212 protein-coding genes, 1 tRNA gene and 15 pseudogenes (2 of these 228 cut by a window edge) are annotated in these 226,319 nt (G+C 61.9%); 98 read left to right on the top strand and 130 right to left on the bottom strand.

The window, feature by feature from the left end:
* Nucleotides 1-149, bottom strand: the 5' end (the start) of a protein-coding gene (locus MF410_RS12465) for a DUF2336 domain-containing protein (RefSeq protein WP_097627692.1). The gene continues 901 nt to the left of window position 1, outside the view; the window shows 149 of its 1,050 coding nt (coding positions 1-149); the start codon lies at nt 147-149; the stop codon falls past the left edge of the window.
* Nucleotides 150-398: 249 nt separating this feature from the next.
* Nucleotides 399-605, bottom strand: a complete 207-nt coding sequence (locus MF410_RS12460; protein WP_097627694.1) for a hypothetical protein — start codon at nt 603-605, stop codon at nt 399-401.
* Nucleotides 606-1,143: 538 nt separating this feature from the next.
* On the opposite strand from MF410_RS12460, the gene MF410_RS12455 reads away from it, so the two are divergent.
* Complete coding sequence (locus tag MF410_RS12455) at nt 1,144-1,311, top strand: hypothetical protein (protein ID WP_165503950.1); 168 nt, start codon at nt 1,144-1,146, stop codon at nt 1,309-1,311.
* 13 nt (nt 1,312-1,324) lie between these two features.
* Here the strand turns inward: MF410_RS12455 and MF410_RS12450 are convergent, their stop codons facing one another.
* The 3 genes from MF410_RS12450 to MF410_RS12440 form a co-directional block, all read right to left on the bottom strand.
* Nucleotides 1,325-1,873 carry a membrane protein gene (locus MF410_RS12450; RefSeq protein ID WP_003587740.1) on the bottom strand — a complete coding sequence of 183 codons (549 nt, stop codon included), beginning with the start codon at nt 1,871-1,873 and terminating at the stop codon, nt 1,325-1,327.
* Nucleotides 1,866-2,453: a DUF1214 domain-containing protein gene (locus MF410_RS12445; RefSeq protein WP_097627696.1), complete on the bottom strand. Its 588-nt coding sequence runs from the start codon at nt 2,451-2,453 to the stop codon at nt 1,866-1,868. Before MF410_RS12445 ends, MF410_RS12450 begins: the two co-directional genes overlap by 8 nt.
* A 194-nt stretch (nt 2,454-2,647) precedes the next feature.
* Nucleotides 2,648-4,834, bottom strand: a complete 2,187-nt coding sequence (locus tag MF410_RS12440) for a PBP1A family penicillin-binding protein (RefSeq protein WP_239619793.1) — start codon at nt 4,832-4,834, stop codon at nt 2,648-2,650.
* 195 nt (nt 4,835-5,029) lie between these two features.
* Between MF410_RS12440 and MF410_RS12435 the strand changes: the two genes are divergently transcribed.
* Nucleotides 5,030-5,512 carry a YcgN family cysteine cluster protein gene (locus tag MF410_RS12435; protein WP_012557045.1) on the top strand — a complete coding sequence of 161 codons (483 nt, stop codon included), beginning with the start codon at nt 5,030-5,032 and terminating at the stop codon, nt 5,510-5,512.
* A 5-nt stretch (nt 5,513-5,517) separates the two neighbouring features.
* Here MF410_RS12435 and MF410_RS12430 read toward each other — a convergent pair whose 3' ends face one another.
* Nucleotides 5,518-6,078 (bottom strand): TetR family transcriptional regulator, encoded by a 561-nt coding sequence (locus MF410_RS12430; RefSeq protein WP_097627700.1) that lies wholly within the window; start codon nt 6,076-6,078, stop codon nt 5,518-5,520.
* Between the two features lie 90 nt (nt 6,079-6,168).
* On the opposite strand from MF410_RS12430, the gene MF410_RS12425 reads away from it, so the two are divergent.
* Nucleotides 6,169-7,083, top strand: coding sequence for an SDR family oxidoreductase (locus MF410_RS12425; RefSeq protein WP_097627702.1), 915 nt, complete (start codon nt 6,169-6,171; stop codon nt 7,081-7,083).
* Nucleotides 7,084-7,176: 93 nt separating this feature from the next.
* Here the strand turns inward: MF410_RS12425 and MF410_RS12420 are convergent, their stop codons facing one another.
* From MF410_RS12420 to MF410_RS12400, 5 genes are all read right to left on the bottom strand, one after another.
* Nucleotides 7,177-8,160 carry a fatty acid desaturase gene (locus MF410_RS12420; RefSeq protein WP_239619792.1) on the bottom strand — a complete coding sequence of 328 codons (984 nt, stop codon included), beginning with the start codon at nt 8,158-8,160 and terminating at the stop codon, nt 7,177-7,179.
* Between the two features lie 404 nt (nt 8,161-8,564).
* Nucleotides 8,565-8,708: a hypothetical protein gene (locus tag MF410_RS12415; protein ID WP_003587729.1), complete on the bottom strand. Its 144-nt coding sequence runs from the start codon at nt 8,706-8,708 to the stop codon at nt 8,565-8,567.
* A 371-nt stretch (nt 8,709-9,079) separates the two neighbouring features.
* Nucleotides 9,080-9,415 carry a hypothetical protein gene (locus MF410_RS12410; RefSeq protein WP_097627769.1) on the bottom strand — a complete coding sequence of 112 codons (336 nt, stop codon included), beginning with the start codon at nt 9,413-9,415 and terminating at the stop codon, nt 9,080-9,082.
* 48 nt (nt 9,416-9,463) lie between these two features.
* The gene (locus MF410_RS12405) at nt 9,464-9,760 is read right to left on the bottom strand and encodes a hypothetical protein (protein ID WP_097627706.1); all 297 of its coding nucleotides are present in this window, start codon (nt 9,758-9,760) and stop codon (nt 9,464-9,466) included.
* A 174-nt stretch (nt 9,761-9,934) separates the two neighbouring features.
* A complete protein-coding gene (locus tag MF410_RS12400; protein ID WP_097627708.1) occupies nt 9,935-11,335 on the bottom strand; it encodes an MFS transporter in 1,401 nt (466 codons plus the stop codon).
* 123 nt (nt 11,336-11,458) lie between these two features.
* On the opposite strand from MF410_RS12400, the gene MF410_RS12395 reads away from it, so the two are divergent.
* Nucleotides 11,459-12,421, top strand: coding sequence for a LysR family transcriptional regulator (locus MF410_RS12395; protein ID WP_097627770.1), 963 nt, complete (start codon nt 11,459-11,461; stop codon nt 12,419-12,421).
* A 62-nt stretch (nt 12,422-12,483) separates the two neighbouring features.
* Here MF410_RS12395 and MF410_RS12390 read toward each other — a convergent pair whose 3' ends face one another.
* The 6 genes from MF410_RS12390 to MF410_RS12370 form a co-directional block, all read right to left on the bottom strand.
* Nucleotides 12,484-12,864, bottom strand: a complete 381-nt coding sequence (locus MF410_RS12390; RefSeq protein ID WP_097627710.1) for a VOC family protein — start codon at nt 12,862-12,864, stop codon at nt 12,484-12,486.
* Nucleotides 12,865-13,094: 230 nt separating this feature from the next.
* Nucleotides 13,095-13,937: a transglutaminase family protein gene (locus MF410_RS12385; protein ID WP_097627712.1), complete on the bottom strand. Its 843-nt coding sequence runs from the start codon at nt 13,935-13,937 to the stop codon at nt 13,095-13,097.
* Nucleotides 13,938-13,964: 27 nt separating this feature from the next.
* Nucleotides 13,965-14,240, bottom strand: coding sequence for a DUF1488 domain-containing protein (locus tag MF410_RS12380; protein ID WP_097627714.1), 276 nt, complete (start codon nt 14,238-14,240; stop codon nt 13,965-13,967).
* Nucleotides 14,231-14,527, bottom strand: a complete 297-nt coding sequence (locus MF410_RS36765; RefSeq protein ID WP_097627716.1) for a hypothetical protein — start codon at nt 14,525-14,527, stop codon at nt 14,231-14,233. Before MF410_RS36765 ends, MF410_RS12380 begins: the two co-directional genes overlap by 10 nt.
* The gene (locus tag MF410_RS12375) at nt 14,524-14,859 is read right to left on the bottom strand and encodes a hypothetical protein (RefSeq protein WP_097627717.1); all 336 of its coding nucleotides are present in this window, start codon (nt 14,857-14,859) and stop codon (nt 14,524-14,526) included. The genes MF410_RS36765 and MF410_RS12375 overlap by 4 nt, the downstream gene beginning before the upstream one ends.
* Nucleotides 14,856-15,119, bottom strand: coding sequence for a hypothetical protein (locus tag MF410_RS12370; protein WP_097627771.1), 264 nt, complete (start codon nt 15,117-15,119; stop codon nt 14,856-14,858). The genes MF410_RS12375 and MF410_RS12370 overlap by 4 nt, the downstream gene beginning before the upstream one ends.
* A 511-nt stretch (nt 15,120-15,630) precedes the next feature.
* Here MF410_RS12370 and MF410_RS12365 point away from each other — a divergent pair.
* From MF410_RS12365 to MF410_RS12350, 4 genes are all read left to right on the top strand, one after another.
* On the top strand, nt 15,631-15,948 hold the full coding sequence (locus MF410_RS12365; RefSeq protein ID WP_097627719.1) for a co-chaperone GroES: 318 nt from the start codon (nt 15,631-15,633) through the stop codon (nt 15,946-15,948).
* 49 nt (nt 15,949-15,997) lie between these two features.
* Nucleotides 15,998-17,632 (top strand): chaperonin GroEL, encoded by a 1,635-nt coding sequence (gene groL / locus MF410_RS12360; protein ID WP_097627721.1) that lies wholly within the window; start codon nt 15,998-16,000, stop codon nt 17,630-17,632.
* Nucleotides 17,633-17,698: 66 nt separating this feature from the next.
* Nucleotides 17,699-18,091, top strand: coding sequence for a hypothetical protein (locus MF410_RS12355; protein ID WP_097627723.1), 393 nt, complete (start codon nt 17,699-17,701; stop codon nt 18,089-18,091).
* A gap of 58 nt (nt 18,092-18,149) precedes the next feature.
* The gene (locus MF410_RS12350) at nt 18,150-18,335 is read left to right on the top strand and encodes a hypothetical protein (RefSeq protein WP_239620401.1); all 186 of its coding nucleotides are present in this window, start codon (nt 18,150-18,152) and stop codon (nt 18,333-18,335) included.
* A gap of 276 nt (nt 18,336-18,611) precedes the next feature.
* Here the strand turns inward: MF410_RS12350 and MF410_RS12345 are convergent, their stop codons facing one another.
* A complete protein-coding gene (locus MF410_RS12345; protein ID WP_097627772.1) occupies nt 18,612-19,229 on the bottom strand; it encodes an NAD(P)-binding domain-containing protein in 618 nt (205 codons plus the stop codon).
* A gap of 102 nt (nt 19,230-19,331) precedes the next feature.
* Between MF410_RS12345 and MF410_RS12340 the strand changes: the two genes are divergently transcribed.
* Nucleotides 19,332-20,219, top strand: a complete 888-nt coding sequence (locus tag MF410_RS12340; RefSeq protein ID WP_097627727.1) for a LysR family transcriptional regulator — start codon at nt 19,332-19,334, stop codon at nt 20,217-20,219.
* 42 nt (nt 20,220-20,261) lie between these two features.
* Here MF410_RS12340 and MF410_RS12335 read toward each other — a convergent pair whose 3' ends face one another.
* Entirely contained in the window at nt 20,262-21,167 is a 906-nt protein-coding gene (locus MF410_RS12335) for a S1C family serine protease (RefSeq protein ID WP_097627729.1), read from the bottom strand.
* A gap of 241 nt (nt 21,168-21,408) precedes the next feature.
* On the opposite strand from MF410_RS12335, the gene MF410_RS12330 reads away from it, so the two are divergent.
* Together MF410_RS12330 and MF410_RS12325 are read left to right on the top strand one after the other, a co-directional pair.
* On the top strand, nt 21,409-22,812 hold the full coding sequence (locus MF410_RS12330; protein ID WP_097627731.1) for a PLP-dependent aminotransferase family protein: 1,404 nt from the start codon (nt 21,409-21,411) through the stop codon (nt 22,810-22,812).
* A gap of 173 nt (nt 22,813-22,985) precedes the next feature.
* Nucleotides 22,986-23,354 (top strand): DUF983 domain-containing protein, encoded by a 369-nt coding sequence (locus MF410_RS12325; protein ID WP_097627773.1) that lies wholly within the window; start codon nt 22,986-22,988, stop codon nt 23,352-23,354.
* Here MF410_RS12325 and MF410_RS12320 read toward each other — a convergent pair.
* Nucleotides 23,324-24,250 carry a LysR family transcriptional regulator gene (locus MF410_RS12320; protein WP_097627733.1) on the bottom strand — a complete coding sequence of 309 codons (927 nt, stop codon included), beginning with the start codon at nt 24,248-24,250 and terminating at the stop codon, nt 23,324-23,326. The two genes, MF410_RS12325 and MF410_RS12320, sit on opposite strands and share 31 nt — an antisense overlap.
* A gap of 141 nt (nt 24,251-24,391) precedes the next feature.
* Between MF410_RS12320 and MF410_RS12315 the strand changes: the two genes are divergently transcribed.
* From MF410_RS12315 to MF410_RS12300, 4 genes are all read left to right on the top strand, one after another.
* A complete protein-coding gene (locus MF410_RS12315) occupies nt 24,392-25,003 on the top strand; it encodes a glutathione S-transferase family protein (protein WP_097627735.1) in 612 nt (203 codons plus the stop codon).
* 60 nt (nt 25,004-25,063) lie between these two features.
* Nucleotides 25,064-26,017, top strand: coding sequence for a pyridoxamine 5'-phosphate oxidase family protein (locus MF410_RS12310; RefSeq protein ID WP_097627737.1), 954 nt, complete (start codon nt 25,064-25,066; stop codon nt 26,015-26,017).
* A gap of 83 nt (nt 26,018-26,100) precedes the next feature.
* Nucleotides 26,101-26,562, top strand: coding sequence for a nuclear transport factor 2 family protein (locus tag MF410_RS12305; RefSeq protein ID WP_003587706.1), 462 nt, complete (start codon nt 26,101-26,103; stop codon nt 26,560-26,562).
* Between the two features lie 28 nt (nt 26,563-26,590).
* Entirely contained in the window at nt 26,591-27,151 is a 561-nt protein-coding gene (locus MF410_RS12300; RefSeq protein WP_097627774.1) for a TetR/AcrR family transcriptional regulator, read from the top strand.
* A gap of 38 nt (nt 27,152-27,189) precedes the next feature.
* Here MF410_RS12300 and MF410_RS36615 read toward each other — a convergent pair whose 3' ends face one another.
* Nucleotides 27,190-27,321, bottom strand: coding sequence for a hypothetical protein (locus MF410_RS36615; RefSeq protein ID WP_003587702.1), 132 nt, complete (start codon nt 27,319-27,321; stop codon nt 27,190-27,192).
* 157 nt (nt 27,322-27,478) lie between these two features.
* Here MF410_RS36615 and MF410_RS12295 point away from each other — a divergent pair, with 157 nt between their 5' ends.
* Both MF410_RS12295 and MF410_RS12290 read left to right on the top strand, forming a co-directional pair.
* Nucleotides 27,479-28,165, top strand: a complete 687-nt coding sequence (locus MF410_RS12295; protein WP_097627739.1) for a hypothetical protein — start codon at nt 27,479-27,481, stop codon at nt 28,163-28,165.
* A gap of 19 nt (nt 28,166-28,184) precedes the next feature.
* A complete protein-coding gene (locus MF410_RS12290) occupies nt 28,185-28,490 on the top strand; it encodes a Dabb family protein (protein WP_097627741.1) in 306 nt (101 codons plus the stop codon).
* Between the two features lie 286 nt (nt 28,491-28,776).
* Here MF410_RS12290 and MF410_RS12285 read toward each other — a convergent pair whose 3' ends face one another.
* On the bottom strand, nt 28,777-30,000 hold the full coding sequence (locus tag MF410_RS12285) for an MFS transporter (RefSeq protein ID WP_097627745.1): 1,224 nt from the start codon (nt 29,998-30,000) through the stop codon (nt 28,777-28,779).
* 318 nt (nt 30,001-30,318) lie between these two features.
* Here MF410_RS12285 and MF410_RS12280 point away from each other — a divergent pair, with 318 nt between their 5' ends.
* The 12 genes from MF410_RS12280 (at nt 30,319) to MF410_RS12225 (ending at nt 44,466) form a co-directional block, all read left to right on the top strand.
* A complete protein-coding gene (locus MF410_RS12280) occupies nt 30,319-30,567 on the top strand; it encodes a hypothetical protein (protein WP_003587696.1) in 249 nt (82 codons plus the stop codon).
* Nucleotides 30,568-30,620: 53 nt separating this feature from the next.
* Complete coding sequence (locus MF410_RS12275; protein ID WP_003569356.1) at nt 30,621-31,292, top strand: response regulator transcription factor; 672 nt, start codon at nt 30,621-30,623, stop codon at nt 31,290-31,292.
* Complete coding sequence (locus tag MF410_RS12270; protein ID WP_097627747.1) at nt 31,282-32,685, top strand: HAMP domain-containing sensor histidine kinase; 1,404 nt, start codon at nt 31,282-31,284, stop codon at nt 32,683-32,685. Before MF410_RS12275 ends, MF410_RS12270 begins: the two co-directional genes overlap by 11 nt.
* A 118-nt stretch (nt 32,686-32,803) precedes the next feature.
* A complete protein-coding gene (locus MF410_RS12265; RefSeq protein WP_097627748.1) occupies nt 32,804-33,229 on the top strand; it encodes a hypothetical protein in 426 nt (141 codons plus the stop codon).
* Nucleotides 33,230-33,319: 90 nt separating this feature from the next.
* Nucleotides 33,320-34,477: a c-type cytochrome biogenesis protein CcmI gene (ccmI, locus tag MF410_RS12260; protein ID WP_131711498.1), complete on the top strand. Its 1,158-nt coding sequence runs from the start codon at nt 33,320-33,322 to the stop codon at nt 34,475-34,477.
* Nucleotides 34,474-34,941 carry a cytochrome c maturation protein CcmE gene (gene ccmE, locus MF410_RS12255; RefSeq protein ID WP_239620400.1) on the top strand — a complete coding sequence of 156 codons (468 nt, stop codon included), beginning with the start codon at nt 34,474-34,476 and terminating at the stop codon, nt 34,939-34,941. Before ccmI ends, ccmE begins: the two co-directional genes overlap by 4 nt.
* Nucleotides 34,938-36,935, top strand: a complete 1,998-nt coding sequence (locus MF410_RS12250) for a heme lyase CcmF/NrfE family subunit (RefSeq protein ID WP_183782584.1) — start codon at nt 34,938-34,940, stop codon at nt 36,933-36,935. The genes ccmE and MF410_RS12250 overlap by 4 nt, the downstream gene beginning before the upstream one ends.
* Nucleotides 36,932-37,387: a cytochrome c-type biogenesis protein gene (locus MF410_RS12245; RefSeq protein WP_222134758.1), complete on the top strand. Its 456-nt coding sequence runs from the start codon at nt 36,932-36,934 to the stop codon at nt 37,385-37,387. Before MF410_RS12250 ends, MF410_RS12245 begins: the two co-directional genes overlap by 4 nt.
* A 165-nt stretch (nt 37,388-37,552) precedes the next feature.
* Nucleotides 37,553-39,142 carry a Do family serine endopeptidase gene (locus tag MF410_RS12240; protein WP_097629461.1) on the top strand — a complete coding sequence of 530 codons (1,590 nt, stop codon included), beginning with the start codon at nt 37,553-37,555 and terminating at the stop codon, nt 39,140-39,142.
* Nucleotides 39,143-39,217: 75 nt separating this feature from the next.
* Nucleotides 39,218-39,964 carry a response regulator transcription factor gene (locus tag MF410_RS12235; protein ID WP_049735283.1) on the top strand — a complete coding sequence of 249 codons (747 nt, stop codon included), beginning with the start codon at nt 39,218-39,220 and terminating at the stop codon, nt 39,962-39,964.
* Nucleotides 39,961-41,373: an ATP-binding protein gene (locus MF410_RS12230; protein ID WP_097629462.1), complete on the top strand. Its 1,413-nt coding sequence runs from the start codon at nt 39,961-39,963 to the stop codon at nt 41,371-41,373. The genes MF410_RS12235 and MF410_RS12230 overlap by 4 nt, the downstream gene beginning before the upstream one ends.
* Nucleotides 41,374-41,508: 135 nt before the next feature.
* A complete protein-coding gene (locus tag MF410_RS12225; protein WP_097629463.1) occupies nt 41,509-44,466 on the top strand; it encodes a bifunctional [glutamine synthetase] adenylyltransferase/[glutamine synthetase]-adenylyl-L-tyrosine phosphorylase in 2,958 nt (985 codons plus the stop codon).
* 27 nt (nt 44,467-44,493) lie between these two features.
* Here MF410_RS12225 and MF410_RS12220 read toward each other — a convergent pair whose 3' ends face one another.
* From MF410_RS12220 to MF410_RS12205, 4 genes are all read right to left on the bottom strand, one after another.
* Complete coding sequence (locus tag MF410_RS12220; RefSeq protein ID WP_097629464.1) at nt 44,494-46,803, bottom strand: ATP-binding protein; 2,310 nt, start codon at nt 46,801-46,803, stop codon at nt 44,494-44,496.
* A gap of 191 nt (nt 46,804-46,994) precedes the next feature.
* On the bottom strand, nt 46,995-49,643 hold the full coding sequence (gene pepN / locus MF410_RS12215; RefSeq protein WP_097629465.1) for an aminopeptidase N: 2,649 nt from the start codon (nt 49,641-49,643) through the stop codon (nt 46,995-46,997).
* Between the two features lie 187 nt (nt 49,644-49,830).
* The gene (locus MF410_RS36610; RefSeq protein WP_097629466.1) at nt 49,831-50,937 is read right to left on the bottom strand and encodes a methyl-accepting chemotaxis protein; all 1,107 of its coding nucleotides are present in this window, start codon (nt 50,935-50,937) and stop codon (nt 49,831-49,833) included.
* Nucleotides 50,938-51,018: 81 nt separating this feature from the next.
* Entirely contained in the window at nt 51,019-51,210 is a 192-nt protein-coding gene (locus MF410_RS12205) for a hypothetical protein (protein ID WP_165503978.1), read from the bottom strand.
* 65 nt (nt 51,211-51,275) lie between these two features.
* Between MF410_RS12205 and MF410_RS12200 the strand changes: the two genes are divergently transcribed.
* Both MF410_RS12200 and MF410_RS12195 read left to right on the top strand, forming a co-directional pair.
* Nucleotides 51,276-52,214 carry a DMT family transporter gene (locus MF410_RS12200; protein WP_131711783.1) on the top strand — a complete coding sequence of 313 codons (939 nt, stop codon included), beginning with the start codon at nt 51,276-51,278 and terminating at the stop codon, nt 52,212-52,214.
* 244 nt (nt 52,215-52,458) lie between these two features.
* Nucleotides 52,459-53,331, top strand: a complete 873-nt coding sequence (locus MF410_RS12195) for a hypothetical protein (protein WP_097629469.1) — start codon at nt 52,459-52,461, stop codon at nt 53,329-53,331.
* Here the strand turns inward: MF410_RS12195 and MF410_RS12190 are convergent, their stop codons facing one another.
* The 6 genes from MF410_RS12190 to MF410_RS12165 all read right to left on the bottom strand — a co-directional run bounded on the left by MF410_RS12190 (nt 53,332) and on the right by MF410_RS12165 (nt 60,761).
* Nucleotides 53,332-53,484, bottom strand: coding sequence for a hypothetical protein (locus MF410_RS12190; protein ID WP_165503977.1), 153 nt, complete (start codon nt 53,482-53,484; stop codon nt 53,332-53,334).
* 43 nt (nt 53,485-53,527) lie between these two features.
* On the bottom strand, nt 53,528-53,719 hold the full coding sequence (locus tag MF410_RS12185; RefSeq protein ID WP_003569328.1) for a hypothetical protein: 192 nt from the start codon (nt 53,717-53,719) through the stop codon (nt 53,528-53,530).
* A 132-nt stretch (nt 53,720-53,851) separates the two neighbouring features.
* Nucleotides 53,852-54,757, bottom strand: coding sequence for a uracil-DNA glycosylase (locus tag MF410_RS12180; RefSeq protein WP_097629470.1), 906 nt, complete (start codon nt 54,755-54,757; stop codon nt 53,852-53,854).
* Between the two features lie 67 nt (nt 54,758-54,824).
* Nucleotides 54,825-56,117, bottom strand: a complete 1,293-nt coding sequence (locus tag MF410_RS12175; protein ID WP_097629471.1) for an Hsp70 family protein — start codon at nt 56,115-56,117, stop codon at nt 54,825-54,827.
* Nucleotides 56,118-56,337: 220 nt separating this feature from the next.
* The gene (locus MF410_RS12170) at nt 56,338-59,457 is read right to left on the bottom strand and encodes an efflux RND transporter permease subunit (RefSeq protein WP_097629472.1); all 3,120 of its coding nucleotides are present in this window, start codon (nt 59,455-59,457) and stop codon (nt 56,338-56,340) included.
* On the bottom strand, nt 59,454-60,761 hold the full coding sequence (locus MF410_RS12165) for an efflux RND transporter periplasmic adaptor subunit (RefSeq protein ID WP_097629473.1): 1,308 nt from the start codon (nt 60,759-60,761) through the stop codon (nt 59,454-59,456). The genes MF410_RS12170 and MF410_RS12165 overlap by 4 nt, the downstream gene beginning before the upstream one ends.
* A gap of 294 nt (nt 60,762-61,055) precedes the next feature.
* On the opposite strand from MF410_RS12165, the gene MF410_RS12160 reads away from it, so the two are divergent.
* Nucleotides 61,056-61,937 (top strand): aminoglycoside phosphotransferase family protein, encoded by an 882-nt coding sequence (locus MF410_RS12160; RefSeq protein WP_097629474.1) that lies wholly within the window; start codon nt 61,056-61,058, stop codon nt 61,935-61,937.
* A gap of 7 nt (nt 61,938-61,944) precedes the next feature.
* On the opposite strand, the gene MF410_RS12155 is transcribed toward MF410_RS12160, so the two are convergent.
* On the bottom strand, nt 61,945-62,733 hold the full coding sequence (locus MF410_RS12155; protein ID WP_097629475.1) for an SDR family oxidoreductase: 789 nt from the start codon (nt 62,731-62,733) through the stop codon (nt 61,945-61,947).
* Between the two features lie 247 nt (nt 62,734-62,980).
* Between MF410_RS12155 and MF410_RS12150 the strand changes: the two genes are divergently transcribed.
* On the top strand, nt 62,981-64,645 hold the full coding sequence (locus tag MF410_RS12150; protein WP_097629476.1) for an electron transfer flavoprotein-ubiquinone oxidoreductase: 1,665 nt from the start codon (nt 62,981-62,983) through the stop codon (nt 64,643-64,645).
* A 137-nt stretch (nt 64,646-64,782) separates the two neighbouring features.
* Nucleotides 64,783-65,397: a L,D-transpeptidase gene (locus tag MF410_RS12145; RefSeq protein ID WP_097629477.1), complete on the top strand. Its 615-nt coding sequence runs from the start codon at nt 64,783-64,785 to the stop codon at nt 65,395-65,397.
* An 82-nt stretch (nt 65,398-65,479) separates the two neighbouring features.
* Here MF410_RS12145 and MF410_RS12140 read toward each other — a convergent pair whose 3' ends face one another.
* Complete coding sequence (locus MF410_RS12140; RefSeq protein ID WP_097629478.1) at nt 65,480-66,385, bottom strand: DMT family transporter; 906 nt, start codon at nt 66,383-66,385, stop codon at nt 65,480-65,482.
* 95 nt (nt 66,386-66,480) lie between these two features.
* Between MF410_RS12140 and MF410_RS12135 the strand changes: the two genes are divergently transcribed.
* The gene (locus MF410_RS12135) at nt 66,481-67,002 is read left to right on the top strand and encodes an Lrp/AsnC family transcriptional regulator (RefSeq protein ID WP_179867185.1); all 522 of its coding nucleotides are present in this window, start codon (nt 66,481-66,483) and stop codon (nt 67,000-67,002) included.
* Between the two features lie 162 nt (nt 67,003-67,164).
* Here the strand turns inward: MF410_RS12135 and mgtE are convergent, their stop codons facing one another.
* Both mgtE and MF410_RS12125 read right to left on the bottom strand, forming a co-directional pair.
* Entirely contained in the window at nt 67,165-68,538 is a 1,374-nt protein-coding gene (mgtE, locus tag MF410_RS12130; RefSeq protein WP_097629479.1) for a magnesium transporter, read from the bottom strand.
* Between the two features lie 285 nt (nt 68,539-68,823).
* Complete coding sequence (locus tag MF410_RS12125; protein ID WP_097629480.1) at nt 68,824-69,837, bottom strand: zinc-binding alcohol dehydrogenase family protein; 1,014 nt, start codon at nt 69,835-69,837, stop codon at nt 68,824-68,826.
* A 104-nt stretch (nt 69,838-69,941) separates the two neighbouring features.
* On the opposite strand from MF410_RS12125, the gene MF410_RS12120 reads away from it, so the two are divergent.
* Complete coding sequence (locus MF410_RS12120; RefSeq protein ID WP_097629481.1) at nt 69,942-70,397, top strand: helix-turn-helix domain-containing protein; 456 nt, start codon at nt 69,942-69,944, stop codon at nt 70,395-70,397.
* Here the strand turns inward: MF410_RS12120 and MF410_RS12115 are convergent.
* Complete coding sequence (locus MF410_RS12115; RefSeq protein ID WP_131711782.1) at nt 70,316-71,533, bottom strand: MFS transporter; 1,218 nt, start codon at nt 71,531-71,533, stop codon at nt 70,316-70,318. The genes MF410_RS12120 and MF410_RS12115 overlap by 82 nt on opposite strands.
* A gap of 300 nt (nt 71,534-71,833) precedes the next feature.
* Here MF410_RS12115 and MF410_RS12110 point away from each other — a divergent pair, with 300 nt between their 5' ends.
* On the top strand, nt 71,834-72,778 hold the full coding sequence (locus tag MF410_RS12110) for a diacylglycerol kinase family protein (RefSeq protein WP_097629483.1): 945 nt from the start codon (nt 71,834-71,836) through the stop codon (nt 72,776-72,778).
* A gap of 19 nt (nt 72,779-72,797) precedes the next feature.
* Here MF410_RS12110 and MF410_RS12105 read toward each other — a convergent pair whose 3' ends face one another.
* The gene (locus MF410_RS12105) at nt 72,798-74,150 is read right to left on the bottom strand and encodes a glutamine synthetase family protein (RefSeq protein ID WP_097629484.1); all 1,353 of its coding nucleotides are present in this window, start codon (nt 74,148-74,150) and stop codon (nt 72,798-72,800) included.
* Between the two features lie 80 nt (nt 74,151-74,230).
* Between MF410_RS12105 and MF410_RS12100 the strand changes: the two genes are divergently transcribed.
* Nucleotides 74,231-75,598, top strand: coding sequence for an aspartate aminotransferase family protein (locus MF410_RS12100; protein ID WP_097629485.1), 1,368 nt, complete (start codon nt 74,231-74,233; stop codon nt 75,596-75,598).
* Between the two features lie 6 nt (nt 75,599-75,604).
* Here MF410_RS12100 and MF410_RS12095 read toward each other — a convergent pair whose 3' ends face one another.
* From MF410_RS12095 to MF410_RS12080, 4 genes and pseudogenes are all read right to left on the bottom strand, one after another.
* Complete coding sequence (locus MF410_RS12095; RefSeq protein WP_097629486.1) at nt 75,605-77,092, bottom strand: glycosyltransferase family 39 protein; 1,488 nt, start codon at nt 77,090-77,092, stop codon at nt 75,605-75,607.
* Nucleotides 77,093-78,592, bottom strand: coding sequence for a glycosyltransferase family 39 protein (locus MF410_RS12090; protein WP_097629487.1), 1,500 nt, complete (start codon nt 78,590-78,592; stop codon nt 77,093-77,095).
* A gap of 12 nt (nt 78,593-78,604) precedes the next feature.
* On the bottom strand, nt 78,605-79,621 hold the full coding sequence (locus MF410_RS12085) for a glycosyltransferase family 2 protein (protein WP_097629488.1): 1,017 nt from the start codon (nt 79,619-79,621) through the stop codon (nt 78,605-78,607).
* Between the two features lie 138 nt (nt 79,622-79,759).
* A pseudogene (locus MF410_RS12080) lies at nt 79,760-81,252 on the bottom strand (glycosyltransferase family 39 protein).
* A gap of 178 nt (nt 81,253-81,430) precedes the next feature.
* Between MF410_RS12080 and MF410_RS12075 the strand changes: the two are divergent.
* Nucleotides 81,431-82,393: a lysylphosphatidylglycerol synthase domain-containing protein gene (locus MF410_RS12075; protein WP_097629490.1), complete on the top strand. Its 963-nt coding sequence runs from the start codon at nt 81,431-81,433 to the stop codon at nt 82,391-82,393.
* Here the strand turns inward: MF410_RS12075 and MF410_RS12070 are convergent.
* The 4 genes and pseudogenes from MF410_RS12070 to MF410_RS12055 all read right to left on the bottom strand — a co-directional run bounded on the left by MF410_RS12070 (nt 82,361) and on the right by MF410_RS12055 (nt 84,699).
* Nucleotides 82,361-83,601: pseudogene (locus tag MF410_RS12070) on the bottom strand (RNA polymerase sigma factor). The gene MF410_RS12075 and the pseudogene MF410_RS12070 sit on opposite strands and share 33 nt — an antisense overlap.
* Nucleotides 83,602-83,610: 9 nt before the next feature.
* On the bottom strand, nt 83,611-83,970 hold the full coding sequence (locus MF410_RS12065) for a YciI family protein (RefSeq protein ID WP_097629492.1): 360 nt from the start codon (nt 83,968-83,970) through the stop codon (nt 83,611-83,613).
* Nucleotides 83,971-83,972: 2 nt separating this feature from the next.
* The gene (locus MF410_RS12060; RefSeq protein ID WP_097629493.1) at nt 83,973-84,332 is read right to left on the bottom strand and encodes a YciI family protein; all 360 of its coding nucleotides are present in this window, start codon (nt 84,330-84,332) and stop codon (nt 83,973-83,975) included.
* Between the two features lie 10 nt (nt 84,333-84,342).
* The gene (locus MF410_RS12055) at nt 84,343-84,699 is read right to left on the bottom strand and encodes a YciI family protein (RefSeq protein WP_097629494.1); all 357 of its coding nucleotides are present in this window, start codon (nt 84,697-84,699) and stop codon (nt 84,343-84,345) included.
* A gap of 155 nt (nt 84,700-84,854) precedes the next feature.
* On the opposite strand from MF410_RS12055, the gene MF410_RS12050 reads away from it, so the two are divergent.
* Entirely contained in the window at nt 84,855-85,070 is a 216-nt protein-coding gene (locus MF410_RS12050; RefSeq protein ID WP_097629495.1) for a hypothetical protein, read from the top strand.
* A gap of 9 nt (nt 85,071-85,079) precedes the next feature.
* Here MF410_RS12050 and MF410_RS12045 read toward each other — a convergent pair whose 3' ends face one another.
* From MF410_RS12045 to MF410_RS12035, 3 genes are all read right to left on the bottom strand, one after another.
* Complete coding sequence (locus MF410_RS12045; RefSeq protein WP_097629496.1) at nt 85,080-86,582, bottom strand: AMP nucleosidase; 1,503 nt, start codon at nt 86,580-86,582, stop codon at nt 85,080-85,082.
* Between the two features lie 87 nt (nt 86,583-86,669).
* Nucleotides 86,670-86,849, bottom strand: a complete 180-nt coding sequence (locus MF410_RS12040) for a hypothetical protein (RefSeq protein WP_003587629.1) — start codon at nt 86,847-86,849, stop codon at nt 86,670-86,672.
* Nucleotides 86,850-87,114: 265 nt separating this feature from the next.
* Entirely contained in the window at nt 87,115-87,453 is a 339-nt protein-coding gene (locus MF410_RS12035) for a DUF2147 domain-containing protein (RefSeq protein ID WP_097629497.1), read from the bottom strand.
* Between the two features lie 511 nt (nt 87,454-87,964).
* Between MF410_RS12035 and MF410_RS12030 the strand changes: the two genes are divergently transcribed.
* Nucleotides 87,965-88,231 carry a sel1 repeat family protein gene (locus MF410_RS12030; RefSeq protein ID WP_003569238.1) on the top strand — a complete coding sequence of 89 codons (267 nt, stop codon included), beginning with the start codon at nt 87,965-87,967 and terminating at the stop codon, nt 88,229-88,231.
* Between the two features lie 200 nt (nt 88,232-88,431).
* Here the strand turns inward: MF410_RS12030 and MF410_RS12025 are convergent, their stop codons facing one another.
* The 3 genes from MF410_RS12025 to MF410_RS12015 all read right to left on the bottom strand — a co-directional run bounded on the left by MF410_RS12025 (nt 88,432) and on the right by MF410_RS12015 (nt 90,694).
* Nucleotides 88,432-89,544 (bottom strand): pyridoxal phosphate-dependent aminotransferase, encoded by a 1,113-nt coding sequence (locus MF410_RS12025; RefSeq protein WP_239620399.1) that lies wholly within the window; start codon nt 89,542-89,544, stop codon nt 88,432-88,434.
* 105 nt (nt 89,545-89,649) lie between these two features.
* The gene (locus tag MF410_RS12020) at nt 89,650-90,051 is read right to left on the bottom strand and encodes a pilus protein PilZ (RefSeq protein WP_003569234.1); all 402 of its coding nucleotides are present in this window, start codon (nt 90,049-90,051) and stop codon (nt 89,650-89,652) included.
* A 241-nt stretch (nt 90,052-90,292) separates the two neighbouring features.
* Complete coding sequence (locus tag MF410_RS12015) at nt 90,293-90,694, bottom strand: DUF2177 family protein (protein WP_097629500.1); 402 nt, start codon at nt 90,692-90,694, stop codon at nt 90,293-90,295.
* A 159-nt stretch (nt 90,695-90,853) separates the two neighbouring features.
* Here MF410_RS12015 and MF410_RS12010 point away from each other — a divergent pair, with 159 nt between their 5' ends.
* Nucleotides 90,854-91,300, top strand: a complete 447-nt coding sequence (locus MF410_RS12010) for a host attachment family protein (protein ID WP_097629514.1) — start codon at nt 90,854-90,856, stop codon at nt 91,298-91,300.
* A gap of 74 nt (nt 91,301-91,374) precedes the next feature.
* On the opposite strand, the gene MF410_RS12005 is transcribed toward MF410_RS12010, so the two are convergent.
* Nucleotides 91,375-92,241: a LysR family transcriptional regulator gene (locus tag MF410_RS12005; protein WP_097629501.1), complete on the bottom strand. Its 867-nt coding sequence runs from the start codon at nt 92,239-92,241 to the stop codon at nt 91,375-91,377.
* A gap of 90 nt (nt 92,242-92,331) precedes the next feature.
* Between MF410_RS12005 and MF410_RS12000 the strand changes: the two genes are divergently transcribed.
* On the top strand, nt 92,332-92,580 hold the full coding sequence (locus MF410_RS12000; protein WP_097629515.1) for a hypothetical protein: 249 nt from the start codon (nt 92,332-92,334) through the stop codon (nt 92,578-92,580).
* On the opposite strand, the gene MF410_RS11995 is transcribed toward MF410_RS12000, so the two are convergent.
* On the bottom strand, nt 92,531-92,863 hold the full coding sequence (locus MF410_RS11995) for a hypothetical protein (protein WP_003587619.1): 333 nt from the start codon (nt 92,861-92,863) through the stop codon (nt 92,531-92,533). The genes MF410_RS12000 and MF410_RS11995 overlap by 50 nt on opposite strands.
* A gap of 353 nt (nt 92,864-93,216) precedes the next feature.
* Between MF410_RS11995 and MF410_RS11990 the strand changes: the two genes are divergently transcribed.
* Nucleotides 93,217-93,657 (top strand): glyoxalase superfamily protein, encoded by a 441-nt coding sequence (locus MF410_RS11990; RefSeq protein WP_097629502.1) that lies wholly within the window; start codon nt 93,217-93,219, stop codon nt 93,655-93,657.
* Nucleotides 93,658-93,741: 84 nt separating this feature from the next.
* Entirely contained in the window at nt 93,742-95,106 is a 1,365-nt protein-coding gene (locus MF410_RS11985) for an MATE family efflux transporter (protein WP_097629503.1), read from the top strand.
* 44 nt (nt 95,107-95,150) lie between these two features.
* Here MF410_RS11985 and MF410_RS11980 read toward each other — a convergent pair whose 3' ends face one another.
* The 8 genes from MF410_RS11980 to MF410_RS11945 all read right to left on the bottom strand — a co-directional run bounded on the left by MF410_RS11980 (nt 95,151) and on the right by MF410_RS11945 (nt 103,563).
* The gene (locus MF410_RS11980) at nt 95,151-95,312 is read right to left on the bottom strand and encodes a hypothetical protein (RefSeq protein WP_003587616.1); all 162 of its coding nucleotides are present in this window, start codon (nt 95,310-95,312) and stop codon (nt 95,151-95,153) included.
* A gap of 101 nt (nt 95,313-95,413) precedes the next feature.
* Complete coding sequence (locus MF410_RS11975) at nt 95,414-96,250, bottom strand: helix-turn-helix domain-containing protein (protein ID WP_097629504.1); 837 nt, start codon at nt 96,248-96,250, stop codon at nt 95,414-95,416.
* 70 nt (nt 96,251-96,320) lie between these two features.
* Nucleotides 96,321-96,545, bottom strand: coding sequence for a DUF1127 domain-containing protein (locus MF410_RS11970; RefSeq protein WP_097629505.1), 225 nt, complete (start codon nt 96,543-96,545; stop codon nt 96,321-96,323).
* Nucleotides 96,546-96,633: 88 nt separating this feature from the next.
* On the bottom strand, nt 96,634-97,431 hold the full coding sequence (gene iolB, locus MF410_RS11965) for a 5-deoxy-glucuronate isomerase (protein ID WP_097629506.1): 798 nt from the start codon (nt 97,429-97,431) through the stop codon (nt 96,634-96,636).
* 194 nt (nt 97,432-97,625) lie between these two features.
* Nucleotides 97,626-98,543 carry a myo-inosose-2 dehydratase gene (gene iolE / locus MF410_RS11960; RefSeq protein ID WP_097629507.1) on the bottom strand — a complete coding sequence of 306 codons (918 nt, stop codon included), beginning with the start codon at nt 98,541-98,543 and terminating at the stop codon, nt 97,626-97,628.
* Between the two features lie 64 nt (nt 98,544-98,607).
* Nucleotides 98,608-100,458 (bottom strand): 3D-(3,5/4)-trihydroxycyclohexane-1,2-dione acylhydrolase (decyclizing), encoded by a 1,851-nt coding sequence (gene iolD / locus MF410_RS11955; protein WP_097629508.1) that lies wholly within the window; start codon nt 100,456-100,458, stop codon nt 98,608-98,610.
* A gap of 203 nt (nt 100,459-100,661) precedes the next feature.
* A complete protein-coding gene (gene iolC, locus MF410_RS11950) occupies nt 100,662-102,596 on the bottom strand; it encodes a 5-dehydro-2-deoxygluconokinase (protein ID WP_097629509.1) in 1,935 nt (644 codons plus the stop codon).
* A 91-nt stretch (nt 102,597-102,687) separates the two neighbouring features.
* On the bottom strand, nt 102,688-103,563 hold the full coding sequence (locus MF410_RS11945; protein ID WP_097629510.1) for a MurR/RpiR family transcriptional regulator: 876 nt from the start codon (nt 103,561-103,563) through the stop codon (nt 102,688-102,690).
* Nucleotides 103,564-103,769: 206 nt separating this feature from the next.
* On the opposite strand from MF410_RS11945, the gene MF410_RS11940 reads away from it, so the two are divergent.
* From MF410_RS11940 to MF410_RS11925, 4 genes are all read left to right on the top strand, one after another.
* The gene (locus tag MF410_RS11940; RefSeq protein ID WP_097629511.1) at nt 103,770-104,885 is read left to right on the top strand and encodes a Gfo/Idh/MocA family oxidoreductase; all 1,116 of its coding nucleotides are present in this window, start codon (nt 103,770-103,772) and stop codon (nt 104,883-104,885) included.
* Nucleotides 104,886-104,972: 87 nt separating this feature from the next.
* Complete coding sequence (locus MF410_RS11935) at nt 104,973-106,190, top strand: FAD-dependent oxidoreductase (RefSeq protein WP_097629512.1); 1,218 nt, start codon at nt 104,973-104,975, stop codon at nt 106,188-106,190.
* 250 nt (nt 106,191-106,440) lie between these two features.
* Nucleotides 106,441-106,531 (top strand) — tRNA-Ser (locus MF410_RS11930).
* Between the two features lie 593 nt (nt 106,532-107,124).
* The gene (locus tag MF410_RS11925; protein ID WP_222134754.1) at nt 107,125-108,147 is read left to right on the top strand and encodes a porin; all 1,023 of its coding nucleotides are present in this window, start codon (nt 107,125-107,127) and stop codon (nt 108,145-108,147) included.
* A 204-nt stretch (nt 108,148-108,351) separates the two neighbouring features.
* On the opposite strand, the gene MF410_RS11920 is transcribed toward MF410_RS11925, so the two are convergent.
* Nucleotides 108,352-109,248 carry an alpha/beta hydrolase gene (locus MF410_RS11920; protein WP_097626837.1) on the bottom strand — a complete coding sequence of 299 codons (897 nt, stop codon included), beginning with the start codon at nt 109,246-109,248 and terminating at the stop codon, nt 108,352-108,354.
* Nucleotides 109,249-109,312: 64 nt separating this feature from the next.
* Nucleotides 109,313-111,388, bottom strand: a complete 2,076-nt coding sequence (locus tag MF410_RS11915; protein WP_097626839.1) for a lytic transglycosylase domain-containing protein — start codon at nt 111,386-111,388, stop codon at nt 109,313-109,315.
* A gap of 211 nt (nt 111,389-111,599) precedes the next feature.
* On the opposite strand from MF410_RS11915, the gene dapA reads away from it, so the two are divergent.
* Nucleotides 111,600-112,484, top strand: coding sequence for a 4-hydroxy-tetrahydrodipicolinate synthase (dapA, locus tag MF410_RS11910; RefSeq protein WP_097626841.1), 885 nt, complete (start codon nt 111,600-111,602; stop codon nt 112,482-112,484).
* A 96-nt stretch (nt 112,485-112,580) separates the two neighbouring features.
* Entirely contained in the window at nt 112,581-113,060 is a 480-nt protein-coding gene (gene smpB, locus MF410_RS11905; RefSeq protein WP_012557117.1) for an SsrA-binding protein SmpB, read from the top strand.
* Nucleotides 113,061-113,104: 44 nt separating this feature from the next.
* On the opposite strand, the gene MF410_RS11900 is transcribed toward smpB, so the two are convergent.
* Nucleotides 113,105-113,692: an NYN domain-containing protein gene (locus MF410_RS11900; protein WP_097626843.1), complete on the bottom strand. Its 588-nt coding sequence runs from the start codon at nt 113,690-113,692 to the stop codon at nt 113,105-113,107.
* 297 nt (nt 113,693-113,989) lie between these two features.
* Here MF410_RS11900 and rpoZ point away from each other — a divergent pair, with 297 nt between their 5' ends.
* The 8 genes from rpoZ (at nt 113,990) to era (ending at nt 120,938) form a co-directional block, all read left to right on the top strand.
* Nucleotides 113,990-114,394 carry a DNA-directed RNA polymerase subunit omega gene (rpoZ, locus tag MF410_RS11895; protein WP_003574261.1) on the top strand — a complete coding sequence of 135 codons (405 nt, stop codon included), beginning with the start codon at nt 113,990-113,992 and terminating at the stop codon, nt 114,392-114,394.
* A gap of 187 nt (nt 114,395-114,581) precedes the next feature.
* Entirely contained in the window at nt 114,582-116,816 is a 2,235-nt protein-coding gene (locus MF410_RS11890) for a bifunctional (p)ppGpp synthetase/guanosine-3',5'-bis(diphosphate) 3'-pyrophosphohydrolase (protein WP_097626845.1), read from the top strand.
* 193 nt (nt 116,817-117,009) lie between these two features.
* Nucleotides 117,010-117,159 (top strand): DUF3563 family protein, encoded by a 150-nt coding sequence (locus MF410_RS11885; protein WP_003587595.1) that lies wholly within the window; start codon nt 117,010-117,012, stop codon nt 117,157-117,159.
* A 158-nt stretch (nt 117,160-117,317) separates the two neighbouring features.
* Nucleotides 117,318-117,908, top strand: coding sequence for a DUF2062 domain-containing protein (locus MF410_RS11880; protein ID WP_097626847.1), 591 nt, complete (start codon nt 117,318-117,320; stop codon nt 117,906-117,908).
* A 38-nt stretch (nt 117,909-117,946) separates the two neighbouring features.
* On the top strand, nt 117,947-118,357 hold the full coding sequence (acpS, locus tag MF410_RS11875; RefSeq protein ID WP_097626849.1) for a holo-ACP synthase: 411 nt from the start codon (nt 117,947-117,949) through the stop codon (nt 118,355-118,357).
* A 172-nt stretch (nt 118,358-118,529) separates the two neighbouring features.
* The gene (gene lepB / locus MF410_RS11870) at nt 118,530-119,273 is read left to right on the top strand and encodes a signal peptidase I (protein WP_003587590.1); all 744 of its coding nucleotides are present in this window, start codon (nt 118,530-118,532) and stop codon (nt 119,271-119,273) included.
* A complete protein-coding gene (rnc, locus tag MF410_RS11865; RefSeq protein WP_097626851.1) occupies nt 119,270-119,989 on the top strand; it encodes a ribonuclease III in 720 nt (239 codons plus the stop codon). Before lepB ends, rnc begins: the two co-directional genes overlap by 4 nt.
* Before the next feature lie 7 nt (nt 119,990-119,996).
* The gene (gene era, locus MF410_RS11860; RefSeq protein ID WP_097626853.1) at nt 119,997-120,938 is read left to right on the top strand and encodes a GTPase Era; all 942 of its coding nucleotides are present in this window, start codon (nt 119,997-119,999) and stop codon (nt 120,936-120,938) included.
* 18 nt (nt 120,939-120,956) lie between these two features.
* Here era and MF410_RS11855 read toward each other — a convergent pair whose 3' ends face one another.
* Nucleotides 120,957-121,121 (bottom strand): hypothetical protein, encoded by a 165-nt coding sequence (locus MF410_RS11855; RefSeq protein ID WP_165503908.1) that lies wholly within the window; start codon nt 121,119-121,121, stop codon nt 120,957-120,959.
* On the opposite strand from MF410_RS11855, the gene MF410_RS11850 reads away from it, so the two are divergent.
* From MF410_RS11850 to MF410_RS11835, 4 genes are all read left to right on the top strand, one after another.
* Nucleotides 121,090-121,842: a Crp/Fnr family transcriptional regulator gene (locus tag MF410_RS11850; protein WP_097626855.1), complete on the top strand. Its 753-nt coding sequence runs from the start codon at nt 121,090-121,092 to the stop codon at nt 121,840-121,842. The genes MF410_RS11855 and MF410_RS11850 overlap by 32 nt on opposite strands.
* Nucleotides 121,843-121,942: 100 nt before the next feature.
* The gene (locus MF410_RS11845; protein ID WP_097626857.1) at nt 121,943-122,428 is read left to right on the top strand and encodes a response regulator; all 486 of its coding nucleotides are present in this window, start codon (nt 121,943-121,945) and stop codon (nt 122,426-122,428) included.
* A gap of 353 nt (nt 122,429-122,781) precedes the next feature.
* Nucleotides 122,782-123,552, top strand: coding sequence for a DNA repair protein RecO (gene recO / locus MF410_RS11840; protein ID WP_097626859.1), 771 nt, complete (start codon nt 122,782-122,784; stop codon nt 123,550-123,552).
* Nucleotides 123,553-123,652: 100 nt separating this feature from the next.
* A complete protein-coding gene (locus MF410_RS11835; RefSeq protein ID WP_097626861.1) occupies nt 123,653-124,648 on the top strand; it encodes an aldo/keto reductase in 996 nt (331 codons plus the stop codon).
* Between the two features lie 100 nt (nt 124,649-124,748).
* Here MF410_RS11835 and MF410_RS11830 read toward each other — a convergent pair whose 3' ends face one another.
* From MF410_RS11830 to MF410_RS11820, 3 genes and pseudogenes are all read right to left on the bottom strand, one after another.
* On the bottom strand, nt 124,749-125,606 hold the full coding sequence (locus MF410_RS11830) for an MOSC domain-containing protein (RefSeq protein WP_097626863.1): 858 nt from the start codon (nt 125,604-125,606) through the stop codon (nt 124,749-124,751).
* A gap of 9 nt (nt 125,607-125,615) precedes the next feature.
* On the bottom strand, nt 125,616-126,260 hold the full coding sequence (locus MF410_RS11825) for an HD domain-containing protein (RefSeq protein WP_097626865.1): 645 nt from the start codon (nt 126,258-126,260) through the stop codon (nt 125,616-125,618).
* A 155-nt stretch (nt 126,261-126,415) separates the two neighbouring features.
* A pseudogene (locus MF410_RS11820) lies at nt 126,416-128,310 on the bottom strand (EAL domain-containing protein).
* A gap of 422 nt (nt 128,311-128,732) precedes the next feature.
* On the opposite strand from MF410_RS11820, the gene MF410_RS11815 reads away from it, so the two are divergent.
* Nucleotides 128,733-129,074: a hypothetical protein gene (locus MF410_RS11815; protein WP_179867135.1), complete on the top strand. Its 342-nt coding sequence runs from the start codon at nt 128,733-128,735 to the stop codon at nt 129,072-129,074.
* Nucleotides 129,075-129,256: 182 nt separating this feature from the next.
* Nucleotides 129,257-129,771, top strand: a pseudogene (locus MF410_RS11810) (superoxide dismutase family protein).
* 29 nt (nt 129,772-129,800) lie between these two features.
* Here the strand turns inward: MF410_RS11810 and MF410_RS11805 are convergent.
* The 8 genes from MF410_RS11805 to MF410_RS11770 all read right to left on the bottom strand — a co-directional run bounded on the left by MF410_RS11805 (nt 129,801) and on the right by MF410_RS11770 (nt 135,008).
* Complete coding sequence (locus MF410_RS11805) at nt 129,801-130,682, bottom strand: mechanosensitive ion channel domain-containing protein (RefSeq protein ID WP_097626873.1); 882 nt, start codon at nt 130,680-130,682, stop codon at nt 129,801-129,803.
* A 52-nt stretch (nt 130,683-130,734) separates the two neighbouring features.
* Complete coding sequence (locus MF410_RS11800) at nt 130,735-131,265, bottom strand: tyrosine phosphatase family protein (RefSeq protein WP_097626875.1); 531 nt, start codon at nt 131,263-131,265, stop codon at nt 130,735-130,737.
* The gene (locus MF410_RS11795; protein ID WP_097626877.1) at nt 131,262-131,870 is read right to left on the bottom strand and encodes an HD family hydrolase; all 609 of its coding nucleotides are present in this window, start codon (nt 131,868-131,870) and stop codon (nt 131,262-131,264) included. The genes MF410_RS11800 and MF410_RS11795 overlap by 4 nt, the downstream gene beginning before the upstream one ends.
* Nucleotides 131,867-132,757: a folate-binding protein YgfZ gene (locus MF410_RS11790; RefSeq protein ID WP_097626879.1), complete on the bottom strand. Its 891-nt coding sequence runs from the start codon at nt 132,755-132,757 to the stop codon at nt 131,867-131,869. Before MF410_RS11790 ends, MF410_RS11795 begins: the two co-directional genes overlap by 4 nt.
* A 106-nt stretch (nt 132,758-132,863) precedes the next feature.
* Nucleotides 132,864-133,622: a hypothetical protein gene (locus MF410_RS11785; RefSeq protein ID WP_097626881.1), complete on the bottom strand. Its 759-nt coding sequence runs from the start codon at nt 133,620-133,622 to the stop codon at nt 132,864-132,866.
* An 18-nt stretch (nt 133,623-133,640) separates the two neighbouring features.
* On the bottom strand, nt 133,641-133,898 hold the full coding sequence (locus MF410_RS11780) for a hypothetical protein (RefSeq protein ID WP_003578293.1): 258 nt from the start codon (nt 133,896-133,898) through the stop codon (nt 133,641-133,643).
* A gap of 103 nt (nt 133,899-134,001) precedes the next feature.
* Entirely contained in the window at nt 134,002-134,448 is a 447-nt protein-coding gene (locus MF410_RS11775) for a TIGR02301 family protein (protein WP_097627272.1), read from the bottom strand.
* A 125-nt stretch (nt 134,449-134,573) separates the two neighbouring features.
* Complete coding sequence (locus MF410_RS11770) at nt 134,574-135,008, bottom strand: NUDIX domain-containing protein (protein WP_097626883.1); 435 nt, start codon at nt 135,006-135,008, stop codon at nt 134,574-134,576.
* Nucleotides 135,009-135,086: 78 nt separating this feature from the next.
* Here MF410_RS11770 and MF410_RS11765 point away from each other — a divergent pair, with 78 nt between their 5' ends.
* The gene (locus MF410_RS11765) at nt 135,087-135,407 is read left to right on the top strand and encodes a YnfA family protein (RefSeq protein ID WP_097626885.1); all 321 of its coding nucleotides are present in this window, start codon (nt 135,087-135,089) and stop codon (nt 135,405-135,407) included.
* 39 nt (nt 135,408-135,446) lie between these two features.
* The gene (locus MF410_RS11760; protein WP_097626887.1) at nt 135,447-136,211 is read left to right on the top strand and encodes an SOS response-associated peptidase; all 765 of its coding nucleotides are present in this window, start codon (nt 135,447-135,449) and stop codon (nt 136,209-136,211) included.
* Nucleotides 136,212-136,247: 36 nt separating this feature from the next.
* Here MF410_RS11760 and MF410_RS11755 read toward each other — a convergent pair whose 3' ends face one another.
* The 5 genes from MF410_RS11755 to MF410_RS11735 all read right to left on the bottom strand — a co-directional run bounded on the left by MF410_RS11755 (nt 136,248) and on the right by MF410_RS11735 (nt 142,702).
* Nucleotides 136,248-136,394: a hypothetical protein gene (locus tag MF410_RS11755; RefSeq protein ID WP_003587549.1), complete on the bottom strand. Its 147-nt coding sequence runs from the start codon at nt 136,392-136,394 to the stop codon at nt 136,248-136,250.
* Between the two features lie 276 nt (nt 136,395-136,670).
* Nucleotides 136,671-137,516, bottom strand: coding sequence for a CDP-diacylglycerol--serine O-phosphatidyltransferase (pssA, locus tag MF410_RS11750; protein ID WP_003587548.1), 846 nt, complete (start codon nt 137,514-137,516; stop codon nt 136,671-136,673).
* Nucleotides 137,517-137,639: 123 nt separating this feature from the next.
* Complete coding sequence (locus MF410_RS11745; protein WP_275593031.1) at nt 137,640-138,443, bottom strand: phosphatidylserine decarboxylase; 804 nt, start codon at nt 138,441-138,443, stop codon at nt 137,640-137,642.
* Nucleotides 138,444-138,471: 28 nt separating this feature from the next.
* Nucleotides 138,472-140,349 carry an ABC transporter ATP-binding protein/permease gene (locus tag MF410_RS11740; protein ID WP_097626891.1) on the bottom strand — a complete coding sequence of 626 codons (1,878 nt, stop codon included), beginning with the start codon at nt 140,347-140,349 and terminating at the stop codon, nt 138,472-138,474.
* Between the two features lie 301 nt (nt 140,350-140,650).
* Nucleotides 140,651-142,702, bottom strand: coding sequence for a LysM peptidoglycan-binding domain-containing protein (locus MF410_RS11735; protein ID WP_097626893.1), 2,052 nt, complete (start codon nt 142,700-142,702; stop codon nt 140,651-140,653).
* 154 nt (nt 142,703-142,856) lie between these two features.
* Between MF410_RS11735 and MF410_RS11730 the strand changes: the two genes are divergently transcribed.
* Nucleotides 142,857-143,480 (top strand): TIGR00730 family Rossman fold protein, encoded by a 624-nt coding sequence (locus MF410_RS11730; RefSeq protein WP_097626895.1) that lies wholly within the window; start codon nt 142,857-142,859, stop codon nt 143,478-143,480.
* Nucleotides 143,481-143,511: 31 nt separating this feature from the next.
* Here the strand turns inward: MF410_RS11730 and rarD are convergent, their stop codons facing one another.
* Complete coding sequence (gene rarD, locus MF410_RS11725; protein WP_097626897.1) at nt 143,512-144,426, bottom strand: EamA family transporter RarD; 915 nt, start codon at nt 144,424-144,426, stop codon at nt 143,512-143,514.
* Nucleotides 144,427-144,726: 300 nt separating this feature from the next.
* Here rarD and MF410_RS11720 point away from each other — a divergent pair, with 300 nt between their 5' ends.
* A complete protein-coding gene (locus MF410_RS11720; RefSeq protein WP_097626899.1) occupies nt 144,727-145,206 on the top strand; it encodes a GNAT family N-acetyltransferase in 480 nt (159 codons plus the stop codon).
* Between the two features lie 17 nt (nt 145,207-145,223).
* On the opposite strand, the gene cimA is transcribed toward MF410_RS11720, so the two are convergent.
* The 6 genes and pseudogenes from cimA to cysS form a co-directional block, all read right to left on the bottom strand.
* Entirely contained in the window at nt 145,224-146,837 is a 1,614-nt protein-coding gene (gene cimA / locus MF410_RS11715; protein ID WP_097626901.1) for a citramalate synthase, read from the bottom strand.
* A 176-nt stretch (nt 146,838-147,013) separates the two neighbouring features.
* Nucleotides 147,014-147,976 carry a prolyl aminopeptidase gene (pip, locus tag MF410_RS11710; RefSeq protein WP_097626903.1) on the bottom strand — a complete coding sequence of 321 codons (963 nt, stop codon included), beginning with the start codon at nt 147,974-147,976 and terminating at the stop codon, nt 147,014-147,016.
* Complete coding sequence (locus MF410_RS11705; RefSeq protein ID WP_097626905.1) at nt 147,973-148,449, bottom strand: GFA family protein; 477 nt, start codon at nt 148,447-148,449, stop codon at nt 147,973-147,975. Before MF410_RS11705 ends, pip begins: the two co-directional genes overlap by 4 nt.
* Nucleotides 148,446-148,934, bottom strand: coding sequence for a GFA family protein (locus MF410_RS11700; RefSeq protein ID WP_097626907.1), 489 nt, complete (start codon nt 148,932-148,934; stop codon nt 148,446-148,448). Before MF410_RS11700 ends, MF410_RS11705 begins: the two co-directional genes overlap by 4 nt.
* Nucleotides 148,931-149,408, bottom strand: a pseudogene (locus MF410_RS11695) (GFA family protein). Before MF410_RS11695 ends, MF410_RS11700 begins: the two are co-directional and overlap by 4 nt.
* 208 nt (nt 149,409-149,616) lie before the next feature.
* A complete protein-coding gene (gene cysS / locus MF410_RS11690) occupies nt 149,617-151,008 on the bottom strand; it encodes a cysteine--tRNA ligase (protein ID WP_097626913.1) in 1,392 nt (463 codons plus the stop codon).
* 303 nt (nt 151,009-151,311) lie between these two features.
* Here cysS and MF410_RS11685 point away from each other — a divergent pair, with 303 nt between their 5' ends.
* Complete coding sequence (locus MF410_RS11685) at nt 151,312-152,040, top strand: GH25 family lysozyme (protein ID WP_097626915.1); 729 nt, start codon at nt 151,312-151,314, stop codon at nt 152,038-152,040.
* 7 nt (nt 152,041-152,047) lie between these two features.
* On the opposite strand, the gene MF410_RS11680 is transcribed toward MF410_RS11685, so the two are convergent.
* The 4 genes and pseudogenes from MF410_RS11680 to radA all read right to left on the bottom strand — a co-directional run bounded on the left by MF410_RS11680 (nt 152,048) and on the right by radA (nt 156,617).
* On the bottom strand, nt 152,048-152,788 hold the full coding sequence (locus tag MF410_RS11680) for an SDR family NAD(P)-dependent oxidoreductase (RefSeq protein ID WP_097626917.1): 741 nt from the start codon (nt 152,786-152,788) through the stop codon (nt 152,048-152,050).
* A gap of 77 nt (nt 152,789-152,865) precedes the next feature.
* Nucleotides 152,866-154,355, bottom strand: a pseudogene (gene purF, locus MF410_RS11675) (amidophosphoribosyltransferase).
* 150 nt (nt 154,356-154,505) lie between these two features.
* On the bottom strand, nt 154,506-155,126 hold the full coding sequence (locus MF410_RS11670) for a CvpA family protein (RefSeq protein WP_097626921.1): 621 nt from the start codon (nt 155,124-155,126) through the stop codon (nt 154,506-154,508).
* 90 nt (nt 155,127-155,216) lie between these two features.
* Nucleotides 155,217-156,617, bottom strand: a complete 1,401-nt coding sequence (gene radA / locus MF410_RS11665; RefSeq protein ID WP_097626923.1) for a DNA repair protein RadA — start codon at nt 156,615-156,617, stop codon at nt 155,217-155,219.
* Nucleotides 156,618-156,781: 164 nt separating this feature from the next.
* Between radA and MF410_RS11660 the strand changes: the two genes are divergently transcribed.
* The gene (locus MF410_RS11660) at nt 156,782-157,417 is read left to right on the top strand and encodes a LysE family translocator (protein ID WP_097626925.1); all 636 of its coding nucleotides are present in this window, start codon (nt 156,782-156,784) and stop codon (nt 157,415-157,417) included.
* 8 nt (nt 157,418-157,425) lie between these two features.
* Here MF410_RS11660 and alr read toward each other — a convergent pair whose 3' ends face one another.
* The gene (gene alr, locus MF410_RS11655) at nt 157,426-158,592 is read right to left on the bottom strand and encodes an alanine racemase (protein WP_097626927.1); all 1,167 of its coding nucleotides are present in this window, start codon (nt 158,590-158,592) and stop codon (nt 157,426-157,428) included.
* A 283-nt stretch (nt 158,593-158,875) separates the two neighbouring features.
* Here alr and MF410_RS11650 point away from each other — a divergent pair, with 283 nt between their 5' ends.
* The 3 genes from MF410_RS11650 to MF410_RS11640 all read left to right on the top strand — a co-directional run bounded on the left by MF410_RS11650 (nt 158,876) and on the right by MF410_RS11640 (nt 160,768).
* Nucleotides 158,876-159,697 (top strand): AraC family transcriptional regulator, encoded by an 822-nt coding sequence (locus tag MF410_RS11650; RefSeq protein ID WP_097627273.1) that lies wholly within the window; start codon nt 158,876-158,878, stop codon nt 159,695-159,697.
* Between the two features lie 67 nt (nt 159,698-159,764).
* The gene (locus MF410_RS11645; RefSeq protein WP_097626929.1) at nt 159,765-160,469 is read left to right on the top strand and encodes an AzlC family ABC transporter permease; all 705 of its coding nucleotides are present in this window, start codon (nt 159,765-159,767) and stop codon (nt 160,467-160,469) included.
* Nucleotides 160,466-160,768, top strand: coding sequence for an AzlD domain-containing protein (locus MF410_RS11640; RefSeq protein WP_097626931.1), 303 nt, complete (start codon nt 160,466-160,468; stop codon nt 160,766-160,768). Before MF410_RS11645 ends, MF410_RS11640 begins: the two co-directional genes overlap by 4 nt.
* 25 nt (nt 160,769-160,793) lie before the next feature.
* Here MF410_RS11640 and MF410_RS11635 read toward each other — a convergent pair whose 3' ends face one another.
* The 6 genes from MF410_RS11635 to MF410_RS11610 all read right to left on the bottom strand — a co-directional run bounded on the left by MF410_RS11635 (nt 160,794) and on the right by MF410_RS11610 (nt 166,440).
* Nucleotides 160,794-162,290, bottom strand: a complete 1,497-nt coding sequence (locus MF410_RS11635) for a replicative DNA helicase (RefSeq protein WP_049734132.1) — start codon at nt 162,288-162,290, stop codon at nt 160,794-160,796.
* A gap of 327 nt (nt 162,291-162,617) precedes the next feature.
* The gene (gene rplI, locus MF410_RS11630) at nt 162,618-163,196 is read right to left on the bottom strand and encodes a 50S ribosomal protein L9 (RefSeq protein ID WP_049733920.1); all 579 of its coding nucleotides are present in this window, start codon (nt 163,194-163,196) and stop codon (nt 162,618-162,620) included.
* A gap of 21 nt (nt 163,197-163,217) precedes the next feature.
* Nucleotides 163,218-164,204 (bottom strand): DUF2232 domain-containing protein, encoded by a 987-nt coding sequence (locus MF410_RS11625; RefSeq protein WP_097626933.1) that lies wholly within the window; start codon nt 164,202-164,204, stop codon nt 163,218-163,220.
* 147 nt (nt 164,205-164,351) lie between these two features.
* Nucleotides 164,352-164,600, bottom strand: a complete 249-nt coding sequence (gene rpsR / locus MF410_RS11620) for a 30S ribosomal protein S18 (RefSeq protein WP_003547038.1) — start codon at nt 164,598-164,600, stop codon at nt 164,352-164,354.
* A 14-nt stretch (nt 164,601-164,614) separates the two neighbouring features.
* The gene (gene rpsF, locus MF410_RS11615) at nt 164,615-165,082 is read right to left on the bottom strand and encodes a 30S ribosomal protein S6 (protein ID WP_085736761.1); all 468 of its coding nucleotides are present in this window, start codon (nt 165,080-165,082) and stop codon (nt 164,615-164,617) included.
* A 314-nt stretch (nt 165,083-165,396) separates the two neighbouring features.
* Nucleotides 165,397-166,440 carry an aldo/keto reductase gene (locus MF410_RS11610; protein ID WP_097626935.1) on the bottom strand — a complete coding sequence of 348 codons (1,044 nt, stop codon included), beginning with the start codon at nt 166,438-166,440 and terminating at the stop codon, nt 165,397-165,399.
* A gap of 214 nt (nt 166,441-166,654) precedes the next feature.
* Between MF410_RS11610 and fabD the strand changes: the two genes are divergently transcribed.
* The 7 genes and pseudogenes from fabD (at nt 166,655) to gmk (ending at nt 173,248) form a co-directional block, all read left to right on the top strand.
* A complete protein-coding gene (gene fabD / locus MF410_RS11605; RefSeq protein ID WP_097626937.1) occupies nt 166,655-167,599 on the top strand; it encodes an ACP S-malonyltransferase in 945 nt (314 codons plus the stop codon).
* A 38-nt stretch (nt 167,600-167,637) separates the two neighbouring features.
* Nucleotides 167,638-168,374, top strand: a pseudogene (gene fabG, locus MF410_RS11600) (3-oxoacyl-[acyl-carrier-protein] reductase).
* Between the two features lie 286 nt (nt 168,375-168,660).
* On the top strand, nt 168,661-168,897 hold the full coding sequence (locus tag MF410_RS11595; protein ID WP_003547058.1) for an acyl carrier protein: 237 nt from the start codon (nt 168,661-168,663) through the stop codon (nt 168,895-168,897).
* 92 nt (nt 168,898-168,989) lie between these two features.
* Nucleotides 168,990-170,251: pseudogene (gene fabF / locus MF410_RS11590) on the top strand (beta-ketoacyl-ACP synthase II).
* 186 nt (nt 170,252-170,437) lie between these two features.
* The gene (gene mltG / locus MF410_RS11585) at nt 170,438-171,676 is read left to right on the top strand and encodes an endolytic transglycosylase MltG (protein WP_097627274.1); all 1,239 of its coding nucleotides are present in this window, start codon (nt 170,438-170,440) and stop codon (nt 171,674-171,676) included.
* Nucleotides 171,677-171,694: 18 nt separating this feature from the next.
* On the top strand, nt 171,695-172,582 hold the full coding sequence (locus tag MF410_RS11580) for a YicC/YloC family endoribonuclease (protein ID WP_097626943.1): 888 nt from the start codon (nt 171,695-171,697) through the stop codon (nt 172,580-172,582).
* 3 nt (nt 172,583-172,585) lie between these two features.
* Complete coding sequence (gmk, locus tag MF410_RS11575; RefSeq protein WP_003587504.1) at nt 172,586-173,248, top strand: guanylate kinase; 663 nt, start codon at nt 172,586-172,588, stop codon at nt 173,246-173,248.
* Between the two features lies 1 nt (nt 173,249).
* Here gmk and rsmA read toward each other — a convergent pair whose 3' ends face one another.
* From rsmA to MF410_RS11540, 7 genes are all read right to left on the bottom strand, one after another.
* The gene (gene rsmA / locus MF410_RS11570) at nt 173,250-174,077 is read right to left on the bottom strand and encodes a 16S rRNA (adenine(1518)-N(6)/adenine(1519)-N(6))-dimethyltransferase RsmA (RefSeq protein ID WP_097626945.1); all 828 of its coding nucleotides are present in this window, start codon (nt 174,075-174,077) and stop codon (nt 173,250-173,252) included.
* Nucleotides 174,077-175,105, bottom strand: coding sequence for a 4-hydroxythreonine-4-phosphate dehydrogenase PdxA (gene pdxA / locus MF410_RS11565; RefSeq protein ID WP_097626947.1), 1,029 nt, complete (start codon nt 175,103-175,105; stop codon nt 174,077-174,079). The genes rsmA and pdxA overlap by 1 nt, the downstream gene beginning before the upstream one ends.
* A gap of 6 nt (nt 175,106-175,111) precedes the next feature.
* Nucleotides 175,112-176,056 (bottom strand): peptidylprolyl isomerase, encoded by a 945-nt coding sequence (locus MF410_RS11560; protein ID WP_097626993.1) that lies wholly within the window; start codon nt 176,054-176,056, stop codon nt 175,112-175,114.
* Nucleotides 176,057-176,221: 165 nt separating this feature from the next.
* The gene (locus tag MF410_RS11555) at nt 176,222-178,549 is read right to left on the bottom strand and encodes an LPS-assembly protein LptD (protein WP_097626995.1); all 2,328 of its coding nucleotides are present in this window, start codon (nt 178,547-178,549) and stop codon (nt 176,222-176,224) included.
* A complete protein-coding gene (gene lptG, locus MF410_RS11550; protein ID WP_097626997.1) occupies nt 178,549-179,637 on the bottom strand; it encodes an LPS export ABC transporter permease LptG in 1,089 nt (362 codons plus the stop codon). The genes MF410_RS11555 and lptG overlap by 1 nt, the downstream gene beginning before the upstream one ends.
* Nucleotides 179,634-180,815: an LPS export ABC transporter permease LptF gene (gene lptF / locus MF410_RS11545; RefSeq protein ID WP_097627275.1), complete on the bottom strand. Its 1,182-nt coding sequence runs from the start codon at nt 180,813-180,815 to the stop codon at nt 179,634-179,636. The genes lptG and lptF overlap by 4 nt, the downstream gene beginning before the upstream one ends.
* A gap of 100 nt (nt 180,816-180,915) precedes the next feature.
* Nucleotides 180,916-181,689 (bottom strand): phosphatase PAP2 family protein, encoded by a 774-nt coding sequence (locus tag MF410_RS11540; protein ID WP_097626999.1) that lies wholly within the window; start codon nt 181,687-181,689, stop codon nt 180,916-180,918.
* A 144-nt stretch (nt 181,690-181,833) separates the two neighbouring features.
* On the opposite strand from MF410_RS11540, the gene MF410_RS11535 reads away from it, so the two are divergent.
* Both MF410_RS11535 and MF410_RS11530 read left to right on the top strand, forming a co-directional pair.
* Entirely contained in the window at nt 181,834-183,324 is a 1,491-nt protein-coding gene (locus MF410_RS11535) for a leucyl aminopeptidase (RefSeq protein WP_097627002.1), read from the top strand.
* Nucleotides 183,324-183,773, top strand: a complete 450-nt coding sequence (locus MF410_RS11530; protein WP_097627004.1) for a DNA polymerase III subunit chi — start codon at nt 183,324-183,326, stop codon at nt 183,771-183,773. The genes MF410_RS11535 and MF410_RS11530 overlap by 1 nt, the downstream gene beginning before the upstream one ends.
* Nucleotides 183,774-183,905: 132 nt before the next feature.
* Here MF410_RS11530 and MF410_RS11525 read toward each other — a convergent pair whose 3' ends face one another.
* From MF410_RS11525 to MF410_RS11500, 6 genes and pseudogenes are all read right to left on the bottom strand, one after another.
* Nucleotides 183,906-184,832, bottom strand: coding sequence for a Gfo/Idh/MocA family oxidoreductase (locus tag MF410_RS11525; RefSeq protein ID WP_097627006.1), 927 nt, complete (start codon nt 184,830-184,832; stop codon nt 183,906-183,908).
* A gap of 114 nt (nt 184,833-184,946) precedes the next feature.
* A complete protein-coding gene (locus MF410_RS11520) occupies nt 184,947-186,989 on the bottom strand; it encodes a prolyl oligopeptidase family serine peptidase (protein WP_097627008.1) in 2,043 nt (680 codons plus the stop codon).
* A 66-nt stretch (nt 186,990-187,055) separates the two neighbouring features.
* Nucleotides 187,056-187,898 (bottom strand): polysaccharide deacetylase family protein, encoded by an 843-nt coding sequence (locus tag MF410_RS11515; protein WP_097627010.1) that lies wholly within the window; start codon nt 187,896-187,898, stop codon nt 187,056-187,058.
* A gap of 178 nt (nt 187,899-188,076) precedes the next feature.
* Nucleotides 188,077-189,959, bottom strand: a pseudogene (locus MF410_RS11510) (ABC-F family ATP-binding cassette domain-containing protein).
* A gap of 112 nt (nt 189,960-190,071) precedes the next feature.
* Nucleotides 190,072-191,121 (bottom strand): GGDEF domain-containing protein, encoded by a 1,050-nt coding sequence (locus MF410_RS11505; RefSeq protein WP_097627012.1) that lies wholly within the window; start codon nt 191,119-191,121, stop codon nt 190,072-190,074.
* A 134-nt stretch (nt 191,122-191,255) separates the two neighbouring features.
* Nucleotides 191,256-191,765, bottom strand: a complete 510-nt coding sequence (locus MF410_RS11500; protein WP_097627014.1) for a DinB family protein — start codon at nt 191,763-191,765, stop codon at nt 191,256-191,258.
* Between the two features lie 139 nt (nt 191,766-191,904).
* Here MF410_RS11500 and MF410_RS11495 point away from each other — a divergent pair, with 139 nt between their 5' ends.
* Together MF410_RS11495 and ndk are read left to right on the top strand one after the other, a co-directional pair.
* Nucleotides 191,905-192,594: a glutathione S-transferase family protein gene (locus MF410_RS11495; RefSeq protein ID WP_097627016.1), complete on the top strand. Its 690-nt coding sequence runs from the start codon at nt 191,905-191,907 to the stop codon at nt 192,592-192,594.
* 80 nt (nt 192,595-192,674) lie between these two features.
* Nucleotides 192,675-193,097 carry a nucleoside-diphosphate kinase gene (gene ndk / locus MF410_RS11490; RefSeq protein ID WP_003574140.1) on the top strand — a complete coding sequence of 141 codons (423 nt, stop codon included), beginning with the start codon at nt 192,675-192,677 and terminating at the stop codon, nt 193,095-193,097.
* An 89-nt stretch (nt 193,098-193,186) separates the two neighbouring features.
* Here ndk and MF410_RS11485 read toward each other — a convergent pair whose 3' ends face one another.
* Nucleotides 193,187-193,690, bottom strand: coding sequence for a hypothetical protein (locus tag MF410_RS11485; protein ID WP_097627018.1), 504 nt, complete (start codon nt 193,688-193,690; stop codon nt 193,187-193,189).
* A pseudogene (locus MF410_RS11480) lies at nt 193,687-194,233 on the bottom strand (CGNR zinc finger domain-containing protein). The gene MF410_RS11485 and the pseudogene MF410_RS11480 overlap by 4 nt, the downstream one beginning before the upstream one ends.
* A 64-nt stretch (nt 194,234-194,297) precedes the next feature.
* On the opposite strand from MF410_RS11480, the pseudogene MF410_RS11475 reads away from it, so the two are divergent.
* A pseudogene (locus MF410_RS11475) lies at nt 194,298-195,195 on the top strand (branched-chain amino acid ABC transporter permease).
* A 1-nt stretch (nt 195,196) separates the two neighbouring features.
* On the opposite strand, the gene MF410_RS11470 reads toward MF410_RS11475, so the two are convergent.
* From MF410_RS11470 to MF410_RS11450, 5 genes and pseudogenes are all read right to left on the bottom strand, one after another.
* Nucleotides 195,197-195,658, bottom strand: a complete 462-nt coding sequence (locus MF410_RS11470; RefSeq protein ID WP_097627277.1) for a molybdenum cofactor biosynthesis protein MoaE — start codon at nt 195,656-195,658, stop codon at nt 195,197-195,199.
* A gap of 247 nt (nt 195,659-195,905) precedes the next feature.
* Nucleotides 195,906-196,157: pseudogene (gene moaD / locus MF410_RS11465) on the bottom strand (molybdopterin converting factor subunit 1); the annotation flags it as partial.
* Complete coding sequence (pgsA, locus tag MF410_RS11460; RefSeq protein WP_003587473.1) at nt 196,154-196,744, bottom strand: CDP-diacylglycerol--glycerol-3-phosphate 3-phosphatidyltransferase; 591 nt, start codon at nt 196,742-196,744, stop codon at nt 196,154-196,156. The gene pgsA and the pseudogene moaD, both read right to left, overlap by 4 nt.
* A gap of 204 nt (nt 196,745-196,948) precedes the next feature.
* Nucleotides 196,949-198,991: an excinuclease ABC subunit UvrC gene (gene uvrC, locus MF410_RS11455; RefSeq protein ID WP_097627026.1), complete on the bottom strand. Its 2,043-nt coding sequence runs from the start codon at nt 198,989-198,991 to the stop codon at nt 196,949-196,951.
* Complete coding sequence (locus tag MF410_RS11450; RefSeq protein WP_097627028.1) at nt 198,988-199,755, bottom strand: SDR family oxidoreductase; 768 nt, start codon at nt 199,753-199,755, stop codon at nt 198,988-198,990. The genes uvrC and MF410_RS11450 overlap by 4 nt, the downstream gene beginning before the upstream one ends.
* Nucleotides 199,756-200,121: 366 nt before the next feature.
* Here MF410_RS11450 and MF410_RS11445 point away from each other — a divergent pair, with 366 nt between their 5' ends.
* Nucleotides 200,122-200,757 carry an outer membrane protein gene (locus MF410_RS11445; protein WP_097627030.1) on the top strand — a complete coding sequence of 212 codons (636 nt, stop codon included), beginning with the start codon at nt 200,122-200,124 and terminating at the stop codon, nt 200,755-200,757.
* A gap of 78 nt (nt 200,758-200,835) precedes the next feature.
* Here MF410_RS11445 and MF410_RS11440 read toward each other — a convergent pair.
* Nucleotides 200,836-201,433 (bottom strand): annotated as a pseudogene (locus MF410_RS11440) (glutathione S-transferase family protein).
* A gap of 53 nt (nt 201,434-201,486) precedes the next feature.
* Complete coding sequence (locus MF410_RS11435) at nt 201,487-202,359, bottom strand: 23S rRNA (adenine(2030)-N(6))-methyltransferase RlmJ (RefSeq protein WP_097627034.1); 873 nt, start codon at nt 202,357-202,359, stop codon at nt 201,487-201,489.
* A gap of 16 nt (nt 202,360-202,375) precedes the next feature.
* Between MF410_RS11435 and MF410_RS11430 the strand changes: the two are divergent.
* The 4 genes and pseudogenes from MF410_RS11430 to MF410_RS11415 all read left to right on the top strand — a co-directional run bounded on the left by MF410_RS11430 (nt 202,376) and on the right by MF410_RS11415 (nt 207,093).
* Nucleotides 202,376-204,578: pseudogene (locus MF410_RS11430) on the top strand (molybdopterin oxidoreductase family protein).
* Nucleotides 204,575-205,165 carry an NUDIX domain-containing protein gene (locus MF410_RS11425; RefSeq protein ID WP_097627036.1) on the top strand — a complete coding sequence of 197 codons (591 nt, stop codon included), beginning with the start codon at nt 204,575-204,577 and terminating at the stop codon, nt 205,163-205,165. The pseudogene MF410_RS11430 and the gene MF410_RS11425 overlap by 4 nt, the downstream one beginning before the upstream one ends.
* Nucleotides 205,166-205,312: 147 nt before the next feature.
* On the top strand, nt 205,313-206,482 hold the full coding sequence (locus MF410_RS11420) for an alpha-D-ribose 1-methylphosphonate 5-triphosphate diphosphatase (RefSeq protein ID WP_097627038.1): 1,170 nt from the start codon (nt 205,313-205,315) through the stop codon (nt 206,480-206,482).
* Nucleotides 206,483-206,586: 104 nt separating this feature from the next.
* A complete protein-coding gene (locus MF410_RS11415) occupies nt 206,587-207,093 on the top strand; it encodes a hypothetical protein (RefSeq protein WP_131711067.1) in 507 nt (168 codons plus the stop codon).
* A 315-nt stretch (nt 207,094-207,408) separates the two neighbouring features.
* Here the strand turns inward: MF410_RS11415 and purN are convergent, their stop codons facing one another.
* Both purN and purM read right to left on the bottom strand, forming a co-directional pair.
* Nucleotides 207,409-208,080, bottom strand: coding sequence for a phosphoribosylglycinamide formyltransferase (purN, locus tag MF410_RS11410; RefSeq protein ID WP_097627040.1), 672 nt, complete (start codon nt 208,078-208,080; stop codon nt 207,409-207,411).
* Nucleotides 208,077-209,150, bottom strand: coding sequence for a phosphoribosylformylglycinamidine cyclo-ligase (gene purM, locus MF410_RS11405; RefSeq protein ID WP_097627042.1), 1,074 nt, complete (start codon nt 209,148-209,150; stop codon nt 208,077-208,079). Before purM ends, purN begins: the two co-directional genes overlap by 4 nt.
* A 246-nt stretch (nt 209,151-209,396) precedes the next feature.
* On the opposite strand from purM, the gene MF410_RS11400 reads away from it, so the two are divergent.
* The 4 genes and pseudogenes from MF410_RS11400 (at nt 209,397) to ppx (ending at nt 215,028) form a co-directional block, all read left to right on the top strand.
* A complete protein-coding gene (locus MF410_RS11400; protein WP_097627044.1) occupies nt 209,397-210,521 on the top strand; it encodes an AI-2E family transporter in 1,125 nt (374 codons plus the stop codon).
* Entirely contained in the window at nt 210,514-211,227 is a 714-nt protein-coding gene (gene hdaA / locus MF410_RS11395; RefSeq protein WP_239620398.1) for a DnaA regulatory inactivator HdaA, read from the top strand. The genes MF410_RS11400 and hdaA overlap by 8 nt, the downstream gene beginning before the upstream one ends.
* Nucleotides 211,228-211,289: 62 nt before the next feature.
* Nucleotides 211,290-213,495: pseudogene (locus tag MF410_RS11390) on the top strand (RNA degradosome polyphosphate kinase).
* Between the two features lie 12 nt (nt 213,496-213,507).
* Nucleotides 213,508-215,028, top strand: a complete 1,521-nt coding sequence (gene ppx / locus MF410_RS11385) for an exopolyphosphatase (protein WP_239620397.1) — start codon at nt 213,508-213,510, stop codon at nt 215,026-215,028.
* A 289-nt stretch (nt 215,029-215,317) separates the two neighbouring features.
* Here ppx and MF410_RS11380 read toward each other — a convergent pair whose 3' ends face one another.
* The 4 genes from MF410_RS11380 to MF410_RS11365 all read right to left on the bottom strand — a co-directional run bounded on the left by MF410_RS11380 (nt 215,318) and on the right by MF410_RS11365 (nt 220,632).
* Nucleotides 215,318-216,676 (bottom strand): esterase-like activity of phytase family protein, encoded by a 1,359-nt coding sequence (locus MF410_RS11380; protein ID WP_239620394.1) that lies wholly within the window; start codon nt 216,674-216,676, stop codon nt 215,318-215,320.
* A 106-nt stretch (nt 216,677-216,782) separates the two neighbouring features.
* Nucleotides 216,783-217,844: an adenylate/guanylate cyclase domain-containing protein gene (locus MF410_RS11375; protein WP_239620391.1), complete on the bottom strand. Its 1,062-nt coding sequence runs from the start codon at nt 217,842-217,844 to the stop codon at nt 216,783-216,785.
* Nucleotides 217,845-217,965: 121 nt separating this feature from the next.
* A complete protein-coding gene (gene rnd / locus MF410_RS11370) occupies nt 217,966-219,111 on the bottom strand; it encodes a ribonuclease D (protein WP_097627055.1) in 1,146 nt (381 codons plus the stop codon).
* Nucleotides 219,112-219,240: 129 nt separating this feature from the next.
* Nucleotides 219,241-220,632 carry a multicopper oxidase family protein gene (locus tag MF410_RS11365; RefSeq protein WP_097627057.1) on the bottom strand — a complete coding sequence of 464 codons (1,392 nt, stop codon included), beginning with the start codon at nt 220,630-220,632 and terminating at the stop codon, nt 219,241-219,243.
* 255 nt (nt 220,633-220,887) lie between these two features.
* On the opposite strand from MF410_RS11365, the gene aspS reads away from it, so the two are divergent.
* Nucleotides 220,888-222,678, top strand: coding sequence for an aspartate--tRNA ligase (gene aspS, locus MF410_RS11360; RefSeq protein WP_097627059.1), 1,791 nt, complete (start codon nt 220,888-220,890; stop codon nt 222,676-222,678).
* 68 nt (nt 222,679-222,746) lie between these two features.
* On the opposite strand, the gene MF410_RS11355 is transcribed toward aspS, so the two are convergent.
* Nucleotides 222,747-223,916, bottom strand: a complete 1,170-nt coding sequence (locus MF410_RS11355) for a serine hydrolase domain-containing protein (RefSeq protein WP_131711065.1) — start codon at nt 223,914-223,916, stop codon at nt 222,747-222,749.
* Between the two features lie 66 nt (nt 223,917-223,982).
* On the opposite strand from MF410_RS11355, the gene MF410_RS11350 reads away from it, so the two are divergent.
* Nucleotides 223,983-224,624, top strand: a complete 642-nt coding sequence (locus tag MF410_RS11350; protein WP_097627063.1) for a TetR/AcrR family transcriptional regulator — start codon at nt 223,983-223,985, stop codon at nt 224,622-224,624.
* A gap of 87 nt (nt 224,625-224,711) precedes the next feature.
* On the opposite strand, the gene MF410_RS11345 is transcribed toward MF410_RS11350, so the two are convergent.
* Entirely contained in the window at nt 224,712-225,899 is a 1,188-nt protein-coding gene (locus MF410_RS11345) for a hypothetical protein (protein WP_097627066.1), read from the bottom strand.
* Nucleotides 225,900-226,133: 234 nt separating this feature from the next.
* Between MF410_RS11345 and parC the strand changes: the two genes are divergently transcribed.
* Nucleotides 226,134-226,319, top strand: partial view of a DNA topoisomerase IV subunit A gene (gene parC / locus MF410_RS11340; RefSeq protein WP_097627068.1) — the start only. 2,070 nt of this gene lie beyond the right edge of the window; the window shows 186 of its 2,256 coding nt (coding positions 1-186); it begins with the start codon at nt 226,134-226,136; its stop codon lies off the right edge, out of view.

The raw sequence follows: 226,319 nt of genomic DNA, 5'->3' as shown, positions 1-226,319 counted from the left end.
AAGAGCGGCATGAAAAGCTCGGCAAATTGGCGCAGTTCGGAACGTGTCGGATGAGACAGGTTCTCGAAACTGCTGACGGTCGCCATCAATACCACGTCCTTTTTCCTGACGGCCAATGGGCCCTCTAGGTCTCGAAACCGGTCACGCACAAGAACACCCCGAAAACGCCGAACCAAGGGGAACCACGGGCCGATATGCGCTGGCGGAACGCATGCCGGGCCACATGGGTTATGAACAAATCCTACACCGGTAGGGTTAATGCATGCTGAAGATTTTGTGAAAATGCGCCAGAAATATACACGCGGCGCGTGTCGCGGCGTGATTGGCCGGCAACATAAAAGTCTGGTGGAAGAGGCCGCTGCAACGACTGCACATCGCTGGCATCACAAGGGAAAAGGTCAGGCGGCTTTGCGATCGCGCAGCGCGTCCAGCAATTTTTCGCGGCTGTTGTGGCCGGCCTGATAAAGGTCGAGTGCCGCCGATGCCGCATACTGCGCCTCGACGCTTTTGATGTCGACGCGCCGTTCCGCGCACCAGGCATCGAGCGCACCGCGCAGAATCTCGAGATCGTCAGGCGAGAAATATGAATTCACCAGCAAAGACATCGCTAGCCTCCGCATTCCGGCAAGAGCGTGAATATCCGCGATCGATCGGGGCCGGAAATGCTGATCGACTGGAGCAAACATACGCGTATCGGAGTCGTGTGCAATTAAATATTTTCATGAAGCATTTCTGCAACATTGCTCTTTTGCTGCCGGGGTAGGCGTGCTCCGCTCTTCTCAACTATATGATTTACTTCTTGTTTTATACTTCGAGTTCGGGCCGGAGCCTTGGGCGGCGGCGTGAAACCAAATCAACTCTTCGCGCGTTACAGAGCAGGTAACGTGAACTGTGTTTGGCTTCCGCCGAATATTAGTAAACTGTTAACTGTCATATGTCTCAATTCGGATGGGAACGACGCGATTTGAGTGTTTGGATCGTTGAGACTCCTGATCACGGTATTTCAACCAGGTGCCGTGGGAAAGGCGCGAATGCCCTCGGTTCGGTCACTCCGCCACCGCAGGACGCGCCGGCTCGCACATTGGCGGGCAGGGTGAAATCCATCGTAAGTTCATCCGTCTCGGGCAGTGCATGGAGACGAGAATGGCAATAGTAGTCGCATTGGCGGATCGGCAGCCGCGGGCGCCCCGCCGCCCGGACAAAGAGCCCCGCGAAGCTAAGATCCTCTGGTTCACGGGCGTCCGCTACGAGCGGCTGACCGAGAGCCCTAGACATGGTCCGGCGCCCGCGCCGCGCGTCAACAAGAAGTAACGTCCGTTCAACTTTAGCGGGCGCTAAATTGCTCACAGCCGGCTTCCGTCAGGAAGTTCCGCGCCGCCTCATTAAAACTTGCCTGCGGCGCCAGCGTCCGCAGCACGGCATAGCCGTCCGGCCGCGCCATTTCCACCAGGATCGCCTGCTGCAATTCCTGCGGCAGGTTCTTGCGCAGGTCGGTCAGCTGGATCGGGCCGCCGGCCAGCACATCGAGCGCACCGCCGACCGAGGTTCTGTCGTTCATGCTGAAGACCTCGTTGGAGGCGCTGTCGTAGATGGCGATCGACCAGAAGGGCACATTGCCCTTGGCGGTGAAATGCACCGGCGCATCCTCGACGTCGAAGGAGCAGACGGCGGTGCGCACGAAGGGGTCGCCATTGGCAAGGCCTGCTTCGTCATACTGGCCGCCGAGCAACGTGAAATTGTTGAGGTCGCCCTCCGCCTCCACGCGGGTCGCCGCATCCTTGCCGGTGAAATGCGGCAGCGACAGGATGATGACGAGGTGCAGCAGGGCTGCGCCGAAAAGGCCGGTCAGAATGGCGAAGAAGATCCTAAGCATTGCCGCATCCGGTCTTGGTGAGCTTCGGCATGGCGAGGTCGATCACGCCGGAGCTGCCGGCGGTCGGCGTGTCGAACAGCGTCAGCACCAGCCGGAAGGTGCCGGCCTCCGGCAAGGCCAGCCAGTTGCCGGGCTGCGCCGCGGCTGAGATGTCGATCGAGAAGCTGCTGTCCGGCTGGCGCAGCACCGTCCAGGAATTGAGCGCTGAGGGATGCCCGGTCTTGACTGCCGCCGGGTTGCCGCCATTGTCGGCGGTAAAGAGTGTCCAGATCCGGGCAGGCGGCGTTTGCCCGCTGATGCGGTAGCGGCAGCCGGCATTCAGCCGCGCACCGTCGTCGTCGACGCTCGCCGTGAAGGTCAGCCCCTCGGCGCTGCCGTAGAGCAGCTTGCCGGCGCGAGCCCGATGCGACTTGGCATAAGGATCGGCATCGACCGTCTGAAGCGCCGGAAAGGCCTCCCACGCACCGAGCTTGATCGCCCCGAAACCCTGTGTCGCATCCAGCGCATACAGCGAAATCATGATCCCGCCGCCGAAGGCGACGATCAGCGTGACCAGGATGAAGAGGGGAAATCGAAACACGTCAAGACCTTGGAAACCATATCGAGTTAAAGGGTTACCACTGATTCTGGTGGGGTGGAATGCCATGCGACGACATGTACGCGATCTATCCAGAGGTGCGGGCGTGCGCGCCTATGATTTGCCCTCACCTAGCCGGATGAGGGGCCACGCTCTCGCAGATCTCCCGGAAATCGTTCGTCGCATCCACGCGGCGTCTATTCGGCGCTCGCCACCTTCGCCGGCACGAGCGGGGCGGCATTTTTCAGCTTTGCGCCGAGGGCTTTGAGAATATTCGTCGATGGCACCGAGAGCATGCGCGGCCGGATGAGCTGCGGCAATCCGTCCTGCGGCTTGGCGGCGACGGTCTTGGCGAGATCCTTTTCCGAGGGCAAGGGATTTTCGATGCCGGGAATGGCGCGCAGCGTCACACCCTGATGGGCGTAGTCCATGGCGCGCTTGAAGGTCATCGCCGGCAGCGAGCCGCCGGTCATGTTGTTGGTCGAGGTATAGTCGTCATTGCCGAACCAGACGGCGCAGGTGTAGTTGCCGGTGAAACCCACGAACCAGGCGTCGCGGTAGGCCTGGGTCGTGCCGGTCTTGCCAGCTGTCACGATGCCGTTGTCAAGGGCTGCCTTGCGCGCCGTGCCGACATAGGGAACGCGCGACAACATCTGGTTCATATAGGCATCGGCCTGTTCCGAGAGTACGCGTTTGGGCGCCGGCTCGTCGCGGTCGAAATCATAGAGCACGTCGCCGTCGTAATCGAGAACCTGGGTGATGCCGTGGCGGCGCGACTGATAGCCGCCGGCCGGGAAGGTGGCATAGGCCGTCGCCTGATCGAGCACCGTCACCTCGGACGTGCCGATCGGGATGGTGACGTCGTCACGGATCGGCGTTTCGACGCCGAGGTTCTTCGCCATGGCCCGGATCGGCTGAATGCCGAGCTTCTCCTTGGCAAGCCGCACCGGCACCGTGTTGATCGATTGGGCGATCGCCGTCTCAAGGGTTATGCGGCCAGCATAGTGGTTCGCATAATTGTGCGGGCTCCAATTGCCCCAAGAGATCGGTGCGTCGACGATCGTCGTCTGCGGCGTCATCCCGCTCTCCATGGCCACCGAATAGGTATAGACCTTGAAGGAGGATCCCGGCTGGCGCAGCGCCCTGGTGGCGCGGTTGAACTGGCTTTCGCCGTAGTCCCGCCCGCCGACCATGGCGCGTACCGCGCCGCCGTTCTCGATCATCACCATGGCACCCTGCTTGGCGTGATAGGCCTCGCCATATTCGCGCAGCGACGTTTCGACCGATTCCTCAGCCGCCTGCTGGATACCCATGTCGATTGTCGTGCGCACGATCAGCGAATGCTGGTGGAAGCGCGGCGACAGCCGCTGCACCTCGTCGAAAGCCCAATCGAGGAAAAAGTCGGGCGATTCTACCTCGTTGCGGTCGACGACGGTTGCCGGATTGCGCCGGGCGGCGATCACCTGTCCCTCGGTCATCAGCCCGCTCTGCACGAGGTTGGTCAGCACCTCATTTGCGCGCGCACGTGCCGCCGGCAGATTCACATGCGGCGCATATTTGGCCGGCGCCTTGAACAGGCCGGCCAGCATGGCGGATTCGGCAAGGTTCACATCGGTGATATTCTTGCCGAAATAGAACTGCGCCGCCGCGGCTGCGCCAAAGGTGCCGCCGCCCATATAGGCGCGGTCGAGGTAGGTAGAGAGGATTTCCTTCTTGGAAAGGTTCGACTCGAGCCACAAGGCGAGGAACGCTTCGGTGATCTTGCGGTCGATCGAACGCTCGTTGGAGAGAAACAGGTTCTTGGCGAGCTGCTGGGTCAGCGTCGAGCCGCCCTGCACGACTTCGCCCGCCTGGGCGTTAGTCACCATGGCGCGGAAGAGGCCGATCACGTCGATGCCGAAATGGTCGAAGAAGCGCCGGTCTTCGGTAGCGAGCACCGACTTGATCAGGGAATCCGGCAGCTCGTCGATCGGCACGGAGTTCTGGTGAATGACGCCGCGATGGCCGATGACGTTGCCGTAACGATCAGTAAAGGTGACGGCGAAATCGCCGCGGTTGCGCCAGTCCTCCTTGGTCGCCTCGAAGGCCGGCTGGGCAAGCAGCAGCATCAGCACCGAGCCGGCCGCCCCGAGCGTCAGCCCTTCGCCGGCCAATTCGAAGACCATGCGCTTCCAGCCGCGCACGCGGAAGCGGCGAAAAAAGATGGTGATGTCTTCCCAGATCTCGGCGGCGCGGAAGCCGGCGTTCCAGACGGTTGAGTCGATCCACGAATCGATGCGCAGCAGGATGTGGCGGCTCTTCGCCGGCCGCTTGTCCGCCGCGTTATTCGCCGTTTCTTCGGGTCCCGCTTCGGGACCTCTTTCGGGGTTGTCCGGATCCTGCACGTCCTGTATTCCCGCCTGATCGCGCTTCGCTTATCTCCGGCCGTCGGAAAGCGACGAAAGCGCGAGGCCGCCATATGGCCGCAAAGCCCTCCGATACCAGGAGCATGCTGAAGAATTGATTGATTTTGCGGCTGATAACAAGAGAGATAGATGGCGGTCACGTCAATTTGCGGGCCGCTGTTGCAAGAAATGACGATGAACGATCTGCCCTTCTGGAAGCGCAAGACGCTTGCCGAAATGACCGTCGCCGAATGGGAAAGCCTCTGCGACGGCTGCGGTCTCTGTTGCCTCAACAAAATCGAGGAATGGGATAGCGGCGATATCTATTTCACCTCGGTCAGCTGCAAGCTGCTCGACGGCGAAAGCTGTCGCTGCTCTAGCTATGAGAACCGCTGGGATTTCGTTCCGGATTGCGTGCAGCTGACCAAGGAGAATGTGCCCGATATCGCCTGGCTGCCGCCGACCTGCGGCTACCGGCTGGTCAATGAAGGCCGTGATCTCTACTGGTGGCACCCGCTAATCTCCGGCGATCCGGAAACCGTTCATGCCGCCGGCATTTCCGCGCGCGGCCGCACGATCAACGAAAACGAGATCGATATCGACGACCTCGAAGACTACGTCGTCGACTGGCCGCTGACTGTGGGTGAAGAGAAGGACGAGGAAGAGGAAGAGGCGTAAGCGGCTCAGCTTTTTACCGCTGCGAGGAAGCGGCGCAATTCCACCTCCACATATTTGTCCACCGGCCCTTCCGCGCCAAAGCCCCACCAGGTGAGCGAGCCCTGCCATTGCGACAGCATCAGCCGAGCGATGGTCTCCGGCGCGCCTGCCGATGCGAAACAGCGTGCGATCGCCGCGGTCAGCGCCGTTCCCCAGGCAGCCCCCCGGGCGCGCAACACCGGATCGCGGAAGTCCTCGCGCAGCACCCGCAGTCCCTCGCCATAGGCGGCGGCATTGTCGCCGTAATCCTGCGACAGTCCGACAAGCAGCGCAACGGCGCCGTCCGGTGTGATCGCCACGCTGCCTGCAAGCCTTGCCGTTTCCGCATCCAGCCTGTCCCAGGCGTATAGCAGCGCTGCGCGCAGCATCGCCGCCTTCGTGGTAAAACGCTGCACCAGCGTCGAACCGGAAAGGCCGCTGACTTTGGCCACCGCCGCAAAGGTCGCCGCATCCGGCCCCTCGGCATGGATCAGCGCCAAAACCATGGCGAGAAGCTGTTCATCGGAAAGCGTACGGCGGCGCGGCATGAATTTCCTCGCGTATCCGCCTTATTTATGAACGAACATTCGTTTATATGCAATGTCAGTTTTTTCTTTTCTAACGTGGAGGATGGAGAAGTGACAACGGACTTGCGGGAGAAAGTGGCTTTGGTGGCGGGTGCAACGCGGGGCGCTGGCCGCGGCATTGCAGTGGAACTCGGCGCTGCCGGCGCCACCGTCTATGTGACGGGGCGCTCGACGCGCGCGCAGCAATCCGAATATGCCAGGCCAGAAACGATCGAGGAAACGGCCGAACGTGTCACGGCTGCGGGCGGGAGGGGTATTGCCGTGAGGGTAGACCATCTCGTCGAGGCTGAGGTCGAGGCGCTGGTCGCCCGCATCCGGGCAGAGGCCGGCCGGCTCGATATTCTCGTCAACGACATCTGGGGCGGCGAAAAACTGTTCGAATGGGATAAGGCCGTCTGGGAGCATTCGCTGGACAAGGGCCTGCGCCTGCTGCGGCTCGGCATCGAGACGCATCTGATCACCGCCCATTATGCGCTGCCGCTGTTGATCGAGCGACCGGGCGGGCTGCTTGTCGAGGTGACCGACGGCACGGCCGACTACAATGCCACCCATTATCGGCTGTCGCCCTTCTACGACCTCGTCAAAACCGGCGTCACCCGCATGGCCTGGGCGCATGCGCAGGATCTGGTAAAACATGGCGCCACGGCCGTTTCGATCACGCCCGGCTGGCTGCGCTCCGAAATGATGCTGGATGCCTATGGTGTCAACGAAGACAATTGGCGCGAGGCAACCAAGGTGCAGCCGCACTTCGCCATTTCCGAAACCCCGCACTTCGTCGGCCGCGCCGTCGCTGCGATTGCCGCCGATCCCGACCGCGCCCGCTGGAACGGCCAGTCGCTGTCGAGCGGTGGGCTTGCCAAGGTCTACGGGTTCGATGACATCGACGGTTCGCGGCCGGATTGCTGGCGCTACATGGTGGAAGTGCAGGAGCCGGGCAAACCGGCGGATGTGACGGGATACCGCTAAAGCGCGTCGCTGGGGGCGGGGTGGCACAGCCCAAACAAAGGGCGAAGCGCGCCGCATCAATCAGATCGGGGCGACGCGCTCTGAGGCCTCTGCTTACTGCGCGGCTGCGAGCCGCGCCGCATCGCGAAACGACACCAGCCGTTTCGTCTGTTCGTCCCACAGCACCAGCTTGACGCAGCGCAGGCTTTCCATGAGCGTGATGCGGCCGAGGTCGGCAAGCTCAGGATGGTCTCGCAGCACCTCCGGCAGCCGGTAATAGGGCACCCGGCTCGACAGATGATGGACATGGTGGATGCCGATATTGCCGGTGATCCAGCGCAGCACCGGCGGCAGGTCGTAATGCGAAGCGCCGTGAAGAGCTGCATGCTGGAACTGCCAGTCCGGCTCCTTCGACCAATGCGTTTCCTCAAACTGGTGCTGGACATAAAACAGCCAGACACCGGCAGCACCGGCCAGAAGCACGGTCGGCAGATGCACCAGCAGGAAGGGGACGATCCCGACGGCCCAGATCAGCAGTGCCGCGACCGCCGCGATGGCAAGATTGGTCGCCATTGTGGAGACCCAGGGCAAGGCGCCGGAGCGCATCATGCCGAAGGGCAGGCGCTGCTTGAAGATGAACAGCCATGCCGGCCCGATTCCGAACATCACGGCCGGGTGCCGGTACAGCCGGTAACCAAGCCGGCCCCAGCGCGACAGCGCATTGTATTCGGCGATCGTCAGCGTTTCGATGTCGCCGACGCCGCGTTCGTCCAGGTTCCCTGCCGAGGCGTGGTGCTCCGCGTGTGCCCGGCGCCAATAGTCGTATGGCGTCAGCGTCAGGATGCCGATCGTTCGCCCAACCCAGTCGTCGACGCCGCGGCGTGCGAAAAACGAGCCATGGCCGCAATCGTGTTGGATCATGAACAGCCGTAACAGGAAAGCGGCGGCGGGAACGACGAGGATGAGGCCGGGCCAGAAGCTGTAATGAACCGCGGCCCATGCGGCAGCCCAGAACAGAGCGAACGGGACGACCGTGACGGCAAGCTCAAAAGCGCTTCGACCGGCTCTCGGCTGACGGTATCCGGCAAGAATCTTCAACCAGCGCTTCTCAGCGAAAAGCGCGTTGTGCCCCCGGAAGACTCCGAGTTTGCGGCGGGTTCGCCCAAAGGGACCACTTGGATTTCCTTAATCTCGTTGCGGCGCGCGGATTGGATCACAGAATAGCGCCATGAAAGGCCGCGATACTCGAAAGGCCGAGTGCGATCACTACAGCCGAGCGAATGAGAAAGAGCGGATAGTCGAAACGGTACATTGTGTGAAGAGAGACCATGGCTGCAGCACTTCCTGTTTTTGTGGAAACATGTCAATGGGTGATAATGTCACGCAGGAGCGTAGCGTGGCCGACCGGACGCGCAATCACTTCAGTTGACACATGATTCTTATGCGCAAATCGATCGTGAATTGCGCTATCTCTGCGAAGAGGGGGGGCTCGATAAGATCTTTTATTTCTTTGGAGCACTGCCATGCGGGGCGGTCGTGGTCGCCGTCTTCATCTGATTGGCGAACGTGCTTTCCACCTTCGCCGCCTGCTTGTCCTTCTTCGGCTTCCGGACCTCACGATTGCTTCTAACCTGTCCTTTTGCCATGAATAAATCTCCCGTTTGATCGAAAACTGAAAAGCCGTAGCCTGCGCGGTGTTCGCCCGCTTGTCGACCGCGACCGGAGATCGCGGGATCGTCGTGAGGACGACCCGACAACGCCGGGCCGCAGGAATTGAATGAAATGATGCCTGCTGAAACCGCATCGAAGTCTGGAGGCGGATGACCTCAGAGGTCACCAAAAGCCAAACCCGACGTTGAGGCGGGACGTCACCATGTTTTCGCGATCGGGAAAATGGCGGGCCGGATTCCGGTCACCGCAGATGCCGCATCGGCCAAATCAGCGAGCCCTTCTCTTACAATGAAATTGCGGTGCCATTAAGGCCGTTGCCGCAACAAAGCCATATTTTCAGAGGGGCTTAATCATTGATGGGAAACAGGCGGATCAGTTTGGTTCTTTCCATTTCCGCTCGCCCGGATGCCGACATGATGCCGCGCGCCAGGCAAAGATCTATATCCCGCCCGATGTCGAACGGGACCCGCATCCCTCCGGCCTTGAGCAGGCGGTCGGTCATCGTGAGAAGCAGGTCCACCCTTGCCTGGCAGCCGTCCGCTTCGAGGAGCGCCACCCGGCGCTCCCTGTCAATCGCAGCAAGATCCTTGGCATGCTGCCGTTGCTGATAAGCGCCGAACTGTACCCATCCAAGATAACCCGCCACTGCGACGCCGATACAGAGACACAGGGTTTTCCGCAGCTTCAAAGTGATTGGCTCCTTTGGCGAATCTGAAAGATGCGCAGCGCATCAGCCAGCGGCCCGTCTTTCGCGCGGCAATCCCTGTATCGCATATCGGTTGAAGATGGGGGTGATCGGTTTTGGCGGTTCCTTCGGCTTGCCGAAATGGTATTCGAGAGCCTTTGAGAGCATGGCCGGCGAGGTGACGCCCTCCTGGAACAGCCTGATCAGCAACACGGCCGCGACGTTGAACACGCGTTGGTCATCGATCAGGATTCTGGCGTCGTAGCCGGCGTCGTCGAGCACGCCTTGAAGCATGTCGAGATCGGACGAGGTCAGATGCGGCTTTTCGGAAGTGGAAGACATAGGCCCTCCTTTCGTCGGGGCGAGGGGATGAAACCCTCAGTCGGCAGCGCCCGTACAATGGCTGCCGAAGGCGAGACCATGCGCCTTTCGCCGAGGCAAGGCAATGGGATTCTGTTGCTAATATTCGCTTTATCTTATGAAGCGCCCGCACCGGTCAGGGTGCGGGCGCAACGGTCATTCCGCGGCCTGATAGGCCGAAGTCCGGGCGGCCGATGTCCGCGGACCGGCGGCGGCAAGCAGGGTGATCGCGACCGCAAGCAGCGCCACGAAGGCGATACCGGCGACATAAGGATCCCAGCCGAAATGCGGTGCGGCGCCGAATACTGCCGAAGCGGCTGCGAGCACAATGCCGCCGCCGATCTGGAAGGAGGCGAAGAGCAGTCCGGAAGCGAGCCCCGATTTGTCATCCTCGACGTCAGAAAGGGCTGCGACCTGCACCGAAGGGTAGGTCAGTGCATAACCGAGGCCGAGCGGGATCTGCGAAAACAGCACGAGCAGGATCGCGTCGACATGCCCGAGTGCGGTCACCCAGAAGACGTAGCTGAAGGCCTGCAGGCCGACACCTGCCGCCATCAGCCTGGTAGCGCCGCGATTTTGTGCAAGGCTTGCAAAACGGGGCGCCAGGAACATCACGAAGACGCCGCCAAGCGCAAAGCAGAAGCCGGTGGTGAAGGCCGACCAGCCGAGGACGTTTTGGTAATAGAGCGTCGCCAGGAACTGGAAGCCGACATAGGCGCCCTGGAAGAGGGCGGCAATCGCATTGGCGTGCCGAAGTTTCGCCCGGCGGAACATGCCGAGCGGCACCATTGGATCGGGGTGGCGCGCTTCGACTGCGAGGAAGAGCAGGATCAGCGCCAGCGATGCCAGCAGCGAGCCCCAGGTCGCAAAAGCCTGCCAGCCGGCGGCCGCGGCATTGGTGATGCCGAAGACGAAGAGCAGCAGCCCGGGGGTGATCGTCAGCGCGCCGGTCCAGTCGAAAGCGGGCCGCGGCCCCGTCCTTTTCGGGTCTGCCGGCAGCGCCAGCGGCGCAAGAAAGAGCGTCAGGATGGCGACCGGCGCACCCATGACCAGCGTTGTCCGCCAGCTGAAGATGGTCGCAGCACCGCCGAGCACCATGCCGAGCACGAACCCTGTCGCGCCGGTCGAGGCGAAGACGCCGAGCGCCTTTGCCCGTGCAGTTCCTTCGCCAAAGACGGAGAGCAGCAGCGCAAGCGCTGCCGGCGCGGTGAAGGCCGCCGCAATGCCCTTGATCAATCGGGCGGCGATCAGAGTCGGGCCGCTGTCGACGAAGCCGCCGGCGATGCTGGCGGCGGCAAAAATCGCCAGCGACCAGAGGAAGACGCGGCGGTGGCCGAAGACGTCGGCGACCCGGCCGCCGAGCAGCAGAAAGCCGCCATAGCCGAGCACATAAGCGCTGACGGCCCATTGCAGCGACGTCGCTTCCATGCCCAGTTCAGCCTGGATGGCGGGCAGCGCGACACCGATGGTGGAGACGTCCATGGCGTCGAGAAAATTGGCGGCGCAGAGCAGCAGCAATGCCAGCCCCGCTCCGCTTTTCGATTTGGAAAGTGTCATCGATACGTTCCTTTTTTGCTGCCGCCTCGTCGAGGGAGGTTGCGCGGACGGCAGGGAACGGAAAAATGTACATCTTCCTACCTCATTGCAAATTGATAGTAGCCATGCCAGGTATTACTCATGATGATGAATGATGCCACGCTTCGCAAAATCGACCTGAACCTTCTGCTGGCCTTTTCGGTGCTGATGCAGGAGCGCAATGTCAGCCGCGCCGCCGAACGGTTGCTGCTCGGCCAGCCGGGCCTGTCGGCCGCTTTGCGACGGCTGCGCGAGACACTTGATGACGAACTGTTCGTGCGTGTCGGTCGCGGCCTGCAGCCGACGCCCCGCGCCCTTTCCATTGCTCCGGCAATCGAGGATGCGCTCTCGGGCATCGAGCGCGCTATTCGCCCGCAGGCCGACTTCGATCCGGGAAGCTGGCAGGGCGAGTTCCGCATCGGCATGTGCGACAATCTCGAATCGGCCTTTTTTGGCCCGCTTGCCGCCCGACTGCTGCAGCTTTCACCCGGCGCCCGGCTGATCGGCATCGCTTCCGAAAAGCGCGATGCCGCCCGCCGGCTGGACGAGGGGGGCTTCGATTTCAGCGTATCCGTGCATGACGAACCAGCCTCCTGGCACATCCGAGCGCCGCTGTTCAATCAGGCATCGATCTGCATTTACGATGAGGCTCAACTCAAGCTGAAGGCGCCACTGAGCCTTGAGGATTTCGCCGATGTCGCCCATGTCACTGTCTCGTTCGAGGGCAACGCCTCGACCAGCATCGACACCGCGCTGAGCCGCACCGGCCATGTCAGGCGTGTGGTGGCAACGGTGCCGCGCTTTTCCGCCCTGCCAACGGCGTTGCGGGCGATGCCGGCCATATCAATCGTGCCGGAATCGATCGGACGCTGCATGGCGCAATTGCACGGACTGACGATCTCAGCGCCGCCGCTTTCGCTGCCGGCCGATCCGGTAACCATGCTCTATCGCCGCGTCGACCAGGCCGATGGCCGGGCGCGCTGGTTCCGCCGCCTGTTCCTCGACGTCGCCGGCGAGGCGCTCGTCGCCTCCGGCTGCCGCGTCTCGATATCGAGAGCTGCGGCGTAGAGCAATTCCAGGAAAAGTATGAAGCGATTTTCCGCCCGGAATTGCGTCAGAGCTAGCGCCTATTACAGTTCGCCTTTATGGAAATAGGCTTCGAGACGGTAGCCGTCCGGGTCGATGATAAAGGCTGCATAATAGAACTGCCCGTAATCCGGCCGAATGCCGGGTTCGCCATTATCAGTGCCGCCGGAGGCGACCGCTGCCGCGTGAAAGGCATCGACGGCGGCTTCATCAGGCGCGACGAAGCAGAAATGCAGCCCGGATCGCAGATCGGCAAGAACCGGCTGCTCGACCTGCATCACCCAGAGCCCGACCCGTTCCGGGCCATAGCCGATCATGGTGTCGGAATTGGACAGGCGCTCATATCCGAGCGGCGCCAGCGCCGCATCATAGAAATGGCGGGCTCTTTCGAGGTCTTTGACGCCGATGGAGACATGATCGAACATGGGCCGCAAAACTCCCTCCCTTTTTCGCCAATCCCCGAAGGATTGCTCATCCCCAAGATGGCACGATGCCAACATCTTTCAACCGCCGTCCCGAGTCAACGAATGGGCTTGCATCGTCATCGCAGCTTGCCTGCTCATTCATGGCCGGTGATTCAGCCCAGCCGCTGTCACGTGGTTTTGGGGAGGGCAGAGTCCGGCTCGGGGGCGGTGAGGCTGCTGCCGCATCCGTTCTAAACAGCGCCCTCGGAGACGCTTTGCATCTGCTGCAGGTCCGTCATCTCATAGGTCCAGACTCGAAACGCCTTCAGCACATGCGGTCCGAAGGAATTGATGAGCGGTATGTCGGCAGCGTCGCGCCCGCGGGCGACGACGATGCGACCGATCCGCGGTGTGTTGTTGCGCGGATCGAATGCATGCCATGCACCGTCAAGGAAGACCTCGATCCAGGCGCTGAAGTCCATTGGATCAACGACGGGAATGCCGATGTCGCCGAGATGACCATTGATATATCGGGCAGGAATGTTGAGGCAACGGCACAACGCCACCGCCAGATGCGCAAAGTCGCGACAGACGCCGACGCGTTCGTGGAACGCCTCGAAGGCTGTCCGCGTCGATCGCGCCTGCATGTAGTCGAATTGGATATGGCCGTGAACGAAGTCGCAGATCGCCTGAACGCGGCTCCAGCCGGGTGCGACGGTGCCGAATATATCCCACGCAATCTGACTGAGACGATCCGTTTCGCAATAGCGGCTGCCCATCAGGTAGACGAGGCAATCGTCTGGCAACTCCGAAACCGGGAGTTCCCTGGCGCCTGGCAGCGACCTGTCCGGTTTGCCGTCGTCTTCGATCGTCGCATCGCCCCATATGGTCAGGTCGCCCGTCGGGGCGACCAGCCGAAGGCAGCGGTTGCCGAAGAGGTCGCGATAAGTCGAAGTGGGAACATTGGGCGTGGTGAATACCGTTTCCGGAACCCTGATGTCGGCCGCACGATCCTCATGCACCGACAACAGACATACCAATGCGGTCGGCTGCGGGCAGGTCAGCGTCATTTCATAGCCGTAACGGATCAACATGGAGCGTTCTCGCGCGTCCGGATCCGTCTAGCGGAAATCCGCCGCAGTTAGAGTATAAAAGGCGCGGCGGCGGTAGGAGTAGGCTTTGTGCGCCACCTCCTGAATGGAGTTGCGCAGGGCGTCGAAGGAGGATAGCCACCTCGTTACCGAAGGCTCGGTTCTTTGCAATGCGGCGTCGGATTTCGCCAGCGCGCCAACCTCGATGAAGAACAACACCTGGAACATGCCGTCATGGCCCACGAAGCGCACAGCATTTCTCGCCGGATCGAAGCTACGGCTTAGGTTCAGAAAAGCTAGCGCCATGGTTGGACCGGCGGGCTCTTCCGAGCACTCCGAGCGGTGCCCGACAGCCTGAGCCATTCCTTCCGATATCCTATGTTGAGGAGATTGAAGGACATCATGTCTTCCCCGGCTTCCGTATGGCCGGCGTGCACGGGAACGCTTGCAGAAACACGATAGACGGTCCACGAACGGGCGGATTCGATCCGGCCGTCGTGTTTGGTCTCCATGGAGTAGCGGCCGGGCGCTTCCCATGTGTGGACGGCAAAGGCATTCCGTCTTCGTTCGGCTTCGTCTCCATGGCTGTTCACGATGTCAACCTTTCGTCATTCGGGCCGCGGCCTTGGCCAAACGTCCTCTCGATCAGTGTTGCGCCGCTGCCGGCGGGCGATAGGTTTACCGATTCCAGGCTATCTTCCGTCACGACCCGCTCATGACGTTCATCGTCACTGCGGATGCGGTATTGCAGCACATTTCCTCTGAGAGGCAGCGTGGCGGTAACACGGTATGTTTCGGGGAGCTTGGAGGGAACGACGAAGAACCCGTCCTTCACCCGGACGGTCTGCCCCACCGTGAAGATATGTGTTGCTGCCTCACGCCGGATGGAGCGTCCATTGCGTTGCGGGATGCGCGTAGCGGTCATGACGGTTTTTGGTCCTTTTCGAGCACGGTTTCGAGATCTGACAAGTGGATAGGCATCATTTGCTGCGTCGAACTCTGGGCGGCTATCGCCGGCAGGTGGATGAAGGCGCCGACCCGTCGCCAGGCAAGCCTGGAGACGCCATCGATCAATTCCTCGTCATAATCGACGCGGTATTCTCCGGCTGGCTGCGCTCTGTCGAAACCGGGCAGGCGGAATGGGGATGAAAAGCGGACGACGGTTTGTGTGGTGCGACTTGTCACGGCTCGGGCCTCCGCAGGATACACCGATATGTTTCCTGTATCATTGAGATCCGAACCGGACGAACTCGAGGCTGCCGGTACATCCGCGGTCAGCGCCAAGCTCATTCCGGATCGGAACAGGCGAACTCAACGCCGGAACGACGTTATGGATCGCTGTCGAGAATTCAGTGGTGATGGCGGGTCGTAGGTCTCTGACACCGCGAAGCCAGGTCGGCTAAATCGACGAGACCTATCATTGCGCCTCGATTGCGTTTAAATCAAGATAAAATCTGATTTATCTATGAAAAACGCCAAATTAACTCTTTGTTCATTCAAATAAAATCGGACGCGATGGCGCAAAAAATTCTATTCACTTCCCGATTATTACAAAATACTCGGTCGGATTGATTTCCTGAATATCTCAAAAAAATTCCTGCGTGAATAATATTTCTTGGCACTCCTATCAATCGAGTGCCACGAGTGCTATTTATGAGTTGCAGCCGCCCTACGCGCCGGCAGCAGAAAGACCTCTATGAAATTCCGTTCACTTCACGACCGCGTCGTCATCCGACGTGCGGAAGGCGATGTCAAATCCAAGGGCGGGATCATCATTCCAGACACCGCCAAGGAGAAGCCCCAGCAAGGCGAAGTGGTCGCAGTCGGCCCGGGTCTCCGCGACAAAAGCGGCAATCTGGTCCCGCTTGATGTCAAGGTCGGTGATCTCATCCTGTTTGGAAAATGGTCGGGGACAGAGGTCACGATCGATGGCGAAACCCTTCTGATCATGAAGGAGACCGACATCATGGGCATCGTCGAAAAGACCGAAGCGGCTGCCGACAAAGCCGCCTGAGCGTCGAATTTGTGACCAGCATCTCAAGACCGAACTGGGAAGAAATATCATGTCTGCCAAGGAAATCAGGTTCTCCACCGACGCGCGCGACCGCCTGCTGCGCGGCGTCGAATTGCTCAACAACGCCGTCAAGGTGACGCTTGGCCCGAAGGGCCGCAACGTCGTCATCGACAAGGCCTATGGCGCACCGCGCATCACCAAAGACGGCGTTAGCGTCGCCAAGGAGATCGAGCTCGCCGACAAGTTCGAGAACATGGGCGCGCAAATGGTGCGCGAGGTGGCTTCGAAGACCAATGATCTTGCCGGCGACGGCACGACGACGGCAACTGTTCTCGCCGCCTCCATTTTCCGCGAAGGCGCAAAGCTCGTCGCTGCCGGGATGAACCCGATGGATCTGAGGCGCGGCATCGATCTCGGCGTTATCGCCGTCGTCAAGGAAATCAAGGCGCGGGCGATGAAGGTCAAGTCGTCAGGCGAGATCGCCCAGGTCGGCACCATTGCCGCCAATGGCGACGCCGCCATCGGCGAGATGATCGCCAAGGCGATGGACAAGGTCGGCAATGAGGGCGTCATAACGGTCGAAGAGGCACGAACCGCCGAGACCGAACTCGATGTCGTCGAGGGTATGCAGTTCGACCGCGGCTATCTCTCGCCATATTTCGTCACCAATGCCGAGAAGATGCGCGTGGAACTGGAGGATCCCTATATCCTCATTCACGAGAAGAAACTCGGCAGCCTGCAGGCGATGTTGCCGATCCTGGAAGCGGTCGTACAGACCGGCAAACCGCTGCTCCTCATCTCGGAGGACGTCGAGGGTGAAGCGCTGGCGACGCTTGTCGTCAACAAGCTGCGCGGCGGCCTGAAGGTCGCAGCCGTCAAGGCGCCGGGTTTCGGTGATCGCCGTAAGGCAATGCTGGAAGACATTGCCGTGCTCACGGCGGGCCAGATGATTTCCGAGGATCTCGGCATCAAGCTCGACAACGTCACGCTCGATATGCTCGGCCACGCCAAGCGCGTGCTGATCGAGAAAGACAGCACCACGATCATCGACGGCTCCGGCGAGAAAGCGGCCATCCATGCGCGTATCCAGCAGATCAAGGCGCAGATCGAGGAGACCACTTCCGATTACGACAGGGAAAAGCTGCAGGAGCGCCTGGCGAAACTCGCCGGCGGCGTCGCGGTCATCCGCGTCGGCGGCGCGACCGAGACGGAGGTCAAGGAAAAGAAGGACCGCATCGACGATGCGCTGAACGCCACCCGTGCGGCGGTCGAAGAGGGCATCGTGCCCGGCGGTGGCGTGGCATTGTTGCGCGCCAAGTCGGCCCTGACGGGCCTGACCGGGGAGAACGCCGACGTGACGGCGGGCATCTCGATCGTGCTCAGGGCGCTCGAAGCCCCGATCCGACAGATCGCCGACAATGCCGGGTTCGAGGGCTCAATCGTCGTCGGCAAACTCGCGGGCAGTAATAATGACAATCAGGGCTTCGACGCCCAAACGGAGACCTATGTCGATATGATCGAGGCCGGCATCGTCGATCCTGCCAAGGTCGTGCGCACTGCTCTGCAGGACGCCGGTTCGATTGCGGCGCTGCTGATCACCGCCGAGGTGATGATCGCCGACATTCCCGCAAGAGACTCCGCCCCTGCAGCCGGAAATGGCGGCATGGGCGATATGGGATACTGAGAACAGCCTGAACCGGTCCGGCGTCGTCGGACGGCGCAACTTGAACAACAGACAGGGAGAATTCCAATGTCCGTGCAGAGCAGCAGTAAAACATCGATCACCCAGCGTTTCGACAGTTACCAGCCATCCAAGACGCTTCTCGTCTGGGCCTGCGTCGTCACGGCGATCGCCACGATGATTATCGGCTTCAGCTGGGGCGGTTGGGTAACAGGCGGCACGTCAAGCAAAGCGGCAGCCGCCGCCGGCGACGTTGCACGCGGAGATCTAGCGTCGGCCATTTGCGTCGAGCGGTTCAAAGCAGCGCCGGATGCGGCCGCCAAGCTTACCGAGTTCAAGGCGATCACCGACGGCTACAAGCAGCGTCAGTTCGTTGAGGCCGGCGGCTGGGCCACCATGCCTGGGCAGACCTCACCCGACAGTCGGAGTGTTCAAGCCTGCGCCACCACGCTTGCCGCCTGACACTGTTTTCGAGAGCGCTCCGCCACCTGTGCGGGGCGCTCCCTCTGTTGACGCAGGAATGATCGATGATCCGTTTCAAAAAAAGAGCGACCCGCAGCCAGCCGCAGAAGACGCTGGCGACAACCGCTTCCAGAAAATCCGCGAGGCTGCAGCCGACGGGCACAGGAAGGTCGCCAACGACAGCACGCGTCCTCGCGCGTCGCGGGAGGCGGCAGATGGCGATCCGCTTATCTCAGTGCATTGACGATCTAAAGAGGCCGCCGGCGCAGCCTGGAGAGGGCGCGATCTTCCGCGGCGAGGCCGCGCTGTTTGTCGATGGCGAAGCCAATCAGACGACAGAGGTTTGCCCAGGCTTCGAACGACGCCACCATCTTTCAACCGCCGTCTCACGTCAGGAACGGGTCTAGCCGATATGGTTTGGCAGCTCAATGATTTAGGCGATCCTTTCAGCGACTCGGTCAGCCGTTCAATCAGGAAGCAGGAATGACTGGCCCCGCATGGGCGGAGACCAGCCGTGATCTCAGCCGTCGATGGCGACCCATTTCGGGGCGATCCCGGTACCGCGGCCCAGGCCGTAACCAAGGCGGATATTCAGCATCCCCAAGGGTTCGAGCAGGCGAGCGGCATCGAGCGAGCCGGTTTTCTCGACAGCAAAGTCGGCATCCTTCACCAGCGCTGCGGCGGTTTCGACAGCATTGTCGTCCCCGGCCAGGAAGACCGGTATCGTGGAGCTGTGCTTTGGGGAAGCCGCAAACAGCTCGGCAAAGATGGTATTGAAGGCCTTCACGACCTTGGCGCCTTTGGCCCTGTGCTGGATTTCTTCGGCTGCAGATGTGTCGTGACCGAACAGCAGGCCGGAGAAATCAGGCTTGAGCGGATTGGTAATGTCGATGACGATCTTGCCCTGCAATGCTGCGGTTTCGGCAAATTCGAGCGCCGCGGCATAAGGCAGCGCGACGACCAGAACATCGGCTTCGGCCACGGCGGAAGAGATCGATGCGCTCGTCGCGCCGATCTCCTCGGAAAGCGACTTTGCCGCGGCCTCATTGCGCGATGCGAGGATGAGCTCGCGCTTGCCTGCCAGGCGACGCGCCAAGCCGGCACCCATGTTTCCAGTTCCGATAATAGCGGTTTTCATATGGTCGGTTCCTTCATCGAGTTGAATGACGTCGATATATCCGACCGCGATCACATCATAAATGGCATTGAATGGCGGAATATAATTGCATAAAAGTATCGAATGACAGATCTCACCAATTTGAAGACCTTTGTAGCCGTGGCGACGGCTGGCAGTTTCGCCAAAGCTGCCGCCAGGCTCAACCTTTCGCCCGCCATGGTGGGCCGGCGCATTCAGGCTTTGGAAACAGATTATGGTGTCAAGCTGATCGAGCGCACCACGCGAACCCAGAGGCTCACCGAGATCGGCCTGAGATTTCTGGAGAGAGCAAGCAGGGTCATCGATGAGTTGGAGCAGCTGAACGATATTGCCGGCCCCGACAACCATGAAATATCCGGCCACCTCCGCATCAGCGGACCGACGACGCTCGGCGTGAAGCGCTTGGCATCGTCCATTGCTCGCTTTGCCAATCAGCATGCCGCGGTCAGTCTGGAGCTTAATCTGACCGACCGGAACGTCGATCTGATCGCCGAAGGCTATGACCTTGCCATTCGAGTGGCGCATCTGCGGCCATCTTCGTTGATCGCAAGAAGGATCGGCACCTATCGCTTCGTCTGCTGCGCCTCTCCAGGTTATCTCGGCAAGAACGGCACCCCGACCCATCCCGAGCAGTTGCAAGAGCACCGCTGCATCCTAAGCCTCAACCTCGTCCCGCGCGATCAATGGCATTTCGAAGATCAAAATGGACGGGTACTGGCGGCAAAGATCAACAGCAATATCGGTATCGACAATGGCGAAGCCATGCGCGTTGCCGCGGTGGAAGACGCCGGCCTCGTCTATGCGCCGCTGGTCCTGGTAGAGGAAGACATCGCCGCCGGGCGGCTGACCGAAGTGCTTGCCGATTGGGAAAAATACAGCCTGCCGATCCATGCGGTTCACCCGTCGCGGCAATTCGTGCCGCGACGGGTGAAGGCCGCGATCGGCTGGATCACCGGAGATCTCCGCCGGTAGAATTCGCGCAAGCGGAAAGCGCATTTGGCGGCGGTCGGCGACCTACTGCAGCTGCGGCTTCTTGAGGAAATTGTTGCGGTCGGCGGACTTGATGCGCAGCCAGGCTTCCCGGCCGTTCCTGAGAATCCGCATCGGAATCTCGGCGCCGGCCGGGCCGCTGCTCCAGACCTTGCGGTAGAAATCGGCCAGGCCATCGACCTCTTCGTCGCGGATCTCCGAGATGATATCGCCTTGCCGCAGGCCCGCCTGGGCGGCCGGGCCGCCTTCGGCAACGCTCATCACCACCACGCCGCCATTGCTCTCGGCGGAGAATGCGCCGAGCCAGGGCCGCGGCGGTTTGTTGACGCTTCCGCGGTTCAACAGATCGTCGAGGATCGGAGTCAAAAGGTCGATCGGCACGATCATGTTGATATCGGCGACCTCGTCGCCCTGGCTCATTTGCAGGCGAAGCGAACCGATGCCTAGAAGCTTGCCGTCCGAACCGATCAGCGCCGCACCGCCCCATGAGGGATGTGCCGGCGCCGTGAAAATCGCCTCATCAAGCAGATATTCCCAGTAGCCGGCGAATTCCTGCCGGGCGACGATGTTTGCCTCGACGAATTCTCCGATGCCGTCGGCAAGCACGACGGCATCGCCGGCCTTGGCGTTTGCCGCGTCGCCGAGATCCACCGCCGGCGCATTGAGAGCCCCGAGAGCCTGCACCAGGCCGAAGCCGGTTTCCTGATCGTAAGCAAGTGCATGAGCGGGAACGACACGCCCGTCATTGGTGGTCAGCCAGACCTCTTCGGCCTCGGTGATGAGATAACCGATGGTCAGCACCAGCCCATTGTCGCGAATGACCACGCCACTGCCCTCCCGGACAGTGCCCAGCGTCTCTGCTGTGAAGGCATCTTCCGGGATGGAAGAACGAACGGCCACGAGTGACCGCAAAATTGGATCGATATTCATGCTTTCATCCTGACAGAGCGCCGGCGCGAAAGGCCGAAATCTCGCGCACTCTGTCTTGAATAGGTAAGAAGATGGGCGGGCGGAGGCAAGGCTATGGCCGATGGAATTTCCAACCCCTGGGGACTGCGCCACGCCATTCATCGCCGTACCGAAGTCTTGCATACGACATTTTTCGTGACAGCGTCATCGTGCAACAATATACAGTCAATCCCATCAAGACTCAAGCTGCACGGATGACGACATGAAAGACTGGCATCCCGATCTCGGGCGAAGCAGCAGCCCGCGTTATATGGCGATCGCCGATGTGATCGAAATGGATCTGCGCAGCGGCCACCTTGTGGCCGGCGACCGGCTGCCGCCGCAACGCGAACTCGCCAAGCGGCTGAATGTCGATTTCACCACGGTGGCGAGAGGGTATGTCGAGGCGCAGAAGCGCGGGCTTGTCGATTCGCATGTCGGCCGAGGCACCTTCGTCACCGGTGGCGCGGACAAGGAGCGCCAGGGATTCGCGCCCGACGCCGCGCCCGATCCTCGCCGCGCCTCCATCGTCGATTTCTCGATGAACATGCCGCCGGAACCGGATGATCCCGAGCTGATCGCCCGCATGCGCGAGGGCATGTCGGCGGTGACGGCGAACCTCATTCCGCTCCTGCGCTACCAGGGTTTCGGCGGCTCCGGCATGGACAAGGAGGCTGCTGCCTCCTGGCTCAGCCGTCGCGGGCTGGTGCCCTCGCAGGAGCGCATCTTCGTCACGCCTGGCGCCCATCCGGCCCTGTTGGCGATCTTCGGCCTGCTGGCAAAACCGGGCGAGACCGTGCTCTCGGAAATCATCACCTATCCCGGCATGCGCTCGATCGCCGCCCAGCTGCGGCTCAATCTGACCGGCCTGCCGATGGACGAGGACGGCATCCTGCCGGACGCCTTTGCGAGAGCCTGCGAGCGGTCGCAGCCGAAGGCGCTTTATCTCAATCCGACGCTGCAAAACCCGACGACGCTGACCATCCCCGCTAGGCGCCGCGAAGAAATCGCTACGGTTGCCCGCAAATATCACGTGCCGATCGTCGAAGACGATGCCTACGGCTTCATTCCGCTGGAAGGTCCGTCGCCGCTTGCGGCAACGGCGCCAGATCTCACCTGGCATATCGGCGGGCTGGCGAAATGCATCGGTGCCGGCCTGCGTCTTGCCTATGTCGTGGCGCCTGATAGCAAGGCCGTGTGGCCCTTCGTCAGCGCCATGCGCGCCAACAATGTCATGGCCTCGCCGCTGACCTTGGCGCTCGCCACCCGCTGGATCGAAGACAGCACGGCCGATGCGATCCTGCGCTTCATCCGCACGGAAGCCGCCGCCCGTCAGCAGATGGTCGCCGCCCTCCTGCCTGAAGGCAGCTACCGCGCCGATCCGCTCAGTTTCAACATCTGGCTGCCGCTCTCCAACGGCTGGACCCGCTCCACCTTCGGCAGCCACATGCGCTCCGCCGGCATCGGCGTCGTGGCAAGCGACGCCTTTACGGTCGAGGGCGCCGCGCCCGAGGCCGTGCGTGTCTGCCTCGGCGGCCCGATCAGCCGGGAGAAGCTGCAAGGCGCACTGGATTTCATGGCCCATGCGTTGGAGGGGCCGCCGGAAATGGCGGCTTCGTTCTTCTGAGCCGCAAACGCCGCAGCTAAGCCCTTCAGACAAACGCGGTCGGCCCGGCCTGCGGAACTCTGCGACATTCTGACGAGTTGACTGGCAATGTCCGAAAAATGTATTTATATTGAATGCATACATTTATCGGCATTGATTGGCTTGATGCCGGCGCAGAACAAGGTGTGATCGTCATGGAAACCGAATATCCCCCGCTTCCTCCGCTGCAGACCGGCATCAGGGGGCGCTGCCCGCGCTGCGGCCAGGGCCATATGTTCAACGGCTTCCTGACGCTGCAGCCGGAATGCGAGGCTTGCGGCCTCGATTATTCCTTTGCTGATCCGGCCGATGGTCCGGCTTTTTTCGTCATCTGCTTTGCCTGCATCCCGAGCGTGCTGCTCGGCGTCTGGCTGGAGGTGGCGTTTGCCGCGCCGATCTGGGTGCAGCTTCTGGTCACCGGCCCCTTCATGCTCGCCACCTGCATTCCGCCATTGCGGCCGCTGAAGGGCTGGCTGGTCGCCAGCCAGTATTTCTACAAGGCGGAAGAGGGTAAACTAGCCTGAGATCTGTTGAGCGTGGCGCGCAGGCGCGGCGTGGCGAAATCGATGAGCGCCCGCAATTTCAGGGGCACCAATCCCTGCGCGGGATAGACGAGATGCACCGGTGCCGGCGGCGGTTCGAAATCGGCAAGCAGTGGCGTAAGCAGGCCGGCCGTCTCAGCGCGTGCGGCTTGATAGGACAGGACCCGGGTGATCCCGAGGCCGGCGACCGCCGCATCGACCGCAGCCTCGGCGGTGTTGACGGCAAGCCGTGAGCGGATCGGCACGGTAAGATCGCGTTTTCCCTCCGTGAATGTCCAGTTCAGCGTCGAGGCCATGCCGTCGAAGGTGATGCAGTGATGCGCGGCGAGATCGCCCGGATGCCGAGGTGTGACCTGCCGTGCGAGATAATCCGGGCTGGCATAGACCGTCCGGCGCATCGCGCCGAGCCTAGTGGCGATCAGGTTGCTGTCTGGCAGGTTGCCGATCCGGAGCGCCACATCGATGTGATCCTCGACGAGGTTCGACAGCCGGTCGCCAAGCATCAGCCGCAGATTGATATCGGGATAGGCTTTGAGGAAGTCCACCACCACGGGCAGGACATGCAGCCGCCCGAAGACGATCGGTGCGGTCATCGTCAACTCGCCCTTCGGCACGCTGTATTCGCCCGCCGCCGTCCGTTCCGCCTCTTCCACCCGATCGAGAATTTCCCGCGCCGCCTCCACATAGGAGCGGCCGGCCTCCGTTAGCGTGATCTTCCGGTTGCTTCTCTGCAGCAACTGGGCGTTCAGATGGGCTTCCAGCTCGGAAATTTTGCGGCTGACGGTGGCGAGCGGCGACCGCAAATGCCGGGCGGCGGCGGATAGGCTGCCCTGTTCAACAACGGCGAGAAGCACGGTCATGGCGTCGAGGCGGTCCATTTTATCCTTCCGAAAAATGGGAATATGCCTTCCATATTAGCATTCTACTGCAATCAAATGGAAGGCAATACATTCCCCGCAGATGGTTCGCAGGCGGCCATCCTCAATCCCCGTCGATGGGGAAGACCAAAGGAAACCATCATGAAACTCTACCACCACCCGCTTTCCGGCCATTCGCACCGGGTTCACCTTTTTCTGTCGCTGCTTGGCGTGCCCTATGAGTTGGTCGAGGTCGACTTGGCGGCGGGCGCCCACAAGGCGCCCGAATTTCTGAAGCTCAATCCCTTTGGCCAGGTGCCGGTCCTCGACGACGATGGAGCGGTCATTGCCGACTCCTCTGCCATCCTCGTCTATCTCGCGCGCAAATATGGCCGCACCGACTGGTTGCCGGAACAGGCATTGGCCGCGGCGCGAATACAGAAATGGCTCTCGGTTGCTGCGGGTGAGATCGCCTATGGACCGTGCGCCGCCCGCCTGGTGACCGTTTTCGGCGCCGATTTCCGCACCGATGAAGTGATCGCCCGGGCGCATCGCATTCTGGCGCTGATCGAGGCAGAGCTCGCCGCCCGCACTTTCCTGCTTGGCGACAATCCTGTCATCGCCGACGTCGCGCTCTACAGCTACATCGCCAATGCGCCAGAAGGCAATGTCGACATCTCGGCCTATCCAAGCGTTCGCGCTTGGCTTGCCCGCATCGAGGCGCTGCCCGGTTTCGTCGGCTTTCGCAAGACGAAGATCGGCCTTGCCGCGTGAGACTGCGCCGGGACGGATCACCGTCCCGGTTTCCCAAATTATGCCCGCAAGGAGGCCGTCATGCTGGAGCAGACAAGAGACGACGCGACGTCACCCTGGCATCGGGGCGAACTCGCCATGCAGCGCAGCGTCGGGGTCGTCGAACGCATGGATGGACCCGGCCGGAATTTCGTCCGCAAGGCGATGCCCGAACAGCACCGCGCATTTTTTCCGATGCTGCCCTTCATAGTGCTCGGCGCTGTCGATGCCAAAGGCGATGTCTGGGCAACGGTGCGGGCTGCGCGACCGGGTTTCATGTCCTCTCCGGATCCGGAGAGCCTCGATGTCGACCTGCCGCGCGATCCGGCCGATCCGGTCGATGCCGGCATGGAGGATGGCGACGCGATCGCCATGCTCGGCATCCAGCTCGAGACCCGGCGGCGCAACCGGCTGAACGGCGTCATTCGCCGAACGGATGCCGAAGCCTTCCGCCTGCGCGTCGGCCAGAGCTTCGGCAATTGCCCGCAATATATCCAGCCTCGCTCTTCCGTCTTTGTCCGCGATCCCGATAGGCCGACAGAGGTGGTGCCGCTGCATCCCGGTCAACTCGACCATCGCATGCGCGGGATGATCGAGGGCGCCGATACCTTCTTCGTCGCCTCCTATGTCGATCGCGACAATGGCGAGCGGCAGGTTGACGTTTCCCATCGCGGCGGCGACGTCGGCTTCGTACATGTCGGTGCCGATGGGGTGCTGACCGTTCCCGATTTTTCCGGCAATCGGTTCTTCAACACCCTCGGCAATTTTCTGGTCAACCCGAAGGCCGGGCTGGTCTTCGTCGATTTTGAAACCGGCGACATGCTGCAACTGGCGGGAAAGGTCGAGGTGCTGCTGGATTCGCCCGAAGTCGCCAGCATTGAACGGGCGGAACGGCTGTGGCGGTTCACGCCGGAACAGATCGTGCTGCGCCCGGATGCCTTGCCGCTACGATGGAAGAAGGAGAGCGCCGATCTGCTACGGCGCGCCCGCGGGTGAGGAGCTGCAAAACGCTGCCCCGGCCGTCTTGCATATCATTGTACCAATCGGTACAATCATTGCCGTTCAGTACAGGAGCGCCTATGTCCAGCCTCGTCCCGCCTTTCACCCTTGAGACCGCCACCCGGAAAGTCCGCCTTGCTGAGGACGGCTGGAACAGCCGCGATCCCGAGCGCGTCTCGCTCGTTTACACGCCGGACAGCCGCTGGCGGAACCGCGCCGAATTCGTCAACGGCCGCGCCGAGATCGTTGCCTTTCTCACCCGCAAATGGGCGAAGGAGTTGGATTACCGGCTGATCAAGGAGATCTGGGCCTTCACCGACGATCGCATCGCCGTGCGCTTCGCCTATGAATGGCACGATGACAGCGGCAACTGGTTCCGCTCCTATGGCAATGAGAACTGGGAATTCGATGCCGCCGGCCTGATGCAGCGCCGCTTCGCCTGCATCAACGACCTGCCGATCCGAGAATCGGAGCGCAAGTACCACTGGCCACTCGGCCGGCGGCCGGACGATCATCCCGGCCTGACCGAGCTTGGCCTTTGACGCAAGCGAGGCCAAGGAAACTCCGCCGGTGAAGACCGTCTACGAACGCGCCGACATCGTGCCGCTGCTGGCGGAAATCTTCCGCGAACTCGGCTATGAGGGGACGTCTCTCAGCCGCATCACCGAACGCACCGGCCTCGGCAAGGGGAGCCTTTACCACTTCTTTCCCGGCGGCAAGGAGGAGATGGCTAACGCCGTGCTTGCCGAAATCGACGCCTGGTTCGAGCAGGCGATCTATCGGCCGCTGAGACAGGATGACGCCCGTCAGGCGATCGCGGCGATGTGGGTCAATGTGAATGATTACTTCAGATCCGGCCGCCGCATCTGCCTCGTCGGCGCCTTCGCCCTTGACGACACGAGGGAACGGTTTTCGGCGGCGATCGGCGACTATTTCATCCGCTGGATCGGCGCCGTGCGTTCGGCGTTGAGCCGGGCAGGCTATTCTGACGACGAGGCGCAAGCGCTCGCCGAGGAGGGCGTCGCCGGCATTCAAGGCGCGCTGGTGTTGGCGCGGGCGCTGGGAGACGAAAGGATCTTTATCCGCTCGCTGGAAACGCTGGCGAAGCGGTTTGAGGCTGCGACGCGATGAGGGCTGGCCTTACATCCGCGCCGCTTTGCCTGTATCTCTCAGCGTTGCTGTTGAGGCTGCTGGGCCGGGCGCGGATTTTCCCGTTCAAGGCGAATCTGGCGCCATTCGTTTTCCATCTGGTCTACGAGGTGCTGGGGAATGGTGGTTTGCGGAGTGGCAGGCGTCTGCATCGGAAGTCTCCTCTATTCGCGGCAAGGCTTCAGGGCAAGAAGATGCATTGCACAAGATAAAAGGTGTGTAAATCAGTGGCTTAAAGACTTTAAACGATTAAATGGATTTTAATCGATTAAGGCGGTTTTAACCACGATGTTTTCTGGGAAGCGCGGAATGGTCGTCCACATGGACCGAAGTTTATTTTTCGATGCGGTGAAGAGCGAACTCTTCAAGGGAGAGCTGACGCATCCTCAGGTAGTGGGCATCACGGCGATTCTCGACGCCTGGGAAGAGCGGTTTCCGCATGCCGACCGGCGGTGGCTCGCCTATATCCTCGCCACCGCCTATCATGAGACCGCCTATACGATGCAGCCGGTTCGCGAGACGCTGGCGCAAAGCGATGCCCGCGCCGTCGAGATCCTGGAAACGGCCTTTGCCGCAGGCCGGCTTTCCTGGGTAAAGACGCCCTACTGGCGGCCCGATGAAGATGGCCGCAGCTGGCTCGGGCGCGGCCTGGTGCAGCTCACCCACAAGCGGAACTATGAGGCGATGAGCGTGCTGACGGGTATCGACCTCGTTGCCGATCCCGACCGGGCGATGGAGATGGATGCGGCGGTGACCATCCTGATCGACGGTATGCTGCAGGGCAGCTTTACCGGCCACAAGCTTGCCGATCACCTGAACGGGGCGACCGAGGACTGGGTGAACGCGCGGCGCATCGTCAATGGCACCGACCGGGCGGAAAAGCTCGCGGGTTACGCCATGGCCTTCCATGCGGCGATGCGTCCCAATGCTGCGCATGGCGTGATCGCGCGGTTGAAGGCCTGGGGCTCGCGTGTTATCGCGCGGCTGACCCTCTGAAACTTGACAGGAGCTTCGCGTGATCCGCCATATCGTTTTCTTCACAGTGCAGGAGGAGCATTTGCAGGAGGTGAGGGCCGGGCTTTCGATCCTGACCGCCATTCCGCATGCGCGGCTCCTGGAAATCGGCACCAATGTGAAGACCGATCAGCTGGGCACCGAGATCGACCTCGTGGTCTACGGCGAATTTGACGACGAGGCAGCACTTGCCGCTTACAAGGCCCATCCGGATTATCAGCTCTCGATCGAGCGGGTGCGGCCGCTTCGTGAAAAGCGCATCGCCGCCGACTACGACAGCCGCACGGCAGTGAAACGGCCCCTGTGAGCTTAAAGCCTTGGGGATGCCGAGCACATTCTTCATAGTTTCAAATGGACAAGTGATCTGCCGCGGTGATATCGCGCGAAAGCTGACTCAACTTCTGAGCCGCCGGACTCAACCTTCGAAAAAGAAGCTGCAAGCGATTTAAAGATTCGCCAAAAACGGCTGCTCATTGATCGTCTTCCGGCCTTGGTGGCGGCGCGCGTAGCGAACGCGTGCCCTTCTAAGGATAGATGATAATCAAGGCACCTTAAGAATGGCTGACAGAGAACGCCGCAGGCTGGCCGGGCTCTTATGAAACGACAGGGCTCGGCTGCGATGCGTGGGCGCCGCGCACCATCGCCATCAATATCAGCACGAAGGTCAGCGACAAGGCCGCGAGAACGGCGCAGGCGATGAGGGCCGGCCCGGCGCCGGCGCGGTCGAGGATGGCGGTGAAGATGACTGGAGCGATGGCGTTGGCGAGGTTTTGCGGCAGCGACAGCCGGGCCGATTGCAGGCCGTATTCGGCAGGTGAAAACAAGGCCAGCGGCAGAAGCGCGCGGGCGACGGTCATGACGCCGGCGCCGAAGCCGTAGAGCAGAACGAAGGTGACGAGCAGCGGTGTCGACGAACCGGCGACCAGCATGATCGGGAAACTGACCATCATCAAGCCGATGCCCATGACCGCGCTCAGCATGGGGTTGCCGCGCCGGCCGAGCAGCATGTCGAGGAAACGCGCCGAGATGCCGAGCACGCCGCGTGCCGCGCCGAGCTGCAGCGCGAAGGCCGGCGAAACGCCGGACTGGCGGAAGATTTCGAGCAGCGATGGCGAGATGCCGAAGGTGATGAAGGTCGAGATCGTCGTCGCCGCCGCAATCAGCAGGAAGGCTTTGCGCCGTGCCGCCTTCGACAGCGCAACCGGGCCAATGTCTGCCGCGCCGCTTTCGATATGCGTTACGATCGGTTTCGGCAGGGCGAAAAGATGCAGCGGCAGGCAGACGAAGAATTGCAGGCCGGCACAGAGGAGGAAGGTGATGCGCCATCCCACGGTTTCGTTCAGCAGGCTGAGGATCGGCCAGAAGACGGTGCTCGACAGCCCGGTGAACAGCATGAGGATGGCAATGACGCGTTTGCCGTTCGCCCCTTCGCGCTCGACGACGGCCGTATAGGCCGGTGCCGAAAGGCCGCAGGCGCCGCCGATGCCGATGACGACCCAGGCGGCGGCATAAAGCATGATGCCGTTTGCGGCTGAAAGCAGAAGCAAGCCGAGCGCAAAGATGAGCGATGAGGCCGAAAGCACACGGGCGGCGCCATAGCGGGCGAGCCAGCGTCCGGTCGCGGGACCAACGAAAGCGCTGATCATCATCATGATCGTCAGGCCGGCAAACACCACCTCGTTCGGCAGGCCGAGAGCGGGCGCCACGATGCGGCCCATCACCCCGAGCATATCGAACGTCGTGCCCCAGCCGATCACCTGGGTGATGGCAAGCACGGTGACCGTCTGCGCCGAGCGGAAGCGGAAATAATTTGGCATTGGTGCTGAAATGACCTGAATGCGGAAACAGCAAGGACATAACAGCTTCGACCGGTCGGCAAAAGCTGCGATCGCAATCCCGGCGGTCCGCGGCGCCCAGCTATTCGTCCGCGCTCGGCACTCCGTGCGTGCCTAGCGCTGCAGACTTTTCCCACGCGAAGATGGCCGCCGAACGCAGGCGCGGCGGCGGGTTTCAGCCGCTGCCGCCAGCAGTCGAGAATGGTTCTAAACGCCCTGCATTACAGCGCATTCATTTGCCATTCAGGTCGCGTGAGTACATATTCGGGCCACGTTGGCATTACCTTGAAAGCATAGCACATGGCCTTTCCTCTGAGCGTCGCAGCATTGGCCGCCGGATTGGTGGTATCGGCGCCTTCACCGGATGGCGCGGGCACCCTCGTTCATAGCGTAGCAGGCGATTGCAGCGCCGCGGCAGCCCAGGTCGTCGAGCAGACGGGCGGCCAGCTTCTCTCCGTGCAGCCGGTGGGCGATACCTGCATCATCACCGTTCTGGTATCGGGCAACGGACAGCGTCCACGCAAGGTGACGGTAAAGGTTCCGATGTAGGCGGAATCGGTCTATTCAGGACAGATCGATTTGAAGCGGACGAAGGCGGACCGATGCGTATTCTGGTAGTCGAAGACGACGTCAATCTGAACCGGCAGCTGGCCGACACGCTGAAGGAGGCGGGCTATGTCGTCGACCAGGCGTTCGACGGCGAGGAAGGCCATTTCCTCGGCGATACCGAACCTTATGACGCCATCATTCTCGATATCGGCCTGCCGGAGTTGGATGGAGTGACCGTTCTTGAAAAATGGCGCGGCGCCGGCCGCGGCGTGCCGGTGCTGATTCTGACGGCGCGCGACCGCTGGAGCGACAAGGTCGCCGGCATCGACGCAGGCGCCGACGACTACGTCACCAAACCCTTCCATGTCGAGGAAGTGCTGGCGCGCATTCGGGCGCTGATCCGGCGTGCGGCCGGGCATTCCTCTTCCGAGATCATCTGCGGCCCGGTGCGGCTCGATACAAAATCCTCGAAGGCGACGGTCAACGGTACCACGCTGAAGCTGACCTCGCACGAATACCGCCTGCTTGCCTATCTCATGCACCACATGGGCGAGGTCGTCTCGCGCACCGAACTGGTCGAGCACATGTACGACCAGGATTTCGACCGCGATTCCAACACGATCGAGGTCTTTGTCGGCCGTTTGCGCAAGAAGATGGGCGTCGATCTGATCGAAACGGTGCGCGGTCTCGGTTACCGCATTCAAGCGCCGAAACATGCGAATTAAGTCGCTCACTGCACGTGTCTTGCTGCTGACCACGGTCTGGTCGACGGTGGCGCTTGTCGTGATCGGCCTGTTGATCTCCACGCTTTACCGCAAGAGCGCCGAGCGCGGTTTCCAGGATCTCTTGCGGGCGCAGCTCTATAACGTCATCAACTCGGTGACGATAGGCGATCAGGGCGCGCTCAGCGGCAGCCCGCAGCTCGGCGACCTGCGTTTTGCCCAGCCGAAGACCGGTTGGTATTGGGTGGTGGAGCCGCTCGGCACCTATACGACAGCGCCGCTGGTGTCGCCCTCGCTCGGCTCGGCGCTCATTCCGGTGCCCTCGGTCGTCGAGGCGCCCTTCGACAAGAATTACGAACGCTACTACCAGGTGACGGATGCCTCCGGGAACCGCGTGCAGGTGGCCGAAACCGAAGTCGTGCTCGACACCGACGGGCGCGCGGCGCGCGTCCGCGTCACCGGCAATGTCGATGTCGTCGAGGACGACGTGCGTACCTTTTCCCACAGTCTCTATCTGGCGCTTGCCGGCTTCGGCGTCGGCAGCCTGATCGTCAATGCGCTGGCGATTCTCTATGGCCTGAAGCCGCTCGACAAGGCGCGTGCCGCCTTGGAGCGCATCCGCGCCGGCGAGAGCGAGCAGCTGAAGGGCGACTTCCCGCGCGAGATTCTGCCGCTTGCCAATGAGGTCAACGCGCTGATCGACAGCAACCGCCGCATCGTCGAGCGGGCCCGCATGCAGGTCGGCAATCTCGCCCATTCGCTGAAGACGCCGATCGCCGTTCTCCTCAATGAGGCGCGCGTGCTCGAAAAATCCCACGGCGAACTGGTGCGCAGCCAGGCGGAATCGATGCAGGGCCAGGTGCAGTCCTATCTCAACCGGGCCCGCATCGCCGCGCAGCGCGAATCCGTGCTCGCCCGCACCGATGCCGAGCCGGCGCTGGAGCGGCTGGTGCGCGTCATGCGCCGGCTGAACGTCGATACCGAATTCGATCTCGTCGTCTCGCCACCGCATCTGGCCGTCGCCATGGAGCAGCAGGATCTCGAGGAGACCGTCGGCAACCTCCTGGAGAATGCGGCCCGTTTTGCCAAGAGCAAGGTCCGGCTTTCCGCCGTCGAGGCCGGCGAGGACGTCAGGGGCGCCGAGGCAAGCGCCCGCCGCCACTGGGTGGAACTCGCCGTCGAGGATGACGGGCCGGGCCTGGAGCCCGATCAGATCCGCGAGGCACTGAAGCGCGGCCGCAGGCTCGATGAGAGCAAGCCCGGAACCGGGCTTGGCCTGTCGATCGTCACCGAGATATCAAGTGAGTATCAAGGACGGCTCGAGCTTTCCCGCGGCGAATGGGGCGGGCTCAAGGCAAAGCTTATCCTGCCCGGCATCACAAAGGATGTTGCATGAGCAACTGCTTGATGTCACAAAGATACTGGCAAATGTATAGCATGCTTTGCCTTAATGCTGACACGGGGACGCTGCACTTCGATCGGCTGAAATTGACCCCTGATCGTGGTTCGACGCAATGATTTTACGCTCGCAAGGCATGATCGCTTCTGCTCTTCTCGTCGCCGTCGCCCTCACCGGCTGCACGACGACGAAGGGTGCTGCTTCACGCGGCATTTTTTCGAGCAAGCCCTCGGCCTCGGCCGCCTTCCTCACCGCGCTGCAGGGCGGCCTTGTCGGCCGCAGCGGCGTGACGCTTGGTGATAGCGACAAGCAGCGGGCACTCGAGGCCGAATATCGGGCGCTGGAGGGTGCTGCCGTCGGGCAGCCGATGCTGTGGACCGGCAAGGACGTCACCGGCAAGGTGGTCGCCGCCGCACCCTATCAGGTCGGTTCGCAAAACTGCCGGCAATATACCCATACACTGACCGTCGACGGCAAGGACACCGTGGTGCGGGGTGCCGCCTGCCGCAACGAGGATGGCAGCTGGTCCCCGCTCGGCTAAATCAGGTGAATTGCGGCTTATAGCCTCAAATCTTCGTCATTCCGGCTTTGGCAGTTGGAATGGCGGCCGGCTTCACGTATTTGGGCCGATATGCTGTTCTGGATTCTCGTTGCCGTTCTGACGGCAGTCGTCGCTGCCGTCCTGCTCTACCCCCTTCTGCGCGGTGCGAAGGCGGCGGAGAATATCCGTGCGGGTGAGGCGGCGGTCTATCGCGACCAGCTGCGCGAACTCGACCGCGATCTCAACGGCGGGCTGATCACGCCTGAGGAAGCCGATTATGCCAGGGCCGAAATCGGCCGTCGGCTGATCGCCGTTTCCGCCGGCGGGCCGGAAGAGGCGCCGAAACCTGCACGGCATCACCGTTTCACTGAGGCCTTCGTGCTGCTGGTGCTGCCGCTTCTCGGCCTCTGTCTTTACTTGACGACGGGCAGGCCGGACCTGCCCTCGCAGCCGCTGGAAGCGCGGCTGGAAAATCCCGGCAACGACATGGCGGTGCTGATCGTCAAGGCGGAACGGCACCTGGCCGAGAGCCCCGATGACGGCAAGGGCTGGGACGTGCTGGCGCCGATCTATCTGCGCACCATGCGGGTGAACGACGCGCAACTGGCCTACCGCAATGCCATCCGGCTGCTCGGCCCAAGCCCGGCTCGGCTCGACGGCCTTGCCGAAACGCTGATGGCGGTCTCCGACGGCGTGGTGACGGAGGAGACGCGGCAGGTGCTGGAACAGTCGCTGACGCTGGAACCCGACAATCCGCGCGCTCGCTTCTACGTCGCCCTCAGCATGGAGCAGGCAGGACGACGCGACGAGGCGCGCCAGGCCTTCGAAGCGCTGGCGAAACAATCTCCGGCCGATGCGCCCTGGCTGCCGCTGGTCAACCAGCATATCGCCATGAATGGCAGTGCGCCGGGAGGCGCCGATCAGGCTCCCCCGGGCGCCAATCAGGCTGCCCCCGGCAATCCCACGCAGCAGGATGTGGCGGCGGCCGAAAACATGAATGCCGGCGACCGTCAGCAGATGATCCGCGGCATGGTCGCGAGCCTCGACGCCAAGCTCAGCGCCGATCCGAACAATTTCGAGGGATGGGTGCGGCTCGTCCGCTCCTATGCCGTGTTGAACGATAAGGATCGTGCCGCCGATGCGCTGAAGCGCGGGCTTGCCGCCTTTCCGCTGCCCGGCGAACAAGGCAGCCAATTGCTGGCGCTGGCCAGGGAACTCGGCATATCAACGGAAGGATTGGCTGAATGACCCGCAAGCAGAAGCGCCTGGCGGTGATCGCAGGCGGCATGGGCTTCATTGCCGCCGCCGTGCTGCTGGTCATGTTCGCCTTCAGCCAGTCGGTCGCCTATTTCTACATGCCGGCCGATCTGGCCAAGACCCCGGTGGCGCCGGAAACCCGCATCCGGCTCGGCGGCCTGGTTGGCGAGGGCAGCGTCGTGCGCGGCGCCGGCTCGACCGTGGAATTTTCCGTCACCGACGGCAGCGCCAATGTCGTGAAGGTCAAATATACCGGCATCCTGCCGGATCTTTTCCGCGAGGGGCAGGGGGTGGTCACCGAAGGCATGTTTGCACCCGGGACCAACGTCTTTACCGCCGATACCGTGCTTGCCAAGCATGACGAGACCTATATGCCGAAGGACGTGGCCGACAGGCTGAAGCAGCAGGGGCTGTGGAAAGAGGGTCAGGGCCAGGAGGCGAAAGCGACGCAATGATCATCGAGATCGGCCATTACGCGCTGGTGCTGGCGCTGGCAACGGCGCTCATCCTCTCCGTCGTGCCGGTCATCGGCGCCCGCCGCCATGACCGGGCGATGATGGATGTCGCGACCATCGGTTCGCTGGCGATGTTTGCGCTCGTCGTCTTCTCCTTCGGCGTCTTGACCTATGCCCATGTCGTCTCCGACTTCTCGGTCGAGAACGTCTGGGAGAATTCGCATTCGCTGGTGCCGCTGATCTACAAATATTCCGGCGTCTGGGGCAATCACGAGGGATCGATGATGCTCTGGCTGTTGATCCTGACGCTGTTCAGCGCGCTGGTCGCCGTCTTCGGACGCAATCTGCCGGAGACGCTGAAGGCCAATGTGCTGGCCGTACAGGCCTGGATTTCGGTCGCCTTCACGCTGTTCATCCTGTTGACCTCCAATCCCTTCCTGCGGCTCGATCCGGCGCCGGCCGAGGGCCGCGATCTCAATCCGGTCCTGCAGGATGTCGGCCTGGCGATCCACCCGCCGCTGCTCTATCTCGGCTATGTCGGCTTTTCCGTCTGCTTCTCCTTTGCGGTCGCCGCCCTCCTCGAAGGCCGCATCGACGCCGCCTGGGCCCGCTGGGTGCGGCCCTGGACGCTTGCCGCCTGGACCTTTCTGACGCTGGGCATCGCCATGGGTTCCTACTGGGCCTATTACGAGCTCGGCTGGGGCGGCTGGTGGTTCTGGGATCCGGTGGAAAACGCCTCCTTCATGCCCTGGCTTGCCGGCACCGCGCTGTTGCATTCGGCCCTCGTCATGGAAAAGCGCGAGGCGCTGAAGATCTGGACGGTGCTGCTGGCCATCCTCACCTTCTCGCTGTCGCTGATGGGCACCTTCCTGGTGCGCTCCGGCGTGCTGACCTCGGTGCATGCCTTTGCCAGCGATCCCTCCCGCGGCGTCTTCATTCTCTGCATCCTGCTGATCTTCATCGGCGGTGCGCTGTCGCTGTTTGCCTTCCGGGCGCCGAAGCTTGCGGCCGGCGGGCTGTTTGCGCCGATTTCGCGCGAGGGCGCGCTCGTCGTCAACAATCTGATCCTGACGGTCGCCTGCGGCACGGTCTTGACCGGCACGCTCTATCCGCTGCTGCTGGAAACGCTGACCGGCGACAAGATTTCCGTCGGGCCGCCCTTCTTCAACCTGACCTTCGGCCTCTTGATGGCGCCGCTGATCGTCATCGTCCCCTTCGGGCCGCTGCTCGCCTGGAAGCGCGGCGATCTGCTCGGCGCCCTGCAGCGGCTCTATGTCGTCGCCGGCATCGCCTTCGCCGCTGCGCTGATCTTCTTCTATCTCCAGCATGGCGGGCCAGTGCTGTCCGTGCTCGGGCTGGCGGCCGGGCTGTTCCTGGTCTTCGGCGCGGTTGCCGATCTCTGGTATCGTGCCGGCATCGGCAAGGTTGCGGGCAACGTCGCCTGGCGGCGTCTGAGCGGCCTGTCGCGTTCGGCCTTCGGCACCGCTCTTGCCCATGCCGGGCTCGGCATCAGCGTGCTCGGCATCGTCGCGGTGACGACCTTCCAGACCGAATACGTCATCGAGATGAAGCCCGGCGAAACCACTGACGCCGGCGGCTACAGCCTGCATTTCGACGGCATGCAGCCGGCGACCGGGCCGAACTATACCGAGGAGCGCGGCCACTTCACCATCCGCCGCGCCGGTGTCGCGGTCGCCGATACCTGGTCGGCCAAGCGCCTCTACACCGCCCGCCAGATGCCGACGACGGAGGCGGGCATCCTGACCTTCGGCCTCAGCCAGCTCTACGTCTCATTGGGCGACGCCACCAAGGACGGCGGCATCGTCGTGCGCATCTGGTGGAAGCCGTTCATCCTCTGCATCTGGGGCGGAGCGCTTGTCATGGCTGTCGGCGGCCTCGTCTCCCTCAGCGACCGCCGCCTGCGCGTCGGCGCCCCGCGCAGGAAGGCGAAGGCGGCAAAGCCTGTAGAGCCTGCAATGGAGCCGGCGGAATGATGCGGCGTCTCCTCCTGGCTTTCGTCTTGATGCTGTTGGCCGCGCCGGCCTTCGCCGTCAATCCTGACGAGGTGCTGGCCGACCCGGCACTGGAAGCGCGCGCTCGCGCCCTTTCGGCGGAACTGCGCTGCATGGTCTGCCAGAACCAGTCGATCGACGATTCCAATGCCGATCTCGCCAAGGATCTGCGCCTGCTGGTGCGCGAGCGCATCACCGACGGCGACAGCGACGAGGCGGTGCTGAACTATATCGTCTCGCGCTACGGCGAATTCGTGCTGCTGAAGCCGCGGTTCAGCATGAAGACCGGCCTGCTGTGGGGCGCCCCGGCGCTGCTCGTGCTCGCCGGCGGACTGTCACTGCTGGTCTTTGCCCGCAGGCGGTCAGGCAAGCCGACAGGAAGTAAATTGACCGCGGATGAGCAGTCGAAGTTGAACGAGCTCCTGGAAAAGTAGCGGTCCGCCGGCGGCAATCGCCAGCCCGCGACCAAACATTTTCACACATTACCAATTTTTCATTGGCCGGACAGTTCGCAGTAAGGTGCGCCATCCTATATCTTGATGCATCGACTGATCCGGCGCTGCCGGGCTGAAGATTTAAGAACAAGAGAAGGTGCTCCAATGCTCAAGAATTTCAACGGACGTCCGTCCCTCGCCACCGTGCTCAAGGCTTCTACCGTCGCCGGTATCGCAGCCGCTGTGCTCGCAACCGGCGTTCCGCTCGAAATCACCCGGTCTTATGCCGAAGCCGTCAAGGTTCAGGCGCCTGCCGTGCCGAGCTTCGCCAATGTTGTCGACGCCGTTTCGCCGGCCGTCGTTTCCGTTCGTGTCGAAAACCGCGTCAATCCCGTCTCTGACAATGATGGCCTGTCCTTCGATTTCAACGGCCGCGGCTTCGATGATCTTCCCGATGATCATCCGCTGAAGCGCTTCTTCAAGCAGTTCGGCGGCCAGGACCCAAATGATCAGCAGGGCCATCAGCGGCGCTTTGGCCAGAACGGTCCGGGCGGCCCGAATGGCCCGGGCGGCAAGGGCCGGCTGCGTCCGGTCGCTCAAGGCTCGGGCTTCTTCATTTCCGAGGACGGCTACATCGTCACCAACAACCACGTGGTGTCCGATGGCCAGGCCTTCGTCGCCGTCATGAATGATGGCACCGAACTCGATGCCAAGCTGATCGGCAAGGATCCGCGCACCGATCTCGCCGTGCTCAAGGTCGACGGCAAGGGCAAGAAGTTCACCTATGTCAACTGGGCCGACGACAACAATGTCCGCGTCGGCGATTGGGTCGTCGCGGTCGGCAACCCCTTCGGTCTCGGCGGCACGGTCACGGCGGGCATCGTTTCGGCCCGCGGTCGCGATATCGGTTCCGGTCCATATGACGATTACCTGCAGGTGGACGCGGCCGTGAACCGCGGCAACTCCGGTGGCCCGACCTTCAACCTCAGCGGCGAAGTCGTCGGCATCAACACCGCGATCTTTTCGCCGTCGGGCGGCAGCGTCGGCATCGCCTTCGCCATTCCCGCCTCGACCGCCAGGGATGTCGTCGCCGACCTGATGAAGGATGGCCAGGTGTCTCGCGGCTGGCTGGGTGTCCAGATCCAGCCGGTGACCAAGGATATCGCCGAATCTATCGGTCTGTCCGAGCCGAGCGGCGCCCTTGTCGTCGCCCCGCAGGCGGGCTCTCCCGGTGACAAGGCCGGCATGAAGGCCGGCGACGTCGTCACGGCGCTGAACGGTGAAACGATCAAGGATGCGCGTGATCTCAGCCGCCGCATCGGCGCGATGCAGCCGGGCAGCAAGGTCGAGCTTTCGGTCTGGCGCGCCGGCAAGGCCCAGCCTCTGACCGTCGAACTCGGCACGCTGCCGGCCGACCAGAAGGATGCGAACGCCGATGACAACAGCCAGCCGCAGCAGCCCGAAGCGCCGGCGTCCGAAAAGGCGCTCGCCGACCTCGGCCTGACGGTCGGTCCCTCCGACGACGGCAAGGGCCTGGCGATCACCGGCATCGATCCGGACTCCGACGCCGCGGACAAGGGCATCAAGGAAGGCGAGAAGATCACCTCGGTCAACAACCAGGAAGTCTCCAGCCCCGCCGATGTCGTCAAGGTGCTGAACCAGGCCAAGAAGGACGGCCGCACCCGCGCGCTGTTCCAGATCCAGTCCAGCGAAGGAAGCCGTTTCGTCGCGCTTCCGATCAACGGCCGGGGCTGATCCTTTAAGAAACAGGAGCCGTGCGGATGAAAATCCGCGCGGCTTGATTCTTCTGACCTTTGAAGGATGATCGCGATGAGCGCCGCGCCGCAGGAAGATGCTTTGAGCCTTGCCGAAACGCAGCCGGTGGGTAATGTCGGCCGCATGAAGATTCTCATCATCGAAGATGATCTCGAAGCCGCGGTCTACCTCACGAAAGCCTTTCGCGAGGCGGGTATCGTTGCCGATCACGCCAGCGACGGCGAGGCCGGCCTGTTCATGGGGTCGGAAAACACCTACGACGTCATCGTCATCGATCGCATGCTGCCGCGCCGGGACGGTCTCTCCGTCATCAGCGAGCTGCGCCGCAAGGCGATTCATACCCCGGTTCTCATTCTTTCCGCCCTCGGCCAGGTCGATGACCGCGTCACCGGCCTTCGCGCCGGCGGCGACGACTACCTGCCGAAGCCTTATGCCTTCAGCGAATTGCTGGCGCGCGTCGAGGTACTCGGCCGCCGCAAGGGCACGCCGGATCAGGACGTCGTCTATCGCGTCGGCGATCTCGAACTCGATCGACTCTCCCACGAGGTGCGCCGCGGCGGCAAGGAAATCCCGCTGCAGCCGCGCGAATTCCGCCTGCTCGAATATCTGATGAAGAATGCCGGCCAGGTAGTGACCCGCACCATGCTGCTCGAAAATGTCTGGGACTATCACTTCGATCCGCAGACCAATGTCATTGACGTCCACGTCTCGCGGCTGCGCTCGAAGATCGAGAAGGACTACAGCCAGCCGCTCCTGAAGACCATTCGGGGCGCGGGGTACATGATCAAGGATGAGGGATGAGCCGCTTCAGGGTTCTCTTCAAGTCCACTGCAGTCCGCCTTTCGGCACTCTATATCCTGCTTTTCGCCATCTGCGCCGCGACCCTCGTCTTCTATGTGACGGCGATGTCGGAACGGCTGCTGACCGGCCAGATCCGCGACGCCGTCAAGCAGGAGGTAGAGCAGGTGCAGCGCGCCTATGACACCGGCGGCATGAACCTTTTGTTGCGCACGATGGAGCGGCGTGCCCGCCAGCCGGGCGCCAATCTTTATATCATCGCCGGCCCCTCGGGCGATATTCTCGCAGGTAACGTCGCCTCTGTGCAGCCGGGCGTCTTCGAGGAGGTCGGCTGGACCTCCGCGCCCTTCGCCTATCAACGTTATACCGACGGCGGCGGTGTCGAGCGCCGTCATCGGGCGATCGCCAATATCTTCGTTCTCGACAACGGCTTGCGGATCCTGATCGGCCGGGACCTCGGCGATCCCGAACGTTTCCGCCTCCTGGTGCGTCAGGCATTGATGGTGGCGCTGGCGATCATGGGGCTCGGCGCGATCATCATCTGGTTCGCCATCGGCCGCAATGCGCTGAAACGCATCGACCGCATGTCGGATGCGAGCAAGAAGATCATGGCCGGCGACCTGTCGCAGCGCCTGCCGGTCGGCGGCTCCGGCGATGAATTCGACCGGCTGTCCATGTCTTTGAACACCATGCTGGAGCGCATCGAAAAGCTGAACGAGGGCCTGCGGCAGGTCTCCGACAATATCGCCCACGATCTCAAGACGCCGCTGACGCGGCTGCGCAACAAGGCGGCCGATGCGGTCGATATGGCCGATGGCGAGGCGCGGCGGACAGCGCTCGAAGGCATTATTTCCGAATCGGACCAGCTGATCCGCACCTTCAACGCGCTGCTGATGATCTCCCGCGTCGAGGCCGGGTCGGTGGCGGCGGAGATGTCAACGGTGGAGCTTTCCGCGATCGTCTCCGACAGCGCCGAGCTTTACGAGCCGGCGGCCGAGGAAGCTGGGCTCGGCCTCAGCGCCAGCGTCGAGCCAGGCGTCGAGGTCCAGGGCAATCGCGAACTGATCGGCCAGGCGATTTTCAACCTGCTCGACAATGCCATCAAATATTCCTCCGATACCGAAGGCGCTGGCACGGTGTCGCTGAAGCTTGCCCGCCGCCCGGACGGCATCTGTCTTTCGGTGGCCGACCACGGTCCGGGCGTTCCGGCCGAACGGCGCGACGATGTGGTGAAGCGCTTCGTCCGTCTCGACGAAAGTCGTTCGAAGCCCGGCACGGGGCTCGGCCTTTCGCTGGTAGAAGCCGTCATGGAGCTGCACAACGGCCGCCTGGAACTTTCGGACACCGATCCCGACAAGCCCGAACAGCGCGGCTTGACCGTCAGCATGATCTTCCCGGCCAAGGCCGCGTGATCTTTTCCGCCGAAGTCCGATAGGCTGAATCGCGTATTGGCGGTTTGGTGCCAAGACCCTAGTTTAATCCCGACCGAAGGAGACAGTTCGCGATTCGACGTGGTCGCTCCTTTCGCCTAAAGCCAGGGAGAGCGCATGCTGACGAAATCGACGCATGGCCTGAAGGACGTGGCCGAAGGGCTGCTGCGTCCGCTGAGCCAGACGGAGCTGAAGCTGGCGCTGGCCGACCTCCAGGAGGCTGGCAAAAGCCAGCCGTCGGTGGCTGCGATGCTGAAGACGGAAGGCCCGCTACGCGATTTTATTGCCGCGGCGCTGACGCTGTCGCCTTATCTGCGCGAAATCGCCAATCTCGATCCCGCCATCCTTGCCGGCGCCATCGCGCAACCGCTGGAGCCCCAGATCGAGGCGCTAGTCGCCGAAGCGCGCGGTTGCTGGCGGCCGGACGGCGAGGGGGCAGCACCCGCCGAATCCGTGGTGATGACCAGGCTGCGCATCATCAAGCGCAAGGTCGCTTTCCTCGTCGCGCTCGCCGATCTCTCGCGCATTTTCGACGGGCGGGCGACGACGGCCTGGCTGAGCGAGCTGGCCGAAGCGTCGGTCGCCGCCGCGATCGACCATCTGCTGCTGGCGGCCCATGAGGGCGGAAAGCTCAGGCTGCGCAATCCGGCGGCCCCGAGCGACGGCTCCGGGCTGATCGTGCTCGGCATGGGCAAACTTGGCGCCTGCGAGCTCAACTATTCCTCCGATATCGATTTGGTCGTCTTCTTCGATGAAGAGGCCGGCATCGTGCCCGATCCCGATGACGCGATCGAGGTGTTCCCCCGGATGATGCGCCGGCTGGTGCGCATCCTGCAGGAGCGCACGGCGGACGGCTACGTCTTCCGCACCGATCTCAGATTGCGCCCCGACCCCGGCTCGACGCCGCTGGCGATCCCGGTCGAGGCGGCGATGATCTATTATGAGGGCAGGGGTCAGAACTGGGAGCGGGCAGCCTTCATCAAGGCGCGCGCCGTCGCCGGCGACCTTGCGGCGGGCAGCGATTTCCTGCGCGGGCTTTCCCCTTTCGTCTTCCGCAAATATCTCGATTATGCGGCGATCGCCGATATCCATTCGATCAAGCGGCAGATCCACGCGCATAAGGGCCACGGCGCCATTGCCGTCAAAGGCCACAACGTCAAGCTTGGCCGCGGCGGTATCCGCGAGATCGAATTCTTCGTCCAGACCCAGCAACTGATCGCCGGCGGCCGCATGCCGGCCTTGCGCGGCCGGGCGACGGAAGAAACGCTCGGTGAACTCACCAAGGCGAAATGGATCGATGCCGAGACGCGGGACGAACTGACGGAGGCCTACTGGTTCCTGCGCGATGTCGAACATCGCATCCAGATGGTGCGCGACGAGCAGACCCACCTGCTGCCGGAAACCGATGGCGACCTGAAGCGCATCGCTTTCATGATGGGCTTTACCGATACGCCGAGCTTTGCCGAACGGCTGGTCGGCGTGCTGAAGACGGTCGAGCGGCGTTATGCGCATTTGTTCGAACAGGAAAGCAAACTTTCCACCGGCACCGGAAACCTCGTCTTCACCGGCCAGGGCGACGATCCCGATACGCTGGAGACGCTGAAGAAGCTCGGCTTCACCCGGCCCTCCGACATCTCGCGCATCATCCGCACCTGGCACTACGGCCGCTACCGCGCGACGCAATCGGTCGAGGCGCGCGAAAGGTTGACGGAGCTGGCACCGGAGCTTTTGCGGGTCTTCGGCGAAAGCAAGCGCGCCGACGAAGCGCTGCTGCGCTTCGACAGCTTCATCTCCGGCCTTCCCTCCGGCATCCAGCTGTTCTCGCTGCTCGGCAGCAATCCGGCGCTCCTGTCGCTGATCGTCAACATCATGTCCTCGGCACCCCGCCTTGCCGAGGTGATTGCCGCCAGGCCGCATGTCTTCGACGGCATGCTCGATCCCGGCCTGATGGCCGAACTGCCGACCCGCGATTATCTCGGCGAGCGGCTGAAGGGCTCGCTTGCCCAGGCCCGCCACTATGAGGAGGTGCTCGACCGGCTGCGCATCTTCGCGGCCGAACAGCGCTTCCTCATCGGCATACGCCTGCTGACCGGCGCGATCAACGGCGACATGGCCGCCCGCGCCTTCACCCATCTCGCCGACCTCATCATATCAGCCGCGCTCAATGCCGTGGTGAGTGAGATGCGGGGGGCACATGGTGACTATCCCGGCGGACGCATCGCCGTTGCCGGCATGGGCAAGCTCGGCAGCTTCGAGCTGACGGCGGGCTCCGACATCGACCTGATCCTGCTCTATGACTATGACGATGCTGCCTCCGAATCCGATGGGGCAAAGCCGCTCGACGCGACGCGTTACTTCACCCGCATCACCCAAAGGCTGATCGCCGCCCTGTCGGCGCCGACCGCCGAAGGCGTGCTCTATGAGGTCGACATGCGGCTGCGCCCTTCCGGCAACAAGGGACCGGTCGCCACCCGCATCAATGCCTTCGGCAAATATCAGCGCGAGGAGGCCTGGACCTGGGAGCACATGGCGCTGAGCCGCGCCCGGCTGATTTCAGGCGATGACAGCCTGATCGCCGAGGCGGAGCATATCATCCGCGAGGTGCTGACGTCAGATCGCGACATTGCCAAGGTGGCGCATGACGTCGCCGAGATGCGCGCGCTGATCGACACGGAAAAGCCGCCATCCACCCCCTGGGACCTGAAGCTGATCTCCGGCGGCGTCATCGACCTCGAATTCATTGCCCAGTACCTGGCGCTGATCGCCCCCACCAAAGGCGTCGGCACTGCCGTCAACGGGCTGAGCACCGGCGAGGCGCTGAAGGTGATTGGCGATAGGCTGATGGCGACGGCCGATCTCGACACATGCCTTGAGGCTTTTGCCCTTTATACCAGCCTGTCGCAGCTGATCCGCCTCTGCATCGACGGCCTGTTCGATCCGAACGACGCGCCCGCCGGTCTCGTCGAATTGGTCTGCCGCGCCGGCGACTGCCCTGATATCAGGACGCTGGAAGGTGAAGTGAAGCGGCTTTCGAAGGCGGTCAGGAAGATCTTCCTGACTGTCGTGAAGGCTTGAATGCATCGGCGACGCCGCCGCCGTTCCTTAGACGTCGTCCGGGATGCGCAGCGAGATCACCGTGCCCACGGCTTCGCGGGAGCGGATCTTCATGCGGCCGCCATGCAGCGCGGTCAGCGAGCGGGAGATGGCAAGCCCGAGGCCGGAGCCGCCCTTGCTCTTGGCATATTGGCTCTGCACCTGTTCGAAGGGCTGGCCGATCTTCGACAGCGCCGAGCGGGGAATGCCGATGCCGGTATCGGCGATGGTGACGAGCACGGCACCGTCGATGCGGCGTGTGCGCACCGCGATGCGGCCGCCATTGTCGGTGAACTTCACGGCATTGGAGAGCAGGTTGAGAAGCACCTGTTTCATCGCCCGGCGGTCGGCGGTCAGCGTCAGGCCGGATGAGATGCGCTGATCGATGACGATGTTCTTCTCGGCCGCCGGAATGGCCGTGAAGCGCAGGCTTTCCTCGATCAGCGGCACGAGATCGATGCGCTCGCAATGCAGCCTGAGATGGCCGGCCTCGATCTTCGACATGTCGAGAATGTCGTTGATGACGTTGAGCAGATGTTTGCCGCTGTCATGGATGTCACGGGCATATTCGTCGTATTTCAGCGAGCCGAGCGGTCCGAACATCTGGTTCTGCAGGATTTCGGAGAAGCCGAGGATGGCGTTCAGCGGCGTGCGCAGCTCATGCGACATGTTGGCGAGAAATTCCGATTTCGCCTTGTTGGCGGCCTCGGCGCGCTCTTTCTCCGCCTGGTAGTTGGCGTTCGCCGTCGAAAGCTCGGATTTCTGGATCTCCAGCGTCTGCCGCGAGGCGGAGAGATCGCCGATCGTCGCCATCAGCCGGCGTTCGGATTCGCGCAGCCGCTCCTGATGGCGTTTCATCAGGGTGATGTCGGTTCCCACAGAGACCCTGCCGCCGTCTCGGGTGCGCCGCTCGTTGATCTGCAGCCAGCGCTCGTCGGCAAGCTGCACCTCGGTCGTGCGCGAATAGCCGGAACCGTCGGCGTCGGCGATCCGACGTTCGATGACGGGGCGGGCAGCGGCGGCATTGACGATCGAGCGCTCGGTGCCGGGCACCAGCACGCTGTCCGGCAAGCCGTAAGCCTGCTGGAAATGGGTGTTGCACATGACCAGCCGATCGTTCTTGTCCCAGAGCACGAAGGCCTCAGAGGTGCATTCGATGGCGTCGGCAAGGCGCTGGTCGGCTTCGGCGTAACGCTGGGCAAGCCGATGCTGCTCGGTCACGTCCATGGCGATGCCGATCAGGTGCACGCGGCCGGAATTGCTGCGGATCACCTGGGCACGGGCGCGCATCCAGACATAGTGGCCGCCGGCATGGCGCATGCGGAAGATCTGATCGACCTGGCCGGAGTGGCCCTTGGCGATGGCGCGCGCGATCTCGTAGAGCCCGCCGTCATCGGGATGCATCAGTCGCGCGGCTTCGCCGAAACCCATCGTCTTGTCGGAACCCGGCAGGCCGAGCATGTCGTACATCGAGCGCGACCAGAAGAATTCGCGGTTCTCGAAATCGAAGTCCCAAAGGCCGCAGCGGCCGCGCGACAGCGCCGTCTCGACGCGCAGGTTCGATTCCAGAAAGATGTCGTCGGCGTCGCGGGCGCGTTTCACCTGCGTGTAATAGGCATAGAGGATGACCAGCAGGATCGAGGAGATGCCGGCAAACAGCGTGACGTTGAGGGCGAGCTGCTCGCGCCAGAGGCGGCTGATCTCGTCGAGCGAGGTGGCGGCGACGATATAACCGCCGGCATTGCCCATCAGCGTGATCTCGGCATAGTGCGGCACGCCGCCGATCGTCGTTTCGATGACGCCGGCGCGATCGCCGAAACGCCGGATTGCCGAGACCTCGGGAAAGAAATCGCCGACATTGCTGCCGACATGCGAAAGCCCGGCGGTCGTTGCGGCAAAGACCTTGCCGCTTGCCTGGACAAGGAGCACGAAGGCGCCGCTGTCGAGCCGGTCCTGCGGCAGGAACCTGGCAAGCCTTGCCTGCGCTTCCGCGATGTCGCCGCTGTCGAAAATCTCGGATGTATCGGCAAACACTGCGGAGGCGGTCGCGGCCGAAAGCGCGGTGGCATGGCGGGCCGAGGCTTCCAGGCGGGAATATTCGCTGACCATGCCGAAGAAATGCGAGGCGGCGACAACAAAGAGGAAGGCGACGATCAGCGCCGGAATGGCGCGCTTCAGGAGCAGTTCCGCCTTCGGCAGATGACGGAGAAGTGGTTCCGATGTCGCATGACCGGAAAGGCTGTCTCGCCAGGCTTTCAACCCGTCAAAATCGACACGCAGCCGTCCTCCGGCCACGGTTGCCCGCCGCACGTCCATCATCTCTTCGCCTTGTCCCTCGTGTGATTCGCGCGCCGCTCGCTCGAACCTGACCTAGAGAATCATGGGTGATTCGCCTTGTCCAGAGGCAAAGGTAAAAATCCGTTAACTATTTAGAATCTCGTGTTTTTCGGGCAATTCGATTTGCTCGGCAACCGGCCGCCGAATTATTCGCGGCAGCCGGCCGAAGCAAATCACCCCTTCAGCGTGCGCTCGACGATATCGCGCACGTCGGTCGAAAGAGCGGCAGCCCGCTCGATCTCGTTCAGCGCTGCGCGGGCATGATCGGCCCGCACCGGTTCGAGCGAGCGCCAGGAGCGCATCGAAGTCAGAATGCGGGCGGCAAGCTGCGGATTGCGCTCGTCGATATCGAGAATCTGACGGGCGAGGAAACGATAGCCTTCGCCGTCGGCGCGGCCGAAGCCGGTCGGATTGGCAAAGGCGAAGGTGCCGACCAGCGACCGCATCCGGTTCGGATTGGTCCGCTTGAACAGCGAATCGTCCATCAGGGTGCGGACCCGTTCCAGGGTTTTTGAGCCGGGAATGCCGGCCTGGATGGCAAACCATTTGTCGATGACGAGCGCATTCTCCGCAAAGCGCTGACGGAAGGCGGCGAGCGCCTCGGCGGTCTCGGTGCTGTCGGGGAAACGATGGGCGAGGATCGTCAGCGCATGGCTGAGATCGGTCATGTTGTTGGCCGCATCGAAGGCGGCTCTGGCGCGGGCCGGCGTCTGCTCGGCGTGCGAGAGATAGGTCAGCGCCGTATTGCGCAGCGCCCTGAGGCCGGCGCTCCTTGCGTCCGGGCTGAAATCGCCCGATGTCGCCGTCGCGGCGTAGAGGCCGGCAAAAACATCCTTTCCGGCCTCGGCGACCTGTTTCAGGATCGCCTGCCGGCCGGCATGGATGGCATCGGGATCGTTATTGCCGCCGAGTTCGCGGGCAATATCGGATTCGCTCGGCAGCGCCAGCGCCTGGGCGCGGAAGGCGGGCTCGAGGGTGTCGTCGGCGGCGGCCGCAATCAGCGTCCCGACGAAAGTCGCCTCGCAGACAACAGGCTTGCCCTCGCGCGCGTCGCGGGCGGCTTTCAGGAGGTTCGGCAGCGCCAGATCGGTCAGGGCCTGCCAGCGGGCGAAGTGATCGGTCTCATGGCGGGCGAGATGGGCGAGATCGGCTGGGCTCTGATCGAAATGCAGATTGATCGGCGCCGAGAAGCTGCGGTTGATCGAAACGACCGGCCGCGAGCCGATACCGTGAAACACCACCGTCTGCGTGCGGCCGGTGAGATGCAGCACCTCGCCGGCATATTCGGCGCCGTCGACCAAGCTCGGCTCGAGCTTGCCGCCGTTTTCGCCGAAGAGCGCCAGGCTGAGCGGAATATGCATCGATTCCTTGCTCGACTGGCCGGGCGTTGCCGGGATCATCTGTTCGAGCGACAGGGTGAAGGTGGCCGCCGCCGCATCATAGCTGCCCGATGCGGTGACCAGCGGCGTGCCGGCCTGATGGTACCAGAGCGAGAATTGCGTGAGGTCGCGTCCGCTCGCATCCTCGAAGCATTTGACGAAATCCTCGATCGTCACCGCCTGGCCGTCATGGCGGTCGAAATAGAGGTCCATGCCCTTCTTGAAGTCGTCCTTGCCGAGCAGCGTCGCGATCATCCGCGTCACTTCGCTGCCCTTCTCGTAGACGGTCCTCGTGTAGAAATTGTTGATCTCGCGATAGGTCGTCGGCCGCACAGGATGGGCGAGCGGGCCGCCATCTTCCGGAAACTGCTCGGATTTCAGGTGACGAACATCGGCGATGCGTTTGACCGGGCGCGAGCGCTGATCGGAGGAGAATTCCTGATCGCGATAGACCGTCAGGCCTTCCTTAAGGCACAGCTGGAACCAGTCGCGGCAGGTGATGCGGTTGCCGGTCCAATTGTGGAAATATTCATGCGCGATGACCGCTTCGATATTGGCGTAGTCGGCATCGGTCGCGGTCTCGGGATCGGCAAGGACGTATCTGTCGTTGAAGACGTTGAGACCCTTGTTCTCCATCGCGCCCATGTTGAAGTCGGAGACGGCGACGATCATGAAGATGTCGAGGTCGTATTCGCGTCCGAACCTCTCTTCGTCCCATGCCATCGAGCGCTTCAGCGCGTCCATGGCATAGGCCGCGCGCGGCTCCTTGCCGTGTTCGACATAGATCTTCAGCACCACCTCGCGGCCGGACATGGTGGTGAACGTGTCTTCGACGACGCCGAGATCGCCGGCAACGAGCGCGAAGAGATAGCTTGGCTTCGGATGCGGGTCGAACCAGGCGGCGAAATGCTTGCCGGGGCCGTAGCCGGCGCCGCCGAGGAAGTTGCCGTTCGAGAGGAGCAGCGGGTTGGCGTCCTTGTCCGCGATGATATTGACCGTGAACGGTGCAAGCACGTCCGGACGATCGGGGAAATAGGTGATGCGGCGGAAACCTTCCGCCTCGCATTGCGTGCAGTAGATGCCGCCGGTGCGGTAAAGGCCCATCAGCTGGGTGTTGGCCTCGGGATTGATGAGCGTGGTGATCGTCAGCTCGAAGGGAGCGCTTTCCGGCAGGTCGCGCACCGTCAGGCTTTCCGCTGTAGCGTCATACCGCGAAGGTTCGAGCTCCACCTGGTCGAAGAGCAGCCCCGACAGCGTCAACTCGTCGCCGTCAAGCACGATCGGCGCTGCCAGATCGGCGCCTGGGCGGCGATGAAAGATCAGGCGTGCCTCGACCTTTGTCTCCGTCGGATCGAGTTCGAACGTCAGGTCCACGCGTTCCAGCACGAAGTCGGTGGGACGGTAATCTGCCAGATGAATGATCTGGCCGTTATCTGTTCGCATGGTGTTTCCTGAAGACCGTTATTTGACAACCGCGGAATACAGAGGCGGGCGCACTCTGCCATAAATTTGCCGGGCATGATTACATTAAAGTCTGAACTAAAGTTAAAGCAAATTGCCCGCGAACACCAAGTTCGCGGGCAAAATATCCTGTTTCGGGCGGATGAACGCCGCTGCTGGCGGGATGGCGCTATTTCAAATTGAGCGCTGCCTTGATCGTCGCGTCGTTTTCCGTCCGCTGGACGACGACGCCGTACCAGCCGAGCCCGTCGTAATCCTCGTAGCCGAGGGTGCGTGCGAAGGCGACGATCGAGCCGCTATTGTCGTAGTAGCTACCCTTGGCCCGGCCGGACGGGTTGGCGAGGGCAAAATGGGAAAAGAGCAGGGCGGGATTAGTGCTGGCGATGACCCGGCTCTTGCCGTCGAGCAGCATGACCGTCGTTTTCTCCGCCAGCTGCGGCGGCAGGTTCGCCTCTTTCTCGACGATCGCCTGGCCCTGGTTCTGCCAGTCGAAATAGACGCCGAGCGTGCCGATCAGCCGCCCGTCGATCTTGCCGCCTTCGCGGATGCCGGTGGCATAGACGAGCGCATGCCTGTTGTCGTGGAGCGGGCTCGATTTGACCTCGTCGACACTATAAGCGTCACCGGAGGAGCACGCCGAAGCCGCGCGGAACCACGGATCACCGGCAAGGCTTGCCCCGCCGATCTTGCGCTGGAACTTGGGATTGGCGGAGGCGATCACCTTGCCCGAGAGATCGGTCACGACGAGATCGAGATAGACAGTGTAGAAGCGGTTGATGGCGCCGAGGCGCTGCGCTGCAAAGGCGACGGTGTCCCGATCGGGGTTCTGCAGCGCCTGCCAGAGTGCCGGGTCAGTCGCCCACCAGCGCACATCGGCGGTACGCTCGAAGAGGTTGCGGACGATGAGCTGCACCAGCGTCTGCGCCAGGTCGGTGAGGCGGACGCCCTCCATCTCCTCGACCAGGCAATCCGCCATGGCGCGGCTGAGGCCGATGCGGCCGAGCACGTTGCTCTCGAACCTGCCGGTGATGTCGGTTGCGATCTGCGCCAACCGCTGCACCTCGTTGGCAACGACAGCGAAGCCCTTTCCGGTCTCACCGGCTCTTGCCGCTTCGATCAGCGCATTGATGGCGAGCAGCTTGATCTGCTTGACGATATTGGTGTTTTCGGCGCTGAAGCGCTCAAGGTCGGTGCTGATGCCGTCGGTGACGACGCGCATCGAGCGCGGTGTCGCATTCTGCGACTGGGCAATGGTTTCTGCGCTGAGCGGCTTCATCAAATGATCCTGGAAGGGCGGCAATCGTCTTGGGGGCGAGGAAATTTCGAGATCAGCGAAAACGATGCGTGCCTATGGTTTTCAATTGGTTAACACCGAGCGGTCAGAGGTAAACATTTCGGGGGGAATGGCTGAAGAGAGCGAAAATTCGACGCGAGGGCGCGCATTGCCGCATCGTCGGGCCTGCGGCGGAAAGCAATTTTGTGATTCTTCCGCGCCGCCTGCGATTTTTCGCCAATCGGGATTTTCTTCCGCTACGATGGAAGAGGTCATCCCCAGCGTTCCCGAGTTGAACGCGTCTTCCCGTTCCTGTTAAGTCGATATCAAGAGCCAGGATCATGCACGCGGTTCTCAAAAACCCGATGAGAGGCATTGCGCTGAAAGTCTCGTCGGTCGTGGTCTTCCTGGCCATGCAGACCTTCATCAAGCTGGCGGGCTCGGCCATCCCGCCGGGGCAGGTCACTTTTTGCAGGTCCTTCTTCGCGCTCTTCCCGATCATCGCCTATCTCGCCTATATCGGGCAACTGCGCGCCGCTTTCTACACTGCCAATCCGGTCGGCCACCTCAAGCGCGGCACGATCGGCATCATGTCGATGGCTTTCGGTTTCTACGGCCTCCTGCATCTGCCGCTGCCGGAGGCGATCGCGCTCGGTTATGCGCTGCCGCTCGTCGCCGTTATCTTCGCCGCGGTTTTTCTCGGCGAGACCGTGCGCATCTATCGCTGGAGCGCCGTCCTAGTCGGCATCGTCGGCGTCGCCATCGTCTCCTGGCCGAAGCTGACGCTGTTCCGCGATGGCGGCATGGAAGCCGAACAGGCCATTGGCGCGCTCGCAGTGCTCATCTCGGCCGTTCTCGGCGGCATGGCGATGATCCAGGTGCGCCGTCTCGTCGAGGAGGAGAAGACGGCGACGATCGTGCTCTATTTCTCGCTCACCGCTTCGGTCTTCTCGCTGGCCTCCCTGCCGTTCGGCTGGCTCATTCTGCCTTGGCCGTCGGCGCTCTATCTGATCGCGGCCGGCTTTTGCGGCGGCGTCGCACAGATCCTCTTGACCGAAAGCTACCGCCATGCCGACGTCTCCACCATCGCGCCGTTTGAATATACCTCGATCCTGCTCGGCGGCATCGTTGCCTATTTCGTCTTCGGCGACGTGCCGAGCGTGACCATGCTGATCGGCACTCTGATCGTCGTCTCCGCCGGCATCTTCATCATCTATCGCGAGCATCAGCTGGGAATCGAGCAACGGGAGGCGCGCAAAGCCACGACGCCGCCGGCCTGACACCGGCAAGCTGCTGATATGAAAGGCTTTAATGTGGTGGTTGCCGTGATTCGAAAATTGCGCGCAAGGGACGAAAAGAATGGTGAATTCTTGGGATACCGTTGCTTCTTGGAATATGTTTGTTGAAGATGAGAGAGTATCATTTATTCGAAGCTGTGCATGTCTGAATGGCGCTGATGCCGGAAGAGCGCTCGGTGTCGTTACTCCGATCGCCGGCCGGCGAGGGGAGGTGGAGAAAAGCGTAATGGCATTCACGGCGGAGCAATTGGCGGGGAACTGTTCCTTTCTGCTGAGCATCCGCTTTTTGGCTGGGCAGATGCGCGGTATGTTCGATGCCGGCCCACGGTTGGCGCGATTGCTCGCTTCGCATCAGCGCTGGCTTCTGACCCAGACTGCCTATGCCCTCAACCTGGAATATGATCCGCGCGACCCGACCTCGGGTTTCACCGCCGTCCGGCTGACCGGACGCATCACCGCGCATAAGGTGGCGAGCCGCAACACCGTGCTCGCCTTCATCGAAGAGCTTTATACCTACCGCTTCATTGTCCACACACCGGGCGACGAGCGGCGGCGGCCGCGTCATTTCGAGCCGGCCGAGGTCAGCCATCAGGCGATGTTTGCCTGGATTCATTCCAATCTCGGTGCGCTCGATCTGCTGGATGGCGGTCAAAGGGCAGCGTTTTTCCAGGCAAACCCATCATTGATGCGGCTGGTTCAGCCGCGCATTGCCCGCCATTGCCTGGAAGACGCCGCCTGGCGCGAGCCGCCGGAACAGGTGGCGCTGTTCCTCTGGACGGAAGCCGGCGGCCTCGTCATCGACAACTTCATCGCCCGCATGGATATAGAAAGCGGCGAACCAGGGAGGTATTCCGTCGGCCGCGTCGAAACCCGCGCGCTCGCGGCCGACTTCATGATGTCGCGCACCCATCTGCAGCGGCTACTGGCAAAGGCGGCGCAGCGCGGCTGCGTCGGCTGGGATGATGAACCGCGCAAGGCGCATCTGTGGATATCTCGGGATTTCGTCGAGCAATATTGCGCCTGGCAGGCGGTCAAGTTCGCCTATGTCGACGAGGCCTTCGAATGGGCGAAAGCCCAGTTCGAGGAAATGGCCGTCTGATCAGAGAACGATTGCCGCGGCACTTCGGCCATGTCTGCCGGCATCGGCCGGCTTCACCGAAAGCTCGCGTTCATATTCCCGCGCGGCGGAGAGCGCAGCGCGGATATGCTCGAAGATTTCGATGTTGCGCAGAAGCGATATCAGGATCGTCATCTTGTTACTCTTTACTCTTGAAGGCAGGCAGAGTGCCTGCCGCTCAATACTGCTGGAAGTCCGAGAAAATCGCGTCGGGGCGCGCCGTGCGGCCGTTGATGCCGGTGCCGCGGGCGGTCATCTGTTCGTTCGCGGCAAAGCCGAAACGGCTGTAGCCGTGGGTGGAACGAACTTGGTCGCCGGCGAGGCGAAGGGTTTCAAACCCGCTATGGATAGGACGAAAATGCTTGTTCATGGCCTTGGTTCCTGTGGTTCCTCCCAAGACACCACCTCATATTGCGGTGCAGCATTGATTCCGCAATGCGTCACGGCGGGATGCAGCCATGCGATATACGCATAGATCGATTCACAAATTATTCAACTTTGGCTAATTTCTAAGCAAAGAGAGGGACTTAAGCTTTGCTTGAAAAGCGAGCAGGTCGTTCCAGGCCAGCCGCTTGTTGACGGGCGCGGTCAACAGATCCTGCGGATGCAGGCTGGCTATGGCAGGAATGACACAGTCCGCAGCGGCAATTTCCTTCCAGCGGCCGCGCAGGCCGTGAATCGTGTCGTTTTCGCCGAAGAAGAAGCGGGCCGAAAAATTACCGAGCAGCAGGATGGCCTTGGGTTCGGCCAGCGCGATCTGCCGTTCGATGAAAGGCCGGCAGATATCCATTTCGGCGGCCGAGGGCGCACGATTGCCGGGTGGCCGCCACGGGATGACCTGCGTCAGCAGAATGGCTGAACGCCTCAGCCCGATCGCCGCCAGCATCTTGTCGAACAGCTGGCCGGATTTTCCGGAGAAGGGCACACCTTCGCGATCGTCTTCGGCGCCTGGCGCCGAGCCGATCACCATGATGCCGCTTTCGGCATCGCCGCTGGCAAAGATGGTCGAGCGGGCGCTGTGCTTGAGATTGCAGCCGTTGAAGGCTTCGAGTGCGGTCTTGAGCTCTGCCAGCGACCGCGCGGATTCGGCGACGAAACGCGCCTGCTGCACGGCCTCGCCATCCGGGATCGCCGGTTGCGGGCCGGAAGCGGCGCGTTCAGCCGGGGCCGGGCGTGCCGCTGCATTCGGACGCGGCGATGTCCGGCTTTCGCCGGGCGCGGCACGCTCCCCGGCGGCGGCAGGTTGCGGCTGCGCTTGCGTGGCCGGGCGCCGCGCCGCTTTCATCGCTTCGAACTCGGCGAAGCGGTCGATCGCCTCTTCCTCCAGCAGCCACTCCACGCCGGCATCCGCATGGAAGTGCAGAAGCGCTGCAAGCTCGGCGGGGGAAAGATCGTTGGTGGAAATCATGCGGCAAGCTTAACGGAGAGAAATGGGCATTGAAAGGGCGCGCGGCATATTGGCCGCCCTTGCAAGCCTATTGCACAGTCCATTGCGCGATGTCGTCGCGTTCGCCGATCAGCGCCAGACCGTGAGCGATCGACAAAAGCTCGCCGCCGCTTTCGATCCGGTCGCGCTCGAAGCGCTCGGTGAAGATGCGCCGCACCGCCGGCACGAAGGAGGTGCCGCCGGTGAGGAACACCTTGTCGATCTCTCCGGGCTTCGTCCTGGTCTTGTCGAGCACGTCGTCGAGCGCGCCTTCGATGCGGGCGAGATCCTCGGCGATCCAGCCTTCGAAATCGCTGCGCCGGATGCTGCGATGCCCGCCGCGGCCAAGCGGCGCGAAATCGAAAGGCGCCTCTTCGGCCGCCGACAGCGCCATCTTTGTCGCCGACACCGCCTGATAGAGCGGATAGCCCTCGTCATGATCGATCAGGTCGATGAAGATTTCGAGCTTTTCCGGTTCCAGGCTGGTGCGCACCAGCTTCTTCAGATCCTCGAATTCGCGCGTCGTCTTGAAGATCGACAGCTGGTTCCAGCGGCCGAAGCTGGAATAGTAGTTGGACGGCACTTCGAGGATCTTGTCGAAGCTTTTGAAATGGCTGCCCTTGCCGATCTGCGGCGCGACGATGTTGTCGATCATCCTGTAATCGAAATGGTCGCCGGCGACGCCGACGCCGGAATGGCCGATCGGCGTTGCCGTCAGCTTGCCGGCGACGGTCTCGAAGCGGATCAGCGAATAGTCGGTCGTGCCGCCGCCGAAATCGGCGACCAGCACGGTTGCATCCTGCTTCAGGTTCTGCGCGAAGTAGAAGGCGGCGGCGACCGGTTCGTAGACATAGTGGATCTCGGGAAAGCCGAAGCGCGACAGCGCCTCATTGTAGCGTTCGGTCGCGAGATCGGGATCGGGGCTGGCGCCGGCAAAATGCACCGGCCGGCCGGTGACGATGCGGCTGACATCCGAAGGCCAGTGGTCGCCGGCATAGTTGCGCAGGCGCCGCACGAAGATCTCCATCAGATCCTCGAAATTATGCCGCTTGGCGAAGATCAGCGTGCCCTGGAACAGCGCGCTCGCCGCAAACGTCTTGATCGACTGCAGAAAGCGACATTCGCCGGGATTGTCGATGAATTGGCGGATCGCCGCATGGCCGGCCTCCACCTTCAGCGCCGAAGCGCCGAGCTGCGCATCCTTCATGAAGGAAAGCGCCGTGCGCATGCTGTCGGCCGTGCCTTCGGTACTCGTGAATGCCATCGAGCGCGTCGCCCCGCCATCCGCCATGGCGAGAACCGTATTCGTCGTGCCGAAGTCCAAACCCAGCGCCTGAGCCATGCCCGCACCTCTTCATGCCGATTGTTGTTGGAGACGGAGCGTGGCTCCGCGAAGGGACGTAAGCACGCCCCGGATTCAGGAGGGCGGGTGATGCCACAGAGGCGTGACACATTCAAGAGGAGCGGAAGTTGATGTGATCGCGGGCGCACTTCTTCTCCCGGTTGGAAGAAGAAGTGCGCCGCAAGGGGCAATCGGCAATGCCGAAGTCAGAGGGCCGTCATCACTCGGCGGCCATTGCCCTTGCCTCCTGCACCTCCGGCTCCTCTACCTTCTTGTGGCCGATCAGGCGGCCGAGGAAGTTTCCGAAGCGGTCCATCTCGACGAAGATGACCGGGGTGATGAAGAGCGTCAGCATCTGCGAGACGATCAGGCCGCCGACGACGGCGATGCCGAGCGGCTGGCGCAGTTCCGAGCTTGCGCCGGTGCCGAGCGCGATCGGCAGGGCGCCGAGCAGGGCGCAGAAGGTCGTCATCATGATCGGCCGGAAGCGCCGCACGCAGGCCTCATGGATCGCTGCCGTAGCCTTTTCGCCTGTTGTGCGCATGGTCTCCACCGCCACGTCGATCATCATGATCGCGTTCTTCTTGACGATGCCGATCAGCATCAACAGGCCGATCAAAGCGATGATCGACAGATCGAAGCCCATGATGTCAAGTGCCAGCAGCGCGCCGAAGGCCGCAGCCGGCAGGCCGGAGAGGATGGTGAGCGGATGGATGAAGCTCTCATAGAGCACGCCGAGCACGACATAGATGGTCAGCACTGCCGCCAGGATCAGATAGGGTGTATTGCCCTGCGACTGCTGGAAAATCTCCGCAGTGCCGCCATAGGAGGTGAAGACGTCGGCCGGCACGCTGATGTCCCTCTTGATCTGCTCGATCGCCGCCGTGGCGTCGCTGAGCGACACACCTTCCGGCAGGTTGAAGGACACCGTGGTCGAGACCAGCTGACCCGTCTGGTTGATGGTGACCGGGCCGGTGGTGCGTTGTACATGGGCGAAGTTCGACAGCGGCACCAGGCTGCCATTGGCGGAGATGACACGGATTTCCGACAGCTTCTGGTCGTCCCAGGGTTTGCTGGTGTCGTATTCGACGATGACGTCGTAGCTGTCGCCGGTCGACTGGATTTCTGCGGCCGCATAGCCGCTGAAGGATTCCTGCAGCGTCGTGCGCAGCGTGTCGTTGTCGATGCCGTAGGCGGCGGCCCGCTCGCTGTCGATGACGATATTGGCCTGCAGGGCGTTGTTCTGGGCGTCCGAGGTCACATCCGTGAACAGGCCTCGGTCGCCACGCATCGCCGCCTGGATCTTGCCGGCCCAGAGGTTGGTCTGGTCGGCGCTGAGCGCCTGCACCACCAGCTGATACTGGCTGGCGGTCTGGCGGCCGCCGAAACGCAGGCTCTGGTTCGGCGTCACGAAGGCCTGCAATCCGGGGATCTTGTTGATCGCCGTGCGCAGCTCGCGCAGCGTCTGGTCAAGCGGCGGGCGCTCCTTCTTGTCCTTGAGTTCGACAAACATCGAGCCGTTGTTCTGCGGTTTGTTCGGGTTGCCGCCAATCGTCGACATCACGTGGTTGACCGCCGGGTTCGCCTTGACGGCGGCTGCCGCCTGCTGCTGCAGCGCCTCCATGGCGGTATAGGAAATGTCCTGCCGCGCCTGGGTGCTGATCGTCAGCCGGCCGATGTCTTCCTGCGGGAAGAAACTCGTCGGCAGCGCCATGAAGAAATAGATCGTCAGCGCCACCGAGCCGGCGAAAACCCCGAGGATCGTCAGGCGATGGCCAAGGCACCAGCCGACCGCCCTGTCATAGCCGTTGAGCGTCCGCTCGAAGCCGGCATCGAAGATGCGGATGAGGAGCGGCGGGCGGCTGTGGTTGTTGGAGAGGCGCGAGCCGAGCATCGGCGTCACAGTCAGCGAGACGATCGCCGAGGAGATGATGGCGATGGCGACCACCATGCCGAATTCGTTGAACACGCGGCCGACGACGCCGCCCATCAGGAGGATCGGGATGAACACCGCGATCAGCGAAACCGACATGGAGATGATGGTGTAGCTGACTTCGCCGGCCCCCTTGATCGCCGCCTCCCGCACCGGCATGCCTTCTTCGACATGGCGCAGGATATTTTCCAGCATGACGATCGCGTCGTCGACCACCAGCCCGACCGCGAGCGTCAGCCCCAAGAGCGAGATGTTGTCGATGCTGTAGCCGAGCACATACATCATGCCGAAGGTCGAGATGAGCGACAGCGGAACGGCAAGTCCCGGAATGATCGTTGCCGTGGCATGACCGGTGAAGAGGTAGATGACGAGAACGACGAGGCCGATCGTCAGGAACAGCGTGAACTTCACGTCTGAAATGGCGGCGCGAATGGGTTTTGCCGCGTCGTTCATGACGACGGTGTTCACCGACGGCGGGATTTCGGCGTGAAGCTGCGGCAGCTTGGCGTTGATTGCATCAATGACATCGACCGTGTTGGCATCCGGCTGACGCTGGATGGCGAGGATGATGCCGCGCTGGCCGTCATACCAGCTGCCGGTATACTGGTTCTCGACGCTGTCCTGCACATCGGCGACATCGCCGAGATGGATCGGCGCGCCGTTCGGATTGGCAATGACCAGCGAGCGGAATTGTTCGGCATTGGTGCGCTGGGTGTTCGCCGTGATGGTCATGCTTTGCGAATTATTCTGCAGTGTTCCCACCGGCTGCTGGCTGTTGGCGGCAGCAAGCGCCTTGTTGACGGTATCGATGCCGATGCCACGGGTAAGCAGCTTGTTGGGATCGACCTCGACGCGCACGGCATAGGTCTGGGCGCCAAAAACGCTGACCTGAGCGACGCCGGGAAGCGTCGACAGCGACGGCGAGATGATGTCCTCGGCGATCTCGTCGAGCTTGCTGCGCGGCATGGTGTTGCTCTGCACGGCGAGCAGCATGACCGGCGCATCGGCCGGGTTGGTCTTGCGGTAGCTCGGCGGCGTCGTCAGATTGTCGGGCAACTGCCGGGTGGCATGCGAGATCGCCGCCTGCACGTCGGCCGCAGCGGCGTCGATATCGCGGTTGAGATCGAACTGCAGCACGATGCTGCTGCTGCCGAGCGAGCTCGAGGCGCTGATTTCGGTGATCCCGGGAATGGTCTCGAACTGCTTGATCAGCGGTGTGGCGACCGAGGTCGCCATCGTCTGCGGCGAGGCGCCGCTCAACTGCGCCGAAACGTTGATCGTCGGAAAATCGACCTGCGGCAGGGCCGCGACGGGCACGAGCCGGTAACCGGCAAGACCGGCCAGAATGACGCCGATGGCGAGCAGCGTCGTCGCGACGGGGCGCTGGATACAGAAATTCGGGATCATTGCTGAGCTCCCACCGCGATCGTCTCGGATAGCTGGGGCTGCCGAGGTTCGTCGGCGGAGGCGACATCAAGCGCTTTTTCGTCGAACTGCTCGTTGATCGCCTGCTGGTCGCTGAGCTGGCCCTGGCCCTCGACGACGACATGGTCGCCTTCCGAAAGACCCGATGCGATGGCGGTGAAGCCGCCATTGGCGCGGGCGACGGTGACCGGCGTCAGATGCGATTTGCCGTCCTTGGCGACGAAGGCGAAGAACCCCTCCGGACCGGGGCTGACGGCCACGGTCGGCACCACCACCTGCTGTTCGTCATTGTTGAAATGCACGACGATGTTGACCGACTGGCCGGGCCAGAGCGCGCCGGAGGCATTCTCGAATTTCGCCTTGGCGAGGATCGTGCCCGAGGCGGTGTCGACGGTGTTGTCGTAGAAGCTGATCTCGCCCTTGCGGACCTGCCCCTTGGTGGAGGCGGGAACCGTGCTGACCTCGACCGGGCCGGCTGCGAGCGCGGTCTTCAATTCCCTGAGATAGCGTTCCTGCAGATGAAATTTCACATAGATCGGATCGTATTTGGCGATGGTGACGATCGCCGAGCCGGCATTGAGGAAAGCGCCCCTGCTGATGGCGATATCGCCGAGCCGGCCGTCGAAGGGTGCGCGGATATCGGTATTTTCAAGAATGATCTGATCCGAGGCCAGCGTCGCCTTATCGGCGTCGACCGTGGCGGCGGCGGTATCGCGGGCGGCTCTCGCCTGATCGAGGCTCTGCTGAGTGCCGGCTTTCTGATCGAAGAGGTCCTGGGCGCGCACCAGCGCGGTTTCGGATTCCGAAAGCGTCGCCGTGTCCCGCACGATCATCGCATTGTCCTTGTCGACGGCGGCCTTGGCCGTCCGGTCGTCGAGCTTGGCGATCAGGTCGCCGACTTTGACGGTCGCCCCATCCTGGCCATTGATGCTGACGATCAGGCCCTGTTCCTGTGCGGCAATGGTTGTGTTGTCGTCGGCATCGGCCCAGCCGGAAGCCGTCACATCCGTCGGCAGCGCAGTTTTCACAGCTGCAACGGTCTTCACGATCGTCGGGCCACCACCGCCGCGTCTACGCCCGCCGCCCTGATGTTGCCCACCGTTCTGCGCTTGATCGGCCTGCGCCTGATCGCCCTGTGCCGGCTGCCCGCCATTGCCGCCAACCGGCTGCTTGATGAACTGCGAGAGGGTGGGAATGCGGGAGGCATAAGGGATCAGATTCCCGAATTGCCAGACGCCGACGGCGGCAACTGCAATAACGCTGACAGTGATCCAAAATTTCTTCATGGGCGAGACCGGGTGTTGAAAGGGGGGTGCGATTTTTATGGCCCGATTGAGCCGCTTATATTGCGGCGCAAAAAAGACATAATTCCCCGGTCGCAATCACTAAGTGGTTATAACGGCTTAAATTTTTGTAATGAATATTCCGTAATATTCAAACTGTACTAATATAGGTCCAGTGTAATCCGGTGCCGTTTGACGGCCGACAGGCAGGCAGTTCGCGACAAGACGAAATCGGTCCGCGTGCCGTTCGTTGCCCGGCGAAAAACACGGGAAAAAACCAGAGAAAGCAGGTCGGTCATGACCGAGTTGAACGCCAGCGAATTTCGCTCTCTCATCATAAGCGTGTTTCCTAAACTCACGGGCTCCGCCTTCAAGCTGGCGGCGAAGGGCTGGGATTCGCTTGCCGTCGACGTCGACGACACGCTGATCTTCAAATTTCCCCGTCATTCAGGCGCGGAAAGAGCGCTTGTCAAGGAAGCCGCCTTGCTCGACATCATCAGGCCGTCGCTGTCGATGGCGGTTCCCGATATGCACATTCACGACGGGCCGCCGATCTTCTCCAGCCACGCCAAGATCGACGGCGAACATCTCATTGCCGAAGATTACGATGCGCTTGGCGAAGGCAATCGTCAGCACCTTGCGGACGATCTGGCACGCTTTTACGCCGAGTTGCATGTGCTCGATGCCGATCGCATGCGCTCGGCCGGCGCCGGGCCGATCCAGCCCTGGCAATCGCCCGAGACGGTGCGAGAAAAGGCTTTACCGCTGTTGCCGCCCGAGATCAGGAGCTTTGCCGAGGCCCTTATTATCGATTTCGAAACCTTGCCGCCCGATCCCCACGGCAACATCTACGGCTTTTTCGACGGTCATGGCTGGAACATGGCCTTCAACCATGCGCAAGGAAGGCTCAATGGCATTTACGATTTCGCCGATTCGGGCTTCGGGCCGTTGCACCAGGAATTCATCTACTCGAACTTCATCTCGCCCGACCTAACCGCCCGCATCATATCAGCCTATGAAATGCTGACCGGACGCAGACTCGACCGGCGGCGCATCGCGATCCTGACGGGCTTCCACCGTTTGTCCGAGCTCGCCGAGCTTGCCGACGATCCGGCTCATGTTGGATCGATGGTCCAAAATGCCGCCAGTTGGGCGGCCATAGCGGCCCACGCCGGCTGAAATACTGTCAGACGGATCGGGCCGCGCCGCCGTCGCAGCGGATCAGCGAGCCGGTGATGTAACTTGCCGGCTGGCTGCACAGGAAGGCAGCCGCTGCGGCAAATTCCTCCACCCGGCCGTAGCGGCCGACCGGAATGCGCGCTTCCTTGTCGCTGCGGATTTCTTCGAGGCTCTTGCCGGTCCGCTTTGCCGCCGCCCCGTCGAGATCGTCGAGACGGCCCGTGAGGATGCTGCCCGGCAACAGCAGGTTGGTGGTAACGCCGAAGCCCGCCACTTCGGAGGCAAGTGTCTTGCTCCAGCCGGCAAGTGCCGGACGCAGCGTATTCGACAGCGCCAGATTGGCGATCGGCTCGATCACGCCTGAGGAGGCGACCGTCAGGATGCGACCCCAGCCCTGTGCCTTCATGCCGGGCAGCAGCGCATTGGTCAGCGTGATGACGCGGGCGACCATCGAGAGGAAATAGGTCTCGAGCTTTTCACCCGTCATGTCCTCGGTCGTGCCGGGCGTCGGCCCGCCGGTATTGTTGACGAGGATATCGAGCCCGCCGAACTTCTCCCTCACTGCGCTCGTCACTGTTTCGACGAAGCGTTCGTCCCCGAGGTCGGCCCAGATCCAGTCGGCCCGGCCTTTGCCTTCGCAGTTGATTGCCTTGCAATTGGCCTCCAGCTGCTCGCCGCTGCGCCCGCAAAGCAGCACATTCGCGCCTTCGCGCGCCAGTGCCGTGGCGATGCCGAGGCCGAGGCCACGTGAGGAGGCGAGGACGAGCGCCCGTTTGCCTTCGATGCCGAGATCCATGGTAGTCCTCCAAACTGTTCGAGCGTTGTATAAGGCGCAATCGGCGGAAAAGGAAAGGGAGTGTGACGGTTCGGCGGCGTTCGCTAATTGACGTTGACGTAAGCGTCATATAATTTCAACGCACAAGGCATATCATTGTGCGAATTGAAGATTGGCTGTCGTATCCCGGCTCGACAACGCTTTCTCGTTTTGACAAGAAAGTGCTTATGAGGATGACGGCCGCGTGCCGCCAAGCGGAGACGAGTGAATGACTGAGACGACTGAGTTGCCCGAACGCGAAAGCATGGAATTCGACGTGGTGATCGTCGGGGCGGGTCCGGCCGGTCTTTCGGCGGCGATCCGGCTGAAGCAGGTCAATCCGGAACTGTCGGTCGTCGTGCTGGAGAAGGGCTCGGAAGTCGGGGCCCATATTCTCTCGGGCGCAGTTGTCGATCCGATCGGCATCGATCGACTGCTGCCCGGCTGGCGCCAGGAAACCGACCATCCCTTCAAGACCGAGGTCAATGCCGACCACTTCCTGCTGCTCGGTCCTGCCGGCTCGATCCGGCTGCCGAATTTTTTGATGCCGCCGCTGATGAACAATCACGGCAACTACATCGTCTCGCTCGGGCTCGTCTGTCGCTGGCTGGCTGGTAAGGCGGAGGAGCTCGGCGTCGAGATCTACCCGGGCTTTGCCGCCACCGAAGTGCTCTATAATGATAAGGGCGCGGTCATCGGCGTCGCCACCGGCGACATGGGCATCGAGAAGAACGGCGAGCCCGGCCCGAACTATACCCGTGGCATGGAACTGCTCGGCAAATATGTGCTGATCGGCGAGGGCGTGCGCGGCTCGCTCGCCAAGCAGCTGATTGCCAAATTCGATCTGCAGAAGGACCGCGAACCGCAAAAGTTCGGGATCGGCATTAAGGAGCTATGGCAGGTCAAGCCGGAAAACCACAAACAGGGCCTGGTGCAGCATTCCTTCGGCTGGCCGCTGGGGATGAAGACCGGCGGTGGATCCTTCCTCTATCACCTGGAAGACAATCTGGTCGCCGTCGGCTTCGTCGTCCATTTGAACTACAAGAACCCCTATCTGTATCCCTTCGAGGAGTTCCAGCGCTTCAAGACCCATCCGGCGATCCGCGGCACCTTCGAGGGCGGCAAGCGGCTTTCCTATGGCGCCCGCGCCATCACCGAGGGCGGCTACCAGTCGGTGCCGAAGCTTTCCTTCCCGGGCGGAGCGCTGATCGGCTGTTCGGCCGGTCTGGTCAACGTTCCCCGCATCAAGGGCAGCCACAATGCGGTGCTGTCGGGCATGCTGGCGGCCGAGAAGATCGCCGCCGCCATCACAGCCGGCCGCAGCCATGACGAGGTCGTCGAGATCGAAAACGAATGGCGCCAGGGCGACATCGGCAAGGATCTCAAGCGGGTGCGCAACGTCAAGCCGCTGTGGTCGAAATTCGGCACCGCGCTCGGCGTGGCGCTCGGCGGTCTCGACATGTGGACCAACACCTTGTTCGGCTTTTCTTTCTTCGGCACGCTTGGTCACGGCAAGACCGATGCGCAGTCGCTGGAGCCAGCCGCGCAGCACAAGCCGATCGCCTACCCGAAGCCCGATGGCGTCCTGACCTTCGACCGCCTGTCCTCGGTGTTCCTGTCGAACACCAATCACGAGGAGGATCAGCCGGTGCATCTGCAGGTCAAGGACATGGGCCTGCAGAAGCGTTCGGAACACGATATCTATGCCGGCCTGTCGACGCGTTACTGTCCGGCCGGGGTCTATGAATGGGTGGAGAAGGACGGGCAGGAGACCTTCGTCATCAACGCCCAGAACTGCGTCCACTGCAAGACCTGCGACATCAAGGACCCCAACCAGAACATCAACTGGGTGCCGCCGCAGGGCGGCGAGGGGCCGGTATATCCGAATATGTGAGGCGGATTATCCCCACCGCCGACAATTTTTAGGTGCTGCCGCCTTCGTGGTCACTTGCTGCGGGCTGCCGTTAGCCGTTCGTTAACCATAATTTCCTTAGCTTGCGACATCTTGTTGACGCACTAAGGACACATTTCATGACGATCTCCCGCCGGGGCTTTCTGATCGCTCTGCCGCTTTTTGTCGCCGGCTGCTCCTCGACCGGCCTCAACAGCCAGACGAATTACGCCGCACTTCCGGATGAAAAATTCCCGTTGAAGCAGGTGCCGATCGACAAGATCAAGCCGGAGCTCCGCCGCCAGGAAGTGGCCTATGAAACCACCCATGCAGCGGGCACGGTGATCGTCGATACCCCGGCACGGCGCGCCTACTATGTCCTCGGCGACGGCCGGGCGGTGCGCTACGGCGTCGGTGTTGGCCGCGAGGGGTTGGCCTTTGCCGGCAACGCCTATATCGGCCGCAAGGCGGAATGGCCGAGCTGGACGCCCACCGAAAACATGCAGCGTCGCGAAGAGCGCTATCGCAAACTCGCTGGCGGCATGCCGGGCGGCCCGAACAATCCGCTCGGCGCACGTGCCATGTATCTCTATCGCGGCGGCGGCGACACGCATTTCCGCATTCACGGCACCAACCAGCCGCAATCAATCGGTCTCGCCATGTCGAGCGGCTGTATCCGCATGATGAACCATGACGTGATCGACCTCTATAGCCGTGTCGAAGTCGGCGCCAGGGTCGTCGTCATCCAGGCCTGAGCGGTCCAAATCAGTTTCATTGAAAGAGCCGCCGCAGCGATGGCTGTCGGCGACTTTCGACTTTGTTAGGTCCGGCTGGCGGTCAGCGGTGCCGGGCGGCGATCCCGGTGGAAAGTGCCACGCCGATGCCGGTGATCACGGCGGCGCTGATTTCCGTTAGCCCGATCGGTTCGCCAAGCAGGAAGCCACCGCCCAGCGTCGCCAGCACCGGTGTCAGCGCCGTGAAGGCGGCGGCCTGTGTTCCCCCGAGTGTTCTGACGGCGGTGCCGTAGGCGACCATGGCGACGAGGCCGGAAAGAACGCCCTGGCTTAGCACCTGCAGGCCGATTTCCGGGAGAGGCGCCTGCGGCAGGGAGATGCCGAAGATGAGGGCAAGCACGCCCATGATCAGGAAGGACCAGACGGCGATTAGCGCGCTTGCCTGCACGGCCGTCAGGCCCGAGCGGCGGAAGGCATGCGTATAGCTCGCCCACAGAAAAGCGCCGGCCGGGAGCAGCAGGAAGCTCGTCCATGGCAGCGAGGCATCCGCGAGGCTGTGCGTGAGCAGGATCAGCACGCCGGCGACGATCGCGGCGAGCCCGGCGATGCGGGTGGTGTCGGGTCTTTCGCCAAACAGGGTTATACCGATCAGCGCCGCAGCGAGCGGCATCGAGCCGCCGAGCAGAATGCCCGAAGAGGCAGCCGGCGTCGAATGAATTGCCAGCGTGGTCAGCAGGAAGAAGACGGCGCCCGAGCCGGACACCATGATCGCCAGCAGATGCAGCGGCACGGACTTCGGCAGCAGCCCGGTCTTCAGCCAGACCGGCGACAGCACTAGTGCGGGAATTCCGAAGCGGATTAGCCCGATGTCGATCGAGCCGAGCGGCGTTGCGGCGCTGTGGCGGGTGACAAGAAACCATGTCGCCCAGATCAGTACGGTAACGGTGCCGCCGGCATAACCCAGTGCCTGCGATGGCGACTTGTCGTTCGTAAATGCAATCGTGCTCATCGTCCTGTCCCTTCCTTCATCCGGAGCGTTCCGGTCGAGGAGAAGATTAGTTCGAGAGGGCAGGGCATGTCCTTGCTATCTCTGGCTCAAAAATCATGCTACGCGCAATCTTCTGCCAAACGACGCCAACGGGGATCGCGAAAATGCCAAATCTCGATAAATTCGATATCGCCATACTGAAGTGCCTGCAGGAGGATGCGCGGGCGACCAATGTCGAGATCGCCGAGAAGGTGAACCTTTCGCCGTCGCCCTGCCTGCGCCGCATCCGCAATCTCGAACGCTCCGGCATCATCCGCGGCTACACGGCCGATATCGACCGCAAGGAAGTCGGGCTCGGCCTGACCGTCTTCGTCGAGTTCAAGGTCGTTCATCACAGCCGCGAGAATTCCGAGGCGCAGCAGAAGGCGTTGCTCGCCATCCCCGAAATCGTCTCCTGCTTCCTGATTTCGGGCACCGCCGATTTCCTCGCCGAAGTGGTGGTGGAGGATCTTGCCGCCTACGAGCGGCTTCTGACGGAAACGCTTCTGACGCTCCCGAATGTCAGCGACATCCGCTCGAACTTCGCCATCCGCAGCATCAAGACACACGGACCGTTGAAGCTGCCCGAGGGAAGATGATTTCCCAATAGTTTTTCTCGCTAATAAAAACCCCTCCCCACAAGCGGGAGGGACTAATCTGGGCACCGTCTCGCTCCCCACCAAGGGTCAATATTTGGGATGCGGGTGCGGCAGTTTAAGCCCCTCCCCTTGTGGGCAGGGGTTGGCGAGGGGTCTTGGGTGCTACAGCAGCGTCCCGCTGAGGATGAGCAGCGCCACCGAGAAGTAGATGACGAGCCCGGTGACATCGACGAGCGTGGCGACGAAGGGGGCTGAGGCGCTCGCCGGATCGAGCCGGAGCTTCTGCAGCACGAAAGGCAGCATCGAGCCGCAGATCGAGCCGAAGGTGACGATCCCGATCAGGGCGGCAAACACCGTGATGGCGACCATCTGCCAGTGCGGGCCGTAGTCGTAGAGCCCGGCCGACTGCCAGAAGACGATGCGCGTGAAGCCGACGAGGCCGAGGATCGCGCCGAGTACGATGCCTGTGGGAAGTTCGCGCAGCAGCACCTTCCACCAGTCCGAAAGCTTCAGCTCGCCGAGCGCCAAGGCCCGGATGATCAGCGAGGTCGCCTGCGAACCTGAATTGCCGCCCGAGCTCATGATCAGCGGGATGAACAACGTCAGCACCACGGCCTTTTCCAGCTCGCCTTCGAAATGCTGCATGGCGCTTGCCGTCAGCATCTCGCCGAGGAACAGGGCGGCGAGCCAGCCGGCGCGCTTGCGGATCATGCCGGCGAAGCCGATCTTCATATAGGGCTGGCCGAGCGCCTCCATGCCGCCGAACCTCTGGGCCGCTTCCGTCGTGTCTGAGATCATCGTGTCAATCACATCGTCGACGGTGACGATGCCGAGCATCTGCCCGTGCTCGTCGGTCACCGGCAGGGCGAGCAGGTCGTGTTTGCGGATCAGCCGGGCGACATCCTCCTGCTTCATCAGCGGATCGGCCGAAACCGGCGTGCCCTTCTGCGCCACCGTGAGGATGGAAGCATCAGGCTCGCCGGTGATGAGGCGGCGCAGCGTCACCACATGCATCAGCGCATGGCTGATCTCGTCGAGCACATAGATCGCATAGACGGTCTCGCGCGAGCGTTCGACCTGGCGCACATGGTCGAGTGTCTGGGCGACCGTCCAGTTCATCGGCACGCTGACGAACTCCGTCGTCATGATGCCGCCGGCCGTGCGCGGCGGATAGCCCATCAGGTGCTGGATCGCGATGCGCACCGGTTCGTCGAGGCTAGCAAACAGCCGGGCGCGGGTCTCGCCGTCGAGTTCGAGCAGCACGTCGGCGACACGGTCGTTGGACATGCCATGCAGCAGCCGTGCGGCATCCTCGGCACTGACCAGCGCCAGGATCTGCGCGGCGTTGCGAAGCTCCGGCCGGTCGAGAATATTGACGGCATAGTCGAGCGGCATGCCGGTCAGCACACGGCCGGCGTCCTGGACGGCAAGCGCGTTCAACGCATCGACGCGTTCGGCGATCGTTGCACCGCGGCTGTTGTTGATGAAGGCACGGGCGGCATGGCCTGCCCGAAGTGGGAAGCGATTGATGTTCATTGAGGCTCGCCTTTCCGTCGATCCGCCGTAGCGTCCCGAACGGGCGAGCCGACAGGAGTCGGTCAGCGCACGAGGGCCGCGTACGGCAAAGGCAATCGACTGCTACTGTCGCTTGGCATCTGAGTGATGGCTCCGTTAAAATCCGTGGAAGACAAGTGTCATCCACGTGTCATGCTAGGTGGTCCCGAACGCGGAATAAGTCAAGCGGGAGAAATGCTTAACGCCAGAATGTCGCACCTCGCGATGCAACATTCCAAGAGAGGTATTTGCACGGGCGACCGGGTCTCAGAACCCGGCAAGCACCGCCTTGCCCTTCATCCGGCCCGTTTCAACCATCGCATGCGCTTTCTTCAGGTTCGCCGCATTGATGGGGCCAATGGTTTCGGAAAGTGTCGTGCGGATCTTGCCGGCGTCGACGAGCTCGGAAATCCTGTTCAACAGCCTGTGCTGCTCGATCATGTCGGGCGTTTCGAAGAGCGGACGGGTAAACATCAGCTCCCAGTGGATAGAGGCGCTCTTGCGCATGAAGGGCACGACATCGAGGGTCTTCGGATTGTCGATCAACGCGAAGCGGCCCTGCGGCGCGATGACTTCGACGATGTCGCTGATATGGAGATCGGTGTTCGTCGTCGAGAAGATGAAGCCCGGGGCGCCGATGCCGAGCGCTGCCACCTGCGGTGCGATCGGGCTGGAATGGTCAATGACGTGATGGGCGCCGAGATCCTTCACCCAGTCCTGCGTTTCACGCCGCGACGCCGTGGCAATGACGGTGAGATCGGTCAGCACCCGAGCGATCTGAATGGCGATCGAGCCGACCCCGCCGGCGCCGCCGATGATGAGGATGGAGCGCGCCGCACCCGAAACCGGATCTTGCACCTTCAGCCGATCGAACAGCGCCTCATAGGCGGTGATCGTGGTCAGCGGCAGCGCTGCAGCGGCGGCGAAATCGAGGCTCTTCGGCTTGGCGCCGACGATGCGCTCGTCGACGAGATGGAATTCGGCATTCGTGCCGGGGCGGGCGAGGGCGCCCGAATAGAACACTTGGTCGCCGAGCTTGAACAGGGTGACGTCGGCGCCGACGGCCTTCACGATGCCGGCGGCATCCCAGCCCAATACCCTTGGCTCGTCCGTGGGCGGCGCCACATGAGCGCGGATTTTGACATCGGCTGGATTGACGGAAACGGCCTTGATCTCGACCAGCAGGTCGTGGCCTCGGGCTTCCGGTATCGGCAGCTCGATATCGATCAGCGAGGTTTCGGCGGTAATGGGTTGTGGGCTATTGTACGCAACGGCGCGCATGGCAAACTCCTGTGTTCTTTGCACGGAGGCTAGATGCGCACTATGCTGAAACAGCGCAAGAATGCACAAATTCTGTACATAGTACCAAAAAGGATACTGTAAAAATGTCGTTGCCCCGCGCCAAATTCATCAAGAATTTCCCCGGTTGCCCTGTGGAGGCGACGCTGGGTTTTCTCGACGGCAAATGGAAGGGGGTGATCCTCTTTCACCTGATGCAGGGCACGCTGCGCTTCAATGAACTGCGCCGCAAGCTGCCGGCCGTCACCCAGCGCATGCTGACCAAGCAACTGCGGGAACTGGAACAGTCCGGGCTGGTGTCGCGCACCGTCTATCCCGTCGTGCCGCCGCATGTCGATTATGCCATGACGCCGCTCGGCATGACGCTGAAGCCGGTCGTCGACGCGCTCGCCGCCTGGGGCGACGATTACGTCTTCTGCAGCCCTGAAGGGCGTGAGCTGCGCATGGCGTCAGACGGGCTCTATGCGCCGGCGCGGCGCTCCAGCCGTGCGGAGGCGGCGAAGACGAACAGGCCGAGGAAGGAAAGTGCTGCGCCTACATAGCCGGTTGCGGCAAAACCGTAACCCCAGGCGATGACGAGGCCGCCGAGCCAGGCGCCGATCGCATTGGCGATATTGAAGGCGGAATGGTTGGAGGCGGCGGCAAGCGTCTGCGCGTCGGCGGCGACATCCATCAGCCGCGTCTGCAGCGCCGGGCCGGCGGCAAAACCGCAGCCGACCAGGAAGACCGAGAGGCCGAGCATATAGGGATTGGCGGCGGTCAGCGAGAAGGTGGTCAGCACGACGATATTATAGACGAGCGAGCCGCCGATCGTGCCGAGCAGCGATTTGTCGGCAAGCCAGGAGCCAATGAAATTGCCGGCATTCATGCCGACGCCGAACAGTACCAGCATGATCGGGACGGCCGTTTCCGGCAGCATCGCCACCTGAGTGGTCGTCGAGGCGATATAGCTGAACATTGCAAACATGCCGCCGTAACCGACGGCGGCGATGCCGAGCGTCAGCCATACCTGCGGCCGGCGGAAGGCGCCGAGTTCGCGCAGGAAGCTTGCCTCTTCGGAAACCCTGTCCTGGGGAACGTAGAACCAGATCAGCACTACCGTCAGCAGGCCGAGCATGCCGACGGAGAAGAATGCGATCTGCCAGTCGAGCGACTGGCCGAAGAATGTCGTCAAGGGCGTGCCGAGAAGTGTCGCGACGGTCAGGCCGAGCATGACGCGGCCGACGGCCCGCGCGCGGCGATGCACCGGCACCATCGAGGCGGCGACCAGCGCCGCGACGCCGAAATAGGCGCCATGCGGCAGGCCGCTGACGAAGCGCAGCAGCGTGAAGGTTTCGAAGGTCGGCGCCATGGCGCTGGATATATTGCCGGCGGCAAAGATCAGCATCAGCGTTAGGAGCAGCGTTCGGCGCGCCATTTTCGCGGCGAGCACGGCGATAACGGGCGCGCCGATGACGACGCCGAGCGCATAGGCGCTGATGACGTAGCCGGCCTGCGGCGTCGTCACCGAGAAGGTGTCGGCGACATTCGGCAGCAGCCCCATGATCGCGAATTCGCCGGTGCCGATGCCGAAGCCGCCGCAGGCGAGCGCCAGCTGAACCAGGGCGACGGTCGTTGCCGATGGCAGCTCGTCATCCGGCTGGCTTTCGATGGAATCATTGATGGCGATCTCACTCATGAGCGCTCCTCGGGACGGTCGCTGCTTGGCATTGGCCTCAGGCGCAAGCGCGGCCGCGAGGCGATCGTGGTCTATGGCGGGAAGTGGAGACGATCTCTCCGATATCTGATCTATCCGTGATGTACCGGCAGGCGTCGAGTGCATTTTTCGCAGTGCAGCGTCCTGCTATGTGCATATGTCCGTTGCAATATTTGCAATTCAGTCATTCCTTCGGAAAGGCGGTTGTGCTTGAAATCGCCGATGCCGCAACCATCTCAAGGCAAAGGCAGGAACAATTCCGCGCCAGGGACGGGAGCCCTTATGAAGCTTGTAGGCTTTTTCAATCGCGACGGCGGCACCTTCAGGACCACCGATATGCTGGCCTACGAAAAGAGGGCGGAGGAGGCGTTCCGCGACGCGGGGCATGATTTCGACGCCATCGTCTTCTCCGGAAAGGAGATCATTCCCGCCATGGAGCGGGCGGCCAAGCGTGACGATATCGACGGCATCGTCGCCGGCGGCGGCGACGGCACGATTTCGGCCGCGGCATCGATCGCCTGGAAAAACGGCATTGCGCTCGGCGTCGTGCCGGCCGGCACTATGAACCTTTTTGCCCGCTCGCTGCGTGTGCCGCTCGATATCTGGCAGGCGCTCGATGTGCTTGCCACCGGCGAGATCGACAATGTAGATATTGCCAGCGCCAACGGACGCCCCTTCATCCACCAGTTTTCCGCCGGCCTGCACGCCCGCATGGTGCGCTACCGCAACGCCTACAGCTATCGTTCCCGCCTGGGCAAGATCCGGGCGAGCACGAAGGCGGCTTTGGGTGTCGTGTTCAATCCGCCGGAATTCGAAGTCGAGTTCGAGGCGGCCGGCATGCGGGAGCGCCGCTGGGTGTCGGCAATCTCGGTCTCCAACAATCCTTTCGGCGAGAATGCGCTGCTCTACGCCGATAATCTCAGAACCGGCGAACTCGGCTTCTATACGGCAAATCCGCTAAAGCCCCTCGGTGTCGCCCGCCTCGCCATCGACATGCTGCGCGGCAAGGTCCGCGAGAATGCCGACGTCATGGTGATGCACCCGGCCGAAGTGCAACTGCATTTCCCGAAACTGCGCTCCAAGGCCAATTGCGTGATGGACGGCGAACTGCTGCCGCTTGAACGCAATGTCTCGATCCGGCTGCATCCGGGCGAATTGAAGGTTCTGGTCAAGCAGGGCCTGGCAGCGCAGGTGGATGAGGCCGAACGGCGCGAGCCCGCCGCGTAAGTCGGCCGCGGCGCAAGTTTTAGAGCCGCGGGAGATAGGTTTGGTAATCGAAATCCGAGACGGTGCGCAGATGCGCGAGTGCTTCCTTGCGCTTGGTGTCGCCATAAAGCGCCTGATAGCGTGCGCCGAAGGTATCGGCGATGAAGGGCGAGGTGCGGAAGGTCTCGACCGCGCTGAGGAAATCATGGGTCAGCCGTGTCGTCTCGGCAGGCGTGTGGGCGGGCGTCGTCTCCTCGCCGGGATCGAGTTCGCCGTCGAGGCCAAGCAGCATGCCGCCGAGGATCGCCGCCAGCAGCAGATAGGGATTGGCGTCGGCGCCGGCGACGCGGTGCTCGATGCGGGCGGCCGGCCCGTCCTTGTCGGGTATGCGGATCGCCGTGCCGCGATGGCCGTTGCCCCAGGTCAGATCGACAGGTGCAAACGAGCCCGGCTGGAAGCGGCGATAGGAATTGGCGAAGGGGGCGAAGACCAGTTGCGCTGCGCGCATCGTGTCGAGCAGGCCTGCCGTGACCGATTTCAGCCGCGTCGGCTCGCCGCCCTTGGCGTCGAGGATGTTGCGGCCTTGGCTGTCGATGACGCTTGCATGCACATGCAGGCCGGAGCCGGCATGGTCGGAATAGGGCTTGGCCATGCAGGTCGATTTCAGCCCGTGGCGGCGCGCCGCCTGCTCGGCGATGCGCTTGAGGTAGAGGCAATCGTCGGCGGCCGCCAGTGCATCGGGGCGATGCAGCAGGTTGACCTCGAACTGGCCGGGGCCGAATTCCGCCGTCGTTGCATCCGCAGGCAGTCCCTGCGCCTTCGCATAGGCCCTCAGCATCTTGAGATAGCCGTCGAGCGCATCGACTGCGCTCATGTCGTAGAGCTGGAAACCGTTCGGCTCGCCACGATAGGTGAGGCTTTCAGGCGGGGAAGGGCGCCCGGTTTCGCGCCAGTCGCCGGACATCACGTAGAATTCCAGCTCGGTGGCGACGACAGGCGTCAGCCCGCGCGCCGCATAGCGCTCGACCACCGAAGCGAGGATGGCGCGCGGATCCATGAAGCTCGGGCTGCCGTCGAATTCATGCATGGTGGCAAGCACCTGCATCGAGCCTTCGGGCGCCCAGGGCATCGGCGCCAGGCTGCGCCTGTCGGGGATGACCTTGCCGTCCGGATCGCCGATCGTCAGCGACAGGCCGGTGATGTCGTCATTGTCGTCGCCCCAGATGTCGAGCGATTGCGTCGAGGTCGGCAGGCGGATTTCGCCGGCCCAGACCTTGCCTTCGGCGCCTGATGGAAGCTGCTTGCCGCGCAGATCGCCGTTCATGCCGACGATCAGGATTTCGAAACGTGGGTCGCCGCCCTCGGTCTTGCCGTCCATCCTGCCGCTCGCCATGACCTTGAAAATCCTCCGGGACAAGGCCAAGCTCCTATCCCATCGATAGCAGCCTTTCAATCCGCGAGGGTCCTCACCTTATGCCCGATACTTCCCCACCCCCGAACCTTGAGGCGATCGACGCCGCGCATCACCTGCATCCCTTCGCCGACATGAAGAAGCTGAATGCCGATGGCACGCGCATCATCCAGCGCGGCGAGGGCGTCCATATCTTCGACAATCACGGCAGGAAATATCTCGACGGCTTTGCCGGCCTCTGGTGCGTCAATATCGGCTATGGTCGCCGGGAAATCACCGAGGCCGTCGCACGGCAGATGAACGAGCTGCCCTATTACAACACCTTCTTCGGCACGAGTTCGGCGCCGGCGACGCTGCTAGCGCAGAAAGTCACCGCCCATGCCGGGCCGCGTTTCAACCACATCTTCTTCACCGGCTCCGGCTCGGAGGCGAACGACACCTGGTTCCGCATGGCCCGTGTTTACTGGAGCGCCGTCGGCAAGCCGTCGAAGAAGATCGTCATCGCGAGAAAGAACGGCTATCACGGTTCGACCGTCGCCGGCGCCAGCCTTGGCGGCATGAAATATATGCACGAGCAAGGCGACCTGCCGATCCCGGGCATTGTCCATATCGGCCAGCCTTACTGGTACGGCGAGGGCGGCGATCTCTCGCCTGATGAATTCGGCCTCAAGGTCGCCCGCGAGCTCGAAGCGAAGATCGACGAACTGGGCGAAGAGAACGTCGCGGCCTTCGTCGCCGAGCCGGTGCAAGGCGCTGCCGGCGTCATCGTCCCGCCCGAGACCTATTGGCCGGAGATTGACCGCATCTGCAAGGCGCGCAATATCCTGTTGGTAACCGACGAGGTGATCTGCGGTTTTGGCCGGTTGGGCGCCTGGTTCGGCCACCAGCATTTCGGCGTCGAGCCGGATCTCGCGCCGATAGCCAAGGGGCTGTCCTCCGGCTACCTGCCGATCGGCGGCGTCCTCGTCAGCGACCGCATCGCCGATGTGCTGATCAACGAGGTCGGCGAGTTCAATCACGGCTTCACCTATTCCGGCCATCCGGTCTGTGCGGCCGCCGCCCTCGAAAACCTGTGCATCATCGAGGAGGAGAAACTGGTCGAACGCGTGCGCGACGATATCGGCCCCTATTTCGGCAGGGCTTGGGCGGCGCTCGCTGATCATGATCTCGTCGGTGAGGCCGTCAGCATCGGCCTGATGGGCGCCCTGCAGCTTGCCGCCGACAAAAGCACCCGCGCCCGTTTTGAAAAACCCGATCAGGTCGGGGCGCTGGTGCGCAACCACGCGCTCGCCAACGGCCTCGTGCTGCGCGCCACCGGCGACCGCATGCTCGCCTCGCCACCGCTCGTCATCAGCCATGCGGAGGTGGACGAGATGGCAAGGATTACCAGGCTGGCGCTGGATTTGGCCTGGAAGGAGCTGAAATCCTGATTTCGCTCAGTTCAGCTGGTTGATCCAGGCATAGCCGAAACGGTAGCTGTCGTCGCCGCGCCTGTAGAAATAGGGCACGTCGATCACCAATCCCTCAGGTGCGGATGCGCCGAGATTGGCTTGGAGCCATTGCGCCATATCAGGCGGGAGTGCTTCGCTGCCGCCCTTCTGCGGTATCAGCCAAACGAGGAGAAGTGGTCGCCGGCCGGTCAGATCGGGGTTGAAACCGGGATAATCGACGGAGAGGACCGGCGCGCCGGGAATATCCTGCCTGAGATTGCCGGCAAGCAGGCTGTCGCCGGCGAGGATCGCCGCCGGCTCGGCCTGTTTTCGCAAGCTTTCCAGCATCGTGGCATAGGGCCTGTTCAATCGTTCGTAATGACCGGAAAAGCGTGCCGCCGCGACGCTGGCGTAAAGGGCGGCCGGTACGCCGATCATGATGATGGCGACGGCGACCATGAAACGCCGGAAGGCCCTACCTGTCGTGACGCCGGCGGCCTCGATCTTCAAGCAGAAATAGAGCGGCAGGATGAAGAGCATCGGTACCAGCCAGCGATCCTTGATGCCGGCCGCGCCGCCGAAGACGATCAGAAAGAGAATGCCGATGAGGAAGACGAGCATCATCCGCTCGATGAGCTGCGTCCATTCCGAGCCGGCGGTGAGCGCCGGGCGAAGAGCGTTGCCGAAGACGATGGCGAAGATCGCCACGGTCAATCCGGCAAAGCTGATGATGGCCAGAGCAAGCGAGCTGACACCCATGGTGACCTGCATGAAATAGCTCGCATCACCGCTCGCGGTCATCTTCTCCAGCGTGCGGGCGGTGGCGAAATCGAGATTGTCCTTCAGCCAGAAGAGATGCGGCAGGACGATGATAAGCGCCACGACAGCGGTCAGTAGCAGCCGCCGGTCGAAGATGCGCTGCCGCAGACGCGCATCCGCCAGCGCGGCAATCAGCGCTGCCGCCGGCAGGATTGCGAAATTATATTTGGCCAGCAGGCCGAAACCGATGCCGATGCCGGCGATCAGATAGGAAGCAAGGCTCGGCTGCTTCAGGCTGCGGATGAAGCCGTAGAAGAAGATGCTGGCCGAGAAGAATACCGCGACTGTATGCGTCAGGTCGCGCTGCATCTCGAAAACCATCTGCGGGATGGTCAGCAGCCCCAGCGTCGATATCGCCACCAGCGCCCTGTCGCGCAGGACGAGCCGTGCGGTCAAGCCGTACAGCAGATAGGAGATGAACAGCAGAAGGTTCTTGACCACCGAAAGTGCGGCAAGCGACACGCCTGTAAATTGGAAGACGGTGTATTGCAGCCAGTTGTAGAAGGGCGGCTGCGGGCCGTAGCCGGCGGCAAGCCATTGCGAGCGGAAGGCCTGTTCGGCCTCGTCGAGATCGAGCGAATGCGAGGTCGCCAGCCGCACGCCGATCTGAAGCACGAAATAGGCGGCCAGCAGGACGAAAATCCAGCGGATGTCGCGGCTGTCGGTTTCGGTCATCTATCTGGTCCCCGGCTGAACCCAGGCATAGCCCAGCGCGAAATTATCGCCCTGGCGGCCGAAATAATAGGGAAGCGACAGCGAGCCGATCTCCTGCGACGCAATGCCCGCCGTTGCCAGTGCCGACGAAAACCGTTCCGGCATGACCGCATCGGCGGCCGTCGCCGTCTTCTTGCCGCGCCAGACGACCAGCACCGGTCCCTTCGCCTCGGCATAGGCGGGAATGCCCGGTGCCGGAAAATCCGGGATGATCACCGGCACATCGGGAAATTGCAGCCGCATGTTTCCGCCGATATAGGTGTCCGAGGCGATCACCAGCGCCGGTTCCGCCTGCCGCGTCATCTCGCGGGAAAGGCCCGCCATCGGCACGTTCGGCCTCGCGTAGACGCCGAACAGGCCGGCGCCGACGACACGCAGGCCGAGCGCGATCAGCACGCAAGCCATCAGCACGGGCAGTACCGGCCGGAGGCGGCGCAGCCCCGCGGAAAGGTCGATGCCGGCAGCCTGCATCTTCGCCAGGAAATAGATCGGCAGCACCAGCAGGAACGGGTCGAGCCAGCGCTCGCGCACGGTGGTGGAACCGGTGAAGAGCACGATGAGAACGATGCCGGCAAGGCTTGCGAGCATCATCCGCTCGATCATCCGGGTCCAGCGGTTGCCGGCCGAAACGGCACGAACAAAATCCCGGCGGAAAGCGGCGGCGAAGATGGCGACCGGCAGGGCCGCAAAGGCGATGATGGCGACGACAAAGGCGATGAGGCCTTTGCCGGCTCGCGCGATGCCGGCCGGTTCGTTGCCGGCGGCCATCTTCACCAGAGTATCGGAGGATGCGAATGCGAGATTGTCCCGCAGCCAGATCGCGTGCGGCAGGATGATGACGAGCGCGACGGCGATCGCCGCCAGCATGCGCCAGTCGATCGCCCTGCGCCGCCATTCGGCATCCGGGAGTATGGCGATCAAGGCAGCGGCCGGCATCAGCGCGAAATTATATTTCGAGATCAGCCCGATGCCCGTGGCAAGCCCGAGCAGCAGATAGCTGCCGATAGCGGGCCGGTCGAGCGTGCGGAAGAAGCCGTAGAGAAACAATGCGCTGGCAAAGAGCAGCGCCGTCGTGTGGGTCAGATCCTGCTGGGCCATAAAGGAGACCTGGGGCAGGGTGATCAGCGCCAGCATGCCGATGGCGGCAAGCGCCTGATCCTTTAAGACTTCGCGCCCGGCAAGGCCGTAAAAAAGGTAGCACAGGAAGAGCAGGATGTTCTTCGGCACGATCAGCGCGCCGATCGACATGCCCGTCACAGAAACGACGGCATATTGCATCCAGTTGTAGAAGGGCGGCTGTGGGCCGTAGCCCGCCAGCAGATATTGCGAGAAGAAGGATTGCTCTGCCTCGTCGAGCTCCAGCGAATGCGGAAGCGCGATGCGCAGCACGATGTTGAGCACGAAATAGGCCGCAAGCAGCAGGCCCGCGGTTTTGATCGTCCTCGTCGCGCGCTCCAGCATCGTGCTGCCGGCTTAGGCTTGGCTTCGATCGTCGAAGATCTGCCGCACGATATAGTTCGGCGAGGCATCGTCGCGGTAGTAAGTGCGCGCGATCATCTCCGCCAGGATGCCGGTTGTGATCATCTGCACCGACGACAGCAGCAGCACGACGCCGACCATCAGCATCGGGCGCGTGCCGATATCGTTGCCCATGATGAACTTGTCGAAGCCGAGATAGAGGAGGATCAGCATGGCGACCGCGCCGAGGCCAAGTCCCAGCGAGCCGAAGAAATGCCCGGGCCGGGCCTTGTAGCGCATGAAGAACATCACCGACAACAGGTCGAGGATGACGCGGAAGGTGCGCGAGATACCGTATTTCGAAACGCCGTGCTCGCGGGCATGGTGGGTGACGGCCATCTCTCCGATGCGCGAGCTCGGGACGACGCCCGCCACCCAGGCCGGGATGAAGCGGTGCATTTCGCCCATCAGCTTCACCTGCTTGATGATCGAGGCACGATAGATCTTCAGGCTGCAGCCGTAATCGTGCAGCTTGACGCCGGTGATGCGGCCGATCAGGTAGTTGGCGCACCAGGATGGGATCTTACGCAGGAACAGACCGTCCTTGCGGTTCTTGCGCCATCCCACCAGGAGGTCGAGTTCACGCCGTTCCAATTCGGCGACCATCGAAGGAATGTCCTTCGGATCGTTCTGCAGGTCGCCGTCCATCGTTGCGATCAGGCGGCCCTGGGCGGTGTCGATACCGGCCTGCATGGCGGCGGTCTGGCCGAAATTGCGCTGCAGCTCGACGATCCTGAGCGCCAGCCCTTCGCGTCCGACGAATTTGCGGGCGTTGACGAGCGTCGCATCCGTGCTGCCGTCGTCGATGAGGATCAACTCCCAGTGATGGGGATAGCCGGCCATCGCAGCCACGACGCGCTCGACGAGCGGACCGACGCTTTCCTCTTCGTTGAAAATGGGCACGACCAGCGACAGCTCGAGCGATTGTACCGGATCAGTCGTACCGCGCATGGGCTCTACGGTTGTCTGCAACTTTCATCTCCAAAAGGCCGGACGGCCAGGCAATCTTTACTGCCGCCGCCGCGCTTGCGGAAGGCTAGTACATGAAGTGTCCGCCGGTTGCCAGCGGACAATGCCGGTTTCCCCGCAATCGGCCGACCTGTGGGAACGCTATTTCGCGCCCCCCTCCACCCAGGAATAACCGATGGAGAAACTGCGTTTGCCGTCACCGAAGAGATAGGGCAGCGTCAGCGTGTTCAACTCCTGCAGATGAATGCCCGATCTCACCAGATCGTTGGCAAAGCCGGGGAAATTGTCGGGTCATCTGCGGTCTCGCCGCGCCAGATAACCAGCACCGGCCCCTTCGCCGTCGCATATTCGGGAACCCCGGAACCCGGGAAGAACGGTATCACCACCGGAACATCGGGTAGTTGAAGCTTCATATTGCCGGCGACGAACTTGGTTCCAGCCACGATGAGAACCGGCTTGCGGGTCGCGGTCAGTTCGGCGACGTAGCCGGCGAAGGGGACGTTCGTTCTCGTATAGGTGCCGATGTATTGAATGCCGATGATCCGGAAGAGAAGGATCGACAGGATGATCACCATGAACACCGGTACGACGGGGCGGAAGCGCGCAAGGCCGGCGGAAAGATCGACATCTGCGGTTTTCAGTTTCAGGAACAGATAGATCGGCAGGACGAGCAGGCAGGGGTCGAGCCAGCGCTCGTGAATATCGCTTGCGCCGGCGACGAGGATCACGCCGACGAAAGCGAGCAGGCTGACGAGCATCATCCGCTCGATCACCCGGATCATCGGGCTGGACGAGGACAGCGCGCGAAAGAAATCCCGCCGAAAGGCGGCGGCAAGCAGAACGATCGGCAATGCGACGAAGCCGAGCACGGCGATGAGGAGAGATAATAGTCCTTGTCCGATACGGGGGATGCCTGCAGGCGCCACATGTTCGGCGGTCATCCGCTCCAGTGTCGGCGCAGAGGCGCTGAGGAGATTGTCGGGCAGCCAGAGCGCATGCGGCAGCACGATCAGGATGGCGACGACGATCGCCGGCAGCAAGCGCCAGTCGATGAGGCGGCTGCGCCACTCACGGTCCGGCAGCACGGCGATGAGCGCTGAGGCCGGCAGGATGGCGAAATTATATTTCGAGATCAGCCCGATGCCGGTGGCGATGCCGATGACCAGGAAGCTTGTAATCGTCGGCTGGCGCAGTGTACGGAAAAAACCGAAGAGGAAGAGCGAGGTCGCAAACAAGAGCGCGACGGTATGTGTCAATTCGCGCTGCGCCATCAGACCCACCTGCGGCAGCGTAATCAGGCTCAGCATGGCGACGGCTGCGAGCGAACGGTTCTTCAGCACCTCGCGGGCGGCAAGCCCATAGAATACATAGCAGCCGAAGAGAATGATGTTCTTCGGGACCGAGAGCACCCACATCGATATGCCGGTCACCGAAACGATGGCATATTGGATCCAGTTGTAGAACGGCGGTTGCGGGCCGTAGCCTGCAAGCAGGTATTGCGAATAGAAGGATTGCTCGGCCTCGTCGAGATCGAGCGTATGCGGCAAGGCGATGCGAAGCGCGATATTGAGCAGGAAATAGGCTGCCAGAAAAAGGCTTGCGCTCGGAATGTTTCTGGTAATCCGCTCCAACATCGATCTCCACGTCAAGCCGGCAAGGCGAGTGATTTAGCGGTCAGCGCTCGGATCGTCGGCGGGGAAGCGTGTTCGCCGCCATCGCCCATCAACTCCGCCGTTGTGCGCAACCGTCATTTCTCCTAAAAGGCCTGGCGAACGGGGCCGATGCCGACGCCAAGCGAGGAATGCCTACTACATGAAGAGTTCGATCGTTGAAAGCCGGCAATCCTGGTTTATGCGCAATCGCATGACGGTGCTGACGGTCGTCATTGTCGCAGCCTATGCCCTCTTCATCCAATGGTTCTGGGGTTGGCCCGTCATTATCCGGCAGTGGGCCGATGTCGGCGCCGGCCCGGTGATCGGCGCGCTGGTGCTGTTGACGAGCACCTATTTCCTGCGCACCTGGCGCATCTATGACTACTTTCCGAAGGAGACGGCCGGCCGGTTCGCCGTCCTCTTCCGCGTCACGCAGATCCACAACCTGTTGAACATCATGCTGCCCTTCCGCACCGGCGAGACCAGCTTTCCACTGCTGATGCGCTCGGAGTTCGGCATTCCGCTGACGCGTGCAACTTCGGCACTCCTCGTCATGCGGCTGCTCGACCTGCACGCGCTTGTCGCTGCCGCCGGCATCGGTTTTGCCATCGCCTCCGCCGATCCGATCGTTGCCTGGTCGCTCTGGACCGGCTTTCTGCTGCTGCCGGTCGCAGCCTTTGCCGCCCGCAAGCCGCTGCTGCGCCTCGCTGCCAGGCTGCTGCCGGAAAAGGCGCGGAAATTCGTCGCCGAGATCGAAAACGGTTTGCCGCTCGATGCCGTCGCCTTTGCGCGCGCCTGGGCGATGACCATCGTCAACTGGCTGGTAAAGGTCATGGTGCTGGCCTGGGCGCTCGGCCTGATGGGCGTGCTGCCGATGGCGGCAAGCTTCGGCGGCGCGCTCGGCGGCGAGCTTTCCTCCGTGCTGCCGGTCCATGCGCCGGGCGGCGTCGGCACCTATCCGGCCGGCATCACCGCCGGCGCCATTGCTCTCGGGGCTTCGAGCGAGCGGCTGGCCCTGGCCGCGCTCGCCCAGGCCAGCGTCAATGCCCACCTGCTGATCATCGTCTCGGCGCTCACCGGCACGGCGATCTCACTGCCGCTCGGGCGTCGCGGCAAGCTCTGAAATCCGCTTTCTTAAGAAGACCTGCTCCGGCTCCTGCCGGCAGAGCGACAGCGCTTTCTCATAGGCTGCGATCGCCTCCTGCCTCCGGCCAAGGCGGCGCAGGAAATCGGCGCGCGCCGAATGGGCGAGATGATAGGTCTGCAGTTCCCGGCGCTCCAGAATGGCGTCGATCAGTTCCAGCCCCTTCGCCGGCCCCTCCGCCATCGCGATCGCCACGGCGCGGTTGAGCTCGACGATCGGGGAGGGCTGGGCCGTCAGAAGCAGATCGTAGTAGAAGGCGATCCGCCGCCAGTCGGTCTCTTCCGCAACCGGTGCCCTGGCATGCTCGGCGGCGATCGCCGCCTGCAGCGTATAGCTGCCGATCTCTCCCGCTCTCATTGTTTCGGCAAGCAGCGCCAGGCCTTCCCCAATCTTCGCATGATCCCAGAGCGAGCGGTCCTGATCGGCAAGCAGCACCAGCGCCCCCGCTCGCTGCTGCGGGCGGTGCGGCGGGACTCCTGCAGCAGCATCAGCGCCAGCAGGCCGGAGACGTCGGGATGCGGCAGCAGCGCCAGAAGCAGCCGTGCCAGACGGATTGCCTCTGCGGTCAGGTCGGCACGGACCACGTCTTCGCCCGAAGAAGCGGAATAGCCCTCGTTGAAGACAAGGTAGATCACGTGCAGAACCTGCTCGAGCCGCTGCGGCAGCGCCTCGTGGCCCGGCACCTCGTAGGGGATCTTCTCAGCCCGAATCCTGCCTTTGGCGCGGACGATCCGCTGGGCAATCGTCGGTGCCGGCACGAGGAAGGCATGGGCGATTTCTTCGGTGGTCAGTCCGCAGATTTCCCGAAGCGCCATTGCCATCTGCGCATCGGCAGGAATGGCGGGATGGCAGCAGGTGAAAATCAGCCGTAGCATGTCGTCCTCGATCGGTTCCATGTCGCTGATGTAAGTTGCCTCGGGCGTGTAGAGGCTGTCCTCGATGTGGTGCTGCGAAGCATCGAAACGCGCCCGCCGCCGGATCGTGTCGATTGCCTTGAAGCGGCCCGCCGAGACCAGCCAGGCGAAGGGGTTGCCGGGAATGCCGTCCGCCGGCCATGTCTTGGCGGCCGCGGCAAAGGCGTCGTGGAGCGCTTCCTCGGCCCGGTCGAAATCGCCGAGCAGGCGGATCAGCGTCGCCAGCACCCGGCGCGACTGTGTTCGGTAGATCTCGTCGATCACGTTTTCCAATCTGGCACCTCAGTCCGGCAGCGTCAGCATCCGCACGGGCCGCAGTTCGACCGCGCCGAAGCGCGCCGAGGGGATCCGCCCGGCAATTTCTTTTGCCGCCGCCATGTCAGGCGCCTCGATGACGTAGAAGCCCGCCAGATGTTCCTTCGTCTCGACATAAGGGCCGTCGGTCGCAGACAGCGCACTGTTTCGCACACGCAGCACGGTCGCCTTGTCGGGCATCTCTAGCGCATCGGCATGGATCATGATGCCGTCGCGGCGCAGTTCCTCGTCGAAGGCGAAATGCGCTTTGATAAGGTCATCGGTTTCATCAGGTGTCAGCGTGCCGTCGGTATCGGCGCAATTGTAGATCAGGCAGATGTAGCGCATGCCTATCTCCCATCCTGAATGGAATAGGCCGGGCGCACTTCGATCGAGCAATATTTGAGGATGGGAAAACTGGAGGCGATGGTCTTCGCCTCCTCGATATTCTCGGCTTCGATCAACACAAAACCGCCGAGATGCTCTTTGATCTCGGCAAACGGTCCATCGGTCGCGGAGACTTCGCCATTGTGCAGACGGACCGTGATCGCCATTGACGGCTCATGCAAGGCGAACGCCGCTTGCAGATGACCGCTGTCGCGCCAGCGATTGTCGCTGGCGATGCATTCCTGTGTGAGCGCATCCCATTCGCTCTGAGGGACCAGCTTGCTTTTTTCCGTGTCGAACCAGATCTGGCATAAAAACTTCATTGGTACCTCCTCATTGAGCTGCGAATTCGTGAATGGGCCGCACCTCGATCGAGCCGAGCCTGGCAAGTGGGATGCCGGCGGCAATGCGGATCGCGTCGTTGAGGTCCTTGGCCTCGATCAGGATGAAGCCGCCGAGCGCCTCCTTGGTCTCGACGAAGGGACCGTCCGTGACCGACATTTCGCCGCTGCGCACCCGGACCGTCACCGCCGATTTCGGCGGCTGCAGCGCCTGGGCGACGATCATATTCCCGCTTTCAGCGAGATCCTTGTCGTAGTTCAGCGAATTCGCGTCGAGCTCGGCCTTCTCTTCTTTCGTCATGGCGTCGAGTATCGCGCCGTCGAACCACACCTGACAGAGATATTTCATCGCAGGCAGCCTCCTTTGCCGTGTTCCATACCCCTGGACGAACGACCTCCGTACATTTCGACAGCGGCGGAAAAAAATCTTTGTGCCGGTCAGGTGTCGAAATCGCAAGGCAGCACTCGACAAGGCTTCATCGAAACCTGTCGAGGAGAACTGAAATGAGCATTCTTGAAATCGCGCTGGCAAGCCAGATCTGGGCACGCCGCCATGAAAAGCGTCAGCCTAAGTTCGATGAAAGCGACGGTCTGAAGATTCTCCAGCGCACCGCTTTCGCCTTCATCGCCTTCACCCTGCTGATATCAGGGCTGAATGCCGCCGCCGGCAGACCGCAGATGCTTGCGGACCACCCAGCACCTGTCGTGGCGGGACGGTGAGGAAACCGCCTATTGGAAGGCGGTTTCGAAGAAGCTGCGCAGTTTGCGTGAATGCAGCGCTTCCGTCGGCATGGCGGCGAGCTTCTGCACGGCGCGGATGCCGATCTGCAGATGCTGGTTGACCTGCGTGCGGTAGAAGGCGGTCGCCATGCCCGGCAGCTTCAATTCGCCGTGCAGCGGCTTGTCGGAGACACAGAGCAGCGTGCCGTAGGGCACGCGGAAGCGGAAGCCGTTGGCGGCGATCGTCGCCGACTCCATGTCGAGCGCGATGGCGCGCGCCTGCGAGAGCCGCTTCACCGGCCCGCGCTGGTCGCGCAGTTCCCAGTTGCGGTTGTCGATGGTGCCGACGGTGCCGGTGCGCATGATGCGTTTCAGCTCGAAGCCCTCGTAGCCGGTGATTTCGGCAACGGCTGCCTCCAGCGCCACCTGCACTTCGGCGAGCGCCGGGATAGGCACCCAGACCGGCAGGTCGTCATCGAGCACATGGTCTTCGCGCATATAGGCATGGGCAAGCACGTAGTCGCCCAGCCGCTGGCTGTTGCGCAGACCGGCGCAGTGGCCGAGCATCAGCCAGGCATGCGGGCGCAGCACCGCGACGTGGTCGGTGATCGTCTTGGCGTTGGAGGGGCCGACGCCGATATTGATCATAGTGATCCCGGCATGCCCCTTCTTCTTCAGATGGTAGGCCGGCATCTGCGGCAGGCGGGCGAGTGCCGCATCCGTTTCCGGCGCGCTCGAGCCCGGCAGGGTGACGATGTTGCCGGGCTCGACGAAGGCGGTGTAGCCGTCGCCGCCCTCCGCCATCAGCTTGCGCGCCCAGCTGCAGAATTCATCGATATAGAACTGGTAGTTCGTAAACAGCACGAAATTCTGGAAGTGCTCGGCATGCGTCGCGGTATAATGCGACAGACGGGCGAGCGAATAGTCGATGCGTTGCGCGGTGAACGGCGCAAGCGGCGAGGGCTCTCCCGGCGGCGGGATATATTCGCCATTGGCGATCTCGTCGTCGGTGGTGTTGAGATCCGGCGTGTCGAAAATATCGCGCATCGGAATGTCGATGAAGGCGTTGGTCGATGCTTCCACATGCGCACCCTCGCCGAAGGCGAAGTGCAAGGGGATCGGCGTCGTCGATTCCGAAACGATGACCGGAACATTGTGGCTCTTCACCAGGAGCGCCAACTGCTCCTTCAAGTAATGTTTGAAGAGCTTCGGCCGGGTGACCGTCGTCGTATAGATGCCCGGTGCCGTGACGTGGCCGTAGGAAAGGCGCGAATCGACGTGGCCGAAGCTTGTCGTCTCGATGCTGACCTGGGGATAGAAAGCACGGTAGCGCGAGGAGATCGGAGCGCCTTGCGCAAGCTCGGTGAAGCTCTTGATCAGGAACGCTGTATTGCGCTCGTAAAGCGCCGTCAGCGCTTCCACCGCCTTGGCGGGATCATCAAAGCTCTGAGGCTGGAAAGGAGGTGGCGAAGATATGTCGAGCGGCGACAAAGGGGAGATTCGTTTGTTCATGACGCATTATAGAGACTTGTTTTTGACAAGCAAACGACGCGCCCCGGCGGAATCTGATTATTTTATCCTCTTTGGTGTCGGATATCGTCAGTGCACCGATGGCGCGCAGAAAGTGCCGTTTCGTTCCAGGCAGGTATAGCTCGCGCCGAAATGCGACTGTGCGCCACCTCCGCCATTATGCACCACAACCGCCGAAAACGTGACAGCGAAGATCGCCGCAAACAGTGTGATAATGCTGAACCGTTTTGCCAGGATATACATGTCCATCGCCGTTCCCCCCGATACGCAACTCTATCGTGACAACAGTTTTGCCATGGGGCGGCTGAATGAGTGCTGAGATACCGGTTCATCCACCGTTCACCTTGCCGGGCACGCTGGGGGCGGGATCGGGAGAGAAGAGGGTTTTTCAGGGCCACGCTCCCACGCGTTAGGCTTTCCCGCGGCGTCCGGGCGAAGGGGCAGAAAGGCCGCGGGAATGCCGGTGCATCGGCATTCCCGCGTCTGATGATCGTTGTTGAACTGCCTGATGCGCTCAGAGCCGCGTCCAGGTCTGTGACTTGCAGAGCACTTTCATCACGCAGCCCTGCATCCTCAGCGAATTGCCGGAAATCTTGCCCGAGCCGCTATAGGTCTTGTCGGCGGCCGGGTCGGTGATCTCCCCGGCATAGCTGCCGCCGGTTCCCGCAAGCGTGCCGATCTTCCGGCCGGCATATTTACCGGTCTTCAACGTCACGCAATAACTGCCGCCGCAGGAGACGATCACTGCCGTGTCGCCGGCGGCTGTTTTCCAGCTGCCGACGATCGGCTCTTCAGCATGGGCGATGCCCGAGATCATTGCGATGGCGCTGGCGAGAACGAAGCTGCGGATCATCTTTTCCTCCATGATGTCCCTGATCGGGCGCGAAATTAACTGACGCGAACGTAAAGGTAAATATGCGTGGTCATTTTCCAGGCTAATGCATGTCGCCCGGCAGTGTGCAGCGGTCCCGGGATAACGACATGCATAAAAACAACAAGCTTTAGCGGCGGAAAAAGCGCCGAGAAACACTCATGCGGCGACCTTTCAAAATTTCGGCTGCTGATTTCATGATGAACGATCCCTTTATTTTCAGATCTGAATCTTTCGTAAAATTCGAGCGAAAATCCTTAAGCTACAAGGCATCTGATGTTTAACAAAAACCCAAATTTACCAAGCATTTGCACTTTGTTTGTCTAGAATTAATCATGCATTTTAGGCGTTTTTTGAAAGCCGTTCGGCATAGTGAAGCCATCAAACGAGCGGGGCAAACCCGCCGGACCGCAAGGGCCGCAAGCCGCGATAGACGGCAAGGCCCGGAGGTAAAACAGGGTAAGTCATAAACAGGCTAACAGGGATAAAACCGATGGCACGCTTTGAAATGCACAATGCTGAAACGGCCACCATGGGTGGCGACAACAGCGCCGATGTCTTCTGTGAAATGGGTCTGATGTATGCGACCGGCCGCGGCTGCGAAGTCGATCTGGTCGCAGCCCACAAATGGCTGAACATCGCCGCAATCAAGGGCAACGATCGCGCCGCCGAGCTTCGTGCGGATGTGGCCGCCGCCATGGACAAGATGCAGATCGTGGCGGCGCTGCGCGCCGCCCGCGAATGGATGACGGTCCACTGAACCTGTCCTGCCGACCCGGCGGGAATGGATATAAGAACCTCGGAAAGAGGGGAGCCGGCAGGGCGCTTTCGATGGGCCCGACGCCAGGAGAACGGAACCGCGGCCGGATCCTCCACCGGCCGCGGTTCTGCTGTTTTACATCAACTGTAAGAGCATGATGTCGCCCGAAAACCGCTGACACTTTTCGGCATCATGCTCTATCAGCCGATCTGTTTCAGCACCTGCGGCAGCGCGTCTTCGAACAGCGCCATATCCGCCTCCGGCCCGACGCTGACGCGAATGCAGCGATTGAGTGGCGCCACGCCGGGCATGCGGATGAAGACGCCGCGTTCCATCAGCCCGTCGACGATCGCCCGCGCATAGGCGCCATCGCGGCCGGCGTCGATCGCCACGAAATTCGTAGCCGAGGGCAGGGGCTCAAACCCGTTTGCCCGGGCGATGCCGCCGATCCGCTCCCGCGCCGCCTGGATTTTCCCGACTACCTCGGCGAGATAGGCCTGGTCCTTGAGAGCGGCAAGGGCTGCGGCCGTCGCCAGCCGGTTCATGCCGAAATGATTGCGGATCTTGTCGAAAGCCTGCGCCGTCCCGGCCGTCGAAATCACGTAACCGGTGCGTGAGCCGGCCAGTCCGTAGGCCTTGGAGAAGGTGCGGGTGCGAACGACGTTCGGCAGTTCGATCAGCGAGGCGATCGACGGCAGCGCGCTTGCCGGCCCGGTCTCGCTATAGGCCTCGTCGAGTACCATCAGCGTCGTCTCGGGCAGCGCCCGGGCGAAGGCGACGATCCTGTCGGCATCCCACCAGTTTCCCATCGGATTGTCGGGATTGGCGAAATAGACGAGCGGCGCGTTCTCCCGTTTGACGGCATCGAGCAGGCCGTCGAGATCCTCGCGGTCGTTGGCGTAAGGAACGGTCACAAGCCGGCCGCCGAAGCCGGCGACGTGGAAATTGAAGGTCGGATAGGCGCCGAGCGAGGTGACGACCGGCGCGCCGGGCTCGATCACCAGCCGGACGATCTGGCCGAGCAATTCGTCGATGCCGCTGCCGATGGCGATATTGGCAGCGGGGACGCCGAGATGGTCTGCAAGCGCGTGCCGGAGAGCGAAATTCTCCGGGTCATTGTATTTCCAGATATTGCCGGCCTCCTCGCGCATCGCTGCAAACACCGAAGGAGCGGGGCCGAAGCCATTCTCATTGGCGCCGATGCGAGCCGAAACGGCAAACCCGCGCTGGCGCTCGATCGCCTCGGGACCGACGAAGGGAACAGTGGAGGGCAGGGCGCTGGCAAGAGGCGTGAAGCGCGAAAAGGCGGACATGCGAAGGCAGTTTCCCGGATATGTTGACGATCGGCGCAACAATAGGCCCGGCCACCACCGACGCAAGCAACATTATTTCTGCAACCAGCTTGTTGTCGGCCTGTTTTACGCGCGGAAGATCGGCGCCCGCCGGGCGGCGATTGCTTCCATGTTGCCGACAAGGAAATCGGTGCGGACGACGCGGCGCAGAACTTCGGGGTCCATGATATTGATGAACCGCACCCCGATGCGTTCCTTGTGACGGTAGACCTCGGCACAGCCGATCCGGTAGGCGAGGCCGAGAATGTTGAGATAATAATGTTTCGGCAGGCCGGCGGTGGTCGACACGATGAACGTGGCGCCGCCTTGGGAGATATCGATGATCTCGGCGCTTCGCATCGAGACGCCGGTGAGGCATGGACGGACGGCGACGATACGGGCTGGCCGCTTGACGCTGAACTCTTCCCAGCGCAGGTCGTAGACAGCGGATTTGACCGTGGCAAGGTGTGTGGCGCGGAGCATAGACATTCACATTCTCCGTCAGTCAGGACGCATTTGGGGTCTTCATCACAAGCATGCGGGTCTTGATCACAAGCGAGCGGTCTTGATCACGATCAAGCGGGGTCTTGATCACGATCAAGGTCACACGAATGTTTTGCACATTCGTCAAGGATAAAATTACAATTTTAACGAGTTCAAACTTTGTTCCCAAGCGGGACGCCCCGATGTTCATTATCGGGACGCGGGCTTTCAACCGGAGGTCTCGTTTTCAGCCAAGGATTCTGACGGCGAGATATCCGCCGACGGCAGTCACCCCCGTCAGCAACGTGCCCCAGGCCATGTCAATGAGGCTCATCGTGAGCGGCCAGTTGCGGAGCGTTGCGAGATTGGTGATGTCGTAAGTGCCATAGGCCGCCAGTCCCAGAATGGCACCGTGGAGAAGGGCCGTGGCGATCGAGCCCGCTGATAATGCCGGCAGCACGGCAAGCACAACCACCGCGGCGGCAAAGAACAGATAAAACAGCGCGGCGACGGCAAGATTGGGCGAGGGCAGCATCAGCGCTCCCAGCTGGTCGCGATAAAAATTGCGCGCCACCAGTCCAAGCCAGATCCCGTCGCAGACGAGAAGGGTGAGAAAGGTGCCGGCATAAGCAAACAATGCTGTTTTCATCGTTGATCTCCGAACCTGTCTTTCTACGCGGCAACGGCCGATCGGATCGCTGTCCGATCGATTTTGCTGCAATTTTTGCGAACTCTTTCAATGGCCGGGCGTTCTGCCTTGATCGATGAAGCACGGCGCGCTTCGAATGACGACAGCGAGGAGTTGAAAATGACCAACGTCAAAATCCCTTGGGAATCATGGGTCGTGGTCTGCGACGGAGCCAAGGCTCTGATCATGCAGAATGCTGGCGACGCTCAACTGATGAACCTAAAGGTGCTTGAAACCCTGACGCAGCCGAGCGCGCCGGATCGCGAGATGGGCGCCGATAAGCCAGGCCGGACCCATGCCGCAGACGGCTTGAGCGGCAGCGCTGTTGAGGAGACCAGTTGGCAGGACCAGGCCGAAGCCGGATTTTTGAAACAGGTGGCCGAAAAGCTCGATGAGCTGGTGCAGAAGAAGAACGCCCGTCGCATCGTTATCGTTGCACCGCCAAAGGCGCTCGGTACATTGCGGCCGGCGCTTCGTGCCGACACGCAAGCCGCGATCACCGCGGAGGTGGCAAAAGATTATACCAATATGCCGGTGGACGAGATCGAGCGGCATCTCGCTGCTTGAGGGTAAGCCGATCTCCCAGACATCCAAAACAAAGCGATAGGGAAAACGCGGGTTTGACGGCCCGCGTTTTCGCTTTATATCGCCGGGCTCTGCCCGGCAAACAGCGCTTCATGATCGGCAAAGAGCGCTGCCAGGCGGTCGATGACGATTCTGACCTCCGGCCGTTGCCTCTCGTCGTCATGCGCGACGATCCACATATCGTAGGTCAGCGCGTCGATGAGCGGCCCGGCGCGGACAAGCTTGCGGTCCTGATCGCCGATGAAACAGGGAAGCACGCCGCGGCCGGCGCCGCCGCGGATCAGATGAAACAGCATATGCGGCGTGTTTGTCCAACTGGTGATCCAGTAGTCCGGCTGCTCAAACGTCCATTTATCCGCCGGCGTGACGGCGGTATCGGTGCCGAGCGAGATCCAGTTGCAGTTGGACGCGTCATAATCCGCTGCCTGGTAAGCCGCATGCGCCACCTTGACCGAGCGGCGGATCGCGACGTTGCCGCTGTCGGGCCGGCTGTGGCCAACGGCGATATGCGCCTGGCGATAGGTGAAATCGACGCCGGTATCGCAGGTCTTGTAGCACATGCGGAAGCTGTCTTTCGGCGTCCAGACGCTGGCGAGATGGTCGGCGATGAAGCGCGAGGTCCAGCTGTCGGCGGCCGTCGAGACGATCGGCAGCGTCAGAACCTCGCCGCGCCAGTCGGAGATCGCCCGCGCCGCATCCTGCATCAGCCGCACGCGGTCGAGCAGTTCCTGCCCATCTTTCGCCAGCAGATAACCGGTGGGGCCGCGGCTGAACAACGATCGGCCCGTCACCCGTTCGAGCGCCAGCATGCGCCGGCCGATCGTCGGCGCGCTGAGGCCGGTGCGCGCGGCTGCCGCCGAAAGCCCGCCGCCGGTCGCGACATGGAAGAACAGCTGCAGGTCGTCCCAGTTCGCATCTTTCATGGATGAAAACCCCCTTTCCCCAGCGCCTCTACATCGGAGAGGCGTGAAGGCCTAGCTCAAGTGCTCCAGCAATAGATGGAGGATGAAGCAATGCTTCTCAACTGGATCATTCTGTTCGAGGAAGTCGAATCCCGCAGTCGCCGCATGCGCCGCGATCCCATGGCCGATCCGCTCGATGGACCGGAATGGCGCGGACTTCTCTGGATCGTTCCGATCATGGCATACCTGGCCTCGAGAAGAGGCGAGACGAGGAGATGGCGCCGCCACAAGGCGCAGCTTGGACGAAGCCTCAGGTTTCGAAGCTCAGCCGCAGCACGTGGTGCAGGAATTCCGGATTGAGCAGCATGTTGAAGCTGACCGTCACCCATTCGCCTTCGCGCTTGACCATGGTCGCGCCGATCTCGTCATGGATGCCGAGGATTTCGAGGAAGAAATGGCTCGGCATTTCCAGGTTCGGGCTGACTTCGAGCAGTGCGCCGGCAAGGGTGATCGTGCGGATCAGGCAGCGCACCTGCGTTCCGGTGCTGAGGTGGTGGCCGACGAAAATGATATTGCCGGGCCTGTCGAGCTTGAATTCCCTGTAAGCACGTTCCGGCTTGGGGTGGTCTGTGTCGAGGTGCATCTGAAAGGCCCTTTTAGCCTCCGCTTGTTCTACCACAGGATATTAGTTGAAGAATGCTGACGATTGCTGAAGAACATTGTGAAGATTGAATGCTTATGGGGGACTTGCGGGAAAATCGCACCGATTTCGGGCAGATTTGCCCCAAATTTGCTCACTCCAGCTCAATGTCAGCCATTCTTGACATGTCGGCAGCCTTCGCGCATACAAAGGCCGGTTCGAGGCACCGGCCGCTCGCGGATGAAAATCCATGGTGAAGTCCTCGCGATCATGGTCACGGCCCTTGTGCATGCTGACTGGCGGCAATGCGAGCTCCCATCTACAGTCGAAGAGCATGCCTTGCGAAGGCTCACTCCATGACGACCACCTATCCTGCCATTGACGAATTGAAGGCCCAGGCCAAACGCCTGCGCCAGGCGATGAACGATCGCGGCACCGCGCTGACCCACAGTGCCGCCTTGGAAATGATTGCCCGCCAGCACGGCGCGCGTGACTGGAATACGCTGGCGGCGCTAGCGGCAAAGGCCAATGCGGCTGCGAAGACGCCGCTCTTCGTCGGCGCGCATATTCGCGGCCGTTATCTCAATCAGCCGTTCACCGGCGAAATCCTCTCGCTCTCGGCCCTGCCGGGCGGCGATCTCCACAGGATCACCATCCATTTCGACGAAGCGGTGGATGTCGTGACCTTCGAGAGCTTTTCAGCCTTTCGCCGGCGTGTGACCGGACAGGTCGACGCCGACGGCGTCTCGCCGAGGAAAACCTCGAACGGCGTGCCGCATCTGGTGCTTGATCTCTAAATCACTTTTGATTCCCTTTGAGGCCGCCTGAATCCGGATGTTTTCTACCCGGATCGGACCTCGCCATCCCGCACGGATTTCTCCATGACCGATCTTTCCCAGGGCAATGCCTTTCTCACCGGCTGGTTGCCGGGCGTCTTCATCAGGACGGCGGCGCCGATCGTCGCGATCACCACGCTCAACGGCCTCTTCACCGTCGTCGACGCCTATTTTCTCGGCGCCTATGTCGGCCCTGACGCGCTCTCCGCCGTCAGCCTGATTTTCCCGGGTCTGATGCTTCTGATCGCCCTGCAATCGCTCGTTTCGAACGGCATGGCGAGCATCCTCGCGCGCCGGCTCGGGGCCGGCGATCGCCGGGGCGCGGGCAGGGTATTTGCCGGCGCCCATATGCTGGCGCTGGCCGTCACCCTCATCCTCAACATGCTCTACTGGACCCTGGGCCGCCAGATCATCGACGCCGGTGCCGGTACGGCCGCGGTGGCCGAGGGTGCCATGCTGTTCATGGGCGCGATGATAGCCTTTGCGCCGGTGAGCTTCTTCCTGTCGCTGCATCTCGACGGATTGCGCTGCGAAGGCAAGATCGGTTTCATGACGCTGGTGACGCTGTCAGCCTCGCTGCTCAACATCCTCGCCAACTGGCTATTCATGGCGGTGATGCATTGGGGCGTGCTCGGTTCGGCCGCCGGCTCCATCGCCTCGCAATTCGTCTGTCTCGCCGCCGTGCTCGCCTATCGTTGGCGCCGGCCGGCGGCACTCAGGCCTTCTCGAGGTTTCGCGCTTGCCGAATGGCGCGGCATCGTCGCCTTCGGCGCGCCGATGAGCCTCGGCTTCATCGGCATATCGCTGGCATCCGCCGCCATTCTCGTCAATATCTCGCTCTGGAGCGTGGCAGATCATGTCGCGACGGTCGCCGCTTACGGCATCATCACCCGGATCATGACCTTCACCTATCTGCCGCTGCTTGGTCTCAGCATCGCCCTGCAGACGATTGCCGGCAACAATCACGGCGCTGGCCTCGGGCTTCGTGTCGGCCGCAGCCTGCAGATCGCCATGCTTTCGGCACTCGTCTATTGCAGCCTGGTCGAGATCGCCGTCGAACTGCTGGCCGGCCGTCTCGGCGCCATCTTCGTCACTGACCCCGCCATTGTCGCCGAGGTCAGGCGAATTCTGCCCTGGACGATCGGCGCCTATTTCCTCTTCGGGCAGATGCTGATCCTGTCTTCCTATTTCCAGTCCATCGGCGATGCACCGCGCGCGGCGATTTTCGGACTGTCGCGGCCCTATCTCTTCACCCTGCCGCTCACCTTCCTGCTGCCCTTCGTCTTCGGCGAGCAAGGGATCTGGATGGTGCCGGTCTTTGCCGAGGCAGGCATGTCCATTCTTGCCTTCCTGGTGCTGTCGCAGAATGCCAGGCACCGCGGCTGGCGCTACGGACTTCTGCCCGCCTGAGTCGTAATAGCCGCGCGGGGAGCGCGGCTATTGGCCGATCCCGTCTATTCCTTGCCCGCCGAAGCGGCCGATGTCGCGGCTTCCGCCTCGTTCAGCGCCTCGGCGCATTCCTGGCAGCAAACCTCGACAGTCTTGCCGCCGAGCTTGACGGTGATGGTCTCTGCGCCGAGTTCACAGTCGCAGGCAGCGCATGTCGTCTTCTTCATAGGATGATCCTCCGGTTGATCGTCCCCGGATCGGGACAGTCTCATAAGATCATCGAAGACCGCATCGCCGCTGTCGAAATCTTTAGCGATCGATGTGGGACTTACTTGCGCCGCAACCGCGCCGAGCGCTGGAATTCGGCTGGCGTCTGCCCGAAGGACTGCTTGAAGGACGCGCTGAAATGGCTGTGGCTTGAGAAACCGAGATCGAGGCCAAGCGCCGTCAGATCTTCATACTGGCCGAGCAGATCGAGTGCGCGGGCGAGCCTGAGCCGCAGCTGATAGCGGTAAAGCGGCGTCGCCTCGACCTGCTGGAAGACCTGGGTGAGATAAACAGGCGAGACGCCGACTTCGGCGGCGATTTCCGAAAGTGTCCAGCGCCGGGCGAGATCGGAGGAAAGCACCAGCTTTGCCCGGTCGACGAGTTTCTGCCGGCCGGCGCTGGCGCCCGCCGCATGCGATGTGCGCTCGCCGAGCGAGCGGCGCACCAGCGTCAGCGCCAATGTTTCCGCCTCCAGCGTCTCGGCGACGTTGCGGCGGAGACCATGACGCAGAAGCGCGACCAGTGCCTGCGCGCGCGGATCGATCCGCCGGCGCTGGCGACGGAATGAAAAGGCTGCACCCCGCTGCACCTGGTCCTTCGGCGCGAGCTCTTCGAGCATGGTCTCATCGATCGCGAGATCGACGCAGGCGTCGCCTCCTTCGATCGGATGGCTGATCCTATAACCCTGGTCGGCATTGAAGAACAGCATCTGATTGGCCTCGGCCACCGTATCATTGCGGCCGACATGCCGCATGAAGACGCCGCGATAGGGATAGACGAGGCTCGTCTTGTGAGCGCATTCCTCGTCGCCCTTATGGCGGCAGCCGCCATCGCAGACGATGTCACGAATGGCGACGGTCTTCGTTTGCAGGAGCAGCGCTGTTGAAAACTGCGACATCTTATATTCCCAGCCGGACAGGCCGCCGACGAGGCGACCCGCGGCACAGTATCACAACTGTTGCCTGTGTTCAGTAGCGACTATAGACGTGAACGTCGCTTTCCGTCTGCCCCCTGGAAAGGCCGATATCCTTCAACTGATCGTCGGAAAGTTCCATCAGCGCATTGCGGTTGCGCCGTTCGCCGATCTTGCGTGCGAGCCAGCGGACGGCCGTGATTGCCGCAGGCAACAGGCCGGGCCTGTGACGCGAGGAATGGACGTTGCGGCCTGCTATGGAAATATTCGAGCTATGCATGATGATCCTCCATCCTTGTTGGATGGAGGCAGTGAACCATCAGCGGCGGCTCGGCGCTGTCAGATTATTTAGCGATCTGAGGCAGTCCTCACGCCTTGATCAGCCACTCGTGCTCGACGGCATTGTGGAATTTCCAGATCCGTTTCGGCCCGGCCATGACGTTGAGGTAGTAGAGATCGTAGCCATGCGTTGCCGCGCAAGGATGGTAGCCCTTTGGCACCAGCGTCACGTCGCCGTCCTCGATCGCCATCGCTTCGTCGAGCGAGCGGTCGTCGGTGTAGACGCGTTGGAAACCGAAGCCCTGCGGCGGGTTGAGGCGATGGTAATAGGTCTCTTCCAGGAAGCTCTCGTTCGGCAGATCGTCCCGGTCGTGCTTGTGCGGCGGATAGGAGGAGGTGTGTCCACCCGGCGTGATCACCTCGACGACGAGCAGCGAATGCGCCGAGCTGTCGTCCTCCGGCATGATATTGTTGACGTAGCGCACATTCGTACCCTTGCCGCGCGTCACCTGCGGATGCGTGCCGGGCGGGATTTCTTTCGCCTGATAGGTGCCGCCGCCGGGCGCCGAGCAGACGGCGAGTTCCAGATCGGTCTCCGCCGTCACCGACCATGTCGATCCCATCGGGATGTAAAGCGCATGCGGCGCGCCTTCGAACGGGGTCATGCGGCCGCCGAGCGTGCCGAAATCCTTGGTTCCGGCCGATGCCTTGCCCTTGCCGGTGACCCAGACGAGGCAGACTTCCCGGTCGCCGGTCTCTCCCGAAACCGTCTCGCCCGGCTTTAGCCGGTGCAGATCGAAGCCGACATAGGTCCAGCCGGCATTCTCAGGGGTGACATGCGTGACGCGGCCATGCGTGCCCGATGGTTTCACCTTGAGGTTTGGCATTGGTGGTTCTCCTCGTACGTTAAAAACTCCCCGCCCCAAACCCCTCCCCACAAGGGGGAGGGACTTAATCTGCGGCGCTGTCTCGCCCTCTTGCGGCGTTCCTTTTGCAAGTGGCGCAGTCTGGAGCGGGGCGGTGCCTCAAGTTAAGTCCCTCCCCCTTGTGGGGAGGGGTTGGTGAGGGGTTTTCTTTTCCGTTATCGCTTAGGGAAACCTTCGGTCTCCACCGTGTAACCGGCAGCCGTCATCACCCGCATCAATTCGGCATGGCCGATCTCGGCCATCTTCTGCGGCGGCGCCTTGCGCGGATCCTGCTCGGCTTCGACGACGAACCAGCCTTCATAGCCGTGGTCGGCCAACCGCTGGACGATGGCGCCGAAATCGAGCGAGCCGTCGCCCGGCACGGTGAAGGCGCCGAGCGCCACTGCGTCGAGGAAGGACTGCCGGCTGCGGTCCAGCCCGTCGATGACCGACTTGCGGATATCCTTGACGTGAACATGGTTGATGCGGGCGTGGTGATGGTCGATGGCGCGCAACACGTCGCCGCCCGCAAAGGCGAGATGGCCGGCATCGAGCAGCAGCGGAATGCCTTCGCCCGAAGAACGCATGAAGGCGTCGAGTTCCGGCTCGGTTTCGACAACGGCTGCCATATGATGGTGATAGGAGAGCGGCATGCCCTGTTCGGCGCACCATTCGCCGAAATCCGTGACGCGGCGTGCATAGGCCTTCATCTCGTCGTCGGCAAGGCGCGGCTTGGTCGCGAGCGGTTTGGAGCGGTCGCCCTGGATCGAGCGGCCGACTTCGCCGTAAACGATGCAGGGCGCATTGACCGCCTTGAACAATTCGATCATCGGCGCGATGCGGTCTTTGTTGGCGGCAAGCTCCTCATTGACCAGTGTGCCGGAGAACCAGCCGCCGCACAGCGTCACATCCGCGGCGCGCAGAATGGGCAGCATTTCCTCGGGATTGCTTGGGAAACGGCGGCCCTGTTCCATGCCGGTGAAACCGGCGCCGCGCGATTGCCGCAGGCATTCCTCGAGGGACACGTCGTCGCTGAGTTCAGGAAGATCGTCGTTCCACCAAGCGATGGGCGACATGCCAAGTTTGGCCTTCATCTATAGTCTCCTTAAAAATAGTGCGGAGGAGTGGGCGCTCCTCCGGAAAATGATGGCAATCGAATCAGCCGATGCGCTGGGAAGCGCGCGCTTCGACATAGCCCTTGCGCGCCTTGTTGACCTCTTCGCGCGGGCTGACCTCCGGCACCGCGACATCCCACCAGTGGCCGCCGGCCTCGGTGGTGATCAAGGGATCGGTGTCGATGAGGAAGACCGAGGTGCGATCGTTCTTCTTCGAGTCGGCGATCGCCTGCTCGAGTTCGGCGATAGAGGCGACCTTGACGGCGATGGCGCCCATGCTTTCGGCATGTGCGCGGAAATCGATCTCCGGCATCACCTCGTGATAGGAGTCCTTGAGCAGGTTGTTGAAGTTGGCGCCCCCGGTTCCCATCTGCAATCGGTTGATGCAGCCATAGCCGCGATTGTCGAGCACGACGATGTTGAGCTTGAGGCCAAGCATGACCGAGGTGGCGATCTCGGAATTCATCATCATGTAGGAACCGTCTCCAACCATGACGACGACATCGCGTTCGGGATGCGCCATCTTGGCGCCGAGCCCGCCGGCAATCTCGTAGCCCATGCAGGAAAAGCCATATTCCATGTGATAGCTGCCCGGCGCCGTCGCCGGCCAGAGCTTGTGCAATTCGCCGGGAAGACCACCGGCGGCGCAAAGCACCGTCGTATTGTCGCCGCCGATCGAACGCGCCACTGCGCCGATCACCTGCGCATCGGAGGGCAGGGCGGCATTGGTCGTCGCCATCGCCTTGGCGGCCGCCTCCATCCAGACCTTCTTCTCCGCAGTTGCCTTTTCGGCAAGTGCCGCCGGTGCCTTCCAGCCGGAAAGCCCTGATGAAAGCGCCTTCAGCCCTTCGCGGGCATCGGCGACCAGCGGATGACTGTCATGCTTCACCGCGTCATAAGCGGCGATATTGAGCCCAACCATCCTGAGGCTGTCGTTCTTGAACAGCGCCCAGGACCCGGTGGTGAAATCCTGGCAGCGCGTGCCGACGGCGATGACGAGATCCGTCTCCTCCGCAATCGCATTCGCCGCCGACGTGCCGGTGACGCCGACCGAGCCGATCGCCAGCGGATGGGTCTCGTTGATCGACGATTTGCCGGCCTGAGTGACGACGACCGGAATAGCGTGAGCCTCGGCAAAAGCAGCAAGCTCCTTCGTCGCCTGCGAATAAAGCACACCGCCGCCGGCAACGATTACCGGCTTCTGCGACGCCTTGATCAGCGCGATGGCATTGGCCAGCTCGTCCGCATCCGGCTGCGGCCGGCGGGTCGCCCAGACTTTTTCATCGAACAGGCTTTCCGGATAATCATAGGCCTCAGCCTGGACGTCCTGGCAGAGCGACAAGGTCACCGGGCCGCAATCCAGCGGATCGGTCAGCACCTGCATGGCGCGCTTCAGCGCCGAAATGATCTGTTCAGGCCGGGTGATGCGGTCGAAATAGCGCGAAACCGGGCGGAAGGCGTCATTGGCCGAAACCGTGCCATCGCCGAAATCCTCAATCTGCTGCAGCACCGGATCCGGCGCGCGGTTGGCGAAGACGTCGCCCGGCAGGAAGAGAACGGGAATACGGTTGACATGCGCGACGCCGGCAGCCGTCACCATGTTCAGCGCGCCGGGGCCGATCGACGTCGTGCAGGCCATGAAGCGGCTGCGGAAATTCGCCTTGGCATAGGCGATGGCGGCATGCGCCATGCCTTGCTCGTTGTGGGCGCGATAGGTCGTCAGTTCGCCGCGCACCTGGTAGAGTGCCTCGCCGATGCCGGCGACGTTGCCATGACCGAAGATCGCCCAGACGCCGCCGAAGATTGGCACCTTCTTGCCGTCGACAACAGTCATCTGCTTTTTGAGGAAATGCGCGACGGCCTGCGCCATCGTCAACCGTATCGTCTTGCCCATCGGGGCCTCCCGGACTTTTGACATTCTGTCTTTTCCCCTCCCCAACCCCTCCCCACAAGGGGCAGGGATTTAATTTGCGGCGCTTCCTCAGGCAAATTTCAGCGTCTCTTCCTATAGGAGGGCGCTGTCTGACATCGAGCGGTGCTCCGCGTAAGTCCCTCCCCCTGTGGGGAGGGGTTGGGGAGGGGTCTTTTTCCTATTTCCTACTGACGGCCGCGCGTCTTCAGCCACGCCTCTGTCAGTTGCCGGAAGCGGCCGGCCATATCGGCGATCGCTTCCTCGTCGTTCATTGCGCCCGAAAGCCAGGCGCGCGCCGCATCGGCAAAGATCGTCCGGCCGACGGCAAAGCCCTTCACCGAAGGGGCCGCCAGCGTCGCCTCGAAGCAGGAGATCAGCTCCTCGGCGGGCGCTTCGAGCCCCAAGAGCACGATACCCCGGCACCATGGATCATTTTTGGCGATCACCGCATCGATCTTCTTCCAAGCTTCGCTCGATGCCTGCGGCTCGAGTTTCCACCAGTCCGGCTTGATGCCGAGCGCATAGAGTTCTTCGAGCGCGGTCGCGATCGTATCGTCGGTCAGCGGTCCGTTCTTGCCGGCGATGATCTCCACCAGCAGCTCGCGCCCGACCTTGCGTGCGGCTTCGAACAGCGTGCGCAGCTTCTCCTGCTGCTCGCTCTTCAATTCGGCCGGATCGTCGGGATGATAGAAGCACAGGCACTTGATGCAATGGCCGAGCGGCCATTCGACAAGCTGGGAGCCGATATCCTGGCTGAATTCGAAGCGCAGTGGCTTCGAGCCGGGCAGCTCCACCGGCCGGCCGATCCAGGAGAAATTCTTCGTCGCCGCATCGAAGAAGGCGTCGCGGCCGAAACGTTCGTCGATCAGCATGCCGTAACCGTCGCGGCCGTCCGAAACCCGCGCTGCCGCCGAGACCGCCAGCCGCTTGAAGGCGACGATCTTCTCATGGCCGACGCCGAGCTCGTCGGCGACGCTGACGAGCTGCGAACGGTGGTCGATCGCCAGCGCCATCAGCAGCGGGATTTCGCCGCGCCGGGTCGATGCCCAATGAATATGGTTGATCGCCTCATCCTTGCGCAGCGCCCGATGTTTGCTGCCGGTCTTCAGGAAGTAGTCGAGTTCCGCCCAGGTCGGATATTCCGGCGAGCAGAGCAGGCGGGAGACGGCGAAGGCGCCGCAGGCATTGGCCCAGGTGGCGCAGGTCTGCAGCGGCTCGTCGCGCAGGAAACCGCGCAGGAAGCCGGACATGAAGGCATCGCCGGCGCCGAGCACGTTGAAGACTTCGATCGGGAAACCCTGGCCGACGATGCCGGCTTCTAGATCGTCGGCGATCGGCCCGTCATAGACGATGCAGCCCATGGCGCCGCGCTTCAGCACGATCGTCGCCGGCGTCAGGCGGCGAATCTCCGTCAGCGCGCCGAGCACGTCATCGGCGCCGGAAGCGATCAGGATTTCCTCTTCGGTGCCGACGATGAGATCGCAATCCGGCAACGTCTCCTTCATCTTCGAGGAAACGCGGTCGGATTTCACGTAGCGTTCGAAGCCTTCGGCATGGCCGGCAAGACCCCAGAGGTTCGGCCGATAGTCGATGTCGAAGATCACCTTGCGGCCGTTCGCCTTGGCGATGCGGATCGCCTTGCGCTGCGCGGCCTCGGTATTCGGCCGGGAGAAATGCGTGCCGGACACCAGGACAGCGCGCGACGACTTGATGAAATTCTCGTCGATATCGCCTTCGTCGAGCGCCATGTCGGCGCAGTCGGAGCGATAGAAGATCATCGGCGACACGCCCTCGGCCTCGACCGCAAGCAACACCAGCGCCGTCAGCCGCTCTTTGTCGGTGATTATGCCGTCGGTCGCGACACCTTCGCGCGCCGCTTGCTCTCGGATGAAGCGTCCCATCTGCTCGTCGCCGACGCGGGTGATGAGGCCAGATTTGAGACCGAGCCGCGCCGTGCCGATGGCGATATTGGACGGGCAGCCGCCGACCGATTTGGCGAAGGTGCCGATATCCTCCAGTCGTGACCCGATCTGCTGGCCGTAAAGATCGACCGAGGAACGGCCGATAGTGATTACATCAAGCGCCGGCTCCGGCTGTGAACCCGGATTCGATTGTACCATGATGTCCTCCCGCTAGATTTTGCGCGGCTTCCAGTGCCTGCGAATTTCAATAATGAAACATCGGTTCCGATATTTTGTCAATTCGGAATGTTTATTCCATTTTGGCTTTCCCAGCTTTTGCATGCTGACGCTTGCGCCGCCGCTCGGCGATGGCGACCGGCAGCGCCATGGTGAGCGCCATCGAGGCCGACAGCGAGCGGAAGCCGGCGAAATCGGCCTCGGCCACCTCGAACCAGTGCGTGGCGCAGGCGGCAAGCGGCGAGAAGGCCGAGTCGGTGATGGCGATGACGGGGACGCCGCGGTCGGCGAGTTCCTGGCTCTGGTTGAGGCTGTCGGCCGCATAGGGCGAGAAGCTCGCGGCGATCGCCGCATCCTTCGGTGTTGCGAACTGCACCATTTCAGGGTCGACGCCGTTCGGCGAGGCGACGATCTGGTGGCGGATATTGAGCTTGGAAAAAGCGTAGGTCATGTGCGCCGTCAGCGGGTAGGAGCGCCGTTTGGCGATCAGATAGATCGTCTCGGCGGCGGCAAGGATATCCACGGCTTTGGTGAATGTGTCGCTCTGTACCGTCGCCGCCAGCCGATTGACCGACTGGCTGGCCGCGGCAATGAAGCCGGACAGCAGATTGGCGTCCTCGTCGTCGCCGCTCGCCTGCTCCAGCGTGACGAGCCGCTCTTCATAGCTCAGCGTCCGTTCGCGCAATCTTTCACGGAAGATGCTCTGCAGGTCGGAAAAACCTTCGTAGCCCAGATGATGCGCCAGACGCACCAGCGTCGAAGGTTGGACCTCGGAGGCGGCCGCGATGCTCGCCGTCGTGCCGAAGGCGATCTCGTCGGGATTGCCGAGCGCGAAGGCGGCAACCTGCGCCAGCCGCTTCGGCATGCTCGCCTTGCGCTCGATGATGGTGCTGCGCAGGCTTTCGAAATCGCGCGGCACACGTGCGTGCCTCTGGGGGTCATTATCCATGCTTGCAGCTCACGAGATGAAACAAATATTCCATATTGTCGAGCATAAACGATTTCAAACGGCACGCCTAATTGTTTTTAATCGCCTGTAATTCAAGGCCTTTAGACAATCCTCCCGAAAAATGGTGCCGGTGACTGTGGATGGGTCTCTTGTCAAAATGATCCAAATATTCCAAAAATCCGCGCGCAGCTCTGGAGGAGACGGAAATGAAGCCACTCGGCATTGGTTTGATCGGCACCGGCTATATGGGCAAGTGCCACGCGCTGGCATGGAATGCGGTGAAGACGGTGTTCGGCGATGTCGAGCGTCCGCGTCTCGTGCATCTGGCCGAAGCCAATGCCGGGCTTGCTGAGGCGCGGGCCGGTGAGTTCGGGTTCGAGAAGGCGACGGCTGACTGGCGGGCGCTGATCGCCGACCCCGAGGTCGATGTCGTCTCGGTCACCACACCCAATCAGTTCCATGCCGAGATGGCCATTGCAGCGCTTGAAGCCGGCAAACACGTCTGGTGTGAAAAGCCGATGGCGCCGGCCTATAGCGATGCCGAGCGTATGCTGGAAACGGCGAAACGATCAGGCAAGGTTGCCGCCCTTGGCTACAATTACATCCAGAATCCCGTCATGCGGCACATCAAGACGCTTATCGGCGAGGGCGCCATCGGCACGGTCAATCATATCCGCGTCGAGATGGACGAGGATTTCATGGCCGATCCCGATGTCTTCTTCTATTGGAAGAGCGAGCTTTCCGCCGGCTACGGCGCGCTCGACGATTTTGCCGTGCACCCGCTGTCGCTGCTCTGGTATCTCTTCGGCCATGTCGAGGCCGTCATTACCGATATGGTAAAGCCCTATGCCGACCGCCCGCAGAGCGAGGGTGGTCGGCGTGACGTCGAAAATCACGATGCCGCCAATGTGCTGATGCGGCTTGGCGGCGGCATCTCCGCCGTGTTGATGGCCAACCGCGCCGCCTGGGGCCGCAAGGGCCGCATCGCCCTGCAGATTTATGGTTCAAAAGGTTCGATCGTCTATGACCAGGAGCGGATGAACGAATTCGAGCTCTATCAGGCCGAGGGTCGCGGCTCCGAACAGGGCTTTCGCAAGATACTGGCGGCGCCAGCCCATCGGCCTTATGATCGCTTTATCCCGGCGCCCGGCCACGGCCTCGGCTTCAACGATCTGAAGATCATCGAATGCCGCGAGCTGATCCGGGCAATATCGGGCGAGCCGTCGTCGATCGTGACATTTGAAGACGGTCTCAGGATAGAGAAGTCGGTGCATGCCATGGCACAGTCATTCCACGAGCGTCGCTGGATCGAGATCGGCTGAAGGTAAGAAGCCGCTTTCCGTTGACGGCGCATAGGGCAGGGGATAGGCCTTGGCATGAGTGTCGGGCCTAGTTTCAGGAGTGAGATCGTGACGGATAGACTGGTGATCATCGGCGCGGGGCAGGCCGGTTTCGCAATGGCGGCAAAGCTGCGTGCCTTGAAGGACACGCGCCCGATCACCCTTATCGGCGCCGAAGACGTCGCGCCCTATCAGCGTCCGCCGCTTTCGAAGAAATACCTGCTCGGCGAAATGGCCTTCGACCGTTTGCTGTTCCGCGACGAGCACTGGTATGGCGATAATGACGTCGACCTTCGCCTTTCCACATGGGCCGAGCAGATCAAACCGGACAGCAAGCAGGTTCTGCTGCAGGACGGCTCCGTTCTCGACTACGGCACGCTGGCGCTCGCCACCGGCTCGACTCCACGCCGGCTGCCGGCCGCAATCGGCGGCGATCTCGAAGGTGTCTATGTCGCCCGCGACAAGCGCGATGCCGATCTGCTCGCCGAGGAGATGCGCCCCGGTCGCCGCGTCCTCATCATCGGTGGCGGTTATATCGGCTTGGAGGCGGCAGCCGTCGCCCGCCATCGCGGCCTTGAGGTCACCGTCATCGAGATGGCCGACCGCATCCTGCAGCGGGTCGCGGCGAAGGAGACCGCCGACATCATGCGCGGGATCCATCAGTCCCACGACGTGGTGATCCGCGAGAAGACCGGGCTCAAGCATCTGGTCGGCAAGGATGGGCGCGTTACCGGCGCCGCACTGTCCGACGGATCGGTTATCGACATCGACTTTGCCGTCGTCGGCATTGGCGTCGTGCCGAATGACCAGCTCGCCAAGGAAGCCGGCCTCGAAGTCGCCAACGGTATTGTCGTCGACGAATACGCCCGCACCTCCGATCCGGCGATCTATGCCGCCGGCGATTGCGCGGCGCTTCCCTGGCAGGGGGGCCGCATCCGGCTCGAATCGGTGCAGAATGCCGTCGACCAGGCCGAAGCGGCGGCAGCGGTCATTGCCGGTGGCAGCGAGCCCTATGATCCGAAGCCATGGTTCTGGTCCGACCAGTATGATGTCAAGCTGCAGATCGCCGGCTTCAATCTCGGTTATGACGAAACGCTGCTGCGCCCCGGCGCTCGCGAAGGCGCCCATTCCATCTGGTACTTCCGGGAAGGCCTGCTGATCGCCGTCGATGCCATCAACGACGCCAAAGCCTATGTGACCGGAAAAAAGCTGCTGGAATCCGGGACTAACCCCGACAGATCGATTCTCGCCGACCCCTCTACCGATCTCAAGCGCCTGCTCGGGTGAGTCGGGAGCCCATTCCGCAAGGAATGGCCCCTGCGGGGACGCCGTGTTGGGATCGCCGCTCCTATCGGACGCTGGACGGCAAAGCTCAGCTTCGTCGTCGAAGAACGAAGCGCGATCAAATTTCCCCGATCACGCCTGCAAATGCGGTCTGTTTACGCAACCGTCCGAAATGCCAGCCACTGCATTTCTTCTGGTGAAACCTGAAAAAACCCTTGCATTCACAGACCGGTCACCATAGTTAGGCCGCACCGGAGAGGTGGCCGAGTGGTCGAAGGCGCTCCCCTGCTAAGGGAGTATACGTCAAAAGCGTATCGTGGGTTCGAATCCCATCTTCTCCGCCACTTTGATTTTTCCCAGCTCAGTTCAATCCTTATCGTGCGGCAGAGAATAACCTGCGCTTAGGCGGTTATGTCTCGTGGTCGCTGGACGGTCATGCGCCACGGCGCGTAATGAGAAAATCGCTTCGCCTCGAATGGGAGAATCGCCAGCAGGGAATCACTCGCCGCTCCCATGCCCCCCGGCAGGCAGCGAAACCGGATCTGTGCATGTCCGGTTACGCTTGCAGCAGTGGTGATATCCCTTCAGCATCCGGATTTCGTCAAGAAAGCGTCGAAAATGTGCGGCGCAGCCGATGTCCAGTTCACTGTCGCTCCCACTTAAGCCGCCGCAAAATCAGGGTTTTCTTAACAAAGCATAAAGGAAATCGAGGCCGGCTGCCCCACTTGTGTCCTTTGAGCAACAGAAAGTCGGGAAGGCTCCCTCAAACCCCCCATCCGAGTAAGTTGGTGATTGCGTGACGGCTTCCGTCTTGTATTTTCAGCGTCGGAAGCCAGGGCGACTGATCGTCCACTTCTTGCAACACGGGAATGGGGCAGGGAACGCTGCTCAGCGAAAGATCCCAAACCCGATCGAAACTTTGAATTGGAGGTCATTTATGAACATCAAGAGCCTTCTTCTCGGCTCCGCTGCTGCTCTCGCAGTAGTTTCCGGTGCTCAGGCTGCTGACGCTATCGTTGCTGCCGAGCCGGAACCGGTTGAATACGTCCGCGTCTGCGACGCTTACGGCACCGGCTATTTCTACATCCCGGGCACCGAAACCTGCCTCAAGATCGAAGGCTACATCCGTTTCCAGGTCGACGTTGGTGATCAGCCGCTCAATGGCTCGGTCAGCAACGATTCGGATTGGGATGCCAAGACCCGCGGTCAGGTTCAGTTCACGGCCAAGAGCGACACCGAGTACGGTCCGCTGACCGGCGTCATCGTCATGCAGTTCAATGCTGACAACGCCTCGGATCAGGACGCCATCCTCGACTCCGCTTACCTCGACGTCGCGGGCTTCCGCGCCGGTCTGTTCTACAGCTGGTGGGACGATGGTCTCTCGGGTGAAACCGACGACATCGGCTCGATCGTAACGCTGCACAACTCCCTCCGCTATCAGTACGAAAGCGGCACCTTCTACGCCGGCATCAGCGTCGACGAACTGGAAGACGGCTTCTACAAGACGGACGAAGAGCCGAACAACGTCGGCGTTGCCTTCGGCGTTGGCGGCACTGCCGGCGCGTTCAGCTACCAGATCACCGGCGGCTGGGACTTCGACAACGAAGACGGCGCTGTCCGTGCAATGGGTACGGTTGAAATCGGTCCCGGTACGCTCGGCCTCGCTGCCGTATACTCTTCCGGCCCGAACTCCTACTACTCCGCAGCTGAATGGGCTGTCGCTGCCGAATACGCTATCAAGGCAACCGACAAGCTCAAGATCACTCCTGGCGTCCAGTACTACGGTGACTACTACGTTGCTGGCGACGACTTCAGCGATGGCGATGCCTGGAAGGTCGGTCTGACGGTTGATTACCAGATCGTCGACAACTTCTACGCCAAGGCTTCGGTTCAGTACCTCGATCCGGAAGATGCAGACGACTCCACTTCGGGCTACTTCCGCCTGCAGCGTTCGTTCTAATCTGATCTGACTTCGGTCAATCAGGAAAGCCCGGCTCTCTGAGCCGGGCTTTTTGCTTTGGGTCGAACGCACCTGTTGCCCGCCGCCCGGCTTCGATGAGGCCGATGTATGCCGCTCAGACGCGTGTCGCGGTTCCAAGACAACGACATGCATCAAAACAACGCGCGAAAGCGCGTCGTTTGAATCAAATTAATGCGGCGGGCTTTATCGGCAGGAGGCGAGAAAAGCTCGAATAGCCGTGGGGATATCGCCGTGATGCAGGAGGGGGGCATGGCCTTGCCCTTCTGCAGCATGCAGGATCAAACTCGGATGCCGGCGGGCCATTTCATCGGCCGTCTCCTTTGAGAGCAGAGACGTGTTTTCGCCGCGGATCAGCATCAGCGGAAATCGGCACAGGCTGTCGAATTGCGCCCAGAGATCAGGCAGTGGCTGGCTGAGATCGACCGATTTTAGTGCCTCCGCGATCGCTGGATCGAAGTCGGCGACCGGTCTTCCGCCGACGTCGCGATAAAGAGCAAGCGCCATCTCGCGCCAGTCTTCCTCTTCAAGCGCCGTAAACGACGCGCCATGATTTTCCTTCACGATATCGGCCGCCGCGTGCCAGTCTTCAGGCCTTCTGCCGCTGTTTAGATAGTCGCGGATCCGCGCCAGCCCCTCGGCCTCAACCACGGGGCCGATATCGTTGAGGATGACGGCTTCGAGAAGATCCGGCCGTGTCGCTGCAATCAGATGCAGGATCAGCCCGCCTCGCGACGTGCCGATGAAGATCGCCCGCTCGACGCCGAGGGTCGCGCAGGCGGTGACGATGTCGCCGGCCTCTATAGCGAGATTGTAGTTCGCCTTGTTCTCATCCAACGCCGACTTTCCCCGTCCGCGCGAATCGAGCGCGATGACCCGGCGCGGTGCTGTCATGTCCCGGGAGAGAAGCAGCGCAAGCGGGTGAAAATCCCGCGTATTGCGGGTCAGGCCGGGCAGGCAGATGACTGGCAGCCGCCCCCCGCTTGCCGTTTCGCCCGGCTGATAGTCGCGGGCATAAAGCGTCAGCCCGTCGGAAGAGGTGTAAAATCGTTCCTGGAAACCGCCCGCATCCGTATCCGGCATCGCATCCCTCGAGAGTTGTTGATCCCGAAGATGTAGCCTGCTTTTCGAGCCGCGCCAAACAGCGTCAGGAGGCGCTGCGTCCGCCGATGAGGTCACGCTCGATATCGGTCGACTGGCCGAGGCGGGCCTTATAGACCTCGTAATTCTCCATCACCCGCTGGACGTAGTTCCTCGTTTCGGGGAAGGGGATGCGCTCGATCCAGTCGACGATCTCGTCGATCGATTTGCCGCGCGGATCGCCGTAGCGGCCGATCCATTCCGGTACCCGCTTGGGCCCGGCATTATAGGCGATGAAGGTGAGGATATAGGAGCCGCCAAAGGCGTCGATCTGCTCGCCCAGATAATGCGCGCCGAGTGTGGCGTTATAACCGGCGTCGGCCGTCAGCTTGTCTTTCGAATAGGCGATGTTGTGGCGCTTGGCCACCGCCTGGGCCGTTCCCGGTAGAAGCTGCAGCAGGCCGCGTGCGTTCGCCGCCGAAACGGCGGCCGGGTTGAAGGCGCTTTCCTGCCGGGCGATGGCATAGGCGAGTGCCTTGCCGGAGCCTGAAATATTGGCATTCGCCGGGATGACGCCGACCGGAAAAGCGAGCGCTGCGACATCGATGCCGCGTCCATAGGCGATCTTGCCGATCTGCAGCGACAGATGATGATCGCCGGATTGCTCGGCCTGTGCCGCAAGCACGGCCAGTTCACCGGGGCTCTGCAGTTGGTCGGCGAGCGCGAGATAGAGAATGTCGGCCCGCCATCCATGGCCTGCGGCTTCCAGCCGGGCGATTGCCTGGACGGCTTCGCGTGCCTGGAAGTTTTGCCGGTCGGCCGTGCTCGGCGACGGATAGGTAACGTTCAGCGTCTTTCGCCCCAACCGTTCTGCTGCGAGCTGGCCATAGAAGGTGCCGGGAAACGTTGCAGCCTTCGCATAGAATTCACTGGATTTACCAGGGCCGCCGGCCTCCGCCGCTCGTCCCAGCCAATACCATGCGCGTGAAACCGAGATCGGTCCGTTCGATGTCTGCAGGATTTTGCGGAAGTGTTTTTCCGCCGTTGCCGGATCCTGCAGACCGCGCAGCGCGTACCACCCGGCATGGAATTCAGCCTCGACGATATCCGTCGGGCTGGTTGCGGCGTAGTTTGCGACGATGCGATAAGCGGGCTTGAATTGTCCCTGGTCGACTAGGCCACGGCTGACGATGCGCTGCTCGTTCCACCACTCGCCGGAATTGACGAGCTCGCTGCGCTCGGGCGGCATCTGTTCCAGCAGTGCCGCTGCCTCGGCATATTTGTCCTGCTTGCGCAGATATTCGATCCGCGCAAACAGCAGCCCGGCATCGCTGCGCCATCTCGCATCGACGGCGTTAAGCAGCGCGCCGGCGTTGCCGGCTTTTGCGTCGACAGCGGACCATGCCTTGTAGAGCGACTGCGCCTCGCCCATGTCGCCGAAGCGCTTGGCCTGCGCCACCCGGCCGCGATACATCAGATAGTCCATGCGTGCCTTATGGTCGGCCGGCGTCAACAGCGCGGAAAATTCAATGAGGATCTTGTCCTCGGTCGCCTTGTCGAGAGCCTCACCGCGCCAGACTTTGCGGATATATTTAGCCGCCTGCGCCTGTTTGCCTGTTGCAACCAGCGCCCGTCCGAGGATGACGGCGCCCTGCATCGTCTCAGGCGCGGTATCGCCGAAGGCGGCCAGCACGGCTGATGGGGCGGGGTTTTCGTCATAGAGCGCGCGTTCGGAATAGGCACGCAGCCGCGACAGGCCCGGCCAACTCTTGAGCTCCTGCGCAGCACTGGCGATTTCATAGGAGGGAACGCCCTTCAGTCCGGAAACGGCGATCGCCCAGGTGAGGATATGGCGATCGAGCGCACCGTCTCGCATATTGTCGCGGATCGACAGCGCCAGCAGCGGGTCCTTGTCGGAAAGTGCGTCGAGGCCGGCTTTCAGGTCGCCGTTGACGGGTGCGACGGCCAGATTGCGCGGAATAGCGCCTGTTGTGATCGATTCCGGCATGGCTGTCTCGGGGATGAAGCCGAGCGGCTTGACAGCGGGCATGGCCGTGCTCTCGCCGGCAAGCGGCGACGCTACGCTGCTCCACGCAGCGGCAATAAAGCCGAAGGCGGACAGAATCATGACAGCTTTCTTCATCCGGGATCTCGCAACGAAAACACGCCCTGCCATTTGGCTAGAGGCATCTTAACGAAACCTTACCGTACCAGGTAAAATTCATTCACATCTGCTATCGGAATTTGCCCTAACCGAACTCTACGCGCTTGTCGCGATGATTTCGGCGCTCTATGGTGCGCAAAATATTCATGGAATGCGGCCGAAGCAAGGATTTGGTCGTGAGGAGCTTTGCATGTTCAATGGGTCCATTCCCGCCCTCGTCACCCCCTTCACCGATGCCGGATTGATCGACGAAGACAGTTTCGCCGCGCACGTCGACTGGCAGATCAAGGAGGGCAGCAGCGGTCTCGTTCCTGTCGGCACGACGGGCGAATCCCCGACGCTGTCGCATGCCGAGCACAAACGGGTGGTGGAACTGTGCATCGAAGTTGCCGCAAAGCGCGTTCCCGTCATGGCCGGCGCCGGCTCGAACAACACAGGTGAGGCGATCGAGCTTGCCCAGCATGCCGAAAAGGTCGGCGCCGACGCTGTTCTGGTCGTCACGCCTTATTACAACAAGCCGACGCAAAAGGGTTTGATCGCGCATTTTTCGGCGATTGCCGAGGCCGTCGATCTGCCGATCTATATCTACAATATCCCCGGCCGCTCGGTGGTCGACATGACGCCGGAAACGATGGGTGCGCTTGCCAAGGCGCATGGCAATATCGTCGGCGTCAAGGATGCGACGGGCAAGATCGAGCGCGTTTCCGAACAGCGCATCACCTGCGGCAAGGATTTCCGGCAATTGTCCGGCGAGGACGCGACGGCGCTCGGCTTCAACGCCCATGGCGGCGTCGGCTGTATTTCGGTCACGGCCAATGTCGCTCCGCGCCTCTGCGCCGATTTCCAGGCGGCGACGCTGAAAGGCGACTATGCCGGCGCGCTGGAATATCAGGATCGGCTGATGCCGCTGCACAAGGCGATCTTCCTCGAACCCGGTCTCTGCGGCGCCAAATACGGGCTCTCGCGGCTTGGTCGGATGAGCCGCAACGTCCGCTCGCCGCTGCTGTCGACGCTGGAGCCGGCAACGGAAGCGGCGATCGATGCGGCGCTACGCCATGCCGGGCTGCTGAACTGAGCAGACCGGCCGTCTTCACAAGGCCGGGTCGTTCCCCTACATAGAGGGCAAGCAATGAGGGCGCGGCTTTTCCCGCGCCTCGAAGGGAATATTGTCATGGCCCCCAAAGGCAGCCAGCGCGTGGTGAACAAGGTCGTGGCGGAAAACCGCAAGGCCCGCTTCAACTACGAGATCATCGATACCTACGAGGCCGGCCTCGTGCTGATGGGCACGGAGGTCAAGTCGCTGCGTGAGGGAAAGGCCAATATCGCCGAATCCTATGCGTCGGACGAGGGCGGCGAGATCTGGCTGATCAACTCCTATCTGCCGGAATATCTGCAGGCGAACCGCTTCAATCACGAGCCGCGCCGGCGCCGCAAGCTGCTGCTATCGGGCCGTGAGATTCACCGCCTGCGCTCTGCCGTCAACCGCGAGGGCATGACGCTGATTCCGTTGAAGATCTATTTCAACGACCGCGGCCGGGCGAAGATGGAACTGGCGCTCGCCAAGGGTAAGAAATTGCACGACAAGCGCGAGTCCGAGAAGGAGCGCGATTGGAACCGGCAGAAGAGTCGCCTGCTGAAGGATAATGGCTAAGCTCGACGCTTGGGATTGCCGTTTCGCACGGCAATCCTCCCGGCTCACTCCTCGAAATCGCTGGGCGGGGCGGCGACGACTTCGACCTGGCGTGGCGCCCGATCCGCGGGATCACGACCGATTTCAGCCTTCAAAGACAAGAGATCGATGAAGTGGTCGGCCTGACGGCGCAGGTCGTCGGCGATCATCGGCGGCTGCGTAGCCATTGTCGAGATCACCGAGACCTTGCGGCCTCTGCGCTGTAGCGCCTCGACCAGGTTGGTGAAGTCGCCGTCGCCCGAGAAGATGACGAGATGATCGACTGTTTCGGACTGTTCCATGGCGTCGATTGCAAGCTCGATGTCCATGTTGCCCTTGATTTTTCGGCGGCCCATGGAATCCGTAAATTCCTTCGCGGGCTTGGTGACGACTTTATAGCCGTTATAGTCGAGCCAATCGATCAGCGGCCGGATCGAGGAATATTCCTGATCTTCGATCAGAGCGGTATAATAGTAGGCCCGCAGGAGATAGCCGCGTTTCTGAAATGCTTTCAAGAGCTTGCGGTAATCTATGTCGAAACCGAGGCTCTTGGATGCAGCGTAGAGGTTGGCGCCGTCAATGAAGAGTGCAATTTTTTCGCGTGGGTCAAACATCGCTTACCAATCCAATGAGAGCAATCGAAATCCGGGGGACCAAAATCCAATAAAATCAATGATTTGTGTTTTGATTTTTGCTCTGATCCATACTTTAACAATTATTCATATATGAAAGACTTAGGGCACGATTCGGCATATTCCAAGCAACCCAAGGTGGAATTGAGGCATTCTCCATGGAAATTTAGTTCAGCCACTTATAAAGACGAGGGCAGCCGGAATGAAAAACTTGTAATTGCCCGGTTTTAATTGTATCGGGCGTGCTAATCCCGAAATGACGACCGTAAAGGACAGGCAATGGCCCGTGTCACAGTTGAAGATTGCATCGACAAGGTGGAGAACCGCTTCGAGCTGGTTCTGCTCGCCAGCCACCGCGCCCGGCTGATTTCCCAAGGCGCCTCGATCACCATCGATCGCGACAACGACAAGAACCCGGTCGTCGCCCTGCGCGAAATCGCCGACGAGACGCTTTCGCCCGATGACCTCAAGGAAGATCTGATCCATTCGCTGCAGAAGCATGTCGAAGTCGACGAGCCCGAGCCAGATCCGGCCAGCATGATCGCCGCCGGCGGTGTCGCCGCAGCCGACAGCGAAGAGCAGGACGATCTTCCTGAGACGATCACTTTCGACCAGATGTCGGAAGAAGAGCTGCTTGCCGGCATCGAAGGCCTTGTGCCGCCCGAAAAGAGCGACGACTACTAAGCACGCAGACTGATCTCCGACCGTATGTGATCCAGGTCGCAGCCGAACCGGAAAAGTTTCATGCGATGCGAAAGAGCGATGATTACCAATCGTCAATCTTGCGCCTTTATTGCTTAGGCATATTATTGCCCATGTGTGCGCCAATCGTTGATTGGCGCGCTTTTATTTTTACCGGAGTGGCTTTGGAATGATGCGGCAGTACGAGCTCGTGGAGCGGGTTCAGCAATACAAGCCCGATGCCAATGAAGCGCTGCTGAACAAAGCCTATGTCTACGCCATGCAGAAGCACGGCCAGCAAAAGCGCGCGAGCGGCGATCCCTATATTTCCCATCCGCTCGAAGTCGCCGCCATCCTCACCGACATGCACCTCGATGAATCGACGATCGCCGTCGCGCTGCTGCACGATACGATCGAGGATACGACGGCGACCCGCGCCGAGATCGACGAACTCTTCGGCGAGGATATCGGCCGCCTGGTCGAGGGCCTGACCAAGATCAAGAAACTCGATCTCGTCACCAAGAAGGCCAAGCAGGCGGAAAACCTGCGCAAGCTGCTGCTGGCCATATCAGACGATGTGCGCGTGCTGCTGGTCAAGCTTGCCGACCGCCTGCACAATATGCGCACCCTCGATCATATGTCGGCCGACAAGCGGGCCCGCATCTCCGAGGAGACGATGGAAATCTATGCGCCGCTCGCCGGCCGCATGGGCATGCAGGATATGCGCGAGGAGCTCGAAGAGCTCTCCTTCCTGCATATGAACCCGGAAGCCTACGACACCGTCACCAAAAGGCTGGAAGAGCTTTCCAAGCGCAATGAAGGCATCGTCAAGAAGATCGAGGCGGAACTTCGCGACCTGCTCGTCGCCAGCGGCCTGACGAGCGCCTATGTCAAGGGCCGGCAGAAAAAGCCTTATTCGGTCTTCCGCAAGATGCAGTCGAAATCGCTTTCCTTCGAGCAGCTTTCCGATGTGTACGGTTTTCGGCTCATCGTCGAAGATATCCCGTCCTGTTACCGGGCGCTCGGCATTGTCCACACCCGCTGGCGCGTCGTGCCCGGGCGCTTCAAGGATTATATCTCGACGCCGAAGCAGAACGATTACCGCTCGCTGCACACCACGATCGTCGGTCCTTCCAGCCAGCGCATCGAACTGCAGATCCGCACCAAGCGCATGCATGAAATCGCCGAATTCGGCATCGCCGCCCACACGCTTTACAAAGACGGCGCCACCAATGCCGACGGCGACATCCTGTCGCGTGAATCCAATGCCTATTCCTGGCTGCGCCATACGATCGAGGCGCTGGCCGAGGGCGACAGTCCGGAAGAATTCCTCGAGCACACCAAGCTCGAACTCTTCCAGGACCAGGTCTTTTGCTTCACGCCGAAGGGCAAGCTGATTGCCCTGCCGCGCGGCGCCACCCCGATCGATTTCGCCTATGCAGTGCACACCAATATCGGCGATACCACGGTGGGCGCCAAGATCAACGGCCGCATCATGCCGCTGGTGACGCGGCTTGCCAACGGTGACGAGGTCGAGATCATCCGCTCCGGCGTGCAGGTTCCGCCCGCCGCCTGGGAAGAGATCGTCGTCACCGGCAAGGCGCGCGCCGCCATCCGCCGCGCCACCCGCATGGCGATCCGCAAGCAATATGCCGGCCTCGGCCACCGCATTCTCGAGCGCACCTTCGACAGGGCCGGCAAGATCTTCTCACGCGAGGCGATGAAGCCGGCGCTGCATCGTCTCGGCCAGAAGGATGTCGAGGATGCGATCGCCGCCGTCGGCCGCGGCGAGATGTCCTCGCTCGACGTGCTGCGCGCCGTCTATCCCGACCATCAGGATGAGCGCGTCACGGTAAAACCCTCGGGCGACGACGGCTGGTTCAACGTCCGCAGCGCGGCCGGCATGATCTTCAAGATCCCCGGCAAGACTAAGCCCGGGCTCGACGGCGGCCATTCGGACATCGACACCGACGCCGATATCGGGCCGATCCGCGGCCTGTCCGGCAATGTCGACGTCAAGTTCGCGTCGACAGGCGCGGTTCCCGGCGATCGCATCGTCGGCATCATGGACCAGAGCAAGGGCATCACCATCTACCCGATCCAGTCGCCGAGCCTGCAGCGCTTCGACGATCAGCCTGACCGTTGGATCGACGTCCGTTGGGATCTCGACGAAGCCAACAAGTCGCGTTTCATGGCGCGCATCATGGTGAACGGCCTGAATGAGCCCGGCACTCTGGCCAAGGTCGCCCAGACGGTTGCCGGCCTCGACGTCAATATCCGCTTGCTGAATACGGTGCGGGTCGCGGCGGATTTCACCGAAATGATGCTTGAGGTCGAGGTCTGGGATCTGCGTCAGCTCAATCAGCTGCTCGCCCAGATGAAGGAACTGGATTGCATTGCCACGGTCCGACGGCTCTACGAGTAAGTTTTTGTTAAGGTCGCAGGAATTTAAGCGCAGAATTGCACATTTTATGATCGTTTTGTGGTGAGGGTGGTACGCCAAAAAGGCAAGCAATGCATTGCGCGCATGGCTGTCTCCATGTTGCGGCTGTAGTAATTAGCCCAGGCCGAGCCTATCTTCTGGTCATCGAAACGCAAACAGAAGATGAGACAAGACAATGTTTGATCCTATCAGGAAAATCGCTCGCGCCCTCCGCGCTCCGACCACGCAGGAACGTGAAATGGCATATCTCAACGGCTCGTTCGATCGTATTGATCTCGAGTTTCGCCAGCGCCAGGTCGACCGCGGTCTGTTCCGCACACGTTGATACTGAACTTTCTACTTGAGACGAGTGAGGGACGTTATGCATAACGGACGCCCCTCGGCATGACAAAGCTCTTCTCTGCTGCGAGGACTGAGCTGTTTTTTCGGCGGTATCATTCGCCGCTCTTGTCATGGTCATGTGCGCTGCACTAAATACCGGCCATGTTGTTTCGCCGTCGCAAGCCCGCGGGATTCAAGGAAAAGATGCGAGAGCTTCTATGGCCCCGCAAAGGTTTCCTTCGCCCGCTCCGTTACCTCACAATGCGCATCCTGCGCCTGAGCGCTTCGCCGCATGCGGTTGCGGCTGGCGTCGCTGCCGGTGTCTTCGTGTCGTGGACGCCGTTTATCGGTGTGCATTTCGTCATGGCCTTCGTCATCACCTATTTTCTCTCCGGCAGTATGGTGGCCGCGGCGCTGGGTTGCGCGGCCTTCGGCAACCCGCTGACCTATCCGTTCATCTGGGGCATCACCTGGGAGATCGGACATCTGCTGCTGAGCCGTGAGGATCATATGGCTGGTCAGGCGGTGGATCTGGCCGCCCTCTTTCACAGGCTGAACTTCACCGAATTGTGGAGGCCGGTGCTGGAGCCGATGCTCGTCGGCGCCATTCCGCCGGGGATCGTCACCTCCGTTGCGCTCTATGCGCTGACATTCTACACCGTGAGGGGTTTTCAGACGCGCCGCCACACACGGCTGCTGGAGCGGGCGCGCCTGCGTCTGGCCGGCCCGGCCGGCGACATGCCGAGCGTATGAACCTGATCAAGAACTCTTAAGCGACGGAAGGTTCCGGCATGATCATCGGCATTGGCAGCGATCTGATCGACATTCGCCGCGTCGAGAAATCCATCGAGCGCTTCGGCGAGCGCTTCACCAATCGCTGCTTCACCGAGATCGAGCGCGCCCGTTCCGACCGCCGGACAAATCGCGGCGCCTCCTATGCCAAGCGTTTCGCGGCCAAGGAGGCTTGTTCCAAGGCGCTCGGCACCGGCATAGCCCAAGGCGTCTTCTGGAAGGATATGGGCGTCGTCAACCTGCCGAGCGGCAAGCCGACCATGGTTTTGTCGGGCGCTGCCGCCGTGATCCTCGAATCGATGCTGCCTGCGGGCCACAGGCCCGCCATTCATTTGACAATAACGGATGATTATCCCTTGGCACAGGCCTTCGTGATTATCGAGGCATTGCCCGAGAACCTCTGGTCGTGACCTCGGGAGCGTTGATCGCGACCTCGGGAGCTGCCGATCGCGACCTCGGGAGCTGTCGATCGCGACCTCTCGTCGCTTTTGACGTTGTCACCATTGCCGCAACCGGCCGAAGTCGCTAGAGAGAACGTCAGAAGAATTGCGCCGCCGCGGCGTCTTGAAGGAATAAGACTGCGTGTCCGAAAAAGTCGAAGCCAAGCCGAACGCCCTCTGGGAAAATATCAAAGTCATCATCCAGGCGCTGATTTTGGCGATGGTGATCCGTACGGTGCTATTCCAGCCCTTTACAATTCCGTCCGGTTCGATGATGCCGACACTGCTCGTCGGCGACTACATCTTCGTCAATAAGTTCGCTTACGGCTATTCGAAATATTCGCTGCCCTTCTCGCCTGATATTTTCAGCGGCCGCCTGTTCGGCGCCGATCCGAAGCGCGGCGATATCGTCGTATTCCGCTTCCCGCCGAACCCCGAGATCGATTACATCAAGCGCTGCATCGGCCTGCCGGGCGACCATATCCAGGTCACCGACGGAGTGCTCTACGTTAACGGCAAACCCGTTCCGAAGGTAGCGGACGGTACCTTCACGTCGGATTACAAGCTCGATCCGGGCGCGGATGTGCCGGTGTTCCGCGAAACGCTCGACAATGGCAAGACTTACGACACGCTCGATCAGTCTCCCGTGTCGCGCGGCGATAACACCCGCGAATTCATCGTGCCGGAAGGCCATTATTTCATGATGGGCGACAACCGCGACAACTCGCTCGACAGCCGCTTCGACGTCGGCTTCGTGCCTGCGGAAAATCTTGTCGGCCGCGCCAGCGTCATCTTCTTCTCGCTCGGCAACGATACCTCCTTCCGCGAAATCTGGAAGTGGCCGACGAACATGCGCTGGGATCGCCTCTTCAAGGTTGTTGAATGAGCAAGGCGCAGACGCTTTCTGCGGCAGACCGCGCAAAGCTTGAAGGCCTGATCGGTCACGACTTCACCGAAAAGGAACGCCTGGACCGGGCGCTGACCCATGCGAGCGCCCGCACCGAGAAGGGCGGCAACTACGAACGGCTGGAATTCCTCGGCGACAGGGTTCTCGGGCTCTGCATCGCCGAGCTTTTGTTCCGCACCTTCGGCACGGCGGGGGAAGGCGAGCTCTCGGTTCGTTTGAACCAGCTGGTCAGCGCCGAAACCTGTGCTGCGGTCGCCGACGAACTCAATCTTCATCTTTATATCCGCACCGGCGCCGACGTGAAGAAATTGACCGGCAAGCGGATGATGAACGTGCGCGCCGACGTGGTCGAAAGCCTGATCGCCGCGATCTATCTCGACGGCGGCCTCGAAGTTGCCCGCCGCTTCATCCTGCGCTACTGGCAGGGCAGGGCGGTCAGGGCCGATGGCGCCAAGCGCGACGCCAAGACTGAGCTGCAGGAATGGTCGCACGCGAAATTCGGCGTCACACCAAACTACCGGGTTGATGAACGCAGCGGACCGGATCATGATCCGCGCTTCAAGGTGACGGTGGAAGTTGCTGGCATAAAGCCGGAAACCGGCGTAGAGCGGTCGAAGCGTGCCGCCGAACAGGTTGCGGCGACGAAGATGCTTGAGCGCGAAGGCATTTGGCAGCAATCGCCTGCCGGAAACTGACGGGACAATGACACAAGAAGAAGATATCGCGGCCGAAGCTACCGCAGAAACCAGTGGTCCGACGCATTCGGGCTTTGTCGCGCTGATCGGGCCGACCAATGCCGGCAAGTCGACACTGGTGAACCGCCTGGTCGGCGCCAAGGTCTCGATCGTCAGCCATAAGGTCCAGACGACACGTGCCATCGTTCGCGGCATCGCGATCCACGACAACGCCCAGATCGTCTTCATGGATACACCCGGTATCTTCAAGCCGCGCCGCCGGCTCGACCGCGCCATGGTGACCTCGGCCTGGGGCGGCGCGAGGGATGCCGATCTGATCGTGCTGCTGATCGACAGCGAGCGCGGCCTGCGCGGCGATGCCGAAGCCATTCTCGAAGGCCTCAAGGAAGTCCGGCAGCCGAAGATCCTGCTGCTCAACAAGATCGACCGCGTCAACCGCGAGGATCTGCTGGCCCTCGCGGCCGCTGCCAATGAAAAGATCGCCTTCGATCGCACCTTCATGATATCGGCCGAAAACGGGTCCGGCTGCGACGATGTCATGGATTATCTGGCTGCGACGCTGCCGGAGGGGCCGTGGTATTATCCCGAAGACCAGATTTCAGATCTGCCGATGCGCCAGCTCGCCGCCGAGATCACCCGCGAGAAGCTGTTCCTGCGGTTGCACCAGGAGCTTCCCTACGCCTCGCATGTCGAAACGGAGAAGTGGGAAGAGCGCAAGGATGGCTCGGTACGTATCGAGCAGGTGATCTATCTTGAGCGCGACAGCCAGAAGAAGATCGCGCTCGGCAAGGGTGGTGAAACTATCAAGGCGATCTCGACGGCTTCCCGCAAGGAATTGTCGGAGATCCTCGAGCAGCCGGTCCATCTCTTCCTGTTCGTCAAGGTTCGCGAGAATTGGGGTGATGATCCCGAACGGTTCCGCGAAATGGGTCTCGATTTCCCGAAATAAGGGGTGGCAAGAATTTGCTTATTCGGCTGCCAGCCCCTTGTTTTCAAATAAAAAAACCGCATCGCTCACGGAACAATTCGGTAACTTGTGCATTCCTTCATGAACGGCGCGCCAAAGACGGCGTGCCTGTTTTGCGACGGCAGGGGCGGGCATGGTGACGTCGAGAACGATCAATTCCTTCAAGACTCCTTGCCAGCAATGTCCTTTGCGGCCCCTGCCGCATTTCCGGGAATTCAGCCGCGACGAACTGGAATTCGTTTCCAATTTCAAGAGAGGTGAACTTGCCGTCGATGCCGGCTCCACCATCCTCGTCGAGGGTGCGCACAGCGCCCATCTTTTCACCGTGCTTGCCGGTTGGGGCTTTCGCTACAAGATGCTGGAGGATGGGCGCCGCCAGATACTGAATTATATCATGCCGGGCGATCTGGTCGGCCTGCAGGGAACGATCGCCGGCGAGATGCAGCATTCCGTCGAAGCGCTTTCACCGGTTTCTCTCTGCGTCTTCGAGCGCGACAGGCTGATGACGCTCTATAACAAACACCCCTCGCTTGCCTTCGACATCACCTGGATCGCGGCGCGCGAGGAGCGAATCTTGGATGAACACCTGCTCAGCATCGGCCGTCGCACGGCGTTGGAAAGAGCAGCCTATCTGATCGCTTTCCTGTTTGAGCGCGGCCGGAAGCTTAATCTCTTCAATGGCCGCCAATTCATCCCCATCACCCAGCAACACATTGCCGATACGCTCGGCCTTTCCATCGTCCACACCAACAAGACCTTGAAAAAGCTCGGTGAACGTGGGTTGATCCGCTGGCAGGAGCGCGGCTGCGAGGTTCTGAACGGCGAGGAACTGATGGCGATTGCTGGCTGGGAAGGGCTCGGAGAAAGCAAACGTCCCTTCATCTAGTCCCGGCCTTATGTCTTTTTTAAATGCGCATTAGCATCAGGGAAAATAAGCTCGGTCGTCGTCTTTCCTCCGATTTGATTCTTATCGACCGGGCAGAAAAATGGTTCATTCAGAAATGGTGGCGGAATTCACCGACAGCGTGCCATGCGGGGCACCGGAGGGCATTGATGTTGGCGAAACAGCCGGGGCGCTGCGACTGCCGCCCGACGGAGGGCGGGCAATCATGAGCGCAATCCGTGTTCTGGTTCTTGAAGACAGCCTGATTATCGCGATGGAGGCGGAGGACATTTTGCGCCTGGCCGGCGTCGAGAATATCGATATCGTCGGCAGTGTGGAGCAGGCGAGGGCTGCCATCACTGCGGAGACCTATGATTTCGCGCTTCTCGACGTCAATCTCGGCGAGGGCATGAGCTTCGGATTTGCTCGTCATCTTCTCGATCTCGGCATTCCCTTCGGCTTTGTCAGCGGTTATTCCGATACCGGCGATTTCCCGCCGGACTTGCAGCACATTCCGCTTCTGGTGAAGCCTTTCGACGAAACGGCGATGCGTCAATTCCTGCTGAGGTTATTCCCCGCCGTTGCCTGACGCGGTCCAGGACAGCAGCTAGGCCTTTTCCATTTTCGGCATCATGTTCTAGAGCCTTTCCTGGTTAGATTGAAGCATTCTGCCGGAGCAGGTTTTCGTCAGGGCAGAGGCGATTGGCGACGGGCCTACCTCTTGGTACGGCCGAGCCGATCGCCTCTGATCCTGGCGGAAAGATGCCCGGCCCTTCGGGTTGGCTGAAACGGGCCGGCTGATCGACCGGCCGGCTTGGCCGTAAAGCCGGGCTACGACGCGCCGGCCGGTCGACCATCCGACTCCGTTTGAGCCAACAGAATGCTTCAATCTAACCGGGAAAGGCTCTAGGATGGATTCGTCAGCCGCAAGGACTTCTTTCGATGCAGTGGCAGGATCAGGCGATCATCCTGGGCGTCAAGCGCCACGGCGAGACGAGTGTCATCGCCGAGGTGATGACGCGCGATCGCGGCCGCCATCTTGGCCTGGTGCGCTCCGGCCGGTCGCGCGCCATGCAGCCGGTGCTGCAGGCCGGCAATGCCGTGGAGGTTATCTGGCGCGCCAGGTTGGACGAACATCTCGGCGAATTCCGCGTCGAACCGGTGACGTTGCGCGCCGCCCGCCTGATGGAAACGGCGACCGCCGTCTACGGCGTTCAGGCGATGGGCGCGCTGCTGCGGCTGCTGCCGGAGCGTGATCCGCATCCGCATCTCTTCGAAGCGCTGGAGGTCATCCTCGATCACCTGCACAACCCGGCCGATGCCGGCGAGCTCTTCGTGCGTTTCGAACTGGCGGTGCTGAACGATCTCGGCTTCGGCCTCGATCTCGCCGAATGCGCCGCGACCGGCGCCCGTTCCGATCTCGTCTATGTCTCGCCCAAATCCGGCCGCGCCGTCAGCCGCAGCGCCGGTGCCCCCTGGGCTGACAAGATGCTGCTCCTGCCACCGTTTCTCGGTATCGAAGGCAATCGTGCGGCCGACTTCGATAGTCTCACGGCCGCGTTCCGTCTGACCGGGTTCTTTTTGCATCGCCACGTCTATGAACCACGCGGCATCGAAGCCGCAGCAGCCCGCGACGGCTTCGTTCAGGCGGCGCTCAAGGCGCTCAATCCAGCCTTGCGGACGCTTTCCGGTCCGAATGATATTTCCGCCTGACTTCGGTTTTTTACCGGTGCAAAACATCCTCCGGATTTGGCGGTTTACCCGCATGGGAGCCCTTCCTATGTCTGGAGGACTGCCAGCCAAGGAGGATCCCATGCTGACCAAGACCGCAACACCGAAGACGATCACGCTCTGGAACGGCCGCGAAATTCCGCGTCTCGGCATGGGATGCTGGGCGATCGGCGGCCCCTTCTTTGCCGGTGACACGCCGCTCGGCTGGGGCGAGGTCGACGACGATGAATCCGTCGAAGCGATCCGCCGCGCCATCGAACTCGGCATCCGCTTCTTCGATACAGCCTCGAATTACGGCGCCGGCCATTCCGAAGAAGTGCTCGGCCGGGCGATCGGCAATCGCGACGATATTGTCGTCGCCACCAAGTTCGGCTTCGCCACCGACCCGCAAACCAAGCAGGCAACTGGCGCCTTCGCCGATGAGGCCTTCATCCGCCGTTCGGTCGAGACCTCGCTGCGCAGCCTCAGGCGCGACCGCCTCGATCTCCTGCAATTCCACATCAATGATTTTCCGTTGGAACAATCCGATGCCGTCTTCGACGTGCTGGAGGCGCTGCGCGCCGAAGGCAAGATCGGCGCATTCGGCTGGAGCACCGATTCTCCCGATCGCGCCGCCCGCCATGCCGGCCGCCAGGGCTATGTCTCGGTGCAGCATACGATGAACGTCTTTGAGCCGGTGCCGGAGATGATCGCGGTGATCGAAAGGCAGGGGCTGATCTCTATTAATCGTGGTCCGTTGGCCATGGGGCTCCTGACCGGCAAGTTTACCGCCGACAAGGCAGTGGGCGCCAAGGATGTACGCGGCGCGGCCCTCGACTGGATGGTCTACTTCAAGGACGGGCGCATGGCCCCGGAATTCGCCGCAAGGCTCGACGCCGTCCGCGATCTCCTGACCTCGGGTGGCCGCACGCTGACGCAAGGGGCGCTCGCCTGGCTCTGGGCAAAATCGCCGCGCACACTGCCTATTCCAGGCTTCCGCACGTTCGCCCAGGTGGAGGAAAATGTCGGGGCGCTGGAAAAGGGACCGCTGCCGGCGGATATCATGGCGGCGATCGACGCCGCACTCGGGCATCAGTGAGAGGCGGCGACAATCCCCCACGCTTCCTCGTTCCTGTGACGAGCACAGGAATGGGGAGAACGTTGCAGCGCGTGCGGAAGAAAGCCTTCCGCAATTCGACCTACCGCCGTGCACGAACCTTCAACGCCCAGCCCTCAGGCCTTTCCTCGACGACGCGCACGGTGTCACCGATCGTGATCCTGCCGTTGGCGCGCGGGGTGACGTTCCAGCCGAAGAGCGGGCCGGGCACACGCCGGTCGGCCGACATGCGGATGCGGCCCATTGATGGCATCGGGTTGGGTACCTCGCGTGAACCGGTCAACTGGTCCTGCGTCGTCATGATGCAGCGCGAGCAGGGTTTGACGAGATCGAAGCGGATGCCGGCAATCTCGATCGCCGCCCAGCGGTCCTCCGGCCAGGCCTCGTCGATATCGATGACGATGTTCGGACGGAAACGTTCCATGCCAACGCTGCCTTCGCCATGGGCCGCGAGGTCGGCGTTCAACGCTTTCAGCGAGCCGGTTGTCGTCACCAGGATCTGATAGCCGTCGGTAAAGGTTACGGGCGTACCTTCACCGGCCCATTCGGCATTCGCCGTGCGCCTTGCCTGGCCGTCGAAGAAGACCAGCCGCACCTCGCGGCCGAGCCATTCGGAAAGCAACCGGTTGCTTTCGGGATCGGCGACGGCGGCACTGACGGTCGATTTCCACACGCTCACATCCATGCGGCTTTCAGGCCGAGGCGGCGGCACCGATATGTCCTGCCTTCCCTGCATCAGCAGCCGAAAAGCGCCGGGCTCCGGCCGGACCTCGATGCGCGCAAGGTCCGGCAATTCGCGCTGGGTGATGAAGTGTCCGTTGGGATCAGTGATCATTGCCCGCCGGTCGCCGGGAAGCCCATAGGCGTCGATGTCGGTCGAAGGCAGGGCAATGCCGCGGGCACTTTTGAGGGGATAGATGAAGAGGTCGCTGATACGCATGCCGTTCTCCTAGATCTCGTCCATGAATGCCTGGAGAAAGTCGCGCAGGCTTTTGTCGCGCGCGGCCGCCAACCTGCGGCCGGTCTCGGTCTGGAACCCGTCCGCCAGTTTGAACAGCTTCGTCCGGAAATGGTCAATGGCATACCGCTTGTCGTCGAGCGGGCGATCCGCTGCCGCCGGGTCGAACGGATCGTAGAGCCCGGATCCCAGTCGCCCGGCAATATAGAAGCAGCGTGCGGCGCCGACCATGCCGATCGCATCCAGCCGATCGGCATCCTGCAAGATCTTTGCCTCCAGCGTCTGCGGCGCCACCCCGGCCGAGAAACTATGCGCGGTGATGGCGTGAGCCGCAGCGTCGATATCCGCCTGATTCCAGCCGAGTTCTGCCAAGATCGCCGAAGCCTTCTGCGCCGCCAAAGCCGATGCCTGTGCCCGCAGCGGCGAATTCTTCTCTACGGCAACGCAGTCGTGTAGCAGCACGGAGGCGGCAAGAATTCGCCCGTCGCCGCCTTCGCTAGCATGGATGCGCATGGCGTTCCGGAAGACGCGCAGGATATGGGCAAGATCGTGCGAGCCGTCGTCGCCATCGGCCGCATGGGCGATCAGCGCCGCGGCGAGCGTTTCATGAGGAGAGAAGGCTTCGGCCTCGACCATTGCGCCACCTGTTTATGAGGAGGATTGTCTTCCGTCGATAGAGCATCGGAGCGGAAGCGGATTCGGGATCTCGGTCGAAGCACGCGACAACGAAGGCTCGGGGACCGTTGCCGATTATGTAGCCGCTTGCCGTGCGAGTCGCAATTGAAGCTGGCTCAGTGGCTCGGCAGAGGTGTCGCGCCGCCGTTTCTCGGCAGGGAAAGAAGATGGGGCACGTCAAGCGCGGGTCTCGGCCGGCTGATGTGATAGCCCTGGATCTCGTCGCATTCCTCGCATTCGAGCAGCGCCAGCTGCTCGGCCGTCTCGACGCCTTCGACGGTGACGCGCATGCCGAGCGCGTCACCGAGCAGAATGATCGCGTGCATGATCGCATGTGCTTCCTTGTTGTCGACGATGTCGTTGACGAAGGATTTGTCGATCTTGATCTTGTCGAAGGGGAAGCTTGAGAGATAGCTCAGCGAGGAGTAGCCGGTGCCGAAATCGTCCATAGAGATGCGGATGCCGCGCTCCTTCAGCGCATGCAGGATCGGCAGCACTTCGCCGAGATTTTCCATCAGCACGCTTTCGGTGATTTCGAGCTCGAGCCGCAGCGGCGACAATGAGGCGGTCGCCAGCGCTTCGCCGACATCCCTGGTCAGGTCGCTGCTGCTGAACTGCGTCGCCGAAACGTTGACGGCGACTTTGATGTCTTCAGGCCATTCTGCCGCATCGCTGCAGGCCCGGCGCAAAACCCAGCGGCCGATATCGACGATGAGGCCGACCTCTTCGGCGAACGGAATGAAATCTATCGGCGCAACACGGCCGCGGATCGGATGGTTCCAGCGGATCAGCGCCTCGAAGCCGCAGATGCGCCGCTGCGAAAGGTCGTAGAGCGGCTGGTAATGCAGCTCGAATTCTTCCTTCTCGATGGCTGCTCTGAGGTCCGCCTCCAGCGCGTGGCGCAGTTGCATCTGCGCTTCCATCTCGCCGGCGAAGAAACGCTCGCGCTTGCGCCCGTCCGATTTGGCATGCGACAGCGCCACGCCGGCATGTTTCAGCAGGATATCGGTTTCATCGCCATCCCCGGGGCGACTGCGATCCCCATCGAGACGCTGAGCTCCATCTGTTTTTCGCCGTGCAGGAATGGCTCGGAAAGCTCGCGGCGGATCTGCTCGGCCAGCGCCGTTACGTTCCACGGCTGCTGTCTGCCCGTCTGCAGGATGGCGAATTCGTCCGAACCCAGCCGCGCCAGGGTGTTTTCCGAACCGGCCGATGCCCGGATGCGCGCGGCGACCTGCTGCAGGATCGTGTCGCCGGCGGACACGCCCATCAAGTTGTTGATCGATTTGAACCGGTCGAGGTTGAGGTGAATGAGGGCGATCTGCTCGTCCGGTTTGCGCTCTGCGAGTGCCGCATCGACCTGCTGGCGGAAATGGATGCGGTTCGGAAGACCGGTCAGCGGATCGTGGTGGGCGAGATAGGTGATGCGCTCAGCCGCCTTTCGATCCTCGGTAATATCGGCATGAATGGCGATGTTGCTGCCGTCGGCAAGGATAGTCACCATGCTCTGGATGACGCGGCCATCGTCCATCAGCCATTCGCGCCGACGAATACCGCTGCTTTTTACGGCTGCGGAGGAATGTCGCCCGGCTCGCCGGCCGGGCTTGGCGCTGGCGCCTTCCGCACCGCGCATTTTGTCGATGAGATCGGCGATTGTCACGCCTGGAGTGACATCGGCCTGCGTCAGGCCGAAAAGCTGACTGAAGCGAATGTTGGAAAGTGTCAGCCGCTGATCTGCGTCGAAGACGCTGAGACCGAGTGGCAGGTTGTTGAGGATGATTTCGAAGAGCCTCTGCTGTCCGTCGAATGCCTGCCTGAGGGCTGACATATTGCCTCTCAGCGCATGGTTGTCCCTTAGCAGCGTTTCCGCGCTTCTTTCGATCTCGTCATAGTCGCTTTCGTGGACACGATAGGTCGCGATGACAAGCTCCATAAGACGCTGTGCATCCACCGATCCATCGGCGGTGACGGCCTGGCTGCATTGCTGCCAGAAGAGCGCCTCAGCTTTCATGGCGAGGCCTCTGCAGGGCGGGCGCGACGGCCATGGCCGTCATTTGATGGACGTACATCATCGCGTTGAAAACTCTTCCAAAAGTGGCCATTAAATTGATTTCTCATAAACTAAACGTCCAGGTGGTATCTAGTGTCGCTCATTCTGGACGGGCGGGATTAATATTCGGTTGCAGTGCAGCAGCGGCTTCGCGTCGTTAGGCATTTGTTTTATATGTGAAAAATCGCTGAAATACCGCAAAGCCTCTTCGCTTGGCGCAGGCGGATGCTCAGCCTCAGGCCAGTCCGTTAACCGTTGTCAATCATCGTTAATGAGAAGTTAACAACTTATTGACGCACCGCGCAAATCAGTTTAACCAGCGAGTCATTCAATGATTGTCCACGTTCGTATTGCGTACAAACACCACCGGCAAAAGGCGGTGAATGGAGGTTTGTATGACCAGCACCACATCCGTTTCCGATACGTCATATGCATATCTGGCGACACTCTCGCGGCTTGATGCCAATGGCGATGGTGTACTCAGCCGTGGCGAGCGTGCCGCTGATGAGAAGCCCGGCATCATCAAGGAACTCCTGGAAGAGGACAACACCAGCGAGACGCAGCCGAAATTTTCCGGCAGCCTGATTGCGCTGATGATGGACTCGCGTGACAGCAGCATCGGCGTCCCTTATCCGTTGCAGCAGACGGCGCCGACGACCGGCGATCAACCGGACGATCTCTACCGCAACACTTACGGCCAGTTCGACTTCAGCGCCGTCGCCTGAGCCGCTCCCGAATCGGGTCATCTGCAAGCCGGCCGTTGGCCGGCTTTTTTCGTCTCGCACTCCCCGCGAATAGCGCCACTTCCATGTGATAGAGCCTCCTGTCGGACACACGGCGCTCCAAATGAGGAACACCTTCCGGGTTGATACGTTCAGAAGGACAACCGGACGGAAGGATATCTCCCATGAAACCCATGTGCATCATCGCCGCCCTGAGCCTGCTTGCCGTTGCATTGCCGGCGGGTGCCCAGGACAAGCAGACCGCGGTTGCCAATTTCGTCGGCAAGGACGGCAAGGAAGATGGCCGCGCGCAGCTGACGGCTGCCGCCACCGGCGGTGTGCTGATCGAGCTCGAGATATCGGGACTGCCGGCGAACAAATGGGTGGCCTTCCATGTTCATGAGACCGGCCGATGCGACGCCGCGACCCATCACGAGTCGGCCGGCGGTCACTTCAACCCTGAGAAGGCCGAGCATGGCATCCTTGCCGCCAAGGGGCCGCATGCCGGCGATATGCCCAATCAATATGTCGGGCAGGACGGCGTGCTGAGGGCGCAGGTCTTCGACAGCATGGTCACGCTTGATGGCAAGACCGACGGCATTCGCGGCCGCGCATTGATGGTGCACGCCAATTCGGATGACTATCGCAGCCAGCCCTCGGGTGATGCCGGGAAAGACTGTCCTGCGGCGTCATTCAATAGTCTGCTGCATAAGTTCCTGGATCAATGTCTCATTGCCGCCTCAGTGCTGCCTTTTCGGCGGCCGCCCTGCCGTTGGACATCTCTGCCGGTGCGGCGTTCGGCGCATCCGGCGACGCGGCCGGATTGTTCTCGTCGAAGGCAAGCTTTACCCGTTTTGCCATGTCCCGGCTGACCGTCCACCAGTCACCGGTCTTCGCCCAGTATCGCAGCGTCACGAAGATCGCGCCGTCGCCGAGGCCGTCGATGAAGACGCTCGGTTCCGGTGACTTCAGCACCCGGGAATCGGCTTTGGCAAGGCCCATCAATGTTTCCATCGACCGATCGATGTCATCCTCCACCTTGATCTTCAGCTCGTTCCGCCGCGTCGCCTCGCGGCTGAAATTGGTAATCGGCGTATTCCAGAGCGTCGAATTCGGCGCCAACCGGTAGAGCCCGTCGGCGGTCCTGAGTTCGGTCGCAAACAGCCCTATTTCGCGCACCGTGCCGGCCACGCTGCTGGTCTCGATATATTCTCCGACCCGGAACGGCCTGAGGATCAGCAGCATGATGCCGGCGGCGATATTCTGCAGCGTTCCCTGCAGCGCCAGTCCGATTGCCAGGCCGGCTGCGCCGAGGGCCGCGATGATCGAGGCTGTCTGGACGCCGAACTGGCCGAGCACGGTGATGAACACCAGGATGAGCAACGCGTATCGCAGCACATTGGTGAAGAATCGCGCCAGCGTCTCGTCGATGCCATGGACGCGCGACAGGCCTTCATAGGCCCAGCGGCTGGCAAAACCGGCAAGCGCCCAGCCGAGAACCAGCAGGATTACGGCCCCGAGGACGGAGAAGGAATATTGCACTGCAAGCGCGCTCGCCTGGCTAAGCGCCGTTTGCGTGGCAAGAAGGACGTCGGCTGCCTGTTGTTGCATGATCTGGCCTCTTCTACGTGGTCGGGGCTAGATGGGGCAGATGGCGGCAGCGTCAACCGCAGGCGGGCGCTGCGATTGCAAGCACGAAGGGCGCGTTGCCGTCGGCATCCGCACCGCGTCCGATCGCCCGCACTGCCGCAACAAGCCGGCCGCTACGGTTAAGCAGCGCGTCGCCGATCTCGATCAGCCGGGCATTCGGCGTCGCGAAAGGCGAGGCCGCCCGCAGCCGACGGGCAAGCGTTTCCTCACTCTGATCCGGTGCAAGTGACAGTGCGGCGATCAGGGCTGCTGCCGGCGAGCGCGACACGCCCATCCAGCAATGGATGAGCAGCGGCGTCTCCTGCCGCCACGACGCGGCAAAGTCGATAATCCCCTGCACATGCGTTTCGTCGGGCGCCACCAGACCGCCGGTGCCCTTGAAGGTGATGTCGTTCATCGCAAGCGTCAGATGACGGTCGGCCACGATCACGCCCGGCCGATGAAAGGCCTGCTCCTTGGCGATCAGGCTGATCATGTCGCGCGCCTTGTGGCGCACCGCCATCTCCGCGATGCGCGACAGCGGCGACACGATGATGAAGCTCACGAGACCATCTCCCGCGCGGTCTCGATCGCCGCAAAGCGCTCACAGAACAGCCGCTGCGCTTCGATCGCCGGCAGCGGATCGATCATCAGCATCTCCCTGCTGATGCCGCGCGGCTGGCCGAAGAACTTCTGTGCCTCGGCAGGTGTGAAGCCGGCGAGCACCGTCGCCTCGAAATAGGCGGCGATCGTATCGGCTTTCTTGATTCGGTCCTTGAGGTCGCGCGAGGGATGCGGCGGCAGGCCGAAGCGCAGGTGCACGGCGGCCTCCAGCCGCTTTTCCACCGTCTTGTAGCCGCCGCCGACCACCGATTTGAACGGCGAGATCATATCGCCGATCACATATTCGGGTGCGTCATGCAGCAGCGCCATCAGGCACTCCTGCGGGGACGCATCATTGACGCGGCGGAAAATGTCTTCGACGACGAGGCTGTGCTGTGCCACCGAAAAAGCATGATCGCCCGATGTCTGGCCGTTCCAGCGGGCGACACGCGCCAGCCCATGGGCAATGTCGATCAGTTCCACATCGAGCGGCGAGGGGTCGAGCAGGTCGAGCCTTCGCCCGGACAACATGCGTTGCCAGGCACGCGGAGCTTTCGTGGTCGTCACGCGCTGGCCTCGTCGGCGCTGGTGGGAAAGACAAGGCCGGACCATTGCGGCAGGACGAGGGAAACGGGTGTTTGCCCGGCGAGCAGCGGCGTGCCGGCGGCCATTGCTGCGCCGGCGCGGTCGATGCGCACAATCGCCAATCCATGGTCGCCTTCGACCGAACCGAGTGTTCCGACAGGCTTGCCGGCGGCGGAGATCTCCGTCCCGGTCTCCGGCAGAGCCGTTGCAGCGGACACTGTGACAACGCGCCGGCGCGCGGTGCCGCGGTGCTGCATCCGCGAAACGACCTCCTGGCCGACATAACAGCCTTTCCTGAAGGACAGACCGCCATTGAAATCCATCAGCACGTCGTGCGGAAAGGCATCCTGCAGGGCGAAGTCCGATCCTGACGTGACGATGCCGTGGGTGATGCGCAGCGCATCGTAGAGCAATTCTTCACCGTCGCCGTGTTTGCCGGGCTGACGGATCAACGCGACGCCAGCCTTGGCGAAGCGACTATCCCGGACGCCCTGGCTGTCCCGGACGCCCTGGCTGTCCCGGACGCCCCGGCTGTCCCGAACGCCCTCGGCATCTTCGTCCCAGGAAACGGTGACCCCATCTTCGGTGCGCGGCGTGAGCGTGACGGCAGCGCGCAGCTTGTACATCGTCAGCCGCTTCAGCAGGCCATCGCGCTGGCCGGCATCCGTTTCGATCGTATAGCCGTTGCCCTCCTGCCAGATCATGAAGTCGAACAGAATCTTGCCCTGCGGCGTCAGCAGTGCCCCGGGCCGCGCCTCGTCGGCCTCAAGCGAGATGATATCGGTGGTGATCAGGTTCTGCAGGAAGGATTGGGCTTCCGCGCCGCTGATGGAGAGAAGTGAGCGGTCTTTCAGGAATACGGCTGGCATGGCGGAACCTGTCGCGTTGGTTATCGCTCAGAGGTATGTCTTCATGAGGTGGATCGCAAGCGTCCCACCGAAAGGCGAAACGCGAAAGGCGCAAGCGTTGTGGGCGTCAATCGCCCGCCGTGAAGAATTTCCATTTGCCCTGAGGGGTAATGCCGAGGCGGTAGAAATTATAGCCGCCGAACTCCTGCATGTCGGAAAGATCGCCGGCCGTGACGATTCGCAGCAACTCGACACGCTCCGGCGGCGTCAGCGACTTCAGGTCCTTTTCGGCGAAATAGGGCCAGACATACATCTCGTCTGCCGTACCCTGGCCGACATGCACGAAGCCGGTCGAGACGATGTCGAGCATGATGGCGAGGATCTCGTCTCCATCGGGATCGCCCGAAAGATCCTTCAGCGTGCCGATCGGATCGTCCGTGGGCTCGCCCACAGTCACCTGTGTCTGCTCGGTGCCGGTGCCCATCAGCGGCCGCAAGCGTTCGAGATCGCCGGAGGCGGCCGCCTCGACGATCTGCTCGCGCATCTTGCGAACCGGCTCGGGCACCTTGCTGATGTCGTAGATCACTTCGGCGGGCTTGGAAGCATCCTGGGCGCCCGGCGTCTTGTCGACACCCTGATTGTTCTGGCTGTTGACCAGTGGATCGGCCATGGGAACACTGGGAGCGGTGCCACTCTGCGGCTGGCTCTGCCCCTGAGCGCTTCCCGGTGCAGCCGGCGCGTCGTTGGCCGCCTGGCCAGGGATCTTGTGCAGTTCGGAAAGCGCGTAGGCTGCCGGGGCAAGGAAAATATTGCCGGCGGCGAGGCTGAACGCAAGCAGCACCGGCGCGAGCGGAATTCGCGAAATTTTCTCTTTACCGGTATGCATCAAACTCTCTGAAAATAATTATTGCAGGGTGCGGTTCGCGGAGAATTCGCCGGCAAGCATGCGTTCACGCAGCGAATCCAGCAAGGCTTCGGCGCTGCTTTCCCCGTGCAATCTGATCGTCTCGCGCAGGGCATGCGCAATAGCGGCATCAGCGATGATCTCAGGCTCGATTCCGTCGGCCATGCCGTCGGCCCAAGCCTCGTTCTGGTACTCCAGAGCCGCCTGCATCTTCTCGTGGACGATCATGTCGTCGATCTCGTTGAGGCTTGCTTCCATTGTCTTTTCCTCAGAACTTCTCATGTCTTACTGCACCGTTAACAACACTAACAGCCTTTTCCCAAAACGACACGTCCACATGCGAAAACAGGTTAATTAAACGTCAATTTCCAAAACGCGAGGTAATTTCTGTGGCGAGTGTTGCACCTTCGTTACGGTAGCGCTCTTCTGCCACGATGGCCGCCGCGGTGCAATCGGTATAGACGGAGGCGAAGGCGCGGTAGCCGCGATTGAAGGCCGCGGTCAGTTTTTCCCTACGCTGCGGCTCGTTGCCGGTCTCCGAATCGAGCAGCTGCTGCATGCCGTTTCGCCACTCGTCGCCGCCTGCCGCCTTGCAGAGCGTTCTCAAATAATGCACCGAGCCCAACACCTCGGCCAGCCGTGCCAGTTTGTCGTCATAGGGCACCGTCACCGCAGGCGGCGGCGTAATCTCCTCCTCCCGTGGAGGCGGCGCGTTCTTACCCTGCGCCATGGTGGGGCCGGCGAGCACGAGCAGGGACAGGAAAACGCGTCGAACGGGAATCATGCTCCCAGTTGATACGTTGAGCATGACGGCAACAAGGCGGACCTTGAGAGTTTCCACTCCTATTCGCCGCAAGCCAGAGCATGCTGCCGAAAGTGTCAGCGGTTTCTTTTGACATCATGCTCTAATTTTATTTCAGAATAAGATTCAGATTATAGGCCGGTCGGCCTGAAATCATCCTGTTCTAGCCGTTCTGCGCATTCGAGCACACTCTGCGGCACCGGCAGCCGCCGGATTTCCTCAACCGTATACCAGCCGAGCGCCGCCGCATCGTCGGCGGCCTCAGCCACCAGCTCCCGATCCGCCTCGACGCGGAAGACCGACAGGAAGAAGTGGCTGCTGAGGCTGCCATCGGCGGCATGGGTCTTCAGGTCATAGGTCGAAAACAGCTGCGGATTGCGCACCGAAATGCCCGTTTCCTCACGGAATTCGCGCAACGCCGTTTGCTCCGGCGTCTCGCCCGGTTCGGCGCGGCCGCCCGGAAACGCATACATATCGGCAGAAGGCGGATTGCGCCGCAACACCAGAAGGAATCGTCCGTCGCGTTCGAGAATGGCGGAGGAGGCGGCTTTGGCGGTGGAGATCATGAGATGGCTCTTGCTGTGATGACCCATCCTACCCGATGAATACTGCCGAAGAAATGCGAAGGCGCGAGAGGTGCTTCCGTGACCTACATCATTTATGCCGTTGCCGCCGTCTTCGAGATTGCCGGCTGCTTCGCCTTCTGGGCGTGGCTGAGACTTGGAAAGCCAATCTCGTGGCTGGCCCCGGGAATGGTCTCGCTGGCGCTTTTTGCCTGGCTTCTGACTCTGGTGCCGAGCGAGGCCGCCGGCCGCACTTTCGCGGCCTATGGCGGCATCTATATCGCCGCCTCACTGCTCTGGCTCTGGCTGGTCGAAAGCCGCGTGCCTGATCGCTACGATATCGGCGGGGCGCTGGTCTGCCTTGCCGGAACGAGCATTATCCTCTTTGGGCCGAGAGGCTGACGCCTTGACCGGACTCAAGCCGGGTGCAAAGACAAGCCGATGTGTGGACGTTTCGCCCTGACAAGCTCCAGCGCCAACCTGCGCGAATTTTTCTCCGGTGTCGATCTCGATGAGTTTCCGGCGCGCTATAACATCGCGCCGACGCAGCCGATCCTCGTCATCATAGCAGGCGAGGGCCGGCAGCAGGGCAGCAACCTGGCCGACCGCCGCGCCGTGCTCGTGCGGTGGGGTCTCACCCCGGCCTGGGTCAAGGATCCGAGGGACTTCCCGCTGTTGATCAACGCCCGCTCCGAGACCGCGATCGGCAAGGCCTCCTTCCGGGCGGCCATGCGTCATCGCCGCATACTTATCCCGGCCACCGGCTTTTATGAATGGCATCGCCCGTCCAAGGAAAGCGGAGAGCGGCCGCAGGCCTATTGGATCAGGCCGCGTAAGGGCGGGGTCGTCGCTTTTGCCGGGCTGATGGAGACATGGTCCTCGGCGGATGGTTCCGAGGTCGATACCGGCGCGATCCTGACGACACCGGCCAATTCGGGCATGTCGGCGATCCACGATCGCATGCCCGTCATTATCAAGCCGGAAGATTTTTCGCGCTGGCTGGATTGCAAGACCCAGGAACCGCGCGAGGTGGTCGACCTGATGCGGCCGGTTCAGGACGATTTTTTCGAGGCCGTCCCGGTCTCCGACAAAGTCAACAAGGTCGCCAATATGGGGCCCGACCTGCAGCAGCCGGTCGTCGTCGAAAAGCCGCTGAAGGCCCCCGAGAAGCAGAGGCCTGACGACGGTCAGCTTAGTTTCTTCTGAATACTATCTGCCGCTTTTCGTTAGTCGCACGGGCGCTCAAGCGGATTTCTTGACGCTGGTCGGCTTGTGTTTCGCCATCAGCGATGCCGCCGCAACAGCCTTGAGGCCGACAGGGCGATAGTTGGCGGCGAGATCGGGCTTGGCCGTCTGCTGTTCGCCGCTACTGCTCTTCTTCGAAGTCACGATACTCTCCTTACGTGTTTCTTCCCGGGGTATTTTGTATTTTGAAGTTTGGTCACCAATAGCGACAAAACGGGGACGCAGCTTATCAGGATTTGTAAACGCGCACCATAATTCGCGAGGCTTAACTGAAGCCTACGTTGGTTAATACTTACTGAAGAGAGCGGTTCCAATAAAACTGCGCAGCCGTTTTTCCGGGAAAAAGCGCGCAACAGTTTTCCCGGGAATGCGAAGAGACGCATTCCCATCACTCCGAAAAAATCAGGAAATGCGTCCGCCTCAGATGTGACGGCCGATGTCGTCGTCGCCGACGCCGGGTTCCTCGATCGTCAGCGTTCCATATTTCCGGCGCCATTTCCGCGCGCCGAAGGGAAGCGATATGAGATAGGCGGCAACGGTGAAGACCATCACCTCCCAGGTGTAGCTCATCAGCAGAGCCACATAGAGCACGACGCCGAGCATCATCGGCAGCACGAGATCGCGCCGCAGCCGGTTGCCTTCCGATTTGCCCGACCAGACCGGCAGCCGGCTGATCAGCAGGAAGGCGATGACGACGGTATAGATCGACGAGACATAGGCGAAGGTGCGGTCCGTCGCCAGGCCCAGGAAGCCGAGATAGACCGGCAGCAGCACCAGCATGGCGCCAGCCGGCGCCGGTACGCCGACGAAATATTCCGATTGCCAGCTCGCCTTGTTCTCGCGTTCGGCCATGACGTTGAAGCGGGCAAGCCGAAGCCCGGCGGCAATCGCGTAGATCAAAGCCGCGATCCACCCGAGCGAGCGCGCCTGATCGAGCGCGAAGACATAGACGACGAGGGCAGGTGCGACGCCGAAATTGACGATATCGGCAAGCGAATCCATCTGAGCGCCGAACTTCGAGGTTGCCTTCATCAGCCGGGCCACGCGCCCGTCAATGCCGTCGAGGAAGGCGGCGACCAGCACCATGGAGACGGCGAGCTCGTAACGGTTCTCGAAAGCCAGCCGAATGCCGGTCAGCCCGGCGCAGATTGCCAGAATGGTGATGAGGTTCGGAAAGACGAGACGGAGCGGGATTTCGCGCAGACGCGGGCCGCGGGCGGAATCATCCGGACCGTTGGGCTCGAAAGGCGGAAAGGGCGTTTCCATATCGCGTTCCAATCTGAACCTGGAGCATGTCGCGCAAAAGTGTGCAGCGGTTTTGCGACAACGACATGCGTAAAAACAAAGGGCTAAAGCGCGAGGAGCGAATCTGAAAGATCGCGACGCGCCTTAACTGCGGCGGCTGATGATGGGACCCTTGGCGGAGGCGAATTCGGCAATCACAGTTTCCCCGGCAATCGCCACCTGGCCGAGCGAGACGCGCGGCGCGGCACCGGCGGGCAGGAACACGTCGAGCCGAGAGCCGAAACGGATCAGCCCGAAGCGCTCGCCGGCATCCACCGGTTCGTTGGGATTTGCCCAGCAGAGGATGCGCCGCGCCACGAGGCCGGCGATCTGTACGACGCCGATCTGGCCGTGGCGGGTTTCGATCACCAGCCCGTTGCGCTCGTTGTCCTCGCTCGCCTTGTCGAGTTCGGCATTGACGAAGCTGCCGGAGCGGTAATTGATGCTGACGATACGCCCGCGCATCGGCGCCCGGTTCACATGGCAATTGAAGACGTTCATGAACACCGAGATGCGCAGCATCGGCTCGGAGCCGAGGTCGAGCTCGGCCGGCGGGGTCACCATCTGGATCGCCGAGACCTTGCCGTCGGCGGGAGAGATCACCAGATCGTCGTCCTGCGGGGTCACGCGTTCGGGATCACGGAAGAAATAGGCGCACCACAGCGTGAAGATCATGCCGATCCAGAAGAGCGGCTTGAAGATCCAGCCCAGGATCAGCGACGCAACAAAGAAGGCGGCAACGAAGGGATAACCCTCCTTATGCACGGGGACGATCGTGTTGCGAACCGTGTTGAACAGGCTCATGCTGCCGGTCTCCTTGCGTTGTCGTTTTTTGCTGGTTAGCGAAAAACCGTCTCCGGGGCAATGCTGTGGCCCCGGACGTGGTTCCGACGCCGGAGTTCTGAACAACAAAAGCTTGGGCCTTGTCGCTCCCGGCTCAGCTTGCCGGGGCAAGCCGCGTGATCACCCCCAGGTCGTCGCTTTCGCGCACCTGCTTCAGATGTTCCTCTGCCTGTGTCGCCTCGCGCTGCCGGTTCCACATCGAGGCGTAGAGACCGTTCCGCTCGAGCAGGGCGGCATGCGTTCCGCGCTCGGCGATCTCGCCGCTTTTGAGCACGATGATTTCATCGGCGCCGATCACCGTCGATAGTCGGTGGGCGATCACCAGCGTCGTGCGGTTCTTCGAAACCACGTCGAGCGCCGTCTGGATTTCTCGTTCCGTCGTCGTGTCGAGCGCCGACGTCGCCTCGTCGAGGATCAGGATCGGCGGTGCCTTGAGAATGGTGCGGGCGATCGCCACCCGCTGCTTCTCGCCGCCCGAAAGCTTCAGCCCGCGCTCCCCGACCTTGGTCTCGAACCCTTCGGGCAGCATTTCGATGAAATGGGCGATCTGCGCCACCTCGGCTGCCGCGAAGACCTCGCCGTCGCTCGCCGATGTGCGGCCGTAGCGGATGTTGTAAGCGACGGTGTCATTGAAGAGCACGGTATCCTGCGGCACCATGCCGATCACCGAGCGCAAGCTTTTCTGTGTGACTTTGCGGATGTCCTGGCCGTCGACGGTGATCGCTCCGCTCTGGATATCGTAGAAACGATAGAGCAGCCGCGACAGCGTCGACTTGCCGGCTCCCGAAGGACCGACGACGGCAACCGTCTTGCCGGCCGGCACCTCGAAGGAAATGCCCTTCAGGATCGGACGGGCGGGGTCGTAGGAAAAGTGCACGTCCCTGAAGGCGATCGCGCCCTGGCCGATCCGAAGATCGACCGCATCGGGCGCGTCCTTGACCTCGGCCTGGACCTCCAGGAGGTCGAACATCTGCTCGATATCGGTCAAGCCTTGACGGATTTCGCGGTAGACGAAGCCGATGAAGTTGAGCGGCGCGGAAAGCTGCAGCAGCATCGAATTGACGAAAACGAAATCGCCGACCGTCTGTTCGCCGCGCTGCACGGCGAGTGCCGACAGCACCAGCATGATCGTCGTGCCGATGCCGAAGATCACACCCTGGCCGAAGTTCAGCCAGCCGAGCGATGTCCAGACATCGGTCGCCGCCTTCTCGTAGCGTTCCATCGATTTGTCAAAGCGTTTTGCCTCCATCTCTTCGTTGCCGAAATATTTGACGGTCTCGAAATTGAGGAGGGAGTCGATCGCCTTGGTGTTGGCGTCGGTATCGCTGTCGTTCATCGACCGTCGAATGGCGATGCGCCAGTCGGATGCGCGGATCGTGAACCAGATATAGGCCCAGACAGTAAAGGCGGTGACGGCGAGATAGGAGAAGCCGTAACCCCACCAGAAGATCGCCGCCGTCAGCAGGAATTCGATGACGGTCGGGACCGAATTGAGGATCGTGAAACGCACGATCGTCTCGATGCCCTTGGTGCCGCGCTCGATGATGCGCGACAGGCCGCCGGTCTTGCGCTCCAGATGGAAGCGCAGCGACAGTTCATGCATATGCACGAAAGTCCTGTAGGCGAGCTGGCGCACCGCATGCTGCCCGACGCTGGCAAACAGCGCGTCGCGCAGCTGGTTGAGGCCGAGCTGGATCAGGCGGGTGATGTTGTAGGCGATCACCAGGGCGATGGCGCCGGCTAGCAGCGGCGGCACCGAGCCGGCGAGATCCATCCTGCCGTTCAGCGCATCGGTCGACCACTTGAAGAAATAGGGAACGAGCAGCAGCACGAACTTGGAAATCAGCAGGAAGACCGAAGCCCAGACGACGCGCATCTTGAGGTCGGGTCGGCCGGCCGGCCACATAAAGGGCCAGAGGTTGAGAAGTGTCTGCAGCAGGTTGGATTCCGAGACTGTCTTGCCGTTTGCCATGCTTGTCTCCAGCCCGGATGGGCTTGCGGCGATTGCCGCGCTTCGATGCCGGCAAGAGCGCGGAACCGGAATATGCCCGAAGCGCTTCCCCGCCACCGCCAGATAGGATGCCGGGCGGATGAATACAACAAGTGCGGGGTTCAGGAAAGAGAGGCCGGGCGGTTATCCCGCCCGGCCTCGTTACGGTGTTTGGCGCTTAAAGCATGTCGCGCAAAAGTGTGCAGCGGGTGGTTTGCGGCAACGACATGCGAAAACAAAGAGCTAAAGCGCGGGGAGCGAATCTGAAAGATCGCGACGCGCTTTAGAGGTGTCGGTTGGACAGGCGTTTGCGGTGCAGTTCCTCGGCGTTCGGCAGTACATCCTTCGGCAGACCGAAGATCTGGCCGGGGCGGATGCGATCCGGATCGACGATCTTGTCCTCGTTGGCGATGTAGATCGTCGTGTAACGAACGCCGAGCCCATAGGTGCGGCGCGAAATCTGCCACAGTGTGTCGCCGCGGCGGATGATCACCGCCGCGTTGTTTGCCGTCAGCGGCGCCTGTTCGATCGTCTTCGGCTGGTTGCCTGCCGCGTCGGTTGCACCAGGCGCCGCCGGTGCCGCCGGTGCGGGGGACGCGGAGAGGCCGGCGATGATCGCCCCCAGGCCGTCGAGGCCTGCGCCGACGGATTTTGCATCCTTCGGCAGGCCCTGCAGCATCTTCAAGGCGCTTGTCGCGGTCTGCGAGGCGGCGCCGGACGATTGCTTGAACGTGTCGGGCGCATCGGATCCCGGCCGGAAATCTGCGACCGAGCGCAATGCGAATTCGGTTGCCGAGCGCGCCGCCGCAAGCTGTTCGGCGCCGGGCAGCTTGCCATCGGCAAACAGCCCCTTCAGCAGGCCGAAGGCCTTGCCGACTTCGGCCTTGCGCTTGCCGAGTTCGCCTTCGTCGAGCGGCACCATCGAGGAGGCGCCATTTGCGTCGGCTGGGACGGATTGCGCCGCGACCCTGACCTGGTCGCCGGCCGGGCGATTGAAATTCACCGCTGCACGCACGATCACCTTGCCGGCGGGATCGACGACATCGACGCGGATCTTGTGGTCGCCGACCGAGAGCGCCACCACGCCGTCGATAACGAAATGGCCATCGGAGCCGGCGGTGTCCTGGCCGACAAGGCTGTCGTCGGCGTAACCGAGGACCTTGGCGTTGGCGCGCGCCGTGCCGGCAATGAAAATCTTGTTGCCCTCGATTTCGACGGCGTTGACCATCACATCGGGCGCATTCGACTTGTCGGGTGCGGCGGTGCCGGGAACGGCGGGGGCCGTCGCTAGGCCGCCGGAGGCGGCGTCGGTTAGGTTGGGCGTCTGCAGCGCCAGCTCGCCGGTTGGCGCAACGGTCGCAGCAGGCGCAGCCGAACCTGCGCCCGTTGCTGGCTTGTCTGTTGGCGGCGCCATCGGGTTGGAGGCATCGGCGACTTCGGTGCCGGCCTTCGGCGCGGTGATGATGCGGCTCGCCGCGCCGGGTTTGGAGACCATGGCGAGCAGATTGGCGCCGTTGCCGTCCTTCGGTACGGAGATGGTCGCAACCTCTTCGGAAAGCGTGCTCTTGCCGTCCTTGCCGGTAAACTTCAGCACCAGCTGGTGGTCGCCCGCCGCAAGCGGATCGTCGAGAACGGCGGCGAAATCGCCGCTGGCATCGACATTGGCTGTCGTCACGACCTTTTCGCCGTCAAGCACTTCGAGCTTGCCGTTCGGTTCGGCGGAGCCGGCGATCACCGTCGAGCCATCGGGCTCGACGCGCAGGACGTCGAATGCGGGAAGCTTCGGGCCGGCATTCGCCGCAGCCGTGCTCGCCGCAGGCTCAGGCGCACCGGTCAGCGCAGCCTCGGCCTTGGCGATCGCGGCAAGCGCTTCGGTAATGTTCTCCGGTAGCGACTGGACAATGGCGAGCGCCTTCGTGCCGCCATCCTTCGCCTTGACGGCAAGTGCCTGGGTCGCCGGATCGAGCCCCTCGGGGATTGCGAAACCGGCAAGCGCGCTCAGCGCATCGACGGCCTTCGTCTTGGCAGCGGTGAAGACGTCGTCGGCGGGGCCCTTGCCGTCGGCAAACAGTGCCTTGAGTTCGGTAAGCGACACGCTCGCATTGGCCGATAGGCGACCCACCTTATCGGCGACGCCGGCCGCGTCGGCCACGGCCGAGCGCGATGTTTTTGCCGACTCGTTAACCGTGTCCTTGAGCTCCGTGCTCGCCTGGTTGATGGCGTCGCCGACCTTGGCTGCATCGCCGCCAATGCGCGGCATGACGAAAAATACCATCAGTAGGATTGCGATTACGAGCACTGCAAGGGCCAGCAAGCCGGCACGGTTCTTCATCATTATGTCTCCCCAGGCGGCAATTTGCCGTAGTAACCGAAATTGCTAGCGATTCCCGTTGCTTTGCACAAGCATTCAAAGCAATTCGGCAAGCTAGGTAGGCTGCTTTCCAGTCAATTTTCTTGACTGCATTGAAATGGAATAGTTGTTTGCCTCTATGACCGAACAATCTGTATCGATTCGATCCATCTGCGTTTACTGCGGCTCAAGGCCGGGACGCGATCCTTCCCACATGGCGGCCGGGCGTGCTCTCGGACGAGAGATCGCCGAATACGGCCTGCGCCTCGTCTATGGCGGGGGTACCAAAGGCATCATGGGCGCGGTTGCCAGCGGCGCGCTTTCAGGCGGCGGCCAGGTCACGGGCATCATCCCCGAATTCCTGATCGATATGGAAGCGACTCGCCACTCGCTCGGTCAACTTAACGAACTTATTGTAACCCCTGACATGCATGCGCGCAAACATACGATGTTCGAGCGTTCCGATGCTTTCGTCGCGCTGCCCGGCGGCATCGGTACACTGGAGGAGATCGTCGAGATCATGACCTGGGCGCAGCTCGGCCGCCATGAAAAGCCGATGGTCTTTGCCAACGTCGACGGTTTCTGGGATCCGATGATGGAGCTGATGCGCCACATGACAGAAGAGGGCTTCCTGCACACCGCTCATCGGGTGCAGCCGCTTGTCGTCGATGAGATCTCCGGCATCATTCCGGCAATCATGGCTCAGGCAGCCCAGCTCGCCGCTGATCGTAACGGCGAGGATGAAGTGATCTCGAAAATGTAGGCGAGGGGCCGGCGTCTCCGGCGCCCGCCGTTCAGCGCCCGCGGCTTCCCTTCAGCATCGACCAGCTATAGAGGAACAGCCCCGCCCAGATCAGTGGAAAGGCGATCATGCGCGCCGTGCCGAGCGGCTCGTGAAAGATGAAGACGGCGATCAGGAAGATCATCGTCGGCGCGATATACTGCATGATGCCGATCGTCGACAGCTTCAGCAGCTTGGCGCCATTGGCATAGATCATCAGCGGCACGGCGGTGATGACGCCGCAGCCGAGCAGCAGCGTCGTGTCGGCAAGGCCGGTGCGGTAGAGATGGCCCTGGCCGCTGCCGAATTCGAGATAAAGGATATAGAGCAGGGCAGGGCCGCTGAGGATCAGCACTTCGAGGAAAAAGCCCTGGTTCGGCCCGAGCGGCAGCGTCTTGCGCAGCAAGGCATAGAAACCCCAGCTGATTGCCAGCGTCAGCGCCACCCACGGAATGCCGCCGCTGTCGAATGCGAGAATGGCGACGGCAAGTGCTGCCAGCGCGATCGCCGCGATCTGCAGCGGCTGCAGCTTTTCCTTCAGCAGCACCGCGCCGAGGAAGATGCTGAACAGCGGATTGATGAAATAGCCGAGTGCTGCGTCGAGCGAATGGCCGGCGCCGATCGCCCAGACATAGGTGCCCCAGTTGACGGTGATCAGCGACGCCGTCAGCGCCGCCATCGCCAGCATACGCGGCGAGCGCAGCGCCGTGGCGATATCCGCCGTGCGCCCGAGCACGATCAGCACGATGCCGGCCAGCGGCAGCGACCAGACGATGCGGTGGGCGATCACCTCGGCCGGCGAGATATGCGCCACCGCCTTCATGTAGATCGGCAGGAAGCCCCAGAGCAGATAGGCCGTCAGCGCGAAGGCAAAACCGCGCGGACTGTCTTCGTTCTTGGCCAGGGGAACGGATGCATCGGTCGACATCGGGGTGTTTCCATCTTTGTTCTGCTTCTGATCCGGCCTAGCTTAAGCGCCGTGAATAGGCCAATTCATTTCGTTGAATAAAGGCTAAGAGGATTTGAAGCGGATGGGAGAAGAATGAACGGATGATAGCGGCAAAGGCTGATATCGGTCTCCAAAAATCCGAATCCTGTTCCAGACTGCCGCGAGCGGGCGACAGGTGGACCAATCGAGGGAACCCCGCTGATGATCTGCGCATTCAGTTGACAGGCCCGGCAGGTTCTTTCATCTGGAACGCCAAGCGCCAGACCAGGAGCCTCTCACATGACCCTTACCTTACGCCCTGCAACGCCTTCAGACGCGGCAACGATCCTGCGATTTGTCCGCGAATTGGCCGATTATGAAAAGGCGATCCACGAGGTCGAGGCGACCGAGGAAAGCACGCGTGCGGCGATCTTCGGGGACGGTTCAGTCACGCATGCGCTGATCTGCGAACGCGAGGGTCAAGCCATCGGCATCGCGGTCTATTTCTTCAACTATTCGACCTGGCAAGCGAAGAACGGTCTTTATCTAGAGGATCTCTACGTAACGCCGGACGCGCGCGGTTCGGGCGCGGGCAAGGCGCTGCTGCGGCGCCTGGCGCAGATCGCGCTGGAGAAGGGTTGCGGCCGCTTCGAATGGAGCGTGCTCGACTGGAACGAACCCTCGATCCGTGTCTACGAGGCGATTGGCGCGGAGCCGCAGAAGGAATGGATCCGCTATAGGATGGCGGGCGAGACGCTGGCGGCGTTTGCCCGCGGTTAGCCGAACCGGCAAACAGATTATTCCGCTGCGATCTTGCCGGCAAGCTGCCGGTTCTTCATCAGCTTGTAGATGACGGAATCCATCAGCGCCTGGAACGAAGCGTCGATGATGTTCTCGGAAACGCCGACCGTCCACCAGCGCACGCCATCGCTGTCGGTGGATTCGATCAGCACGCGGGTGATTGCCGCCGTGCCGCCATTGAGGATACGCACCTTGAAATCGGCGAGCACGAGATCGTCGATCTCGTGCTGGTACTTGCCGAAATCCTTGCGCAGCGCCAGGTCGAGCGCGTTGACCGGGCCTTCGGCATCGGCAACCGACATCAGCGTCTGGCCGTCGATCGTGATCTTGACCACCGCTTCCGAGACGATCTTCACGCGGCCGAGACTGTCGAAGCGGCGCTCGATCATCACCCGGAAGCCTTCGATGGTGAAGAATTCCGGTATCGTGCCGAGCGTGCGATGCGCCAACAGTTCGAAGCTCGCATCGGCACCCTCATAGGCATAGCCGATCGATTCACGGTCCTTGACGATCGAGATCAGCAGATCGAGCTTCGGATCGTCCTTGGCGACCACGATACCGCGCCGCTTCAGCGCATTGATGAAGTTCGCTTTGCCGCCCTGGTCCGACACCATGACCTTGCGGAAATTGCCGACGCTCTCCGGCGGCACATGTTCGTAGGTCCTCGGGTCCTTGATCAGCGCCGACGCATGGATGCCGGCCTTGGTGGCGAAGGCGGAGGCGCCGACATAGGGCATCTGATGATCGGGCGAGCGGTTGAGCAACTCGTCGAAAGCGTGCGAGAGCCGGGTGAGATTGAGCAGCCGCTCCTCATCGATCGCCGTTTCGAAACGTGTATTATAAGCGCTCTTCAGCGCCAAGGTCGGGATAAGCGTCACCAGATTAGCGTTGCCGCAGCGCTCGCCGATGCCGTTCAGCGTGCCCTGGATCTGCCGGACGCCGGCTTCGACGGCAGCCAGCGAATTGGCGACCGCCTGGCCGGTATCGTTATGGGCATGGATGCCGAGACAGCGGCCGGGAACGCCTGAAGTGATTACCGCCTCGACAATGGTGCGTACCTCTGGCGGCTGCGTGCCGCCATTGGTGTCGCAAAGCACGACCCAGCGGGCGCCACTCTCATAGGCGGTCTTGGCACAGGCGAGCGCATAGGCCGGATTGGCCTTGAAACCGTCGAAGAAATGCTCGCAATCGACGATCGCTTCCTTGCCGGCGCCGACCGCCGCCTTGACGCTTTCGGCGATGCTTTCGAGGTTTTCCTCATTGGTGCAGCCGAGCGCCACCGCGACATGATAATCCCAGCTCTTGGCGACGAAACAGATGGCGTCGGATTTCGCCTGCAGCAGCCCGGCAATGCCGGGATCGTTGGAAACCGAAACGCCCGCCCGCTTCGTCATGCCGAAGGCGACGAAGCTGGCCTGGCTGGTGCGCTTCTCGCTGAAAAAGGCGGTATCGGTCGGATTGGCGCCGGGATAGCCGCCCTCGACGTAATCGATGCCGAATTCGTCCAGCATCGCGGCGATCGCAATCTTGTCCTCGACCGAGAAATCGATCCCGGGCGTCTGCTGCCCGTCCCGCAGCGTCGTGTCGAAGAGATAGATGCGTTCTTTCATGTCGTTTCCTCCCGGCAAGCGGGTGTTGTTGGAATGCGGATGCTGCCCCTCATCCGGCTGCCGCCACCTTCTCCCCGTTCTGACGGGGAGAAGGGAGATGCCGCGCCGTATCGCAGAGCTCGTTCCCTCTCCCCGCGCGCGGGGAGAGGGCTAGGGTGAGAGGCTACCTCAAACAATCAGTTTGTCTTCCCGGCAAACTTGTCTGTCGCCCTGATCAGTTGGTCGAGAATTCCCGGCTCCGAATACGCATGCCCCGCACCCTCGATCAGGTGGAATTCCGCCTTCGGCCAGGCCTTGTGCAGCAGCCAGGCATATTTTGCCGGGCAGGGCATGTCGTAGCGGCCGTGCACGATGACGCCGGGAATATCCTTCAGCCGGCCGGCGTCTCGGATCAGCTGTCCTTCGTCCATCCAGCCGGCATTGACGAAGAAATGGTTCTCGATGCGGGCGAATGCATAGGCGAATTCCGGTTCCTCGAACTTGCCGCTCGTCGAAGGCTCGGGCAGCAGCGTGATCGTTTCGCCTTCCCAGATGCTCCAGGCCTGCGCGGCTGCGAGGCGCACGCTTCTGTCCTCATGCGTCAGGCGGCGATGATAGGCATGCATCATCTCATGCCGCTCATCGGGCGGAATGGGCGCGATGAAGCGCGCCCACTTGTCCGGGAACATTTCCGAGACGCCGAACTGATAGTACCAGTCGAGCTCGGCCTTGGTCAGCGTATAGATGCCGCGCACGATGATCTCGGAGACGCGCTCCGGATGCGCCTCGGCATAGGCGAGCGCCAGCGTCGAACCCCAGGAGCCGCCGAACACCTGCCAGCTGTCGACGCCGGCCATTTCCCGCAGCCGCTCGATATCGGCGACGAGGTGCCAGGTCGTGTTGGCATTGAGCTCGGCATGCGGCGTCGACCTGCCGCAACCGCGCTGGTCGAACAGCACGACGTCGTAGAGGGCGGGATCGAAAAGCCGGCGATGGGTGGGCGAGAAGCCGCCGCCGGGGCCGCCATGCAGGAAGACGGCGGGCTTGGCGCCAGGCGTTCCCGAGCGCTCCCAATAGATCACATGGCCGTCACCGACATCGAGATGGCCTGAGGCATAGGCTTCGATTTCAGGATAGAGCGTGCGCAGTCTCTCGGTCATATTTTCACGCCTTTCGCGGGCCAGACTTCGGTATCGTGATCGGGATGCTGGAAGGAGATGATCGCCTCCTGCCGTGCGTAGAAATCCTGATCCTTCAGCACCGGCGCCTCGAAGATCTCCTCGACCCAGGGCAGGCGGGCGTCGTAATTGACCTGGATTTGCGGCGCCAGGTCGCTGCGATCGTCGAAGGTGCCGATCGCAAGCTCCAGCCCGCCCGGATGACGATAGGTCATCGGCGTGCCGCAATTGCTGCAGAAGCCGCGCTCGATATTGACCGAGGATTGAAAGTAGCTCGGCGCGCCGCGCGTCCATTCCATCGCTTCCTCAGGCGCGGTGACCAGCGCGGAGAAGAAGCCGCCGAACTGCTTCTGGCACATGCGGCAATGGCAGATCGAGGGGCGCCCCAACTTGCCCGAGATGCGGAAGCGCACGGCGCCGCACTGGCAGCCGCCTGTTTTTATCGTGTCCGTCATGAGATTTCTCCGAGGGGCCAGCTTTTCGTGTCGTGGTCGGGGTGCTGATGGTTGCTTGCCGCAATCGCATCCTCGCGGTCGGGCGTTTCGGGCTCTGGTTCGAGCGGCAGGCCGTCGAGTGCGTGAAACCAGGACATCTTGCGGCCGGTGTTCGATTGCATCACCGGCTTGACCACGTCGGGATCGTCCAACGAGCCGAGGGTGATGTTGATGAAATCCGTCCCCGGAATATCGTAGAACAGCGGCGTGCCGCAATCGCCGCAGAAACCGCGCCGCACGAGGTCAGAGGAGTGGAACCATTTCGCCGCGCCGCGCGTCAGGGTGAAATTGCTGTGCTTCACGCCGCCAAGCGGCATGAAATAATTGCCGGCCGCTTTCTGGCACATGCGGCAATGGCAAAGATGGGGAGAACCGACTTCGCCTTCGGCGCGGTAACGCACCGCTCCGCACTGGCACCCGCCGTTTTTGTCCGCGTCCGCTGTCATCTGGGCTCCTTGGGTGGCCATGTCTGGGTCTCATGATCGGGATGCTGGTAGGAGACGAGTTCGAGCACGAAGGGGGCGGCTTGTGCATCCTCTTCCGTCCGGTGCCCCGGCAACTCGTGCAGATGATCGACGAAGCCGATCTTGCCCTCGATGCCGTATTGCACGACCGGCGGAAGCGCCGAAGGATCGTCGAAGGCGCCTGCGGCAATTGCAACCCCGTCAGGCGCCTCGTAGGAGAGCGGCGTGCCGCAATCGCCGCAGAAGCCGCGCTCGACGAAATTGGAAGAGCGGAACTTTTTCCGCTCGCCGCGTGTCCACGCGAAATCGGCGCCGCGCACCGAGACCAGCGGCGCATAATAGGCGCCGAACGCCTTCTGGCACATGCGGCAATGACAGATCGACGAATCTTTCGAGTTCGCCGCTGACGCGAAAGCGCACCGCGCCACACTGGCAGCCGCCGGTATAGGTGGTCATGGACAATCCCTCCGCAACAATGTGGATGAGAAAAAGAGAACCCCTCCCAACCCTCCCCACAAGGGGGAGGGCTCTCCCGTGATGCCGCCTTCATTCCCGCCTCGAAGGCTTGCGTTTGCGGTGAGGTCGCTTCGGAGCAGTACAGCGCCGTAGCCCCTCCCCCTTGTGGGGAGGGGTTGGGGAGGGGCCTTATCCGAAGACACGGGTCTCACCGCTTGACCTCCCACGTCGTCATCCGCTCGCCGGTCGCCGCATCCTTGCCGTCTTTCAGCTGGATGCCCTTTGCCGTCAGTTCGTCGCGGATCTTGTCGGCTTCGGCGAAGTTTTTCGCCTTCAGCATTTCAAGCCGCATGGCGACCAACGCATCGACCGCCGCTGCGACGGCCTGGTCGATTTCGGCTTTCTTCGGCAGCAGGCCGAGGAACGCAGCCGTCGCGGCAAAACGGGCGGCCGCGGCGGGATCGTTATGGGCGGCCTGCGCCAGCGCATGTAAGGCCTGCACCGCCGCGACCGTGTTGAGGTCGTCGGCGAGCGCGGTCAGCACGGTTTCATCCGGCGCGGCATCGCCGGCTTCCGTCGCCGGCCATTTGGCGAGCAGGCGTTCAGCCTCTTCCAGCCGCTTGATCGAGAAATCGATCGGCTCGCGGTAATGGGTCATCAGCATCGCAAGGCGCAGCACCTCGCCCGGCCATTTGCGGCCGCCGAAAATCTGCGTATGCAGCAGATCGTGAATGGTGACGAAATTGCCTTCGGATTTCGACATTTTGCGGCCTTCGACCTGCACGAAGCCGTTGTGCATCCAGACATTCGCCATCACCTTGGTGCCATGGGCGCAACGTGACTGGGCGATCTCGTTTTCATGGTGCGGGAAGATCAGGTCCAGCCCGCCGCCGTGAATGTCGAAGATATCGCCGAGATAACGCCGGCTCATCGCCGAGCATTCGATATGCCAGCCCGGTCGGCCACGGCCCCATGGGCTCTCCCAGCCGGGTTCGTTGTGGCTCGACAGCTTCCAGAGCACGAAATCGCCCGGGTTCTTTTTATGCGCATCGACGGCGACGCGGGCGCCTGCCTGCTGTTCGTCGAGCGGGCGCTTCGAAAGCTGGCCGTAATCCGCCATGGACTTAGTGTCGAACAGCACTTCGCCCGCTGCCACATAGGCATGGCCGTTGCCGATCAGCTTCTCGATGATCTCGGTCATCTCAACGATATTGTCGGTGGCGCGCGGCTCGACGCTCGGCTCCAGGCAGCCGAGTTCGGCGACATCGGCGTGAAACTGCGTCTCGGTCCTTTCGGTGACCGCCCGGATCGCTTGGTTGAGCGGCAGGCCCGGATGATCCCTCAGCGCCCGCGCATTGATCTTGTCGTCGACATCCGTGATGTTGCGGGCATAGGTGACGTGATCCTCGCCATAGACATGGCGCAGCAGCCGGAACAGCACGTCGAAGACGATGACCGGGCGGGCGTTGCCGATATGAGCGAAATCATAGACGGTCGGGCCGCAGACATACATGCGGACATTGTCCGGATCGATCGGCGCAAAGACCGATTCTTCCCGTGTCAGCGTGTTGTACAGCTTCAGTTCCGGCATGCCGCCCATTCCACTCTCCCATAAGCACAACTAGAAAAATATCGCGACCGGCGGGCCGGGGCGTTTCGCATCTGACTATTTGGGAGACGAAAACGGCCGGGCCAGCGCGTGCGCTAGCGAATAATCTTCCGGCAGATAATGCAGATAACCGTTTTCATGGCGGGATTTATGGCGCGGGAATGACCTTTGGTCAAGAGGGGCAAGCGATGATCCGCGGCACGGCTCACCTGCCATTTTCGTGGCGCAAATCGCTTATAGGCAGTTGGGAGTTGCTCAATAGGAGAGGACTGCGTGAGAGGCTGGGGCCGGGGGATGATCGGAGCGATTGCAATTCTGGCAGTCGCATCGACCGCATATTTCGCATACGATTTCGGTATGCTTCGTTTCAATAATCCGTCTTTGTCAACCTATCCGATCCAGGGCATCGATGTCAGCCATCACCAGGGCGATATCGATTGGAAGACGGTGGCCGCGCAGCCGAACGTGCGCTTTGCGATTATGAAGGCGACCGAAGGCGGCGACCACAAGGATTCGAGGTTCGCCGACAATTGGCAGCGCGCCGGCGATGCCGGAATGGTCAGGGGCGCTTATCATTTCTTCACCTTCTGCCGCCCGGGCAAGGATCAGGCGCAGAATGTCCTGGCGACCGTGCCGCGGCAGCCGGGGACCCTGCCCATCACCGTCGATCTGGAGTTCGTCGGCAATTGCAACAAGGTCCCGACGGTCGAGGAAATGGCGACTGAGGTGAACGCCTTCTTCGCCGAGCTGAAGGGTGCCTTTCCAGAAAAGCCGATTTTCTATGTCACCCAGGAGTTCTACGATCAGTATCTAAAGGGCAATGAATCCCGCTTCCCCGATCATTACCTCTGGCTGCGGAGCGTGTTTCAGGAACCGGCGCAGCAAGGCTGCGGTCGTTGGTCGATCTGGCAATTTTCCGACAATGGCAGTGTCAACGGCATTCAGGGGGCGGTGGACCTCAATGCGCTCTGCCCGTCGGAGACAGGCTTCGCGCATCTGTTCCCGGCAGTTGCAGCCAAGTGAGCCTGGCTTATTCCGGCAGCCGGTAATCGGCGAGCTTATTGTCCCGCACAATGAACAGTTTGCCCGTCTCGGTCACGCCGGGGCCGAGCAGAGGCAGGATCGCCTTGGCGACCTCGGAAGGATGCGGCAGCGTCTGCGGATCTTCGCCGGGCACCGCCTGGGCGCGCATCGCCGTGCGGGTCGCGCCGGGATCGACGCTGGTGATGCGCAACGGCGTCGATTGGCTTTCGCCGGCCCAGGTCCGGGCCAGTGCCTCGACGGCGGCCTTGGAGGCGGAATAGGCGCTCCAGAAAGGCCGGCATTTATGGGCGGCACCCGATGACAGGATGACGGCGCGGCCGCCATCCGAGCGGGCGAGCAGCGGGTCGACCGATCGGATCAGCCGCCATGTCGCAGTGACGTTGATGGTCATCACCTTCTCGAACACCTTCGCCTCGATATGGCCGATCGGCGAGATGACGCCGAGTACGCCGGCATTGGCGACGAGGATATCGAGTTTGCCCCAGCGTTCGAAGATCGAGCCGCCGAGCGCGTCGATTGCGTTCATGTCCGCCAGGTCGAAGGGCACCAGTGTCGCCGTGCCGCCGATGGCCTTGATCGCGTCATCGAGATCCTCGAGCCCGCCGACCGTGCGGGCGCAGGCGATGACATGGGCGCCGGCTTTCGCAAGCTCAAGCGCCGTGAAATAGCCAATGCCGCGCGATGCACCGGTGACGAGTGCGATCTTGCCCTCAAGATTGATATTCATCTGCTCCGGTTCCGGATTTGCTTGCGAAGGCGAGGGGCGCAACAGCCCCTCGGAAGGGAGGTTAATGCAGCGGCGGCTCAGCCGTTGCTGGCAAGCATCGAAAGCTTGTTGCCCATCGACTCGCCGTTCTTGTCGAGCAGGCGGGTCGGATAGTCACCGGTGAAGTAATGGTCGGTGAACTGCGGGCGGGCCGGATTGCGGTCCTCGCCGCCGACGGCGCGGTAGAGCCCGTTGATCGACAGGAAGGCAAGCGAATCGGCGCCGATATATTTGGCCATGGCTTCGACATCGGCATATTGGTTGGCCAAGAGCTTTTCGGCATCGGGCGTGTCGATGCCGTAGAAGTCGGGAAGAAGATCATCGGACTGGCGACGCGGAGATGGACTTCGCGCGCACCAGCCTCGCGGATCATCTGGACGATCTTCAGAGACGTCGTACCGCGCACGATGGAATCATCGACCAGCACCACGCGCTTGCCTTCGATCATCGCCCGGTTGGCGGAATGTTTCAGCTTCACGCCGAAGGCGCGGATCTGCTGGGTCGGCTCGATGAAGGTGCGGCCGACATAATGGTTGCGGATGATGCCGTATTCGAAGGGAATTCCGCTTTCCTGTGCGTAGCCGAGCGCCGCCGGCGTGCCGCCATCCGGCACCGGGACGACCACGTCGGCCTCGACAGGCGATTCCTTGGCGAGGTTCATGCCCATGTTCTTGCGCGTCGTATAGACGTTGCGGCCGCCGACGACCGAGTCCGGCCGGGCGAAATAGACATATTCGAACAGGCAGAGGCGCTCCGGCTGCGGCTTGCCGGGCTTGCGGGCATCGATGCTGATCGAGCCGTCGGGCTGAATTTCGCAGATGACGACCTCGCCGTTTTCGACATCGCGGATGAATTTGGCGCCGATGATGTCGAGCGCGCAGGTTTCCGAGCAGAAGATCGGCTTGCCGTCGAGTTCGCCCATCACAAGTGGGCGGATGCCTGTAGGGTCACGCGCTGCAATCAGCTTGGTGCGCGTCATCGCGAGCATCGAATAGCCGCCTTCCATCTGGCGGATGGCATCGATGAAGCGGTCGGATGTGGAGGCATGGCGGGAGCGGGCGATGAGGTGGAGGACCACTTCGGTATCGGACGTCGACTGACAGATGGCGCCGGTCGCGATGATCTGGCGACGCAGCGTCAGGCCGTTGGTGAAATTACCGTTATGGGCAACGGCAATGCCGCCTTCCTCAAGTTCGGCAAAGAGCGGCTGCACGTTGCGCATCGCCACTTCGCCGGTTGTCGAGTAGCGGGTATGACCGATCGATATGCTGCCGGGCAGGCGGGCGAGCGTCATCGGATTGGTATAGTGGTCGCCGACGAGCCCCATATGGCGCTCCTGGTAGAAGCGCTTGCCGTCGAAGGAGACGATGCCGGCCGCTTCCTGCCCGCGATGCTGCAGAGCATGCAGGCCGAGAGCCGTCAGTGCCGCGGCATCGGGGTGTCCCAAAATTCCGAAAACCCCGCATTCTTCATGCAGCGTATCTCCGTCGAGCGGATCGTCGGTGGGCAAGGAATGGGACTGGTTCATTTCTGCGGGCCTCTGCTCTCACAAGAATGGATCGGCATTTCCAGAAATAGCTGAAGCCCGACAGAGCTGGAATGCCCGGCCGGACCTCTCATTTCAACTCCCGCTCAAATGGCAATTGCCGGAAGGCGGGTCAAGCTCTTGAACACTGTGTCAATTCGCCGGCTGCTGTGCAGGCGCTGTCGGTGCGTCTTCCGCCGGCGCCTGGTCGCCCGTCGGCGGATTGGTGCCTTCAGCGCCGCCCTGTGCCGGCGGCTGAAGCTTATCACGGATGCTCGCCGGTATCATCTGGGCAAATTGCTCCGGCAGAACGGATTTCAGCTTCACGACCATCGAATCCAGGAAGGGCTTCGACTTCGCTTCGTTGACCCAGGCCGGGCGGTGGTCGGCATCGACCAGCCAGTTCCAGAAAGCGACGGCGACGACCAGCAGCAGCACGCCGCGCGCAGCCCCGAACAGGAAGCCGAGCGTGCGGTCGAGCGCGCCGACGCGGCTGTCGATGATGAAATCGGCGATCTTCATGGTGATGAAGGAAATGACGATGAGCGCGATCAGGAAGACGACCGCTGCCGAACCGACGATCGCGATGCGGTCGTCATCGGTGTATTTCTTCGCGTAGGGCAGCAGGTAGGGATAGAGGTAATAGGCGGCTGCTGCCGAGCCGCCCCAGCTTGCGATCGAGAGGATCTCGCGCGAAAAGCCGCGGACCATCGCCAGCACGGCGGAGAAGAGCACGACGCCGATGACAATACCGTCGAAAATCGTAATGGGCATGTAAATTCAACTCCAGGACTGCCGCTGGGCGGCCGTGTCGTGCCTTATCGTGTGCCTCCTATATCATCACCAATCTTGGCAATGAAAGGATCAAACCTCGTCTTCCACACGCAGCGCCCCCTTCGACCCGGCGATGCGCGCAACCAGATCCGGCAGGCTTTCGACCTCACTCCAGCGTCCGCCGGAACCCTTCGGCAGTTCGGCGGAGGCGGACGGAAGCAATGCTGCGGAAAAGCCCAGCTTCTCGGCTTCCTTGAGGCGCTGGGCGGTGTGCGCAACCGGCCGGATGGCGCCCGACAGGCTGACTTCGCCGAAATAGACGCAATCGGCGGGAAGGGCAATACCGGCAAGCGAGGAAACGAGCGCCGAGGCGACGGCGAGATCGGCCGCCGGTTCGGTGATGCGGTAGCCGCCGGCGATATTGAGATAGACGTCGTGCTGGCCGAGCCTGACGCCGCAATGGGCTTCCAGCACCGCCAGGATCATCGACAGCCGGGCCGAATCCCAGCCGACCACGGCGCGCCTGGGCGTGCCGAGCGAGGTTGGCGCCACCAGCGCCTGGACTTCGACCAGCACCGGGCGCGTGCCCTCCATGCCGGCAAAGACGGCAGCACCGGGCGATTTTTCGTTGCGCTCGCCGAGGAAGAGTTCCGAGGGGTTGGCGACCTCGCGTAAGCCCTTGTCCGACATTTCGAAGACGCCGATCTCGTCGGTCGGTCCGAAGCGGTTCTTGACCGTGCGAAGGATGCGGTAATGATGGCCGCGATCGCCCTCGAAATAGAGCACGGCATCGACCATGTGCTCGACGACGCGCGGTCCGGCGATCTGCCCGTCCTTGGTCACGTGCCCGACGAGCACCATGGCGGCCCCGGTCTGCTTGGCGAAACGGATCATCGCCTGCACGCCGGTGCGCACCTGCGTCACCGTTCCCGGGGCGGATTCGGCAAGTTCGCTCCACAGCGTCTGGATGGAATCGATGATGACGAGGTCCGGCCGCTTGCCCTCGGCAAGCGTCGCCAGAATATCCTCGACATTGGTTTCCGCCGCCAGCATCACATCGGTATCGGCCGCTGCAAGCCGCTGCGCCCGCAGCCGGACCTGGGCGACGGCCTCTTCGCCGGAGACGTAGATGATCTTGTGGCCGCGCCGCGCAAGGGCGGCGGCGGCCTGCATCAGCAGCGTTGATTTGCCGATACCGGGATCGCCGCCGATCAGCACCGCCGACCCGCGCACGAAGCCGCCGCCGAGCGCCCGGTCGAGCTCCGACATGGCGGTATGGATGCGCGGCGCCTCCTCGATCTCGCCCGACAGCGCCGTCAGCGTCACCGGCCGCCCCTTCTTCGGCGTCTTGCCGGGGCCTGAGCCGATCCCGCCCATCGGGTCTTCTTCGACGATGGTGTTCCACTCGCCGCAGTTCTCGCATTTGCCCGCCCAGCGGTTATGAACCGTGCCGCAGCTCTGGCAGATGAATTGTGTCCTGGCCTTCGCCATCGAATACTCTTTCAGTCCGGGGTCTCGAGCGAAGCAGATGCATGCTTCATCGAATCACTGTCGTGCCTGAGATAATGGCTATCGCGACGGATCAAAACTAATGATTTTCCCATCAGCACCTCCCGTGCCTATCCTTTGCTTCTGCTCATCCCGAACGGTGGAAGATGTTCGATTATTCGCTCGCGCACTGGTTTGCATTTCTCTCGGCCGCGGTTCTGCTCAATCTGTCGCCCGGGCCCGACATCGCCTTCATCCTCGGTCACACGATGAGAGGTGGAAAACGCGCCGGTTTTTCCGCACTGTTCGGCGTCTGGTCCGGCGCCTGCCTGCATGTTCTGATGGCAGCGCTCGGCCTTTCCGCCGTGCTCGCCGCTTCTTCGGTCGCCTTCTCCGCGGTCAAATGGATCGGCGCCGCCTATCTCGTCTGGCTGGGAATCCAGGCTTTGCGCGCCGGCGGCGGCAATGGCTTGATAAAGGATGCCGGTGAAAAGTTGCCGGCGGCGAAGATCTACCGGCAGGGAATTCTGGTGTCGCTGCTCAATCCGAAGGTGGCGATTTTCTTCCTGGCCTTCCTGCCGCAATTCGTCGTCGAAGGGGCAGGGCCGGCATGGACCCAGCTCATGCTGCATGGCGGGCTCATCATCGTCGTCGCCGCCTTCATCGAACCGCCGCTCGTCCTTCTCGGAGGGCGGCTTGCCGATGCGCTCAGGCATAATCAAAGAATCGGGCTATGGCTCGATCGCGGCCTCGGCGCGCTTTTCCTGGCGCTCGGTGTCCGGCTGGCGCTCAGCAGCCGCTGACGGGGAAGCTATTCCTCGTCGACGACATAGCGCCGTTCGTGGCGCAGCCCCATGCTGGTCAGGATCTCGTAGCCGATCGTGCCCGCCGCCCGCGCCACCTCGTCCAGGGGCATATTCTTTCCGAACAGCTCGACATAATCGCCGGCGCGCACGGCGTTATCGGGCAGGTCGGTGATATCGAAGATCGTCAGGTCCATGGTGATCCGGCCGGCGACCGGCACCTTGTGTCCGGCGATGAAGCCTAGCCCGCCCTGCGGCACGGCCTGGCGCAGCGGCACGCCGCCGCTCGACAGCCCGCGCATGTAGCCGTCGGCATACCCGGCCGAGGCGATCGCCAGTCGGCTTTTGCGGCGAAGCTGCAGCGCCCGCCCATAGCTGACGGTCTCGCCGGCTTCGACGCTGCGCACCTGGATGATGCGCGCTTCCGCGGTTGCCACAGGCCGCATCGGATTGGCCCGGCCGCAGACCGCCTCGCCGCCATAAAGCGCGATGCCGGGACGGGTCAGGTCGAAGTGATAATCCTCGCCAAGGCAAATGCCGGCCGAGGCGGCAAGGCTTGAATCGATACCTTCATAGGCGGCGCTAACCCTGCGGAATGATTCGAGCTGCTGCCGGTTCATCGCATGGCTGGGCTCGTCGCCGCAGGCGAGGTGGCTCATGACCAGCACCGGCGCAAAGCTCGCCGGCCGCGAAACGTCGTCGGCGAGCGCGATCGCATCGTCCATGTGCAGTCCGAGCCGGTTGAAGCCGGTATCGACATGCAGTGCGCAGGGATAATCGCCGTAGTCGGCAAGCACTGCCATCCAGAAGGCGAGCTGCTCGTCGGAGGAAATCACCGGCACCAGATCGTTTTCGAAAAAGCGCCGCTCGGTGCCCGGCCATATGCCCGCGAGCACGAAGATGCGCGCCTCTGGCGCATAGAGGCGAAGTGTGACGCCCTCGTCGACTGTGGCAACGAAGAAATCCCGGGCGCCGGCCATATAGAGCGCTTCACCGGCATCCTCGATGCCCGTGCCGTAGGCATCCGCCTTGACAACGGCTGCGGCGCGCGCCGCGCCGGAGCGGCGCGCCATGTCGCGCCAGTTCTCCGTCAGCGCGGTCAGATCGACGGTCAGCCGCAGGCCCGCGGAAGCGAAAAGATCGTCATCTTCGAAGGGGATGGGAAAATCTGTCATGTATCGCCGTGAACTAATGGAAGGAAATCGCCTGAGCCAGTCTAAAGCATGTCGCGCAAAAGTGTGCAGCGGTTTTGCGATAACGACATGCGTAAAGACAAAGAGCTCAAGCGCAGGGAGCGAATCTGAAAGATCGCGACGCGCTTTAGAGAGCATTATGGCCAAGGCAGGTCACATACCACCCTTTGCCTGTCATCTGATCACTTTTGTTCAAGACGCGTGCAGGCTTCCGCGATAATCTCAGTGGATGCAGAACGTATCGCAAAAAGAGGCGGCGGCGGCCATGCCGCTTGCGAACGTGGAATCGGCCCGCTTCTGGCGAGATGGCCGCTTCCGCGACATGGAGTGTTTGAGCGCCACCTTCCTGACGCACGAATATGCGCCGCATGCGCATGACACGTTCAGCATCGGCGCAATAGAAAGCGGCAGCCAGATCGCCACTCTCAGCGGCAGGCGGGAGGAAACCGGCCCGGGCGACCTTTATCTCATCGATCCCGGTGTCATCCATGACGGCGCTCCGGGCGGAGAGGGCTACCGCTACCGGATGATCTATCCCGATATGAAGCTGTTCGTCGATATTTTGGAGGATGTCACCGGCAAGGCCTTCCATGCGACGCCCTCTTTCTCCGGCGGGCTTCCACGCGATCCACAGCTCGCCAATGCCTTCCACGCCGCCCATCGAACGCTTGAGAGCGGGGCAGGCGCGCTGGAATCGGATGAGGGAATGTTTTCGGTGCTGGCAGCGATCTTTGCGCGTCACGGCAGCGCAATCATCGTTCCTGTCGATACGCAGGAACGAAGCGCGGTGGCCCGTGCCCGCGAATACCTCATCGAGAACTTCGACAGCGATGTCGGGCTCGAGGAGCTGGCCGGAGTGGCGGGTTTGAGCCGCGCCCACCTCATCCGTGCCTTCCGCAAGGAATATCACATTACCCCGCACGCTTTTCTGACGGATCGGCGCGTGCAGGTGGCCCGTCGGCTGCTGCGCCAGGGGCGCATGCCTGCCGATATTGCGCTCGAATGCGGTTTTGCCGATCAGGCGCATTTCACCCGACACTTCAAGGCACGGACAGGCGTAACACCAGGTCAATTCCGCACGGGCTGATCACTTTCGTTCAATACGGCCCTGGCTGGCCGGGCTAATCCTCCGCGATCTTGATCAGGAGGTTGCCATGTTGCAGCACAGCCGGCCATCCGGCGATTTTTTTGCCGGAATGCGCGCCATTTTTCCGCTTGTTGTCGCCGTGTTACCGATCGGCCTGGTGTTCGGCGCGGTCGCAGCCACCAAGGGGCTTTCCCCGTTGGAAACGACGCTGATGAGCGCGCTTGTCTTTGCGGGCGGTTCGCAATTCGTGGCCATGGACATCTGGACCCATCCGGCAAGCTGGATCGGCGTCGGCTTTGCAGCCCTGCTGGTCAATATCCGTCACGTGCTGATGAGCGCGTCGATCGGCACGAAGATGCAGTCCTTCTCCGGCGTCAAACGGTATGTTGCCATGCTATTCCTCGCAGATGAACTGTGGGCCATGGCGGAATTCCGCGCGGGAGCCACACGACTGACACCGGCCTGGTATGCGGGCATCGTCACGCCCTTCTACCTCACCTGGGTCGGCTCTTCGCTGACAGGCGCACTGCTCGGCGCCTTTTTCGGCAATCCAACGGTCGTCGGCCTCGACTTCGCTTTTCCGGCTGTCTTCATCGTGCTCGTCATGGGTTTCTGGAAGGGGCCGGAAACCGGCGCCGTCCTTGCGGCAAGTGGTGCCGCATCCGTTGCGGTCCACCACTTCGTGCCGGGGGTCTGGTATATCGCCGCCGGCGCTCTGGCCGGGCTGGCAACGGCCCTATGGCAGCACAGGGCGCGGGAGCAGGCGGCATGACGCTCGATCTCAACATCTTCATCGCCATCCTCGCGATGGCCGCCGCAACGGTGTTCACCCGCGTCAGCGGCCTCGTGTTGCTCCATCATGTCGAGATGAATCAGCGGCGGAGAGCGGCGATCGAGGCCATTCCGCCGGCTGTGCTGATGGCGGTCATTGCCCCGACTGCCTTTGCGGCGGGCTGGGCAGAGACCTTGGCCTGCGCGGCAACGGCAATCGCCGCGCGCCGTTTGCCAATGCTTATGAGCGTCGTGATTGGCGTCGCAACGGTTGCCTTGTTGCGGGCCGCCGGGCTTTAGCTAAGGAAATCGACGCGGGACCGCGTCAATGTTCCTCGTAATGTGTGAAGGAGGGATCGGCGAGATCGGCGAAGCGGGTGAATTCCGACTGGAAGGCGAGCTTCACCGTGCCCGTCGGCCCGTGACGCTGCTTGGCGATGATGACGTCGGCGGTGCCCTTCACTTTGTCGAACAACGCTTCCCATTCCGGATATTTCGGATCGTTGATGTCGCGCGGCTCCTGGTTCTTGACGTAATATTCCTCGCGGAACACGAAGAGCACGACGTCGGCGTCCTGCTCGATCGAGCCGGATTCGCGAAGGTCGGAAAGCTGCGGCCGCTTGTCGTCGCGGCTTTCGACCTGACGCGAGAGCTGCGACAGGGCGATGATCGGAACGTTGAGTTCCTTGCCGAGCGCCTTCAGGCCGGTGGTGATCTGGGTGATTTCCTGCACGCGGTTGTCGCTGGATTTTCCCGAGCCGGTCATCAGCTGGATATAGTCGACCACGAGCACGTCGAGGCCGCGCTGACGCTTGAGACGGCGCGCGCGCGCCGACAGCTGGGCGATCGAGATACCGCCGGTCTGGTCGATATAGAGCGGCACTTTCTGCATCATCATCGAGCAGGCGACGAGCTTTTCGAAATCGGCATCATTGATGTCGCCGCGGCGGATCTTCGATGAGGAGACTTCCGTCTGCTCGGAGATGATACGGGTGGCAAGCTGTTCCGACGACATTTCGAGCGAGTAGAAGCCGACGACGCCGCCGTTTTTCGCCTTCATGCTGCCGTCCGACTGGACTTCGCCTTCGTAGGCGGCGGCGATATTGTAGGCGATGTTGGTCGCAAGCGAGGTCTTGCCCATGCCGGGGCGTCCGGCAAGCACGATCAAGTCCGAACGCTGCAGGCCGCCCATCTTGGAATCCAGCGAATGGATACCGGTGGAAATGCCGGAAAGCCCGCCGTCTCGTTCCTTGGCGACGGCGGCCATGTCGATCGCCAGCGCAACCGCATCGTTGAAGGCCTGGAAGCCGCCGTCATAGCGGCCGTTTTCCGCCAGTTCGAAGAGGCGGCGTTCGGTATCCTCGATCTGCGACTGCGGCGGCATGTCGAGCGGCGCATCATAGGCGATGTTGACGACATCCTCGCCGATGGTGATCAGCGCCCGGCGCAGCGCCAGGTCGTAGATCGCCCGACCGTAATCCTCGGCATTGATGACGGTGACGGCGTTGCTGACGAGGCTCGCCAGATATTGCGACACCGTCATATCGCCGACCTTCTCGTCGGCCTTCAGGAAGGTCTTGATCGTCACCGGGTTGGCGATCTTGCCCATGCGGATGATATCGCCGGCAACCTCGAAGATCTTCCGGTGCAGCGGTTCGTAGAGATGGATCGGCTTCAGGAAGTCGGACACCCGGTAATAGGCGTCGTTGTTCATCAGGATGGCACCCAGAAGCGCCTGCTCGGCTTCGATGTTGTTGGGTGCTTCGCGATAATGCTGCTCCGAGGGGGCAACGGCTGCAATCTTTCGAGCGGCGTCGTTCATCATCATCCGTTCTGTCTTTTTCCAGCTCCGGATTTGCAATTCCGGACGCGAAAATCAAGAGGCCGCGAAAGGAGCGAGGGCTCGCTTCGCTTAAATCCTGAACGCTGTGCACGTTGTTCGACTTCTCCACAGTCCCGGGCAACACAAAGGAGAAATACTGTGAGTGTCACCCGTATGACACGGCATGGCGCCGACTCAGCCCATTCATTTCGGAGAATGTTATTTTAGCGCGATGCCATAAGGCCCGCAGCAAAAACATCCGGAAAATCCCCAACGAAAAAGCCCGGCGCGATGGCCGGGCTCCTGTCGCGGATTGCTCCGGCGATATTATGCTTCGTCTTCGTCGACGCCGTCAGCTTCCGGATCGAAGAAATCTTCCGGACGCAGAGCGTCTTCGTCGACACCGTAAATGGCGTCGACCGAGGTGAGTTCTTCACCCTTGGCCTGGCGCTCTGCCTCTTCGGCGGAACGGGCAACGTTCAGCTCGACGTGGATTTCGACTTCGGCATGCAGCTGCAGCTCGACCTTGTGCAGGCCGATCGCCTTGATCGGCGTGTTCAGGTGAACCTGGTTGCGGCCGATGTTGAAGCCTTCGGCGGCGAGAATCTCGACGACGTCACGGGCGGCGACCGAGCCGTAGAGCTGGCCGGTTTCGCCGGCGGAGCGTACGACGATGAAGGACTTGCCGTCGAGAACGTCGGCGACCTTCTGGGCTTCCGACTTGCGCTCGAGGTTACGGGCTTCGAGCGTCGCGCGCTCGGCTTCGAAGCGGGTCTTGTTGGCGGCGTTGGCGCGCAGCGCCTTGCCAAGCGGCAGCAGGTAGTTACGGGCAAAACCGTCGCGAACCTTTACGGTTTCGCCCATCTGGCCGAGCTTGGAGATGCGTTCGAGAAGGATGACTTCCATTTTCTTTTACCTTTCTGTGTCTCAGATTTTCGTGTCGGATTGTTTGGGGGCATCAGCATCTTTCGTCGGGGTCAGCGCGATCGCCTTGCGCGTATCGCTGAGACCGAGGACGAGGATGAGGAAAGCTGGCAGCAGCATGAGCATCGAGGCCAGGTAGCTGAGGATGAGGGCCGGTAGGCGCCAGTCCTTGCCGCGCGTGCGGAAATGCAGCGAGGCGAAACCGGAAAGCATGAAGCCGGCGCCGAAGGTGCCGATCACCGTCGCGCCGACCAGCGCCGGCACGCCGCCGAAGAAGCAGGCGGCAAGCCCGGCGAGGAAGATGAAGATCGAGTTGCGGTTCATGCGCAGCGAGGAGGGGATGTCCTCGCGCGGGCGAAGGCCGCGGCCGGAGGCTGCGACGATGCGCACGGCAAAATAATAGGCGGCAAACAGCATAGACACCCACATACCGCCCTGCACCGCCGGCAGCATCAGCACGATTAGCGATTTGGTCTGCGCGGTCGCCGTCGGATCGGGCATGAATTCCGGTTGCTGCTCCTTGACCGAGGCGATCAGCAGATCGACGATCTGATCGGTGATGGCGGGCCCGTAGCCGATCATCACGCCGATGACGATGACGGCGAGCGTCACCAGGCCGCAGAGATGCAGCAGGATATCGGAGAGCGGATACCAGGCAAGCAGATTGTCCGGGCCGCCGAGTTCGGAAGCCGGCCGCGCGAGATTGGCGAGATGGCTGAGCCAGCCGGCCGGCAACAGCGTCACCAGCGTCATGATCAGCGCGAAAGAGGGGGAGATGAGGGCCGCGCCGAGTGCGGCTGCTGTGACGACAGCGGCGATGGCCGCGGCATTGCCCCAGCCGAGCCCGACGATCAGAATCGGCAGCGCCGAGGCCGTATAGAGCAGCGCGCTGAAAAACGACGGCTGCATGCTCGCCCCCAGCATCAGCAGGAAGGCGGTCAATCCGGCGAGTGCGCCGATCAGCAGCGTTTTAACGTTCGGTCGGTTCAAGGTCGCTGTCCTGCTTCATCAAGCAGTTAGAGGATGTTGCTGAATCGAATTCAGAAACGTCTCAACATGGGTTTTTAGAGTTCCGATCCGCGCCCATCGCGGAAGGGAGGCGACCCCGGATCAGCAATCCGGGGGTCACATATTCTATTAGGCGACGACGTAGGGCAGCAGGCCGAGGAAGCGGGCACGCTTGATCGCCTGGGCGAGTTCGCGCTGCTTCTTCTGAGAAACGGCCGTGATGCGCGACGGAACGATCTTGCCGCGCTCGGAAATGTAACGCTGGAGCAGACGTACGTCCTTGTAGTCGATCCGCGGCGCGTTGGCGCCGGAGAAGGGGCAGGTCTTGCGGCGGCGATGGAACGGGCGGCGGACCGGAGCGGAGGAAGTTTCAGACATATCTTAGGTCTCCCTTATGCGCGGTCTTCGCGCGGACGGCGCGGACGGTCTTCACGGTCGCCGAAGCCACCTTCACGCGGCGGACGCGGGCCGCGGTCACGATCGCCGAAGCCGCCTTCACGCGGGCCACGGCCGCCTTCACGCGGACGGTCGTCGCGGTCGCGCTTCTGCATCATGGCAGACGGACCTTCTTCATGCTTCTCGACGGCGATCGTCATGTAGCGAAGAACGTCTTCGCTGATGCGCATCTGACGTTCCATTTCCTGGACGGCAGCAGCCGGTGCATCGATGTCCATCAGGGCGTAGTGTGCCTTGCGGTTCTTCTTGATGCGGTAGGTGAGGGACTTGAGGCCCCAGTTCTCGATACGCCCGACTTTACCGCCGTTAGCTTCGATCACACCCTTGTACTGTTCTACGAGGGCATCGACCTGCTGGGCGGAAATATCCTGCCGGGCAAGGAATACATGTTCATAAAGAGCCATGACAGCTTTGCCTTTCTTGCGTTTGGTTCAACCCGATATTCGGCGGCTAAGCCTCAACGACTGCTCCTGATTGGGCGGACCCAGGCAAGAAAGCGTTTCCGAGACGGTCGAGAGCGGAGACACGGGAGGCTGGAACGCTTCCGTTCCGAACGATTTCCAAGCGGAAACCGGCCCTCCGTTCAGCCACCAGCCAGAAGACCGGGTTAACGAACAGGGCGGCTTATACGGATTTTTCGCGGGAAGGCAAGCCCAATCGGACATGCAAGCCCAACGCAGGCCGATCGGTCGCGTCGGGCTGGACGAGAGGAACAGGATCAGAGCGGCAGCGGATACTGCCGGTGCACCTTGGCGATCTCCGCCAGTACCTCGGCCGAAAGCGTCAGGTCGGCCGCGCCGATGTCGACTTTCAATTGCTCCATCGAGGTTGCGCCGATGATGGCCGAAGCCATGAAGGGCCTGGACAGGCAGAAGGCGAGCGCCATTCCCGCCGGGTCGAGACCATATCGGGCGGCGATCTGCAGATAGGCCTTGGTCGCCGGCTCCTGCAGCGGCTGCAGGCGGCCGCCGATATCGTGGTTGATCGAGCCGCGCGAACCCTTCGGCCTGGCGCCACCGACATATTTGCCGGATAGGATGCCGCCGGCGAGCGGCGAATAGGCGAGCAGCCCGACATCCTCGTGATGCGAGAGCTCGGCCAGATCGAGGTCGAAATGGCGGTAGAGCAGATTATATTCGTTCTGGACGCTGGCAACGCGCGGCAGGCTCTTTTGTTCTGACAGCGTCAGGTATTTCTGGATGCCCCAGGTGGTTTCGTTGGAAAGGCCGATCGCCCGGATCTTGCCTTCCTTGACCAGTGCGCCGAGTGTTTCAAGAATGTCGAGCATATTGGCGACGGCCTTGTCGCGATCCTGGTTGAAAGGATTGTAGCTCCAGTTCTGGCGGAAATGGAAATGGCCGCGGTTCGGCCAGTGGATCTGGTAGAGGTCGACATAATCCGTCCGCAGCCGCTTCAGGCTGGCCTCGAGCGCCAGCCGGATATTCCTGGCATCAGCACCTTCGCCGCCGCGCAAATACTCGCGGCCGCGGCCGGCGACCTTGGTCGCAAGCACGATATCTCCGCGTTTGCCTGATTTGCCGAACCAGCTGCCGATATAGTCTTCGGTCCGGCCCTGAGTTTCGGCCGAAACCGGGGTGGTAGGATAGAGTTCGGCGGTATCGAAGAAATTGACGCCCTTTTCGACGGCGTAATCCATCTGTGCATGCGCGTCGGTTTCGCTGTTCTGCGAACCCCAGGTCATGGTGCCAAGGCAGATTTCTGAAACGGAAATGTCGGTGCGGCCGAGTGAATTGTACTTCATGTGAAAACCTTGGGAGAGAGCTGAAGCCTTGGGGAGGACCGGGCAAATCTAGGCCGGATTTGGCGGAGCGCAAGAGTAAAAACCTGGCTTTTCCGCCGGTCCGGAAGGCTTTGCAGAGAATGGGCCGCCACTTGACTCTGCCGGAAAGAATGTCAATTGGAGGCAAAACGCCTCGCGGGGCGCGCAATCAGGGGCATGAGCCAGGGATACGAGAATGACCATTGCTTTCACTTTTCCCGGTCAGGGCAGTCAGGCCGTCGGCATGGGCAAGGATCTGGCCGAGAATTTCGCGGAAGCCCGCGCCGTTTTCGACGAGGTTGATGAGGCGCTCGGTGAAAGTCTTTCCGACGTCATGTTCAACGGTCCCGAGGAGACCTTGACCCTGACGGCGAACGCCCAGCCGGCGCTGATGGCCGTCTCGATTGCCGTCGTCCGCATTCTTGAGGCCAAGGGGTTGGATCTGAAGTCCAAGGTCGCCTATGTGGCCGGCCACTCGCTCGGCGAATATTCTGCCCTGTGCGCCGCCGGCACCTTTTCGCTCACTGACACCGCGCGGCTGCTGCGCATCCGCGGCAACGCCATGCAGGCGGCCGTCCCCGTCGGCGTCGGCGCCATGGCGGCGATCATCGGCCTCGAACATGCCGACGTCGTCGCTGTCTGTGAAGAGGCTGCGGCCACCGGCGCCTGCCAGATCGCCAACGACAATGGCGGCGGCCAGATCGTCATTTCGGGCGAGAAGGCAGCCGTCGAAAAGGCCGCCGGGCTCGCCACCGACAAGGGCGCCAAGCGCGCCATCCTGCTGCCGGTCTCGGCACCCTTCCATTCGGCACTCATGGCGCCCGCCGCCGACGCCATGCGCGAAGCACTGGCAAAGGTCGCCAAATCAGATCCCGTCGTGCCGGTCATTGCCAATGTCCGCGCCGCGCCCGTGACCACAGCCGACGAGATCGCCAACTTGCTGGTCGAGCAGGTGACCGGTCAGGTCCGCTGGCGCGAGACGGTGGAATGGTTCGCCGGCAATGGCGTCACGACGCTCTATGAACTTGGCTCCGGCAAGGTGCTGACCGGCCTTGCCCGCCGCATCGATAAGACAATCAACGGAATCTCCGTCAACGGTCCGGCGGATATCGACGCGACTGTTACCGCCCTCATGGCCTGATTGGTATTTCCAGATATCCAGATATAAGGAACGTTTCCATGTTCGATCTTTCTGGCCGCAAGGCTCTCGTCACCGGCGCATCGGGTGGTATCGGCGAGGAAATCGCCCGCCTTCTCCATAAGCAGGGCGCCATCGTCGGGTTGCACGGCACCCGCGTCGAGAAGCTGGAAGCCTTGGCGGCCGATCTTGGCGAGCGCGTCAAGATCTTCCCGGCAAACCTCTCCGACCGCGACGAGGTCAAGGCCCTCGGCCAGAAGGCCGAAGCCGAACTCGAAGGCGTCGACATTCTGGTCAACAATGCCGGCATCACCAAGGACGGCCTCTTCGTGCGCATGAGCGACGAGGATTGGGACGCCGTTCTCGAAGTGAACCTGACGTCGACTTTCCGCCTGACGCGCGAATTGACGCATCCGATGATGCGCCGCCGCTATGGCCGCATCATCAACATCACCTCCGTCGTCGGCGTTACCGGCAATCCGGGCCAGGCCAATTACTGTGCCTCCAAGGCCGGCATGATCGGCTTCACCAAGTCGCTCGCGCAGGAAATCGCCACCCGCAACGTGACGGTCAACTGCGTGGCGCCCGGCTTCATCGAAAGCGCCATGACCGGCAAGCTGAACGACAAGCAGAAGGAAGCGATCATGGGGGCAATCCCGATGAAGCGCATGGGCACAGGGGGGAAGTTGCTTCGGCTGTCGCTTATCTTGCCTCCGCCGAGGCTGCCTATATGACGGGCCAGACGCTGCACGTAAACGGCGGCATGGCGATGATCTGAAACGACAAACCGCTGGCATGGGAGTATTTCCGCCAATAGCATGTTGAGCAATCACGAACCGTTGATTTTCTCGCTTTGCGGCGGACCTAAAGCATGTTAAGCGGGCCATGACTGTCAACAGTCGTCCCGAGAAAGCAGACGGACCGGCGGGCTTTTCGCAAGCCTGGGACATCTCTGAAGCCGGGTAAACGAGTTTGCCGAGGATGTCTGAAAACATCGCAGGCTGAAACAGGGTAGGGGTGCCGCAACGGCATTCCGATCAGGACATAAGGTCGAGGAAACCGACATGAGCGATATCGCAGAACGCGTAAAGAAAATTGTTATTGATCATCTTGGCGTCGATGCCGACAAGGTCGTCGAGAGCGCCAGCTTTATCGACGATCTAGGCGCTGACTCGCTCGACACGGTCGAACTTGTCATGGCTTTCGAAGAAGAATTCGGCGTTGAAATTCCTGACGACGCTGCCGACTCGATCCTGACGGTCGGCGACGCCGTTAAGTTTATCGAGAAGGCCCAGGCCTGATTCTGTAATTTCGATAAAGGGCGGGCCTGGAGTTCGCCCTTTTCTTTTCGGCCTATTTCTCCATAGAACATAACAGACGGGGAAAGCACGCGATGAGACGTGTCGTCATAACAGGTACCGGCATGGTATCACCCTTGGGATGCGGAACCGAGGTGACGTGGTCCCGGCTGCTTGCCGGTCAGAACGGCGCCCGCCTCGTCACCGAATTCGAGGTCGACGACCTTCCCGCCAAGATCGCCTGCCGTATTCCGATTGGCGACGGCACCGACGGCACCTTCAATGTCGATCAGTGGATGGAGCCGAAGGAGCAGCGCAAGGTCGATCCCTTCATCATCTACGGCATGGCTGCCGCCGACATGGCGCTTGCCGATGCCGGCTGGCATCCCGAGACCGATGAGGACCAGATCGCTACCGGCGTGCTGATCGGCTCCGGCATCGGCGGCATCGAAGGCATCGTCGAGGCAGGTTACACCCTGCGCGACAAGGGCCCGCGCCGCATCTCGCCTTTCTTCATTCCGGGCCGCCTGATCAACCTCGTCTCCGGCCAGGTCTCGATCCGCCACAAGTTGCGCGGACCCAATCATTCGGTCGTCACCGCCTGCTCGACGGGCGCGCATGCGATTGGCGATGCCGCGCGGCTGATTGCGCTTGGCGACGCCGACGTCATGGTCGCCGGCGGCACGGAATCCCCGTCAGCCGCATTTCGCTCGCCGGCTTTGCCGCCTGCAAGGCGCTGTCGACCCAGCACAACGACGACCCGCAGAAGGCCTCGCGCCCCTATGATCGCGACCGCGACGGCTTCGTCATGGGCGAGGGCGCCGGCATCGTCGTGCTCGAGGAACTGGAACATGCCAAAGCGCGTGGCGCCAGGATCTACGCCGAAATCGTCGGCTACGGCCTGTCGGGCGACGCCTATCACATCACCGCGCCGTCCGAAGACGGCGAGGGCGCCGGCCGCTGCATGGCGATGGCTCTGAAGCGCGCCGGGCTGACCCCGGCCGATATCGATTATATCAACGCTCACGGCACCTCGACCATGGCCGACACGATCGAGCTTGGCGCCGTCGAGCGGCTGGTCGGCAATGCGGCATCGAAGATCTCCATGTCCTCGACCAAGTCGGCGACCGGACACCTTCTTGGTGCTGCCGGCGCGATCGAGGCGATCTTCGCCACGCTCGCCATTCGCGATAATGTCGCGCCGCCGACGCTCAACCTCGACAATCCCGAACGCGAGACGGCGATTGATCTTGTTCCGCACAAGGCGCGCGAACGGGAAATCAATGTGGCGCTGTCCAATTCGTTCGGATTCGGCGGCACCAACGCGTCGCTCGTCCTGCGCCGTTACGCGCAATAGAGTCTCGTACGCGCGGTGTAATGGGTGTCCCTTACACCGCAAACCGGGCCGGTCCTTCACATTGCGTAACAGCGTGTGCGGGAGCATAACGGCCGGCAGCGGCGCCATTGAACGGCGGCAGAACCTGCTTTTGCCGCATTGCTTCGCGAAATAGCGAAGTGAGGGTCAAGTTTTAGAGGATTGCCGGTGAGCGATACGACGAACCAGAGCAACGATACCCCGCAGGGCGAGAACGGCCGGCAAGCGCAGAAGGGACCGATCATCCCGAAGTCGCCGAGCGAAGCCTTGCGTCCCGAGCGCGTTCCGGAGCCGCCTAAACGGTCCAAGAAAGCCCGCGGCCAGGTCGTTCTTTTCCTGAACTTCATCATGACGATGGCGGTGCTGGTCTGCGTCGTGGCCGTCATCGGCTTCTATTACGCCACGTCGACCTACCGGAACCCCGGTCCGCTGCAGACCAACACCAACTTCATTATCCGCAACGGCGCCGGTCTCGCCGAAATTGCCTCCAATCTCGAGCGCAATGCGATCATCAGCGATGCCCGCATCTTCCGCTATATCACGGCAACGCATCTGTCTGCCGGTGAGAGCCTGAAGGCCGGTGAATATGAGATCAAGGCCAGAGCTTCGATGAGCGATATCATGGAGCTTCTGAAGTCGGGCAAATCCATTCTCTATTCCGTTTCCTTCCCCGAGGGCCTGACGGTCCGCCAGATGTTCAACCGCATGCTGGAGGACCAGGTACTGGAAGGCGACCTGCCGGCCGCGCTGCCGGCCGAGGGCAGCCTGCGCCCCGATACCTACAAGTTCTCGCGCGGCACCAAGCGCTCGGAAATCATCCAGCAGATGGCGGCGGCACAGCAGAAAATCGTCGATCAGATCTGGGACAAGCGCGACTCCTCGCTGCCGCTGCGATCCAAGGAAGAGTTCGTCACGCTCGCCTCGATCGTCGAAAAGGAAACCGGCGTTGCCGACGAACGCGCCCATGTCGCCTCCGTTTTCCTGAATCGGCTGGGCAAAGGTATGCGCCTGCAGTCCGACCCGACGATCATCTACGGCCTCTTCGGCGGCGACGGCAAACCGGCCGACCGGCCGATCTACCAGTCGGACCTGAAGCGGGAAACGCCCTATAATACCTATGTCATCAAGGGCCTGCCGCCGACGCCGATCGCCAATCCCGGTAAGGATGCGCTTGAGGCCGTAGCCAATCCCTGGAAGACCCAGGACCTCTATTTCGTCGCCGACGGCACCGGTGGCCATGTTTTCGCAGCGACGCTCGAGGAGCACAATGCCAACGTCAAGCGCTGGCGCAAGCTCGAAGCCGACAAGGGCTCGGACCCGAACATCGCGGTCGACGGCCAGCCTGAGGAGCAGCCGGCGGATGACGGCGCTGCTGTCACGCCGCCGAAGAAAAAGAAGATCAACTGATAGCTTCTGGAGGCTCGTATGGCTTTGCAGTCCATGACCGGTTTTGCGCGGCGCGAGGGAACGAGCGGCCGCTGGCGCTGGGCATGGGAACTGCGCTCGGTCAACGGCAAGGGCCTCGACCTGCGGCTGCGCCTGCCGCCCGGCCTCGAGCGCATGGAGGCGGACGTCCGCCGCCTTGCCGGCGAAAGCTTCAGTCGCGGCAATCTGCAGGCATCGCTCTCCGTCACCGCTGACGAAAACCGCTTCGAGGCCGTGCTGAACAAGGAAGCGCTTGCCGCCGTACTTGCCATGCGCGAGCAATTGGACGGGATAATCGATCCGGCGCCGCTGAAGCTCGATACGCTGCTTCTGGTGCGTGGCATCGTGGAATTCCGCGAAAGCGAGGATGGCGAGGAGGCGCTTGCCGCCCGTGACGCCGATATCACTGCCGGCCTTTTGGCAGCACTTGCCGATCTGAGAGCCATGCGCGAACAGGAAGGCTCGGCGCTGACCCGCATTCTCCTCGACCATATGACGACGGTCGAAGGTCTGACGCGGACGATCGAGGCCGATCCCTCGCGCTCGCCGCAGGAGATCGCCGCACGGCTTGCCGGTCAGGTCGCCTTGCTGATGGACGGCATGGCCGCGCTCGACCGCGACAGGCTGCATGCCGAATCCGCGTTGCTCGCGACCAAGGCGGATCTGCGCGAGGAAATCGATCGTCTGAAGGCGCACGTCGCCGCGGCGCGCGATCTCCTGGTGAAAGATGGCCCCGCTGGACGCCGGTTGGACTTCCTTGCACAGGAATTTAACCGCGAATCGAATACCATCTGCTCGAAATCGAATGCCTCGGCGGTCACCGCCGCAGGCATCGAGCTGAAAGTTGTGATCGACCAGTTCCGCGAGCAGGTCCAGAATTTGGAGTAGGACATGAATCCGGCGAAATCCTCGCCCGTCCAGATCGCCCGCCGCGGTCTGATGCTTGTCATCTCGTCGCCGTCGGGCGCCGGCAAGTCCACCATCGCGCGCACGTTGCTGGAGAAGGACAGGCAAATCGGCCTCTCCGTCAGCGTCACCACGCGCCAGCGCCGCCCGAGCGAAATCGAGGATGTGCACTACCACTTCAAGAGTGTGCGCGAGTTCGAGCGGATGCGCGATAGCGACGCGCTGCTCGAATGGGCCGAGGTGCATGGCAATTTCTACGGCACGCCGCGCGAGCCTGTCGAGCAGGCCATGGCCGAGGGCCGCGACATGCTCTTCGATATCGACTGGCAGGGCGCCCAGCAATTGCAGGAGAAGATGTCGGCCGACGTCGTCTCGATCTTCGTGCTGCCGCCGACGATGACCGAGCTGCAGTCGCGGCTGCACCGCCGCGCCGAGGATTCCGAGGAGGTCATCCAGACGCGCCTCGCCAACAGCCGCGCCGAGATCGCCCATTGGCGCGAATATGACTATGTCATCGTCAACGACGACCTCAACGCCGCCTTCGACGCCGTCCAGTCGATCGTCAAGGCCGAACGCCTGCGCCGCGACCGCCGCCATGGGATGTTCGATTTCGTCCGCGAGCTGCTGGAAGAGACACCGTCGCTTTAGTCTAAAGGCTATTTGCTAACAGGCAGAATTCCTCGACTGACAGGGTTTCCGCCCGCCGGGCCGGATCGATTCCGGCCTTGACGAGCAGCCTCTCGCCGCCGAGCGGCTTCAGGCTTTGGCGCAGCATCTTGCGGCGCTGTCCGAAGGCCGCCTGCGTTACCTTTTCCAGATTGCCGACAGCGCAGGGGATGGGGTTCTCACGCGGCGTCAGATGCACGACCGTCGACGTTACCTTTGGTGGCGGCGTGAAGGCTTGCGGCGGCACATCGAAGGCCATGCGCGCCTGTGTCCGCCAGCCGCAGAGCACACCGAGCCGGCCATAATGGTCGTCGTCTTCAGAGGCGACGATACGCTCGCCGACTTCCTTCTGAAACATCAGCGTCAGCGACTGCCAGAATGGCGGCCAGGCCTTCGGCAGCAGCCAGTTGACCAAAAGCTGCGTGCCGACATTGTAGGGGAGGTTGGCGATGATCTTGACCGGGCCTTCCGGCGCCAAGGCCTCGAAGTCGGTCTTCAGCGCGTCGCCTTCGATCACCTCGAGCCGGCCGGGATAGTGATCAGCGATCTCGGCGAGCGCCGGCAGGCAGCGCGTATCCCGCTCGACGGCGATGACTTTCCGGGCGCCGAGCGCCAGGATCGCCCGCGTCAGCCCGCCGGGGCCGGGGCCGACTTCGAAGATGGTCGTCTCTTCGAGGGCACCCGCCGTGCGGGCGATCTTCTGCGTGAGGTTGAGGTCGAGCAGGAAGTTCTGCCCAAGCGCCTTGCGCGCATCGAGGCCGTGACGCTGGATGACGTCGCGAAGCGGCGGCAGGCCATCGAGTGTTGCCATCAGCGGTGGCTTTCCGCAGTGCGGCCAAGCTGGGCGGCGAGCTTCAGCGCTGCAACGAGGCTCTGCTCGCGCGCCAGTCCCTTGCCGGCGATGCCGAAAGCGGTGCCGTGATCCGGCGAGGTGCGCACGAAGGGAAGCCCGAGCGTGACGTTGACGCTGTCGTCGAAACCGAGTGCCTTGGCCGGGATCAGCGCCTGATCGTGATACATGCAGACGGCGACGTCATATCGGGCCCGCGCCTCGTCATGGAACATCGTGTCGGCGGGCAGGGGGCCGATCGCATCGATGCCCTCGTCGCGCAGGCGCTGGATCGCCGGGCGAATGACATCCTCGTCCTCCCTGCCTATCGTCCCGCCTTCGCCCGCATGCGGGTTGAGGCCGGCAACCGCGAGCCGCGGCGCCGCGATGCCGAAACGCTGCCTCAGGTCTTCATGGGCGATCCGGCAGGTTTCCACGATCAGGTCGCCGGTCAGCGCCTGCGGCACGTCCCGGACCGGAATGTGGATGGTGACGGGAATGGCTCGAAGCTTCGGTCCCGATAGCATCATGACGGGCGTCACCGGCCTGCCCGTCGCCCTGGCGGCGAGATCGGCGAGAAATTCGGTATGGCCGGGAAACCGGAAACCGGCCTCGTAGAGCACTGATTTGGCGATCGGGTTGGTGACGACCGCGAGCGCCTCGCCGATGATGACAAGCGAAACGGCTTTTTCGATCGCCGCGATCGTGCCCTTCGCCGTTGCTGCATGCGGCTCGCCGGCAACCACCTCGATACCGGCAGGCACCGTCATGACGGGCAGCGCATCGGCAAACATACCGGCAGCCTCGCTGGTTTTTTCAATCTCGCGGATCGAAACCGAAAGGTTGAGCTGGCGGGCTCGCAACGCCAACACCTCGGGATCGCCGATCAGGAAGAAAGGCGGCAGCCCGAGTTCACGCCGCCGGAGCCAGGCCATCAGCGTAATATCCGGCCCGATGCCGGCGGGGTCGCCCTGGCTCAGCGCAAGCGGTCGCGAAAATGGTATCGTCATCGCAGGTCAGCGATAGGCGATCTGCGCCTTTTTGCGCAGTTCATCCAGGTACTTCTTGCTGTTTTCGTTTTCCGGGCTGGCGTCCTTGCCGCCCTTGGCCTTGCCGAGATCTTCCTGGCGGAAGACCATTTCGGCAGCCTGGTCGTCGGAAACCTGGCGCTGGCTGCAGATCGCCAGATATTCGACGCCCTTATCGGTGACGCGGGTCCCTGTCGTATTGCCCTTGGCCTGCTCGACCAGCGGCTTCCAATCCGGCGGGATTTCGGGCGCGAGCATCCGTCCGAGATCGCGCACGGAAACGTCACGCATCGTCGCGGCAAAGACCTTTGCCTGGTCGCAGCCCGGAAATTTCGAGCGCGACGCCTCGGCCTCGCCCTTGCGCTTGCCGGTGATGGCGTTGCGCTTGGCTTGCGGGATGACGAAGATGATCTGCTGCAGCATATATTCGGTCGTCACCGGCTTCTGCTTGTTGTTCTGCATCATGCGCGAGACGAGATCATAGTTCGACAGCCGCGAGGTCGAACCGTAGCGCGCGTTGACGACCCGCGGCCAGCTCATCTGCACGGCAATGAAACCCTTGAAATGGTCGACGCCGACGCCGGCGCGATCGAGGATCTGCGACATCTGCTCGACGGAAAGTTTGTTGCCGGCCGAAAAGCGCGCGAAAGACGCATCGACGTCCTGCTGCGAGACCGACATATGGACGCGGGAGACCTCCTGCCGCTTGAGCGTTTCGTCGATCAGTTGCTCCTCGGCAGCCTTGGCATCGGCCTTGGTGTGCTGAAGGCGCAGGAAGGCCTGGCGCTTGGCGACGTCGCCGCTGGTGATGGCGGTGCCGTTCACCACGGCCTTGACCTCGCTTGCGGCAAATGCCGGAGCGGCAACCCCCGTCAGCAAGGCAAGCGCTGCCCCGGCAAGGAACTTGGTTATGGCTTTTTTCGCGTCAATCATCTGTTGACCTCCCGATAGCGCCGCGAGACGTCGTTCGCGGCGTTTTTTATCACAGTGCGAGACACGCGGCGAAACCCCTATGCCTCAGATACCGACTGGCGGCAATGTCCTGCACAGGCATACGGCGAAAGAATGGCTTCAGGCCATGTTTGCGCCGGCCGCCCGTCACTCAAGGGTGTCTGAACCGATCTTGATATCGCCGAGCGTTCGGAAGGTCAGCCGTGCGCCGATCGTCCAGTCGCTGGCCGACTCGTCGTCGGAGTCCCGGGTATCGGTATAGGCGATCGTGAAGATCGTGCATTCGTCCTCATAGGAGAGACCGAGCGTCCGGCGGCTGAGCACATCATTGTTCAGATCCCAGGCGATGCCGCCGAAGATCGCCCAATAATCCTTGAATTTGACTTTGCTGCTGGTCTGGATTTCGTCGTTGTCCTCGGCAAAGCCATAGGCCGGCTGGGCGCTGAGATGGGTGTAGGTCACCTGCGTCTGGAAGGTGTCGTTCTGGTAGGCCGTCGTCAGGTCGCCGCGGCGGAACTCGAAATCCTTCTCGTCGAGGCGGTAGGAGGCCGCGACGGAAACGCCGTATGGTGTTTCGACGCCGCCAAGGCCGACATAATCGGAACGGTCGGTTTCCAGGCCCGAATCCGCGCCGACATTGACGAGATCATCGGTGGCAAAGGAGTTCTGGCCGGCAATCTGATAGGATTGGCCGAAGATGCCGTGCAGTTTGTAGCCGCTGTCGAACGTCCCGGTATACTGGATGCCGACATTGGCGCGGGTGCCGCCTTCGACGCGGTCGTAGCCGGAGAACTTATCGCGATCGAACAGCGAGGTGGCGTCGAAGACGAAGCTCTGTGCATCCTCGTTCGGCAGCCGGCCGGCGAGCTGCTCGTCGGGGCGGGCATAGATCTGTGCGATAGGTTCGAGAATATGGGTGCTGTTCTCGGTCGTCATCAGGATCGGATAACGCAGCTCCAGCCCGGCGGTGAACATCGAGCGGGTGGCGGAATTGTCGTCGAGATAGTTGCCGGTGTAACCCGTGGGGTTGTCCATATTGAGCGCGAAAGCGTCGCCGCGGGCGGCCAGAAGTGGCGTGATCACCAGGCCGGTCGGCGTGACGTAGGTGCGCTTCCACTGCAGTTCGGCCGTCAGTCGCGAGGTCTGTCCCTTCAGGCCGCGGAAGCGGTCGAAGCCGTCGACGGTATAGAAGTCGTCATGAGTGCGCGAAATATTCGTCAGGTTGACATCCGCCGACAATTCGCCGCCGGCCAGCGGCTGCGGCGCCACATAGTGGTAGTCGAGCGCCGGATAGACGATCGCCTGCTGCTTTTCGGCCGTGTTCTTCCGATCGGCATCCTGGACGTCGAAATAGAACGCCCGCATGTCGAAATAATTGCGTTTCCCAAGTCCGGTCAGGTAGATCTGGTTGGTGCGATCCGTGCCGGTGAAGTCCTTCAGCTTATAGGTCTTCGAGAAATTGTTGTCGCTCTGCACCATGACGTCCCAGCCGAACGTCCAGCGCGGATTGATACGGAATTCGGCCTTCGAGGCGACCATGCCACGCCGACTGGCTTCGGCATCGCTGGTGCCGGAGCTGAAATTGTCCGGCTTTGCCTGATCTATGCCGGCGACGCGCAGGATATGCGTGCCGTTTTCGAAGCGCTGGCGGAATTCGCCTTCGACGAGGAAGCCCTGGGCGGTGTAGCCGGTCGTGGTGACCGTCGCGTCCATGCTCGGCGAGATCACGTAGTAATAAGGAATAGAAAGACCGAAGCCGAGATTCTGCGACAGGCTCATCGTTGGGAAGAGAAAGCCTGACTTGCGCTTCACCGTATTGTCGGGGACCTCGATGAAAGGCACGAAGGCAATGGGGTAACCGAGCAGCTCGAAGCGCGCCCGCTCCAGACGGATCGTGTGGGTCACGCCGTTCTGAATCACCCGCTTCGCCTTGACCTGCCAGAAAGGCGCGCGCTTCGGATCTTCGGCGCAGGGAAGGCAGGCGGTGTAGACGCCCTTGTTGAGAATCATCATCGTGCCGCCGACACGCTGGCCGCTTTCGGCGACGATACGCGTATTGTCGGAGGTTTCAATGCGCAGCGAGTTCAGGAACCCGTCGGCGAAATTGTCGGTCACGTCAAGGTTGTCCGCATAGATGCGGTTGCCGTCCGGGCTGACCAGCTCGACGTTGCCGAGCGCCATCATCCGGCCGGTCTTCTGATTGTACTCGACCTTCTGCGCGACCATTTTGTAGCCGGCATAGTTGATCTGCACGCCACCGATCGCCGACACCAGATCGGCGTCACGGTTGTAGACGAGTTCATTGGCCGAAAGCAGAAGCTTGGCCCCTTCCGGAATATTCTTCCCGATATCTTGAGCGGACGTATTGGCCTGGCCGTAGGAGACCGGGACACTGCCGAAATAGGAACATAGAGTCGCGCCGACGAGCAGGGCAACCAACTGTTTACTAAAATACTTGCGGTCGCCTGCCGCCACTAGCCGTCCTCCTGATGAAGCAGAATAGTCGCACCCAAGGCCAGCGCGACGATCACCGGTATCCACGTCGCCACGAAGGGGGGCACAACTCCACTGCTTCCGAATGCCTTTACAAGCACGGTGATGACATAAAGCATGAAGCCCGAGAGGATGCCACCCAGAATCACGGAGCGGGATTGGTTGAACCGGCTAAATTTTAGGGACACTGTTGCAGCAATGAAAGTCATTGCCACCAGCAGCAGGGGCTGGGACAACAGGGAGTTGAATTGCGTCTCCAGCGCCTTGGTCGAGATGCCGAAGGATTTGGCCGCGGCAATGCGGTTGGAAAGGTCAAAGAAACCAATTGTTTCCGGCGCTGTCAGCCGCTCCTGGACGAAGTCCTGTTTCAGATTGGTGCGAAGTTGAACCGAAGCTTTACGCACGGGGATTTCGCCAGGCTTGCGCTCGACAACGTTGTTAAGTTGCCAGTAACCATCTTCCAATTTTGCCGTCGCGGCGTCCTGTCTCAGAATGACCTGACCGCTTGAATCGAAATGGATCAACACGGCGTCGATCAGCTTGGTTCCGTTCTCCTGAACCGTGTGGGCGCCGATGATGACATCGTCCCGGCCGCTGATCTGGCGCAGCCACGGAATCTGCGGCGCCTTGCGCAGAACGGCGTTTTCGCCGCGCCAGTCGGATTCGACAAGCAGCGCCTGGCGCTGCCCCCAGGCGGCAAGCGGATTGAGCGCTGTCATCGTCAGTAGGCCAAGTATCAGCGAGCCGGCGATGAAGGGGAACATGAACTGCCAGACCGAAATGCCGGCAGCGCGCGTGACGACGAGCTCATATTTGCGGTTGAGCCCGATCAGCACCGTCATGCCGACGAACAGCGCGATGAAAGGCACCGTCTGCTGCAGGATCAGCGGCAGGCGCACGGCGGTCATCAGGATGCCGCCGCCGATCGTGTAGCCGGGTAGGCCGGACATGCGGCCCGCCGTCTCGCTGAAATCGAGCAGGAAGGAAATCGCCGAGACGCCGATCAGGAACCAGCCCATCGTCACCAGGTAGCGGCGAAAGAAATAACGCGACAATGTCCCGAATATCATTGGGCGGCGTCTCCGCCGGCCCTGCCGGTTGCGGCCAGCAGCCTTTCCTGCGTCCGTCTCCAGAAAGACGACATCCGGTCGCGAATGAACGAGGGTACGGCCAGTCGTTTGTGCAGGCCGAGGAAGACGATCGAGATGATGCTGCTGACGATCGGTATGGCGTAGAGAACGACGATATATTCAGGATCGGTGTCGATCTGATTGGCCGCGTAGAATGCCGCCCAGCGCAGCGCGAAGGCATAGGCGAGCGCGCTCACCATCGGATGCAGTCGCGCTTCGCGGTGCGAGCGCGCATCGCCGGCGATTGCCAGCGAAAACAGCGCGAAGACGACAGGCAGGATCCAGTCCGTCAGCCGGCGATGCAGTTCGGCGCGGTAGCTCTGCGGCCGGATCGTATAGTCCTTGTCGGCCGGATCCGGATTGAGCAGGAACCACAGGTCGCGGTCGCTGGCGCGCAGCGTCGCCTGGCCGCGATTCTCCGTCATGTCCGAGAGGTCGAAGGAATAGGAATCGAAATTGATCACCGAGACATTGCCGTCGGGCGTTTTACGGTGAACCTCACCTTCATGCATGATCAGCGTCGTGCCCGTATCGTCGACGGCGCCTTCCTTCGCATAATAGATCAGCTCGTAGGCCGGATCGCGCTCGTCGGCGACGAAAAGGCCCTTCAGCATGCGGCCGGCCATCCGCTTCGAGATCTGCACATAAAGGCCTTCATCAAGCTTGCGGAAGGTCTTTTCCTCGATCACCGAAGACAAGAGGTCGGCATAGGTCTCGGCGATCATCTGGCGCACGACGGTTTTGGCGCGCGGCTCGACGACGTTGTCGACGAAGAAGGAAAAAACGCTGACGACGGCGGCAAGCAGCAGGATCGGGCGGATCAGCACGCTGCGCCGCGCCCCGGCCGCGTCGATAACGGTGAGCTCGGAATCGTTGTTCATCGTCGTCAGCGTCTGGGTGATCGCGATAACGAGGGCGAAGGGCAGGACAACGGGAATGATCGACGGCAGAATCATCGTCGCGAGCTTGGCGAACGAGCCGATCGACTGGCCGCTGTCGGTGACCAGGTTGATGCGCTGCAACACCTGAGTTGTCCAAATGATCGCCAGAACGGGCAGGAGCGCCACGAGAAACATCTGGCCGACGCGCCGTAATATGTATGTCTCGAGTAGTTTCATGCCTGCCCTTGAAAGCACCTGCACGCCCAAACGGCTTTGCAGGAGAAACCCTCTACGCTCTTTGTCGCGGTTTTGCGACAAGCTGGTGTCAAAAATTCATTCAATTTTCAGAATTTTTTTGATGCTGTTGCGACTCGGTTAATGCCAGCAACGCGGCGAAGACGACAAGCGACGAAAGCCATCCGAGAACGACGTCGGACAGGTAGTGCGCCCCGAAGGATAGCCGCATCGCAGGCGTCAGGATCGAGACCGCCGCCAGCGGTGCTGCCACTGCATAACGCAAGGATTTCGGAACGAAGAGCAGAAGGCAGAAAAGCCAGCCGGCGCTTGCTGCCTCGCCAGAGATGAAAGAGCAGTTCGAAACGCATTTTCCGGCAAGCGAACCCGCCTCGACGAAATGCAGCGCGCCGCCGAAAATGTCCGTCTGTATCGGTCGCGGCCGGCCCCAATGTTCCTTCAGGATGACATTGACGAGCAGCACCGGTCCAATCAGCAGCGTTCCGAGCGCGACTTTCAGCTTGCGCGCCCGTCCGACGTTGAAGGATGCGCCATGCTGCTGGTGGCATTCGATGAGCTTCCACACCATCACGATCGCCACGACATAGGGCAGGCGGAAGAAGACGGTGCGCAAGAGGTCGAAGTTTCCCGAGTCGCGATAGGGAAATCCGCCGCAGACGCTGCCGGCCGCGGCAGCCGCGTCGCAATCCGTACGCAAGAAAAAAAGCTGGGAAAAATAGATGTCTATCCCGGGGAAGGCGCGGAAGACGATCAGCAGTGCCCACCACGTCCAGAACAGCAGCATGAAGGCGCCGAAGGTCGTTTGCGGCAGGCGGATTATCGGACCCCGCGGGCGATTTTTCGAGGAAACTGTCAACGCGAATAACTACGAAACTGACGAAAACATGAGGGCCTTGATGGCCGCGGGCGACCATAACAATTGTCGCAAGCCATTGACAGACCCGCCAAACGCGAAATTATCCGCGGCGGACGGATTTCAAAGAATCCCAGCGGAGAAGACATGTCAGCAAAGTTCGAAATCTCATTTTCAAAGTCGGCGAAGCTCACTGGCGGCCTGGCGATCCTGTTGAAAACCACAGAGGCCGACAGCGCTGCGGGCGCCGAAACAGTCGATCCGGCAGGCGTGATCGCCAAGGCCGCCCGGATCGCCCGATTCTCCGCGAAATCCATGAGCGCGCTCGATATCGTCGCTCCGGAAGGCGCATCCGTCGAGCGCATTGTCGTCATCGGGCTCGGCAAGGCCGCCGACCTCACCGCCCATGATTGGCTGAAGGCCGGCGGTACCGCGGCAGCGAGAATCAAGAATACCGACAAGGCCGCCGTCTTCATCGACGTGCCTGGCCTTCAGACGAGCGCGCGGGCAGCCGCCGATTTCGCCCTCGGCATGCTGCTGCGCGCCTATAGTTTCGATAGCTACAAGACGAAGAAGAGCGACGACGAGGAAAAGACGGGCAAATCGGTCAAGGTGACGATCGTCACCGCCGATCCGGCCGGCGCCAAGAAGGCGTTTTCCGATTCCGAGGCGATTGCCGGCGGCGTCAATCTTGCCCGTGACCTCGTCAACGAGCCGCCGAACGTGCTGGGCCCCGTCGAGTTCGCCGCCAAGGCGAAGGAGCTGGAAAAGCTCGGCGTCGAAGTGGAGATCCTGACCGAGAAGGAGATGCGCCGTTTCGGCATGGGCGCCCTTCTCGGCGTTGCCCAGGGCTCCGTGCGCCCGCCGCGCCTGGCGGTGATGCAGTGGAAGGGCGGCAAAGCCAAGGATCGTCCCGTCGCCTTCATCGGCAAGGGCGTCGTCTTCGATACCGGCGGCATTTCGATCAAGCCTGCCGCCGGCATGGAGGACATGAAGGGCGATATGGGCGGTGCGGCAGCCGTCACCGGCCTCATGCATGTGCTCGCCTCGCGCAAGGCCGCCGTCAACGCCGTGGGCGTCATCGGTCTGGTCGAGAACATGCCTGACGGCAACGCCCAGCGTCCCGGCGATATCGTCACCTCGATGTCAGGCCAGACGATCGAGGTGATCAATACCGATGCCGAAGGCCGTCTCGTGCTCTGCGATGCGCTCTGGTATTGCAACGACCGTTTCAAGCCGCAATTCATGATCAATCTCGCCACGCTGACCGGCGCGATCGTCGTCGCGCTCGGCAATGTGCATGCCGGCCTGTTTTCCAATGACGACCAGCTTTCCGCTCAGCTGACGGAAGCCGGCCTTTCCACAAACGAGAAACTCTGGCGCATGCCGCTCGGCAAGGACTACGACAAGCTGATCGACAGCAAGTTCGCCGACATGAAGAACACCGGCGGCCGGCAGGCAGGCTCGATCACCGCTGCGCATTTCATCAAGCGTTTCGTACAGGACACGCCCTGGGCGCATCTCGATATCGCCGGCACGGCGATGGGCTCGCCGCAGGACGAGATCAACCAGTCCTGGGGTTCAGGTTTTGGCGTGCGCCTGCTCGACGAGCTCGTTCGCGCCCATTATGAATCCTGATGACGGACGTTCTCTTTTATCATCTGACCGAAACCAGGCTGGAAGACGCGCTTCCGCCGCTGATCGACAAAAGCGTCGAGCGCGGCTGGCGCGTCGCCGTCCAGACGCGCGAGCCAGCGCGGCGCGATGCTCTCGACTCGCATCTCTGGACGTTCCGCGAGGAGAGTTTTCTGCCGCACGGCACCGATGAGGGGGATTTCGCCGAAAGCCAGCCGGTGCTTTTGACGGTGACCTCAGGCAATGCCAATGCGGCGACCGTGCGTTTCATCATAGACGGCGCCGAGCCGCCGCCGGTCGATGCCTATGAACGCGTCGTCTTCATGTTCGATGGTCACGACCAGGTGCAACTGGAGGCCGCCCGGGCGCAATGGAAGAAGCTGAAAGGCGAGGGGCATAGCCTCACCTATTGGCAGCAGACGCCGGAAGGGCGATGGGAGAAGAAGGCCTGAGCGTTTCACCGGACATACCGACAATCGGCGCCGGTATGGCGCCGATTGTCGGCCTCCGAAAAACCTGACCTTACTGCGGGTCTTGTTGCTCAGCCTGCAAGCCTAAGAAGGCGTCGCAACGCCGCCGACGGCTCAGTCGTGGAACGCGTCCACGAATTTCCGCTTGCCGAGCATGAAGGCGTCGGCGACGTGGCGCAGCGGCGCGAGATCCACATCCGACGTGCCGGCTTTAATGATTTCGGCGAAGCGGCGATAGAGCGAGGGATATTCCTGCTCCGGCTCGGCGAAGGTCAGCGTGCCGTCGATGGAAAGCTTGGCGCCGCCTTCGGCGAGAACCATCTGGCCGGCCGCGGTCTCCGCGACGATGTCCCAGCTCTGCTTGCCGGTCTGGCGCCAGTCGAATTCGGCATGAACCGGCAGGCCGTCGGCATTGCGGAAGCGAATGTCGGACGCGATCGGCGCATCGCGGTTTTCAGGAAATTCGAGCACGGCCTCGGTGATGAAGATCGGCCGCGGCAGGATATGGGTGACGATCGACAGCGCGTTGATGCCGGGATCGAAAACCCCGAGGCCACCAGCCTGCCAGATCCAGTCCTGGTTCGGATGCCAGTGGCGGACATCTTCCTTCCAGATCACATGCACGCTTTTGATTGTCGTCGCAGCCAGAAACGCCTTGGCGGCCTCGACGGCCGGCGCATAGCGCGAATGCCAGCTGGCAAACAGCGACGAACCCTGTTTGCTCGCAAGCGTCTCGAGATCGGCCACTTCGCTCAGCGTGGCACCCGGCGGCTTTTCCAGGAAGACGTGCTTACCGGCGACGAGCGCCTTATAAGCCGCTTCGTAGCGATATTGCGGCGGCATGCAGAGCGACACCGCATCGATCGACGGCTCGGCGTCGAGCATCGCCTCGATCGTCGTATAGCTGTTGATGCCTTCGACCGTGCCGTGGCGGCTTGCCGTGGCGACGAGCTTGAAATCGGCGTTCTTGGCGATGGAAGGGAGGTGCTGGTCGCGGACGATCTTGCCGACGCCGACGATGGCGAGGTTGATAGGAGACATGGTTTCGCTCGAGCCTGTGAAAAGTATGATTTATTGCGCTTCTTTTAGCAGAAAGGAGAGCGCCGACAAGCTCTCCCCTTCATTCTCTTCTATCCTACCGCATGATGGCTCGTCTTACCTCATGATAGTTTGGCGAAGGAAGCTGTAACCCATGGCCGCCCGGGCGGCGCGCTCTTCGGAATTGCCGTCGCCGCCATGCCCGCCCGAGCCGAACTCATGGAAGAGCGGCCGGTGTCCGGCTTCCTCCAGCCGCGCGGCGAAGCGGCGCGCATGCGAGGGATGCACCCGGTCGTCATTGGCGGAGCTTTCGATATAAATCGGCGGATAGGAGACCTCGGTTGCCGGCCGGACATTATGGAGCGGCGAGTAGCCGAGCATGAAATCCCGGTCGGCTGTTATCTCCGGATCGCCGTACTCGTCCATCCAGGCCTGGCCTGCGCTGAACAGGTGGAAGCGTGTCATGTCGAGCACCGGCACCTGGCACCAGACGGCGCCGAAATCCTCCGGATAGCGCGTCAGCATCACGCCGGTTAGCAGGCCGCCATTGCTGCCGCCTTGGCAGGCGATGCGCGACGGCACGGTGTAGCCGCGGGCGACGAGATCGCGGGCGATGGCGACGAAATCGGCAAACGCCCGGTCTCGCCCCTGCCGTTTGGCGCTGCGATACCAATCGGGGCCGAATTCGCCGCCGCCGCGGATATAGGCCTGCACATAGGCGCCGCCCTGTTCCAGCCAGCGTCCCGTCACGCCGGAATAGGTCGGCGACAGCGAAACATCGAACCCGCCATAGCCGTAAAGCAGCACCGGCAGCGCGCCCTTGGTCCAGTGTTTCGGTAGGATCAGCCGGTAGGCAACCCTGGTTCCGTCTTCGGAAACCGCCTCCAGCAGTTCGGATGACATATCGGCCGCATCGAAATAACTGGGCGCCCCAGCGATGAAAATCGGCTCGGCCTCCTTGCTGCGATCCGACAGCTCGAGCCGGTAACAGGCCGGCGGCTGCAGAAAGCCCTGGCCGATGATGCAGAGCGTATCGTCGCCAAGATGCAGATCCGCATAAAGCGGCCTGAAATGAGCCGTCTGCATGTCGGCCGGCAGCGCGATCTCGCGCTGTTCGGCATCGGGCTTCGTGAGATCCAGCACCATGAGGCGCGGACGCAGCCGGTCTGAAATGATGAAGACACACCACTCGCGCATCAGCATCATCTGCGAGATCGACTGGCCCTCGTCAGGCCGAAACAGGATCCGCTCCGGCCCGAGCGGAACTGTCTGCGAGCCGGGATCGAAGCGCTGCAGCACGAGACTGCCGGTGGCAACGCGCTCATCGGTCTTTGCCCGCCAGAGGCAATGATCGTGATTGAACTGGAAGTCCGCCTCCTTGGGCAGATCGATGCGCCGCTGCGTGCCGTCGACGGCGGTCAGGAAAGCGCTGGCGACGCCGATCTCATGGGCGGTGACGAAAATGTCGATCAATCCGGCATCCGCCGAACCGCCCGACAGGGAAGGGTCGATAATGAGATTGAAGCCATAGACGTCTTCATCCGCGGCTTCGAACATGACGGCGGCATCCTCCGGCCGCTGCCCGCGCTTCAATCGCCGCCCGACCCGTGGCCATCCGGAGCGGGTCGCCGAAAATCGATCGATGGAGCCGAAATAGCAGATCTCGTCGCGGCTCAGCCAATTGGCATGCGATCGTGCAGCCGGTGTGTCGAAACCGCCCTCGACGATCTCTTTCCTCTCGGCGTCGAATTCGAGCAGCCGAAGAAGATCCGAGCCGCCGTCCGAAAGCGTGAGCAGCACTCGCGTCGGCTCCCACGGGCAGGTGACGACGCCGCGCCAGTTCCAGCGCTTGCCTTCACGGATGCAGAAGGCATCGAGATCGAAGACCTGTTCCCAACCGGCGTCCGGCAGCGGCTCCTGGTCGGCAGGCAGACGGAGCCAGACGCCGAGAGGATTATCCTTGCTCTGCCGGAAATCGAACAGCCATGCACCGCGGCGCATCGGCACGATCAGCCTGTCCTGCCGCTCGATCAGCGCCTTGATCGCATCACGATCCCTGGCAAATTCGGCCGTTCTGAACGCCGCGTCCGAAACCCGGTTATGCTCGTCGATAAACTGGCGGGTGCGCGGATCGTCGTCCGTTTCGAGATGAAGGTTCATAGCTGACCTGCCGGTTCGTTGACGTCGAACAGATCTAGGCAGCGCGTCCGGACTTGGCAACCCGGCTTACCGGGTCGTCACCAAATCGGCCGAGGCGACGAGGTTGCTCGGCGCCTGCGTCTTCTTGAACTTCAGCGTCACCACCTTGTAGCCTTCGGCTTCGAGTTCGGAGAGCAGGGTCGGCAGCATCGTTGCCGTGCGTTTGTGGATGTCATGCATCAGGATGATGCCGCGGCCGCGTTTGTGCAGCAGGTCCATCGTCCGCTGAGTCACGGAGGCCGGCGTGATGGCGAAATAATCCTTGCTATCGACATCGACATCCATGACCACCAGATCGCGCATGGCGATCGCGGCGCGCAGCCTGTGGCTCTCGGCCAGATAGGGGAAGCGGAAGAAGGCGACGTCGGTTCCCGTCGCCTTGGTCACCGCCAATTCGCCCTTGACCACCTCGGCCATCGCTGCGTCGAAATCAAGCGATGTCAGGTCGGCGTGGTCGTAGGTGTGGCTGCCGATCGTATTGCCGTCCTCGGCGACCCTGCGGGCCAGCGCCGGATGCATTTCGGCCATTTCGCCGACCATCATGAAGGCGCCCTTGACGCCGAACCGGTCGAGGATCGCCAGCACTTTGTCGGTCCGGCCCGGGATCGGACCGTCGTCGAAGCTCAGGATCACTTCCTTGTCCTGCAGCTTGAGATCGGCAAGCGAGGAGACTTCCAGCGTCCGCCCGGCCAGACGGTGCCAGCCGCTCATACGCGGCGCCGCATCGTCGGCGGCATAGCCAAGTTTCCGCCACTCGGGCGCAATCACGGAGGAGGTCTTGATCGATGTATCCGGGGCCTGTTTTGTGGTGCTGCAGGCAGACAGCGCGGCCGTGAGGGCCATGCAGGACAGAATGAAAAAGCGATACATCGAAAGGGCTCAACAAATCGGTAACGAATGTTGAGACAACCTTTCGAATTATGGTTAACGATTGGTTGAAGGCGGCCGGAATTGTGCCGATCCGCGGCACTTCGCCACGCTTTGGACGGAGCATGATGCCGAAAAGCGTCAGCGGTTTTCGGGCGACATCACACTCTGAGGAATATGGCTATCCTGCCATGGCCTCTTCGTATTCGGCCGAAAGCATCAGCCAGTCTTCCTCGGCGGCAGCCAGCTTGGCCGCGGCTTCGCCGCGCTGCTTTGCCTTTTCGGCCGCCTTGGCGGGCGTCTTTTCGTAGAGGGCGGGATTTGCAAGTTCCGCGTCAAGCGCCTGAATCTGTTTCTCCAGCTTCGCCGTCAAGGATTCGATTTCGTTGATCTTTTTCTTGAGCGGCGTCAGCGAGGCGCGACGTTCGGCATTGAGCTTGCGCTGGTCGGCCTTCGACGTCGCATCCTCAGTCAGCTGCGGCTTTTCTTCTTTTTTTTACCGGATGTGACGATCAGGTCGCGGTATTCGTCCATGTCGCCTTCGAAGGTCGTCACCGTCCCGTCGTTGACCAGCCACAGCCGGTCGACCGTCGCCTCGATCAGGTGGCGGTCATGCGAGATCAGGATGACGGCGCCTTCGTAATCGTTCAGCGCCTCGATCAGCGCCCGGCGGCTGTCGATGTCGAGATGGTTTGTCGGTTCGTCGAGGATCAGCAGATTGGGTGCGTTGAAGGCGGCGAGCCCCATCAGCAGCCGGGCCTTTTCGCCGCCCGAAAGATCCTTGGCGGCGGTTGCCATCTTCTCGGTCGCAAGCCCCATCTGGGCGACGCGGGCGCGCACCTTCGGCTCCGGCGCGCCAGGCATCAGCCGGCGCACGTGCTCGACCGGCGACTGCTCGGGAATGAGGTCGTCGAGTTGATGCTGAGCGAAGAAACCGATCTTCAGGCTCGGCGCCAGCTTCACTTCGCCGCTTTCCGGCGCAAGCCGGCCGGAGATGAATTTGGCGAAGGTCGATTTGCCGTTGCCGTTCGAGCCGAGCAGGGCGATGCGGTCGTCATTGTCGATGCGCAGGTTGAGGTTCTTCAGGATCGGATTGCCGGGCTCGTAGCCGACGGCGCCGCTCTGGATCGCAACGATCGGCGAGGCCGGCTGCTTTTCCGGCTCGGGAAAAGTGATCGGCTGTACGTGATCCTCGATGACAGCGGCGACGGTTCCCATGCGCTCGAGCGCCTTGACTCGCGATTGCGCCTGCCGGGCCTTGGAGGCCTTGGCCTTGAAGCGATCGATGAAGCTCTGCAGATGTTTGCGCGCCGCGTCGTTCTTGGCCTTGGCCTTGGTCTGCAGCTCGTCGGCTTCCGCCTTCTGCCGCTCGAACTGATCGTAGCCGCCGCGATAGAAGGTCAGCTTCTTCTGGTCGAGATGGACGATTGCGTTGACCGCGTTGTTCAGGAGGTCGCGGTCGTGGCTGATGATGATGACGGTGTGCGGATAGCGGCGGACATAGTCTTCCAGCCACAACGTGCCTTCGAGGTCGAGATAGTTTGTGGGTTCGTCGAGCAGCAGCAGATCCGGCTCGGAAAACAGCACGGCGGCAAGCGCCACGCGCATGCGCCAGCCGCCGGAGAAGGAAGAGGCGGGGCGGGCTTGCGCCGCCTGGTCGAAGCCGAGGCCGGCAAGAATGCTCGCGGCGCGCGCCTCGGCCGAATGCGCGTCGATATCGACAAGGCGCATCTGGATTTCGGCGATGCGGTGGGGATCGGTCGCCGTTTCCGCCTCGGCCACGAGGGCCGCGCGTTCCTTGTCGGCTGAAAGCACGATCTCGATCAGGGATTGCTCGGTTGCCGGTGCTTCCTGCGCCACCTGACCGATGCGTGCCGCCTTCGGGATCGACACCGATCCGGTCTCCGAGCCGAGATCGCCGGTAATGACGCGAAACAGCGTGGACTTGCCGGCGCCGTTGCGCCCGACCAGCCCCGCCTTCGTGCCCGAAGGCAGCGAAATGCTGGCATTGTCGAGAAGCAGGCGCCCGGCAATGCGGGCGGAAATATCGGTGAGCGTGATCATGGCCGGCGTTTTGGCCGAAAGCGCCCGCCAAGGCAAGAGCGCTTGTTCCCACGCCAAGCTTGCTTGGGCGCTGAGAAGCTTGCTTGTGGCCGGCGGCGCGCTGTCAGCGCCTTCAGTGGCCGAAAGCCTGCACCGGCTGGCGGGGGTTCGTCTGCGCGGCGAGGAGCGCCACGCGGGCATTGGCCTGCAACTGTCCAGGCGTTGCCGCATCCGTGCTGAGCGCGACGCCGATCGAGATGGTCAGCCTGCCGCGATCGGCCCTGTCGGAGGTCGCGAAGACCAGATTGTCCTCGACGGAAGCGCGCAGGCGCTCGGCGATCGTCATCGCATCCTGCATGCCGACATTGGCAAACAGGAAAGCGAATTCGTCCGCCTCGGTGCGGGCGACGAAGTCGTTCTTCTTGACCGATTTGCGGAAGAGGGCGGCGAGCTTCTTCAGCAGCTTGTTGCCGGCCTGGGTGCCGTATCTGTCGTTGAGATCGGTGAAGTTGTCGATATCGACCATAACAAGCGCGCTGCCGGCGAAACCTTCGTCGCGCTGATAGAGATCGGCGATTTGGCGGTTCAGTGCGATGCGGTTCGGAAGTCCGGTGATCCGGTCGGCGACGGCGGCCGATTGCATCGCCGAAATGCCGCGCTCCAGCGTCTCCAGCCTCTTGATGTCGTCCTGCAGCCTATCCGCGATCTCCGTTTCCGCCGACAACACCGTCGCCAGCGAGGCGGAGAGGTAGTCTATCTCGCCGAGGAAGGCGGTGAGGCTCTGGTTGTCGTTGCCGGAAAACGATTTCAGGATCGTGCCGCAGGCGCGTGCAAAGGCGTCTTTGTGCCGCAGCCCCTCGGCAAGCCTCTCCGCCACCTCGCGCAGCATCCGGCTCGCCTCGTTGCGCGACGTCTCGCCGGCCAGACCGCAATGGCCGACAAGGCGGTATTTCAATCCGAGTTCGTCGAGCATCGCCTGTTGCGGCTGCGCACCGAGCGCCGCGATATCCTGTGCAAGGCCGGCATTGAGCCCGATGATCGCTTCGTGGAAAAGTTCGTAATTGCGCGGCAGCGCCGCAATGTTCAGGCGCGTCAGGTGCTGGGCGATCCTCTGAATGTCGGCCATAGGCGTCGGATGCGCGGCCTCGCGCGGCACCAAAGCGTTTGCGCTTGCATTCTGCATGACAATCCCTCGCAGCCTGGCTTATTCCTTCATTCCGCTATGCCTGCAAGGCTTTAAGAGAGGCTGAATCTTTGGCTGAATTGCCTGCGCAACCGGCAAAGGCGGTTAATACCGTCTTGATGATAAAGGCTGCCTCACATCCACTCGCGGCCGTCGCTGCGCAGGAAGTAGATGAGATCGAGACTGAGGCTCGGCTTGCCGAGCGCCGTCAGCGTCATGTGGCATTGGCCGCGATGATGGGTCTGGTGATTGAAGAGATGCGCAAGGGCCGGCTGCAATGGCTGGGTGATTTCGATCGGCTGCGTCACCGGCACATAGGTGAAGTCGGCGGCAAGGCTTGCCTCATCAAGCGTGCCCGTCCAGGCAATGATCCGCTCGTCCTCCGCCCTCCGTGCGGCGGTAAGCGCATCCAGTTCTTCATAAAGAACGGCATCGAGTGTCGTCGGCGCTTCGCCGGTACCGGTGAAGCGCTTCATCCAGATCCGGTCGGCGACGAGCAGATGATTGAGCGTGCGGTGCAGTGAGCCGAAGAAGGCGCCGCGGTCGCTGCGGAATTCCGCATCACTGAGTTCGGCCGCTGCCGCGTAGACCTGGGCGTTGGCCCAGCGGTTATACGCAGCAAACATGCTGTAATGTCGGAGCATTCGATCCCCCCTGTCCTGATTACGGCAGTCTAATCAGTTTCCCGAGAAATCCGAGTGATGGCGCCATGAAAATTCCTGATTTGATCGCAGGCTTTTTCTGTCGTGGAATGCGCTGCGTTTCGATCTCGAAAGGACTGTCATGACCAGAGCCCTCTATTCCCTATGCGGTGCAGACAAGCAGCACTTCTTCTCGCCTCATTGCTGGAAGGCAGTGATGGCGCTGGCGCATAAGGGGCTGGATTTCGAGGAGATCCCGACGACCTATGCCCGCATCCGCGCAATCGGCGGCGGCGTCTCGCAGACCGTGCCCGTTCTCGACGACAATGGCAGGCTGATCCCCGACAGTTTCGACATCGCTCTCTATCTGGAGGAGGCCTATCCCGAGCGGCAGTCGCTGTTTAACGGCGAGGGCGGCAAGGCGCTGTCGCGCATGGTCGAGGGCTATTCGCAGATGATCATCCATCCGGCCATCACGCGGATCGCCCTTCTCGACATCCACGCCAATCTCGACGAGGGAGACAAGGCCTATTTCCGCGAGAGCCGCGAAGCTCGTCTCGGGAAATCATTCGAAGTCGTTGCTGCGGGTAGCGAGGCGGAGAAGGCCGCCTTCGGCGCCAAGCTGGAGCCGCTCCGGCACATGCTGAAATTCCAGCCTTTCATCGGTGGGCAAACGCCGCTCTTTGCCGATTATATCGTCTTCGGGGCGCTGCAATGGCTGCGTATCTGCACTGGTCTCGCCATGCTGGCCGCCGACGATCCCGTCTTGGGCTGGTTCGAACGCTGCCTCGATCTCCATCAAAGCCGCGGCCGGACTGTGACAGCGGCGTGAAATTGCCGCCGACCTCTTGTTTTCGGCGGTGGGGCGGGTAAAGACCGCCCACTTTTCCCGAGAAACCAGAGGATTTGACTATGGCGATTGAACGCACCTTCTCGATGATCAAGCCGGATGCAACCAAGCGCAACCTGACGGGCGCCATCACCAAGATGCTCGAAGATGCCGGCCTGCGCGTCGTCGCCTCCAAGCGCGTCTGGATGAGCCGCCGCGAAGCCGAAGGCTTCTACGCCGTTCACAAGGATCGCCCCTTCTTCGGCGAACTCGTCGAAGGCATGACCTCCGGTCCGACCGTCGTTCAGGTTCTGGAAGGCGAAGGCGCCATCCTCAAGAACCGCGAGATCATGGGCGCGACCAACCCGGCAAACGCTGACGAAGGCACGATCCGCAAGGTTCATGCCCTGTCGATCGGCGAAAATTCCGTTCACGGTTCGGATGCTCCGGAAACGGCTGCCCAGGAAATCAAGTACTGGTTCTCCGATACCGAAGTCGTCGGCTGAGGCCACGCTTCGGCATTGGCGCGCAATGCCTTGAATTGACTCTCGAAAGCCGGGGCTTCGCTCCGGCTTTTTCTATGCCGGGCGTTCCTTTATGCCGGGCATTTGTCGGTGTTTGAGAAATCGACGCTGCCGTCCGGCTTGAAGACCTCAGGGTTCTTGTCATAAAGCGCACCAACAACGAGCGGCTTGCTCGGCAGCACGGTCTGGTCCAGGTCGGATCGGAATTGCGTCTTCAATTCCTGCAGCACCTTGCCGTCCTTGTCGACCAGACGGAGGCTGACGGAATAGGGACGGTCCTTGCGTACGCAGTGCAGGTTTTGGCTCTGCAGTGCGATCTTGTCGTCGATCGGATAGATTTTCTGGTTCAGCACCAGTGGTTCGCCGCCTTGAGGATTTTCGAATTCGGCGATGATGACCGAACCATCGGGAATGGGACCTGTCTTCTTCAGCGTCAGCAGATAGGTGGCGCTCGCCACCCGATAGTTGAAGACGAAGAGATGGCCGGTGACCTCGACGAGATTTTCGGCCTGGCGCTGGCAGGCCGAAAGTAGAAGGCTGGCCGCTGCCGCTGTTATGATCAAATATATTCTCATGGCGTCTCCTCCTTCTTGCGGCGGTAGTGGCGGTTCGCCTTGGCGCGGTTGCCGCAGACCGCCATGTCGCACCAGGCGCGGCTCCTGTTCTTGCTGCGATCGATGAACAGCCAGCCGCAATTGCCGCAGATTTTCATGCGCTCCGGATCCGGCATGGCGACCAACCGCAGCACCGAATGGGCTGTGGCCCTGGCCACGCTGCCGGGGTTTGCCTCGCGCAACACTTTTGCCAGCAAGCTCCAGCAGCACGGCCAGCAATTGGTCGTCGCCGCCATCCAGTATACGCTTGCGGAAATAGCGGTCGATCGCTTCCCGCAGCGCGAGGAAATCCGTCTCGTCTTCACTAGCCACCGGAGCGATGTCGCCGAAGAGGGCCCGTTCGGCACAGAATTCGGCAGCGGCGCGCGGAAAGTCCTGCATCTGGCCCTGAACCGCGAAGCGGTCGATCCGCCGCGCTGCATCGTGGCGCAGCACGACGCTATTGGCGACATCGAGCGCCAGCGCGCCTCCGGCAAAGCGGTGAGGGGTCCAGGAAAAGCTCATGATGAAATTATAACTGGTGAAATAGGTTTTACCAGTTATAATTTGCCGACGCGGGGTGCATGGAATGGCCTATCTTCTGCAGCAACTGGCGAATGCGGTTCCGCTCGCTGCTCTTTATGCCGCGCTCGCCTTCGGCTATGCCGTCGCCTTCGGCGTGACCAAGCGAGCCGACATCACCTATGGGGCGATCTTCGCCTTCGCAGGCCAGATCCTGCTGCTCTTCACCGAACTCGCCTATGTCAAGTTCTGGTTGGTGCTGCCGGCGGCCCTTGCCGTCGGCGCCGGCGCTGCCATCGTCTATTCGTTGGCGGCGGGCATATGGATCGGCCGCTCGATCATGCTGCCGCTGGTCAGCAAATCGCCGAATACGGTGATCGTCGCCGCCCTTGGTATCATGATCGTGCTGATGGAAACTGCCCGGCTTGCCGCTGATACCCGTGCCATCTGGCTGCCACCCTTCCTGAACGGCACGGTCGTCTTCTGGAGCGACGGCCCGTTCAAGGTGACGCTGACCTATATCCAGCTGATCGACACGGTACTGATGGCAGCCATGGTCGCGGTGGGTGCGCTGATCCTCAGGCGCACGGCCTGGGGCCGCATCTGGCGCGCCGTTACCGACGATCCGCTGGCCGCCGAGCTCTGCGGCACCAGCGCCGACCGGGTCTTCCTCGTCGCCTATGCCGCGGCCGCCCTCGTCGCCACGATCTGCGGTATCCTCGCGACCTTCTATTACGGCTCGATGGATTTCGGCGCGGGCCTGATGTTCGGGCTGAAGGTGCTGCTGATATCAGCCGTCGGTGGTTACTCCGATCCGCTGCGCTCGGCAGGCGGGGCCGCCGGGCTCGCCGTCGTCGAGACCCTGATGGGGCGCCTATGGCCCCTTCGTCTGGCGCGATCTGGTCATTTTCTCGCTGCTCGTTCTATTGCTGGTCATGAGCCGCAGGGAGCGAGTGGTGCTTTAGCTTATTTCCACTTGCCGCGCGCCGTATCGTCGGCATCTTTCGCCGCGACCCAGTCGCCGGCCGCGCCATCCTTGCCATGTTCCTTCTTCCAAAAGGGGGCTGCTGTCTTCAGGAAGTCCATGACGAAGTTGGCGCCGTCGAACGCCGCTTGCCGGTGCGGTGCGGCCGCAACGACGAGCACGATATTCTCGCCGACGGCGATCTTGCCGTATCGGTGGATGGCGGTGAGGCCGAGCAGCCCGAAGCGCTCGATGGCGAGTTTACCGATGCGGGTCATCTCGGCTTCGGCCATGCCGGGGTAATGTTCGAGTTCGAGGGCGGCGAGGGTTCCGCCGTCATCGCGGCAGAGGCCGGAGAAGGTGACGACGGCGCCGATGCCCGGCTTGCCCTTGGAGAGATGGTCGACCTCCGCCTGCAGGTCGAAATCCTCATGTTGGACACGGATGGTGGGAGTGATGGTCACCACGGGGACCTCCGCTGCTTTGATGCGCTGCCGTATCCCCAAGCTCCCTCATTCATGTGCTTGTCACAGGAATCCAGCCACCGCGCGTCCGCGCGGTGAATGACTTTTTCCTTTTGGCAAGTGCTTCTCCCGCGCCCAAGGACTTGGGCGCACTGGATTCCTGTGACAAGCACAGGAATGAGGGAGATAGAGGAAGACGCAGTCCTACCCATTGTAAGTTTTCCCAAGCCCGGACGGACCGGACTTCACCCCCCGTCATCGGCGGAAATATCCCGATCTCCCGTGCGCCCGATATCGGCTCGTCATGCTCGACATGCTCCATGTCGAGCGCCACCCTGATCACGTCCGGATATTGAAGCGCGGCCTCATATTCTTCGCCTAGCGTCTTCAAATGATTCAACAGATCGGTAACGGTGACGACCGAGGAGGGAAGGTCGATCTCCTCCTCGCCTTTGCCGATGCGCTCGCGCACCCATGCGAAATAGACAAGCCGCGTCATTCCTCGTCATCCACGATATGTTTCAGCCCGGCGCGGAAATAATCATAGCCGGTATAGATGGTCAGCAATGCGGCGATCCACAGAAGCGCGATGCCGGTCTGCGTCGTATAGGGGAATATCTCGTCGCCGGCAGGACCCGCGAGCAGGAAGGCGATGGCGACGAGCTGCAGCGTCGTCTTCCACTTGGCGATCCGCGTCACCGGCACGCTGACCTTCAGCGCCGCCAGATATTCACGCAGGCCGGAAACGAGGATCTCGCGGCAGAGAATGGTGATCGCCGCCCAGATCGACCAGCCGGCGATCGTCTGGTCGGCTGCGACCAGGAGCAGGATCGAGGCGACCAGCAGCTTGTCGGCGATCGGGTCGAGCATGCGGCCGATATTCGAGGTCTGATTCCAGATGCGCGCGAGATAGCCGTCGAGGAAATCGGTGATCGAGGCGATGACGAAGATCCACAGTGCCACCCAGCGCGCCGTGTTGCTGATTGACAGCCTGCCTTCGATGAAGAAGCAGAGAACGATCAGCGGTACCGCGAGGATACGGCCGTAGGTCAGGAGGTTGGGGATGCTGTACGCACGCGATGCCATGGGATCGTTTCTCTGACTTGATGCGCCGCTGCAGCGCCGCGCGTCTTTTCAGGACGCTGTAACACTTTGAATCGACGCATCGGGCTTTTCTGATATCGAGTCCGATGTACGGGCCGATGCGGTAGATGACGGCTTTGACCGCGGACCGTCAACATTCTTTCTGTCTTTTCACTGCCTTTGCGTGGAATTTGCGACGGGCGCCGGTTATTTCGCGGCGTCGTCGTGGAAATGGTTGTAGACCTGCTTGGCGACGGCCTCCGAAATGCCTTCCACCGCCATCAGGTCGGAGAGTGCGGCGCGCGAAACCGCTTTCGCCGTGCCGAAATGCTGAAGCAGCGCGCGCTTGCGCGATGGACCGATGCCGCCGATCTCGTCGAGCGGGTTCTTGACCATTTCCTTCTTGCGCCGGGCCCGGTGCGAGCCGATCGCGAAACGATGCGCCTCGTCGCGCATGCGCTGGACGAAATAGAGCACAGGATCGCGCGGCGGCAGGGTAAAACTCTCGCGTCCGGGAGGGAAGAAGCGCTCGCGCCCGGCATCGCGGTCGACACCCTTGGCGATGCCGATCGCCATGACGCTGTCGGTGATGCCGAGCTCGGTGAGGATGGCGCGCACCGCCGTCATCTGCCCCTGGCCGCCGTCGATCAGGATCACGTCGGGCCACGCCGGGAAGGGCATGTCGGCGGCGTCGGCGGGGCCTGCCTGCGCCGTACGATCGGGAATGCCTTCCTCCTTGATCAGCCGCGAGAACCGCCGCGTCATCACTTCCTTCATCATGCCGAAATCGTCACCGGGGGTGATGTCGGTCGATTTGATGTTGAACTTGCGGTACTGGTTTTTGACGAAGCCTTCCGGCCCCGCGACCACCATGCCGCCGACGGCATTGGTGCCCATAATATGCGAGTTGTCGTAGATTTCGATGCGCTGCGGCACATAGGCAAGCCCGAACGTGTCCTTGAAACCGTCGAGCAGCCGCGACTGCGACGCCGTTTCGGCAAGCTTTCGCCCATGCGCCTCGCGGGCATTGCCGACGACATGGTCGACCAGATCGCGCTTCTCTCCGCGCTGCGGCACCAGGATCGAAACCTTATGGCCGACCTTTTCGCTAAGGGCGGCTGCGAGCAATTCCATCTCCTCGATCGTTTCCGACAGCATGATCTGTTTCGGCACCGGCTTGTCGTCGTAGAATTGCGCGAGAAAGGCATTCAACACTTCGGCGCCGGAAAGCTGCGGATCGGCCTTTGGGAAATAGGCGCGATTGCCCCAGTTCTGTCCGGTGCGGAAGAAGAATACCTGGATGCAGGAGACGCCGCCCTCGTGGTGGATGGCGAAAACGTCAGCCTCCTCGACGCCGGCCGGATTGATGCCCTGATGGCTCTGCACATGCGAAAGTGCGGCCAGGCGGTCGCGATAAATTGCCGCCCGCTCGAAGTCGAGATCCTCGGCCGCCTGGTTCATGGCCTCGGCCATATGCGACTTGACCTTCTGGCTCTTGCCGGAGAGGAAGTCCTTCGCCTCCTGCACCAGTTCGGCGTAGCCCCCGTCGCTGACCTCGTGGGTGCACGGCCCGGAACAGCGCTTGATCTGGTAGAGCAGGCAGGGGCGGGTGCGCGTTTCGAAGACGCTGTCGGTGCAGGTGCGGATCAGGAAGGCGCGCTGCAACGAATTGATCGTCCGCCCGACCGCGCCGGCCGAGGCGAACGGCCCGAAGTAGTCGCCCTTCCGCGCTCTCGCACCGCGATGCTTGAAAATGGCCGGCGCCCGGTGATCGCCGGTGATGAGGATATAGGGAAAGGACTTGTCGTCGCGCAGCAGCACGTTAAAGCGCGGCCGCAAGCGCTTGATCAGATTCGCTTCCAGGAGCAGCGCTTCGGTTTCCGTGCGCGTCGTCACGAATTCCATGTTCGCCGTTTGGCGCACCATCTGCGCTATGCGGTTGGAATGCACGCGGCCGACGGCGTAATTGCCGACGCGCTTCTTCAGGCTGCGCGCCTTGCCGACATAGAGCACGTCACCCTCGGCGTTGAACATGCGGTAGACGCCGGGGCTGTTCGGCAGCCGCTTGACGAATTCGCCGATCAGCTCGGCGCCGATGAGTCCGGTCTCGTTGAGGCTGCCGGCGTTCCAGTCGACCGCAGTCGCAAGCGGGGCGGCGGCGGAAAGGTCGCCTTCCACCTCGATCTCGTCTTCGCTCTCATCCGTATCGTCGTAGAGAACCCCGCCATCCGGCAGCTTTCGTCCGTTCATTCCGTAATCTCCGCCACATCGGGCGTCTGCCAGGCAAGGTGCTGGCCGCCGTCGAGGGCAATCATCTGGCCGGTGATCGAGGGCGTGTCGTAAAGGAAGCGAATCGTTTGTCCGAATTCCTCCAGCGCCGGCCCTCGCTGCAGGATAAGGGCTGAGACCTGCGCTTGGAAGTCCTCCTGCGCCTGCCGTTCGCTCGGCATCGACGGGCCGGGGCCGATGGCATTGACGCGGATGGCCGGCGCCAATGCCTGGGCAAGTGTCTGCGTTGCCGTCCATAGCGCCGATTTGGATAGCGTATAGGAATAGAAGCTGGGCCTCAGTGCCCAGACCCGCTGGTCGATGATGTTGACGATCAATCCGGTCGCATCGTCGGGTAGCTGTTCGGCAAAGGCTGCGGCAAGGATCGAGGGCGCCCGCACATGGACGTCGAAATGCTGCGCCCATGCCTGCTCATCGAAACTGCGGGCCGAATCCTGGCGGAAGATGGAGGCGTTGTTGACGAGCAGGTCGAGCGGACCGAGGTCTTCCGACGCTCTTTTTACGAGTTCGCCGGTTTCGCCGATATTGGTAAGATCGGCCTTGAGCGCGATCGCCCGATATCCCTTCTGCCGCAATTCCGCCACCAGCTCTTCGGCTTCACTGAGGGAGCCCTTCGCGTGGATGGCAACGGAAAAGCCATTTGCAGCAAGGTCTTCGGCGATTGCCCGGCCTATTCTTTTAGCAGCCCCTGTTACAAGGGCCGAGCGAAGTCTTTTGTGGTTCAAAATCCTGCCTTCTAATCCCGCGAGTTCTGTCTGCCGACTATATAGGCGCGGGCGGAGATTATATAAATAGGTCGTTGTGGTTGCGTCCGTGGGCGGGATATTCTATGTATTATTTAAGAATGCGATTTCCTAAAATAAGTATTTTCAGTTTAACTCTTCAGTAGGGTTAATGAAGTGTATGTTGCAGGCAAGCAACATCGAATTTCGGCCATGCGGCAGCCACAATGATATCACAATTTGGCTCTTTCAAATCCGCATTTGAGTTCCAATTTCAGTCTCGATCCGGAAGGGACATCTGGCAATATCCCGCCAATGCTTCACTGATAGACAGATGATCAGCGGCGCGGGACTGAAAGGAGACTAAGTATGCGTGTACTCATTGCTGGCCTCATGGCCTCCGTTTTTGCAATTGCGGGCGTCTCGGCAGCTCAGGCGGCCGATGCCGTCGACCAGGTTCCGGAAGCACCGGTCGCCCAGGAAGCCCCGGTCAAGCCGGCCGGCAGCTGGGAAGGCTTCTACCTCGGCGGCGCCGGCACCTACAACATGGGTGACTTCGGTTCCGACCGCCACACCTATGGTTTCGGCGGCCAGGTCTTCACCGGCTATAACTGGCAGCAGGGCCAGATCGTTTACGGCGTTGAATCCGACCTCGGCTACAGCGGCGACGACGTTTCCTCGGGCGGCGTCAAGAACAAGTATGGCTGGAACGGCTCCGTTCGTGGCCGCGTCGGCTACGACATGAACCCCTTCCTGCTCTATGGCACGGCCGGTCTTGCGCTCGGCGACGTCAAGGTTTCCGACGGCACCTCGGACGAAAGCAAGACGAACTACGGCTATACGGTCGGCGCCGGCGTCGAAGCCTTCGTGACCAACAACATCACGACGCGCTTGGAATATCGCTACACCGACTACCAGAGCAAGGATTACGACCTCGACTCCGGCAGCTTCTCACGCGGTTACGACGAGAACAGCGTCAAGCTCGGTATCGGCGTCAAGTTCTAAGCCGAACGGAATTATTCAAACATGGAAAAGCCGGGCAAACGCCCGGCTTTTTGCTGCTCGCCTGTTGTTGCCAAGCGCTCAGGCCTGGGTCTTGAGTTCCTGATAGGCGGGGAATTTCTTTTCGAACTGCCGCAACCAGTCGATCAGCGGCGCATGATCGGCTTCCCACTGGCCCTTGAAGCGCAGATCGAGATAGCCGAGCGTGGCGGCCAAGGCGAAATGCCCGCCGTTGAGTTTCTTGCCCAATTTCGGCGGCTTGGCGCTCAGATGCGTAAGCCCGCTCGTCACCTTTTTCCATTGCCGGTCGATCCAGGGCTGGTGGATCTTTTCCTCGTCGCGAAAACGCCGCTCATACATGATCGCCAGCAGGCAATCGCAGATGCCGTCGCAGAGCGATTTCGAGGACGTCGGCATCCGTGCGTTTGCCCTTCTTGGAGGGATAGAGCTTGCCCTTCGCCAGCCGGTCGAAATAGTGCATGATCGCCACGCTGTCGAAGACCGAGGCGCCGTCATCGGCCAGCAGCGTCGGGATCTTGCCGAGCGGATTATTCTCCACCAGGATCGCCGGCGCCGTATTGGTGTCGACCCGGATGGCGTTCAACTCGAGATCCAGGAAATGCGCGGCCATCCGCACCTTGCTGGAATAGGGTGAGGGGGGCGACCAAAGAAGCTTCATGCAGCACCTGATTTGTGGAACTGCGCGGACTATTCCCGAACCGGGTTGTCCGGTCAATCGTCGTCCTTGACCGTCTTGGTCTCGCCGCGCAGCCAGAAGGCGCGGTGCGAGGCGAAACGATCCTGCGCCAAATGGTCCTTCAGCGCCGGCAGCAGTTGGTGCAGCTCGTCCTTCAGGGTGAAGGGCGGATTGACGATAACGAGGCCTGAACCCGTCAATCCCGTGATGCCGCGGTCGCTGCGAACAGAAAGCTCGGCGCAGAGCATTTTCGGAATGTCGAGCGCCTGTAGCCTCTCGTGGAATTCTTTGATCGGCGCGCCCTTTTTCAGCGGATACCACAGGCAATAGGTGCCGCCTGGAAAACGGCGATAGGCCTTTTCCAGCCCCTCGGCCAGACGCTGATATTCGTCCTCTTCCTCGAAAGGCGGATCGACAAGCACGATGCCGCGTTTCTCCTTCGGCGGCAGATGCGCGCCGAGCGCCAGCCAGCCGTCGAGTTCGGTGATTCGCGCATGGTGGTCGCCCTCAAACAGCCGGTGCAGGCGGGCGAAATCCTCGGGGTGCAGCTCCATCGCCGACAGCCGGTCCTGCGGCCGGAACAGCAGGCGCGCCAGTTTCGGCGATCCGGGATAGAAGCGGACGCCGCCCTCAGGGTTGAGTTCGCGGATGGCTGCAAGGTAGGGCTCCAGCAGTTCGGAAACCTGCGGTCCGAGATCGGCCTCCATCAGCTTGCCGATGCCGTCGAGCCATTCGCCGGTTTTCTGCGCTTCTTCGGAGGAGAGGTCGTAGAGCCCGATGCCGGCATGCGTGTCGAGGACGCGGAAGGCACCATCCTTTTTCTGCATGTAGCGGATCAGCCGCGCCAGCACGGCATGTTTCAGCACATCGGCAAAATTGCCCGCATGATAGATGTGGCGGTAGTTCATTTTCGCTGATGTCCGTATGAATTCGCGTCATGGGAAAGTTTGTGGCTTTTGGCCGTGCAAGGCTTGGAATATACAAATGCCATGAACATTGCGACCCCCATCCACGCCAAATCCCCGAAGCCGGACACCAGGGTCGGCCACACCGCCTGTCCGCACGACTGTCCCTCCACCTGCGCGCTGGAGGTCGAACTATCCGAGGACGGCCGCATCGGGCGCGTGCGCGGCGCCAATGATCATTCCTACACCTCGGGCGTCATCTGCGCCAAGGTCGCCCGCTATGCCGAGCGGCTCTACCATCCCGACCGCCTGATGCATCCCTTGCGCCGCGCCGGCGCCAAGGGGGCCGGGCAGTGGCAGCAGATTTCCTGGGACGATGCGCTGGATGAGATCGCCGAAGCCTTCGTGAAGGCCGAGGCGCGGGACGGCAGCGAGGCGATCTGGCCTTATTTCTATGCCGGCACCATGGGCTGGGTACAGCGCGACTCGATCGATCGCCTGCGTCACGCCAAGCGCTTTTCCGGCTTTTTCTCCTCGATCTGCACCAACCCGGCCTGGACCGGCTTCACCGTGGCGACCGGCACGCTGCGCGGCCCCGACCCGCGTGAGATGGGCCGCACCGATTGCGTCGTCATCTGGGGCACCAATGCGGTGTCGACGCAGGTCAATGTGATGACCCACGCCATCAAGTCGCGCAAGGAGCGCGGCGCCAAGATCGTCGTCATCGACATTTACGACAATCCGACGATGAAGCAGGCCGACATGGCCTTGATCGTCAGGCCCGGCACCGATGCGGCACTGGCCTGCGCCGTCATGCACATCGCCTTCCGCGACGGCCATGCCGACCGCGACTACATGGCGCGCTATGCCGATGATCCCGCCGGCCTCGAAGAGCATCTGAAAACGAAGACGCCGCAATGGGCCGCCAATATCACCGGCCTTTCGGTCGAGGAGATCGAAGCCTTTGCCCGCCTCGTCGGCACGACGAAAAAGACCTTCTTCCGCCTCGGCTACGGCTTCACCCGCCAGCGCAATGGCGCGGTCGCCATGCATGCGGCCGCCTCGGTCGCCACCGTGCTCGGCTCCTGGCAGTATGAGGGTGGCGGCGCCTTCCATTCCAACAACGATATCTTCCGCATGAACAATGCGGAACTGACCGGCCGCTCGATGAAGGACGGCGATATCCGCATGCTCGATCAGTCGCAGATCGGCCGGGTGCTGACCGGCGATCCGGTGGCGCTGCGCCATCGCGGCCCGGTGACGGCGATGCTGATCCAGAACACCAATCCGGCCAACATCGCCCCCGAGCAGCGCCTCGTCAGACGCGGTTTTGCCCGCGACGACCTGTTCGTCGCCGTGCACGAGCAGTTCATGACCGAGACGGCGGAGATCGCCGATATCGTCATTCCGGCGACGATGTTCGTCGAGCATGACGATATCTACCGGGCCGGCGGCCAGAACCATATCCTGCTCGGGCCGAAGCTGGTCGAGCCGCCGCCGAGCGTGCGCACCAATCTCTTCGTCATCGAGGAACTGGCCAAACGCCTCGGCGTCGCCGATCGCCCCGGCTTCGGCTTTTCAGCCCGCGAAATGGTCGATCGCTTGCTGGAATCGAGCGGCCTGCCGGATTACGAGCATTTCCTCGAACACAAATGGTTCGATCGCCAGCCGGCCTTCGAGGAGGCGCATTTCCTGAACGGCTTTGCTCATCCCGACGGCAAATTCCATTTCCGCCCGGACTGGATCGATCAGCCGGCGCCGAACAAGCCGCCGGCGGCGGTCGGCCTGCTCGGGCCGCATGGGGAGCTGCCTGTATTCCCCGATCAGGTCGATGTCATCGAAGTCGCTGATACCGACCATCCCTTTCGTCTGGCCACCTCGCCGGCGCGCAACTTCCTGAATTCGAGCTTCGCCGAGACCAAGACGTCGCGTCAGAAAGAGGGCCGTCCCGAGGTGATGATCAATCCGGCCGACGCTGAAGCCAATGGCATCGCCCACGGCGATCTGGTCCGCATCGGCAATAGTCGCGGCGACCTGCGCATCCATGCCCGCGTCACCACCGAGGTGAAGCCTGGCGTGCTGATCGCTGAAGGCCTCTGGCCGAACAAGGCGCATATCGATGGCGAGGGCATCAACGTGCTCACCGGCGCCGACCCGGTCGCGCCCTATGGCGGGCGGCCGTGCACGATAACAAGGTCTGGCTTCGCAAGGACACAGCATGATGCAGCCGAAATCACGCGTGAAGATCGTCAGCACGGAAACGCTGTCGAATGGGTGGACGAAGCTCAGCAGCTATCTGCTCGATTACATCGACCGCAAGGGCGCGACCCAACGCTTGAAGCGGGAGGTCTACCATCGCACGCCGGCAGCCTGCATCCTGCTTTATGATCCCAAGCGCGACCTCGTCGTTCTCGTCCGCCAGTTCCGCCTTGCCGTTCATATCAACGGTGATCCCGCCTGGATGATCGAGGTGCCGGCCGGCCTTCTCGATGACGATCATCCCGAACAGGCGATCCGCCGCGAGGCGATGGAAGAAACCGGTTACCACCTGCGCGACGCGCGTTTCCTGTTCAAATGCTACACTTCGCCCGGCGCCATCACCGAAGTCGTCCACTTCTTCGTCTCGCTGATCGACAGCGCCGACCGCGTGGCCGAAGGCGGCGGCCTGGACGAGGAGCACGAGGATATCGAGGTTCTCGAAGTCCCGCTCGATGAGGCCGCCCAAATGATCGAAAACGGCGAGATCTTCGACGCCAAGACGATCATGCTGCTGCAATGGGCTCTGTTGAACAGGCATAAACTTCGATAGCGGATGCGCGGTCTCGGGCAAGCCCGCAGGTTGGCCTCAAGACGGTTTCGCGATCGCGGTTGTGGCGTTCGAAATTTCATACGTTTGTCACGAAGCGGTTCTATCCGCTGCGGTCTGTCAATCATCGATGCGATCAGGAGAAAGCCCATGTGGCTCAGCAATTTCACCCTCGTTCTGCCAAACGAGGTGGTGAGTGAAGGTTCCGTGCGGGTCGAAGACGGCGCCATCGCCGAAATCAGACCCGAGCCGGTCGCCGGGGCTGCCATCGATGGCGGCGGGCGGCTTCTGATGCCGGGATTCGTCGATCTCCATGGCGACATGATCGAGCGAGAGATCGCGCCGCGGCCGAACGCGACGATGCCGATCGATTTCGGCATCCACGAACTCGACAAGAAGCTGGCCGCCGCCGGTGTTACCACGGCCTTTGCCGCCGTCTCCTTCGCCACCGAAAGCGTCTATGGCCACGTCCGCTCGCTGGAGACGACCTCGGCGGTGATCGAAGGCATCAACCGCCTGCGCGATGATCTGCTGATCGACCACCGCGTCCACGCCCGCTATGAAATCACCAATATCGGCGCCGCTGCCGCGCTCGAGCGCCTGCTGAATGCCGATCAGATCGACATGGTGTCGCTCACCGACCACACGCCCGGCCAGGGCCAGTACAACAACCTGCAAAGCTACATCCTCAGCATTTCCGAGCGCCGCGCCATCTCCGAGGAGATGGCCGCCGAGATCGTCGCCAAGCGCATCGCCATGCGCAATAACCCCGAAATCGAAGCCAAGCTGAAGGAGATCGTCGCGCTGTCGCTGAAGCACAAGCTCTCGCTTGCCTCGCATGACGACGACAGCGTCGAGAAGGTCGCCGAAATGCACGATCTCGGCGTCACCATCAGCGAGTTCCCGGTCACTGCGCCCGCCGCAGAAGAGGCGCGCCGCCGCGGTCTCTGGACGCTGATGGGCGCGCCGAATGCGCTGCGCGGCCAGTCGATGTCGGGCAATCTCAGCGCGCTCGATGCCGCAAGGGCCGGCCTGCTCAGCGTCATCGCCGCCGATTATCATCCGGCCGCCTTTGTGCCCGGCATCTTCAAGCTCGCCGAGATGGTGGAAGGCGGCCTGCCTTCAGCCGTCGCCATGGCGACCGGCAACGCCGCCCGCTCCGCCGGCCTATCGGACCGCGGCGAAATCGCCATCGGCCAGCGCGCCGATTTGGTCGTGGTCGAGCGGGGCGACATCAACCGCGTCCGAGCCACCTTCCGCGCCGGTCGCTTCGTCTACAGCGACGGTACGCTGCATCCGTTGCGGGCGTTGGCGGCTTAGCGGCACGTCTGAGCGTCGAGACAGAATGACGAGATCACGGCGAAACGGGCTTTCTCGTCGGCGGTACCCGGACTGAACAAGACTGCCAACGATGCGGAATCAAGATGTCATCTGAGCCAAGGTTGCTGCACAAGGAGTGGGGGCTGCTGCCTCTGGTTTTAAGTGGAATTGCAACAGTATCTGTAATTATTATATCAATTTACTATGATAACCAATATGAAATCCCGAAGATCTACATAGGCGGTAGATACATACAGTGCCAGAAGTCGGTTGCTTCCTTATTAAATGCCATAGCGTTGGTGTATAAATACCCAGGATTGGCTCTTATAGTTATTTCATTGAGTTCCGTTATTTTTTGTTATGTTTATGACAGAGGTATGTTTATATTTATAATAATATGTTTTGTTCTTTTCAGCTATCCGTTCACCACCATATTGGCTGGATCCAAGATTGTTTTAAGTGAATCCTCGATGGAGACCATGTGCGAAAGAGGAGGTTACGGATCTGTTGCGATCCATCTTCCGGTGTTGTTTTTGTCGTCCTACGTGATCATTGGAAACATTGTTCTCTTAGCCAAGCGCTGGCTTAGAGGAAGAACCAAAAATGGCTGAGACGATGAGAGTGGGGTGATTATCGCCTTATCCTTCATGTCGCGAGCGCTGGAATCACAGATTGTTTGCCTCATGACGTACAACTTGTTTCTTGTTTCATTCCTTTTGTATCGCAACAGCCACAGCTGCACTGAGAAATGACTGCAGGAAAACCGGCAGACGCCGGGAGATTACGCTGATCGAAAAGGAGTTGGAAGGCTTGCCGCGCCTGTTCGATCAGGGGCTCGTTCCTGCCAACGGGTATATGCGCTGCAGCGGTTGTGCGCATGGTATTTGACTTGGGAAAGCTACCTGCCTGGCAGGTATATCAGCAACCTAACAGCGGTCGCCGATCAGCGAGATGAGCTGGGCCTTGGGCGCAACGGCCGAAGCCTCTTCGCCGATGGCCTTGCCGCCTTCCATCGTCACGCGGCCTTCGGCGAAGAGCCGCAGTGCCTGCGGATAAATCTGGTGTTCGACGGTCAGCACGCGGGCGGCAAGGCTTTCGGCCGTGTCGCCGGAAAGGATCGGGACGGCGGCTTGGCCGATGACCGGCCCTTCATCCATGCCTTCGGTGACGAAATGCACGGTGCAGCCGGCGATGCGCATGCCGGCGTCGATCGCGCGCTGATGGGTATGCAGGCCGGGAAACAGCGGCAGCAGGGAAGGGTGGATGTTGAGCATCCGGCCTTCGTAACGCTGAATGAAGGTCGGCGTGAGCAGTCGCATATAGCCGGCCAGGCAGAGGATATCGGGCGAAAGTTCGTCGAGTGCCGAAAAGATCGCCGCCTCATGCGCATCCTTGCTGGCATACTCCTTGCGGGGAAAGGCGTAGGTGGCGATGCCTTCGGCGGCCGCCTTGGCAAGCCCGCCGGCCTCCGCCTTGTCGGAGATCACGCCCACGATTTCGGCCGGGTAGTCGGCGGCTTTCGCCGCCGCAACCAGGGCCATCATGTTGGAGCCGCCGCCGGATATGAGGACGACGACGCGTTTGCGCGGCGTGCTCATACAGCAAGTGTGCCCTTATAGACTGTGCCGGTGGCACCTTCGTCGCGAGCGATCATGCGGCCGAGCGTGACGACGGTCTCGCCCTCGGCTTCGAGGGCGGCGGAAACGGTCGCGACATTCTCGCCGGCGACGACGACAATCATGCCGACGCCGCAGTTGAAGGTGCGCAGCATCTCCTTGGTTTCGACGCCGCCCGTCCTGGCGAGCCACGAGAAGACCGGCGGAACCTTGACGGCGGCAAGATCGATCTCGGCCGCCAGATGCTTCGGCAGCACCCGCGGAATATTTTCCGGGAAGCCGCCGCCGGTGATATGGGCGAGCGCCTTGATGGCGCCGGTCTCGCGGATCGCCTTCAGCAACGGCTTCACATAGATGCGGGTCGGCTCCAGCAGGGCTTCGCCGAGCTTCCTGCCTTCGGAAAATGGCGCCGGTGCGTCCCAGCCGAGGCCGGAGAGTTCGACGATCTTGCGCACCAGCGAGAAACCGTTGGAGTGCACGCCGGAGGAGGCGAGGCCGAGGATCACATCGCCCTCGGCGATATCGCCCGAGGGCAGCAGCTTGCCGCGTTCGGCAGCGCCGACAGCAAAACCGGCGAGATCATAGTCGCCGGAGGAATACATGCCGGGCATTTCGGCCGTCTCGCCGCCGATCAGCGCGCAACCCGCCTGCCGGCAGCCGGCGGCAATGCCGCCGACGATCGCGGCACCCTGGTCGGGGTCGAGCTTGCCGGTGGCGAAATAATCGAGGAAGAACAGCGGCTCGGCGCCCTGAACGACGAGATCGTTGACGCACATGGCGACGAGGTCGATGCCGACGCTGTCGTGATAATCGGCATCGATCGCGATCTTCAGCTTGGTGCCGACGCCGTCATTGGCGGCAACGAGAACCGGATCGGTAAAGCCCGCGGCCTTGAGATCGAAGAGCCCGCCGAAGCCGCCGATCTCGCCATCGGCGCCGGGGCGTCGGGTCGAGCGCACCGCCGGTTTGATCTTCTCGACGAGGAGGTTGCCGGCATCGATGTCGACGCCCGCATCGCTGTAGGTCAGGCCGTTTTTCCCAGACTGGCTCATGCTGGTCTCCGATGGCTATTTTCAGGCGGCTAACATGCCGCGTCATCTGCCGGTCGCAATTGCATGACAGGGGCTTTTATGCAAGCGCCGCATGGCAAAAGCCCCCAATTTCCCGCGTCTTCAACCGGCCTTTCCGGGATTTGCCGCGACAGGGTTGACCATCTTTGCGCCTGCATCCTATGTGCTGAATGGCCGCGTCGGTTCGAATGCGGCGTTTGGCGGCGGAAAGCGATCAGCGGGGAAGCGATGCCACAGCAAGTCAGCGGCAACAGTCTCAAGCGTCAGATTTTCTTCTGGCTGGGCGTGCTCGCCTTCTTCATCGTCTTTCTCTATGTTTTCAGCTCGATCCTGCTGCCCTTCATCGCCGGCATGGCGATCGCCTATTTCCTCGATCCGGTGGCCGACCGGCTGGAGCGGCTGGGTCTGAGCCGCATGATGGCGACGGTCGTCATCCTGATCGCCTTCGTCATCACCTTCGCCCTGGCGCTGATGATCCTCATTCCGGTGCTCGTCAGTCAGTTCAACGATTTCGCCGAGCGGCTGCCGGGTTATATCAACCAGTTGCAGCAGTTTGTCACCCAGACGCAGAATTCGCTGCTGCCGGACTGGGTCAAGAGCCAGGCAGGCACGATCAAGGACAATCTCTCCGGCATCCTCTCCGAAGGCATGGGCTTCTTGACCGGGCTCTTCGCGCAGATCTGGAATTCCGGCAAGGCGATCGTCGACGTCATATCGCTGCTCGTCGTCACTCCCGTCGTCGCCTTCTACATCCTGCTCGATTGGGACCGCATGGTCGCCAAGGTCGATCAGTGGATCCCACGCGATTATATCAATGATGTCCGCCAGATCGCCAAGGAGATCGACCAGGCGATCGCCGGCTTCATCCGCGGCCAGGGCTCGCTCTGCCTCATCCTCGGCATTTATTATGCCGTCGGCCTATCTCTCGTCGGTCTGAATTTCGGCCTGCTGATCGGGCTCTTCGCCGGCATGATCAGTTTCATTCCTTATGTCGGCTCGCTGGTTGGCCTCGTGCTCGCCATCGGCGTGGCGCTTGTGCAATTCTGGCCGGATTATCCCTGGATCGGCCTGGTGCTGGCCGTCTTCTTCAGCGGCCAGTTCCTGGAGGGCAATATCCTGCAGCCGAAGCTCGTCGGCTCCAGCGTCGGCCTGCATCCGGTCTGGCTGATGTTTGCGCTGTTTGCCTTCGGCGCGCTCTTCGGTTTCGTAGGGCTTCTGGTCGCCGTGCCGGCCGCCGCGGCGGTCGGCGTCCTTGTTCGTTTTGCGCTTTCACGCTACCTTCAGAGTGATCTTTATTTTGGCGGGTCGCTCGGTGGCCGCGCCCGGAAGACGAAATCAGTTCCCAATGAATGACGTGAAGAACGCTGATCTGAAGCGCAAGGCCGGAGAGCAGTTGCCGCTGGTCTTTTCGCACGATGCCGCCAGCGGCCGCGACGATCTCCTGATCTCGGAGCGCCTCGCCGCCGCGGTGTCGATCGTCGATGCCTGGCCGGCATGGCCGTCGCCGGTCGTCGTGCTCGCCGGCCCGGTCGGTTCGGGAAAATCGCATCTCGCCGGCATCTGGCGGGAATTGAGCGGCGCCGTCGACATCCATCCCGAGCTGGGCTCGGAGGCGGCGATTGCCGCCGCCGCCGGGCCGGTATTGTTCGAGGATGCCGACCGGCTCGGCTTCGACGACAATGCGCTCTTCCATGTCATCAACAGCGTGCGCGAAAACGGCACCAGCCTGTTGATGACCAGCCGTCTCTGGCCGATCTCCTGGCCGGTTTTGCTGCCCGATCTGCGCTCGCGCCTGAAGGCTGCGACCGTCGTCGAGATAGGCGAACCCGACGAGGCGCTGTTGTCGCAGGTGATCGTCAAGCTGTTCGCCGACCGCCAGCTTTATATAGATGACAAACTCGTGCTCTATATCGTCAACCGGATGGAGCGGTCGCTGAACGCGGCCCAGATGATCGTCGAACGGCTTGACAGGCTCGCCCTGTCACGGGGCACGAAGATCACCCGGTCTCTTGCTGCTGAAGTATTGAATGAATTGGGAAATTCGGACTTGGCCGATTGACTGTCACAGTTCCGTCGTGAAACTGATATAATTGCCTTCGGCGATTGAGAACGGGGTAGACCATGGATAGCGCAGTCGCAGAGCATCAGGAACTCACTCCGGAAACCAACGACAACACGCCCCCGCTGGAAGAGCTGCTCAAGAGCCCCGAGCGCTTCATCAACCGAGAATTCTCCTGGCTGCAGTTCAACCGCCGTGTCCTGGAAGAAACCTTGAATACCGAGCATCCGCTGCTCGAGCGGGTCCGCTTCCTGTCGATCTCGGCTGCCAACCTCGATGAATTCTTCATGGTGCGTGTCGCCGGCCTCGAGGGCCAGGTACGCCAGAACATCGTCATCCGCAGTCCGGACGGCAAGACGCCGGCCGAGCAGCTCGATTCGATCCTGCAGGAGATCGACCATCTGCAGATGGAGCAGCAGGCCTCGCTCGCCGTGCTGCAGCAATATCTCGCCAAGGAAGACATACTGATCGTCCGCCCCGGCGCCTTGAGCGATGCCGACCGCCAGTGGCTTGCCACCGAATTCGAACAGGCGATCTTTCCGGTTCTGACGCCGCTGTCGATCGATCCAGCCCATCCGTTCCCTTTCATTCCGAATCTCGGCTTCTCGATCGGCCTGCAGCTCGTCAGCAAGAACGGCCGCGAGCCGATGACGGCCTTGCTACGCCTGCCGCCGGCGCTCGACCGCTTCGTCCGTCTGCCGGATGATGGAAACACCATCCGCTACATCACGCTTGAGGATGTCGCCAACATCTTCATCCATCGGCTCTACCCGGGTTACGAAGTGCAGGGCTCCGGTACGTTCCGCGTCATCCGCGACAGCGATATCGAAGTCGAGGAAGAGGCGGAGGATCTTGTCCGCTTTTTCGAAACGGCGCTGAAGCGCCGCCGCCGCGGCAAGGTCATCCGCATCGAGACCGACTCTGGAAATGCCGGCTTCGCTGCGCCAGTTCGTCGTCCAGGCGCTGAACATCCCAGATAATCGCGTCGCCGTTCTGCCGGGCCTTCTGGCGCTGAACACTCTGTCCGAGATCACCAAAGCGCCCCGCGAGGATCTCAGGTTTCCGTCCTACAATGCGCGATTTCCCGAGCGCGTCCGCGAACATGCCGGCGACTGCTTCGCAGCCATCCGCGAAAAGGACATGGTCGTCCATCACCCCTATGAATCTTTCGACGTGGTGGTCCAGTTCCTTCTCCAGGCTGCGCGCGATCCTGACGTCCTGGCGATAAAGCAGACGCTTTACCGCACCTCCAACGACAGCCCGATCGTGCGTGCGCTGGTCGATGCCGCCGAAGCCGGCAAGTCGGTGACGGCGCTGGTCGAGCTCAAGGCCCGCTTCGACGAGGAGGCGAACATCCGCTGGGCGCGCGATCTCGAGCGCGCCGGCGTGCAGGTCGTCTTCGGCTTCATCGAGCTCAAGACCCACGCCAAGATGTCGATGGTCGTCCGCCGCGAGGAAGGCAAGCTCCGGACCTATTGCCACTTGGGAACCGGCAACTACCACCCGATCACCGCGAAGATCTATACCGACCTGTCCTATTTCACCTGCAATCCGGTCATCGCCCACGACATGGCGAACATCTTCAATTTCATCACCGGCTACGGTGAGCCGGAACAGGGCATGCAGCTTGCCATCTCGCCCTATACGATGCGCCCGCGCATCCTGCGCCACATCGAGGAAGAGATCCAGCATGCCAGGAATGGCGCCCCGGCCGCGATCTGGATGAAGATGAATTCGCTTGTCGATCCCGACATCATCGACGCGCTCTATCGCGCCAGCCATGCCGGCGTCGAGATCGATCTTGTCGTGCGCGGCATCTGCTGCCTGCGTCCGCAGGTGCCCGGTCTTTCGGAGAATATCCGCGTCAAGTCGATCATCGGCCGCTTCCTCGAACACAGCCGCATATTTTGCTTCGGCAACGGCCACGGCCTGCCGTCCGACAAGGCGCTGGTTTATATCGGTTCGGCCGACATGATGCCGAGAAATCTCGACCGACGCGTCGAAACCATGGTTCCGCTGACGAATCCGACCGTTCACGAGCAGGTTTTGTCCCAGATTATGCTCGGCAACGTGATTGACAATCAACAAAGCTACGAGATATTGCCCGACGGTACGTCGCGGCGCATGGAAGTGCGCAGAGGCGAGGAACCGTTCAATGCGCAGCAGTACTTCATGACCAATCCGAGCCTGTCAGGCCGTGGTGAAGCTCTGAAGTCCAGCGCGCCGAAACTGATCGCCGGCCTGCTCGAAGGCCGCAACAACAAGTAAAACTGGACCTAAATGGTTGAATCTGAAGCCCAGGGGCGCCTTCCGGGGATCGCCCCGGTCTCCGTTGTCGACATTGGATCGAATTCCATTCGTCTCGTCGTCTACGAAGGCATGTCCCGCTCGCCGACCATTCTTTTCAACGAAAAGGTCCTCTGCGGCCTCGGCAAAGGCATAGCCGTCACCGGCAAGATGGATGAAGACAGCGTCATCAGGGCCCTGGCGGCGCTGCACCGTTTCAAGGCCCTGTCCGATCAGGCGCGCGCCGCCACCATGTATGTGCTGGCGACGGCCGCCGCCCGCGAGGCGAGCAATGGGCCCGATTTCATCCACCAGGCGGAAACCATCCTCGGCCGTAAGGTCCGTGTGCTCTCCGGTGAGGAGGAGGCGAAATTCGCCTCGCTCGGCATCATCAGCGGCTTCTTCAATCCTGATGGCATCGCCGGCGACCTCGGCGGCGGCTCGCTTGAGCTGATCGATATCAAGGGCAAGGAGTTTGGCAAGGGCATCACGCTGCCGCTCGGCGGCCTGCGCCTGTCGGAATATGCCGGCGGCTCGCTCTCCAAGGCACGCACCTTTGCCCGCAAGCAGGTGAAGACGGCAAAGCTCTTGTCGAAAGGCGAGGGGCGCACCTTCTACGCCGTCGGCGGCACCTGGCGAAACATCGCCAAGCTGCACATGGAAATCACAAACTATCCGCTGCACATGATGCAGGGCTACGAGGTATCGCTTGAAGCGATAATGCTGTTCCTCGAACAGGTGGTAAGTGCGCGTGATTCGAGGGAGCCTGCGTTTCAGGCCGTTTCCAAGCACCGCCGTTCGCTGCTGCCCTTCGGCGCCGTCGCCATGACGGAAGTGCTGAGCGCGATGAAACCATCGGTCATTTCCTTCTCGGCGCAGGGCGTGCGCGAGGGATATCTCTATTCGCTGCTGTCGGAGGCCGAGCGCCGCCTGGATCCGCTGCTGGCCGCTGCCGGCGAGCTAGCGATCCTGCGTGCCCGTTCGCCCGAGCATGCCCGTGAGCTGGCGGAATGGACGGGCCGCATGATGCCCTTGTTCGGCGTCCAGGAAACCGAAGAGGAAAGCCGCTATCGTCAGGCCGCCTGTCTGCTTGCCGATATCAGCTGGCGCGCCCATCCCGACTATCGCGGCCTGCAGGCGCTGAACGTCATCGCCCACTCCTCCTTCGTCGGCATCAGCCATCCCGGCCGCGCCTTCATCGCGCTGACAAATTACTACCGTTTCGAAGGCCTGCACGATGACGGCGCCACCGGCCCTCTGGCGCAGATCGCCACCCCCCAGTTCATCGAACGCGCCAAGCTGCTCGGCGGTATGCTGCGCGTCGTCGATCTGTTCTCGGCCTCGATGCCCGGCATCGTCAAAAGCCTGAGCTTCCGCAAATCGTCGAACCCGGACCTTGACCTCGAATTCGTCGTGCCCCCCGAATACCGCGATTTCGCCGGCGAACGCCTGGACGGGCGATTGCAGCAGCTATCGAGGTTGACGAACAAGAGGCTGGCGTTCCGGTTCGAGTAGGGTGGTGCAATGGTCGTCGTGCCGTGCCAGTCCCCTCTGGCCTGCCGGCCATCTCCCCCACAGGTGGGGAGATCGCCGGGCGCACCGGTTTCCCAAAAAAATTGGCGTGGCAGCGCGACGAAACGGTAGATGGGCAGGTGGCGTGAGCCACTTGTGATCTCCCCACCTGTGGGGGAGATGGCCGGCAGGGCAGAGGGGCCTGGCATGGATGCCGTACGATGTACCCACCAAACCAAACGAAAAAGGCGGCGCTCACGCACCGCCCCTTCCATCTCACATCAACCCAAACTTATTTCGCGTTCAAAAACTCGCCAACCTCAAGCAGGCTGAACTCGTTATTGTCAGCCTTGTCGACGGTGCGGCCGGCCGAGAAGGGCAGGTTATTGTCGTTGCCGATGATGATGTGGGTGGCGTCGACACGGTCGACGTTTTCGATCGTCACGAACGGCATGTCGTAAACGCCGTCCTTGGCTCCGGCCTTCTTCTTGTTGTCGGGATCCTGGATATTCAACAGGTCGATATAACCGATCTTGCGGACGGCCTTGCCGGCATTGGCGTCGTTGAACTCGATCTTGTAGACGCGCTTCAGTTCGGCCGGGGCCTCGAAGCAATCCGGCTTCGGCTGCTTCGGATCGGCGCAGGCCTTGTCCTTGGTGCCGGCGCCGCTGTCGCGCTCGATGACGAGAGCGGTGGTGTCGTCAAGCATGTTGAAGTCGCCGATCGAGACACCCTTGTCCTCGAACAGATAGAGCCAGCTGCGGCCGGTCCACTTCTTGGCGGCGACGTCGAACTCGATGATGCGGACGGCGGTGTGGCCGTCGGCCGATTCCATCTGGCCGTCATCCTTGTAGATGGCGCCTTCGAGCAGGCCGTAGAGCTTGGTGCCGTCCTTCGACATGGCGAGGCCTTCGAAGCCGCCGGAGCGCTTCAGATTGAAGACCGGCATCTTCGCGGTCGGATTGCCCGGAAGCTGAATCAGCGGATTGTCGGGCGAAAGCACCGGCTTGCCATCGAGCGTCGTCGGGAAGACGTCCGTCAGGCGGCCTTCGTTATCGACCTTCAGGATGTAGGGACCGAATTCGTCGCCGAGCCAGAAACCGTCGGCAACCGGCTGGATCGATTCGATGTCGAAATCGGCGCCGGTGAGGTAACGCGTATCGGTGCCTTCCAGCACGACTGGGAAGGGGCGATCTTGTTCGGATCGGAGAGGAAGAGGTTCTTGACGACTTCGGCCTTGTTGGCTGCCCAGTCGAACTTCATCTGGTGCAGGAAGAGCATGGAGTTCGGAGGAATTGGCCTTCGAGCCGAAGCCGTTGTCCGTCAGCGTCCAGAAGGTGCCGTCGGCCATCGTCTTGATGCCGGAGAAGCCCTGGATCGCCTGACCGTCGAAGGGGAGCCTCAGGTCGGTGACGCGGGCACCGTCCTTGCCGGGCACCGTTCCGAGCGCTTCGGTGCGCTTGCGGTCCGCCGTCGTGAACTTGCCGGAATGTTTCAGGAATTCAGGGGCATCGGCCGGAGCCGGAACCATGGTGTTGGCAGGCAGGATCGCCTGGCCGGCGAGCTTGGCCGGAAACTGCTGCTGGTCGGCCGAAGCGGAGCCGGTCATCAGGATGAAAAGCGATACGGAAGCAAAAAGGACGTTCTTCATAATATCCCCATGGAACGGATGCGAATGGCATCCGCTTTGCAGGGCTTCCGTGTCAGCGAATTGACGGTTGGGTGAAGCTTTGGTGACGCGGGTTAAAAGCGTTTGCTCAGCCGTGCAGAATGACGGCAGGTGTGTTCAGCACGGTGACGGCGCGCGAGGAAAGCGCCATGACGCCGAGCGCCTGGCCGCGCCCCTTGACGGCATGGGTGCCGAGATCCTCGCAGGAAATATCGTCGGGAAATTTCATGCGCCGCGCAAGTTCGGCCGAAATCAGCACTGGCCGGTTCAGGCTGCGGCAGAGCGTTTCCAGGCGGGCGGTGGTGTTCACCGTGTCGCCGAAATAGCTGATCTTGTGATGATCGACGCCAATTTCGGCGGTGATGATCTCGCCGCCGTGAAGGGCGGCGCGCAGCTTCGGCACCTGTCCGTAGCTTCTCCGCCAGCCGGCGGCGTTGGCTTCGATATCGGCGAGAATGTCGAAGATGCAGCGCACGCAGCGCGCGCCCTTGATGCCGCGGGCAAGCGGCCAGGTGATGATTGCCGCATCGCCGACATAGTCGTTGATCATGCCCTTATGGCGCCTGACTGGCTCGGCGAAGGTGGCAAACAGCGAGCTCAGCAATTGCTGGGCGCGGAGGTCGCCGTGCTTTTCGGCAAAAGCCGTCGAGTTGACCAGATCGATGAACAGGAAGACACGCTCTTCCCTGACCGGATTGCGGTAGCGGCTGACGAGCATGCTGACGAATACCTCGCGGCCGAGCAGTTCCCGCACGCGCAGGATGAAGATCAGCGCCGAGCAGACGGCAAGCGCATAGAGGAAGACCTCGTAGGGCATGATGACGAGATCGAGGAACGACGTTGGCTTCACCATGCCGAGCGATGAGAGCAGCAGAGCGGCACAGGCAAAGCCGATGCTCATCAGGATTTCGTAGATCACCAGCTCGCTGATGATGAAAGCGAAGGTCGGCAGCTTCTGAATACGTCTGTACAGCGTGCGGAACAGCGCCTTGCGCTCGAAGGCGATGATCGGCATGCCGATGAACAGCGCGAAGATCGCGCCGACAACGGGCGTCTGGTTGGAGTAGAACATCAGATCATAGACCACGCCGCTGGCAGCCAGAACCATCGTGATCAGGATCCAGTTCTGCGTCGGAGATATTTCCCGCATGCCGCCTCTTCGCCGTGATTTGCCGTCAGCCATTGTTTCAGCTGGGAAAAAAGCGTCAAGCGAATTCGAATATCGTCTTACAACGCCGCGCGGACGCGCAAAGGCGCCGAGGCACTTGAACCTAGAGGCTGACCGTTTCGACCTTGCGGCCGACGAAGCGCAGAGCGATCTGACCCTGGATCAGCTGCAGCGCCGGCTCGCCGAAAAGATCGCGCCGCCAGCCGTTGAGGGCCGCGACTTCGGCCTTCTCGCCCTCGGCGGCGATCCTGTCGAGATCTTCGCTGTTGGCGATCACCTTCGGCGCCACGCCGTGCTTTTCCGAAATCAGCTTCAAGAGTACCTTTAGCAATTCGACGGCAGCAGCGGCCCCTTCGGGCGCCTGCGCCTGGCGCGGCACATGTGGCATATCGGCTTTCGGAAGAGCGAGTGCTGCGTTGACGGCCTCGATGACGGCGGCGCCGGAAGTCGAGCGCTCCCAGCCTTTGGGAATGGTGCGCAACCGGCCGAGCGCTTCGGTATCCTTGGGCTGCTGCTGGGCGATCTCGTAGATCGCATCATCCTTCAGCACCCGCGAACGCGGCACGTTGCGCGAACGCGCCTCGCGTTCGCGCCAGGCGGCGACAAATTTCAGGATCGCCAGCTCCTGCGGCTTGCGCAGGCGCATCTTCAGCCGCTGCCAGGCATCGTCAGGATGCAGATCGTAGGTTTCGCGCGCCTCGAGAATGTCCATTTCCTCGGAGAGCCAGGAGGTGCGGCCTTCGCGATCGAGTTCGGCCTTCAGCGACAGATAGACGTCGCGCAGGTGGGTGACGTCGGCCAGCGCATATTCCAGCTGCTTGTCGGAGAGCGGCCGGCGGCTCCAGTCGGTGAAGCGCGACGACTTGTCGATATGGATGTTCTTGATGCGGCTGACCAGCTGATCATAGGAGACGCTGTCGCCGAAACCGCAGACCATCGCGGCGACCTGCGTGTCGAAGATCGGATGCGGAATGAGATTGCCGCGATTGAAGATGATTTCGATGTCCTGGCGGGCCGCGTGAAAGACCTTCAGCACCTTCGTATCGGCCATCAGCTCGAAGAAGGGGGCAAGATCGATGCCCTTGGCCAGCGGATCGACGAGCACTTCGGTCGTCGGGCTTGCCATCTGGATCAGGCAAAGCTCCGGCCAGAAGGTCGTCTCGCGCAGGAATTCGGTGTCAATGGTGATGAAGTCGGACTTGGCCAGCTCTTTGCAGGCGGCCGCCAAATCGGCGGTGGTTTCGATCATATCATTTCATTCGCAAGGAAAAGGTCGGTTGAACCTTCCTTCTCCTTTCGCTTCGATATGTCAATACAACAGCATAAGCTTCGCGCATTGCTGGCTAAGAATAACGTCCAAACTGCGGCACAGACTGCCTCAACTCACTCTGAGGTAGCTGGTCATTCCGGTCTTCTGGTGCTCGATGATATGGCAATGCAGCAGCCAGTCGCCGGGATTGTCGGCGACGAAGGCGAGCTGCACCTTCTCGTCCGGCTGGATGAGATAGGTATCGGAGACGAGCGGCATCACCTCCCGCGTCGAAGAGAAGATCACCGTGAAGCTCATCCCGTGCAGATGGATCGGATGCGCATGCGGCGTGACATTTTCCAGATTGAAGACATAGCTCCGGCCGAGCTTCAATTCCGCCAGCGGCGCCGTCGGATCCGGCGTGTCGCCCGGCCACGGCACCTTGTTGATCGCCCAGAAACTATAGCCGAGCGTGCCGCAAATGCTCTCAGTGGCGGTATTCTCGGCGGTGGCGCTCAGCACCAAGGGGATCTGCTCGGCAGTGGAAAGATCGGCCTTCGCCACCGGATTTTCGGCAAGCGGCCCGAGATCACCGACCTCACGCTTCAGCGACGGCCCGGTGGCACGCAGGCTGGCGATCGTCTTCGGTGTCGTGCCGCGGATATCCTCGAGCGTCGCGACAGCGCCTTCTCTATCCGGCATGCGCACGGCAAGATCGAGCCGCTGGCCCGGACCGATCTGCAGCAGGTCGAGGGGAAAACGCTTCGGCACCGGATTGCCGTCGATGGCGATGACGGTCGTATCGGCGCCTTCAACCTTCAGCGAGAAGATCCGCGTCACGTCGGTGACCGCGATGCGCAGCCGCACCAGCCCGCCGGCCGGCGCGTCATATTGCGGCTCCCGATGCCAGTTGGCGGTGCGCACCGTGCCGTAGGTGCCCGACTTCGCGGCGTCACGCGGCCGGAAAGGGGCGATGAACTGTCCGTCGCCGCCGAGCCGCCAGTCGCGCAGGTTCAGGACAACCTCTGCATCGAATTCAGGGTCGGCCGGATCTTCGACGACGAGGACCCCGGTCATGCCGTGCCCCATCTGCGTCAGCGTATTGCAATGCGGATGATACCAGAAGGTGCCGGCATCCGGCGGCGTGAAGGCATAGTCGAAGCTGTCGCCGGTATAGACATAGGGCTGCGTCATGAAGGGCACGCCGTCCATGCGGTTATCGATGCGAAGCCCATGCCAGTGGATCGTCGTCGGCTCGTCGAGCCCGTTTTTCAGCCGCGCCGCATAGGGGCGTCCCTTCGTCATCCTGAGAACCGGCGGCATGCCGTCATGGCCCCAGCTCATGATCTCCCGGGTCGGTCCGATCTCGGTCAGCATCGCCTCGGTCTTGACAGCCGTCAGCAACTGCGGCTCGGGAGCCGCCTCGGCAGGCCCGAATTTGCCGGCAATGCCGAGGCCGACGCCATAGGCGCCCGCCACGACGGATGCCTTGAGAAGATTGCGACGGGTCAGGAGGGGCATGCGGGCGCTCCACAGTGAGAATGCCGATCCTTTTAAAGTTGACCAGCTTCTTCATCAATACGCGAAGCGCGGCCAAACTGCCGCAGCATACGGGCCGCTGCGTTGCCACAAACGCGTGCCAAACGCGTGGGCGGCACGCGCCAAGCCTTGACAAATCGGAGCGTCCATGCGCTTTTCCGCCCGATTTTCTTGTCGGCGCTTGAGGGTCTTTGAACCCTTGCTGCCGTCTTAAGCCACATTCCAGGATTTGAGATCATGCATCGCTATCGCAGCCACACATGCGCCGCCCTCCGCAAGACGGATGTCGGCTCGACCGTCCGTATCTCCGGCTGGGTCCATCGCGTCCGCGACCATGGCGGCGTTCTCTTCATCGACCTTCGCGACCATTATGGCATCACCCAGGTCGTCGCCGATCCGGACAGCCCGGCCTTCAAGATGGCCGAGACCGTGCGCGGCGAATGGGTCATCCGCATCGACGGCCTCGTCAAGGCCCGCACCGAAGATACCGTCAACAAGGCGATGGCGACCGGCGAAATCGAGCTCTACGCCCAGGAGATCGAAGTGCTCTCCGCTGCCAAGGAATTGCCGCTTCCGGTGTTCGGCGAGCCGGACTATCCGGAAGACGTCCGCCTCAAATACCGCTTCCTCGATCTCCGCCGCGAAACGCTGCATAAGAACATTGTCAAGCGCACCCAGGTGATCTCGGCCATGCGCCGCGAAATGGGCAATGTCGGCTTCACCGAATATACGACTCCGATCCTGACGGCCTCCTCGCCGGAAGGCGCGCGCGACTTCCTCGTGCCGTCGCGCATCCATCCCGGCACATTCTACGCGCTGCCGCAGGCGCCGCAGCAGTACAAGCAACTGCTGATGGTCGCCGGCTTCGACCGCTACTTCCAGATCGCGCCGTGCTTCCGCGATGAAGACCCGCGCGCCGACCGCCTGCCGGGTGAATTCTACCAGCTCGACCTCGAAATGAGCTTCGTCACCCAGGAGGACGTCTGGAACACGATGGGCCCGCTGATGACAAGCGTGTTCGAGGAGTTCGCCGAAGGCAAGCCGGTCACCAAGGAGTGGCCGCGCATCCCCTATGACGAAGCGATCCGCAAATATGGTTCGGACAAGCCGGACCTGCGCAACCCGATCGTCATGGAAGCGGTGACCGAGCATTTCGCCGGTTCCGGCTTCAAGGTCTTCGCCGGTATGATCGCCTCGAACCCAAAGGTCCAGATCTGGGCGATCCCGGCCAAGACCGGTGGCTCGCGCGCCTTCTGCGATCGCATGAATGCCTGGGCACAGAGCCAGGGCCAGCCGGGCCTCGGCTATATTTTCTGGCGCAGTGAAAACGACAAGCTCGAAGGTGCCGGCCCGCTTGCCAAGAACATCGGCGAGGAGCGCACCGATGCGATCCGCACCCAGCTTGGTCTCGGCGATGGTGACGCCTGCTTCTTCGTCGCCGGCGAACCGGAAAAGTTCTACAAGTTTGCCGGCGAGGCGCGCACCAAGGCCGGCGAGGAACTGAACCTCGTTGACCGCGACCGCTTCGAACTGTGCTGGATCGTCGATTTCCCCTTCTTCGAATGGAGCGAGGAAGACAAGAAAGTCGACTTCGCCCACAACCCGTTCTCGATGCCGCAGGGCGGCCTGGACGCGTTGCAGAACCAGGATCCGTTGACGATCAAGGCTTTCCAGTATGACGCCGTCTGCAACGGCTTCGAAATCGCCTCGGGCTCGATCCGCAACCAGTCGCCGGAAACCATGGTCGCCGCCTTCGAGAAGGTCGGTCTCAGCCAGCAGGATGTCGAGGATCGCTTCGGCGGCCTATACCGCGCCTTCCAGTACGGCGCGCCGCCGCACGGTGGTGCCGCTTTCGGTATCGACCGCATCGTCATGCTGCTCGTCGGCGCCAAAAACCTGCGCGAAATCTCGCTGTTCCCGATGAACCAGCAGGCCCAGGATCTGCTGATGGGCGCCCCGAGCCCGGCAACCCCGACGCAGCTGCGCGAGCTTTCGATCCGGCCGATCCCGCCGGTCAAGAAGGACTGAGGATCGTCCGATCCCGAATGTGAAAGGCCCGGCGACCGTTCAGGTGTCGTCGGGCTTTTTGCTGTCGCTCACAAGGCCGCGTAGATCGCCTCGCGCAGATCGACCGTGAACTTGCCCCACATGCCCTCCAGCGTCGTGTTCGTCAGCGCAACGACGGTCACTCCGTTGACCGGATCGATGAACCAGCTGTGGCCGTAGACGCCGCCCCATTTCACCGTGCCTCTGGGGAAGGGGACGCCTGCCTCGGCCGGATCGGTGATGACGGACCAGCCGAAGCCGAAGCCCGAGCCGGGTTCATACCGCTGGCGGTGCCCGCCGGACTGGTCGGTCATCATCATCGCAACGGTGTCGCTCGAGAGCAGCGGTGCACCGCCCCTGCGGATGGTTTCAAGTACGGCCAGAACGTCATCAGCCGTTCCCGCCATGCCGGCGCCGCCCGAATGATAGGAGGCGGGATCGAAGATGCGGTCTGGGGCGAAGCGGATCGGACCCATCAGCGACATCACCAGCGCATTTTCGCCCATCAGCGCCGGTTCGGGTGAAGCGTTCATATAGGCGGCGGCGAGCCGGCTGCGGTCACGAACCGAAAACGCCGTGTCGGCAAGCCCGAGTGGTCTTGTCACCAGTTCGGCGACGGCCTCAGCCAACGGCACGCCGGTTTCCGCCTCGATGACGCCGCCGATAACATCCATAGCAAGGGAATATTGCCAGTCGCTGCCCGGTGCGAAACGCAAGGGCACACTGGCGATCCGCCTGAGATTCTCAGTGAGCGCCAGTCCCGGCTGGTCGAGCCCGTCGGAAATGCCGGCGCGGATGTAGGGACCGTCGTCCTCTTCTGAGAAGCTGTAGCCGAGGCCTGATGTATGGGTCAGCAGGTGGCGGATACGAATGGTCGCCTCGCTGCCGTCGGGCAGCTTTGGTCGGAATTCCGGCAGCCATCTGGTCGCCGCGTCGCCAAGGTCGATTCTCGCCTGCTCGACGAGCCGCATCGCGGCGATGGTGACGATGGGCTTGGTGATAGAGGCAAGCCTGAAGATCGTATTCTCGCGCATTGCCAGGCCGTTTTCGCGGTCGGCGAGGCCTGCTGCTCGGCGGTGGATGATTTCTCCGTCGCGGGCGACGAGCACGACCGCTCCGACCAGGCGCCTGTCGTCAAGCGCATCTGCAATTGCCGCGTCGACGCCCGCGGAAAGCAGGGAATTCTTGTTGGCACGTGTCGTTTCGAGGGGAAGACTCATCAGATCAAACCTTCTATAATCACAATGACCATTCCTGAATTAGATGGATCAGGCGGAATATCTAGAGTGATCGTTGTGAAAAATAGTCCAGAGATGAAAAATCTTTCGGCGCGCCGCCGCGGCCGCCCGCCCGCCTTCGATCGCGAGACGGTTCTCGCGGCCGCCCGCGAGACCTTCTGGGCGCATGGATACGAAGGCGCCTCGATCGCCGATCTCACGACCGCCATGGGCATTACGCCGCAAAGCCTCTATGCCGCCTTTCGCTCGAAGGCCGATCTCTACCGCGCGGCGTTGGAGCAATATAGAGCGCTGGGCGCCGGTACCTTTTCCGCGCTCGGCGAGCCGATCGACACCGTCTCTGCCTTCGAACGGATATTGCAGGGGTCGGCGGCGATATTTTCGGCACCGGAACATCCGAAAGGCTGCATGATTTCGACGGCTGCGTTGAATTGCGCCAGCGAGAACGACATGATCGCCGACCATGTCGCGGCGCTGCGCCGTCGGTCGCTGGATACTTTTGCGGCAAGGATCGAGCGTGGTATCCGCGAGGGCGATATAAGCGCGGAGACGAATCCGCGTGCGTTGGCGCGATTCCTCGGCGCTATCGTGCAGGGCATGTCCGTGCAGGCAAGGGACGGCGCATCGCTCGAGGAGTTGCTCGATATCGCAAGCCTCGCCATCTCAGAACTCGCCCGACACCGCGTTTGAATCGAAAAGGCCCGGCAATCCGTGACTGACACCGACTATTGGAGTCAGTCACACATTGCTGGGCCTTTCACCGCAAGAGTAAAGCGATCAGTCGTTGGCCGAAACCTTGACGCCGAGCACTTGCGGCAACGTGTTCGGAGCGCCCATGGCAGCACCGACGATCGTCGGGAAGGGCACCGGCTTTGCAGGAGCGGCCTTGACGGTCAGGCTCTTCGGGTCGTCGAGGAAGGTGTTGACCGCAGCCGAAACGGCGTTCTGCAGTTCCGGGATGTTGAGCTGCGCCAGCATGATCGGCGTCATCGCCTTCAGCGAATCCGCCATCTGCTTGCCCGACATGTTCTGCTGCGAGCCAGCGTAATCAAGCGCACGCTTGGTGATCGAGGCATCGTCGAAACGCACCTGCGCCGCTTCGAAGGAAAGCTGCTGCATCAGGCCGAGCATGGCGAGGCCGAGCGCCTGCTGCGACTGCTCCTTGTTCGGGTTGGTTTCGGATTCCTTCATCGCATCCTGCATCGATTTCATGAAGGCCATCGTGTAGCCCGAAATCTTGAAGCCGAGGTTCAGTTTGCCGACGTTGGTGAAGTCGAAGGCGAATTCCGAAATGTCGACCGTGCCGGGGGCGAGTTCCCAGGCGCCCTTCATGGTGATGTCGCCCTGGACGTGCTGCAGGGCGAGCTTCTCGATCGCATCCTTGCTCTGCGCATCTTCGGTCTTGGTCAGATCGGCCTTCATGCTTTTGAAGGCGCCGTCGAAATCGAAGCCGGATTCGTCTTCGCGCAGCGTCAGGTTCATGTTGCTTTCGAGCAGCGAGAACACTTCCGCACCGTCCTTGACCACCTTCACCGGGCCAATATGCGCGGTCTCATAGAGCATCATGGTGTCGAGCGTGTCGCCGCCCGGCGTTGCCGGCACGGAGATGCCGCCGAGCGTCAGTTCCTGCGCCGTCACGGTGACGCCGTCTTGCGTCTTGTTGATGTCGGGGAAGGCGGCTTCTTCGATATAATAGCCGCCGTCCTCGTCTTCTTCGACGCCGGAAAGGGTAATTTCGCCGATGGGCAGGCTTTCGCCGCCGGTCGGCTTGACGGTGACATTCTTCAACGTGACGGTCGTGCCGTCGATATCGACGCTGTCAGCCGCAATCGTCCCACCCTGGGCGGCATAGGCGGCATTGATCTTCTTCAAGAGATCGGTGCCGTCGAGAGCGAACGCCGAGCCGGCGAGCGAGAAAAAGGCGGCGCCCGACAGCATCAGCCGCGTTGTCCGGTAAAAATTCATGGGGTGATTCCTCTGGTGGCGTGTGGCGGTTGGAAATCTGCAGTTACGCTACTACGGATTGGGCCCGCTTTATATTTGCGGACTTCTAAATTTCCGTTGAAAGGAACGGCAAACGAAGTCCAAATTGCGGCCGAACGTTTGTCTCATCCTTTGATGTCGGTGCCAAGACTTCATCCACAGCTGCAATGGCCTGGATTCCTTGCCCGCCAGCCTCTTCTGGGCTAGTCAGAACCTATGGGACAAGAGATTTTGCCGCCGTCCGGCGGAGACGACGATCACATCCAACCGGTCGACCTCAAGGCGGCGCTCGAGCAGCGCTATCTCGCCTATGCGCTGTCGACCATCATGCACCGTGCTTTGCCTGACGTGCGCGACGGGCTGAAGCCCGTTCATCGCCGCATCGTCTACGCGATGAACGAG

The organism is Rhizobium sp. C104 (genome assembly GCF_022354505.1).
Classification (GTDB): Bacteria; Pseudomonadota; Alphaproteobacteria; order Rhizobiales; family Rhizobiaceae; genus Rhizobium; species Rhizobium redzepovicii.
Note: the sequence above shows the minus strand (reverse complement) of the source record. Positions and strands in the feature narration are given on the sequence as shown.

Bases quoted from the DNA above. Each gene is read 5' to 3' on its own strand.
- MF410_RS12460 (WP_097627694.1), bottom strand. From the start codon at position 605: ATGTCTTTGCTGGTGAATTCATATTTCTCGCCTGACGATCTCGAGATT.
- MF410_RS12455 (WP_165503950.1), top strand. From the start codon at position 1,144: ATGGCAATAGTAGTCGCATTGGCGGATCGGCAGCCGCGGGCGCCCCGC.
- MF410_RS12450 (WP_003587740.1), bottom strand. From the start codon at position 1,873: ATGCTTAGGATCTTCTTCGCCATTCTGACCGGCCTTTTCGGCGCAGCC.
- MF410_RS12435 (WP_012557045.1), top strand. From the start codon at position 5,030: ATGAACGATCTGCCCTTCTGGAAGCGCAAGACGCTTGCCGAAATGACC.
- MF410_RS12430 (WP_097627700.1), bottom strand. From the start codon at position 6,078: ATGCCGCGCCGCCGTACGCTTTCCGATGAACAGCTTCTCGCCATGGTT.
- MF410_RS12415 (WP_003587729.1), bottom strand. From the start codon at position 8,708: ATGGCAAAAGGACAGGTTAGAAGCAATCGTGAGGTCCGGAAGCCGAAG.
- MF410_RS12405 (WP_097627706.1), bottom strand. From the start codon at position 9,760: ATGTCTTCCACTTCCGAAAAGCCGCATCTGACCTCGTCCGATCTCGAC.
- MF410_RS12400 (WP_097627708.1), bottom strand. From the start codon at position 11,335: ATGACACTTTCCAAATCGAAAAGCGGAGCGGGGCTGGCATTGCTGCTG.
- MF410_RS12395 (WP_097627770.1), top strand. From the start codon at position 11,459: ATGATGAATGATGCCACGCTTCGCAAAATCGACCTGAACCTTCTGCTG.
- MF410_RS12390 (WP_097627710.1), bottom strand. From the start codon at position 12,864: ATGTTCGATCATGTCTCCATCGGCGTCAAAGACCTCGAAAGAGCCCGC.
- MF410_RS12385 (WP_097627712.1), bottom strand. From the start codon at position 13,937: ATGTTGATCCGTTACGGCTATGAAATGACGCTGACCTGCCCGCAGCCG.
- MF410_RS12380 (WP_097627714.1), bottom strand. From the start codon at position 14,240: ATGGCGCTAGCTTTTCTGAACCTAAGCCGTAGCTTCGATCCGGCGAGA.
- MF410_RS12375 (WP_097627717.1), bottom strand. From the start codon at position 14,859: ATGACCGCTACGCGCATCCCGCAACGCAATGGACGCTCCATCCGGCGT.
- MF410_RS12365 (WP_097627719.1), top strand. From the start codon at position 15,631: ATGAAATTCCGTTCACTTCACGACCGCGTCGTCATCCGACGTGCGGAA.
- groL (WP_097627721.1), top strand. From the start codon at position 15,998: ATGTCTGCCAAGGAAATCAGGTTCTCCACCGACGCGCGCGACCGCCTG.
- MF410_RS12355 (WP_097627723.1), top strand. From the start codon at position 17,699: ATGTCCGTGCAGAGCAGCAGTAAAACATCGATCACCCAGCGTTTCGAC.
- MF410_RS12350 (WP_239620401.1), top strand. From the start codon at position 18,150: ATGATCGATGATCCGTTTCAAAAAAAGAGCGACCCGCAGCCAGCCGCA.
- MF410_RS12345 (WP_097627772.1), bottom strand. From the start codon at position 19,229: ATGAAAACCGCTATTATCGGAACTGGAAACATGGGTGCCGGCTTGGCG.
- MF410_RS12340 (WP_097627727.1), top strand. From the start codon at position 19,332: ATGACAGATCTCACCAATTTGAAGACCTTTGTAGCCGTGGCGACGGCT.
- MF410_RS12335 (WP_097627729.1), bottom strand. From the start codon at position 21,167: ATGAATATCGATCCAATTTTGCGGTCACTCGTGGCCGTTCGTTCTTCC.
- MF410_RS12330 (WP_097627731.1), top strand. From the start codon at position 21,409: ATGAAAGACTGGCATCCCGATCTCGGGCGAAGCAGCAGCCCGCGTTAT.
- MF410_RS12325 (WP_097627773.1), top strand. From the start codon at position 22,986: ATGGAAACCGAATATCCCCCGCTTCCTCCGCTGCAGACCGGCATCAGG.
- MF410_RS12320 (WP_097627733.1), bottom strand. From the start codon at position 24,250: ATGGACCGCCTCGACGCCATGACCGTGCTTCTCGCCGTTGTTGAACAG.
- MF410_RS12315 (WP_097627735.1), top strand. From the start codon at position 24,392: ATGAAACTCTACCACCACCCGCTTTCCGGCCATTCGCACCGGGTTCAC.
- MF410_RS12310 (WP_097627737.1), top strand. From the start codon at position 25,064: ATGCTGGAGCAGACAAGAGACGACGCGACGTCACCCTGGCATCGGGGC.
- MF410_RS12305 (WP_003587706.1), top strand. From the start codon at position 26,101: ATGTCCAGCCTCGTCCCGCCTTTCACCCTTGAGACCGCCACCCGGAAA.
- MF410_RS36615 (WP_003587702.1), bottom strand. From the start codon at position 27,321: ATGCAGACGCCTGCCACTCCGCAAACCACCATTCCCCAGCACCTCGTA.
- MF410_RS12295 (WP_097627739.1), top strand. From the start codon at position 27,479: ATGGTCGTCCACATGGACCGAAGTTTATTTTTCGATGCGGTGAAGAGC.
- MF410_RS12285 (WP_097627745.1), bottom strand. From the start codon at position 30,000: ATGCCAAATTATTTCCGCTTCCGCTCGGCGCAGACGGTCACCGTGCTT.
- MF410_RS12280 (WP_003587696.1), top strand. From the start codon at position 30,319: ATGGCCTTTCCTCTGAGCGTCGCAGCATTGGCCGCCGGATTGGTGGTA.
- MF410_RS12275 (WP_003569356.1), top strand. From the start codon at position 30,621: ATGCGTATTCTGGTAGTCGAAGACGACGTCAATCTGAACCGGCAGCTG.
- MF410_RS12270 (WP_097627747.1), top strand. From the start codon at position 31,282: ATGCGAATTAAGTCGCTCACTGCACGTGTCTTGCTGCTGACCACGGTC.
- MF410_RS12265 (WP_097627748.1), top strand. From the start codon at position 32,804: ATGATTTTACGCTCGCAAGGCATGATCGCTTCTGCTCTTCTCGTCGCC.
- ccmI (WP_131711498.1), top strand. From the start codon at position 33,320: ATGCTGTTCTGGATTCTCGTTGCCGTTCTGACGGCAGTCGTCGCTGCC.
- ccmE (WP_239620400.1), top strand. From the start codon at position 34,474: ATGACCCGCAAGCAGAAGCGCCTGGCGGTGATCGCAGGCGGCATGGGC.
- MF410_RS12250 (WP_183782584.1), top strand. From the start codon at position 34,938: ATGATCATCGAGATCGGCCATTACGCGCTGGTGCTGGCGCTGGCAACG.
- MF410_RS12245 (WP_222134758.1), top strand. From the start codon at position 36,932: ATGATGCGGCGTCTCCTCCTGGCTTTCGTCTTGATGCTGTTGGCCGCG.
- MF410_RS12240 (WP_097629461.1), top strand. From the start codon at position 37,553: ATGCTCAAGAATTTCAACGGACGTCCGTCCCTCGCCACCGTGCTCAAG.
- MF410_RS12235 (WP_049735283.1), top strand. From the start codon at position 39,218: ATGAGCGCCGCGCCGCAGGAAGATGCTTTGAGCCTTGCCGAAACGCAG.
- MF410_RS12230 (WP_097629462.1), top strand. From the start codon at position 39,961: ATGAGCCGCTTCAGGGTTCTCTTCAAGTCCACTGCAGTCCGCCTTTCG.
- MF410_RS12225 (WP_097629463.1), top strand. From the start codon at position 41,509: ATGCTGACGAAATCGACGCATGGCCTGAAGGACGTGGCCGAAGGGCTG.
- MF410_RS12220 (WP_097629464.1), bottom strand. From the start codon at position 46,803: ATGATGGACGTGCGGCGGGCAACCGTGGCCGGAGGACGGCTGCGTGTC.
- pepN (WP_097629465.1), bottom strand. From the start codon at position 49,643: ATGCGAACAGATAACGGCCAGATCATTCATCTGGCAGATTACCGTCCC.
- MF410_RS36610 (WP_097629466.1), bottom strand. From the start codon at position 50,937: ATGAAGCCGCTCAGCGCAGAAACCATTGCCCAGTCGCAGAATGCGACA.
- MF410_RS12205 (WP_165503978.1), bottom strand. From the start codon at position 51,210: ATGACCTCTTCCATCGTAGCGGAAGAAAATCCCGATTGGCGAAAAATC.
- MF410_RS12200 (WP_131711783.1), top strand. From the start codon at position 51,276: ATGCACGCGGTTCTCAAAAACCCGATGAGAGGCATTGCGCTGAAAGTC.
- MF410_RS12195 (WP_097629469.1), top strand. From the start codon at position 52,459: ATGGCATTCACGGCGGAGCAATTGGCGGGGAACTGTTCCTTTCTGCTG.
- MF410_RS12190 (WP_165503977.1), bottom strand. From the start codon at position 53,484: ATGACGATCCTGATATCGCTTCTGCGCAACATCGAAATCTTCGAGCAT.
- MF410_RS12185 (WP_003569328.1), bottom strand. From the start codon at position 53,719: ATGAACAAGCATTTTCGTCCTATCCATAGCGGGTTTGAAACCCTTCGC.
- MF410_RS12180 (WP_097629470.1), bottom strand. From the start codon at position 54,757: ATGATTTCCACCAACGATCTTTCCCCCGCCGAGCTTGCAGCGCTTCTG.
- MF410_RS12175 (WP_097629471.1), bottom strand. From the start codon at position 56,117: ATGGCTCAGGCGCTGGGTTTGGACTTCGGCACGACGAATACGGTTCTC.
- MF410_RS12170 (WP_097629472.1), bottom strand. From the start codon at position 59,457: ATGATCCCGAATTTCTGTATCCAGCGCCCCGTCGCGACGACGCTGCTC.
- MF410_RS12165 (WP_097629473.1), bottom strand. From the start codon at position 60,761: ATGAAGAAATTTTGGATCACTGTCAGCGTTATTGCAGTTGCCGCCGTC.
- MF410_RS12160 (WP_097629474.1), top strand. From the start codon at position 61,056: ATGACCGAGTTGAACGCCAGCGAATTTCGCTCTCTCATCATAAGCGTG.
- MF410_RS12155 (WP_097629475.1), bottom strand. From the start codon at position 62,733: ATGGATCTCGGCATCGAAGGCAAACGGGCGCTCGTCCTCGCCTCCTCA.
- MF410_RS12150 (WP_097629476.1), top strand. From the start codon at position 62,981: ATGACTGAGACGACTGAGTTGCCCGAACGCGAAAGCATGGAATTCGAC.
- MF410_RS12145 (WP_097629477.1), top strand. From the start codon at position 64,783: ATGACGATCTCCCGCCGGGGCTTTCTGATCGCTCTGCCGCTTTTTGTC.
- MF410_RS12140 (WP_097629478.1), bottom strand. From the start codon at position 66,385: ATGAGCACGATTGCATTTACGAACGACAAGTCGCCATCGCAGGCACTG.
- MF410_RS12135 (WP_179867185.1), top strand. From the start codon at position 66,481: ATGCTACGCGCAATCTTCTGCCAAACGACGCCAACGGGGATCGCGAAA.
- mgtE (WP_097629479.1), bottom strand. From the start codon at position 68,538: ATGAACATCAATCGCTTCCCACTTCGGGCAGGCCATGCCGCCCGTGCC.
- MF410_RS12125 (WP_097629480.1), bottom strand. From the start codon at position 69,837: ATGCGCGCCGTTGCGTACAATAGCCCACAACCCATTACCGCCGAAACC.
- MF410_RS12120 (WP_097629481.1), top strand. From the start codon at position 69,942: ATGTCGTTGCCCCGCGCCAAATTCATCAAGAATTTCCCCGGTTGCCCT.
- MF410_RS12115 (WP_131711782.1), bottom strand. From the start codon at position 71,533: ATGAGTGAGATCGCCATCAATGATTCCATCGAAAGCCAGCCGGATGAC.
- MF410_RS12110 (WP_097629483.1), top strand. From the start codon at position 71,834: ATGAAGCTTGTAGGCTTTTTCAATCGCGACGGCGGCACCTTCAGGACC.
- MF410_RS12105 (WP_097629484.1), bottom strand. From the start codon at position 74,150: ATGGCGAGCGGCAGGATGGACGGCAAGACCGAGGGCGGCGACCCACGT.
- MF410_RS12100 (WP_097629485.1), top strand. From the start codon at position 74,231: ATGCCCGATACTTCCCCACCCCCGAACCTTGAGGCGATCGACGCCGCG.
- MF410_RS12095 (WP_097629486.1), bottom strand. From the start codon at position 77,092: ATGACCGAAACCGACAGCCGCGACATCCGCTGGATTTTCGTCCTGCTG.
- MF410_RS12090 (WP_097629487.1), bottom strand. From the start codon at position 78,592: ATGCTGGAGCGCGCGACGAGGACGATCAAAACCGCGGGCCTGCTGCTT.
- MF410_RS12075 (WP_097629490.1), top strand. From the start codon at position 81,431: ATGAAGAGTTCGATCGTTGAAAGCCGGCAATCCTGGTTTATGCGCAAT.
- MF410_RS12065 (WP_097629492.1), bottom strand. From the start codon at position 83,970: ATGCGCTACATCTGCCTGATCTACAATTGCGCCGATACCGACGGCACG.
- MF410_RS12060 (WP_097629493.1), bottom strand. From the start codon at position 84,332: ATGAAGTTTTTATGCCAGATCTGGTTCGACACGGAAAAAAGCAAGCTG.
- MF410_RS12055 (WP_097629494.1), bottom strand. From the start codon at position 84,699: ATGAAATATCTCTGTCAGGTGTGGTTCGACGGCGCGATACTCGACGCC.
- MF410_RS12050 (WP_097629495.1), top strand. From the start codon at position 84,855: ATGAGCATTCTTGAAATCGCGCTGGCAAGCCAGATCTGGGCACGCCGC.
- MF410_RS12045 (WP_097629496.1), bottom strand. From the start codon at position 86,582: ATGAACAAACGAATCTCCCCTTTGTCGCCGCTCGACATATCTTCGCCA.
- MF410_RS12040 (WP_003587629.1), bottom strand. From the start codon at position 86,849: ATGGACATGTATATCCTGGCAAAACGGTTCAGCATTATCACACTGTTT.
- MF410_RS12035 (WP_097629497.1), bottom strand. From the start codon at position 87,453: ATGATCCGCAGCTTCGTTCTCGCCAGCGCCATCGCAATGATCTCGGGC.
- MF410_RS12030 (WP_003569238.1), top strand. From the start codon at position 87,965: ATGGCACGCTTTGAAATGCACAATGCTGAAACGGCCACCATGGGTGGC.
- MF410_RS12025 (WP_239620399.1), bottom strand. From the start codon at position 89,544: ATGTCCGCCTTTTCGCGCTTCACGCCTCTTGCCAGCGCCCTGCCCTCC.
- MF410_RS12020 (WP_003569234.1), bottom strand. From the start codon at position 90,051: ATGTCTATGCTCCGCGCCACACACCTTGCCACGGTCAAATCCGCTGTC.
- MF410_RS12015 (WP_097629500.1), bottom strand. From the start codon at position 90,694: ATGAAAACAGCATTGTTTGCTTATGCCGGCACCTTTCTCACCCTTCTC.
- MF410_RS12010 (WP_097629514.1), top strand. From the start codon at position 90,854: ATGACCAACGTCAAAATCCCTTGGGAATCATGGGTCGTGGTCTGCGAC.
- MF410_RS12005 (WP_097629501.1), bottom strand. From the start codon at position 92,241: ATGAAAGATGCGAACTGGGACGACCTGCAGCTGTTCTTCCATGTCGCG.
- MF410_RS12000 (WP_097629515.1), top strand. From the start codon at position 92,332: ATGCTTCTCAACTGGATCATTCTGTTCGAGGAAGTCGAATCCCGCAGT.
- MF410_RS11995 (WP_003587619.1), bottom strand. From the start codon at position 92,863: ATGCACCTCGACACAGACCACCCCAAGCCGGAACGTGCTTACAGGGAA.
- MF410_RS11990 (WP_097629502.1), top strand. From the start codon at position 93,217: ATGACGACCACCTATCCTGCCATTGACGAATTGAAGGCCCAGGCCAAA.
- MF410_RS11985 (WP_097629503.1), top strand. From the start codon at position 93,742: ATGACCGATCTTTCCCAGGGCAATGCCTTTCTCACCGGCTGGTTGCCG.
- MF410_RS11980 (WP_003587616.1), bottom strand. From the start codon at position 95,312: ATGAAGAAGACGACATGCGCTGCCTGCGACTGTGAACTCGGCGCAGAG.
- MF410_RS11975 (WP_097629504.1), bottom strand. From the start codon at position 96,250: ATGTCGCAGTTTTCAACAGCGCTGCTCCTGCAAACGAAGACCGTCGCC.
- MF410_RS11970 (WP_097629505.1), bottom strand. From the start codon at position 96,545: ATGCATAGCTCGAATATTTCCATAGCAGGCCGCAACGTCCATTCCTCG.
- iolB (WP_097629506.1), bottom strand. From the start codon at position 97,431: ATGCCAAACCTCAAGGTGAAACCATCGGGCACGCATGGCCGCGTCACG.
- iolE (WP_097629507.1), bottom strand. From the start codon at position 98,543: ATGAAGGCCAAACTTGGCATGTCGCCCATCGCTTGGTGGAACGACGAT.
- iolD (WP_097629508.1), bottom strand. From the start codon at position 100,458: ATGGGCAAGACGATACGGTTGACGATGGCGCAGGCCGTCGCGCATTTC.
- iolC (WP_097629509.1), bottom strand. From the start codon at position 102,596: ATGGTACAATCGAATCCGGGTTCACAGCCGGAGCCGGCGCTTGATGTA.
- MF410_RS11945 (WP_097629510.1), bottom strand. From the start codon at position 103,563: ATGGATAATGACCCCCAGAGGCACGCACGTGTGCCGCGCGATTTCGAA.
- MF410_RS11940 (WP_097629511.1), top strand. From the start codon at position 103,770: ATGAAGCCACTCGGCATTGGTTTGATCGGCACCGGCTATATGGGCAAG.
- MF410_RS11925 (WP_222134754.1), top strand. From the start codon at position 107,125: ATGAACATCAAGAGCCTTCTTCTCGGCTCCGCTGCTGCTCTCGCAGTA.
- MF410_RS11920 (WP_097626837.1), bottom strand. From the start codon at position 109,248: ATGCCGGATACGGATGCGGGCGGTTTCCAGGAACGATTTTACACCTCT.
- MF410_RS11915 (WP_097626839.1), bottom strand. From the start codon at position 111,388: ATGAAGAAAGCTGTCATGATTCTGTCCGCCTTCGGCTTTATTGCCGCT.
- dapA (WP_097626841.1), top strand. From the start codon at position 111,600: ATGTTCAATGGGTCCATTCCCGCCCTCGTCACCCCCTTCACCGATGCC.
- smpB (WP_012557117.1), top strand. From the start codon at position 112,581: ATGGCCCCCAAAGGCAGCCAGCGCGTGGTGAACAAGGTCGTGGCGGAA.
- MF410_RS11900 (WP_097626843.1), bottom strand. From the start codon at position 113,692: ATGTTTGACCCACGCGAAAAAATTGCACTCTTCATTGACGGCGCCAAC.
- rpoZ (WP_003574261.1), top strand. From the start codon at position 113,990: ATGGCCCGTGTCACAGTTGAAGATTGCATCGACAAGGTGGAGAACCGC.
- MF410_RS11890 (WP_097626845.1), top strand. From the start codon at position 114,582: ATGATGCGGCAGTACGAGCTCGTGGAGCGGGTTCAGCAATACAAGCCC.
- MF410_RS11885 (WP_003587595.1), top strand. From the start codon at position 117,010: ATGTTTGATCCTATCAGGAAAATCGCTCGCGCCCTCCGCGCTCCGACC.
- MF410_RS11880 (WP_097626847.1), top strand. From the start codon at position 117,318: ATGTTGTTTCGCCGTCGCAAGCCCGCGGGATTCAAGGAAAAGATGCGA.
- acpS (WP_097626849.1), top strand. From the start codon at position 117,947: ATGATCATCGGCATTGGCAGCGATCTGATCGACATTCGCCGCGTCGAG.
- rnc (WP_097626851.1), top strand. From the start codon at position 119,270: ATGAGCAAGGCGCAGACGCTTTCTGCGGCAGACCGCGCAAAGCTTGAA.
- era (WP_097626853.1), top strand. From the start codon at position 119,997: ATGACACAAGAAGAAGATATCGCGGCCGAAGCTACCGCAGAAACCAGT.
- MF410_RS11850 (WP_097626855.1), top strand. From the start codon at position 121,090: ATGGTGACGTCGAGAACGATCAATTCCTTCAAGACTCCTTGCCAGCAA.
- MF410_RS11845 (WP_097626857.1), top strand. From the start codon at position 121,943: ATGGTTCATTCAGAAATGGTGGCGGAATTCACCGACAGCGTGCCATGC.
- recO (WP_097626859.1), top strand. From the start codon at position 122,782: ATGCAGTGGCAGGATCAGGCGATCATCCTGGGCGTCAAGCGCCACGGC.
- MF410_RS11835 (WP_097626861.1), top strand. From the start codon at position 123,653: ATGCTGACCAAGACCGCAACACCGAAGACGATCACGCTCTGGAACGGC.
- MF410_RS11830 (WP_097626863.1), bottom strand. From the start codon at position 125,606: ATGCGTATCAGCGACCTCTTCATCTATCCCCTCAAAAGTGCCCGCGGC.
- MF410_RS11825 (WP_097626865.1), bottom strand. From the start codon at position 126,260: ATGGTCGAGGCCGAAGCCTTCTCTCCTCATGAAACGCTCGCCGCGGCG.
- MF410_RS11815 (WP_179867135.1), top strand. From the start codon at position 128,733: ATGGAGGTTTGTATGACCAGCACCACATCCGTTTCCGATACGTCATAT.
- MF410_RS11805 (WP_097626873.1), bottom strand. From the start codon at position 130,682: ATGCAACAACAGGCAGCCGACGTCCTTCTTGCCACGCAAACGGCGCTT.
- MF410_RS11790 (WP_097626879.1), bottom strand. From the start codon at position 132,757: ATGCCAGCCGTATTCCTGAAAGACCGCTCACTTCTCTCCATCAGCGGC.
- MF410_RS11785 (WP_097626881.1), bottom strand. From the start codon at position 133,622: ATGCATACCGGTAAAGAGAAAATTTCGCGAATTCCGCTCGCGCCGGTG.
- MF410_RS11780 (WP_003578293.1), bottom strand. From the start codon at position 133,898: ATGGAAGCAAGCCTCAACGAGATCGACGACATGATCGTCCACGAGAAG.
- MF410_RS11775 (WP_097627272.1), bottom strand. From the start codon at position 134,448: ATGCTCAACGTATCAACTGGGAGCATGATTCCCGTTCGACGCGTTTTC.
- MF410_RS11770 (WP_097626883.1), bottom strand. From the start codon at position 135,008: ATGATCTCCACCGCCAAAGCCGCCTCCTCCGCCATTCTCGAACGCGAC.
- MF410_RS11760 (WP_097626887.1), top strand. From the start codon at position 135,447: ATGTGTGGACGTTTCGCCCTGACAAGCTCCAGCGCCAACCTGCGCGAA.
- pssA (WP_003587548.1), bottom strand. From the start codon at position 137,516: ATGGAAACGCCCTTTCCGCCTTTCGAGCCCAACGGTCCGGATGATTCC.
- MF410_RS11740 (WP_097626891.1), bottom strand. From the start codon at position 140,349: ATGGCAAACGGCAAGACAGTCTCGGAATCCAACCTGCTGCAGACACTT.
- MF410_RS11735 (WP_097626893.1), bottom strand. From the start codon at position 142,702: ATGATGAAGAACCGTGCCGGCTTGCTGGCCCTTGCAGTGCTCGTAATC.
- MF410_RS11730 (WP_097626895.1), top strand. From the start codon at position 142,857: ATGACCGAACAATCTGTATCGATTCGATCCATCTGCGTTTACTGCGGC.
- rarD (WP_097626897.1), bottom strand. From the start codon at position 144,426: ATGTCGACCGATGCATCCGTTCCCCTGGCCAAGAACGAAGACAGTCCG.
- MF410_RS11720 (WP_097626899.1), top strand. From the start codon at position 144,727: ATGACCCTTACCTTACGCCCTGCAACGCCTTCAGACGCGGCAACGATC.
- cimA (WP_097626901.1), bottom strand. From the start codon at position 146,837: ATGAAAGAACGCATCTATCTCTTCGACACGACGCTGCGGGACGGGCAG.
- pip (WP_097626903.1), bottom strand. From the start codon at position 147,976: ATGACCGAGAGACTGCGCACGCTCTATCCTGAAATCGAAGCCTATGCC.
- MF410_RS11705 (WP_097626905.1), bottom strand. From the start codon at position 148,449: ATGACGGACACGATAAAAACAGGCGGCTGCCAGTGCGGCGCCGTGCGC.
- MF410_RS11700 (WP_097626907.1), bottom strand. From the start codon at position 148,934: ATGACAGCGGACGCGGACAAAAACGGCGGGTGCCAGTGCGGAGCGGTG.
- cysS (WP_097626913.1), bottom strand. From the start codon at position 151,008: ATGGGCGGCATGCCGGAACTGAAGCTGTACAACACGCTGACACGGGAA.
- MF410_RS11685 (WP_097626915.1), top strand. From the start codon at position 151,312: ATGATCGGAGCGATTGCAATTCTGGCAGTCGCATCGACCGCATATTTC.
- MF410_RS11680 (WP_097626917.1), bottom strand. From the start codon at position 152,788: ATGAATATCAATCTTGAGGGCAAGATCGCACTCGTCACCGGTGCATCG.
- MF410_RS11670 (WP_097626921.1), bottom strand. From the start codon at position 155,126: ATGCCCATTACGATTTTCGACGGTATTGTCATCGGCGTCGTGCTCTTC.
- radA (WP_097626923.1), bottom strand. From the start codon at position 156,617: ATGGCGAAGGCCAGGACACAATTCATCTGCCAGAGCTGCGGCACGGTT.
- MF410_RS11660 (WP_097626925.1), top strand. From the start codon at position 156,782: ATGTTCGATTATTCGCTCGCGCACTGGTTTGCATTTCTCTCGGCCGCG.
- alr (WP_097626927.1), bottom strand. From the start codon at position 158,592: ATGACAGATTTTCCCATCCCCTTCGAAGATGACGATCTTTTCGCTTCC.
- MF410_RS11650 (WP_097627273.1), top strand. From the start codon at position 158,876: ATGCCGCTTGCGAACGTGGAATCGGCCCGCTTCTGGCGAGATGGCCGC.
- MF410_RS11645 (WP_097626929.1), top strand. From the start codon at position 159,765: ATGTTGCAGCACAGCCGGCCATCCGGCGATTTTTTTGCCGGAATGCGC.
- MF410_RS11640 (WP_097626931.1), top strand. From the start codon at position 160,466: ATGACGCTCGATCTCAACATCTTCATCGCCATCCTCGCGATGGCCGCC.
- MF410_RS11635 (WP_049734132.1), bottom strand. From the start codon at position 162,290: ATGAACGACGCCGCTCGAAAGATTGCAGCCGTTGCCCCCTCGGAGCAG.
- rplI (WP_049733920.1), bottom strand. From the start codon at position 163,196: ATGGAAGTCATCCTTCTCGAACGCATCTCCAAGCTCGGCCAGATGGGC.
- rpsR (WP_003547038.1), bottom strand. From the start codon at position 164,600: ATGTCTGAAACTTCCTCCGCTCCGGTCCGCCGCCCGTTCCATCGCCGC.
- rpsF (WP_085736761.1), bottom strand. From the start codon at position 165,082: ATGGCTCTTTATGAACATGTATTCCTTGCCCGGCAGGATATTTCCGCC.
- MF410_RS11610 (WP_097626935.1), bottom strand. From the start codon at position 166,440: ATGAAGTACAATTCACTCGGCCGCACCGACATTTCCGTTTCAGAAATC.
- fabD (WP_097626937.1), top strand. From the start codon at position 166,655: ATGACCATTGCTTTCACTTTTCCCGGTCAGGGCAGTCAGGCCGTCGGC.
- MF410_RS11595 (WP_003547058.1), top strand. From the start codon at position 168,661: ATGAGCGATATCGCAGAACGCGTAAAGAAAATTGTTATTGATCATCTT.
- MF410_RS11580 (WP_097626943.1), top strand. From the start codon at position 171,695: ATGGCTTTGCAGTCCATGACCGGTTTTGCGCGGCGCGAGGGAACGAGC.
- gmk (WP_003587504.1), top strand. From the start codon at position 172,586: ATGAATCCGGCGAAATCCTCGCCCGTCCAGATCGCCCGCCGCGGTCTG.
- rsmA (WP_097626945.1), bottom strand. From the start codon at position 174,077: ATGGCAACACTCGATGGCCTGCCGCCGCTTCGCGACGTCATCCAGCGT.
- pdxA (WP_097626947.1), bottom strand. From the start codon at position 175,105: ATGACGATACCATTTTCGCGACCGCTTGCGCTGAGCCAGGGCGACCCC.
- MF410_RS11560 (WP_097626993.1), bottom strand. From the start codon at position 176,056: ATGATTGACGCGAAAAAAGCCATAACCAAGTTCCTTGCCGGGGCAGCG.
- lptG (WP_097626997.1), bottom strand. From the start codon at position 179,637: ATGATATTCGGGACATTGTCGCGTTATTTCTTTCGCCGCTACCTGGTG.
- lptF (WP_097627275.1), bottom strand. From the start codon at position 180,815: ATGAAACTACTCGAGACATACATATTACGGCGCGTCGGCCAGATGTTT.
- MF410_RS11535 (WP_097627002.1), top strand. From the start codon at position 181,834: ATGTCAGCAAAGTTCGAAATCTCATTTTCAAAGTCGGCGAAGCTCACT.
- MF410_RS11530 (WP_097627004.1), top strand. From the start codon at position 183,324: ATGACGGACGTTCTCTTTTATCATCTGACCGAAACCAGGCTGGAAGAC.
- MF410_RS11525 (WP_097627006.1), bottom strand. From the start codon at position 184,832: ATGTCTCCTATCAACCTCGCCATCGTCGGCGTCGGCAAGATCGTCCGC.
- MF410_RS11520 (WP_097627008.1), bottom strand. From the start codon at position 186,989: ATGAACCTTCATCTCGAAACGGACGACGATCCGCGCACCCGCCAGTTT.
- MF410_RS11515 (WP_097627010.1), bottom strand. From the start codon at position 187,898: ATGTATCGCTTTTTCATTCTGTCCTGCATGGCCCTCACGGCCGCGCTG.
- MF410_RS11505 (WP_097627012.1), bottom strand. From the start codon at position 191,121: ATGCAGAATGCAAGCGCAAACGCTTTGGTGCCGCGCGAGGCCGCGCAT.
- MF410_RS11500 (WP_097627014.1), bottom strand. From the start codon at position 191,765: ATGCTCCGACATTACAGCATGTTTGCTGCGTATAACCGCTGGGCCAAC.
- MF410_RS11495 (WP_097627016.1), top strand. From the start codon at position 191,905: ATGACCAGAGCCCTCTATTCCCTATGCGGTGCAGACAAGCAGCACTTC.
- ndk (WP_003574140.1), top strand. From the start codon at position 192,675: ATGGCGATTGAACGCACCTTCTCGATGATCAAGCCGGATGCAACCAAG.
- MF410_RS11485 (WP_097627018.1), bottom strand. From the start codon at position 193,690: ATGAGAATATATTTGATCATAACAGCGGCAGCGGCCAGCCTTCTACTT.
- pgsA (WP_003587473.1), bottom strand. From the start codon at position 196,744: ATGGCATCGCGTGCGTACAGCATCCCCAACCTCCTGACCTACGGCCGT.
- uvrC (WP_097627026.1), bottom strand. From the start codon at position 198,991: ATGAACGGACGAAAGCTGCCGGATGGCGGGGTTCTCTACGACGATACG.
- MF410_RS11445 (WP_097627030.1), top strand. From the start codon at position 200,122: ATGCGTGTACTCATTGCTGGCCTCATGGCCTCCGTTTTTGCAATTGCG.
- MF410_RS11435 (WP_097627034.1), bottom strand. From the start codon at position 202,359: ATGAACTACCGCCACATCTATCATGCGGGCAATTTTGCCGATGTGCTG.
- MF410_RS11425 (WP_097627036.1), top strand. From the start codon at position 204,575: ATGATGCAGCCGAAATCACGCGTGAAGATCGTCAGCACGGAAACGCTG.
- MF410_RS11420 (WP_097627038.1), top strand. From the start codon at position 205,313: ATGTGGCTCAGCAATTTCACCCTCGTTCTGCCAAACGAGGTGGTGAGT.
- MF410_RS11415 (WP_131711067.1), top strand. From the start codon at position 206,587: ATGTCATCTGAGCCAAGGTTGCTGCACAAGGAGTGGGGGCTGCTGCCT.
- purN (WP_097627040.1), bottom strand. From the start codon at position 208,080: ATGAGCACGCCGCGCAAACGCGTCGTCGTCCTCATATCCGGCGGCGGC.
- purM (WP_097627042.1), bottom strand. From the start codon at position 209,150: ATGAGCCAGTCTGGGAAAAACGGCCTGACCTACAGCGATGCGGGCGTC.
- MF410_RS11400 (WP_097627044.1), top strand. From the start codon at position 209,397: ATGCCACAGCAAGTCAGCGGCAACAGTCTCAAGCGTCAGATTTTCTTC.
- hdaA (WP_239620398.1), top strand. From the start codon at position 210,514: ATGAATGACGTGAAGAACGCTGATCTGAAGCGCAAGGCCGGAGAGCAG.
- ppx (WP_239620397.1), top strand. From the start codon at position 213,508: ATGGTTGAATCTGAAGCCCAGGGGCGCCTTCCGGGGATCGCCCCGGTC.
- MF410_RS11380 (WP_239620394.1), bottom strand. From the start codon at position 216,676: ATGAAGAACGTCCTTTTTGCTTCCGTATCGCTTTTCATCCTGATGACC.
- MF410_RS11375 (WP_239620391.1), bottom strand. From the start codon at position 217,844: ATGCGGGAAATATCTCCGACGCAGAACTGGATCCTGATCACGATGGTT.
- rnd (WP_097627055.1), bottom strand. From the start codon at position 219,111: ATGATCGAAACCACCGCCGATTTGGCGGCCGCCTGCAAAGAGCTGGCC.
- MF410_RS11365 (WP_097627057.1), bottom strand. From the start codon at position 220,632: ATGCCCCTCCTGACCCGTCGCAATCTTCTCAAGGCATCCGTCGTGGCG.
- aspS (WP_097627059.1), top strand. From the start codon at position 220,888: ATGCATCGCTATCGCAGCCACACATGCGCCGCCCTCCGCAAGACGGAT.
- MF410_RS11355 (WP_131711065.1), bottom strand. From the start codon at position 223,916: ATGAGTCTTCCCCTCGAAACGACACGTGCCAACAAGAATTCCCTGCTT.
- MF410_RS11345 (WP_097627066.1), bottom strand. From the start codon at position 225,899: ATGAATTTTTACCGGACAACGCGGCTGATGCTGTCGGGCGCCGCCTTT.